Origin of the sequence: Methylobacillus gramineus (assembly GCF_020532675.1) — a bacterium.
GTDB classification, from domain to species: Bacteria; Pseudomonadota; Gammaproteobacteria; order Burkholderiales; family Methylophilaceae; genus Methylobacillus; species Methylobacillus gramineus.
This window is the reverse complement of the sequence record NZ_JAJAVE010000003.1, coordinates 634,386-805,615: the sequence shown is the minus strand read 5'-3', so window position 1 is coordinate 805,615 and position 171,230 is coordinate 634,386. Positions and strand designations below refer to the sequence as shown.

General features: G+C 51.5%; 164 protein-coding genes and 1 tRNA gene (1 of these 165 only partly in view). 76 read left to right on the top strand and 89 right to left on the bottom strand.

Annotated features, from left to right (window positions below):
* Positions 1-162: 162 nt before the first annotated feature.
* The 11 genes from LG201_RS14310 to LG201_RS14260 all read right to left on the bottom strand — a co-directional run bounded on the left by LG201_RS14310 (position 163) and on the right by LG201_RS14260 (position 10,498).
* Positions 163-239: transfer RNA gene (locus tag LG201_RS14310), tRNA-Met, on the bottom strand.
* A gap of 174 nt (positions 240-413) precedes the next feature.
* Positions 414-1,187 (bottom strand): 3-deoxy-manno-octulosonate cytidylyltransferase, encoded by a 774-nt coding sequence (gene kdsB / locus LG201_RS14305; RefSeq protein WP_226772878.1) that lies wholly within the window; start codon positions 1,185-1,187, stop codon positions 414-416.
* A 3-nt stretch (positions 1,188-1,190) separates the two neighbouring features.
* A complete protein-coding gene (locus LG201_RS14300; protein ID WP_226772877.1) occupies positions 1,191-1,370 on the bottom strand; it encodes a Trm112 family protein in 180 nt (59 codons plus the stop codon).
* 2 nt (positions 1,371-1,372) lie between these two features.
* Entirely contained in the window at positions 1,373-2,380 is a 1,008-nt protein-coding gene (gene lpxK, locus LG201_RS14295; RefSeq protein ID WP_226772876.1) for a tetraacyldisaccharide 4'-kinase, read from the bottom strand.
* Between the two features lie 3 nt (positions 2,381-2,383).
* On the bottom strand, positions 2,384-4,138 hold the full coding sequence (gene msbA, locus LG201_RS14290; RefSeq protein ID WP_226772875.1) for a lipid A export permease/ATP-binding protein MsbA: 1,755 nt from the start codon (positions 4,136-4,138) through the stop codon (positions 2,384-2,386).
* Positions 4,139-4,156: 18 nt separating this feature from the next.
* Positions 4,157-4,579 carry an ExbD/TolR family protein gene (locus tag LG201_RS14285; protein WP_226772874.1) on the bottom strand — a complete coding sequence of 141 codons (423 nt, stop codon included), beginning with the start codon at positions 4,577-4,579 and terminating at the stop codon, positions 4,157-4,159.
* Positions 4,576-5,190 carry a MotA/TolQ/ExbB proton channel family protein gene (locus tag LG201_RS14280; protein ID WP_226772873.1) on the bottom strand — a complete coding sequence of 205 codons (615 nt, stop codon included), beginning with the start codon at positions 5,188-5,190 and terminating at the stop codon, positions 4,576-4,578. The genes LG201_RS14285 and LG201_RS14280 overlap by 4 nt, the downstream gene beginning before the upstream one ends.
* Before the next feature lie 37 nt (positions 5,191-5,227).
* Entirely contained in the window at positions 5,228-7,654 is a 2,427-nt protein-coding gene (locus tag LG201_RS14275; RefSeq protein WP_319006060.1) for a DNA internalization-related competence protein ComEC/Rec2, read from the bottom strand.
* A gap of 8 nt (positions 7,655-7,662) precedes the next feature.
* Positions 7,663-8,340 carry a lipoprotein-releasing ABC transporter ATP-binding protein LolD gene (lolD, locus tag LG201_RS14270; RefSeq protein ID WP_226772872.1) on the bottom strand — a complete coding sequence of 226 codons (678 nt, stop codon included), beginning with the start codon at positions 8,338-8,340 and terminating at the stop codon, positions 7,663-7,665.
* Positions 8,333-9,598 (bottom strand): lipoprotein-releasing ABC transporter permease subunit, encoded by a 1,266-nt coding sequence (locus tag LG201_RS14265; RefSeq protein ID WP_226772871.1) that lies wholly within the window; start codon positions 9,596-9,598, stop codon positions 8,333-8,335. The genes lolD and LG201_RS14265 overlap by 8 nt, the downstream gene beginning before the upstream one ends.
* A gap of 120 nt (positions 9,599-9,718) precedes the next feature.
* The gene (locus LG201_RS14260; RefSeq protein WP_226772870.1) at positions 9,719-10,498 is read right to left on the bottom strand and encodes a PEP-CTERM sorting domain-containing protein; all 780 of its coding nucleotides are present in this window, start codon (positions 10,496-10,498) and stop codon (positions 9,719-9,721) included.
* Between the two features lie 408 nt (positions 10,499-10,906).
* On the opposite strand from LG201_RS14260, the gene LG201_RS14255 reads away from it, so the two are divergent.
* From LG201_RS14255 to LG201_RS14225, 7 genes are read left to right on the top strand one after another with little or no spacing between them, the layout of a single operon-like run.
* A complete protein-coding gene (locus LG201_RS14255; RefSeq protein WP_226772869.1) occupies positions 10,907-11,512 on the top strand; it encodes a riboflavin synthase in 606 nt (201 codons plus the stop codon).
* A gap of 37 nt (positions 11,513-11,549) precedes the next feature.
* Positions 11,550-12,635, top strand: a complete 1,086-nt coding sequence (gene ribBA, locus LG201_RS14250; RefSeq protein WP_226772868.1) for a bifunctional 3,4-dihydroxy-2-butanone-4-phosphate synthase/GTP cyclohydrolase II — start codon at positions 11,550-11,552, stop codon at positions 12,633-12,635.
* Between the two features lie 52 nt (positions 12,636-12,687).
* Entirely contained in the window at positions 12,688-13,260 is a 573-nt protein-coding gene (locus LG201_RS14245) for a YqgE/AlgH family protein (protein WP_226772867.1), read from the top strand.
* Positions 13,253-13,708 (top strand): Holliday junction resolvase RuvX, encoded by a 456-nt coding sequence (ruvX, locus tag LG201_RS14240; RefSeq protein ID WP_226772866.1) that lies wholly within the window; start codon positions 13,253-13,255, stop codon positions 13,706-13,708. The genes LG201_RS14245 and ruvX overlap by 8 nt, the downstream gene beginning before the upstream one ends.
* Complete coding sequence (gene pyrR, locus LG201_RS14235) at positions 13,705-14,238, top strand: bifunctional pyr operon transcriptional regulator/uracil phosphoribosyltransferase PyrR (RefSeq protein ID WP_226772865.1); 534 nt, start codon at positions 13,705-13,707, stop codon at positions 14,236-14,238. The genes ruvX and pyrR overlap by 4 nt, the downstream gene beginning before the upstream one ends.
* Positions 14,238-15,191: an aspartate carbamoyltransferase catalytic subunit gene (locus LG201_RS14230; protein WP_226772864.1), complete on the top strand. Its 954-nt coding sequence runs from the start codon at positions 14,238-14,240 to the stop codon at positions 15,189-15,191. The genes pyrR and LG201_RS14230 overlap by 1 nt, the downstream gene beginning before the upstream one ends.
* Entirely contained in the window at positions 15,188-16,462 is a 1,275-nt protein-coding gene (locus LG201_RS14225; RefSeq protein ID WP_226772863.1) for a dihydroorotase, read from the top strand. Before LG201_RS14230 ends, LG201_RS14225 begins: the two co-directional genes overlap by 4 nt.
* A 91-nt stretch (positions 16,463-16,553) precedes the next feature.
* On the opposite strand, the gene LG201_RS14220 is transcribed toward LG201_RS14225, so the two are convergent.
* The 3 genes from LG201_RS14220 to LG201_RS14210 all read right to left on the bottom strand — a co-directional run bounded on the left by LG201_RS14220 (position 16,554) and on the right by LG201_RS14210 (position 19,590).
* Positions 16,554-17,306 carry a TerC family protein gene (locus LG201_RS14220; RefSeq protein ID WP_226772862.1) on the bottom strand — a complete coding sequence of 251 codons (753 nt, stop codon included), beginning with the start codon at positions 17,304-17,306 and terminating at the stop codon, positions 16,554-16,556.
* 72 nt (positions 17,307-17,378) lie between these two features.
* Positions 17,379-18,515, bottom strand: coding sequence for a PilT/PilU family type 4a pilus ATPase (locus tag LG201_RS14215; RefSeq protein ID WP_226772861.1), 1,137 nt, complete (start codon positions 18,513-18,515; stop codon positions 17,379-17,381).
* Positions 18,516-18,546: 31 nt separating this feature from the next.
* Positions 18,547-19,590 carry a type IV pilus twitching motility protein PilT gene (locus LG201_RS14210; protein WP_226772860.1) on the bottom strand — a complete coding sequence of 348 codons (1,044 nt, stop codon included), beginning with the start codon at positions 19,588-19,590 and terminating at the stop codon, positions 18,547-18,549.
* A gap of 93 nt (positions 19,591-19,683) precedes the next feature.
* Here LG201_RS14210 and LG201_RS14205 point away from each other — a divergent pair, with 93 nt between their 5' ends.
* The 3 genes from LG201_RS14205 to LG201_RS14195 are packed head-to-tail and all read left to right on the top strand — an operon-like array spanning position 19,684 to position 21,815.
* Complete coding sequence (locus LG201_RS14205; protein ID WP_226772859.1) at positions 19,684-20,382, top strand: YggS family pyridoxal phosphate-dependent enzyme; 699 nt, start codon at positions 19,684-19,686, stop codon at positions 20,380-20,382.
* A 13-nt stretch (positions 20,383-20,395) separates the two neighbouring features.
* Positions 20,396-21,205: a pyrroline-5-carboxylate reductase gene (gene proC / locus LG201_RS14200; protein WP_226772858.1), complete on the top strand. Its 810-nt coding sequence runs from the start codon at positions 20,396-20,398 to the stop codon at positions 21,203-21,205.
* 34 nt (positions 21,206-21,239) lie between these two features.
* Positions 21,240-21,815: a YggT family protein gene (locus LG201_RS14195; protein WP_226772857.1), complete on the top strand. Its 576-nt coding sequence runs from the start codon at positions 21,240-21,242 to the stop codon at positions 21,813-21,815.
* A 76-nt stretch (positions 21,816-21,891) separates the two neighbouring features.
* Here the strand turns inward: LG201_RS14195 and rng are convergent, their stop codons facing one another.
* Positions 21,892-23,343 carry a ribonuclease G gene (rng, locus tag LG201_RS14190; protein ID WP_226772856.1) on the bottom strand — a complete coding sequence of 484 codons (1,452 nt, stop codon included), beginning with the start codon at positions 23,341-23,343 and terminating at the stop codon, positions 21,892-21,894.
* Positions 23,344-23,356: 13 nt separating this feature from the next.
* Complete coding sequence (locus LG201_RS14185; protein WP_226772855.1) at positions 23,357-23,947, bottom strand: Maf family protein; 591 nt, start codon at positions 23,945-23,947, stop codon at positions 23,357-23,359.
* A 159-nt stretch (positions 23,948-24,106) separates the two neighbouring features.
* Between LG201_RS14185 and LG201_RS14180 the strand changes: the two genes are divergently transcribed.
* From LG201_RS14180 to mnmA, 3 genes are all read left to right on the top strand, one after another.
* The gene (locus LG201_RS14180; protein WP_226772854.1) at positions 24,107-24,742 is read left to right on the top strand and encodes a YchE family NAAT transporter; all 636 of its coding nucleotides are present in this window, start codon (positions 24,107-24,109) and stop codon (positions 24,740-24,742) included.
* A 110-nt stretch (positions 24,743-24,852) separates the two neighbouring features.
* On the top strand, positions 24,853-25,296 hold the full coding sequence (locus tag LG201_RS14175; protein ID WP_226772853.1) for an NUDIX hydrolase: 444 nt from the start codon (positions 24,853-24,855) through the stop codon (positions 25,294-25,296).
* Between the two features lie 10 nt (positions 25,297-25,306).
* Complete coding sequence (gene mnmA, locus LG201_RS14170; RefSeq protein ID WP_226772852.1) at positions 25,307-26,389, top strand: tRNA 2-thiouridine(34) synthase MnmA; 1,083 nt, start codon at positions 25,307-25,309, stop codon at positions 26,387-26,389.
* A 113-nt stretch (positions 26,390-26,502) separates the two neighbouring features.
* Here mnmA and LG201_RS14165 read toward each other — a convergent pair whose 3' ends face one another.
* Positions 26,503-27,117, bottom strand: coding sequence for a glutathione S-transferase family protein (locus tag LG201_RS14165; protein WP_226772851.1), 615 nt, complete (start codon positions 27,115-27,117; stop codon positions 26,503-26,505).
* Between the two features lie 45 nt (positions 27,118-27,162).
* Here LG201_RS14165 and nadC point away from each other — a divergent pair, with 45 nt between their 5' ends.
* The 6 genes from nadC (at position 27,163) to asd (ending at position 34,240) form a co-directional block, all read left to right on the top strand.
* On the top strand, positions 27,163-28,029 hold the full coding sequence (gene nadC / locus LG201_RS14160) for a carboxylating nicotinate-nucleotide diphosphorylase (RefSeq protein ID WP_226772850.1): 867 nt from the start codon (positions 27,163-27,165) through the stop codon (positions 28,027-28,029).
* Positions 28,030-28,092: 63 nt separating this feature from the next.
* Positions 28,093-29,880, top strand: a complete 1,788-nt coding sequence (locus LG201_RS14155; RefSeq protein ID WP_226772849.1) for a GspE/PulE family protein — start codon at positions 28,093-28,095, stop codon at positions 29,878-29,880.
* A 127-nt stretch (positions 29,881-30,007) separates the two neighbouring features.
* Positions 30,008-31,714 carry an acetolactate synthase 3 catalytic subunit gene (locus LG201_RS14150; RefSeq protein WP_226772848.1) on the top strand — a complete coding sequence of 569 codons (1,707 nt, stop codon included), beginning with the start codon at positions 30,008-30,010 and terminating at the stop codon, positions 31,712-31,714.
* A gap of 11 nt (positions 31,715-31,725) precedes the next feature.
* Positions 31,726-32,217, top strand: a complete 492-nt coding sequence (gene ilvN / locus LG201_RS14145; protein WP_226772847.1) for an acetolactate synthase small subunit — start codon at positions 31,726-31,728, stop codon at positions 32,215-32,217.
* Between the two features lie 65 nt (positions 32,218-32,282).
* Positions 32,283-33,299, top strand: a complete 1,017-nt coding sequence (gene ilvC, locus LG201_RS14140) for a ketol-acid reductoisomerase (protein WP_226772846.1) — start codon at positions 32,283-32,285, stop codon at positions 33,297-33,299.
* A 98-nt stretch (positions 33,300-33,397) separates the two neighbouring features.
* Positions 33,398-34,240 (top strand): archaetidylserine decarboxylase, encoded by an 843-nt coding sequence (asd, locus tag LG201_RS14135; RefSeq protein WP_226772845.1) that lies wholly within the window; start codon positions 33,398-33,400, stop codon positions 34,238-34,240.
* A 62-nt stretch (positions 34,241-34,302) separates the two neighbouring features.
* On the opposite strand, the gene LG201_RS14130 is transcribed toward asd, so the two are convergent.
* Positions 34,303-34,833 carry an RNA pyrophosphohydrolase gene (locus LG201_RS14130; RefSeq protein WP_226772844.1) on the bottom strand — a complete coding sequence of 177 codons (531 nt, stop codon included), beginning with the start codon at positions 34,831-34,833 and terminating at the stop codon, positions 34,303-34,305.
* 206 nt (positions 34,834-35,039) lie between these two features.
* On the opposite strand from LG201_RS14130, the gene LG201_RS14125 reads away from it, so the two are divergent.
* The 3 genes from LG201_RS14125 (at position 35,040) to LG201_RS14115 (ending at position 37,211) form a co-directional block, all read left to right on the top strand.
* Positions 35,040-35,996 (top strand): YVTN family beta-propeller repeat protein, encoded by a 957-nt coding sequence (locus tag LG201_RS14125; RefSeq protein ID WP_226772843.1) that lies wholly within the window; start codon positions 35,040-35,042, stop codon positions 35,994-35,996.
* A 53-nt stretch (positions 35,997-36,049) separates the two neighbouring features.
* Positions 36,050-36,583: an SRPBCC family protein gene (locus LG201_RS14120; RefSeq protein WP_226772842.1), complete on the top strand. Its 534-nt coding sequence runs from the start codon at positions 36,050-36,052 to the stop codon at positions 36,581-36,583.
* A gap of 214 nt (positions 36,584-36,797) precedes the next feature.
* Entirely contained in the window at positions 36,798-37,211 is a 414-nt protein-coding gene (locus tag LG201_RS14115) for a pilin (protein WP_226772841.1), read from the top strand.
* Positions 37,212-37,312: 101 nt separating this feature from the next.
* Here LG201_RS14115 and LG201_RS14110 read toward each other — a convergent pair whose 3' ends face one another.
* Together LG201_RS14110 and LG201_RS14105 are read right to left on the bottom strand one after the other, a co-directional pair.
* Complete coding sequence (locus LG201_RS14110) at positions 37,313-38,383, bottom strand: cyclic nucleotide-binding domain-containing protein (RefSeq protein WP_226772840.1); 1,071 nt, start codon at positions 38,381-38,383, stop codon at positions 37,313-37,315.
* 28 nt (positions 38,384-38,411) lie between these two features.
* The gene (locus LG201_RS14105) at positions 38,412-39,176 is read right to left on the bottom strand and encodes an MBL fold metallo-hydrolase (protein ID WP_226772839.1); all 765 of its coding nucleotides are present in this window, start codon (positions 39,174-39,176) and stop codon (positions 38,412-38,414) included.
* 378 nt (positions 39,177-39,554) lie between these two features.
* Here LG201_RS14105 and LG201_RS14100 point away from each other — a divergent pair, with 378 nt between their 5' ends.
* The 5 genes from LG201_RS14100 to folE2 all read left to right on the top strand — a co-directional run bounded on the left by LG201_RS14100 (position 39,555) and on the right by folE2 (position 44,196).
* A complete protein-coding gene (locus LG201_RS14100) occupies positions 39,555-40,220 on the top strand; it encodes an alpha/beta hydrolase (protein ID WP_226772838.1) in 666 nt (221 codons plus the stop codon).
* A gap of 127 nt (positions 40,221-40,347) precedes the next feature.
* Complete coding sequence (locus LG201_RS14095) at positions 40,348-40,602, top strand: exodeoxyribonuclease VII small subunit (RefSeq protein WP_226772837.1); 255 nt, start codon at positions 40,348-40,350, stop codon at positions 40,600-40,602.
* Entirely contained in the window at positions 40,599-41,489 is an 891-nt protein-coding gene (locus tag LG201_RS14090; protein WP_226772836.1) for a polyprenyl synthetase family protein, read from the top strand. The genes LG201_RS14095 and LG201_RS14090 overlap by 4 nt, the downstream gene beginning before the upstream one ends.
* Positions 41,490-41,500: 11 nt before the next feature.
* A complete protein-coding gene (gene dxs / locus LG201_RS14085) occupies positions 41,501-43,345 on the top strand; it encodes a 1-deoxy-D-xylulose-5-phosphate synthase (RefSeq protein ID WP_226772835.1) in 1,845 nt (614 codons plus the stop codon).
* Positions 43,346-43,392: 47 nt separating this feature from the next.
* Complete coding sequence (gene folE2 / locus LG201_RS14080) at positions 43,393-44,196, top strand: GTP cyclohydrolase FolE2 (RefSeq protein ID WP_226772834.1); 804 nt, start codon at positions 43,393-43,395, stop codon at positions 44,194-44,196.
* Positions 44,197-44,296: 100 nt separating this feature from the next.
* Here folE2 and LG201_RS14075 read toward each other — a convergent pair whose 3' ends face one another.
* From LG201_RS14075 to LG201_RS14060, 4 genes are all read right to left on the bottom strand, one after another.
* A complete protein-coding gene (locus LG201_RS14075; RefSeq protein WP_226772833.1) occupies positions 44,297-44,947 on the bottom strand; it encodes a retropepsin-like aspartic protease family protein in 651 nt (216 codons plus the stop codon).
* 10 nt (positions 44,948-44,957) lie between these two features.
* Positions 44,958-46,100, bottom strand: a complete 1,143-nt coding sequence (locus LG201_RS14070; protein ID WP_226772832.1) for an MFS transporter — start codon at positions 46,098-46,100, stop codon at positions 44,958-44,960.
* 73 nt (positions 46,101-46,173) lie between these two features.
* On the bottom strand, positions 46,174-47,259 hold the full coding sequence (aroC, locus tag LG201_RS14065) for a chorismate synthase (protein ID WP_226772831.1): 1,086 nt from the start codon (positions 47,257-47,259) through the stop codon (positions 46,174-46,176).
* Between the two features lie 105 nt (positions 47,260-47,364).
* Positions 47,365-47,907, bottom strand: coding sequence for a pseudouridine synthase (locus tag LG201_RS14060; RefSeq protein ID WP_226772830.1), 543 nt, complete (start codon positions 47,905-47,907; stop codon positions 47,365-47,367).
* Between the two features lie 61 nt (positions 47,908-47,968).
* Between LG201_RS14060 and icd the strand changes: the two genes are divergently transcribed.
* Complete coding sequence (gene icd / locus LG201_RS14055) at positions 47,969-49,207, top strand: NADP-dependent isocitrate dehydrogenase (protein ID WP_226772829.1); 1,239 nt, start codon at positions 47,969-47,971, stop codon at positions 49,205-49,207.
* 92 nt (positions 49,208-49,299) lie between these two features.
* On the opposite strand, the gene LG201_RS14050 is transcribed toward icd, so the two are convergent.
* Entirely contained in the window at positions 49,300-49,503 is a 204-nt protein-coding gene (locus LG201_RS14050; protein WP_226772828.1) for a cold-shock protein, read from the bottom strand.
* Positions 49,504-49,818: 315 nt separating this feature from the next.
* Between LG201_RS14050 and pilB the strand changes: the two genes are divergently transcribed.
* Positions 49,819-51,540 (top strand): type IV-A pilus assembly ATPase PilB, encoded by a 1,722-nt coding sequence (gene pilB / locus LG201_RS14045; protein ID WP_226772827.1) that lies wholly within the window; start codon positions 49,819-49,821, stop codon positions 51,538-51,540.
* Positions 51,541-51,567: 27 nt separating this feature from the next.
* Positions 51,568-52,779, top strand: a complete 1,212-nt coding sequence (locus LG201_RS14040; RefSeq protein ID WP_226772826.1) for a type II secretion system F family protein — start codon at positions 51,568-51,570, stop codon at positions 52,777-52,779.
* 48 nt (positions 52,780-52,827) lie between these two features.
* On the opposite strand, the gene LG201_RS14035 is transcribed toward LG201_RS14040, so the two are convergent.
* From LG201_RS14035 to LG201_RS14010, 6 genes are read right to left on the bottom strand one after another with little or no spacing between them, the layout of a single operon-like run.
* A complete protein-coding gene (locus LG201_RS14035) occupies positions 52,828-53,553 on the bottom strand; it encodes a DsbC family protein (protein WP_226772825.1) in 726 nt (241 codons plus the stop codon).
* 25 nt (positions 53,554-53,578) lie between these two features.
* Complete coding sequence (locus LG201_RS14030; protein ID WP_226772824.1) at positions 53,579-54,751, bottom strand: FAD-dependent monooxygenase; 1,173 nt, start codon at positions 54,749-54,751, stop codon at positions 53,579-53,581.
* A 3-nt stretch (positions 54,752-54,754) separates the two neighbouring features.
* The gene (locus LG201_RS14025; RefSeq protein WP_226772823.1) at positions 54,755-55,933 is read right to left on the bottom strand and encodes an FAD-dependent oxidoreductase; all 1,179 of its coding nucleotides are present in this window, start codon (positions 55,931-55,933) and stop codon (positions 54,755-54,757) included.
* On the bottom strand, positions 55,930-57,246 hold the full coding sequence (gene pepP, locus LG201_RS14020; protein WP_226772822.1) for a Xaa-Pro aminopeptidase: 1,317 nt from the start codon (positions 57,244-57,246) through the stop codon (positions 55,930-55,932). The genes LG201_RS14025 and pepP overlap by 4 nt, the downstream gene beginning before the upstream one ends.
* Before the next feature lie 47 nt (positions 57,247-57,293).
* Positions 57,294-57,962: an N-acetylmuramate alpha-1-phosphate uridylyltransferase MurU gene (gene murU, locus LG201_RS14015; RefSeq protein WP_226772821.1), complete on the bottom strand. Its 669-nt coding sequence runs from the start codon at positions 57,960-57,962 to the stop codon at positions 57,294-57,296.
* A complete protein-coding gene (locus tag LG201_RS14010; protein WP_226772820.1) occupies positions 57,962-58,957 on the bottom strand; it encodes an aminoglycoside phosphotransferase family protein in 996 nt (331 codons plus the stop codon). The genes murU and LG201_RS14010 overlap by 1 nt, the downstream gene beginning before the upstream one ends.
* A 191-nt stretch (positions 58,958-59,148) precedes the next feature.
* Between LG201_RS14010 and LG201_RS14455 the strand changes: the two genes are divergently transcribed.
* Genes LG201_RS14455 through adk form a run of 5 tightly spaced genes read left to right on the top strand, consistent with a single transcriptional unit; the run spans position 59,149 to position 65,373 of the window.
* Positions 59,149-61,581 carry an LPS-assembly protein LptD gene (locus LG201_RS14455; RefSeq protein ID WP_226772819.1) on the top strand — a complete coding sequence of 811 codons (2,433 nt, stop codon included), beginning with the start codon at positions 59,149-59,151 and terminating at the stop codon, positions 61,579-61,581.
* Between the two features lie 7 nt (positions 61,582-61,588).
* Complete coding sequence (locus LG201_RS14000) at positions 61,589-62,908, top strand: peptidylprolyl isomerase (protein ID WP_226772818.1); 1,320 nt, start codon at positions 61,589-61,591, stop codon at positions 62,906-62,908.
* Positions 62,877-63,914 carry a 4-hydroxythreonine-4-phosphate dehydrogenase PdxA gene (pdxA, locus tag LG201_RS13995; protein WP_226772817.1) on the top strand — a complete coding sequence of 346 codons (1,038 nt, stop codon included), beginning with the start codon at positions 62,877-62,879 and terminating at the stop codon, positions 63,912-63,914. Before LG201_RS14000 ends, pdxA begins: the two co-directional genes overlap by 32 nt.
* Positions 63,911-64,678 (top strand): 16S rRNA (adenine(1518)-N(6)/adenine(1519)-N(6))-dimethyltransferase RsmA, encoded by a 768-nt coding sequence (gene rsmA / locus LG201_RS13990; protein ID WP_226772816.1) that lies wholly within the window; start codon positions 63,911-63,913, stop codon positions 64,676-64,678. Before pdxA ends, rsmA begins: the two co-directional genes overlap by 4 nt.
* Positions 64,679-64,719: 41 nt before the next feature.
* A complete protein-coding gene (adk, locus tag LG201_RS13985) occupies positions 64,720-65,373 on the top strand; it encodes an adenylate kinase (protein ID WP_226772815.1) in 654 nt (217 codons plus the stop codon).
* Between the two features lie 61 nt (positions 65,374-65,434).
* Here adk and LG201_RS14450 read toward each other — a convergent pair whose 3' ends face one another.
* From LG201_RS14450 to LG201_RS13965, 3 genes are all read right to left on the bottom strand, one after another.
* Complete coding sequence (locus LG201_RS14450; protein ID WP_319006059.1) at positions 65,435-67,153, bottom strand: methyl-accepting chemotaxis protein; 1,719 nt, start codon at positions 67,151-67,153, stop codon at positions 65,435-65,437.
* A gap of 440 nt (positions 67,154-67,593) precedes the next feature.
* A complete protein-coding gene (locus tag LG201_RS13970) occupies positions 67,594-69,327 on the bottom strand; it encodes a methyl-accepting chemotaxis protein (RefSeq protein WP_226772814.1) in 1,734 nt (577 codons plus the stop codon).
* Positions 69,328-69,368: 41 nt separating this feature from the next.
* Positions 69,369-69,833 carry a chemotaxis protein CheW gene (locus LG201_RS13965; RefSeq protein ID WP_226772813.1) on the bottom strand — a complete coding sequence of 155 codons (465 nt, stop codon included), beginning with the start codon at positions 69,831-69,833 and terminating at the stop codon, positions 69,369-69,371.
* 311 nt (positions 69,834-70,144) lie between these two features.
* On the opposite strand from LG201_RS13965, the gene leuS reads away from it, so the two are divergent.
* Genes leuS through nadD form a run of 5 tightly spaced genes read left to right on the top strand, consistent with a single transcriptional unit; the run spans position 70,145 to position 76,122 of the window.
* On the top strand, positions 70,145-72,598 hold the full coding sequence (gene leuS, locus LG201_RS13960) for a leucine--tRNA ligase (RefSeq protein ID WP_226772812.1): 2,454 nt from the start codon (positions 70,145-70,147) through the stop codon (positions 72,596-72,598).
* Positions 72,599-72,601: 3 nt separating this feature from the next.
* Positions 72,602-73,144, top strand: a complete 543-nt coding sequence (locus LG201_RS13955) for an LPS-assembly lipoprotein LptE (protein ID WP_226772811.1) — start codon at positions 72,602-72,604, stop codon at positions 73,142-73,144.
* Positions 73,141-74,154 carry a DNA polymerase III subunit delta gene (holA, locus tag LG201_RS13950; RefSeq protein ID WP_226772810.1) on the top strand — a complete coding sequence of 338 codons (1,014 nt, stop codon included), beginning with the start codon at positions 73,141-73,143 and terminating at the stop codon, positions 74,152-74,154. Before LG201_RS13955 ends, holA begins: the two co-directional genes overlap by 4 nt.
* Positions 74,155-74,163: 9 nt before the next feature.
* A complete protein-coding gene (locus tag LG201_RS13945; RefSeq protein WP_226772809.1) occupies positions 74,164-75,423 on the top strand; it encodes a glutamate-5-semialdehyde dehydrogenase in 1,260 nt (419 codons plus the stop codon).
* 24 nt (positions 75,424-75,447) lie between these two features.
* Complete coding sequence (nadD, locus tag LG201_RS13940) at positions 75,448-76,122, top strand: nicotinate-nucleotide adenylyltransferase (protein ID WP_226772808.1); 675 nt, start codon at positions 75,448-75,450, stop codon at positions 76,120-76,122.
* A gap of 122 nt (positions 76,123-76,244) precedes the next feature.
* Here nadD and bioD read toward each other — a convergent pair whose 3' ends face one another.
* From bioD to LG201_RS13910, 6 genes are read right to left on the bottom strand one after another with little or no spacing between them, the layout of a single operon-like run.
* Positions 76,245-76,916 carry a dethiobiotin synthase gene (gene bioD / locus LG201_RS13935; protein WP_226772807.1) on the bottom strand — a complete coding sequence of 224 codons (672 nt, stop codon included), beginning with the start codon at positions 76,914-76,916 and terminating at the stop codon, positions 76,245-76,247.
* Positions 76,913-77,791, bottom strand: coding sequence for a malonyl-ACP O-methyltransferase BioC (bioC, locus tag LG201_RS13930; protein WP_226772806.1), 879 nt, complete (start codon positions 77,789-77,791; stop codon positions 76,913-76,915). The genes bioD and bioC overlap by 4 nt, the downstream gene beginning before the upstream one ends.
* Positions 77,788-78,609, bottom strand: coding sequence for a pimeloyl-ACP methyl ester esterase BioH (gene bioH / locus LG201_RS13925; protein WP_226772805.1), 822 nt, complete (start codon positions 78,607-78,609; stop codon positions 77,788-77,790). Before bioH ends, bioC begins: the two co-directional genes overlap by 4 nt.
* A complete protein-coding gene (gene bioF / locus LG201_RS13920; protein ID WP_404809750.1) occupies positions 78,606-79,811 on the bottom strand; it encodes an 8-amino-7-oxononanoate synthase in 1,206 nt (401 codons plus the stop codon). The genes bioH and bioF overlap by 4 nt, the downstream gene beginning before the upstream one ends.
* Before the next feature lie 13 nt (positions 79,812-79,824).
* Positions 79,825-80,832: a biotin synthase BioB gene (gene bioB, locus LG201_RS13915; RefSeq protein WP_226772804.1), complete on the bottom strand. Its 1,008-nt coding sequence runs from the start codon at positions 80,830-80,832 to the stop codon at positions 79,825-79,827.
* A 13-nt stretch (positions 80,833-80,845) separates the two neighbouring features.
* Entirely contained in the window at positions 80,846-81,235 is a 390-nt protein-coding gene (locus LG201_RS13910) for a hypothetical protein (RefSeq protein WP_226772803.1), read from the bottom strand.
* A gap of 265 nt (positions 81,236-81,500) precedes the next feature.
* On the opposite strand from LG201_RS13910, the gene LG201_RS13905 reads away from it, so the two are divergent.
* From LG201_RS13905 to LG201_RS13895, 3 genes are all read left to right on the top strand, one after another.
* The gene (locus LG201_RS13905; RefSeq protein WP_226772802.1) at positions 81,501-81,716 is read left to right on the top strand and encodes a hypothetical protein; all 216 of its coding nucleotides are present in this window, start codon (positions 81,501-81,503) and stop codon (positions 81,714-81,716) included.
* A gap of 56 nt (positions 81,717-81,772) precedes the next feature.
* A complete protein-coding gene (locus LG201_RS13900) occupies positions 81,773-82,018 on the top strand; it encodes a hypothetical protein (RefSeq protein WP_226772801.1) in 246 nt (81 codons plus the stop codon).
* 170 nt (positions 82,019-82,188) lie between these two features.
* Positions 82,189-82,431: a hypothetical protein gene (locus LG201_RS13895; RefSeq protein WP_226772800.1), complete on the top strand. Its 243-nt coding sequence runs from the start codon at positions 82,189-82,191 to the stop codon at positions 82,429-82,431.
* Positions 82,432-82,572: 141 nt separating this feature from the next.
* Here the strand turns inward: LG201_RS13895 and LG201_RS13890 are convergent, their stop codons facing one another.
* The 3 genes from LG201_RS13890 to LG201_RS13880 are packed head-to-tail and all read right to left on the bottom strand — an operon-like array spanning position 82,573 to position 88,229.
* Complete coding sequence (locus tag LG201_RS13890; protein ID WP_226772799.1) at positions 82,573-83,955, bottom strand: efflux transporter outer membrane subunit; 1,383 nt, start codon at positions 83,953-83,955, stop codon at positions 82,573-82,575.
* Positions 83,952-87,068, bottom strand: a complete 3,117-nt coding sequence (locus LG201_RS13885; RefSeq protein ID WP_226772798.1) for a multidrug efflux RND transporter permease subunit — start codon at positions 87,066-87,068, stop codon at positions 83,952-83,954. The genes LG201_RS13890 and LG201_RS13885 overlap by 4 nt, the downstream gene beginning before the upstream one ends.
* 21 nt (positions 87,069-87,089) lie before the next feature.
* Complete coding sequence (locus LG201_RS13880) at positions 87,090-88,229, bottom strand: MexX/AxyX family multidrug efflux RND transporter periplasmic adaptor subunit (protein WP_226772797.1); 1,140 nt, start codon at positions 88,227-88,229, stop codon at positions 87,090-87,092.
* A gap of 152 nt (positions 88,230-88,381) precedes the next feature.
* Between LG201_RS13880 and LG201_RS13875 the strand changes: the two genes are divergently transcribed.
* Positions 88,382-88,996 (top strand): TetR/AcrR family transcriptional regulator, encoded by a 615-nt coding sequence (locus LG201_RS13875; protein ID WP_226772796.1) that lies wholly within the window; start codon positions 88,382-88,384, stop codon positions 88,994-88,996.
* Between the two features lie 96 nt (positions 88,997-89,092).
* Here LG201_RS13875 and LG201_RS13870 read toward each other — a convergent pair whose 3' ends face one another.
* A complete protein-coding gene (locus tag LG201_RS13870; RefSeq protein ID WP_226772795.1) occupies positions 89,093-89,704 on the bottom strand; it encodes a hypothetical protein in 612 nt (203 codons plus the stop codon).
* Between the two features lie 338 nt (positions 89,705-90,042).
* On the opposite strand from LG201_RS13870, the gene LG201_RS13865 reads away from it, so the two are divergent.
* Entirely contained in the window at positions 90,043-90,912 is an 870-nt protein-coding gene (locus LG201_RS13865; protein WP_226772794.1) for an SDR family oxidoreductase, read from the top strand.
* Positions 90,913-91,447: 535 nt separating this feature from the next.
* On the opposite strand, the gene LG201_RS13860 is transcribed toward LG201_RS13865, so the two are convergent.
* The gene (locus LG201_RS13860; protein WP_226772793.1) at positions 91,448-91,678 is read right to left on the bottom strand and encodes a hypothetical protein; all 231 of its coding nucleotides are present in this window, start codon (positions 91,676-91,678) and stop codon (positions 91,448-91,450) included.
* A gap of 490 nt (positions 91,679-92,168) precedes the next feature.
* On the opposite strand from LG201_RS13860, the gene LG201_RS13855 reads away from it, so the two are divergent.
* From LG201_RS13855 to trmL, 4 genes are all read left to right on the top strand, one after another.
* Positions 92,169-93,044 (top strand): LysR family transcriptional regulator, encoded by an 876-nt coding sequence (locus LG201_RS13855; protein ID WP_226772792.1) that lies wholly within the window; start codon positions 92,169-92,171, stop codon positions 93,042-93,044.
* A gap of 111 nt (positions 93,045-93,155) precedes the next feature.
* Positions 93,156-93,566 (top strand): hypothetical protein, encoded by a 411-nt coding sequence (locus LG201_RS13850; protein WP_226772791.1) that lies wholly within the window; start codon positions 93,156-93,158, stop codon positions 93,564-93,566.
* A gap of 116 nt (positions 93,567-93,682) precedes the next feature.
* Positions 93,683-94,372: a ComF family protein gene (locus LG201_RS13845; RefSeq protein ID WP_226772790.1), complete on the top strand. Its 690-nt coding sequence runs from the start codon at positions 93,683-93,685 to the stop codon at positions 94,370-94,372.
* A 3-nt stretch (positions 94,373-94,375) separates the two neighbouring features.
* On the top strand, positions 94,376-94,840 hold the full coding sequence (gene trmL / locus LG201_RS13840) for a tRNA (uridine(34)/cytosine(34)/5-carboxymethylaminomethyluridine(34)-2'-O)-methyltransferase TrmL (RefSeq protein WP_226772789.1): 465 nt from the start codon (positions 94,376-94,378) through the stop codon (positions 94,838-94,840).
* Positions 94,841-94,884: 44 nt separating this feature from the next.
* Here trmL and LG201_RS13835 read toward each other — a convergent pair whose 3' ends face one another.
* The 5 genes from LG201_RS13835 to LG201_RS13815 form a co-directional block, all read right to left on the bottom strand.
* On the bottom strand, positions 94,885-95,874 hold the full coding sequence (locus LG201_RS13835; RefSeq protein WP_226772788.1) for an NAD(P)H-dependent glycerol-3-phosphate dehydrogenase: 990 nt from the start codon (positions 95,872-95,874) through the stop codon (positions 94,885-94,887).
* Positions 95,875-95,898: 24 nt separating this feature from the next.
* On the bottom strand, positions 95,899-96,366 hold the full coding sequence (locus LG201_RS13830; RefSeq protein WP_226772787.1) for an SH3 domain-containing protein: 468 nt from the start codon (positions 96,364-96,366) through the stop codon (positions 95,899-95,901).
* The gene (secB, locus tag LG201_RS13825) at positions 96,347-96,823 is read right to left on the bottom strand and encodes a protein-export chaperone SecB (RefSeq protein WP_226772786.1); all 477 of its coding nucleotides are present in this window, start codon (positions 96,821-96,823) and stop codon (positions 96,347-96,349) included. The genes LG201_RS13830 and secB overlap by 20 nt, the downstream gene beginning before the upstream one ends.
* 133 nt (positions 96,824-96,956) lie before the next feature.
* Positions 96,957-97,214, bottom strand: a complete 258-nt coding sequence (grxC, locus tag LG201_RS13820) for a glutaredoxin 3 (RefSeq protein ID WP_226772785.1) — start codon at positions 97,212-97,214, stop codon at positions 96,957-96,959.
* Between the two features lie 2 nt (positions 97,215-97,216).
* On the bottom strand, positions 97,217-97,630 hold the full coding sequence (locus tag LG201_RS13815; RefSeq protein ID WP_226772784.1) for a rhodanese-like domain-containing protein: 414 nt from the start codon (positions 97,628-97,630) through the stop codon (positions 97,217-97,219).
* A 224-nt stretch (positions 97,631-97,854) separates the two neighbouring features.
* Between LG201_RS13815 and gpmI the strand changes: the two genes are divergently transcribed.
* A complete protein-coding gene (gpmI, locus tag LG201_RS13810; RefSeq protein WP_226772783.1) occupies positions 97,855-99,417 on the top strand; it encodes a 2,3-bisphosphoglycerate-independent phosphoglycerate mutase in 1,563 nt (520 codons plus the stop codon).
* Positions 99,417-100,724: a murein hydrolase activator EnvC family protein gene (locus LG201_RS13805; protein ID WP_226772782.1), complete on the top strand. Its 1,308-nt coding sequence runs from the start codon at positions 99,417-99,419 to the stop codon at positions 100,722-100,724. The genes gpmI and LG201_RS13805 overlap by 1 nt, the downstream gene beginning before the upstream one ends.
* A gap of 112 nt (positions 100,725-100,836) precedes the next feature.
* Here LG201_RS13805 and LG201_RS13800 read toward each other — a convergent pair whose 3' ends face one another.
* Entirely contained in the window at positions 100,837-102,996 is a 2,160-nt protein-coding gene (locus LG201_RS13800) for a TonB-dependent siderophore receptor (RefSeq protein ID WP_226772781.1), read from the bottom strand.
* A 135-nt stretch (positions 102,997-103,131) separates the two neighbouring features.
* Positions 103,132-103,551 carry a secondary thiamine-phosphate synthase enzyme YjbQ gene (locus tag LG201_RS13795; RefSeq protein ID WP_226772780.1) on the bottom strand — a complete coding sequence of 140 codons (420 nt, stop codon included), beginning with the start codon at positions 103,549-103,551 and terminating at the stop codon, positions 103,132-103,134.
* 128 nt (positions 103,552-103,679) lie between these two features.
* Here LG201_RS13795 and LG201_RS13790 point away from each other — a divergent pair, with 128 nt between their 5' ends.
* Complete coding sequence (locus LG201_RS13790) at positions 103,680-105,263, top strand: AI-2E family transporter (RefSeq protein ID WP_226772779.1); 1,584 nt, start codon at positions 103,680-103,682, stop codon at positions 105,261-105,263.
* A gap of 108 nt (positions 105,264-105,371) precedes the next feature.
* Here LG201_RS13790 and LG201_RS13785 read toward each other — a convergent pair whose 3' ends face one another.
* From LG201_RS13785 to LG201_RS13775, 3 genes are all read right to left on the bottom strand, one after another.
* Complete coding sequence (locus tag LG201_RS13785) at positions 105,372-105,866, bottom strand: hypothetical protein (protein WP_226772778.1); 495 nt, start codon at positions 105,864-105,866, stop codon at positions 105,372-105,374.
* A gap of 168 nt (positions 105,867-106,034) precedes the next feature.
* Positions 106,035-108,620 carry an ATP-dependent chaperone ClpB gene (gene clpB / locus LG201_RS13780; protein WP_226772777.1) on the bottom strand — a complete coding sequence of 862 codons (2,586 nt, stop codon included), beginning with the start codon at positions 108,618-108,620 and terminating at the stop codon, positions 106,035-106,037.
* A 132-nt stretch (positions 108,621-108,752) separates the two neighbouring features.
* Entirely contained in the window at positions 108,753-109,319 is a 567-nt protein-coding gene (locus LG201_RS13775) for a hypothetical protein (RefSeq protein WP_226772776.1), read from the bottom strand.
* Between the two features lie 64 nt (positions 109,320-109,383).
* Between LG201_RS13775 and LG201_RS13770 the strand changes: the two genes are divergently transcribed.
* From LG201_RS13770 to LG201_RS13760, 3 genes are all read left to right on the top strand, one after another.
* Positions 109,384-109,779 (top strand): DUF2946 domain-containing protein, encoded by a 396-nt coding sequence (locus tag LG201_RS13770; protein ID WP_226772775.1) that lies wholly within the window; start codon positions 109,384-109,386, stop codon positions 109,777-109,779.
* 88 nt (positions 109,780-109,867) lie between these two features.
* Positions 109,868-111,931 (top strand): TonB-dependent receptor, encoded by a 2,064-nt coding sequence (locus LG201_RS13765; RefSeq protein ID WP_226772774.1) that lies wholly within the window; start codon positions 109,868-109,870, stop codon positions 111,929-111,931.
* 19 nt (positions 111,932-111,950) lie between these two features.
* The gene (locus LG201_RS13760; protein ID WP_226772773.1) at positions 111,951-113,153 is read left to right on the top strand and encodes a PepSY-associated TM helix domain-containing protein; all 1,203 of its coding nucleotides are present in this window, start codon (positions 111,951-111,953) and stop codon (positions 113,151-113,153) included.
* Positions 113,154-113,296: 143 nt separating this feature from the next.
* Here LG201_RS13760 and LG201_RS13755 read toward each other — a convergent pair whose 3' ends face one another.
* Complete coding sequence (locus tag LG201_RS13755; RefSeq protein WP_226772902.1) at positions 113,297-113,554, bottom strand: c-type cytochrome; 258 nt, start codon at positions 113,552-113,554, stop codon at positions 113,297-113,299.
* A 213-nt stretch (positions 113,555-113,767) separates the two neighbouring features.
* Here LG201_RS13755 and LG201_RS13750 point away from each other — a divergent pair, with 213 nt between their 5' ends.
* From LG201_RS13750 to LG201_RS13715, 8 genes are all read left to right on the top strand, one after another.
* Positions 113,768-115,075 carry an ATP-binding protein gene (locus LG201_RS13750; RefSeq protein WP_226772772.1) on the top strand — a complete coding sequence of 436 codons (1,308 nt, stop codon included), beginning with the start codon at positions 113,768-113,770 and terminating at the stop codon, positions 115,073-115,075.
* Positions 115,072-115,626 (top strand): response regulator transcription factor, encoded by a 555-nt coding sequence (locus LG201_RS13745; protein ID WP_226772771.1) that lies wholly within the window; start codon positions 115,072-115,074, stop codon positions 115,624-115,626. Before LG201_RS13750 ends, LG201_RS13745 begins: the two co-directional genes overlap by 4 nt.
* Positions 115,627-115,931: 305 nt before the next feature.
* Positions 115,932-118,295 carry a phosphoenolpyruvate synthase gene (ppsA, locus tag LG201_RS13740; RefSeq protein WP_226772770.1) on the top strand — a complete coding sequence of 788 codons (2,364 nt, stop codon included), beginning with the start codon at positions 115,932-115,934 and terminating at the stop codon, positions 118,293-118,295.
* Between the two features lie 25 nt (positions 118,296-118,320).
* Entirely contained in the window at positions 118,321-119,133 is an 813-nt protein-coding gene (gene ppsR, locus LG201_RS13735; protein ID WP_226772769.1) for a posphoenolpyruvate synthetase regulatory kinase/phosphorylase PpsR, read from the top strand.
* Positions 119,134-119,375: 242 nt separating this feature from the next.
* Positions 119,376-120,848 (top strand): catalase, encoded by a 1,473-nt coding sequence (locus tag LG201_RS13730; protein ID WP_226772768.1) that lies wholly within the window; start codon positions 119,376-119,378, stop codon positions 120,846-120,848.
* Positions 120,849-121,007: 159 nt separating this feature from the next.
* Entirely contained in the window at positions 121,008-121,379 is a 372-nt protein-coding gene (locus LG201_RS13725; RefSeq protein ID WP_226772767.1) for a DoxX family protein, read from the top strand.
* 186 nt (positions 121,380-121,565) lie between these two features.
* On the top strand, positions 121,566-122,621 hold the full coding sequence (locus tag LG201_RS13720) for an NAD(P)-dependent alcohol dehydrogenase (RefSeq protein ID WP_226772766.1): 1,056 nt from the start codon (positions 121,566-121,568) through the stop codon (positions 122,619-122,621).
* A 143-nt stretch (positions 122,622-122,764) separates the two neighbouring features.
* Positions 122,765-123,700 carry a DUF808 domain-containing protein gene (locus LG201_RS13715; protein WP_226772765.1) on the top strand — a complete coding sequence of 312 codons (936 nt, stop codon included), beginning with the start codon at positions 122,765-122,767 and terminating at the stop codon, positions 123,698-123,700.
* A gap of 243 nt (positions 123,701-123,943) precedes the next feature.
* Here LG201_RS13715 and lspA read toward each other — a convergent pair whose 3' ends face one another.
* From lspA to murJ, 4 genes are read right to left on the bottom strand one after another with little or no spacing between them, the layout of a single operon-like run.
* Positions 123,944-124,399, bottom strand: a complete 456-nt coding sequence (gene lspA, locus LG201_RS13710) for a signal peptidase II (RefSeq protein WP_226772764.1) — start codon at positions 124,397-124,399, stop codon at positions 123,944-123,946.
* Positions 124,392-127,196 (bottom strand): isoleucine--tRNA ligase, encoded by a 2,805-nt coding sequence (gene ileS, locus LG201_RS13705; protein WP_226772763.1) that lies wholly within the window; start codon positions 127,194-127,196, stop codon positions 124,392-124,394. The genes lspA and ileS overlap by 8 nt, the downstream gene beginning before the upstream one ends.
* 21 nt (positions 127,197-127,217) lie before the next feature.
* Positions 127,218-128,147: a bifunctional riboflavin kinase/FAD synthetase gene (locus LG201_RS13700; protein WP_226772762.1), complete on the bottom strand. Its 930-nt coding sequence runs from the start codon at positions 128,145-128,147 to the stop codon at positions 127,218-127,220.
* A 9-nt stretch (positions 128,148-128,156) separates the two neighbouring features.
* Positions 128,157-129,698, bottom strand: coding sequence for a murein biosynthesis integral membrane protein MurJ (gene murJ, locus LG201_RS13695; protein ID WP_226772761.1), 1,542 nt, complete (start codon positions 129,696-129,698; stop codon positions 128,157-128,159).
* Between the two features lie 170 nt (positions 129,699-129,868).
* Between murJ and rpsT the strand changes: the two genes are divergently transcribed.
* Entirely contained in the window at positions 129,869-130,132 is a 264-nt protein-coding gene (gene rpsT / locus LG201_RS13690; RefSeq protein ID WP_226772760.1) for a 30S ribosomal protein S20, read from the top strand.
* Between the two features lie 181 nt (positions 130,133-130,313).
* Here rpsT and LG201_RS13685 read toward each other — a convergent pair whose 3' ends face one another.
* The 6 genes from LG201_RS13685 to rplU form a co-directional block, all read right to left on the bottom strand.
* Entirely contained in the window at positions 130,314-131,453 is a 1,140-nt protein-coding gene (locus LG201_RS13685; protein WP_226772759.1) for a 5-(carboxyamino)imidazole ribonucleotide synthase, read from the bottom strand.
* A 36-nt stretch (positions 131,454-131,489) separates the two neighbouring features.
* A complete protein-coding gene (gene purE / locus LG201_RS13680) occupies positions 131,490-131,984 on the bottom strand; it encodes a 5-(carboxyamino)imidazole ribonucleotide mutase (protein ID WP_226772758.1) in 495 nt (164 codons plus the stop codon).
* A 9-nt stretch (positions 131,985-131,993) separates the two neighbouring features.
* Positions 131,994-133,112, bottom strand: a complete 1,119-nt coding sequence (gene proB / locus LG201_RS13675; RefSeq protein WP_226772901.1) for a glutamate 5-kinase — start codon at positions 133,110-133,112, stop codon at positions 131,994-131,996.
* 24 nt (positions 133,113-133,136) lie between these two features.
* Complete coding sequence (gene cgtA, locus LG201_RS13670) at positions 133,137-134,177, bottom strand: Obg family GTPase CgtA (protein WP_226772757.1); 1,041 nt, start codon at positions 134,175-134,177, stop codon at positions 133,137-133,139.
* 110 nt (positions 134,178-134,287) lie between these two features.
* A complete protein-coding gene (gene rpmA, locus LG201_RS13665) occupies positions 134,288-134,545 on the bottom strand; it encodes a 50S ribosomal protein L27 (RefSeq protein ID WP_226772756.1) in 258 nt (85 codons plus the stop codon).
* A 12-nt stretch (positions 134,546-134,557) separates the two neighbouring features.
* Positions 134,558-134,872: a 50S ribosomal protein L21 gene (rplU, locus tag LG201_RS13660; protein ID WP_226772755.1), complete on the bottom strand. Its 315-nt coding sequence runs from the start codon at positions 134,870-134,872 to the stop codon at positions 134,558-134,560.
* A 231-nt stretch (positions 134,873-135,103) separates the two neighbouring features.
* Between rplU and LG201_RS13655 the strand changes: the two genes are divergently transcribed.
* Positions 135,104-136,033, top strand: a complete 930-nt coding sequence (locus LG201_RS13655; protein ID WP_226772754.1) for a polyprenyl synthetase family protein — start codon at positions 135,104-135,106, stop codon at positions 136,031-136,033.
* 61 nt (positions 136,034-136,094) lie between these two features.
* On the opposite strand, the gene LG201_RS13650 is transcribed toward LG201_RS13655, so the two are convergent.
* The 4 genes from LG201_RS13650 to LG201_RS13635 form a co-directional block, all read right to left on the bottom strand.
* Positions 136,095-137,870, bottom strand: a complete 1,776-nt coding sequence (locus LG201_RS13650; RefSeq protein ID WP_226772753.1) for a TolC family protein — start codon at positions 137,868-137,870, stop codon at positions 136,095-136,097.
* Positions 137,870-139,171, bottom strand: coding sequence for an HlyD family secretion protein (locus LG201_RS13645; protein WP_226772752.1), 1,302 nt, complete (start codon positions 139,169-139,171; stop codon positions 137,870-137,872). The genes LG201_RS13650 and LG201_RS13645 overlap by 1 nt, the downstream gene beginning before the upstream one ends.
* On the bottom strand, positions 139,161-140,813 hold the full coding sequence (locus LG201_RS13640; protein ID WP_226772751.1) for an ATP-binding cassette domain-containing protein: 1,653 nt from the start codon (positions 140,811-140,813) through the stop codon (positions 139,161-139,163). The genes LG201_RS13645 and LG201_RS13640 overlap by 11 nt, the downstream gene beginning before the upstream one ends.
* Before the next feature lie 114 nt (positions 140,814-140,927).
* Positions 140,928-141,248 carry a hypothetical protein gene (locus LG201_RS13635; protein ID WP_226772750.1) on the bottom strand — a complete coding sequence of 107 codons (321 nt, stop codon included), beginning with the start codon at positions 141,246-141,248 and terminating at the stop codon, positions 140,928-140,930.
* Between the two features lie 147 nt (positions 141,249-141,395).
* Between LG201_RS13635 and LG201_RS13630 the strand changes: the two genes are divergently transcribed.
* The 4 genes from LG201_RS13630 to LG201_RS13615 are packed head-to-tail and all read left to right on the top strand — an operon-like array spanning position 141,396 to position 143,882.
* Entirely contained in the window at positions 141,396-142,268 is an 873-nt protein-coding gene (locus tag LG201_RS13630; protein ID WP_226772749.1) for a prepilin peptidase, read from the top strand.
* Between the two features lies 1 nt (position 142,269).
* The gene (coaE, locus tag LG201_RS13625) at positions 142,270-142,878 is read left to right on the top strand and encodes a dephospho-CoA kinase (RefSeq protein WP_226772748.1); all 609 of its coding nucleotides are present in this window, start codon (positions 142,270-142,272) and stop codon (positions 142,876-142,878) included.
* 54 nt (positions 142,879-142,932) lie between these two features.
* Entirely contained in the window at positions 142,933-143,691 is a 759-nt protein-coding gene (zapD, locus tag LG201_RS13620; RefSeq protein ID WP_226772747.1) for a cell division protein ZapD, read from the top strand.
* Entirely contained in the window at positions 143,679-143,882 is a 204-nt protein-coding gene (locus tag LG201_RS13615) for a DNA gyrase inhibitor YacG (protein ID WP_404809746.1), read from the top strand. The genes zapD and LG201_RS13615 overlap by 13 nt, the downstream gene beginning before the upstream one ends.
* An 18-nt stretch (positions 143,883-143,900) precedes the next feature.
* On the opposite strand, the gene LG201_RS13610 is transcribed toward LG201_RS13615, so the two are convergent.
* The 7 genes from LG201_RS13610 to LG201_RS13580 form a co-directional block, all read right to left on the bottom strand.
* Entirely contained in the window at positions 143,901-144,320 is a 420-nt protein-coding gene (locus LG201_RS13610) for a hypothetical protein (RefSeq protein ID WP_226772746.1), read from the bottom strand.
* Positions 144,321-144,325: 5 nt separating this feature from the next.
* Entirely contained in the window at positions 144,326-145,261 is a 936-nt protein-coding gene (locus LG201_RS13605) for a Nudix family hydrolase (protein WP_226772745.1), read from the bottom strand.
* Entirely contained in the window at positions 145,258-146,133 is an 876-nt protein-coding gene (locus tag LG201_RS13600) for an ATP-binding protein (protein ID WP_226772744.1), read from the bottom strand. Before LG201_RS13600 ends, LG201_RS13605 begins: the two co-directional genes overlap by 4 nt.
* 25 nt (positions 146,134-146,158) lie before the next feature.
* Positions 146,159-147,388 (bottom strand): bifunctional glutamate N-acetyltransferase/amino-acid acetyltransferase ArgJ, encoded by a 1,230-nt coding sequence (gene argJ, locus LG201_RS13595; protein WP_226772743.1) that lies wholly within the window; start codon positions 147,386-147,388, stop codon positions 146,159-146,161.
* 226 nt (positions 147,389-147,614) lie between these two features.
* On the bottom strand, positions 147,615-147,791 hold the full coding sequence (locus LG201_RS13590) for a DUF1289 domain-containing protein (RefSeq protein ID WP_226772742.1): 177 nt from the start codon (positions 147,789-147,791) through the stop codon (positions 147,615-147,617).
* 12 nt (positions 147,792-147,803) lie between these two features.
* Positions 147,804-150,533 carry a preprotein translocase subunit SecA gene (secA, locus tag LG201_RS13585; protein ID WP_226772741.1) on the bottom strand — a complete coding sequence of 910 codons (2,730 nt, stop codon included), beginning with the start codon at positions 150,531-150,533 and terminating at the stop codon, positions 147,804-147,806.
* Between the two features lie 103 nt (positions 150,534-150,636).
* A complete protein-coding gene (locus LG201_RS13580) occupies positions 150,637-151,521 on the bottom strand; it encodes a M23 family metallopeptidase (RefSeq protein WP_226772740.1) in 885 nt (294 codons plus the stop codon).
* On the opposite strand from LG201_RS13580, the gene LG201_RS13575 reads away from it, so the two are divergent.
* From LG201_RS13575 to LG201_RS13560, 4 genes are read left to right on the top strand one after another with little or no spacing between them, the layout of a single operon-like run.
* Complete coding sequence (locus LG201_RS13575; RefSeq protein ID WP_226772739.1) at positions 151,511-151,963, top strand: DciA family protein; 453 nt, start codon at positions 151,511-151,513, stop codon at positions 151,961-151,963. The genes LG201_RS13580 and LG201_RS13575 overlap by 11 nt on opposite strands.
* A gap of 48 nt (positions 151,964-152,011) precedes the next feature.
* Positions 152,012-152,803, top strand: a complete 792-nt coding sequence (locus tag LG201_RS13570; RefSeq protein ID WP_226772738.1) for a sulfite exporter TauE/SafE family protein — start codon at positions 152,012-152,014, stop codon at positions 152,801-152,803.
* Positions 152,800-153,555, top strand: coding sequence for an ABC transporter ATP-binding protein (locus LG201_RS13565; RefSeq protein WP_226772737.1), 756 nt, complete (start codon positions 152,800-152,802; stop codon positions 153,553-153,555). The genes LG201_RS13570 and LG201_RS13565 overlap by 4 nt, the downstream gene beginning before the upstream one ends.
* The gene (locus tag LG201_RS13560; RefSeq protein ID WP_226772736.1) at positions 153,555-154,367 is read left to right on the top strand and encodes an ABC transporter permease; all 813 of its coding nucleotides are present in this window, start codon (positions 153,555-153,557) and stop codon (positions 154,365-154,367) included. Before LG201_RS13565 ends, LG201_RS13560 begins: the two co-directional genes overlap by 1 nt.
* Before the next feature lie 200 nt (positions 154,368-154,567).
* On the opposite strand, the gene ppa is transcribed toward LG201_RS13560, so the two are convergent.
* From ppa to LG201_RS13505, 11 genes are all read right to left on the bottom strand, one after another.
* Positions 154,568-155,095: an inorganic diphosphatase gene (ppa, locus tag LG201_RS13555; RefSeq protein WP_226772735.1), complete on the bottom strand. Its 528-nt coding sequence runs from the start codon at positions 155,093-155,095 to the stop codon at positions 154,568-154,570.
* Positions 155,096-155,202: 107 nt separating this feature from the next.
* A complete protein-coding gene (locus LG201_RS13550; protein ID WP_404809745.1) occupies positions 155,203-155,457 on the bottom strand; it encodes a YkvA family protein in 255 nt (84 codons plus the stop codon).
* Between the two features lie 44 nt (positions 155,458-155,501).
* Positions 155,502-156,398, bottom strand: a complete 897-nt coding sequence (locus LG201_RS13545; protein ID WP_226772734.1) for a phosphoribosylaminoimidazolesuccinocarboxamide synthase — start codon at positions 156,396-156,398, stop codon at positions 155,502-155,504.
* A 24-nt stretch (positions 156,399-156,422) separates the two neighbouring features.
* Entirely contained in the window at positions 156,423-156,842 is a 420-nt protein-coding gene (locus LG201_RS13540) for a phosphate-starvation-inducible protein PsiE (protein WP_226772733.1), read from the bottom strand.
* A 115-nt stretch (positions 156,843-156,957) separates the two neighbouring features.
* On the bottom strand, positions 156,958-158,007 hold the full coding sequence (gene fba, locus LG201_RS13535; RefSeq protein ID WP_226772732.1) for a class II fructose-bisphosphate aldolase: 1,050 nt from the start codon (positions 158,005-158,007) through the stop codon (positions 156,958-156,960).
* Between the two features lie 176 nt (positions 158,008-158,183).
* Complete coding sequence (gene pyk / locus LG201_RS13530; RefSeq protein ID WP_226772731.1) at positions 158,184-159,626, bottom strand: pyruvate kinase; 1,443 nt, start codon at positions 159,624-159,626, stop codon at positions 158,184-158,186.
* Between the two features lie 238 nt (positions 159,627-159,864).
* On the bottom strand, positions 159,865-160,593 hold the full coding sequence (locus LG201_RS13525; RefSeq protein WP_226772730.1) for a GIY-YIG nuclease family protein: 729 nt from the start codon (positions 160,591-160,593) through the stop codon (positions 159,865-159,867).
* Between the two features lie 753 nt (positions 160,594-161,346).
* A complete protein-coding gene (locus LG201_RS13520) occupies positions 161,347-162,528 on the bottom strand; it encodes a phosphoglycerate kinase (protein ID WP_226772729.1) in 1,182 nt (393 codons plus the stop codon).
* A gap of 12 nt (positions 162,529-162,540) precedes the next feature.
* Positions 162,541-163,542: a type I glyceraldehyde-3-phosphate dehydrogenase gene (gene gap, locus LG201_RS13515; RefSeq protein WP_226772728.1), complete on the bottom strand. Its 1,002-nt coding sequence runs from the start codon at positions 163,540-163,542 to the stop codon at positions 162,541-162,543.
* A gap of 84 nt (positions 163,543-163,626) precedes the next feature.
* On the bottom strand, positions 163,627-165,618 hold the full coding sequence (gene tkt / locus LG201_RS13510; RefSeq protein WP_226772727.1) for a transketolase: 1,992 nt from the start codon (positions 165,616-165,618) through the stop codon (positions 163,627-163,629).
* A gap of 220 nt (positions 165,619-165,838) precedes the next feature.
* Complete coding sequence (locus LG201_RS13505) at positions 165,839-166,405, bottom strand: thioredoxin family protein (protein ID WP_226772726.1); 567 nt, start codon at positions 166,403-166,405, stop codon at positions 165,839-165,841.
* 57 nt (positions 166,406-166,462) lie between these two features.
* Between LG201_RS13505 and LG201_RS13500 the strand changes: the two genes are divergently transcribed.
* The 3 genes from LG201_RS13500 to LG201_RS13490 all read left to right on the top strand — a co-directional run bounded on the left by LG201_RS13500 (position 166,463) and on the right by LG201_RS13490 (position 169,773).
* Positions 166,463-167,200: a 16S rRNA (uracil(1498)-N(3))-methyltransferase gene (locus tag LG201_RS13500; protein ID WP_226772725.1), complete on the top strand. Its 738-nt coding sequence runs from the start codon at positions 166,463-166,465 to the stop codon at positions 167,198-167,200.
* An 82-nt stretch (positions 167,201-167,282) separates the two neighbouring features.
* The gene (gene argA, locus LG201_RS13495; protein ID WP_226772724.1) at positions 167,283-168,848 is read left to right on the top strand and encodes an amino-acid N-acetyltransferase; all 1,566 of its coding nucleotides are present in this window, start codon (positions 167,283-167,285) and stop codon (positions 168,846-168,848) included.
* A gap of 169 nt (positions 168,849-169,017) precedes the next feature.
* The gene (locus tag LG201_RS13490; RefSeq protein WP_226772723.1) at positions 169,018-169,773 is read left to right on the top strand and encodes a PEP-CTERM sorting domain-containing protein; all 756 of its coding nucleotides are present in this window, start codon (positions 169,018-169,020) and stop codon (positions 169,771-169,773) included.
* A gap of 79 nt (positions 169,774-169,852) precedes the next feature.
* Here LG201_RS13490 and LG201_RS13485 read toward each other — a convergent pair whose 3' ends face one another.
* A protein-coding gene (locus tag LG201_RS13485; protein WP_226772722.1) for a formate--tetrahydrofolate ligase crosses the window boundary here: on the bottom strand, positions 169,853-171,230 show its 3' portion. The gene runs 296 nt beyond the window's last position; only the last 1,378 of its 1,674 coding nucleotides appear in the window; the start codon falls outside the window, past its right edge; it ends in the stop codon at positions 169,853-169,855.

Genomic DNA, 171,230 nt, shown 5'->3' with positions numbered 1-171,230 from the left:
GAGGGGCGCATTATACAGACCTTTTTAATTCGGTCAAGCTAGTTTCGAAATTAATTTACATCAACTTCTTCACCAACTTCGCTACCACCACCTCGTTCAGCGAGCCGCGCATTTTACAGATCAGAATATTTTCGTCAACCACATTCTGTAAAATATTTTCACTGGTTGCGGGGACAGGATTTGAACCTGTGACCTTCGGGTTATGAGCCCGACGAGCTGCCAGACTGCTCCACCCCGCGTCCGATTCGCCGCTTCGTTATTCACGTTGCGTCGAGAGGTGAAACTATAGCAAGCCTAGGGGTTTCATGTCAACGCATTTCTTATGATTCTTTAAGTCCACTGCGCTGCAGGAGCCGATTTTTCTGCAATTCTTCTTAGCAATCAAGACGTTTATGTCGTTTACTATTTTGACGTCAAAGTGATGGATGTTGGCTATTAATCAGTACAGAGCGCACATAAGCCAGGTCAGCTTCTGTATCTACACCTGCTGCAGGGGCTTTGCTAGTGACTTCCACACTGATTTTATAGCCATGCCACAAGACCCTGAGTTGTTCCAGTGACTCAAAATGCTCAATTGCAGAAGGCGACAGGGCAGCATAGGCTCGCAGAAAGTTAGCTCTATAAGCATAAATACCGATATGCCTATATATAGGCATATCGGTGGGTACATCCTGATTAGCCGCAAAAGCATCCCTAGGATAGGGAATAGGTGCGCGACTGAAATACAGTGCATGACCCTGATTATCAAGCACCACCTTCACAATATTGGGATTAAGGATGGATGGGGTATCGTGAATGCTGTGGCAGGCAGTCGACATGTGGGCTTGAGGATGGGCAGCCAGATTGTTTGCCACATCCTGGATCAATATCGGATCAATCAGCGGCTCATCCCCCTGAACATTCACCACAATCGCGTCATCTTGCCAATGCTGCAACTCTACAACTTCAGCAATCCGGTCTGTTCCTGACAGATGATCAGTGCGTGTCATCACTACATTGAATCCATAAGCAGTGACTGCCTCGGCAATACGCTCATGGTCAGTCGCTACCACCACCTCTTCTGCACCACTGACCAGCGCTTGCTCAGCCACCCGAACCACCATGGGCTTTCCCGCAATATCTAGCAAGGGCTTGCCGGGCAGACGACTACTCGCATACCTTGCCGGAATCACGACTTTAAATGACACGTCCTATACCTCTTCTTCTGCAGGCAGCTTACGTGCTTCATCTTCCAGCATCACTGGGATACCATCATTGATCTGATATGCCAGACGACAAGGTTTGCAGATAAGCTCTTGCTCAGCTTTCTTATAATGCAATGGTCCTTTGCATACAGGACAGACCAGTAGTTGCAGTAATTTTGTTTCCATATTCAATCTTTCTTAAGGTTGTAGCTGGCCAGCTTGCTACCTATTTTATCAGTCAGGGCATGATCAATCACTGCAGACACTGGCAGAAACCACCAGTTAGCCTGGGCAAACAACACACACTTCACCGCATCCTTTTCCGTCATGAGTATCACATCGTCTACTGCGAACTGTAAATCAGTCACGGTAAATTCATGGTGATCGGGAAAGCTGTGAGGCTCCACATGCAACCCCATCAGTGCGAGCTGGTTGAAAAAGCGCTGTGGATTACCGATACCTGCCACCGCATGTATGCGCTTACCAGCGAATGCATCTACAGATACTCGCTGCATTGGATCCTGCAGATTATGAAACGGGCCTGGGGCCATTTGCATCAGGTAAGCCCCAGCCGCAGGAGCTCCGCCATTGAAAACCACCGCATCCACCCTTGTAAGCCGTGCAGGGCTTTCACGCAATGGCCCGGCTGGCAAAAGCTGTGCATTACCGAACTCTCGCTCGCCATCCACAATGACAATTTCCACATCCCGCTGCAACGCATAATGCTGCAAACCATCATCACTGATAATCAAATTGCATAAGGGAAATTGTCTTAACAAATGCCGTGCTGTCCTGGCACGCTTTCTACCAACAAACACAGGCACTCCAGTGCGCTGGGCCAACAACGAAGGCTCATCCCCAACCACTTGCGGCAAGCTATTGTCATCAACACGTTGCGTATGGCTAGCACTACCGCCATAACCTCGACTGACGATACCGGGGCGCCAGCCCTGCTCTTGAAGTTGCTCGACCAGCCAGATCACGAAAGGAGTCTTGCCGGTACCCCCGACACTGATATTGCCCACCACGATCACAGGCACTGGTAACTTGTGAGATTTGAATACGCCCAAGCGATAAGCCTGGCGACGCAAAAGAGAAAGAAGTCCGAACAACCAGGAGAATGGTCGCAACACGATCTGCCACGGACCATTGTGGTACCACTGATCAACTAGCCATGTACTGAATGGCTGCTTCATTACTTAATGAAATTGCTTTTGATAAAGTTTGGCGTAGTGACCACCCAACGCAAGCAGCTCTTCATGACTACCGCCCTCAATGATTTCCCCCTGCTCCATGACCAAGATACGGTCAGCGTTTTCAATCGTCGATAAGCGATGAGCAATAACAATCGAGGTTCGGTTCTGCATCAACTCATCAAGTGCCGCCTGCACATGGCGCTCAGACTCTGTGTCCAGCGCAGAAGTCGCTTCATCCAAAAGCAAGATGGGGGCGTCTTTGAGAATGGCGCGGGCAATTGCTAGGCGCTGGCGTTGCCCACCTGACAAACGGACACCACGATCACCAATTTCACTTTGCAAGCCATCCGGCAATTGCTCGATAAATTCCCAGGCATGAGCTGCCTTGGCTGCGGCAATGACTTCAGCTTCAGTCGCATTGCGCAGCACACCATAAGCAATATTGTTGAATACGCTATCGTTGAACAGGATCACATCCTGGCTGACCAAGGCAAACTGCTGGCGCAAATTCTGCAGCGTCATGCTGCGCACATCCACACCATCCAGCATGACTGCCCCTTGCTGCACTTCATAAAAACGCGGCAGCAAGTTCACGAGCGTGGTTTTACCTCCACCGGAGCGTCCAACCAGGGCTATCTTTTCACCAGGCTTGACTGTAAAGTTAAGATTTTTCAATGCCGGACGCTTGGCATTGGCATATTGCAGGGTCACATTGCTGAACCCAATTTCGCCTTGAACGCGGGCAATTTGATTGGAGCCAGGATTATCTTCAGGAATACTGTCCATCAGATCAAATACACTGTGAGCCGCAGCCAGGCCAACCTGCAACTCTTCATTGAGACTGGTCAAGGTTTTCACGGGCCCGATCAACATCAATAATGCGCCGATAAAGGCCGCAAACTCACCCGCACTGAACTTGCCCACGGCATAGTAAACCACCAATGCCAGCGCCACCCCTGCCAGCAGTTCCACCACCATACTGTTAATACCAGACAGTCTGGCCAACCGGATCTGCATACGGCGATTCTGGCCTGCCACTTTGGCAAAACGCTGGTATTCATAATCGCTACCACCAAAAATCTTCACCATACGCTGACCAGACACGGCCTCTTCTATCACCTGTGTCATATCGCCCATACTCTGTTGCACCGCTTTACCAGAGAAACGCAACCTGGGGGTCATGCTTTTCAAGTACCACGCCATGACAGGCGCTACCACAGTAAAAATCAATGTGAGCTGCCAGTCCAGATAGAGCATATAGCCGATCATGCCAAAGATAGTCAGCGTATCCCGCACGGCGCTCATGGCCACCTTGGTAGAAGCACCCGCCATCTGCTCAGTATCATAGGTCAGCTTGGATGTAACGGCCCCAGCAGACGTCGCATCAAAGAAACTGACGGGCAAGCTCATTAATCTGGTGAAAGCATCCTGGCGCAGATTCTCGACCACCCGCCTGGCAACCCAACGCATGGCAAAGTTGGACACGAAGCCTGCAATTGCCCGAATCGCGAGCAAGCCGAACAACATGAAGGGAAGAATATGCAGCTTGCTGGAGTCCTGATTGACAAACCCCTCATCCGTCACCAATTTGATGGTGGCAAGAAAGCCAGTATTGGTGGCAGAGAATGTCACCAATGCAATGACACTGATCAGGAATACCCCCCAGTACCGGGCTGCATATTTCAGAAGGCGCAAATAAAGGACTTTGCCACTGGGCACAGAAGCCTGAGTTAGATTCTCAGGTGCGTCTTTGGACATTATTGATACTTTAAAAAATTAAGAGCCGGAGCGGACTTGGGTAGCAAAGGTAATCTGACTATATCCAGCCTGCCGTGACGCTTCCATCACATTGACCACTGCCTGATGCGTACTCTTGGCATCGGCGCTGATGACAATCGTAGGATCCTTGCCATCCCCTACCGCCTTGCGCAGGGCATCTGCTATGCCTTCGATGGAGCCATCGGATACATCTTTGTTATTGACCACGTAGCGGCCGCCCTCATCTACCCCCACATTAATAATCAGTGGTTTATCCTGAGGTGTATTGGCTTCAGCGGTTGGCAGGTTAATTTGCAGCTCGGTAACACGAGAAAATGTGGTGCTGACCACCAGGAAAATAATAATCACCAGTAATACATCAATCAGCGGCACGAGATTCATCTCGAGCTCTTCGTGCTTTCTGCCTCGTTGAAAATTCATTCCTTACGCTCACCTTGAATAATTTCAACCAACTTGATCGCTTCCTGCTCCATTTCAACAATGAAGCCATCAATCTTGCCGCGGAAATAACGATAGGAAATCATGGCAGGCACCGCCACCACAATCCCGCCTGCCGTGTTGTACAAGGCAACAGAAATACCGCGGGCAAATTGGGCAACATCATGACCAGTCGCAGTGAAAGCACCAAACAGCTCCACCATCCCGATCACCGTACCCAGCAAGCCGAGTAGCGGACTGACCGTCGCAATCGTGCCTAGCGTATTGAGGTATTTCTCCATCTTGTGCGCGACAGCACGACCAGACTCCTCAACAGCCTCCTTCAACACTTCTCGCGATGCGCCTAAATTATTCAAGGCGCTGGCGAATATTTCCCCAAGCAAGGAATGCTGTTCAAGCTTGGCCAAGGCGTCAGGAGTAATACCCGCGCGCCCTTGCCCCAGCCATCTTTGCACTTCAGGCAGCAAGGTCTTAGGTACGATATGATTTTCGCGTAACGCGATCAGCCGCTCAATGATAATGGCGACTGCAACGACTGATGCAAAAATCAGCGGCCAGATAGGCCATCCAGCCGCTTTAATAATCTCCCACACGAAGTGCCCCTAACATGTTCTATAAAGTGGCGTTACTTTATCGTGCGTTGCCAGTTTCAGCAAGGGAAGACGATGTAAAATCCACAGACTGATCGTGCCAGTAGCGTCGTGCCTGCTCTCGCCAACGCGTCATGACCACCCCGTGCCCCTGTTTGAAATCCATGATCACCGCCCCATCCCAATCTGAACGATAAGGTATTGCCCCTATCGATTCATAGCGTTCCACCACATCAGGGCGTGGATGTTTGAAGCGATTGCGATAACCCATGGAAAAAATGACAGCCCGTGGGCTTGTTGCCTTGATGAACCCAGCGGTAGATGAGGTTTTACTGCCGTGATGAGGTGCAACGACAATATCCGTCGCCAGCGCTTTGGGAGCGCTATCAAGCAATTCATTTTCGGCACTTCTCTCAATATCCCCAGGCAATAATACACTGCCGCCCTTACTCTGAATGCGTAATACGCAACTACGATTATTGGTCTTCAGTTGCGGCGGCAGCTTGCTGGCATCTGCTGGATACAATATGTCAAATCGTACCTCATCCCAATACCAGACCTGTCCGGCACGACAAGGTAGGCGATAGGACTTTTCCAGCTCAGGCTTATCTTCTGGCAAAGCATTTAACACCCAGCCCACTGGTACTTCTACCAGCACAGAGGCAAGACCTCCAGTATGATCAAGATCGTCATGGCTCAGCACCATGCCATGCAGCCTGCTGACCCCCTCCCCACGCAGGTAGGGCACAACAACCTGATTGCCGGCATCGCTGTCAGCCGAGTATCGGGGCCCTGTGTCATACAGCAGCGTATGTTTAGCCGTCTGCACCACCACTCCCAGCCCCTGCCCAACATCCAGCACCGTTACACGCATATCGCCCGCCACAGGACGTGCTGGCGCAATCATAAATAAGGGCAAGACTGCGACTACGCCAAGCCAGCGCAGAGGGAACCCTTTGGGTAACAAAAGCCACAACACGCCCAGGATGGATAACAGCAACGTCCAGAGAGGTGGTGAATATTGCTGCCAGACAGCCGCAGGCATCACGCTCAACAAATCCATGCCCTGCATGGCCAGCACCATGATCCAGTGCGCTAGAGATAAGGGCCAGTCCAGTGGCAACAGACTTCCAAGCAAGGTCAATGGCACAATCACCAGGCTTACAAGAGGAATCGCAAATGCATTGGCCACAGGAGAAATCATGGAGAATTGCTGGAACAGCATCAACAAAAGGGGCATCAACCCCAACGTCACAGCCCACTGCGTGACCACAGCATCGCGCAACCAATGTGGACGCTGTAAACGGCCACCCATCACGTATCCAATCAGCGCGACCGCCCCAAATGACAACCAGAAGCCCGCCGCCATGACTGCCCACGGGTCAAGAATTACGACCACCAGCAATGCCAGTATCAATACCCTAGCCAGCCCGACTTGCCGCCCTGACCACAAGGCCAGTGCAAACACCACCAGCATGTACAAGGTACGTTGAGTAGGCACTGAAAATCCGGCGATCAAGGAATAATCCAAGGCAATGACAGCGCCTGCAATCACCCCTGCTTTGCGCGCCGGCACATGCAATACGAGTTTAGGTACCCTGCGCCACAGCTGATACACCAGTGCATAGAACATACTGGCCAGCATCGTAATATGCAGGCCAGAGATGCTCACTAAATGCACAATCCCGGTACGACGAAACACCCGCCAGTCATCCTGGCTGATAGCGCCATCATCGCCAATCGCCAAGGCTTTCAGCACGCCAGCGTAACGCTGATCCTGCAACACATCATCCATGCGCTGGCGCACCTTCTCCCTTGCCGCCTCAATCCAATAAGCAGGTCTATGTACAAATGCACTCAATCTGGCAGGAGTCGGTACCTCGCGGATATACCCACTGGCGCGTATATTGTGCTCCAGCGCCCATCGCTCGAAATCATAACCATGCGGATTGGCAGTCCCATGTGGGCGCTTGAGCCTGACTGTCAGCTTCCAGCGCTCCCCGGCATGAAATCGTGATACTGCATGCTCCATTGCCGGAAGCCTGGACTGATGCGAGCGCAGACTGCCAACAAAACCACCCTGGTATTGCATCAAGGAAACTCTACTCGGCACCACACCATCGGCTGTTAGCACTTGCTCCACATCAAGATCAAACCGTTGACCACGCTCATGAATTTTCGGCATGGAGGCGACTACACCTATCAACTGGATATCTTGGCCCTCCCACTCATGCGGGAGCTGATCTGACAAGCGTACATTGGCGATCAAAGCAGCCCAGATAAAGCCGGCAAGCAATCCAAACAGAGCTAACGGCAATAAAGACAAACGGGAATAGCGGCGGAAACGCCAGAACAAGAATAAAAGGATCAGCAAACCCCATCCCAATTGCAGGGAGGGTAGTTGTTGCATCTGCTGCAATGCCCAGGCACCGGCAACAAAAGTCAGTGCAAAAACGGGCATCACCATCAGTGTAATCAGGCCGGACTTAACCTGCCGTCTTGCAATCGATATTGACGTTGCATGCGGGCAGCAAGCTCAAGATCATGAGTCACGACAACTAAACTAGTACCCTGGTCCCGATTTAATTCCAGCAAAAGATCAAATACACCTTGTGCGGTATGCCGGTCCAGATTGCCCGTAGGCTCATCCGCCATCACACACCGTGGATTAGTGACCAAGGCCCGTGCCACCGCAGCACGCTGGCGCTCTCCACCAGAAAGCTCGCCAGGCATATGCTCGAGGCGATGCCCCAAGCCCACACGGGTCAAGACACGCGCAGCCTCTTCCAGCGCCTGCTCTCGCGGCAAGCGCCGGATCATCAGTGGTAAGGCGACATTCTCCAGCGCGGTAAATTCTGGCAGCAAGTGATGAAACTGGTACACAAACCCCAAGGCATGATTCCGCAGCTCACCACGCCCCGCCTCACTCAGGGTAGCCAGCGGCTTGCCCATGACCGTCACATTACCTGCACTCGGTTCATCCAGCCCACCCAGCAGGTGCAACAAGGTACTTTTCCCTGATCCAGAAGTACCGACAATCGCCACCTGTTCACCAGCCCCAATCTCGAGGCTGATGCCATTCAGCACAGAAACATCCAGGCCTGCATAGGTTTTCTGTAAATCCACACACTGGATAATCGCGGCATTATTCATAGCGCAATGCCTCCGCAGGGTTGATTCTGGAAGCCCGCCAGCTGGGGTACAAGGTCGCAAGCAAGCTCAGGATAAAAGACATGACGGTAATCACCAATACATCGGCCCAGATCAATTTGGAAGGCAGGTCACTGATGTAATACACATCCTTCGCCAGGAATTGCACGCCGAAGAGACGCTCAATCAACGGCACAATGGTATCGATATTCAGCGCAATCAACACCCCGAAAAAGGCACCGACAATAGTGCCAACCACGCCAATCAAGGCACCTTGCACAATAAATATCTGCATGATGCTGCGAGGACTGGCGCCAAAAGTGCGCATAATCGCGATGTCCGCACGCTTATCCGTCACAGCCATCACCAGCGTGGAAACAATATTAAATGCTGCGACCGCCACAATCAGCGCGAGAATAATGAACATCACGCGCTTTTCCATCTGGATGGCGCGGAAAAAATTGGCATGTTGCTGGGTCCAGTCACTAATATAGTAGTTACCCTTACCCATCAGCCGCTCACCCAGCTGACGCGCCACCTGCGGCGCACTGAACAAATCATCCAGCTTGAGGCGAACGCCTGAAACACTGCTACCCATGCGATACAGCTTGGCTGCGTCATCCATGTGAATCAAGGCTAAGCCAGCATCGTACTCATACATCCCGATTTCAAATAAACCCACCACTTTGAATTGCTTGATGCGTGGCACAACGCCTGTCGGCGTAAATTGTCCTTGAGGCGCCATGAGCACCACTTTATCCCCCAGCACCACACCAAGTGACTGCGCCAACTCCGACCCAAGCACCACGCCAAACTCCCCTGGCCTGAGTGCATCGAGTTTGCCTGCACGCATATGGCTACCCAGCTCGGCAACCTTGTCCTCATCGCTGGGCAATACGCCGCGAATCAAGGCTCCCTGTACCGCCTGACCAAAGGAGAGCATGCCCTGAGCCATCACATAAGGAGCTGCAGCCTGCACATGTGGAGCGCCTTGTACATTACCAACCAGGCTTTGCCAGTCATCAAGCACATTATTAGGCCCTGTAATCTGTAAATGCGAAGCCACACCCAGAATGCGGTTGCGCAACTCATCCTGAAAACCATTCATCACCGACAATACGACAATCAATGCCGCAACACCCAGGCCTATGCCTATCATGCTGGTCAGGGAAATAAAGGAGATAAAGTGATTACGCCTTTTGGCCCGCGTATAACGCAAACCAATAAAAAGCTCGTACGGAAGTTGTCTGAAAAATGCCATGCCGCATTCTAGCGTGAAAGCCATGCAAGAACAGCATGTCTGATTGGATTTAGCGCGAGTGTAAATAAAAAAGCCCTTCCATCACTGGAAGGGCTTGGCTTTCAAACTTAACTTGAAAGATTAGAAGCGGATGGAGGTAGCACGGCGACGACGTGCAATGAATGCAATCACGCCCATGCCCAGCAACAGCATGCCATAAGTAGCTGGCTCAGGTACTGCAGCGATAGGAGTAAATACCACCAGATCCTGGGACTTGGAGTTCTTCAAGTATTGCAGACTGTAATCACCTGTCGCCGCAACACTGCTGTCATTGATACCAGCCAGCCAAGTTTTAGCCAGATCAATAGCTGCCAAAGACTCAGGATCATCTACTGTTGTAGACTTCCATGAACCAAAGATAGGGATCCATTTGTTAGGCACCCACTCTTTAGTAGTGTTGGTTGTATTATCAACCTCAAAGTTACCCTTATCGAGGCTAAGACCTTTCTTGGTTTCTGTCACGATTTCCCAGATAGCCACTTGGAAAGCAGCAGAGGAAATTGCATCATCAACAAATGAATAATATTTGTTAGCCAATGAAGTCAGGTTATTTGCCACAGTAGAAGAGAAAGTACCTTGAGTGTAAGAAAGCGACTTACCCCATGACAGGCCTTGAGAGATTTCTACACAGAATGCAGCAAATGCATCCCCGTTTGCCCATGTACCCTTATAGCCACCAGCCTCAACAGTAGCCCAGTTCTTGCCACCATTTGAACTGATCTTGACATCAACCACATCAGAATATTCAAAACCGGTGATCTTGGCCTTGATGCCAGCATCCTGATTCGCCAATACAGATTGGCTCATTACTGTCATGCCCAGCAGCATAGCACCGGCAATCGTCCCCTTGAAATTCATCATTGCAACTTCCTTTCTTGATTTAGTTTATATACTTCAGGTATGTTGAGAAATCGACATCACCGTTGAATACTTATCTACATTAACTGCTCATTTTCCCGAAAACACCTGGAAAACCGGGGATATCCCCTCATTCCTGACAACGGCAACCTCATAGTTGCAAATCCCGGGCCAGCATTTAAATCACTCAAAAAAATACCGCCCTAGCACACTGAGGCGAAGTATATGAGCACTTCTATTTTTTTCATTTAGTCCGTCTGCACTAATTAGTACCAATGGACTAATTAGTGCAGACGGACTAATCCAGCGGTTTTCAGCATCCAATTCAGGAGACATTTTCATCAAAACTTTCTTCAAGAAATATGCGTGGAAATACGCCTTAGCCAAGGGGACGTCTGCTAAAATAAGGGCATGTTTACAGGCATAGTTCAGGCTCAAGGCCAAATCAAAACCATCATCCAGCAGGGCGAAGACGCAAGACTCATCATTGCAACCGGCGACCTAGATATCAGTGATGTGCAAATAGGCGATAGCATTGCCGTCAATGGCGTTTGCCTGACAGCAATCAAATTAGGCAACGCAGAATTCGAAGCCGATGTCTCCAGGGAAACCCTGTCATGTACAGTGGGGCTGGATCAGCCTCGCAGCGTGAATCTGGAAAAAGCATTGCGCCTTTCCGATCGACTAGGCGGGCATCTGGTAAGTGGCCATGTCGATGGCGTAGGCCAGGTGATTCGCTTTGAACCGGTTGGCGAAAGCATGCTGCTGGTCATCCGTGCGCCCCATACCCTGTCTCGCTATATTGCCATCAAGGGCTCTGTCACCATTGATGGCGTTAGCCTCACGGTGAACGCAGTAGATAAAGACGATTTCAGCCTCAATCTGATCCCGCATACGGTCGAAATAACCACACTCAAAGGCTTGGGTGTTGGCAGTCGAGTCAACCTTGAGGTTGACCTGATTGCGCGCTATGTAGACCGCATGACCCAATGGAACACTGAGGGCGACAGCGCTTGAAGTTTCCCAAGATTTCCAAATAGCAAGAAAACCTACCATGATCAGCCCAACCGTAGAAATTATCGAGGAAATGCGCCAAGGGCGCATGGTGATCCTTGTTGACGAAGAAGACCGCGAAAATGAAGGCGATATTGTGCTGGCAGCACAATTCACCACCTCGGAACACATCAACTTCATGGCGAAATATGGTCGAGGATTGGTTTGCCTGACATTAACGGAAGACAGGTGCAGGCAACTGGATCTGCCCGCCATGGTGCAAAAGAACGGTAGCGGCATGGGCACCAACTTTACCGTATCGATTGAAGCAGCTACCGGGGTCACCACTGGCATTTCAGCCAGCGATCGTGCGCGCACCATACAGGCGGCAGTAGCGCCGAATGCCAAGCCTGAAGACATTGTCAGCCCCGGCCATATTTTCCCTGTGGCAGCCCAGAACGGTGGCGTGTTGGTACGTGCAGGCCATACAGAAGCGGGTTGCGACTTGGCCGCACTGGCAGGATTAACACCAGCATCCGTTATTTGTGAAATTCTCAAGGATGATGGCAACATGGCACGTCTGCCCGACTTGATTGAGTTTGCGCAGCAGCACCAGCTCAAAATCGGCACCATTGCCGACCTGATTCAGTATCGAAATGAAACAGAATGCCTGGTCAAGCGCGCAGCGGAGCGCGATGTCACCACACCATACGGCAATATGCGCCTGATTGCCTATGCCGACATGATTGCCAATCAAACCCACCTGGCATTGGTCAAGGGAGACATTCACGCAGATCAGGAAGTACTGGTCAGGGTGCATGAACCATTATCCGTGTTTGACCTGATTGATGAGAGCAGCCGCTCACACTCGTGGAATACCTTGCAGGCTATGAAGGAGATCCAGAAAGCAGAGGCTGGAGTCGTCGTATTGCTACACAACAGTGAGTCTGCAGCAGACTTGGTTGAGCGGATCAAGTTCGCTGACGAACCAGTGCGTATTCGCCAGGACTTGCGTAACTATGGCATTGGCTCGCAGATTCTGCTTGATCTTGGCGTCAAGAAAATGAAGTTGCTGGCAGCACCGCGCAAAATGCCAAGCATTGTCGGATTCGGGCTGGAAATTACAGGTTACGTTGACGCCTCATAAGCATACACAGCAGGCGCTGATACAACCGATATATCTATGAGATAATCTCCCTGTGGAAAACGTTAATCTCACTGGTCAGTTCCTGGTTGCAATGCCTGCGATGACAGACCCATACTTTACAAAATCCGTCACCTTCATCTGTGAACACAATGCAGATGGCGCCATGGGCATTGTCATCAACCGCCCCATTGATATGAAACTGGATGCCCTGTTCAAACAGGTGGATCTCCAGTTGAACGGCAATCCAATCGCTACCGAGCCAGTGTATTTTGGCGGCCCGGTGCAGATTGACCGTGGCTTTGTCCTGCACCAGCCAGAGGGAGACTGGAATTCCACCATCAGCATCAACGGTCACACCGCCCTCACTACCTCCAAAGACATACTGGAAGCGATCGCCAACGGCAATGGTCCAAGCAAAGTCCTGATTACCCTGGGCTATGCTGGATGGTCTGCAGGCCAACTGGAAGAGGAAATCGCACAAAATGTATGGCTCACCATAGAGGCTGACGTAGCTGCGCGTGATCACCTGATTTTTGACCTGCCACATACAGACAAAATACAAGGCGCCATGTCCTTACTCGGCCTGGACTTTGCCCGCTTTGCTGAGGAAGCTGGTCATGCCTGATACAGCGCCAACCTCCAGCGTAAGCCTGAAGGAAGGTTGTGCCTTAGGATTTGATTTCGGCGAGAAACGCATAGGCGTCGCGATTGGCGAACATATGCTAGGCATTGCCCGCCCCTTGCTCACTATAGAGGCGGAAGCCAATGACAGGCGCTTTGGCATGATTGCCAATCTTATTACTGAGTGGCAACCCGTCATCTTGATCGTGGGCCTGCCACTGCACCTCAATGGTGAGGAACATGCGCTTACTCTGCTCTGCCGTAAATTTTCCCGCCGCCTGGAAGGCAGGTTCAGCCTACCTGTGATCATGATAGACGAGCGCCTGAGCTCAGCAGAAGCGAGCCAGACCCTCAATGAAAGAGGCATATTCGGGCGCAAACAAAAACCAATGCTGGATCAAGTCGCCGCACAACATATCCTGCAATCCTATTTCGATGGACTCGCATCATGACCACCTTACTCAATCCGCAGCAGCTTCCTGACGCAGAATCCTTATTAAGCATTCTGGCAAATGAATTGATTACCTATCTAAAGCCCAATACAGCGATAGTGGGCATTCACAGCGGTGGTGCCTGGATTGCTGAGCAACTCACTCCCTTACTGCGTCAATCCAGCCCGGAACATGACCTCACGCTAGGCGTATTGGACAGTTCCTTTTACCGTGACGACTATAATCAACGCGGCTTGCACGCAGAAACCCGCCCCTCTCAGATCCCATTTGATGTAGAAGGCAAGCATATCCTCCTGATCGACGATGTGTTCTACACCGGCCGTACCATCAGGGCAGCCATGAATGAGCTATTTGATTACGGCAGACCTGCAAGTATCACCCTGGCAGTACTGGTCAACCGTGGTGGCCGTGAGCTGCCGATTTGCCCGCAGATTGCAGCGCTTGAGCTTGAAGTCCCCCAGCACCAGAAATTACAGTTATCCCGGGATGGCAACAACCGCCTCCACTTCACCTTGGAAGAAAATGCCTGATGTATAACCCCCAACTGACGAAAGACGGCAAACTCAAACATCTCCTAACCATAGAGGGATTGCCGCGCGCCATATTGAACCAGATACTGGATACCGCAGAGTCTTTTGTTGGTGTTGCGGAACGAGAGGTCAAAAAGGTACCTCTGCTGCGCGGCAAGACCGTCTGCAATATATTCTTCGAAAACAGCACCCGTACCCGCACAACCTTTGAAATAGCTGCAAAACGCCTGTCGGCGGACGTTATCAACCTGAATGTCAATACATCCTCGCAATCCAAGGGGGAAACCATACTGGATACGGTAGATAACCTCACCGCCATGCATGCCGACATGTTTGTGGTTCGTCATGCAGAGTCAGGTGCCGCGCACTTTATTGCAAAGCATGTCGCACCGCATATTCACGTCATCAATGCCGGTGATGGGCGTCATGCCCACCCGACGCAAGGATTGCTGGATGTATTCACCATCCGCCGCTACAAGCCAGAGATGCATAATCTGCGGGTTGCACTGGTCGGAGATGTATTGCACTCCCGTGTCGCCCGTTCAGAAATTCATGCACTGACCACGCTGGGCGTGCCCGAAGTGCGCGTGATTGCGCCCAAGACACTGTTACCACAGGATGTGGAAAAACTCGGGGTACAGGTCTATCACGATATGAATACAGGCCTGAAAGATGTCGATGTGATCATGATGCTAAGACTACAGAATGAACGCATGAGTGGTGCCTTGTTGCCCAGTGCGCAGGAATACTACAAATGTTACGGACTGACACCGGAAAAACTCGCCCTGGCCAAGCCAGACGCAATCGTGCTGCATCCAGGACCGATGAATCGCGGGGTAGAAATCGATTCAGCAGTGGCTGATGGCAAACAGTCCGTCATCCTGCCACAGGTCACTTACGGCATCGCGGTGCGTATGGCGGTCATGAGCATACTGGCAGGGAATTCCGAATGAAAATTCATATCAAGAATGGTCGACTGATAGACCCCAAACATCAGATAGACGCGAACCTGGACATTTTTATCGCTGCCGGCAAAGTTGCGTCGATTGGGCAAGCGCCAGCCAATTTTGTCGCCAACCAGGTCATCGATGCCACTGGCTTGATCGTATGCCCAGGTCTGGTCGATGTCTCTGCACGGTTGCGCGAACCTGGTAACGAATACAAGGCCACTCTGGAAAGTGAAATGCGCGCAGCAGTCGCGGGCGGCATTACAAGCCTCGCCTGCCCCCCAGATACTGATCCGGTGCTGGACGAACCAGGCCTGGTGGAAATGCTCAAGCACAGAGCCAAGCAACTGCACCTGAGCAATGTGTATCCACTTGGCGCGCTCACCCGCCAGTTGGCAGGCCAGCAACTGACCGAGATGAGTGAGCTCACAGAGGCTGGCTGCGTGGGCTTTGCCCAGGCAGACAAAGCCATTATCGATACCCAAGTGCTCTGGCGTGCCATGCAATATGCAGCCACCTTTGGCTTTACCGTGTGGCTGCGTCCGGAAGAACCATATTTGGCCAAAAATGGCATCGCCCACGATGGCGAAGTTTCTGCGCGCCTGGGACTTAAAGGTATTCCGGTGGCAGCGGAGACACTGGCTCTGGGCACCATGTTGCACATCGCCAGAGAAACAGGTGCCAAGTTGCACCTGTGTCGACTTTCAACGGCTGAGGGAGTCACCATGATTCGCGAAGCCAAGCAGCGTGGCCAGAATATCAGCGCTGATGTCAGCGCCAACCACCTGCATCTGACAGAACATGACATTGGATTTTTCGACTCCAACTGCCATCTGAAACCACCACTGCGTAGCCAGCGTGACCGCGACGCCCTCAGGCAAGGACTGGCTGACGGCACCATCGATACCGTGTGCTCGGACCATACCCCGGTCGATGATGATGCCAAGCTCATGCCTTTTGGCGAAACAGAACCTGGTGCCACTGGTCTCGAGCTTTTACTCTCATTAACCCTGAAATGGGCCTCTGAGCAGCATGTGCCATTAACCCAGGCATTAGCCCGTGTGACTCAGGCACCAGCCAGTATCCTGGGTGTCGATGCTGGTCACCTGGGCCTGGACGCCAGGGCTGATCTCTGTATTTTTGATCCTGAACACTACTGGAAGGTTGAACCCCAGGCATTATTCAGCCAAGGCAAAAACAGCCCATTTAATGGCCTGGAACTGGCAGGCAAGGTGCGCTACACCCTGGTCAATGGCCATATCGTCCACGAAGCTTGATTTCACAATCGCCCTGTCCTGACGGCAAATAATAAAAAAGCCTGTTCATTACACTGAACAGGCTTTTCTACATGGCGGCAGGTTTGTCGTGTTACTGGTCTACCGTCTTCTTGCGCAACTTGAGTGGATTTCTTGCTTTGGCACGCTTGCGCATATGGATATTGAGCATTTCCACCACTACGGAGAATGCCATGGCAAAGTAGATATAGCCCTTGGGCACATGCACGTCAAAGCCTTCTATCATCAGTGTCATACCGACGAGTATGAGGAAAGACAATGCAAGTATCTTGATCGTGGGATGCGCGTCGACAAACTCGCCTATGGACTTGGCTGCAAACAGCATGACGCCCACCGCCAGAATAATCGCAATCGCCATGATGGACACATGATCAGCCAACCCCACAGCTGTAATCACGGAATCCAGGGAGAACACGATATCCAGCACGGCAATCTGCACCAAGACCATGCCCATGCTGGTCACAGCGCCAGACTCCTCCTGCCCAGCCTCACCCTCCAGACTGTTATGAATCTCATGCGTGGCCTTGGCCAGCAAGAACAATCCACCGCCGATCAGTATCAGGTCGCGGCCTGATATTTCGACACCTCCCAGATCGAACCATGGCTGGGTCAGGCCCATTACCCAGGAGATGGAAAACAGCAAGGCCAGACGTGCAATCATGGCCAGGCTGAGGCCTAAACGTCTTGCAAGAGCCCGTTGCTTTTCTGGCAAGCGACCCACCAGGATGGAAATAAAAATGATGTTGTCTATCCCCAGCACAATTTCCAATGCGGTCAGTGTCGCCAGGGCAATCCAGGCTTCAGGGCTTGCAAACCATTCAAACATGTTCTTCTTTCAGTGAATTATCAGTATTAAACATCTGCCACTAGCATAGTGGGCAGTGCAAAAAGTAATTAATCAAACGATACCCAGATGATCCAGGCCGGCAGACAGATCTTTATCCTTGGCATTCTTGCCTTCCAGCTTGACGCGTAGGCGTAAGTCATTGACCGAGTCGGCATTGCGCAAGGCGTCTTCATAGGTAATCTTGTCAGCTTCGTGCAGATCAAATAGAGACTGGTCAAAAGTCTGCATACCCAGCTCACGTGACTTGGCGATAATTTCTTTTATTTCATGTACTTCCCCGCGGAAAATCAGATCGGAAATCAACGGTGAGTTGATCATGATTTCCATGGCAGCAACACGGCCCTTTTCCCCTTTTTTTCCAATCAGGCGCTGTGAAACAAAAGCTTGCACATTAAGGGACAAATCCATCAATAACTGATGTCTACGTTCCTCGGGGAAGAAGTTGATAATCCGGTCCAGGGCCTGGTTGGTACTATTGGCATGCAAAGTCGCCATGCACAAATGACCAGTCTCGGCAAAGGCAATCGCATAATCCATGGTTTCGCGGTCACGGATTTCACCGATCAGGATCACATCCGGTGCCTGGCGCAAGGTATTCTTGAGCGCCGTTTGCCAATTATCTGTATCCACGCCCACTTCACGCTGGGTGATGATGCAGTTTTTGTGCTCATGGACAAACTCTATGGGGTCTTCAATTGTGATGATGTGACCAAAACTATTTTCGTTGCGATACCCCACCATCGCCGCCAGCGATGTAGATTTACCGGAACCCGTCCCCCCGACAAAAATCACCAGCCCGCGCTTACTCTGCGCAATGTCTTTCAGGACTTCAGGCAGACCCAGATCCTCGAATCTGGGGATTTTGGTCGTGATAGTACGGAATACCAGCCCCGTGCTACCTCGCTGGATGAACGCATTGACCCGAAAGCGCGCCACACCCGACATGCCAATAGCAAAGTTACATTCATGGCTGGCATCAAACTCCGATGCCTGTTTGTCATTCATGATGGAGCGCGCGATTTCCCGTGCTTGCTGTGGTGTTAACGCCTGTGTAGTGACGGGTGTCATCTTGCCGTCGATTTTCATCGCAGGCGGGAAACCAGCAGTAATAAAAAGATCTGACGCTTTTTTGGTCAGCATCAATCTCAAAAGATCGAATACAAATTTTTCTGCCTGGCCCTGATCCATCCTAATTCCTTCTCAACCCCAACAATACAACTTAGCCGACAAAAGCATCTTTATTTGCAGCTTTGGCACGCGCTTCACCCAGCGAAATGACATTACGCCGCAGCAAATCCTGTAAATTCTGGTCCAAGGTCTGCATGCCGACATTTTGCCCGGTCTGGATAGCAGAATACATTTGAGCGATCTTATTTTCGCGGATCAGGTTACGAATCGCCGGGGTGCCTATCATGATCTCATGGGCTGCCACGCGCCCCTGCTCATCCTTGGTCTTGCACAAGGTTTGGGAAATCACAGCACGCAGGGACTCTGACAGCATGGAACGTACCATCTCTTTTTCCGCCGCCGGGAATACATCGACGATACGGTCTATGGTCTTGGCTGCTGAACTTGTATGTAACGTGCCAAACACCAGGTGACCAGTTTCTGCAGCACTCAGTGCCAGGCGTATGGTTTCCAGATCTCGCATTTCACCCACAAGGATCACGTCAGGATCTTCCCGCAAGGCTGAACGCAGCGCGTTGGAGAAAGACAGGGTATGCGGGCCCACTTCACGCTGGTTGATCAGGCACTTCTTGGAGCTATGTACAAACTCGATCGGGTCTTCTACTGTCAGGATATGGCCAAACTCGTTTTCATTGATGTAATCTACCATGGCAGCCAGCGTAGTCGACTTACCGGAGCCGGTCGGCCCGGTCACAAGCACAATGCCGCGCGGATTCTGCGCAATTTCCTTGAAAATGGGCGGACAGCCCAATTGTTCCATCGTAAGCACCTTGGACGGAATGGTACGGAATACAGCACCCGCCCCGCGGTTCTGGTTAAAGGCATTGACCCGGAAACGTGCCAAATTGGGAATTTCGAATGAGAAGTCACACTCCAGTGTCTCTTCATATACCTTGCGCTGACCATCATTCATGATGTCATACACCATGTCATGCACCTGGCTGTGATCCAACGCAGGCACATTGATTTTACGCACATCTCCATGCACCCGGATCAAGGGTGGCATACCCGCGGAAAGGTGTAAATCAGACGCTTTGTTTTTCACTGAAAACGCGAGTAAATCCGAAATATCCAAGAGTGGCTCCTGTTATAATTTTGCCGTAAACGCTGCGGGTTCAGTATTTCTTGCAACCATGCGATCGTTGCAATCATGGAAGATGAGCGGATTATGGACACAATTACCCAGCGCTGGCAAGCAATCAAAGCCAGCATACAAGCTGCGGCGCAGGATGCAGGGCGCAACCCGGAACAAGTCACCCTACTGGCGGTGAGCAAAGCCCATCCTGCATCGGCTATCCGGCAAGTATGGCATGCAGGGCAACATCAGTTTGGCGAGAACTACCTACAGGAAGCCCTAGCCAAACAACTGGAGCTGCAGGACTTGGCCATCGAATGGCACTTTATCGGCCCCCTGCAGAGCAATAAGACACAACAGATTGCCAATCACTTTTCCTGGGTACATGGGGTCGATCGCCTCAAAATTGCTGAGCGCCTCAATGCGGCCCGTAGCGATACCCTGCCCCCATTGCAGGTATGCATACAAGTCAACGTGAGCAAAGAAGACAGTAAGAGTGGAGTGAATGCAGAGGAGGCACTTAAACTGGCGACTTCTATCAATGGCATGCCAAAGCTACAGTTGCGCGGATTAATGGCAATACCCGCTCCCACGCCAGATCACGCAGAACAGCAGGCGCAGTTTCATCAAGTACGCTTGATATATGACCATCTTATCCAGCAGGGAATAGCACTGGATACTCTATCTATCGGCATGTCGGAAGATTTTCCCGCAGCTATCGCAGAGGGTGCGACAATAGTTAGAGTAGGTTCAGCTATTTTTGGGCCCCGTCATTCACACAACCCAGCATAACAGAGCAAGCAACATGAAAATCAGTTTTATCGGCGGTGGCAATATGGCCCGCGCCATTATCGGCGGCCTCAAGCAGAAAGGCTTCAACACAGCGGACATCAATGTCATCGAACTCGATGCAGAAAAACGCGCGCAGCTAGCACAGGAATTCCAGGTGCAGACATCAGAACACCTGCCTAGCGTCAGCCATTCTGATGTGATTATCCTGGCCGTCAAGCCACAGCAACTTCGTGATCTCTCTATTTTCCTTGCCAGCTTGCTCAAGCAACAGCTCATTATCTCGATTGCCGCTGGTATTGGCTGCCAGGCGCTTAGTCGCTGGCTAGGCGGCTACGATGCCATTGTGCGCGTCATGCCCAATACCCCTGCACAAATACAAGCCGGTATTTCCGGCATGTATGCAGCAGCCGGTGTAAGTATGGAACAACGCGAGCAAGCCAACCTGCTGCTTTCTGCCGCAGGCGCCACGCTTTGGGTGGATGAAGAAAGCAAGATCGACGCGGTAACGGCGATTTCGGGTAGTGGCCCCGCTTATGTGTTTTATTTTATTGAAGCCCTGGAACAGGCTGCCCTGGAATTAGGACTAACAGCGGAGCAAGCCAGGGCATTGAGCCTGCAAACATTTGCCGGTGCTAGCCAGCTGGCGGCCCAGAGCAATGCCACCCCCGCCACCTTGCGTGCTCAGGTCACCTCCAAGGGCGGTACGACAGAACAGGCATTGCGCAGCATGGAGAATGCTGGGGTCAAGCAAGCGATCATCAACGCCGCTCATGCAGCGGCAGCACGCGCCCGCGAACTGGGCGAACTCATAGGAAAGGATTAAGCCATGCACCAAGCACGCCATCAATGGAGACAGTATGATTGATAATGCCCTGCAATTTTTGCTCCACACCCTGCTTGGACTGTTCACTTTGGCGCTATTACTGCGCTTTTACCTGCAATTGACGCGGGCGCCTTTTCAGAACCCGGTATCCCAGGCAGTGGTGGCTGTCACCAACTTTGCGGTCAAACCTATCCGGCGTTTTGTACCCGGCATAGGAGGTGTAGACACATCGACTTTATTGCTCGCCTATATTGCCCAATTCCTGCTACAGCTGGGCTCACTCTGGATACGGGATTTCCCATTATTGGTGGCAGATAATACAATCTGGATTGCGTTACTTGGCCTAGCCTTGGTCGGACTGCTGAAGTTGAGCATTTACATTTTTCTTTATGCCGTGCTTTTGCAAGCGATCCTGAGCTGGATCAATCCTTACACGATTATCACACCTGTACTGGAAGCACTGACACGCCCATTACTCAAGCCATTGCGTAACCGCATTCCAACGGCAAGTGGTTTTGATCTCACACCTTTAGTGATATTTATCGTGGCGGAACTGCTATTGATCGTATTGATTACCCCCACCGAACAACAACTGCTGCGCCTGTTTTAAGCCAAGCCCGCCTGCCCACCAAATAAAAAGCCGACACTCAAGTCGGCTTTTTATTTCTAATCGCATTTCTCAATCACTACATCAGCACAATATCGTAAGTTTCCTGGGCATACTGGGTTTCCGCCTGCAGTGAGATAGGCTTACCAATAAAATCGGACAGATTGGCCAGGCTCTGTGATTCTTCATCCAGCAGCATCTCAATCACTTTGCTTGCTGCCAGAATGCGAAACTCGCGCGCTGTAAACTGCCTCGCGTTGCGCAGCAATTCGCGGAATATTTCATAACATATCGTCTGTGCCGTTCTGACTTCCCCGCGCCCCTTGCAGGAAGGGCAAGGCTCGCAAAGAATATGCGCCAGACTTTCGCGGGTACGCTTACGCGTCATTTCCACCAGCCCTAATGCAGAAAATCCATTCACACCGGTACGTGCCCGATCTTTCAATACTGCCTTCTTCAATTCCGCCAGCACCGCCGTGCGCTGCTCTTCTTCATCCATGTCGATGAAGTCTATGATGATGATGCCGCCCAGATTACGTACCCGAAGCTGGCGCGCTATGCATTGTGAGGCTTCAAGATTGGTTTTGAATATGGTATCCGACAGGCTGCGACCACTAACAAAACCACCGGTATTCACATCCACAGTAGTCAATGCTTCGGTCTGGTCAAAAATCAGGTAGCCACCGGACTTGAGCTCCACCTTGCGCGACATGGCCTTATTGATTTCATGCTCGACGTGATACATATCAAAGAGTGGGCGCTCGCCCTGATAGTGCTCCAGCCGCTTGACCGCACCTACCGCGTAGTGACCAGCAAAATCGAGGAGCTTCTGGTAGGTTTCACGCGAGTCCACCAGAATACGGTCCGTTTGATCATTGACGACATCGCGCAACACACGCATGGGCAGATCCAGATCCTGGAACACCAGCGACCGATCAGCAGCGCCATGGCTGGCCGCCTGGATATTACTCCATACTTTTTGCAGGTAATCGATGTCGGCAAGCAACTCTTCATCTGTTGCTGCTTCGGACATGGTACGTATGATATAGCCGCCTTTGCGATCTTCCGGCAACAAGCGGATCAAGCGCTCACGCAATAATTCGCGCTCTGCTTCATCCTCTATCCGCTGTGACACGCCTATATGTTGTTGCTGTGGAAGATAGACCAGGAAACGCCCGGCAATACTGATTTGCGTAGTCAGGCGTGCGCCCTTGGTTCCAATGGGCTCCTTGATGACCTGCACCATAAGCGGCTGGCCTTCGTGCAATACTTCCTGTATCGGCTTTTCTTTCTCTGGACTACAGCACTCCAAAATGTCCGCTACATGCAGGAATGCCGCCCGCTGCAAGCCTATTTCCACAAAGGCAGACTGCATGCCGGGCAAAACACGGCATACCTTGCCTCGGTAGATGTTACCCACCAAACCCAGGGAAGTCGCACGCTCTACATGCAGCTCCTGCAACACCCCCTGCTCTATGATGGCAACCCGTGTTTCCTGCGGTGTTACATTGATTAGAATTTCTTCGCTCATCTCACCATCAATACTATTTAATCCGCATGGCCGGTATGGCAATGCCGGCATTTCTCAGTAATGTCGCTGTCTCAAACAAGGGCAAACCCATGACACCTGAGTAGCTACCTTCGATTTTTTCGATCAGCGTACCCCCCAGACCTTGTATACCATAAGCACCCGCCTTGTCGCGCGGCTCACCTGTGGCAACATAGTCGGCAATCACACGCTCAGACAAGCTGGCCATCTGAACCCTGGTGGTTGAAAGCGCCAGCGCAAGCCCCAATGGCGACAACACGGCAATCGCTGTATACACCTCATGCCAGCGCCCAGACATAAGTGTCAGCATGGCACAGGCATCTTCGTCATGCTCGGGCTTACCCAAAATCCTGCCATCTACACACACCGTGGTATCTGCTGCCAAGACTGGCAAGTCAAGTTCCAGCAATGTTGATGCTCCCGCCGCAGCTTTCTCCGCAGCCAGGCGCTGGACATAGTCTGACGCTGCCTCATCATTATATACAGACTCGTCTATATCAGAGGGTAATATTCTGGCCTCTAGGCCGATCTGCAACAGCAGCTCCGCACGTCGTGGTGACCGGGAAGCAAGATAAATCTGGTTCATAGTAAACACCCTTCTATTAAGGCCTGCTATCCTACCAAGCCATCAGTCATCATATATGGTCAGGCGGAAACCCAGCCATTGAGATGATTGCCCTGATCCTGAGGGCGAGGATACTAACTGATTACATTGACTGACAACAAGCCGACAAAGGAGTGATCAATGGCAGAGTGGGCACTCATCTTCAAAACGGCAATCGCATTATTTGCCATCGTCAATCCTATTGGCGTCATCCCGATTTTCATCAGCGCTACCGACGGCTGGCCCGCCAAAGACAGGGCCCATACGGCCAATACGGTTGCCATCACCGTCTTTATCGTACTGACTGTGTCAGCCTTGCTGGGTGAGAGCATTCTGGAATTTTTCAGTATCAGCATTCCCTCCTTCCAGGTGGGTGGCGGCATCCTCGTCATGCTGATCGCCATCTCCATGATGCATGGCAAACAAAGCACCACGCGACAAACCCCAGAAGAAGCACAGGAAACGGCTGAACGTAATGTGATTGCGGTCGTGCCATTGAGCATTCCCCTGCTCGCCGGTCCAGGCGCTATCAGTAGCATGATTATCACCGCCCAGCAGAGCGGCAGCTTCTGGGGGCATATCTCGCTCGCACTTCCTATTGCGGTGGTCTGTTTGGCCATCTGGCTGGCGTTACGATTATCCATGCACATTGCACAGCGTTTGGGCACGATTGGCATCAACGTGGTGACGCGCCTGATGGGGCTGATTCTGGCGGCAATGGCGGTGGAGTTCATCGCGCATGGCATCAGTGGATTATTTCCATCGCTGGCTTCATGAGCAATCCCGCTGTAAAATTATGGGTTTAGACAGTCAACAAAAGCCTTGATCTGCATAATTTAGCGATAAAGATGCTGTTGGCAGCTTTCACACAATAAATACATACACCCATGATCTGGAAACCCAATACCACTGTTGCTGCTATCGTTGAACACAATGGCCTTTTCCTGCTGGTAGAGGAAGAGACTGCGGAAGGCATACGTCTTAACCAGCCCGCTGGCCATGTGGAAAAGGGGGAAAGCCTGCTGGAAGCCGTGGTGCGGGAAACCCGCGAAGAAAGCGCTTACCGCTTCACTCCACAGCATTTGCTCGGCATTTATCACTGGCGCCATCCACTCAAGGATATCACTTACCTGCGTTTTGCCTTTATTGGCAAGGTGGATGACCATCGTCCAACGCAAGCGCTTGATGATGGCATATTGCGCACGTTGTGGTTGAGTCCTGAGGAAATACGCGCCAGCCATGCACAACATCGAAGTCCGCAAGTGCTGACTTGCATAGAACATTATCTGGCGGGACAACATTTTCCGCTCAACGTGATTACACACCTATAGAACGCGCATCATGAAGAAAAAGGTTATCGTCGGCATGTCCGGCGGCGTCGACTCCTCAGTCACCGCATTATTGCTGAAAGAACAAGGCTATGACGTAGTCGGGCTCTTCATGAAAAACTGGGAAGATGACGACACTGATGAATACTGCCCTGCCAAGCAGGACCTGATTGATGCGGTTGCCGTAGCGGATAACCTGGGCATAGAGATAGAAGCCGTCAACTTCAGCAAGGAATATAAAGAGCGCGTCTTCGCCAACTTCCTGGAAGAATACAGCGCAGGCCGCACACCTAACCCCGACATCCTGTGCAACTCCGAGATCAAGTTCAAGGCTTTCCTCGACCATGCCATGGCGCTGGGGGGTGACCTGATGGCCACCGGTCATTACGCACAGGTACGCGAGCGCAATGGCCTGTATCAACTAATGAAGGCGGATGACGGCACCAAGGATCAAAGCTATTTCCTGCATCGCCTCAACCAGGCACAACTCTCAAAGACGCTTTTCCCGCTGGGTCACCTGCCCAAGCGCGAGGTACGTGAAATCGCCAGACGTGCCCGACTACCCACCAGCGAAAAAAAAGACTCCACCGGTATCTGCTTTATCGGCGAACGTCCGTTCCAGGAATTTTTAAGTCGCTACTTGCCTCGCACCCCCGGCGACATGGAAACCCCTGACGGCCAGGTAGTCGGTCAGCACAACGGTCTCATGTATTACACCATGGGTCAGCGCCAGGGCCTTGGCATAGGCGGCTCACGTGAAAGCAATGGCGAACCCTGGTTTGTGGCAGGCAAGGATATGCAACGCAATGTATTGATTGTGGTACAAGGACATGAACATCCCTTGCTGCTCAACGACGGCCTGATCGCCAGCAATCTGCACTGGATCGCCGGGGAAGAGCCGAGAACTCATTGGGTATATGCGGCCAAGACTCGATATCGCCAGCCTGATGCTCCATGTGAGATCGAGAGGCTGGAGGGCGACATTACGGAAATCCGCTTTGGTCATGCGCAATGGGCCATCACACCTGGGCAATCCGTAGTCGTCTACGAAAGCAATGTGTGTCTTGGTGGCGGTATTATTACATCGGCACTATAAGCTACACCTCAACAAGCCGCACCTCAACAACAAGCCGCACCTCAACGACAAGCTACACCTCAACGACAAGCTACACCGCAACTACCAAGCATAGCTGCCGCTGAGAGATGAGATTACTTGGCAAGCGGTGGGGCAGTATCCCTGAATGAAGCACGCTGCATGAGCGCGAGGTAATGGCGTCCCAGGTTGGGATAGGTCTTTTGCCAATCCAGATGCTGGTAGCGCAAATCCAGATAGCCCAGCACACAGCCCAAGGCAATATCGGCCAGACTGAAAGCATCATTCACACACCATTTATTCTTGCCCAGATCGTCATTCAGCACACGCAAACCACGCTCAACCTTGCCCAACTGCTTCGCAATAATGGCAGCATCCTGCATCCCCTCGGGCCGGCGTCCCTCCATCACCGCAGCGATTGCTGCATCGCACACCCCATCTGCCAGAGCCTCCCAACGCCTTACCCAGATTTTGACAGAGTGATCCTGCGGAATCAGGTGAGCCAGCGGTGTGCGGTTATCCAAGTATTCCGCAATCACGCGTGAATCATAAAGGCTATCGCCATCGGCCAGAATCAGTACCGGGATTTTCCCCAGTGGATTATGGTCATTCACCGGACAATCCGGATCTGCCAGTACCACAGGAACCATGGTGACATCAATGCGTTTTTCGCTGGCAACAATACGTACCTTGCGAGCATAAGGACTGGTATTGGAATAAAGAAGCTTCATGATGATCAGCGCAGAGATGGTAATGACTGCATTATAATGTAAATCATGGATCCAACATTCAGCAGCTCACAACTATCTCCGTCTCTGCAAACCTGTATTGAAACGGATATTGCACAAGCGATCAGCGAAGACATCGGTAGCGGCGACCTGACCGCGCAACTGGTCCCTGCAGGACAAGTAGCAGAGGCCACGATCATCAGCCGTGAACAGGCGATCATTTGCGGCACCCCCTGGGCCACTGCCTGCTTTCACCAGATATCCCGGGAGATTGTTCTGGATTGGCAGGTGGAAGAAGGAAGTTCGGTCAGTGCAGACCAGGTGATATGTAAAATGCACGGGCCCGCACGGGCACTCCTCACAGCTGAGCGCTGTGCGCTTAATTTCCTGCAGACCCTCTCCGCCACTGCCACTCTGACAAGACAATATGTGAATGCCATCACGGGCACCCAGACACGCATTCTGGACACACGTAAAACCCTGCCAGGATTGCGGCTGGCACAGAAATATGCAGTGAGGGTAGGCGGCGGACTGAATCAGCGCATCGGACTATATGACGGTATCCTGATCAAGGAAAACCACATTGCAGCGGCAGGCAGCATAGAAGCCGTGTTGCAAAATGCACGGGATATGCATGCCAATGTACCGATACAGATAGAAGTTGAAACCCTGGATCAATTACAAAGCGCTCTGGATGCCGGGGCAAGCCTGATACTGCTTGATAACTTCAGTACAGAACAGCTGTATGCCGCCGTTCTGCTCACACAGGGTCGAGCAGTGCTGGAAGCCTCTGGCGGGATAGGGCTTCACAACGTGCGCGAGATTGCGCTGACCGGGGTAGACCGCATCTCGATTGGCAGCCTGACCAAACATGTACAGGCGATTGATCTCTCTATGCGTTTCAAGGATTCCTGATGCGCTTCCCAAGATTAAAGGCAGGTCGACTTTTGGCTAAAGACTCTTTAGTATAAATCCACCATGAGCCAACAACCCGCCCCGATATTTCAACCGGCCCCAGGCCGCCTGTCACTGGGCGATGCTTTGCGCATGCTGGTCAATGATGGCCTGCTGCATAAGCTGCAAGCAGAGCAACTGTATAAAGACCGAAGGTTTGACAGCTCCAATCTGCATCCACTGATTGTCATCGGTGAGCAAAAGTGGAAAAACCTGACAACCCCTAACAAGTTGCTTTCCATTGAAGCGCTGACTGTCTGGCTGGCCAAGCGTGCGGAACTTGAGTATTACCACATCGATCCACTGAAGCTGGATTTTGGCTCCATCGCCCAGGTGATCTCCAAGGCTTACGCCGAACGGCTCAAGATCATGCCGATCAAGGTGAGTAACAACGAAGCCATCATTGCCACGGCCGAGCCATTTTTCACTGAGTGGATTCCTGATCTGGAGCGAATTTTAAGACTGAAAATTCGCCTGGTAGTGGCAAATCCACGCGAAATCAACCGTCATCTTCCCGAAGTCTATAACTTGGCCAACTCGATCAACCTGGCCAATACAGCCAAGGCTGGTCAGGTTATCGGTGTTCAGAACCTGGAGCAGTTGGTTGAGCTGGGCAAGAACAAAAATCTCGATGCGAATGAACAACATGTCGTCAATATCGTCGACTGGTTGTTCAAATACGCCTTTGAACAACGCGCCAGCGATATCCACCTGGAACCCAGGCGCACCATGGGCATATTGCGCTTCCGCATCGACGGCGTATTGCACCAGGTCTACCAATTACCGACCGCCATCATGAATGCCATTACCAGCCGGATCAAACTGCTGGGGCGTATGGACATGGTGGAAAAGCGCCGTCCGCAGGATGGCCGCATTAAGACCCTGACCGACGAAGGCGAGGAAATCGAGTTACGCCTTTCCACCATGCCGACTGCATTTGGTGAAAAACTGGTGATGCGTATCTTCACGCCGGAAATCCTGGTCAAGGATTTCATTGAACTGGGCTTTTCCAGCCATCAGGCGCAACAATGGAAAAAGTGGACGCAAACCCCCAATGGCATTGTACTGGTCACTGGCCCCACAGGCTCAGGCAAGACCACCACTTTGTATTCAACGCTCAAGCTTCTGGCCACGCCCGAAGTGAATGTCTGCACCATTGAAGACCCGATAGAAATGGTTGAACCTGCATTCAACCAGATGCAGGTGCAGCAGAATATAGGTTTGAGCTTTGCCGACGGCGTGCGCACCCTGTTACGGCAAGATCCTGACATTATCATGGTCGGCGAAATCCGCGACGTGGAAACCGCAGAAATGGCCATCCAGGCAGCGCTTACCGGTCACTTGGTACTCTCCACCCTGCACACCAATGATGCCCCCTCTGCCGTCACGCGGCTGCTGGATCTTGGCGTTGCACCCTACCTGATTCATTCCGCTGTCATTGGCATCATGGCGCAGCGCCTGGTGCGTACACTGTGCACACACTGCAAAACACCTTCCACCATCACCCAATCACGCTGGGATGAACTGATAGGCGCCTGGAAGCTACCTAAACCGAAACAAATTCATGTCGCCAATGGTTGCCTGGAATGCCGTATGACCGGATATCGTGGACGTAGTGGCATTTATGAAATGCTCTCGATAGACTCCACGCTGAAAAAACTGATTACGCATGATGCCGACCTCGTCAGCATCAAGGCTCTGGCTTACAAACAAGGCATGCAACCGCTCATGATCAATGGGGCGGAAAAAATAGCCGCGGGCATCACCACCATAGAAGAATTATTGAAGGTAGCACCGCCCCCCATGGATTAAATGCGGGGAAATCCTGCTTGAATATCACGGATTTACAGGCACTTCCCACTTAATCATCCTTGACCAAATCGGCGCAAACCGTTAGTGTTCTACGTTTCCCAAACTCTTGGCATAACAAGCAATATCTATGGAAATATCTGGCGCAGAAATCGTCATCCGTTGCCTGCATGAAGAAAACGTTAAATTCGTTTTTGGCTATCCAGGCGGTGCGGTGCTCAACATATACGACGCAATTTTTACTCAGGACAAGTTCAAGCACATCCTGGTTCGTCATGAGCAAGCAGCGGTTCATGCAGCTGATGCATACGCACGTGCCACTGGCGACGTCGGGGTCGCGCTCGTTACCTCGGGCCCTGGTGCCACCAATGCCATTACTGGCATTGCGACTGCGTATATGGACTCCATTCCACTGGTCGTGATCAGTGGCCAGGTGCCTACGCCAGCCATTGGCCTGGATGCCTTCCAGGAAGTTGACATGATCGGGATTACCCGTCCATGTGTAAAACATAACTTCCTGGTCAAGGATATCAAGGATATTGCTACCACCATGAAGAAGGCTTTCTTCATTGCCGCAACAGGCAGGCCTGGACCGGTAGTCGTGGATATCCCCAAGGACATTACGGCCCAGCTTGCAAATTTTGAATATCCAAAGTCAGTAGAGCTACGCTCATACACGCCTATCCTGAAAGGCCACTCCGGTCAGATCAAGAAGGCGATCAAGCTCATGCTGGATGCCAAGCGCCCGATGATTTATGCGGGTGGTGGCGTGGTACTGGGCGATGCCTCAGGGGAGTTGATCAAGATTGCACAAAGACTGGGCTTCCCGGTCACCAATACCCTGATGGGCCTGGGTGGTTATCCAGCCACGGACAAACAGTTTGTTGGCATGCTGGGGATGCACGGCACACTTGAAGCCAATATGGCCATGCAGGACTGTGATGTGCTGGTTGCCATTGGTGCACGCTTTGATGACCGCGTGATTGGCAATCCAGAACACTTCTTCAACAAAAACCGCACCATCATCCACATTGATGTAGACCCGTCTTCCATATCCAAACGGGTAAAGGTCGATGTGCCTATCGTCGGTCATGTACAGTCTGTACTCACCGAGATGAATGAGTTGCTGGATGCGGAAACACGCGCACCGGACGCAGTTGCACTCAAGGCCTGGTGGACACAGATCGAAGAATGGCGTGGCCGCAACTGTCTTTCCTACAATCGCAATAGCGAGATCATCAAGCCACAATACGTGATTGAAAAACTGTGGGAAGTCACCAAGGGTGATGCTTACGTCACTTCAGACGTCGGTCAGCACCAGATGTGGGCTGCGCAATACTACAAATTCGACAAGCCACGTCGCTGGATCAACTCCGGCGGCCTTGGCACCATGGGCGTGGGTCTGCCTTACGCCATGGGCGTACAGTTTGCTGATCCCACTGCGCAAGTTGCCTGTGTCACCGGCGAAGGCAGTATCCAGATGAATATTCAGGAGCTGTCGACCTGTAAGCAGTTCCATCTGCCCATCAAGGTCATCCTGCTCAACAATCGCTATTTGGGCATGGTACGGCAGTGGCAGCAGTTCTTTTACGAGAATCGCTACTCTGAATCCTATATGGACAGCCTACCTGACTTCGTCAAACTGGCGGAATCCTATGGCCATGTCGGCATGAATATCGAAAAACCGGGCGATGTTGAAGGTGCACTGACCGAGGCGTTCAACCTCAAGGACAGATTCGTATTCATGAACTTCCTCACCGACCAGAACGAAAACGTGTTCCCCATGGTGCCAAACGGCAAGGGCCTGTCTGAAATTATCCTGGCTGAAGAGCTGTAAGAAGATCAAGTATGAAACACATCATCTCCATATTGATGGAAAACGAAGCTGGTGCACTTTCTCGTGTAGCTGGCCTGTTTTCCGCACGTGCATACAATATTGAATCCCTGACTGTGGCACCCACCGAAGATGCCACACTGTCACGCATGACCATCGTCACCTCCGGATCGGATGAAGTGATTGAGCAAATCATCAAACAACTCAACAAGTTAATTGATGTGGTCAAGGTACTGGACCTCAACGACGGCCGCTTTATCGAGCGAGAACTGATGTTGGTCAAGGTGAAGGCCACTGGGCCGTTCCGCGATGAAATGAAACGTATGTGTGACATTTTTCGTGGGCGCATCATTGATGTTGCAGACGGCAGCTACACCATAGAGCTCACAGGCTCAGGCTCCAAACTGGATGCTTTCCTAGAGGCTCTGGACAACGCTGCCATTCTCGAGACCGTCCGTACCGGCGCATCCGGTATAGGCCGCGGCGACAGGATCCTCAAGCTTTAACATTGAATTTGTGGGCAGTGCACCAGCATTGCTTGCAGTAAACTATTTGTATTGAAAGGTAAAAAATGAAAGTCTATTACGACAAAGACGCAGATCTGTCCTTAATCAAGAAACTGAAAGTGACGATTGTTGGTTACGGTTCTCAAGGCCATGCGCATGCGCAAAACCTGAAGGACTCTGGTGCCACTGTCACTATCGGTGCTCGCAAGGATGGTAGCTCCTTTGCCAAGGCCGTAAACGCAGGTCACGATGTCAAGGAAATCAAGGATGCGGTGACTGGCGCCGATGTTGTGATGGTATTGTTGCCAGACGAAACCATGGCAGAAATCTACAAAGCCGACATTGAGCCTAACCTGAAAAAGGGTGCAGCACTGGCCTTTGCTCATGGCTTCAACATTCATTACAACCAGATTATTCCTAGCAAGGATCAAGACGTCATCATGATCGCGCCTAAAGGCCCTGGTCACACCGTACGTTCCGAATACCTCAAGGGTGGTGGCGTTCCTTCATTGATCGCTGTTTACCAGGATGCCTCTGGCAAGGCCAAGGACATCGCACTTTCTTACGCTGCGGCCAATGGCGGCACCAAGGGTGGCGTGATTGAAACCAACTTCCGCGAAGAAACAGAAACCGACCTGTTCGGTGAGCAAGCTGTACTCTGTGGTGGCGCAGTTGAACTGGTTAAGGCTGGTTTTGAAACTTTGGTTGATGCTGGCTATGCGCCAGAAATGGCTTACTTCGAGTGCCTGCACGAGTTGAAGCTGATTGTAGACCTCATGTACGAAGGCGGCATCGCCAACATGAACTACTCCATCTCCAACAATGCAGAGTACGGTGAATACGTTACTGGCCCTCGCGTGATTGCGGACCAGGCTCGTGCTGCCATGAAAGAATGCCTGACCAACATCCAGAACGGCGAATATGCCAAGCAATTCATCCTGGAGGGCCGCACCAACTACCCATCCATGACTGCACGTCGTCGCCTCAATGCTGCTCACCCAATCGAGCAGGTGGGTGGTCAGTTGCGCGCCATGATGCCTTGGATTTCCAAGAACAAACTGGTGGATCAGTCCAAGAACTAAGCTTGACCGTTAGCGGTTAAACTATGAAGAGGCCGGGCCATGCCCTGCCTCTTTTGCTTTTCTGCTCCCAGCCCTGCAATCACTCATACGAGGCCAAAGTGTCCAAACGTTTTTCTGTGTTAGTGCAATATATGGTGCCGAAACAGGCACTGACTGCCATTGCTGGCAAATTAGCGCATGCTCAGGCAGGTAAACTGACCACTGCAGTGATTCGCTGGTTTGTTAAACGCTATCAGGTCAACATGGCTGAAGCTGCCAATCCCGATATCAGCAGTTACACCAGCTTTAATGACTTCTTCACTCGTGCCTTACGTACAGGCGCTCGTCCACAGGCTATCGCCAAACTGACCTGCCCGGTGGATGGTGCCATCAGCCAGTTTGGCCCTATTGCAGTTGACCAGATCTTTCAGGCCAAAGGCCACAGCTACTCAACCACCGCCCTGGTGGGTGGCAACAAGGAAATCGCAGCCCAATATCAGAATGGTAGCTTTGCCACGATTTACCTCAGCCCACGCGACTACCACCGCATCCACATGCCATGTGATGGCAAACTATTGAGCATGACCTATGTGCCGGGCGACCTGTTCTCGGTCAATCCAGCAACAGCAGAAGATGTTCCAGGCCTGTTTGCACGTAATGAACGTGTGGTGTGCGAGTTCGCAGGCACGCAAGGCAATTTCATCCTGGTGTTGGTTGGCGCGACGATTGTCGGCAGCATGGCCACGGTCTGGCATGGCATTGTGAATCCACCCCGCCCTGGAAAGATCAAGTCCTGGGACTACAGCAGCCAGAATATTCAACTGAAACAGGGGGAAGAAATGGGACGCTTTTTGCTAGGCTCAACCGTGGTGCTAGTGTTCCCACAATCTGACGCCATCGTATTTAATTCGTCTTGGGTGTCCGCAGGTACTGTCAGGCTTGGTGAGGTAATGGCAAGCTGAATAAAAAAACCGCCCCGAGTGCACTGGGGCGGTTTTTAGATATAACCAAACAGAATAAACGATTAACGAATAATCGGCGTACCCACCTGCTCTAGCAGAGGATGGCGGGGTTGACGGCGACGTTCTCCAAGGTGAGGAGATAACTCCTTGAGTGCCAGGCGATATACATCCCGCTTGAACTCAATGACGCTATCCATCGCCACCCAGTAATCACTCCAGCGCCAGGCATCAAACTCTGGATGCTCAGTGGCACGCAATGACACATCATTATCACGTCCGACCAATCGTAGCAAAAACCATATTTGCTTTTGGCCCTTGTAACTTCCGCGCCATTCACGCTTGATCCAATTCGTAGGCACCTCATAACGCAACCAATCCCGCGTTCTTCCCAAAATCCTTACATGTTCAGGACGCAGGCCAACCTCTTCCATCAGCTCACGGTACATGGCTTGCTCCGGGCTTTCACCATGCTTGATCCCACCCTGTGGAAACTGCCAAGAGTGTTCGCGGATGCGCTTACCCCAAAACACCTGATTGCGGGCATTACATAAAATAATGCCTACATTCGGGCGATATCCATCGCGATCTATCATGACAACATACCTCTATAATTTGCCGTAATTCTTCCATATTTCGACCCAGATTGAAAGAATAACCGCCCGATTGCAACCGGCAATCCTGATAAAACAGACACTTGCTCTTGCCTTGACGCTATTTGCACCGCACCCGTATACTGCCAAGTCAACCAAGCGTAGCCCAGCTGCGTTTAAAGACCATTGACAGAAAACCCCGATTACCAGTGAAACAACTCATCATTTTCGTCATTAGCAGCATGTTTGCTTGCAGCCTGTCCGGCGCCATTGCCGATGAAGCATATATCACCAACCAGGGCGACAATACGGTTTCAGTCATTAACCTCGTCAATCATCAGGTGATCGCCACCATACCCGTCGGCAAATCCCCGGTAGGGGTCGCAACATCGGCAACACTCGGGAAAGTATTCATCAGCAATGTGGATAGTCACTCTGTCTCTGTCATTGATAGCAAAACCTATCAGGTGATTGATACCATCGATATCCCAGGCTCCCCTGTCGGCATTGCACTTTCTCCGGATAGCAACACGCTTTATGTGGCAGACTGGAATGACAACCGCATATTGGTGATCAATACTGCAGACACCCAGCAACGTCGTGAAGTCAGCATAGGCAAAGCCCCTGCCGGCATCACCATCAGCCATGATGGCAGCAAGCTTTACGTGGCGAACCGGGATAGCAATGATTTGGCAGTGATAGACACTGCCTCCCTCAAGATATTAAGCCGTATTGCCACTGGCGCGCACCCGTTTGGTGTCACCCTGGGGCCGGATGGCAAACATCTTTATGTGGTCAATGTGTATGAAAACAGCCTGTCCATTATTGACCCAGCTAGCGGCCAAAGCCGTGCCATCAAGGTAGGAGAGCATCCATATTGTGTGACTGTCAGCCCAGACAGCCAATATGCGTACGTTACCAATACACAGGCTGATACGGTTTCCGTGCTCAGCCTGACAGAAGACAAGGAAATCGCCAAGGTGCGTGTAGGCGGCTTCCCGGAGGGCATCAACTATGATGCTGCCACCAACAGAATTTATGTCGCCAACTGGTTCGACAACTCGGTTTCAGTGATAGACGCCAGCAGCAATAAGCGTATCGAAAACATCCCGACAGGCAAGCAAAGCCGGGCTTTCGGTCAGTTTATACTCAAGACGTCACATTGATCAGGATCTGCATAGCAGTTCCACTTTTTAGCTAAATACATGGAGAACTATAGATGAAGAAATTACTCGCCCTGCTGGCTATCGGCATGCTGCCGCTGACTGCTGCCGCTCACGGCCCATCCCCGCAAAAGGTTGAAAAAACTGTCATTATCGATGCCAGCCCTGATAAAGTCTGGGCCCTGGTGAAGGATTTCGGCAATTGGCAAAAATGGCATCCTGCCGTTGAAAGCACAAAACTGGAAACCAAGAAAAATGAGGCAGGCGAAGAAGAAACCCTGCGCCTCCTGACCCTCAAAGGCGGCGGCACCCTGCTGGAAAACCTGAAAAGCCTGGATGAAGACAGCAAACAACTAAAGTACGGTATTGTAGAAGGTGTACTGCCAGTCGCTGATTACTACTCCACCATCTCTGTCAAAGCCGTGGATGGCGGCAAAGCAGAAGTTAAATGGATGGGCCGCTTCTACCGTGTGTACAAGCTTAACCCACCTATCCCTCCAGGTCAGGATGACAAGTCCGCGCTGGATGCAGTGAATGGCGTTTATGACGCGGGCCTGGCCAACCTGAAGAAGGTTGCTGAAGCCAAATAAGCGACTTGCCTTGTCACAGACTGACAAATTTTGTCAGTCTTATGCAATAAAAAAGCGGTGCTTGAAGCACCGCTTTTTTTATCGCCCTCACAAAAACCTTTTAAATTCAATCAATAACAAAAACACATCTCAGTTGGCACACTCATTGCCATATGTTTAACATGCAGTACCCATTGATACTGCAACCACTGACACTTACTCCAAGGGGATTCAAATGAAGAAAGTACAACAAGGTTTTACATTAATCGAACTGATGATCGTCGTTGCGATTATTGGTATTTTGGCAGCAGTAGCAATTCCTTCTTATCAAAACTATACAAAAAAAGCCAGATTTAGCGAAGTTCTATCCCTTAGTGACACATTTAAGCAATCAGTATCCATATGTGCTACTGACAATCCTGCAAACCCAGGAACAGCTACTGGTTGTTCAAATGGTGCATTGGGTGTAGAGGCTGCTCCCGCAGCAACTGCTAATGTTGCATCTCTAACAACAACAGATGGCGTAATTACAGGCACAGGATCTACAGCAGCCGGCGGCTACACTTCTGTTCTTACCCCAACGATCAATGGTTCAAATATTACTTGGGCTCAAACTGGAACATGCCTTGCAGCAAGTTTTTGTAAGTAACTTCAAATAAAGCACTTTCAAGGCTTTACATAAAAAATATACTTCGAAAATTAACCCGCTTCGGCGGGTTTTATTTTAACCATATAAAATGTTCGAAAAGTTTAAGTGATGTGTACCGCACCCAAGCTCTTATTTAATATTCGGACATTAAATCCATACCCTAGCAAGATAATGGCCGCGGCTGAACTACGCCGACCTGTGTGGCAATACGCAATATAAGGAATGGCTTTATTTAATTTCCCCACCAAATTCCGCAACTCATGTAATGGTGCATTAATGGCTCCGGGTAAATGTTGGTAGTCATACTCAGTGGGCAATCTCACATCCAGCCATACAGCTCCATCTTTCACCATGTACTCTGCCTCGGGTACCGAAACCTTCGTCAGCAGGGGCTCCTGCAATAACTCTATGAAATCTTGCTTACTAAGTCGTAGTAACATGCCATCAGTTTTCATCGACACTGTCGCATTACGCCGGTTATTTGAAACCAGCGCCTCCTCACCAAAGGCAGAGCCTGCTTCCAATTGCGCAATCAGCATATCCGGTTGACTAGGCACTGGTCGCCTGCTGACCAAGGCCATACCATTTTCTATCAGGTAGTAATAATCGCCCTCTTCGCCCTGACGGATAATGACCTGCCCGGCCCTGACCGGCATGGGTTCCATGCGGCGAAACATTTCTTCAATATGGGCGGGCGGTAGACGGCTGAATAGACCGTTCTGCAACTTGCTGACACTGAACACCTCGGTGTCCTTCATCCATTTGCCACTGTCATGACTCACTGCCGCCAATGCAGGGGGTGCCGTATTCTCGTATCCGGCCAACTGGTCCCAGGTCATCATGATATCCAGCAGGTCGGTATCTATCCGTACTATCTGGATTTCAGTCAGGGCGATCGTGTCCTGCACAGGCAACGAACCAGAACCCACAGGGTATTTGGCCGCTTCGCTACCACCACGTAATATTTTCTTGCTACCGTCCACATAGCGCAAGCCGATATCACCCTTGAGTAAATACAGCACTTGTGCACTTTTCAAGACATTCATGCGTAAGGGATCAATATCCTGATTTACCCGTTCGATAAAGCACAGGCCCGCCAGCTCTTTCAAGCGTCTAGGGGAAAGGGCCAGTATCGGTTCAAGTTGCAGTAGGAATGATTCCAGGTTGTCCATTGGTGTGCCGAATGAATGATTGCGGGATTTAAAGAGTAATAATCTGCCCGTGCCACAATTGGCTCGGGTTCAAGGCGTGACGATAAGCGTTAATTTCCTGCATGATGCTTTCGCTCTCACCAGGTTTCAGATGGGTAATATGCACCTGCGGTTTGCTTTGCAGTTGATTCAGCCCTTCCAGCAATAAAGAAGGACATAAGTGTCTGGACACTTGCGCCAGCGCAATCTCTGCATTGCTGAAAGAGGTTTCTATCACTAGATGGGCAAGGTTTTTAACCTGATTCAGTTGCTGCCAGAATGCATCACAACTGGTAGTGTCGCCACTGAATGCCAGACTGCCTACTCCGCTATCCAGCAGATAACCCACAGCAGGCACGGAATGATGGGCTGGCAAGGCAGTGATCATGCGCTGATTCAATGTGAACGTTTGCCCCAGGGATAAAGGGCGATATTGAAGAAATGGCTGTTCCTGGTCTGGAATTTGGTTGAAATCTGGCCAGATTTTCCAATTGAAGATATGCGCTTTTAATACGTCTATCGTTTCAGGCAGAGCATATACCGTCACCGGGGCCGCACGCTTGCCCATAACGCTGTCCAGCAGAAAAGGCAGACAGGCAATATGATCCAGATGCGAATGGGTGAGGAACACGTGATCTATCGCCACCAACTGCGCCAGCGACAAATCGCCAACGCCCGTGCCCGCATCGATCAATATATCGTCATCCAGCAACAAGGCCGTTGTGCGTAAGCCCTGACCTATTCCACCGCTACAGCCGAGCACCGTGACGTTCATTCACCCTCCTTGCTTGCACTTCAAAATTGATCCGTCCCGTTGTTCTAAGTAACTGTTGCAATACGCAATCCGTTTCACATCATATCTGCTATGACAACTGATTCAAATACACCGCCATCAAGCAATTAAAAACAGGCACAACATTGCAATCCCGGATGAATTGTTTTGGAAAATCAGAGGCTATAGAAAACCTTAATTGTGCTAAGCACAAAAAAACAATACAACTTAAAAAATCAATCACCTAATTAAAAAAACCGCAGCAGATTTATCCAAAAATAACTTCATTCTGAACAAACCTTATGATTCAGGACAATATCATGCATGTCCCGCCAAGCACATCATGGCAAAATAGCAGACTCCCCATCACGATCCCGCATCATGCAATTACTAGATTTTATTGAGATTTCTCCAGAAGATCCTATCCAGCACAGTGTTATCTGGCTGCATGGCTTAGGTGCCGATGGTCAGGACTTTGTGCCGGTCGTGCACGAGCTTGCCTTGCCTAATACGCGCTTTATCCTGCCGCATGCACCAGTACGCCCAGTCACTGTCAACAACGGTTACGCAATGCCTGCCTGGTACGATATTTATGGTTTTGATGCCAGCTACCAGCAGGATGCAGAAGGGATTGCGGCCACACAGAAGCAGATTGAAGCGTTAATTGCCAATGAGGTGCAGCGAGGTATTCCTTGCCAGCACATCGTACTGGCGGGGTTTTCCCAGGGTGGCGCGATTGCTTTGCATACCGCCCTGCGATATCCAGAGCCGCTTGCCGCTGTACTGGCACTTTCCACGTATCTACCACTGAGCGAATTGCTGGGGACAGAACGCAGCCTCGCCAACCAGGCGCTGCCTATTTTCATGGCGCACGGCACGCTGGATAACGTCATTACCCTGGATAGATATCAAGCTTCAGCCGGGCTCCTGCAAGCGCAAGGCTATACGCTTGATTTGCATGAGTACCCAATGCCACACTCAGTCTGTATGGAAGAAATCAATGACATCCGCAATTTCCTGCAAGCAAAGCTATTACAGCAACCATGAACTTAATCATGGTCTCTCCGGGCTGTTAGGCGTAAAATGGTGGCAATTTTTCATCCATTACTGGACACCAGCATTTGACCAAACATCATGATTTTGCTACGGTTCCGCCCCTTCAGTGATTGGTTTCATGAGTAAAAAAGCAAAAACGGAACAACAAGCCAGCATGTTTGATACCTTGAGTTTTGAAGAAGCAATGGCTGAACTCGAGAGCATCGTTGGACAAATTGAGTCAGGCCAATTGCCACTTGAGCAATCGCTGACAGCCTATAAGCGTGGCTCGGAACTGCTGCAGCACTGCCAGAAATCACTGGCTGACGTTGAACAGCAAGTACGAATACTGAATGAATCCAACCAGCTACAACCCTATACCGATACTAAATGACTGATTTTCAAAGTTGGGCTCGCCATACGCAACAGCGCATGGAGCAAGTGCTGGATACCCTGTTACCCCCTGCCGACATTGCACCACAAAAACTGCATGAAGCCATGCGTTATGCAGTATTGGGTGGCGGCAAACGTGTGCGCGCCCTGCTTGCCCATGCGGCAGGTGAGCTGTGTGGTGCGCCCAAAGAAAAAGTGGATATCGCCGCCTCCGCTGTTGAGTTGATCCATGCCTATTCGCTGGTACACGATGACATGCCCTGCATGGATGACGATGATCTGCGACGCGGCAAACCTTCCTGTCACAAGCAATATGACGATGCCACCGCATTACTGGTGGGAGATGCCCTGCAAACGCTGGCCTTCCAGTCACTGGCAACACCACAGCTTTGCACACATGCAAATCGCCAGCTGGAAATGCTCAATTTGCTAGCAATTGCCAGCGGCTCACGCGGCATGGCTGGTGGTCAGGCGATAGACCTCGCCAGTGTAGGCAAGGAGCTGGATCAGTCAGAACTGGAATACATGCATATCCATAAAACCGGTGCTTTGATTCGTGCTGCTGCTTTGCTGGGTGCATACTGTGCTGATGATGTAGACGCGGAGCGCATCAATGCCATAGACCATTATGCGCAATCCATAGGCCTCGCGTTCCAGGTGGTAGATGATATCCTTGATGCAGAAGCAGATAGCGAAACCCTGGGCAAGACTGCAGGCAAAGATGCCGAAAGTAATAAGCCAACCTATGTCACGATTCTGGGCATAGACCGCGCCAAACAGCTGGCGCAGGAGCTGCTGGAAAATGCCCTGACGCCACTGGCAAGCTATGGTGAGGACGCTACACGCCTCCATCAATTGGCGCAATTCATTACCCAACGTAGCTTTTGAGCGGACCTGATATGTACGAACTGCTAGAAAGCATTAACTCACCAGAGCATCTACGTAAGCTTGATCGCAAACAGTTACCGGCATTGGCCCAGCAGCTACGTCAGTTTTTGATTAACAGTGTGGCCCAGACCGGCGGACACCTCTCCTCCAACCTGGGCGTGGTCGAACTCACCATCGCCCTGCATTATGTCTTTAACACCCCCGACGACCGGGTGGTATGGGATGTCGGGCACCAGACCTATCCGCACAAAATACTCACAGGACGTCGTGCTGCCATGGAAGGACTGCGAAAACCACAAGGCATCGCCGGCTTTCCACGACGCACTGAAAGTGAATACGATACCTTTGGTACCGGCCACTCGAGCACGTCTATCTCTGCGGCACTCGGCATGGCGGTGGCGGCCCAGAAAACTGGCTCAGATCGCCGCTCTATCGCGGTGATAGGCGATGGTGCCATGACAGCTGGCATGGCATTTGAAGCATTGAATAATGCAGGTGCCATGGATACCAACCTCCTGGTGATCCTCAATGACAATGACATGTCAATTTCACCCAATGTAGGCGCACTCACCAATTATTTCGCCAAACTGCTATCTGGCCGCCTTTACACCACGATGCGTCGCTCCGGTGAAAAAGTCCTGGGTGTAGTGCCTCCAATGCGGGAATTTGCCAAGCGTGCGGAAGAACATGTCAAAGGCATGATGACACCAGGCACTCTGTTTGAGGAGTTCGGGTTCAACTATATCGGCCCCATTGATGGACATGATATTGATGTGTTGATTACGACGCTGAAAAACATCCGGGAACTCAAGGGCCCGCAGTTCCTGCATATTGCCACTCAAAAAGGCCATGGCTACCAGCCTGCGGAAGACAATCCTGGCAAGTATCATGGGGTTGGAAAATTTGACCCCAGCAATGGTCGCTCTATCGCCAATAGCGGCAACAAAACCTACACCCAGGTATTTAGCGACTGGTTGGTGGACATGGCCGCTGAAGACCAGCGCCTGATTGGCATTACGCCAGCCATGTGCGATGGCTCCGGTCTCAATGCCTTTGCTGAACAGTTTCCTGAACGTTTCTATGATGTAGGTATTGCCGAGCAGCACGCACTCACATTTGCAGCTGGTATGGCCTGTGATGGGCTAAAACCCGTAGTCGCGATTTACTCGACGTTCTTGCAGCGTGCTTACGACCAGTTTATTCACGATATCGCCCTGCAAAATCTGCCGGTGATGTTTGCTATCGACCGCGCTGGTTTGGTTGGGGCAGATGGCCCCACGCATGCAGGCAGTTTTGACTTGAGTTATCTGCGTTGCATCCCCAATATCATTATCATGACGCCTAGCGACGAAAACGAATGCCGGCAAATGCTATATACGGCTTACCGTCATGATGGACCGTCTGCCGTGCGCTATCCACGCGGCAGCGGGCCTGGCGCAGTCATCTCCGAAACCATGCAGACTCTTGCAATCGGCAAGGGAGAAATCCGCAGGCAAGGTAGCAAAGTCGCTATCTTGGCTTTTGGTAGCATGTTGACTCCTGCGCTGCAGGCAGCAGAGCAACTGGATGCAACTGTCGCCAACATGCGATTTGTCAAACCTCTGGATAAAGCACTGGTGGCGCAATTGGCAAGCTCTCATGAGCTTATCGTCACCATTGAAGAAAATGCCATCATGGGTGGCGCAGGGGCAGCGATCATGGAAGCCTTACAGGAATTTGAGCTGAATACAGCCACCCTCTGCCTTGGTTTGCCCGATGAATTTATTGAGCATGGCGTGCATGAAACCATGCTGGCAGAATGCGGTCTTACCGCAGACGGCATTACCGCCGCAATTGAGAAAAGATTAACCAAGTAGTATACTCAACTATTACCGAATACAACTTATAGATTTCCAGGAACCACATGAACCAGCCCTCCATTCCGCCAATTGAAGATGTGCAGAACACCCCGGATACCCGGCAGCTTGCCATTGACAAGGTAGGGATCAAATCCATCCGTCACCCGGTGAAGGTGAAAGACAAGACCGGTGGCGTACAACATACTGTTGCCACATTCAACATGTATGTCTTCCTGCCTCATAACTTCAAGGGCACCCACATGTCACGCTTTGTTGAGATTCTCAACACGAACGAGCGTGAAATTTCTGTGGATTCGTTCGAAAGTATATTGCGTGCCATGGTCGAGCGCCTGGATGCAGACTCCGGCCATGTAGAAATGACGTTCCCCTACTTCGTCAACAAGGCTGCTCCTGTCTCTGGAGTGGAAAGCCTGTCGGACTACGAAGTCACATTCGTGGGTGAAATCAACAAGGGCAAGTACGATATCACTGTCAAAGTGGTAGTCCCTGTGACCAGCCTCTGCCCATGCTCGAAGAAAATCTCAGATTACGGTGCGCATAATCAACGCTCGCATGTCACAGTCACGGCCTTGATCAATGACTTCATCTGGGTGGAAGATATTATCCGCCTGGTGGAAGATCAGGCATCGTGTGAAGTGTATGGCCTGCTCAAACGCCCTGACGAGAAGTATGTAACCGAGCGTGCCTACGACAATCCTAAGTTTGTTGAAGATATCGTACGCGACGTAGCGGCACAGTTGAATGCACAAAAGAAGATTGTTGCGTACACAGTGGAATCAGAAAATTTTGAATCCATTCACAATCATTCTGCTTACGCACTGATCGAAAAAGACAAACGTAAAAACTAAACTCATATCATCTTCATGAGTCGCCAATAAAAAACGACCGCATTTATATGCGGTCGTTTTTTATTGGATGGTGCCAGGGCAGCGGGCGACTAACGACAGATCAATATTTCTTGGTCAACGTCAGTGCAATTCCATCCCGCTTCATATCCACCCGGTTCAATGCACTCATGCCCAGCAACACGACGGCGGGCGATCCGCCCTCCATCACAATGCCATCCACCTGATTCAGCACCAGACCATTCAACTTGACGCTATTGATCACAACTCGATAAGCCTCAGCCACGCCATTGGCAGTTTGCACGGAAACCGGTGACCCACGCTTGTAATCAATCTTGGCATAACGCGCATCACCACTGTTCATGACGATGGCAGAGGCACCGGTATCCACCAGGAACCTGAGAGCTGCGCCATTGATCTGGCCCTCGGCAAAATGATGACCAGTAGAATCGGCATACATGGTGATACTGCCATTCGCACTCAGCGCTCCAGAGGTAGAAGCAACAGAAACTGCCTGCCCCATCCCCAGTTCGCGGCGACGGCCCTCCACCTCAAGCACCGCCTTGTTACTATCTGCAGCGACCAACTTGACACCTTCAGGCGTTACATCATTCTCGGACCAGGTTTTTGGCTTGCCTCCATTGATCACCAGTATCGCCTTGCCATGAAACAGGCCGACCACATTGACCTGAGTCTCGGCCAGCGCGAGCTGTGGCAACAGACATGACAACAATCCTACCCATCCCCACCTCATCGCATCTCCCCTAATCTTCCTGCATCATGAACATGAAAAATATAAACCCGAGCATAGCGCAGACTGCTGATGCGGTAAATGTCCAGCTTGGGCCTATGCTTTCCCAGGCAAACCCACTCATCACCGCACCCAAGGTACCACCTACTCCATAGGAAATGCTGGTGTACAAGCCTTGCCCCTTGGACTGATGCTTGCCCTTGAAATAACGGTGGGTCAACGCCACCGCAGCAGCGTGATAAGAGCCAAATGTCGCAGCATGTAATATCTGTGCCAATACGATCAACCACCAGATATCCACCGCCCAGCCGATGACAAAGAATCGCACAAATGCGAGCAACAGACTGCCCAGCATGATACGGCGCAAGCCAAACATCGCAGTCAATCTGGGCATGTTCAGGAACACCAGAATTTCGCAAGCCACGCCCAACGCCCACAGGCAACCGACGACGCCTTTACTGTAGCCGTGATCAACCAGGTAAATAGAATAAAACGTATAGTAAACACCGTGTGCGGCAGACATGGTAAAACATGCCGCCATCAAGGCCATCACTTCCTTACGCCTGATGATGGCCCACAACGAGCCTTCCCCCTCCCGTTGCAACGTCACCAACGGGTCAGATAACTTCCAGGAAAGCACCCACACCGCGCTCAATAAAATAAAAATCACCCACAGTAGCGCTGCCATACCGACATATTGCACTGCATAGCCCAGGCCAACCACCGCCATCATAAAGCCGATAGACCCCCAGAGCCGGATATGGCCATAGCGATCAAGACGATCACCCAAGTGTCCCAGGGTCACTGCCTCAATCAGCGGCAATGAAGCGCTCCAGAAAAAACTCAGCGTCAGCATGACAGCAAACAACCAATAAAAACTCTCCCCAAAAAACACCCCAAAGTAAGCCACCACACTGCAACCTGCCAGCCACTGGATAATGGGAACACGATGTCCGCGGCGATCTGCTACCCACCCCCAAAGACTGGGAGAGAAACTCCGTGCCACCTGAAACAGCGACATAAGAATGGCAATCTGGAAAGCACTAAATGACAGAGACTTGAGATATAAAGTCCAGAAGGGAGTAAATGCGCCGACGAAACCGAAGTAAGCAAAATAGAAGCCGGATAAGCGCCAGTAAGGAAGAGGAGTTTGCACAAATTCTTTCAGCAAGAAAAAAGGAAGCGCATCAGGCTTCCTTCAATCTGGACACGCTAACACCGGTCAACATTTATATCTTGACGGTATCGACCACAACATCCGCATTCTGCGCGCGATGACGCAATGCATGATCAATCAACACCAATGCCAACATGGCTTCCACGATAGGGGTGGCCCGCACGCCCACACAGGGGTCATGTCGGCCGGTAGTCTGCATCTCAAGTGCCGCGCCTTGCTTGTCTATGGAATGGCGTAGCTGCGGAATACTGGAGGTCGGCTTGAAGGCAACATGCGCAACCAGCGACTGTCCACTCGAAATCCCGCCCAATACCCCTCCAGCATGATTGCTGGAAAAGCCATCCGGCGTCAGCTCGTCACTGTGCAATGAGCCGCGCTGGGCGACACTGGCAAAACCATCGCCAATTTCCACACCCTTGGCAGCATTGATGCTCATCATGGCATAAGCAATATCGGCATCCAGCCTGTCATACACAGGCTCCCCCCAACCAACCGGCACCCCTTCCGCGACCACGGTAATGCGGGCACCGACAGAATCACGCTCATTGCGGATTTTGTCGAGGTAAGCTTCCAACTCAGGCACGACAGTGTTATCAGCCGCAAAAAAAGCATTCTGGTTGACGGCATCCCATGAGCTGAATGGAATGGCAATCTCACCCAGCTGACTCATGTAAGCACGAATGTGCACGCCATAGCGCTGTTTGAGCCATTTTTTGGCAACAGCCCCTGCCGCCACCCGTACAGCGGTTTCACGCGCGCTGGAACGACCACCGCCACGATAATCGCGTATACCATATTTCTGCCAGTACGTGTAATCCGCATGCCCGGGACGGAAAGTCTCGGCAATCTTGCCATAATCCTGGCTGCGCTGATCCTGATTCCGGATCAGCAGGCCAATAGGTGTGCCCGTAGTCTTGCCCTCAAATACACCGGAGAGTATCTCCACGGTGTCTGGTTCCTTGCGCTGAGTCACGTGACGCGACGTACCTGGCTTGCGCCTGTCCAATTCCTGCTGGATATCCTCAACGGACAACTCCATGCCAGGTGGACATCCATCAATCACGCCGCCTATGGCCGGGCCGTGAGATTCGCCAAATGAAGTCAGGGTAAACAGAGTACCTATGGTATTGCCGGACATGGGCTGTCTCTTTAATCAAAATGATTCAAAATAAGCTGGGAGTTTAACATATTCAGCTTGCAAGTTTTTCCCACTGCTACCTTGCAAAGCAGCGACAGGCCTCTCTCACAGGGCGCTATCGAGTGTTTTCCAGGTGCCTGGTTCAATAGTATCTAGCGTATGCGGCCCCACTGCATAACGAATCAATCGTAAGGTAGGAAACCCTATCTTAGCCGTCATCCTGCGCACCTGACGGTTCTTGCCTTCACTAATTTGCACTTCAAGCCATGCGGTAGGAATCGCCTTGCGTTCACGAATCGGAGGATGACGCGGCCACAATCCGGCAGGCTCATCCATATGCCGCACTTTGGCAGGAAGCGTTACAAAATCGCCAAGATCCACTCCATGCCTCAATGGCTGCAGATCAGCCTCCAGCGGATTTCCCTCGACCTGCACCCAGTAGGTTTTGAACTCTTTGTGCCTAGGATGCGATATACGGTGTTGTAGCGCCCCATCATCGGTTAAAATGAGCAGACCTTCACTGTCAGTATCAAGCCGCCCAGCAGCATACACCCCCGGGACGGCAATATAATCCTTCAGCGTCTCGTGTTTTTCATGTGGGCTGAACTGGCAGATTACACCATAGGGTTTGTTGAATAAAATCAGCATCTTGATCTCTTGCAATAATTACGCCTGTTAACTCTATAGCGTTTGAATAGGATAGTTCTGAATGTCTACGAAAATTAATGTGCCAGCCAATGGCGAGAAAATTACGGTCAACGCCGACAACACACTGAATGTCCCCAATCAGCCGATTATCCCATTTATTGAGGGCGACGGCATCGGCGTGGATATTACCCCTCCAATGAAACACGTAGTGGATAGCGCTGTAGCCAAGGCGTATGGTGGTCAACGCACTATTGCATGGATGGAAGTATACGCAGGCGAAAAAGCGGTTAATATCTATGGAAACAACTCGTGGCTGCCAGATGAAACGCTCAAGGCAGTCAAGGAATATGTCATCTCAATCAAGGGTCCGCTAACCACTCCTGTCGGCGGAGGCATACGCTCACTGAACGTTACTTTGCGCCAGGATCTAGATCTCTACGTCTGTTTGCGTCCTATTCAGTATTTCCAGGGCGTACCCAGCCCAGTCAAGCATCCGGAAAAAACCGATATGGTCATCTTCCGTGAAAATACCGAGGATATCTACGCAGGAATCGAATGGGCTGCTGGCTCGGATGAAGTGAAGAAAGTCATCGACTTCCTCAGTGATATGGGCGTACGCAAGAAAATTCGCTTCCCCGAGACATCCTCCATCGGCATCAAGCCCGTGTCTGTTGATGGTAGCAAGCGTTTGGCACGCAAGGCAATCCAGTACGCCATAGACAACAACCGCCAATCTGTGACCATTGCTCACAAGGGCAATATCATGAAGTTCACCGAAGGTGGATTCAAGAATTGGGCATATGAAGTGGCCAAGGAAGAATTCGGCGCGCTAGAGATTGACGGTGGACCGTGGTGCCAGTTGCCTAACGGCCTCATCATCAAGGATTGTATTGCCGATGCATTCCTGCAGGAAATCCTGCTGCACCCGGCAGATTATGACGTGGTAGCGACACTTAACCTCAATGGTGATTACATCTCCGATGCATTGGCAGCCCAGGTAGGCGGAATCGGCATTGCACCTGGCGCCAATCTTTCAGATACCGTTGCCATGTTTGAAGCCACCCACGGCACGGCACCCAAGATTGCGGGTAAAGATATTGCCAACCCAAGCTCACTGATTCTTTCGGCTGAAATGATGTTACGCCATCTGGGATGGACTGAAGCTGCCGATCTGGTACTCAAGGGTGTCGCTAATGCGATCCAGGCAAAGCGTGTTACCCATGACTTTTCTTCGCAAATGGAAGGCGCCACGCAGGTTGGGAGCGCAGAATTTGGCGCAGAAATTGTCAACCACATGTGATGCTTAACCTAAACAGAAACTACTAATAAAAAAGGCCGGATTTCTCCGGCCTTTTTTATGTTGAAGACTATGTAGTCATCAGCGAGCCAAGCTTAGGCCTTCTGGATATTAGAAGCCTGCTTGCCCTTAGGGCCTTCGGTAACATCAAATGATACGCGTTGACCTTCCTTCAGACTCTTGTAGCCAGCTTCTACAATTGCGGAGAAGTGTGCGAACAAATCGTCGCCACCATCGTCCGGGGTAATGAAACCAAAACCTTTGGAGTCATTAAACCACTTTACGGTACCTATTGCCATTTCATACTTCCTTGCTTAAAACATTAAGGGGAGGCGACCCCAAAAGTTTGTACTCAAGAATTTAAGTCGGTAGTTGCCGGCTACAATGCACTCGAATTCCAAACGCCTGATCGAGTTTTTACGTGGGTTATTCGAATAAGTCAAGTGCTTTTACAGCCAAATTTGCATTTTTGCTGAATTTTCTGCAAAAAACATCTCCAATAATTCGTGAGTGCCGTAGATGGATGCTTTACAAAAAAAAGGCCAGCATGCATCATCAATGCCATCATTATGAATGGGCTTTACTGTGATCATGAAGGGGTCGGCTGAATACTGATGGTTGCTGTCACGTTACCAAGCAAGTTAGGCGGGCTGGCCCGCATGCTCATGCACCAGAAACTGTTGAGCGAGGATGAAGCGCTCGCCCTGCAGGCTGCCGCATCACAGCATCAAAGCTCCTTTATTGCACAACTCCTGCAAAGCAAACGGCTCTCACCGTTACAAATCGCCGAGGCGGCATCGCATGCTTTCGGCTTCCCGCTCTTTGATCTGAATGCATTAAGCCAGGACTACCTTCCAGCCAAAGGCATCAACGCGCAGTTGATGCGCAGCAGCAGAGCCATGGCATTACACAGCCGCGGCAAGAATATGTTTATTGCCCTGTCTGACCCAACCAATTTACATGCACTGGATGATGTGCAGTTCCAAACCGGGATGACCTTGGTGCCAGTGATTGTTGAAGATGACAAGCTAGGCAAGTGGATAGATAAACTAGTCGAAGCTAGCGATACCACCATGCAGTCGCTCGCTACCGATGAAGATTTCGGACTGGAGCTGGAGTCAGAAGAGAAAAGCAACGAACCAGACCCTGCGACCCTGGAGATTGACGATGCGCCCATCGTTAAATACATCCAGAAAATTCTGCTGGATGCCATCAATATGGGCGCTTCAGACATCCACTTTGAGCCTTATGAGAAGTTTTTCCGCATTCGTTATCGCGTAGATGGCATATTGCGCGAGATTGCCCAGCCTCCACTCGCCATCCGAGAAAAACTAGCCTCTCGCATCAAGGTCATTTCCAATCTGGATATTTCTGAGAAGCGGATACCCCAGGACGGGCGCATGAAACTCGTGCTGTCCAAAACGCGGACGATTGATTTCCGCGTGAGTACATTACCCATGCTGAATGGCGAAAAAATCGTCATGCGGATTCTGGACCCCAGTAGTGCCAAACTTGGTATTGACGCCCTCGGTTATGAACCTGAACAAAAAACAGCATTGCTGCATGCGGTCAGCCGTCCTTACGGCTTGGTACTTGTCACGGGGCCGACTGGCTCGGGTAAAACCGTATCCCTATATACATGCCTCAACATTCTGAACGACCCCGGCGTTAATATCTCCACCGCAGAAGACCCGGCAGAAATTCCACTTCCTGGCGTCAACCAGGTTAATGTCAACGACAAGCAAGGCCTGACATTTGCGGCAGCACTCAAGTCATTTCTACGTCAGGATCCAGACATCATCATGATAGGCGAAATTCGTGACCTGGAAACAGCTGATATGGCGATCAAGGCAGCCTCTACCGGCCATATGGTATTGTCCACACTGCACACGAATGACGCGCCATCTACACTGACACGCCTGATGAATATGGGGGTAGCTCCATTCAACATTGCATCGGCTGTGTCGCTGATTACCGCACAAAGACTGGCACGCAAGCTATGTCCACACTGTAAACAGCCCGCTGATATCCCGCAAGAAGCATTGCTGGCTCTGGGCTTTCAAGCAGCAGAACTGGATGGCAGCTGGCAGCCTTATGCGCCCAAGGAGGGTGGCTGTGAGTCATGCAATGGTGGCTATAAAGGCCGGGTAGGTATTTACCAGGTCATGCCGGTATCAGACGAAATGAGCCGTATCATCATGAAAAACGGGACATCTCATGACATTGCGGACCAGGCACAAAAAGAAGGGGTAAAAGATCTCAGGCAGTCTGGCTTACTCAAAGTCAAACAAGGGCTGACCTCGATAGCAGAAATCGAAGCGGTCACCAACGAATAATCAGAAAGCAATACGATAGGAAGCATCATGGCTGCCAAGGAAACCAAAGAAGTCACGTACTCGTGGGAAGGTACAGATAAAAAAGGCAAGCGCGTTAAAGGGGAGATCAAGGCATCAGGTGAGGCCTTTGTCAAAGCCACACTACGCCGCCAGGGTATTAACGTACTGAAGGTCAGCAAGCAGCGAGGCTTTAAAAGTGGCGGCAAAGTGAGCGACAAGGATGTCACCCTGTTTACCCGCCAGCTTGCCACCATGATGAAGGCCGGGGTGCCCTTACTGCAAGCCTTTGACATTGTAGGCAAGGGTCACAGCAATGCAGCAGTCAGCAAACTGCTGGGCGACATCAAGGCGGATGTGGAAACCGGTAGCAGCCTAAGTCAGGCATTCCGTAAATATCCGCTGTATTTCGACAACCTGTTCTGCAACCTGGTGGGGGCGGGAGAACAGGCAGGTATCCTGGACTCCTTGCTTGACCGCCTGGCTTCTTACAAGGAAAAAATTCTTGCCATCAAAAGCAAGATCAAATCGGCATTGTTCTACCCGGTTTCCATCATGGTCGTGGCCTTTGTCATTACCGCTGTGATCATGATTTTTGTGATCCCGGCATTCAAGGAGCTTTTCAGCAGCTTCGGTGCCGATTTGCCCGCGCCTACCCTGATCGTGATGGCTATCTCAGATTTCTTTGTTGAATATTGGTGGGCCATTTTCGGCTCGATCGGCGGCGGTCTGTGGTTCTTTTTCTACACATGGAAACGGTCTGAGCAAATGCAATCCACCATGGATAGGCTGCTCTTGAAAATACCAGTATTTGGTGAACTGATCCGCAAAGCCACCGTGGCCCGTTTTGCCCGTACGCTATCCACCATGTTTGCAGCCGGTGTACCCCTGGTTGAAGCACTGGATTCAGTCGCAGGTGCTTCCGGCAACCGCGTGTACTATGATGCCACCAAGAAAGTCCAGAGTGAAATCAGCACAGGTACCAGCCTGACAGTGGCAATGCAGAACACCGAGGTATTCCCGAACATGGTGTTACAGATGGTCGCCATCGGTGAGGAGTCCGGGGCACTGGACTCCATGCTATCCAAAGTGGCGGATTTCTATGAAGGTGAAGTAGATGATGCGGTGGAAGGTTTATCCAGCCTGATGGAACCCATCATTATGGTGGTACTGGGCGTCCTGATCGGAGGCCTGGTGATTGCCATGTATTTGCCAATATTCAAGATGGGACAAGTCGTTTAATGATAATGAGCTCCCATCAGGTGGGAGCTCACATTAATCACGTCTTGCTTACTTTTTGGCGCTTGCCGCACCCGCCATGGCTTTTTCGATATCCTTGGCCGGATATGCCCCCAACATACGTTTACCATCGGCAAATATTAAGGTTGGTGTACTGGTCACATTCATTTTCTTGCCAAGCTCGGCTACTTTCTCGATCGGCGTATCGCAGGTGCCCTGCGCCTTAGGAAGCTGACCATTCAATACCCAATCCTGCCAGGCCTTGGCACGGTCAGGCGCACACCAGATAGCCCTGGATTTATTGCCCGCATCAGGATGCAATTGCTCTAGCGGGAACAGGAAAGTATAGATCGTCACATCCGTAATCCCTGTCAGCTCCTTCTGCTCCAGCCGCTTGCAGTAAGGACAGTCGGGATCTGAAAACACCACCAGCTTTTTGCTGCCATTGCCCTTGACCACCTTGATCGCCTGATCCAGTGGTAACGCAGAGAAATCAACCCGCGTCAGTTCATCCAAGCGTTCACCAGTAATATCGCGTTTGGTTTTAGGCTCAACCAGCCGCCCTTCCGCAATCAGGAAACTGAATTTATCGTCGGTATAGACAATCTGCCCATCAAGAAAAACCTCATATAGCCCGGCATAAGGCGTTTTGACAATGCTTTCCACTTTCACCTTGGGATAAGTGGCCTCAATCGATTTCTTCAAGCTGGCTTCATCAGCACAGGCACTGCCTGCCAACAGGGTAGCCACCAACACAGCAATCCACTTCTTCGACATACTCGGCATAAATATCTTTCTCAATTCAAATAATAGCTTGTTGTATCAGGCGCTTTTTAAGGCCAGCATGCCCATTGACTTGCTGCATGCCCCAGCCTCTCAGTGTTTTAATCCATGGCTGCTCATGTGCAAATAGCCCATGCAGGCCGTGAGTTACCATACGCATCGCCATCATATCTGCTTTACGCGCGCGCTCATACCGACGCAAACCCGTGATATCGCCTGGCAGTCGTACCGGATTCGGCGTCCCTAATGCGCCAATCAACGCCACAACATCCCGAAAACCGAGGTTGACTCCCTGACCCGCCAGCGGATGTATCTGATGGGCAGCATCCCCCACCAAGGCCAAACCTGGCTTGATTAAAGTATCAGGAGTTTGCAACATCAGCGGGAAAGCAGCTGCAGGGGTTATGAGCCTAAGCCTGCCCAAACTATGCTGCCCCGCTGCAGAGACTTCTTTGACAAAATCCAGAGCATCCAATTGTAGCAACTGCTCAGCCTTGTCATTGGCCAGCGACCACACAATGGAAATGCGCTTGCCTGGAAGCGGCAACCAGGCCAGGACGCCATCATCAAAAAACCACTGACGTGCCCGGTGTTGATGGGGCCACTCACATTCAAAATTAGCCACGACCCCCTGCTGCGCATAATCATGCCGCTGGCTTGTTATATCTGCCTGCTGACGTAACCACGACCCTGCACCATCAGCGGCCACCAGCAAGTTGGCATGCCACTCATTACCAGCGGCATCCACCAGCTTTGTATGGTGGTGATGAAACTCGACGTTCTTGCATTCAACGCCAGAAAATCGCGTCACACCCAGTTCATCAAGCCGTTGGTACAAAGCCTGTTGTAATCGGCCACCTTCCACAATCACGCCAAGGCTCGCCAGATTGGATTCATACGCATCAAACGCCAGAGATGAATCTGCGTCCGCCCATATCTCCATACTACTGATAGCACAGCAGCGTTCTGCATCTAACTTGGGCCAAACACCCAGGCTTGCCAGCCATCTCACATTGCCGGGGCTGATCGCGTAAATACGGCTATCCCAATCTGCAGCCGGCTCGGATTCAGTGTGGTTACGATCAATGATCGCCACACGATAGCCTTGCAGCGCTAATGCGACAGCACCCGCGGCGCCGACCAACCCGCCGCCGACAACGATAATATCAAAATCCTGTTGATCACCAGCCATCCATCAACCTCTCGGCCCAAAGCTCATTTTGCCCACCAGGCGATTTTTGGCGATGGGTACGATATCCAGCAGACCCAGGCCCAAAGCACGGACACTGCGCAATCCAACCATATCGTTGGAAAAGACATTGACGAGAAAATCGGTAAACTTCAAGCCACTACGAGTATCCGCTTGCCGACTGGCTTGATAAGCGTTGAGCATGGCATCGCAACCCCACGCTAATGAATCAGTATCAGCCAGTATCTGCGCCAACTCCCAGGCGTCACGCATACCCACGTTAAACCCCTGACCGGCCACCGGGTGCATGGTCTGCGCGGCATTACCAATGATGGCAAGGTGCGGAGCAGTTACCGTCTTCAGATAAGATAAACGCAAAGGAAAACTCAAGCGCTTGCCTACCTTGAGAAACTGCCCCACTCGATCCCCAAAATGCTCATGCAAGGCATGCAAAAATACCTCATCTTCCAGCTCCAGCAGCTTGGCCACCTCGTCTGCTTTTCCGGTCCAGACCAGTGAAAAATCACGATCTCCATTCGGCAATAAAGCTACCGGCCCAGCAGCCGTAAAACGCTCATATGCAATATTATCGTGTGGCAACTCGCACTGTACCTTGGTTACCAGAGCATCATGCCCGTAATGCTTGGTTTCCCGTTGTAATCCTGGAATATCTCCCAAACTACGCCCGCCATCTGCGAGTACTGCTAATCCAGCCTGCTGCTCATACACCACGCCTTCATGCAGGTAGCTGACATTAGCAGCATCTGAAGCAGGATTGATAGCAGTCGCTTCGGCACCATACACCACTTTAATCTGAGGAAAACCTAACAAAGCCTTGTCCAGTGCAGCGCTCAAGGCACCATAAGACAACACGTAACCGAGGGCTGGCTGGTCATGTTCCTCGGCCTTGAGCACAGTGCGGCCAAAGCTGCCGCGCTGCGATACATGAATCGTGTTGATCGCGGTAGCCTCAGGTTCAAGCTCAGTCCATAGTCCCAGTCGCGCCAATATCAAGCGGCTACCATAGGACAAGGCCAGAGCACGTTGATCCAGATGTGAAGCACCTTGCTCCCTAGCCTCCAAGACAGTCACTGCCACTCCTTGATTCTGTAATGCCAAGGCCAGTGTAGAACCCACGGGACCTCCGCCTACAATCAGGATATCGGCATATTGTGTAGTGCTCATGACACGCCTGCTTCAGCCATCAGTTGCTCGATGTCATTAACCGTTTTCGGTGCCGCAGCGGTGATCACCTCAGCACCATGGGCCATGACGACAACGTTATCCTCAATCCGGATACCAATATTCCAGAAACACTCAGGCACATTATCTGCTGGTCGCACATAGCACCCGGGTTCGACCGTCAACACCATACCGGGCTGCAAGCTTCTCCAGTCACCACTGGCATCTTTGTACTCACCCGCATCATGCACATCCAAGCCCAGCCAGTGGCCTGTACGATGCATATAAAAACGCCGGTAATCGCCCGACTCAATCACCGCCTCTACGCTGCCCTGGCATAAACCAAGATCGATAAACCCGCGAACCAATACCTCAAGCGCGGCTTCATGCGGTGCATCCCAATGCTGGCTTGGCTTAACCTGCTCAATCGCAGCATACTGCGCCGCAAGTACCAGCTCGTAGAGATCCTTTTGTGCTGCGCTAAACTTGCCGCTCACCGGGAACGTCCGGGTAATATCTGCGGCGTAACCATCCAACTCGCATCCAGCATCAATCAACAATAACTCGCCATTATTCAGGCGCGCCGCATTGCTGACATAATGCAGCACACAGGCATTGGCGCCGCCTGCCACGATAGAGGTGTAAGCAGGCGCGCGACTGCCATGGCGATAAAATTCATGCAATACCTCGGCCTCGACTTCATATTCCATCATGCCTGGCTTGGTTGCCAACATGGCGCGCTTGTGGGCATTGGCGGTAATGGTTGCCGCTCGTTGCATGACATCAAGCTCGGCCGGCGACTTGATCAGTCGCATCTCATCGAGCAATTGCCTGACATCCACGATGGCAGCCGGTGCATTGATACCACTACGCCCCTGTGCCCTTAATTGCTGCAACCAGGTTGTGACGCGCTGATCCCACGCCGCATCCGCCCCCAGACTGAAATACAACTTGGGCTGATTACCCAGGAGCTTGGGAACCATTTCGTCAAGCTGGCTGATGGGATACGCTTCATCAAATCCAAACGTGGATTGCGCACCTTGCGGACCATGGCGGAAACCATCCCAGATCTCTCGCTCCATGTCCTTGTCACGACAGAACAAGATGCTTCTGGGGTGCTCGCCAGCGATCAGCAGTAACAAGGCCTCTGGCTCATCAAAGCCAGTCAGGTAATAAAAATAGCTGTCAAAACGATAAGGATAGTGACTATCCCGATTTCTGATGGCTTCTGGGGCTGTCGGAATCAAGGCGGCCCCCCTGCCCATTTGCCGGGCTAATTGCTGCCTGCGTAAGCGAAATTCTTCTATCTGACTCATGCTGTTAGGTGACTCATTCATTCACTAGATAATCAATATGATGTTGATCAAGCAAGTAATTGCCGATCCAACTCCTGCAACCTCTCTGGCGTGCCTATATCGTGCCAGATACCAGGGTGATATTCAGCGCCGGCCTGTTCGCGCATGATGGCTTCTTTAAGCAGGGGTGCCAGCTTGGCTACTTGGCCACGCATAATGCCGTTAAACAGCTGCGGTCTATATACCGCCACGCCTGAGAACGTCAGGCGATTGCTGCCTTCCAGCAAGAGCTTTCCCTGGTCAAAACTAAAATCGCCGTTGGCATGCTGTGGCGGATTATCCACCAATACCAGGTATGCCAGTTGCACCTCGGGCAAGACATTCACCAAATGGGCAAAGTCAATATCAGCAAACACATCACCGTTGATCACCAGGAAAGGCGCATCACCCAGCAGAGGCAAGGCATTGGCAATGCCTCCTGCCGTCTCCAGCGCCTCCTGCTCTGGCGAATAGCGGATGGACAGGCCCCAGCAGCTTCCGTTCCCCAGTGCAGCCTCAATCTGGCTGCCCAGATGAGCATGATTGATGACCACTTCCTTGAATCCTGCAGCCGCCAGGCGCTCCAGATGCCAGACAATCAGGGGCTTGCCACCCACTTCCAGTAAAGGCTTGGGGGTATGGTCAGTTAATGGACGCATGCGTTCACCCCGACCTGCAGCCAGTATCATGGCTTTCATCAGAAAGTGAACCCCGGTTGCGGGGGAACGCCATGTATTTCGTCAAGCAGTCGCACCAATGGCCGCAGTTCGATGTAACGCGCACAGGCGCGGCGCAGATAATCCATCACCAATGGCATATCCTTGAGATAAGCTTCTTTACCGTCCCGGTGATAAAGACGCGCAAATATCCCCAGCACCTTCAGATGACGTTGCACGCCCATCCACTCGAAATCACGGTAGAAATCCCCAATATCCTCTGGGACTGGCAGACCTGCCTGTTTTGCGCCTTGCCAGTAGCGAATCAGCCAGTCCAGCACCTTGTCCTCTTCCCACGAAATATAAGCATCCTTGAACAAGGACACCAGATCGTAGGTAATCGGGCCATAGACGGCATCCTGAAAATCCAGAATACCGGGGTTATCCTCACATACCATCAGGTTACGAGAGTGATAATCCCTATGCACATATACTTGCCCTTGCGCCAGGATATTACGGTTGAGCAAGGCAAATGCCTGCTGGATCACCGCCTGCTGCTTGTCCGTCAGGATCAACCCAAGATGCTTGCTGATGTACCAGTCGGGAAATAGCTGCATTTCCCGCGTAAGCAGGGCTTCATCGTAAGGTGGAAACTCCTGCGGCTTGCTTGCAGATTGCAACTGGATCAATGCCTGGCAGGCGCCACGGTACAAACCATCTGCAGTCTCATCATTCAGCGATTGCAGATAAGTAGTATCGCCAAGATCATCCAGCAACAGGAATCCTCGTTCCAGATCCATCGCCAGTACATTAGGCACATGCAACCCAGCGGCTGCAAACACGTCAGCCACATGGACAAAAGGCCGGCAATCCTCTTGCGGAGGGGGTGCATCCATGGCGATCAGTGTGACTCCATCAGCGAGCGAGACACGGAAATACCGTCTGAAACTGGCATCTGCAGAAGCTGGAGCAAGGGAGAAAGTCTTCCCCTCCAGCGTAGTTACCAACCACTCATTTAATTGTTCAAGGCGCGACACCAACAGTAAGAACCTTCTTTAATAATGATAAAACCCGGTAAAAATTCACCAGGGGAAATTTAAACTTCTTTTAAATTCAACAACAAAGCTACACTGCACTTTATTTATGGATTGCTTAAAGCAGGAATTTATGCGATTTTATCATCCATAAAAGAAACACGCGCCCACTCCTCCCTTTACAAACATACATTGTGAACATTCGTCCGATTACTTTCCTCGTTGCAATAGTTTGCTTAAGTTTCGGCTCAGCACATGCAGAAGAACCCGCTATCGCCAGCGTTCCGACAGACAGTACCACACCGGAAGCTGATGCAGAAAGCAACCCCGACAACATTGTGATTGAAGGGGACAAATTAGAGGTTTACCTGGACAGAAAACTCAAGTCGATTGGCAATGCCTCGCTGATGACGGGCCAGGAGAAGGTCTACGGTGACACCATAGAGTATGACGTACAGAACGAAGAGCTGCACGTTCTGGGCAATGTGCGCCTGGAAACCAAGGGCGGAAAAATGATGGGGCCAGAATTGCGTCTCAAACCCAGCGAGAGCGTGGGTGAGATGAAACAGCCTACTTTCGTGTTGGACACCCAGTTTGCCAATATGCCGCAATTTGGCATGGGTAAAAATGATAACAACCGCGATCAGGATAACGCCTTAACCTCATACAACACCGCCGGAACCAATCAATCTTTAACGCAACAGAATATTGAAGACAGTGGTTATGCCCCCGGGCTTAGCCGTAAACAGGGAGCCTCCCGCGGCGATGCCAAAGGTGTGGTATTTGAAGGTCCAGATCACAAGCGGCTCAAGAGTGCTCGTTACACTACCTGTGAAGTGGGCTCTGATGATTGGTACGTGAAAGCCAAAGAACTCCAGCTGGATGATTACACCAAGACCGGGACTGCCCGTAATGCCCGCGTTGAGTTCAAGGGTGTGCCCATTCTATATACGCCCTGGATAGACTTTTCCTTCCTTAACCAGAGAAAATCGGGCCTGCTTGCTCCTACTTGGGGCACCACCAGCCGCAGCGGTTTCGAGTTACTGACACCCTACTACATCAATATTGCGCCCGATATGGATGCCACTGTTGCTACCCGTTACTTGAGTAAACGTGGCCTGCAGTACCAAGGTGAGTTCCGTTACCTCAATGAAAACTATCGTGGTACTGCCAATTTAGAGTACCTGCCCAGCGATACCAGCAGCGGTGAAAACCGTTACTACGCCAAGTTTGCACATTTGCACGATTTCCATAATGGCTGGACCGCAGCCTACAACCTGGAAAAAGTGTCGGACGACAAATACTTTTCTGAAATGTCCACCCGCATTGTCACCACCAGCCGTGTGAACCTGCCACAACAGGCTTACGTCAATTACACGGATGACATCTGGAACTTCAATGCGTTGGTACAAAAATTCCAGACACTGGATGGCCTGAACTACCCATTGCAGCGCTTGCCGCAATTAACCCTGGCAGCCAATGATGACTGGGGTCCATTCACTGTCAACCTGCAGACCCAATGGGCCAATTTTGATCGTGATTCCAATGCCGTCAGTACACAAGCCACTCTCTCTGGCGGCACGCTGAATACACTGGTGACAGGCAAGCGTCTGGTGGCTTACCCAAGCATCAGCCTGCCGATGGCACGTCCTTATGGCTATATCACGCCCAAACTCGGCCTGCACCATACCAGTTACCAGGTGGATAACGGCGACTTTACGCTAACCGATCGGAATGGCATTGCCAGCTCAGGCTTCTACGAATCACAAAGTCGTAACCTGCCCATCTTCAGTGTAGATAGTGGCCTCTACTTTGACCGCGATGTACGCATCGTCAAGAATCGCTATACGCAAACGCTGGAACCGCGCTTGTACTATACCTACATTCCCTATCGCGACCAGTCATCGATTCCGGTGTATGACTCCAGCCTGGCTGACTTGAATATGGGCTCGCTATTTATCGAAAACCAGTTTACCGGTAATGACCGTATCAACAATGCCAACCAAGTAACCATGGCAGTCACCAGCAGACTTGTGAGCAAGAAAACCGGTGAACAGCGTATGGCCTTTACCCTAGGGCAACGTTATTACTTTGCCGATGAAAAAGTCTACCTGCCAGGCGCCACACCACGTTCCGGTGACACCTCGGACATCATCGGTGAAATCACTGCACGTCTGCTCAACAACTGGAACATCGACATCTTTGGCCAGTACAACACCGATCGCAATGTCTATGTGCGCAACAACATCAGTGCGCGCTATAACCCTGAACCGGGCAAAACGCTGAATATCGGCTACCGTTATACAGAAGACCGGCTGGAGCAAATCAACTTATCTGGGCAATGGCCTCTTGGCAAAGGCTGGTATGGTCTGGGGCGCTGGAACTACTCCCTGCGTGAAAACCAACCGATTGAAGGTATTGCCGGGCTGGAATACGACGCTGGGTGCTGGCAGGCCAGAACCGTGATGCAGCGGGTATCCACCGCGACGGCTGATGCCAACTATGCGCTTTATTTCCAACTTGAGCTGGGCGGCCTGGCCTCTATCGGGCAGAATCCGCTAAAACTTCTTAACCGAGCCATTCCCGGCTATACTAGCTCCAGCCTGATTCCGGACTCCTACCAGTAATTACCCTATGCGCAATCTCTCTATAACAGCACTGGCAAAGCTTTTCTTTGCCCTCATCACCCTATCCATTAGCAGCAGCCAGGCCATGGCGGCGGCAGAAGTCGCCAAGATAGACCGGATTGTGGCGATCGTTGACCAAGCCGTCATTACGGAAAAAGAACTGGCTGATCGCATTCAAACCGTGACTGCCCAGCTGGAAAAGCAAGGCACACAACTACCTCCGCGAGAAGTGCTGGAAAAGCAGATTCTGGAGCGATTGATTAACGACAGACTGCAGTTGCAATACGCCAGTCAAACTGGATTGCGTGTCGATGACGCACAACTGGATAAAACGATAGAACGTATCGCTGAGCAAAATAAACTCAGTGCTGGCGAGTTCAGGAAAGCACTGGAAACAGAAGGCATTCCGTATCGAAAATTCCGTGAAGACATTCGGAATGAAATCATTTTGGCCCGCCTGCGCGAGCGTGAAGTTGACAATCGCATGAATGTCACAGAGTCTGAAATTGATAATTACCTGACCACCCAGTCATCGCGCAATGATATTCAGGATGAATTCGAGATTTCACATATCCTGATACGTGCCCCGGAAGAAGGGAACCCGGAAGAGTTGCAGAAACTCAAGGCCAAGGCTGAAACCGCGTTGAAAGCGCTGCAGTCAGGGACTGATTTCGCCCAAGTGTCAGCTGCTTATTCTGATGCCCCCAATGCGCTGGAAGGCGGCAGTCTGGGCTGGAAAACCGCATCACAACTACCCTCTCTATTCGTAGATGCCCTGCAGCCCTTGCAGGCAGGCCAACTCACCGCAATTTTGCGCAGTCCCAATGGCTATCACATCCTTAAACTCTCGAACCGCCGTGGTGGCAGCTCACCTCTGGTAGTCGACCAGACGCACGTCAGGCACATCCTGATCAAATTGAGTGAGGTGGTGTCAGAGAAAGATGCTGAACACAAGATAGGCTCAATTAAGGAACGTCTGGATAACGGTACCGATTTTGCAGAACTGGCACGCCAGTTCTCTGAAGATGCGTCGGCCAATAACGGTGGTGATCTGGGCTGGACCAATCCAGGAGACACGGTTCCACAGTTTGAAAAAGTCATGGATGCACTGCAACCAAACGAAATCAGCCAGCCTGTGCGTACGCCTTTTGGCTGGCACATCATTCAGGTATTGGAGCGGCGTAAGCAGGACATGAGCAAGGAAGCCGCACGTCTCAAGGCACGCCAGGAAATACGCGCACGCAAGTCTGATGAGGGCTACCAGGACTGGGTGCGCGAACTGCGTGATCGCGCCTATGTTGAATACCGCCTGGAAGATAAATACTAGTCAAGCGGTGAGCACTCTGACGCATATTGCCCTCACTGCAGGGGAACCAGCAGGCATAGGCATTGATCTCTGTGTCATGCTGGCCAGTCTTCCGATAGCGGCCAGCATTGTCGTGATCGCCGACCAGCAGGTGCTGATTGAGCGCGCGCATCAACTTGGCCTGCCGCTGGCCGTCATACCTTATCAAAGCGGACATAACAGCATTCATCAAGGGAACAATACGCTGAACGTATTGCACATACCCGTTGCTGCCCCAGTGGTGGCAGGTCAACTGGATAGCCGCAATGGGCAATATGTATTGCATACGCTGGAGCGTGCCATAGACGGTTGCGTCAGCCATGAATTCGATGCCATGGTCACCGCACCGGTGCATAAAGGCATCATTAATGATGCTGGGATTGCCTTCACGGGCCATACAGAGTTCCTCGCAGAACGCACTGCCCGCGCCCAGGTTGTCATGATGCTGGTGGGCGGCAACCTCCGGGTCGCACTGGCAACCACGCATTTACCTTTGGCAGAGGTGAGCCAGGCGATTACGAAAGAAAGCCTGGCAACCACTATCCGTATTCTGCATCACGATCTGGTCACAAAATTTGGCATCAGCCATCCGCGTATCCTAGTCACTGGCCTCAACCCTCACGCGGGGGAAGGCGGGCATTTGGGCATGGAAGAGATTAATGTCATCACGCCCGTGCTGGAGGCATTACGGAGTGAAGGCATGCAACTCAAAGGCCCGCTGCCTGCCGATACTTTATTCACCCAGCACAATCTGCAACAAGGCGATTGCGTACTGGCGATGTATCACGACCAGGGCCTGCCAGTATTGAAACATGCCAGTTTTGGCGGCGGCATTAATGTCACGCTGGGCCTGCCCATTATCCGCACCTCGGTTGATCACGGTACAGCACTTGATCTTGCCGGACACGGCAACATCGAGATCGGCAGCCTGCTAGCTGCCATAGACCTTGCCATTACCCTTGCCCAACATGGCCGGAAACCCGCATGAAACATATCGCAAAAAAAAGGTTTGGCCAGAACTTCCTGACTGATCGCGCCATTATCAACAGCCTGATAGACGCCATTGCCCCCCAGTCCCAGGACATCATGATTGAAATTGGGCCTGGCCTGGGCGCCATGACACAACCACTATTGCAGCATCTTGATCACTTGCACGTGGTGGAAATAGACCGTGACATCATTAGCTGGATGCAAGGAGTCTATCCTGCAGGCAAAGTGACCATCCACAACAGCGATGCCTTGAAGTTTGACTTTACACAGGTGAGTGACCGCATCCGTGTCGTAGGCAACCTGCCATACAATATCTCCACGCCCATCCTGTTCCACTTGCTGGACAATGTATCGCATATTATCGACATGCATTTCATGCTGCAGAAGGAAGTGGTGGAACGCATGGTGGCAGCCCCGTCTACACCAAGCTATGGCCGCTTGTCTGTGATGCTGCAATATCGGCTGCACATGGAATACCTGATCACCGTACCACCAGAGGCATTTGAACCAGCGCCTAAAGTAGAATCTGCTTTTGTCAGGGCCATCCCGTTTGCCACCCTGCCTTATCCGGCAAAAGATGAGGCGTTATTAGCCAAGATAGTCACCAGCGCATTTGGCCAACGCCGGAAAACTTTACGCAATACACTGAAAGGCTTGCTGGACGATGCAGGCTTTAGCGCACTGGGACTGGATTCACAATTGCGCGCAGAAAACCTATCCATCGCAGAGTTCGTCAATATCGCCAATTACCTGGCCGCATAGATAGCTACTGATATAATTGCAGATTGAAAAGAGGAGACCACATGAGAGTCATACTATTAGGCGCACCGGGCGCAGGCAAAGGCACCCAGGCGACCTTCATCAAGGAACAGTTCAATATTCCGCAAATCTCCACTGGCGACATGTTGCGTGCTGCAGTAAATGCAGGCACCCAGCTTGGTCTGGAAGCCAAACGCTATATGGATTCTGGCGGCCTGGTACCAGATGAGGTCATCATTGGCCTAGTGAAAGAGCGCATCAAGGATGCCGACTGTCAGCAGGGTTTCCTATTTGACGGTTTTCCACGCACCATTCCGCAGGCTGAGGCCATGAAGGAAGCGGGCGTGAATATCGATTATGTAGTTGAAATCGATGTACCTGACGAAGAAATCATCAAACGCATGAGTGGCCGACGCTCACACCTGGCTTCTGGCCGAACTTATCACGTGGTATTCAACCCACCCAAAGTGGCAGGCAAGGATGACGTGACCGGTGAGGACCTGGTGCAACGTGAAGATGACAAGGAAGAAACCGTCGCCAAGCGCTTGGAGGTTTACCATAGCCAGACCAAGCCATTGGTGAACTATTACTCCAGCTGGGCCAACAATGGCGGCGAGCATGCCCCCAAATACGTAAGAATTTCCGGACTGGGTGAAGTCGGAAAAATTCGCGAAAGCATTCTGCAATCACTTGCCTAACATAAAAAAACACCAATAAAAAAGCCGGGCTTACCCCGGCTTTTTTATTGCATTGAAGAAGCTAAAACTCAGCCCAGTCATCTCCTGATATCGCCGCAGATGCCGGAGAAGCGCTAGTAGTCGAGGGCGTAACAGGCTTTGCACGACGGCTCACCACCGGCTTGCCTGCCTTCGCTTTTACGGTTACAGGCCTGGATTTCACGACCTCGGCCACTGCTGCCTTAGGTTGCCAGCCATTGATTTTAAATATACTGACAGCACTGGCAAGGCTGCTGGCCTGATCCTGCAAAGACTGTGATGCAGCGGCAGCTTCTTCCACCAACGCTGCATTCTGCTGCGTTACTTCGTCCATTTGCATAATGGCCTGGTTGACCTGTTCAATGCCGGTGCTTTGCTCTTCACTGGCCGCGCTGATTTCACTCACAATATCGGTGACGCGCTTCACGCTATTCACCACCTCACTCATGGTAGAACCAGCCTGCTCCACCAGCTTGCTTCCGGCACTGACGCTATCCACCGAATCGCCAATCAGGCTCTTGATTTCCTTGGCAGCATTGGCTGAGCGTTGTGCCAGACTGCGCACTTCTGTCGCCACCACAGCAAAACCACGCCCTTGCTCACCCGCACGTGCCGCTTCAACCGCGGCATTCAAGGCAAGGATATTGGTCTGGAACGCAATGCCATCAATCACTCCGATAATATCGGCAATGCGCTTGGATGACTCATTAATAGCCGCCATGGTCGAAATCACTTGATCCACCACCTCGCCACCCTGTACTGCCACCTGGGAAGCAGAAGCCGCAAGCTGGTTAGCCTGGCGGGCATTGTCAGCATTCTGCTTCACGGTAGAAGTCAGCTCCTCCATTGCGGAAGCCGTTTCCTCCAGAGAGCTTGCCTGTTCTTCAGTACGCGATGATAGATCCAGATTACCAGTGGCAATTTCACTGGACGCCGTGGCGATCGTATCGGTGCCACTTCGCACTTCCCCGACAATATTGGAGAGGTTGTCATTCATCAGCTTGAGCGCCTTCATGAGTTCCCCGGTTTCATCCTTCGATGTCACTTCAATTTGGGCAGTCAAGTCACCGCCAGCAACACGTTGGGCAATATTAACGGCGACCAGCAATGGTTCCGCGATCATCCTTGCTATCCATACCGCCGATACCAAGCCCAGCGTCACACAGCTGATGAGCAATACAATGATCCATATCCTGGCTGTGTCATAGGTGGACACCGCCATTTCGCTCGCATGTTGCGCGCCCAGGGTATTCAAATTGACTAACTCATCCACCTGATCATTAATGAGATTGACCATCTCAAATGACTTGCCTCTTAATAAAGTACGTGCCTCATCATTCTGGTTATTTCTGGATAGCGCCACAATCTTTCCGTGCTCGCTCATGTACAGCTCAAATTCACTCTTAATCTTGGGAAGAAGCTCTTTTTCCCTGGGCTCGCTCACCACACCGTCATAGCGTTTCATGCTGGTCTGGAACTCACTTAAAAACTTATCAAACTGCGCTTCATAGCGCGAATATTCATCCTCGCTGGATGACAGGATGTGTTGCAGTTCCTGAACACGCATTCGCCCCAACATGGCCTTCATTTCCAGCGTGAACTCGGCACTGGGTAACCAATTCTCGCTAATATCGGTAGATGCCTGATTCACCGTCCTTAATTGCATGATAGAAAACAGCCCTAAAATACTGGTTAAAGCCAGTACAAATACAAACCCCAGTATCAGCTTGTTGCTGACTTTTAAATCGTAAATCCATCTCATAGCAATCTTCCTTCAAAAGATGATGTGTAGCTGTACTGGAGATTTATCGGCTCTAGCATCGGATAAGCTGTGACCAGGATCAGCCCTCAATGACTATCATCAAGACATTCACCCTCATCACTCCGCAATACATATCTACAAACAGTAAAACCCCTTGTATCCCGGTGTATTTCCAGAGCACTTGATGCAAGCCATTTCGTGATTGATGTTTTAACTGCTGTACGAAAGAAATAAGCGCTTGCATGCATATCAACGACCTTCTCAGTCATAACTTGATAGACAGGAATGGGCACACAATCCGAATGGATGAGGCACTATTTGAAATGGGGCATGAAGGTTTGAGAAATACCACTATAAAACCAGGGCTTTATCTTAAAGACAGCCTACACTCCCAATAAAAAAGCCGGGGTTTAGCCCGGCTTTTTTATTGCATATACTGATTAAAACTCAGTCCAGTCGTCACCAGACCCCGCAAGAGCAGGTATTGAGACAGCAGCAGACCCACTACTCCCCGGGCTCACTGCAGCGGCTTTGGGACGAGCAGGCTCAACCTTTACAGACCTTGGCTTGCTGGGGCTCACAGGTTTGGCTCGCACCGTAGATTTAACAGTAGTCTTGGGCTGCCAGCCACTGATCTTGAACACACTGACCGCCTGTGCAAGATTGGCTGCCTGATCCTGCAAGGATTGAGAAGCGGCAGCTGCCTCTTCCACCAGGGCTGCATTCTGCTGGGTGACTTCATCCATTTGCATGATGGCCTGGTTGACCTGTTCAATCCCTGTACTTTGCTCCTGGCTAGCGGCACTGATCTCACTCACAATATCGGTGACACGCTTCACGCTGCTCACCACTTCACTCATGGTGGCTCCGGCCTGCTCCACCAACCGACTACCAGCATCTACGCTCGCCACAGAATCACCGATCAATGTCTTGATTTCCTTGGCAGCATTGGCAGAACGCTGGGCCAGGCTACGCACCTCTGTAGCGACCACAGCAAAGCCGCGGCCTTGCTCTCCGGCACGGGCAGCCTCAACTGCGGCATTGAGCGCAAGAATATTGGTCTGGAAGGCAATACCATCGATGACACTGATAATATCGGCGATACGCTTGGAGGATTCATTGATGGCACTCATGGTGCTAATCACTTGCTCCACCACTTCACCGCCCTGTACTGCCACACCTGAAGCAGATACAGCCAATTGATTGGCCTGGCGCGCATTGTCAGCATTTTGCTTAACCGTTGAGGTTAATTCTTCCATGGCAGAAGCGGTCTCTTCAAGGGAACTTGCCTGCTCTTCGGTCCGAGAAGACAAGTCCAGATTGCCAGTCGCAATCTCGCTGGATGCCGTGGCAATGGTGTCAGTGCCATTACGTACCTCACCAACAATATTCGCCAGGTTGTCATTCATAGCCTTGAGCGCTCCTTGCAGCTGACCTATCTCATCACGGGAGTCTATTGTCACTGTAGTAGTCAGATCGCCCGCTGCCACTGCTTCTGCAACATTTACTGCTTTTGATAGTGGGCGTGTGATCCCCAAGGAAAGGCGCCAAGCAAAGAAAGTACCAAGCACCAGGGACACAAGACCCAGCACCAGGAAAATGATGCTGCTGGAATTTTTGACGCGCTGAATTTCCTCACCAGCATCGTCAATCACTTCACGCTCAAACTGCGCCAAGGCATTCATGCTATCGAAATAGGCTTGGCGTGCAGGGATAAATTCAGACTCTACACGGCGATCTATCACTGCAGTATCTACACCAGAGCCTCGCATTGCTAACAACTCATCTCGCACCGCAGAGAAGCTCTTGGCTTTTTCTTCGGTATCAGCAAACTTAGCCTTACCCTCAGGGTTGTTCAGCATGACCTCAAGCTTTTTCATGAGATCCACATTCAGCGCCAGGGTTTCCTTAATTTGGTTTTGATACATTTCAAGCATTTTCTGGTCTGGAGTTTTTAACGCAGCCAGTGTCCTGATGCCATTCTGCTTTACATTGGATGTCCACTCCGCCGCAATTCTTTCCTTCACCAGCTCTTCTTGTGCCATTTTTCTTGCCGTGTTACCCACTACTGCAAGTTGGCTTAGTCCGGTCGCCACCATAATCGCCATTAATAACAAGACCGCAGCAAAACCTGCGCCCAGTCGAACTCCAATTTTTAGATTTGAAAACTTCATACTACTTACACCCCCAATAATGACATGATCTTTATTCTTAGTTAGGCAGCCGCTTTATCAACTACGCCCAAAGCAATCGTTGCCATGAGCCTCTCTATATTCAGCAGCATCAATGTCCGCTCATCCACACTGGCAATCCCTAGAAGGAAAGACACATCGAGCATCACCCCCATCTCAGGTGGTTGCTTGATCTGGCTGGCATCCAGTGCAATCACATCAGATACACTGTCCACCACCATGCCAATCACCCGGTCTTCAAGATTCAGTACTATCACAACGGTGGTCTGATCATACTCAGGATTCAACTGCCCAAACCGAATCCGCATATCCACAATCGGCACGATAATGCCACGCAGATTAACAATGCCCTTGATAAAGTCAGGCGTATTGGCAATTTGCGTGACATTGTCATATCCACGAATTTCCTGAACGCTGAGGATATTGATACCGTAATGTTCCTGCCCCAGCTTAAATGCGAGCACCTCTATTGATTGCTGACCCAGCATAAACTCCCCCTTGATTAATAAACACTCTGCTCATTGAATTCATCTAGCTGACCGGTAAGCTAGGTAAATTCAGCACCTCGCAAGATTCGCTAAAATTTTAGTTAGCTCCTTAACCAACGACGCTATCAAGGAAATCTTTAGTTTAATCACAGTGAAAATTTGTGACCAATTGTTACCAACTATAAACCTCGCCCCAAGATTCCATTCCCCCTACCTTGCTTATTCCCAGCGCTGAAATACTGGCACACACAGCAATTCACGCAGCTTCAGGTATAATTTTCTTTTTAAAATTAAAAGACGTCTGACCCACCATGCAGCAGCAGTATCCATTCCGCGACATCGAACAACAGGCTCAGCAATACTGGGAATCTAACCAAACGTTTGCTGCCACCGAGCAGTCCGATAAACCCAAATATTATTGCCTGTCCATGTTCCCTTACCCTTCAGGTCGGCTGCATATGGGGCACGTGCGCAACTACACCATTGGTGACGTGCTGAGCCGCTATCACCGCATGCGCGGTTTCAATGTCATGCAGCCCATGGGCTGGGACGCGTTTGGACTACCTGCGGAAAATGCTGCCATCCAGAACAATGTCGCGCCTGCCAGTTGGACCTATAGCAACATTGAATACATGAAGGGGCAGCTGAAGAGCCTGGGCCTGGCAGTAGACTGGAACCGTGAAATCGCCACCTGTAAACCAGACTACTATCGCTGGGAACAATGGTTGTTCACCGAGCTGTATAAAAAAGGCCTGATCTACAAGAAAACCGCCACCGTCAATTGGGACCCGGTGGACCAGACCGTGCTGGCCAATGAACAGGTAATTGATGGTCGTGGCTGGCGATCAGGCGCGCTGGTAGAAAAGCGTGACATTCCCCAGTACTTCATGAAGATCACCGCCTATGCCGATGAACTGCTGAATGACCTGGATCAGCTAGATGGCTGGCCAGAGCAGGTCAAGACCATGCAACGCAACTGGATAGGCAAGAGCTATGGCTGTGAGGTTGAGTTTCCCCTGGCTGAGGGTAATGGCACGCTCAAGGTCTACACTACCCGTCCAGATACACTGATGGGCGCCACTTATGTAGCCGTTGCAGCAGAGCATACATTGGCCAGTCAGGCGGCAAAAAACAACCCTGAGTTACAGGCATTCATTGATGAATGCAAACGTGGTAGCGTGGCTGAGGCTGACATCGCCACTGCAGAGAAGAAGGGCATGGCCACCGGTCTCTTTGTCCAGCATCCACTCACTGGTGAAAAACTGCCGGTATGGGTAGCCAATTATGTCTTGATCAGCTATGGCGAAGGCGCAGTGATGGCCGTTCCAGCACATGATGAGCGTGATTTTGAATTTGCCGGTAAATACAACTTAAGCATCAAAGCGGTCATCAAGCCTGCGCATGCAGAACTGGAGTTACCTTTATCCCAGGCTTATACCGAGCACGGCATCCTGTTCAACTCCGGTGAATTCAATGGACTGGATTTCAGCAAGGCCACCGATGCGATTGCCATGGCACTGAGCCGAAAGGACCTCGGACAAAAACGCACCCAATACCGCTTGCGTGACTGGGGCATCTCCCGTCAGCGCTACTGGGGTTGCCCGATTCCTATCGTGCATTGCCCCAGCTGCGGTGAAGTCACTGTGCCTGCCGATCAATTGCCCGTGGTATTGCCCGAAGACGTGGTCATGGATGGCGTAGGTTCGCCGATCAAGAAGGATCCCAACTTCTATGACACCACTTGCCCAAGTTGCGGCGAGAAAGCAACCCGTGAAACCGACACCATGGATACATTTGTCGAGTCTTCCTGGTATTTCGCCCGTTATGCCAGTTTTGACGCAGACAAAAGCATGGTCGACGAGCGTGCAAATTACTGGCTGCCAGTAGACCAGTATATTGGTGGTATTGAACATGCAATCCTGCACTTGCTTTACGCGCGCTTCTTTAACAAGCTGATGCGCGATGTCGGGCTGATCAAGCATGACGAACCATTCAGCAACCTATTAACCCAGGGCATGGTGCTCAAAGACGGCAGCAAAATGTCCAAGTCCAAGGGCAATACCGTAGACCCACAGCAACTCATCGACAGCTATGGAGCCGACACCGCCCGCCTGTTCATGATGTTTGCCGCTCCACCTGAGCAAAGCCTGGAATGGTCTGATGCTGGCGTGGAAGGTGCCCATCGCTTCCTGAAACGTGTATGGACCGCTGTCACCAACCATGTGGAATCCGGCATCGTCGCGGCCTTTGCCACAGGTGAACTGTCAGCTGAACTCAAGAATTTCCGTCGGCAGTTGCACCAGACTATTGAGAAGGTCAGCGATGACTATGGCCGTCGCCACTCTTTCAACACCGCCATCGCGGCGGTCATGGAGCTGATGAACGCCTATGCCAAGCTGGAAGGTAACGACGGCACTACACGCGCCATTCGCCAGGAAACCCTGGAAAATGTGGTCTTGCTACTATCGCCTATCGCACCGCACATTAGCCACACGCTCTGGACTGAGTTACGCCCTGGCAGTCACCTGCTGGACACACGCTGGCCAGTGGCCAACAAGGCCGCCATGGTGCAGGATGAAATTGAGCTGATGCTACAGGTCAATGGCAAATTGCGCGGCAGCATGACGGTGGCGCGTACCCTAGACAAAACCGCCATTGAAGCACTGGCAGTCCAGCAAGAAAGTCTGCAGAAATACCTGGCAGAAGGTAGCGTACGCAAGATTATTGTCGTGCCCAACAAACTCGTTAATATTGTTGTAGGATAAAACATGCATATGCGCGCCACCCGCTTGATATTGATCGCTTTATTGCTGGCATTGACCGCTTGCGGATTCAAGATGCGCGGCATCGCAGACCTCAAGTTCAACACGCTGTATATCCAGGGCCCAACGATCTCCATCTCCAAGCCATTCAAGCGCCAGGTGGCAGTCAACGGTGTCAAGATCGTCAGCTCTGCCGACCAGGCAGACTTGCTGCTGGAAATCATGAGTGAAGCCCAGGAACAGCGAATCCTGTCCTTGAGCGGACGCGGTCTGGTACGTGAATATGAACTGTTTTACACAGTCAACTTCCGCTTGCGCGACCCCTCCAGCGAAACCTGGGGTGATGTGCAAAGCATCAAGGGTAGACGTGAAATCACCTATGATGATTCACAACTGCTCGCCAAGCAGCTAGAGCAGGAGCGCTTGTACAACGACATGAAGGATGATGCCGTACGCGAGCTGCTGCGCCGCCTGGTGGTACAGCGTCCAGACAAGAGTAAACCACGTGCTGCTGATCTCAAGACGCTAGACGACGATACGGTGGAATGAGGTTACAGCCACAGCAACTTGCCCAGCATTTAAGCCAGGGCTTACGCCCACTCTACATATTGATGGGCGATGAGCCTCTGGCACAACGCGAATGCCTGGATGCAATACGCGCAGCAGCGCGCGCGGCAGGCCATGACGAACGTAGCAGTCTGGTAGTAGAGCGCAACTTCAACTGGCAGCAGATTGCCGCTTTTGGCCAGTCCATTTCCTTGTTTGCTAGCCGCCGTATCCTGGAAATCGCCATTCCATCCGGGAAGCCTGGCACAGATGGCAGCAAAGCCTTGCAGGCATTGGCTGAGCATCCCGCGGAGGACACCGTCACTATTGTGATTCTGCCCAAGCTGGATAAGGATGGTAAAAATAGCGCCTGGTATAGCGCGCTCGAAAATGCCGGCGTATCGCTGGCATTGCTGGAAGTGGATCCAGCCCAATTGCCGCAATGGATATCTGCAAGACTGGGATTGCAACAACAGCAGGCCGACCGGGAAACACTGGAGTTTCTCGCCCACCAGGTGGAAGGCAACCTGCTGGCAGCCCATCAGGAAATCCAGAAGCTGGCATTATTGTTCCCCGCAGGTGCATTGAATGGTGAAAGCGTACGCGAGGCCGTACTCAACGTATCGCGCTATGATGCATTCCAGCTTGGCGAAGCCGTACTGACAGGTGATAGCGAGCGTACAGTACGTATCCTGCATGGCCTGCGCGACGAAGGTGCCCAGCCAGTCGCTGTAATGAGCGCACTGGGATGGACTTTGCGTGGGCTGATCAAAGTCAAGTTTGCTGAATCGCAAGGCAGCAATGTCACCAGTGCCATGCAGCAAGCGCGAATTTATGGCGACAGGCAGAACCAGGTCAAGCGCGCGTTGTCTCGATTGAGTATGCGTCAGCTGGAGGCTGCTCTGCAGAAGCTGGCTGAAATCGACAAGGCCGCCAAAGGCCTGATGCATAATGATGCCTGGCTGGAGATTTCACGACTATGCTTCGGCCTCGCGCGTATCGGTAGAAAGTAAAGGCAGGAAATGGACGACATCAAACACTATATGCAGCAATTGGGCATTGAGGCCCGCGCCGCTTCACGCGCCATGGCCAAGGCCAGCACAGAAACCAAGAATCAGGCATTACGCGCGATTGCCGCCGCTATACGCCGCGAACATTCCACACTGCTTGCAGCCAACCATGCAGACCTTGAAGCCGCACGCCACAACGGCCTGGAACCTGCCATGCTGGATCGATTGATCCTGTCAGAAAAAGGCATACACACCATGGCTGAAGGCCTGGAGCAGATTGCAGCCCTGCCCGACCCTATTGGTGAAATGTCAGACTTCAAGTACAGGCCTTCCGGCATCCAGATCGGCAAGATGCGGGTACCGCTTGGTGTGATCGGCATTATTTATGAAGCCCGGCCTAACGTCACGGCAGATGCAGCAGGCCTTTGCATCAAGTCCGGCAATGCCGCCATCCTGCGCGGTGGCTCAGAGGCCATACAATGCAACCAGGTGCTGGCATCACTGGTGCATGAGGGCCTGGCAGCGGCTGGCTTGCCTGCGGCTGCCGTTCAGGTAGTCGCCACCACAGACCGTGCCGCCGTGGGCGAACTCATTACTATGAAAGACTATGTGGACGTGATTGTGCCACGTGGTGGCAAGGGCTTGATTGAGCGTATTTCCAGCGATGCCCGCATCCCTGTCATCAAGCATCTGGATGGCAATTGCCATGTGTATGTTGATGCAGGCGCAGACCTGGACAAAGCGATACGCATACTGGAAAACTCAAAGACGCAGCGCCTGGGCACCTGCAACACGGCAGAATCGCTACTGGTCGCCCGCAGTATTGCAGCTGAGGCATTGCCGCTGCTAGCTAACATGTTGCTGGAAAAAGGCGTGGAAATCCGTGGCTGTGCAGAAACACAGGCGCTGGTGCCAGCAGCCAGGCCAGCCACCGAGGAAGACTATTACACTGAATACCTGGCGGCCATTATCTCGGTCAAGGTGGTGGCGGATGTGGACGAAGCGATTGCCCATATCAACAAATATTCATCACAACATACGGAAGCCATCGTTACCGAGAATTACACACATGCGCGGCAGTTCCTGCGCGAAGTGGATTCCAGCAGCGTCATCGTCAATGCCTCCACGCGCTTTGCTGATGGCTTTGAATATGGCTTGGGGGCTGAAATCGGCATCTCCACTGACAAGCTGCATGCGCGCGGCCCCGTCGGTTTGGATGGCCTCACCAGCCTCAAGTATATTGTGCTTGGCGATGGCCAGGTCAGAGCCTGATGCATCCAATTCCATCTTGCAGGAATGACGCTTAAGGCAACAACATCTCCCAAACCAGTGCCACTCATTGGCGTGATGGGTGGCACCTTTGACCCCATCCATTTCGGCCATCTACGTATGGCACAAGAACTGGCGGATGCTTTAAAGCTGGCAGCAGTTCGCTTCATTCCCTCTGCCAACCCGCCGCATCGCGACCCACCCATGACCTCGGCATCCCAGCGTGCCGAAATGGTATCCCTTGCCATTGCCGATAACCCCCTGTTCAAGCTGGATACAAGGGAGCTGACACGAGAAGGTTACTCCTACACCATAGACACCCTGCAATCTCTGCACAAAGAATTGCAAGGCAGTGCCAGACTCTGTTTACTCATGGGACTGGATGCTTTTGCTGGCATCACGCGCTGGCATCGCTGGCAGGGGTTATTGCAGTTTGCGCATATCGTCGTTGCCACCCGCCCGGGTGCAACGCTCGCGATAGAAAACGCAAGCCTGCATGAGTTCCTACACTTGCATACCCTGACAAGTACCCAGCAACTACATGATCAAGCGCAAAGCGGTATCTGGATGCAGGAAATTACTGCCCTGGATATCTCCGCTACGGAAATTCGCACCCAGCTAACACACGGCAGAACACCACGTTATCTGTTGCCTGATGACGTGTTACACCATATCCAACAATCTCTTTTATACACAAAATAGACCACAGCGACACATCTAGCGGCTTACGGCTTACTCAAAAAAATTGCCATGTGAGTAATACATTCATGACATTTAGCGAGATGGTCCTGCTTCATCGCTTAATGTCCCGATAATTTGGATCGTCACACCAAAGTTCCAACGAGATCAATGTCAGCATCAATGCGAGCCTGTACCTGCCAAGGTACGACACCTAAGCAAGGTACAGGCATACGCTGGTGTAAGGTGTGCAGGTTTTCTTCCAGCATCGCCATTTCAGGATCCACCTGATTTGCCACCCAGCCTGCCAATGTCAGGCCGCGCCGTGTGATGGCTTCTGCAGTCAGCAAGGCATGGTTGATACACCCCAGCCGCAAACCCACGACCAAGATCACTGGCAAGCTTAAGTGCGCGGCCAAGTCAGCAATATCATATTGATCATCCAGTGGCACATAGAAACCACCAGCCCCTTCGACAATCACGACATCCGCATTAGCCTGCAGACGTTCGAAGGCAGCCTTGATATTGCTCAGATCTATCTGCACACCGGCCTGTTTGGCGGCAATATGCGGGGCAATCGCAGGCTCGAAAGCGTAGGGATTGATATCTGACACAGGCAAATCCACATTGCTTGCAGCCAGCAGTTGCGTGACATCTTCTGAGACCAGTTGCCCATTGTGCCATTCACAGCCAGAGGCCACTGGCTTCATGCCGGTGCTACGAAGACCTCGTTGGGCAAACTGGCGTACCAGCATACTGCTGATCATGGTCTTGCCTACGCCGGTATCGGTGCCGGTTACAAAAAAAGCACGCTTCATACACTACGCTTTTTGGGATGGAACTCTACGGTAGAAACGCCTGAGGTCTTGCTATGCGCTGGTTTCCAGGCATGTCCATACACCACTTCATAAGTGGCGGGCAACTTGCCCTCGCTGCGAAACTGCTCGTAAGCTGCTGTCAGCTTTTGCAAAAACCCTCGCCCCAGCAGGCCACGGGGTCTGCCTGCCGCGGCATTGTGGGCGCCAATGGCTTTCAGGTCTCGCATGACGGACATGACATCGTCATAGGTCAGCACAAAACGCTCCACATCCAGCACTGGTGCACTGAAACCGGCACGCACCAGCGCATCGCCGATATCATGCATATCAATAAAGCGGCTGACATGGACATGGGCAGGATCGGTGCTGGATGCAGCACGTAATTCCTTGAGGGTATCAGGCCCAAAGGTGCTGAACATCACCAGGCCCTCAGGGCGCAATACTCTATGCATTTCACCAAACGCCTGGTCCAGATCATTGCACCATTGAATCGCCACGTTGGACCATACCAGATCGACGCTGGCGTTAGCCAACGGTAATTGTTCAATATCGGCACAAATGGCTGCTGCGCGGTTGAGACCGAGAATGCGTTTGAATAAGGGCTGTTGGGCCAAGGTTTTCTGCAACATGCCCAGTGCGATATCCAGTGATAACACCTGGCTGCCACTAAAGCGCTTGCCGAGCGCCAGGCTGGCATGCCCAGTGCCACATCCAGCATCCAGAATGGTCGCGGGTTTGAGCTTGATCAGGTCAAGCCGCTCAAACATGCGGTCTCGAATTTCCTGCTGCAGGATGGCAGAAGCATCATAGCTATCTGCTGCACGATGGAAAGAAGCCCGCACCCGGGCTTTATCTATCTGATATTCATCCATCATGCTGTCAGCTCAGGTGTTGAAAAATGACGCGGCTGTTCAGCTTGCAGGAACTCAGTGAGGGACTCGACAAACTGTGCAGCATGAGAGAGAAATGGCGCATGGCCAGCCCCGGCAATGACGCGTAGCTGGGCAGCAGGTAAGTGCTGAGCCAGCCAATTAGCCGCTTGCACAGGAGCCAGCGTGTCTCTATCACCGTGGATGAGCAACGTTTCCTGCTGCAGGGATGCCACCTGCGCCCTGAGATCATTATCCAGCAAGACATTGAGCGCCTGTTGCAGAGCGCTGGCAGAAGGTACTGGGCGTTCAGCAAGCGCCAGACGTAATTGTTTGATTGTCGCACGGGCATCACAGGCGCCCATGCATTGCAAGGTGAGGAATTTCAGCAACGTCGTCTGGTAATCCTCTCCCACTTGCCGGGCAAACTTTTCAAACACGGCGGCAGCCATCCCATTTACCCAGGGATGCTGAGAATCAGCAGCAGTATTTATAAAACGAGGGGTGCTGCCCACCAGTACCAGGCGCCGGACTCGCTGAGGCTGTGTTAGTGCAAGGTTCATGCTGACCAGCCCGCCGAGTGACCAGCCACAGACATCCGCTTCTGCTGGCAATTGCGGCAACAATGCCTGAATGATGCCTGGCAAACTCTCAGCCGAAATATCCTGGCTGAACCCCATGCCGGGCAGATCGACAATATGCAGCTCAAAATGTTTAGCCAGCTTTTTGACAACAGGCTGCCACACACCACCATGCATGCCCCAGCCATGAATCAATACCAGCGGGCGCCCACTGCCGGTGATGTGCATATGCAGTTGGCTCATGCCGATTCCGCTTTCTGTAATACAGCAATTAAATGACGCACATCAGCCACTGTATGTGCGGCTGACAGTGAAATACGTAAACGCGCAGTGCCCTTGGGCACGGTTGGGGGGCGAATGGCAGGCACCAAAATCCCCGCTTCAAGTAAGCGCCCACTCGCTGCCAGAGCCTCTTCATTGCCGCCAACGATAATGGGCTGTATGGCCGTGTCAGAGGGCATCAACTGCCAGCGCTGCAATCTGCATTCATCGCGCAATAACTTGATCAATGCATGCAGATGTTGGCGACGCTGACTATCGGTTTCAATCAGCTTGATACCCGCCAGCGCGGCAGCAGCCACAGGGGCGGGACTCGCGGTGGTATAAATGTAGGGTCTGGATGTTTGCAGCAGATAATCCACCAACACCTGCTCGCCCGCCACAAAAGCACCAGCAGCACCAGCAGCTTTGCCCAGTGTTGCCATATAGATAACTCGCTCAGAACACAGATGAAAATGTTCCAGCACACCACGTCCATTTTCGCCCAACACCCCAAAGCCATGGGCATCGTCCAGCATCAGATAGGCATCATACTGTTCGCACAAAGCGAGCAATGCAGGCACAGGCGCAATATCGCCGTCCATACTGAATACAGAATCAGCGATAACGAGTTTTCGCTTGGCTGTGCTTTTCGCCAGCAGGCTTTCAAGCGCGGCCAGATCATTATGCGGATAGCGATGTAAATCCGCGCGGGATAAGACAGCGGCATCGTTTAACGAAGCATGATTGAGCTTGTCAGCAAATACAGCGTCGCCACGCCCAACCAGTGCAGTGATAATACCAAGATTGGCCATATAGCCAGTGGTGAACAACAATACCGCGGGCAACTTCATCAAGCTGGCAAGTTGCTGCTCCAGCCTGTCATGCATGAGCTGATGCCCGGTCACCAGATGTGAGGCGCCTGTACCCACACCTACCTGATCCGCTGCGGATTTCATGGCCGATACAAGATCAGGATGACTTGCCAGACCTAGGTAATCATTGCTGCAAAAGGAAATTAGGTGCTCACCATCAACCTTGACGCGAGCACCCTGTGCACTTTCCAGTACCCGTCTATGACGTAGTAACCCTTGTGCTGCTCGCTGGTTGAGCTCAGCCTGCAACTCATCCAGCATATTGGGCACATGGCTTGGCTCTGCCGGGGCTGGCTCAACAAAATGCGTCATTCTGAAAAAACAATCAGAGGGGATGTATGCCCAGCTTACCAAACAGCTGCTTGTCTGCCACCGCTTCCGGGTTACCCGTCGTCAGCAGTTTTTCACCGTAGAAAATCGAATTGGCACCCGCCAGGAAGCAGAGAGCCTGTATACCCTCATGCATGCTTTGACGACCCGCAGAAAGCCGGACAAAACTTTGCGGCATGGTGATGCGGGCTGCTGCAATCGTACGCACGAACTCAAATGGATCCAGTTCATCAATGCCGTACAGGGGAGTACCTTCCACTTGAGTCAACAGGTTGATTGGCACACTCTCCGGAGGACGTTCCATATTGGCCAGCTGAGCCAGCAAGCCAGCGCGCTGGTTGCGCGATTCACCCATGCCGATAATCCCGCCGCAGCAGACATTGATATCCTGCTCACGCACTCGCTCCAGCGTATCCAGCCGATCCTGATAGGTACGGGTAGTAATCACGTCACCGTAATATTCCGGTGCAGTATCCAGATTATGGTTGTAGTAATCCAGGCCTGCATCTTTCAACTGCTCGGCCTGCCCTTCCTTAAGCATGCCCAGCGTGGCACATGTTTCCAGCCCCATAGCTTTCACTTCCTGAATCATTTTCAGTACAGGTTCAAGATCTCGCTGCTTGGGGCTGCGCCAGGCGGCCCCCATACAGAAACGGCTGGCACCATTTTCCTTGGCGGCACGAGCGGCTTCCAGCACTTCTTCCAACTGCATCAAGTCCTGCTTTTCCACATCAGTGTGGTAACGCGCTGCCTGCGGACAATAACCGCAATCTTCAGAACAGCCACCTGTCTTGATAGACAGCAAGGTACTGACCTGCACCCCATTCGGGTCAAAATTCTCGCGATGTACTGTTTGCGCCCTGTGCATCAAATCGCTGAAAGGCAACTCGAACAAGCCCACAATGTCATCCACACTCCAGCGCTGGGGGGCTTCTTCACGTGCAGCTACTTTGGCGCGTTCGCTGCCGTCCAGGCCGCGAATATCAATCACTGATTCAAGCATAGGGTGTCTTCCTTTATTCCGTTGTTTCTATGGTAATTTCCTGCCATGGCTCTCTCTTGGCCCGCAGGATGTCACGTATGCCCAAAGGCACAATGACGAGAATGCTGATAATCCAGATAATGATCGCCAGATTCAGTCCACCGCCGACCCAACCTGCCATGTTAGAGCTGAAATTCAACACCACGACCCATGTGCCTAACAAGCCATAAAAGCGGTAGCCCGCAGGCACCAGATATTCACAGACTCGGGTACAGGGATGTTGCGCCATCGAGGCATAGGTAAATATCGAGGCTGCGATCCAGATGGGGATCAACACCGGCACCATCACCGCGATGCTGGAAAAGAAGGGAAAGCTTTGTGCCGCCCGCATCTGCTGCCTAGCTGAAATGATTTTGGTAGCCATTATTTGAAAGTGGGATCAAAAGCGGATTATATCCTGTCAACCAACAACACAACAATCATTGACAACAGATTAAAAATTAATCATCTCTTTATTGTGTGGCGCTCATGCATTCAGGATTTTCTAAAAATTTCAGTGATTGTCTATTTCCAGGCAACCACTTCCCATTAGAAATAAATTGAATAGATGTGATATCACATAGACACCCTGTTTTGGAGAGGATAAAAGGAAGTTAATAATTTTAATAAGACTCTCATCAGGACAGGAAATGGCAGCTTTCAATTATAAGTCTCACTATGTTCAAGTGCTTGCAACAATAGTGGAGGGGGGACATCAGTGGATCGTACTGATTAATGGGCATTCGCTTGGAACCCCTAGTGAAAGAGGGAATGTCTACCCCATCGCTCATCATGCGATGGATGCTGGGCTTGAGTTTGCAAAAGCGACCATTGAAGCAATATTGTCCCAGCCAGGTGTCAACTGAAGATTGGTGATGGCACAAATGCTGTGGATATCAGAAAATTTCTAATAGGATCAGGAATGTCGGTGTTTAATTATCAATCTCACCAGGTTCAAGTCCTTATCAGTAAAGGAGATGGTGGCTATAAATGGATCATCTTCATTAATGGGGAGGTCGTATTACCCTCTTATGAAGCAATCCATGTTTTCAGCACAACGCATGAGGCGATGGAGGCAGGTTTGGCATTTGCGAAAGCAGAAATTGATCAAGCCATGGGTGCATCCAATCAGGTCTTAGACCGCAATATCCAAAATCAAAACCCTTAATGCCTGCACTGCCTTACTCAGTCAATCGATATGAATATATCGATCCCGTTTAAGCAATGCTAGCTCGTCACTCATCCGGCAGAAAAAACTACCTCCATCATATCCAATGGAACCATGAGAACCTATTGAAGTCTTCCTATTAACACTTGAATACCTAAAAAGGATCCACCATGTCGGTCTTAGTTTTTTACAAGCATCATGAATTTCAGGTAGTGACCACCAAGGTGAATGGAGGTCATAAATGGCTTGCGCTTATCGAAGGTCATGAAATTGGCACGCCTCATGAGCGATTACATATTTACAAAACTGCTGACCAAGCATTGGATGCCGGCATCAAGTTTGCACAAGATGCGCTTGAAAAAGCATTGACCTATCTTGGTGTGAATCAAAAACCATCCCACAAAGAATTTTGATTTCTCTAATGCCTGACAAACACTTTTGTCAGGTTAATGCGTTACATCACATAGTGACTACTGCTTAATATTGATAGTGTATATAGTGTTTATCAAGTGGTAATACTTAGGACTACCCTTGATTAGGCTCTTCCGCGAATACTAAACCTTCCATTCCCCACCGAGCACCTTGAACAGGTTGATACTGTTGCTCAGTGATAACTGCTTGAGCTGTACCAACATTTGCTCAGAATCAAACAGGCTGCGCTGTGCATCCAACAACTCGAGATAACTGGATATTCCCATGTCATAGCGGCGTGTAGCTAGCCTCAGGCGTTCGCGTTCCCCGGCAGTCACTTTGCTCTGGGCCGCAATCTCCTCTTCAAGCTGGGTTCTGGCTAACAACACATCTGACACCTCACTAAAGGCGATCTGGATTGTTTTCTCATATTCGGCCACGCTGATGTTCTTGCGTACACTGACGAGATCAAGATTGGCCTGGTTGCGGCCATGGTTGAATATGGGCAGGGTCAGCTGAGGCGTGAATGCCCAGGCCCGGCTACTGCTACCACTGAACAATTTGGAGAAGTGCTCATTCACCAGGCCAATATTGGTGGTCAGCTGCACCCGTGGGAAAAACGCCGCACGAGCGGCACCTATATTGGCATTGGCGGCCAGCAGCTTGTGCTCTGCAGCGCGAATGTCTGGTCGGCGTTCAATCAACTCCGATGGCAGGCCTATCGGTAGTGCGGCAAAGTTGAGCGTATCCAGAGGTTCATCCGAAGCAATGTGAAGGTTTTGATCGCCCACCAGCAAGACTAGTGCATTCACTGCCTGCAATTGCTCTCGCCGTAATGCAGCCAGGCTGGCTCGCGTGGCTTCCTGCTGCACTTCAGCAGTTTTCAGATCAATCGCCGTATCAATGCCGGCATTGAAGCGGCGTTGAATACGTGCAAGACTGACCTCACGCGATGCCAGGGTATCCTGGGCAATAGCTTGCCGCTCTGTCAGTGTACGTACATTAAGGTAAGCGACCGCCACTTCCGCGATCAGGCTGGTCCTGGCGGTTTGCTTGGCCTCTTCGGTAGCAAAGTATTCTTCCAGTGCGGCCGTTGACAGGCTTTTGACACGACCAAAGAAATCCAGCTCAAAATCGCTGATCCCCAAGCCCACCCGATACATATCAGCTTCAAATGTCTGCCCTTGGGCAAAGATGGTTTTGCTTCGTTCATAGCTGAGCGTGCCATTCACCGCAGGCAAGCGATCAGCCCGCTGGATGCCATATTGCGCCCTGGCCTCTTCAATCCGCAAAGCTGTAATGCGTAAATCCCGGTTGTTTTCCAGCGCCACTGCTATCACCCGCTGCAGTTCTGGCTCAGTAAAGTATTGCTGCCAACTATTGGGGGCAGTCGCTGCCTCGGCTTCTGTCGTCACTGGATAACTGGCTGGGATAGGTGCATTCGGACGCGCATAATCCGGGTTCAAGGAGCATGCCGCCAGGGCCATCGACATGACCAATAGACTGGGCTTGAGTAAGTAACTCATTGAGATTCACCCCCCTGATGTTGTTGTGGTCGTTTAAGGTAATGACCAACCGTGGCAAAAAATAAAGGCACAAAGAACACGGCAAGCACGGTGGCCGTGATGATGCCGCCCAATACGCCAGTACCAATCGCGGTTTGCGCGCCAGATGCCGCCCCTGTTGCAATAGCCAGCGGCAGCACACCCACACCAAAAGCAAGCGAGGTCATGATAATCGGGCGCAAGCGCAAACGCGCGGCTTCCAGTGTGGCATCCAGAATACTCATGCCTTCCTCAAACTTATCCTTGGCAAACTCCACAATCAGGATGGCATTCTTGGCAGACAGTCCAATGGTGGCGATCAAGCCAACCTTGAAATAGATATCGTTAGGCATATCCCTGAAAGTGACGCCCAGCAAAGCTCCCAGCACCCCCAAAGGAACCACCAGGATGACGGAAAACGGGATCAGCCAGCTTTCATAGAGTGCTGCCAATGCAAGGAAAACCACAAGGATGGACAAACCAAACAATATCGGTGCTTGAGAGCCAGAAATACGCTCTTCATAAGACTGGCCAGACCAGTCAAACCCTACGCCGGTTTTCAGGCTGGAAGCAATCCTCTCAATTTCACTCATCGCTTCACCGCTGCTATATCCAGGGGCTGCATTGCCGTTGATGGTGAATGAAGGAAAGCCGTTATAGCGTGTCAACTGCGGTGGCCCCATGGTCCACTCCATGGTCACGAAGGATGCCAAAGGCACCAGGTTGCCATTGCTGCTTCTCACTCTCAGCTTTCTTACATCATCGAGCTCCAGACGATTTTTGCCATCAGCTTGCACAATCACGCGACGAATCTGCGTACCATGCATGAAGTCGCCGATATAGTCAGAACCAAACATGGTGGCCAAAGTAGCATTGATCTCATCCATGGACACGCCCAGCGTCATGGCTTTGCGCCTATCAATATCAAGACTGATAATCGGCGCATCACCCAGACCTGCAAACATGAGATTGGTCAGGACTGGACTCTTGCTCCCCTGCTCCAGCAGTTTTCCGCGCGCCTCAGACAAGGCCTGCAAACCCACGCTTGCCCTATCTTGCAGACGAAGATCAAACCCGTTGGAAGAACCCAATTCAGGCAATGGCGGTGTATTAATCGCAAACACTGTCAGATTATTTCTGCCATAAAAATGACCATTCAATCGATCTACAATCGCTTTCACATGCTGATCGGCGCTCTTGCGCTCACTCCAGTCATTCAGTGTGGCAAAGATCATCCCGCTACTGGATCCGCTGCCGTAAATACTGAAACCACCTACCTCGTATGAATATTTAACCGGCTCATTCTCGACTAAGTATTTGCTCACCTCACCCAATGCAGCCTGGGTCTCGGTCATGGTAGCGCCTTGAGGCAACATGACCATGACCATGAAATTCCCCTGGTCTTCGTCTGGCAGGAATGCCGTAGGCAATCGCACAAACATGAGAGCGACCACCGCGACAAGAGCGCCATACACTATCAGCCAGCGAATCGGGCGCTTCAGGATGTTCCCGACCCGAATTTGATACCGGTTACTAAGCGAGACAAACGTGCGGTTAAACCAGCCAAAAAACCCTGTCTTCTCGTGGTGATCCTTATCTGCAGGCTTGAGCAAAGTGGCACACAGGGCCGGTGTTAATGACAATGCCAGGAACGCGGAGAACGCAATTGAAACTGCCAGTGCCAGCGCAAATTGACGATAGATATTCCCCACAGCACCACTGAAAAATGCCATCGGCAGGAACACCGATGTCAACACCACGGTAATGCCGATAATGGCACCACTAATCTGCTTCATAGCCTTGATCGTGGCCTGATAAGGCGACAGGCCCTCTTCCACCATGAGGCGCTCAACATTCTCCACCACCACAATGGCATCATCCACGACGATACCAATCGCCAGCACCATACCAAACATGGTCAACACATTGATGGAGAACCCCAGCGCATACATCACGGCAAAGGTCCCGAGCAGGGCAATCGGCACCACAATCGTTGGGATCAGTGTCGCACGCACATTCTGCATGAAGAGGTACATCACCAGGAACACTAGCAGAATGGCCTCAAGCAGCGTGTGCACCACCTTTTCAATTGAGATGGAAACAAAAGCGGAGGTGTCGTAGGGAATTTGATACGTCACGCCAGCGGGAAAGTAGCGACTCAGTTCATCCATGGTGGCCGTGATCCGTTTAACCGTGGCCACGGCATTGGAACCAGGCGACATTTTCACCGCCAAACCAGCCGCATTCTTACCATTCACCCGAGAGGCCACACTGTAATCGCTACCGCCATATTCAACGCGCGCGACATCTTTAAGGATAATGGCCGAGCCATCGGCTTTTGTGCGGAGCGGGATATTCTCAAAATCCGCCGGTGTAGTAAGCGCAGCATCGGCCATGATATTGGCACTGATAGGCGCATGTTCCGGCACTCCCCGGTTACCAATTTCTCCCACTGTCACGCGCGCATTGTGGCTGCGGATGGCAGAGGCGATATCTGAAGTAGATAAGTTGAGTGATGTGAGCTTTGCTGGGTCTGGCCAGATACGCATGGCGTACTCAGGACTGAATGACTGGACTTTACCTACCCCCTCAACCCGCCGTAAGGCTTGCAGGATGTTCGCAGAGGCAATCTCTCCCAGTTCGATCTCGCTCAAACGATTGTTTTCAGAGGTAATGGAGACCACAAGCTGAATGGTATCTGCAGACTTTTCAATGGAGATACCGTTACGTCGCACCACTTCTGGCAATCGTGCTTCAACAGTTTTGAGGCGGTTTTGCACTTCAACCGCGGCCAAATCCGGATTGGTCCCCTGCTTGAAAGTCAGGCTTAAAGAGGCAGATCCGGGGCTGCTGCTGGCTGAGGTATACATCAATCGCGGTGCGCCATTCATTTCACGCTCTATCACAGCCGTCACGGTTTCTTCAACCACACGTGCTGAAGCACCCGGATATGACGCGCTGACATTCACAACGGGAGGCGCAATATCAGGATATTGCGCTACTGGCAGACCGCGAATGGCCAGCAAGCCTGCCATGATGATCAGTAGCGAAATCACCCAGGCAAAGACTGGGCGTTGAATGAAAAAACTGGCCATGAGGTTCTCAGTTCAAAAAATTTATGGGTGATTGGATGCGGCAGCTTTTTCAGCTGTAATTTTGACCTGAGTCCCTGGTGCCAGCATGCCAGGATTGGTAGTAATCACACGCTCGCCACCTGCCAACCCCTTGGTTACAATCCAGTCATTACCTTGCAGGCTATTGGCGGTGACTTCAACCGCCTCCACTTTACTTTCTGCATTGACAACCATCACACTGGCACCACCTGCGGTACGAATCAGCGTATCTCGAGGTACACGCACCGTGTGATTGTTCACTGCCTGCTCCAGGCGCACCTGCACATAAGCTCCCGGTAATAACTCGCGCTCAGGGTTGTCAAACAAAGCACGCATCGCCACTGTGTCGGTATTGGTATCTACAGCCAGATCAGAGAAAAATAATTTGCCGGGCTTGCTGTATTTGCTCCCATCGGGAAATACTAAATCCACTTTCACATTCTTGAGTGCCACCCCTTCAACCTTGCCCGACTTGATCGCACGTTGCATCGCCATCACCTCGGCCGCAGGCTGAGAAAAGTTGACGTAGATAGGATCAATCTGCTCCACCGTCGTCAGGGGTGTCGGCGCATCCTGCCCGACTAAAGCCCCTTCAGTCACCAATGCACGCCTGGCACGACCATCAATCGGTGAGGTCACTTTTGAATATCCCAGATCAAGCCGAGCTTTATCAAGCTGGGCCTTTGCCGTCAGCCATTCGGCCTTTGCCTGCATTTCCTCAGAAATGGCTGCCTGATAATCGCGATCACTAATAGAATGATCTGTCGCCAAGTCCTTGTATCGCCGTAGTTTATCCAACGCATTGGCATGACTGGCTTCTGCTTTTGCCAATGCACCTGCTGCCTGGTCTTTTGCGGCAGTGAGCAACTCAGGATTAATCAAGAAAAGCGGTGTCCCTTTTTTAACGTCCTGGCCCTCCGTGTATAGCCGTTCAGTCACTATCCCTGCCACCCGAGCGCGCACCTCAGCCTGCCGATACGCTTCCAGCCTTCCTGGCAACTCAACTGCCAGGACAGAGGGGGTAACAACTGTTTGGATTACAGACACTTCAGGCACTTCCTCTCCTGCTGCATTCGGCGCTGAGTTCTGGCTACAGCCTCCAAGAACAAGGCTGGCGATAATAAAAGAGGTGGCTCCAATCATGCGGCTGCAATAAGGCATTGAATTCTCGATCCAAAGGGTTGGCTGAACATACAGAACAGCATTCTGCCTGAAACAATAATTACAATCAATCATGAATGATTAAATAAATATTGGTACAATCCCTTTACTTTTTCATGGGATTGATCGCAATCGTGGCAAGAAAAACCAAAGAAGATTCACAGCTCACCAGAGAGGCGATTTTGGATGCAGCTGAATCAGTGATATTCAAAAAAGGCATGAGCTATACCACGATGGCAGATATCGCTGATGCAGCGAATGTCTCTAGAGGCGCTGTATACGGGCATTACAAAGGCAAGGTGGAAGTAGCTACTGCCATGGTGAGCCGTACCCTCGACACGATCCAGATTATTGAGAAACTGGAAGAGGAATCACACCTTCAATACTTATATCGACTGGGCCTGCAACATCTGCATTTATCAGTTGATCCAGGTGCAGTACAAAGAGTGTTGTTAATTTTGTACATCCGTAATGATGATACGCCAGAGCTAATTGAACAAAGGGTGGCGTGGGAACAGACACACTTTGGAAGAGTGAAACGCTGTATTAACCAGGCCATAGCGGCGAATGAGCTGGCAACAAATACCGACCCATATATGGCAGCCCTCTACTTCCAGACCTTGCTTGATGGCATTTTCTGCAGCTTATTCTGGAGCAATTATTGCTCGGATAATCAATGGGAAACGGCTGAGAAGCTTTACAAAATCGGCTTTGAAGCGCTTAAAACCTCCAGGCAATTTCTGCGCTGAGTCGGATGAGTCCTCATTGAGCTACTTGTTGACCACCACTACGAGTTTGATAAGCACAGATCACATTTGCTTGGTTTAGCGCCTTCCAAAGTTTGCTTATACGTCAGCGCGATCGGAAGAATCAGCACCTGCTCCCCGCATAAACATCTTGTTCACCATCTCCGACATACCCAGTGTCGCAATCTCACCTCGCTGAACCGACTCTATGGCGGCATACAACAGAAAGTCATAGGATTTGGCCAACCAGCGGGCGGGCATGTCTATCCTGAACACGCCTGCTTTCTGTCCTTGCAGGAAAAACGCCTCAAGAGTATTGCTGAAAAAAGATGGCACATACCCCTCAGGGGCTTCGTCCCTGACATCACTCAAGTTTACCCAGAGCGCGGCCGTCCAGAATAGATATAGCTCCCGCTCGGCGATTACGTTTTCCGCCAAACGGTGAAGAGCCACCTCAAAAGGAGGTTGCATCAGGCTGGCCTGATCAAGCGCTTGCTGCATGTGTCGCCTGGAGCGCTCCGTCAGCAGCTTAATTACACCCTCGCGGGTTGGGGAGATGCGGTAGAGCGTGGCCTTGCTCGTCCCTGCAGCGCGCGCGAGCTGCTGCAGATTTGCCCTGGGATGTTGGGAAACGGCTAATGCAAGCGCACGAGTGAGTTTTTCATCTAGCTCAATAGTCATGTCGTCATCGCGAGTTATAAAAAGACTCACATGAGAGTCCAGATGGGTTCGTTTAAGTCTATGAGTCTATCAGCTGGCGGGTAGTCCGCCCAAGACAAAGAACCTAAAAAAAATCAAATAAATCCATATTGATTCATTTAACCCCATATGACACCATAATATCCTTAATCGATTCTCGTGAAGCCACTTTCAATTTGTCAAAGTTGCTTCGTCACGGAGGACACCACTCATCCCTGCTTCACGCCACTAGGCACTGGGAGGCGAAACAGGCAAGTCCTGAAAGACGAACAAACTCTACACAATGCGGGCAAGAGCCACTAGCAACGGCCTCACCATTGACATAGCTATTTCTTAGATTGGAGATTTTCATGATTCTAGTAACTGGCGCAGCTGGGCAACTTGGTAGATTAGTCATTGGGCATCTGCTAAAAACAGTCCCAGCCCATCACATCGTGGCTGCTGTGCGACATCCAGAGAAAGTCAGAGACCTGCAACAGCAAGGCATCACAGTACGCCGGGCTGACTATAATCAGCCCGGGGATTGGCCAGCAGCATTGGCCGACATCGACAAAATATTGCTGATCTCAGGGCCTGAAGTGGGGATCAGGACTACGCATCACAAGACAGTGATTGATGCGGTAAAAAACAGCGCCACAGTCAAGCTTATCGCCTATACCAGCATGCTGAGAGCGGGTACCTCTGGCGTTCCCTATGCCAGCGAAGACCGCGAGACCGAAGCCATGATCAGGGCATCTGGCGTGCCACACGTTTTCATGCGACACGGCTGGTATACCGAGAACTACACCATGAATTCGGGCTATGCTCTGCAAGGCGGCGCACTCTATGGCTGTGCAAAGAACGGACGTATTTCGGGTGCCAGTCGCAACGATTATGCAGAAGCGGCGGCTACCGTACTCACTTCGACGGATGTAATCAAACCCATCTACGAACTGGCCGGCGACACCAGCTTCACCCTTGCAGAAGTCGCTGCAGAAATATCGAAACAGGCTGGCGTCCCCGTGACTTATCTCGACATGCCAGAAGCCGACTATCGGGCCCTTATGGTGACCTATGGGCTCTCCGAGAATCTTGCCAACACGCTGGCGCAGGCAGACACAGGCGCAGCCGGGGGTGATGTCTATAGCGAAAGCAAGGGCCTCAGCACACTGATTGGACGACCCACTACACCGCTCGCTGTCATTGTGCAGGAGGCATTGTCCAACCTGCAGCCCTATTAAAAACATTGATCGCCACCTGTTAGTACGGCAATGCCACAGCTTCAGATGGGATATTTGACCGCAGGGCCTTACTGCTAAAGATAGTCTCAGCCACTATCCCAAATATCGTCAAAGCCATCTTGCCTTGATTTAAACAGACTAGAAGCCTGAAAATAATGCTCCACGCATGGTCGCACACCAATTTTCACTACTGAAAAAATAGTATCGCTGTGGCAATCAAAAGCTAAGGTTATATTTTTTATATATCAAGACATTCCAATATTGCTGAAAATTATGGCCAAAATAGAATGCTTATCAGTTTCTACTTATTTTTAATCTGTAAACCTGATGAGTAAGGCAATCTGCAACCACTTCCCCCATTTTATTACGCTGAATTTCAACTCAGCTGCAGATAAAAAACAACGCGTAAAGCAATCTTGATGATTAGAAATTCCTACAGCTTGTTCCAACAAAAAATAAAGGGCTACATCTCTGTAGCCCTTTAAGTATCAAACTCAATCCGTGAATTAAATGTGATGATCCACGGTCATGATCATTAGGATTTTTTAACGAGTGTTAAGCCAGTTCTCTTGGCTTTCAATAACACTTCGATTACTTCGGGGGCAGCAACCTTATGCAACTTGATGACTTCATTCAATTTTTCAATCAGCTCAGGGATACCCTCACTTTTTGAATCCAAAGTAGCTGGAGCTTCTAAAGCTTCTAACTTAGATTGCAGATCTGCAATTTTTTGTTGAAGTTTTGCACGACGATCAGTTGTAGCCATTTAACCTCTCAATGATATATGGATTTATGAACCGGTATTATCTATCAAATCAAGGGATAATTACTAGCGCAATTATAGTTACTTCTAATTATTCAACTTGGATGGTGGTTGAGAACTAAAATCAGGTCACCATTCTTACCTGTTTAATGGCGCTATCTTTTCCATTTCTGTAGCCAACATCAGTCCCAATTTTTCACTTTCTCGCATACTGTTTGGCATGCCAATTCATATTTAGCTAGCGTTATATCACTTGCATTCAATTCACCAGATAGATGCCGAGAATAAAATTCTGGACACCGAATAGTCATATTTGAGGCATCTGATGATACAGATTTTTCAGTAATCAATTGATATCGTAATAGCGCAAAGCATCATGGATTAATAATATCTGCATCCAGCCATGGCTCTGATTGGCCCCATACAGAAGCTTGCCTTTGACCCAAGATATAATATTATCCAATCTTAAATCCAGTTAATATTATAAAAATATATGGATAGCAATCTTTTAATCACGTTTCTTGAAATCACCCGCACGGGCAGTTTTATTAATGCGGCAAAAAAACTGAACGTGACACAGACAGCGGTCACCATCCGCATCAAGAATCTAGAAGAATACCTGGGTTGCTCGTTATTTATCAGAAACCGTAGTGGTGCCAAACTCACCGATAACGGGGAAAAGTTTGTTTCATACGCCAGTCAGATTATCCAGACTTGGGAATCCGCGCGTCGCGATCTGCCTTTCCCTGAAGGAACCAATGGCATATTGACCATAGGCGGTGAAGTCAGCCTGTGGAACCCCTTGCTGCTTGCCTGGGTATCCAAGTTAAAAACCACTTATCCCCGATTGTTTATCAATACCATAGTAGCCGACCCCAAACACCTGCATAGCCAACTTGTTGCGGGTACCATGGATGCGGCATTGGTTCACCAACCAGATTACTGGCCAGGCATGCAGGTCACGGAAATCCTGGAAGAAAAGCTGATATGCATACGCTCAAAGAAAACCGCTGAACCTTACATCTTCATTGATTGGGGTGATGAATTCCGGGTGCAACACGACACAGCATTATCTGGGCAATTGAAATCCAGCATGTCGGTTAACCTCGGACCACTGGCCCTTTTCCATATTCTGGAGCACGGTGGCAGCGGATATTTCAGAACCAGGGTGGTTCAAAAATACCTGGATGAAGGTATCCTGGAGATCGTGCCACAGACCCCGGAATTCTCCCATCCAATTTACGTGGTATATCCACGCAACCTTCACAGTCAAGAGCTCGTCAGTTACCTGCAACTCCTGCAGCAAATTACAGAAGCTCCATCCAACTGGTCTCAGCATACCGAGTTTGTCTTGTCACCCACCACTTAATATAAGTTATACATAATTTAAATAGAATTATATTTCATTATTTTTAATCATCAATAACGCCCATACTATTTCTATCGGCATACGCCTTCTAGAAATCAAAGTGGGAACCACATGAGCTCCACCACCATTAGTGCAAAATCGCAAAAACGATGCGCACAGCTATTCAACATTGGCTCGGTCATCGCCATGACTTTGATGCCTATCTTTCCCGTGCTGTTTATCTGGATCGGCATTTCCATCTTTGTCTATTCAGCCAATATCCAGCATCCCAGTCCGCAGGTCAGGAAATACACGCAATACGCCGGGTATCGTTTTTACGGCATATCAGGGTGCCTGCTGGCATGCATGATCTTTGCCGGTGTATTGATTCCACTACTGGGCAACGCTTTGCATCTTGTCCTGCTACTCTGGCTGATCGGATTTGTCGTGGTAGTACCGGCAGGCATTTCTGCCCTCATCAAAGCCAGCAAAGCACCCTGGAAAGATTTCACCATTGATGACAAACAACAGGCGGAGAGTTAAGCAGCGATTCAAGCTTCACTAGCAGTTACAACACGCACAGCATCAGCCCCCTTAAGGCATTACTCTCGACAACACGTTACAATCCATCATCTGCTTTATGTTTGATGGGCACCCAGATGATGGCCGCCACTCTAAGGGAGTTATTTTTTCCACAACTCTGCCTGCTTTGCTCCAGCGGGCATGCTGGCGATGTCGCCATCTGCGATGACTGCCTGGGCGATATGCCATGGCACATTGAGAATACCTGCCCACAATGCGCATTGCCCAGTCTGAGCAATCAGCGATGTGGACAATGCATACAGGCACCGCCAGATTTTGATCTGACACTGAGCCTGTTCCAATATCAATATCCGGTCTCATCTATGTTGCAACAATACAAATATAGGCAGATGCTGACCCTGGCCCAAACCTGGGGAGCGCTTCTGGCATTGCGGCTTGGCACACAAGCACTGCCAGACTGCATCATCCCTATGCCCTTGCACAAACAACGTCTGCAAGAACGCGGATTCAATCAATCCATGGAAATCGCGAGGGTGATGAGCAAGCGACTCAACCTCCCGCTGGATATGAGCTCATGTACTCGTACCAAGCTAACACCACCACAAGCCAGCCTGCCCTATAAAGCACGGATCAAGAATATGCATGGCGCTTTCAGCTGTGAACCCACGCTGCAAGGAATGCGCATTGCCCTGCTTGATGATGTGATGACCACGGGTGCCAGCCTTAATGCACTGGCAAAAACAGTGAAGGCCGCAGGCGCGAGCCATGTAGAATGCTGGGTTATTGCCCGTACCTTCACACCCTGACTTATGTTCGATATCGTTTTATACCAGCCAGAAATACCCCCCAATACCGGTAATATCATCAGACTATGCGCTAACAGTGGCACAAGGCTGCACTTGGTCAAACCCCTGGGCTTCAGCCTGGAAGACAAACAGTTGAAGCGCGCTGGACTGGATTACCATGAATATGCCACGTTACAGATCCATGACGACTGGCCTGCCTGTAAGCAGGTGCTGGCTGGCAGGCGCATGTTTGCGATGACCACCAAGGGTAGCACCCGACATAGCGATATTCATTTTGAACCAGGGGATGTATTCGTATTTGGTCCGGAAACACGCGGCCTGCCGGAAGAGATCAGGGCAGAGTTCACCCCAGAACACCGTGTACGACTGCCCATGATGCCGGAAAGCCGCAGCCTCAACCTGTCAAACTCTGCTGCTATTCTGCTGTACGAAGCCTGGCGCCAGCATGATTTCAGTGGGGGATTATAGGCAGGGCAGATATTAAAAAAGCACCTGCTCGGTGCTTTTGGTTTTTATAGCAACTCGGACTTCTGTTCTCGACTCAGTAAGTTATCCACGGCCTGACGCGGTGAGCGCCCATGAGAAAGCACCTGGTCAACTTCACGGGTGATCGGCATTTCCACCCCAAGCTGAGTAGCGCGTTTGATCACCTCCCGCGCAGTATGTACACCTTCAGCCACATGGCCCAGGGTCTGGAGGATTTCCTGCAAGGTCTGTCCATTCGCAAGGCGTAAACCAACTTCACGATTCCGCGAGTACTGACCGGTACACGTCAGTATCAAATCACCCGCACCGGTGAGCCCCATAAAAGTTTCCTTGGCACCCCCCAATGCCACACCAAAGCGTGTCATTTCGGCCATACCGCGTGTAATCAGTGCCGCACGGGCATTATTGCCGCATTGCATGCCATCACTAATACCAGCCGCAATCGCCAGCACATTTTTAAGCGCACCGCCCACCGACACACCGGCAACATCGGTGCTGGTATAGACACGGAAATTACCTCCATGTAGCAAGGCTCCTGCATGCGTTGCAAACTCAGCATCATTGGCGGCCAGTGTTACGGCCGTGGGCAATCCACGCACCAGCTCTGCCGCAAAACTGGGGCCGGACAGCACCCCCCAATGGCGACTATCGCCGAGCTCATCCTGGGCAACCTCATGAGGTAACTTGGCAGTGGCAGCTTCCAGGCCTTTGGAGGCCCAGATTACGGGGGCATTGCTGCCTAGCTTTTTAATTTCCTTGAGCGTATTGCGGAAACCATTGGTTGGTACCACAGAAATAATCAGCTCGGCACCATCCAGTGCCTTGGCCAGATCGCCTTCCACCACAAGCTGGTCACCAAATGCAAAGTCGCCGAGATATTGAATATTGGCGCGTGTAATCTGCATATCCATGATATGCGCCTGATTACGCGTCCATAATGAAACCTGGTGCTGGCGGCTAATTTGCAGGGCTAATGCCGTGCCCCATGCGCCAGCGCCTAATACTGAAATTTTCATAGAAATACTACTTAAAAACCTGCATCAAAAGCCCCAAAGCGAGGATGAAAGCACATAGCCAGTCAGGCCATCACGATGCTTGACCTTGATCCACCCATTGGCAGGTGGTTCAAGCATATCCAGCACTACGTCTTTATCCAACCGTCCGAGCAACGCAGAGTTGGCATCGGCAGTTTGGCGCAAATCCGCCTGACCCCCTTTGACCAACACAGTACGCTTGGTGGCGAGTTGTTGCGATTCCACCCAGTTCAGGCTGCCCTGAGCATCCCGCACTTTTAGCCAGTCGCCCAAATTGACAATCACCTCAACCGGGTAACCCTGAGCCAGAATGAATGTTTTCTTGCCCTGTGCGGAAGGCGCATCATAAAGCACAGCCTTGGGCACGGCAATCGAGCGAAACTCCAATGCCGATGCCACATTGGGCAGCAACATTGGAATGCAGGCAAACGCCAGCCAGCTGGCGCGTTTCAACTTAGTGCGTAGTAGCGCCATTAGCCTTGGCCTGATCTTCTTTTTGTTGTGCATACAACGCTTCGAAGTTAACAGGGTTCAACAGCACTGGCGGGAAGCCTGCACGGGTCACGATGTCGGAAATGGTTTCGCGTGCATACGGGAAAATGATGTTCGGGCAAGTCACACCAAGAATAATCTCGATGTTTTCTTCCGGTACATTGCGAATCTGGAAAATACCCGCTTGCGCTACTTCTACCAGGAATACGGTTTTATCAGCCACCTTGGAAGTCACGGTTACGGTCACGACGACTTCGTAAATACCATCATCCAGCTTGGCGGTGGCATTACTCAGTTCAATGCCGACTTGTGGCGCTTCACGCTGAATAAAAATCTGCGGTGCATGAGGAATTTCGAGTGAGAGGTCTTTAACATAGACTTTCTCAATACCAAATGCCGGTTGCTGCTCTTGTGCTTGTGCTGCCTGTTCTTCTGCCATGTCTCTTCCCTAATCGAGTCAACGCTTGCGCGTATCCTCATTCATTAATGATTAAAAATAAAAACTACTATCAAAAAACCAGTGTTGCATTCTATCCGCTTACGCATGGCTTTTAAACCACAAAGCCATGAAACTATTTCGCTAGCAATCCATCCAGCTTGCCAGCCTGATCCAGTGCACGCAATTCATCAAAACCACCCACATGCAGGTCATCAATATAAATTTGCGGGACCGTGCGCCTACCGGTCTGTTCTATCATCTTGATGCGCAGCTCAGGCTCGAGGTCAACCCTGACCTTGTTAATGTCGTTGATGCCCTTGCTGTTGAGCAATCGCTCTGCATTCATGCAATATGGGCAAGTGCCTGTGGTATACATCAGAACATTCGCCATGATCAGCCTTTCACCACAGGTAACTTGGCATCCAGCCAGGCCTTGATGCCGCCTTGCAGCTGATGTACTTGCTTGAATTCATTCTTGACCAAGATATCGCTGGCCTTGGCCGCACGTTGACCCGACTGGCAATACACCAATACAGGCTTGTCCTTGAACTTGACAAGCTCCTTGAGCCGTTCTTGCAACTGCGCCACGGGAATATGCTTGGCATCGGTAATATGACCAGCGGCAAACTCTGCATCATCGCGCACGTCCAGCACCACCGCATGCGAACGATTGATCAACAACACCGCATCATGAGCACTGACACTGGCGGTACCACCAGCGCCACGCTTGATCAAAGGCAATAGCAGCATCAGGCCTGAGCCAACTGCCAGGCCAATCAGCAATGCATTTTTAGTCAAAAAATCCACAATACCCTTTCAGATGCTATTTAATCGCTATTGTAACCAATAACGTTCAGCAATATTCGTGACCACTCTGCGGAAGATGATGACAGGCTGACAGGAATTCAAGCCCCCAGATGGATAAAAACTCCGAGCAGGCTGCATTGCAGGTCAAATAGGCAAGATTTATTAGGCAAAATTCTCTAAAATATCAAGCAACCCCTTGAACCAACCTTGGAATTCAAACCGCAATGAACGTAACACCTGCCCTACTCGTAATCCTTGATGGTTTCGGCTATCGCGAAGATGCTCAAGACAATGCCATTGCACTGGCAAACACGCCCAATTGGGACAGATTGTGGCATGACTATCCACATACCCTGATTAATGCCTCGGAAACCTTTGTCGGCTTGCCTAACGGCCAGATGGGCAACTCTGAAGTCGGCCACCTGAACATTGGGGCAGGCAGGGTCGTATTCCAGGATTTTGAACGCATCAATCGCGCCATCAGCACAGGCGAATACTTCAACAACCCGGTCTTAGTGGAAGCTGTAAGCAAGGTCAAGGCCACTGGCAAGGCACTGCATATCCTCGGTTTGTTATCAGATGGCGGTGTACACAGCCATCAGGATCATATCCATGCCACGATTGAAATGGCAGTAAAATCCGGCGTGGAGAAAGTCTATGTACACGCATTCCTAGATGGTCGCGATACGCCACCGATCAGTGCCAAGCCTTATTTGCATCAACTTGAAGATGCCTGTGCACGGATTGGCGGCGGCAAGATTGCCTCTATCTGTGGCCGCTTTTATGCCATGGACCGTGACAAACGTTGGCCACGGGTGGAAGCAGCGTATCACCTGATTACCGATGGTGAGGGCGAGTTCACTGCAAGCAGTGCGATTGCCGGCCTGGAAGCCGCCTATGCGCGCGAAGAAAAAGATGAGTTCGTCAAGGCTACTGCCATCGTCGCGCCGGGAAGCGAGCCAGTAAAAATGGAAGATGGCGATGTGATTGTTTTCGTCAATTTCCGCTCAGATCGCGCGCGCCAACTGACTCACTCCTTGCTCGACCCTGACTTTGAAGGCTTCAATCGCCCCCGCCAACCGCAACTGGCCGGGTTTTATACCCTGACGCTCTACGACAAGGCCGAAACCCGTGCCAAGCCGATTTTTGCGCCGGTTGAAATCCAGAACACCTTTGGGGAATACGTGGCCAATCAGGGCCTGACCCAGCTGCGTATTGCTGAAACCGAGAAATACCCCCACGTGACATTCTTCTTCAATGGCGGTGAAGAGCAGGTATTTGCGGGCGAAGACCGCATTATGGTGCCATCTCCCAAGGTCGCCACTTACGACCTGCAACCTGAAATGAGCGCCTTTGAGCTGACAGATAAGCTGGAAGCCGCCATCCTCAGCAAAAAATATGATGCCATCATCTGCAACTATGCCAATTGTGACATGGTAGGCCACTCGGGTGACATCAATGCCTCCATCAAGGCGGTGGAAACCATTGATACCTGCATCAACCGTATCGTCCAGGCCATGGAAAGCATAGGCGGGCAGATGATCATTACTGCGGATCACGGCAACGTGGAAATGATGCGCGACTACGAGAATAACCAGCCGCATACCCAACACACCACCAATGTGGTGCCATTTGTGTTTGTCGGCAAACCCGCCACCCTGGCGGCACCGGCGACTGGCTCTCTATGTGATCTGGCACCTTCATTACTGGCCATGATGGGCTTGCCCCAGCCTAAGGAAATGACCGGAAAATCCTTGGTCAACTTCACGGAAACTCCTCAAGCATAATGCGCAATACATGGCGAAGCCTGTTGCTGGCTGCCAGCCTGGCTGCCCAGCAAGATGCCTGGGCAGCCAAAGCAGAAAAGCCTGTGGAAAAACCTAGGGAAGCACTGGATGAAATCCACCAGCGACTGGAATCCCTGAAGAAAGAGCTGGGCACTTCCACTGAAGCGCACGCTGAAGCCGCAGATGAACTGAAGAAAAGCGAAAAGGCGATCAGCGAAGCTAACCGCAAGCTACATGACCTTGATCAGCAGCAACGTGAAAGCAATGATGCACTGCAATCGTTGCAGCAGAAAAAATCTGCCCACGAAACTGAACTGGCTCAACAACAAACATTGTTGAACCAACAGCTGTATCAGCAATATCTACATGGCCAGCCCAGCCAGGTGCAGGTGTTCCTGCAACAGCAAGATCCCAACACCGCGGCGCGGCAGCTGCATTATTACCGCTACGTTTCACGCGCCCGCAGTGACCTCATTGCCTCGGTGCAAAGCAATATCTCCAAGGTAGACATGCTCAATGCCGAAACCAGCAAAACACTGGAGCGGCTTGACTCGCTTAAAGATCAGCAGGAAAAAGAACGGCAAGAACTACAGCGACAGAAAGGCGAACGCGACAAGCTCGTCAAGCAACTCTCCAGCAAAATCAGTGCGCAACGCAATGAAATAGACAAACTCAAACGTGATGAGCAGCGACTGACACAACTGATGGAGCGTCTGGCCAAAGCCGCCAGAGAACAGGCTGCCCGCGAAAAGGCCGCGCGTGAGAAAGCCGAGCGAGACGCAGCACGCCAGGCAGCCAAGGAACAGCAAGCGGATAAATCCACAGGGACCCCGCTCAAAATCACGCGCAAACCATCCACTTCAGTTGGGCGCAACGACACCCTACCCAGCAACGCATTTGACGGCACTAACTTTGCATCACTCAAAGGCAAGCTGAACTTGCCAGTGCGCGGTGAAATCACCAACCGCTTTGGCAGCAGCCGTGAAGATACCGGTATTTCCTGGAAAGGCTTGTTTATCAAGGCCAGCGAAGGCAGCGAGGTCAAGGCCGTGGCAAGTGGCCAGGTTGTATTTGCCGACTGGTTACGCGGCTTTGGCAACCTCATGATCATAGACCATGGCAACGGCTACATGAGCCTCTACGGCAACAACCATGCCTTGCTCAAACGCGCGGGCGAGAACGTCAAAGGTGGGGACACGGTAGCCGCCGTGGGCAACAGTGGCGGCAACGAACAGCACGGTGTCTATTTTGAATTGCGCTATCAGAGCAAGCCTTTCGACCCACTGAGCTGGAGCGTGATCAAATAGGCGCCTGGTGGCTTAGCCCAGAAATGACCTACCCAAGGAATATGGTGAAATCACTGCGCGCAATACACTGAAACAGGCTCGAGGCCAGAAAAGGACTCGAGCCTGTTTCCTGCTAGAACTGTAAATGCAGGCTCGCCAGTACACTGCGACCCAAGCCAGGCATTACATAGTTGTTCCAGGATGACGTGTAATACTCACGATCAAACAGATTGCTCACATCCAGAGAAAAACGCGCCTTGGGTGTTGCATCCCAGTAACTCAACAATTTAACTGTTGTGTAAGAAGGCAGATCGTAGGTATTGGTGGCATTGCCCGCACGATTGCCAACATACACAATCCCGGTTCCCACCCCATAACGACTACCATTCGGCAGAAAACCCTCGCGAATGGCCAGCAAACCAGCACTAGTCTTAGGCACATTGGCAAGACGCGCACCTACCAGGCTGACATTGCTATCCTTGCTGACTTCCGCATCGGTATAGGCAAAATTGGCCGTCAGGCGCCAATGTTCATTCAGCTTGCCAAATACGTCCGCTTCAAACCCACGACTCTCGGCCTCACCCGCAGCAATACTGCGGTTAGCATTAGCAGGATCCGTCACCAACACATTGCGCTTGGTGATATCAAAAATAGCAAAATTGGCGCCTAGCCGCTGGTCTACGGTCTGCAATTTGAGACCAAACTCCGTGGCCCTGGAGGATTGCGGGTCAAAAGCCTTGCCCGTAGCACTTCCTCCTGAGTTTGGCCGGAATCCCTCACTGAAAGAAATATATAAGGATGCCCAGTCGCTTGGCAGGTAAGTCAGACCAACTCTTGGCGAAGTGGCCGTCTGACGTTGCCTGCTGGTGTTAGCCTGCGCCAGGCTATCTTCATACTCCTGGTGATAATTATCCGCACGTACACCCACCAGCAGCTTCCATTGAGAGGAAAGCCCAATCTGATCCTGCAGATAAACTGCATTGTTCTTTTGGTGCTCATTCGTATCAAACCACCAATCCTGTGAAGCAGGCTTGGCCTGGCCATACACCGGGTTATAGATATCAAGTGCGTAAGGAGAAATTGAAGGATTAGAACGCGTAATTTCCTGGGCCATCCATAATCTGGATGCTTCAACACCCACCAATAGCGTATGGTCAATTGCCCCTGTCTTCAGTTTGCCTTCCAACTCTGCCTGGAAAGAAGTATCGCGCATCGGTAGCGAGCGCCACATCTGGCGACGATTCACTACTGAAGGGTTAAAGGTTGCCAGCTCCGTATTATCGCCCTCATAGCTTCCCTTCTTGAAGCTTAGGCCGGCACGTCCACGCCATGCATCAGAAAACTCATGCTCAAGGGTGAGCTGATGTGTCTGGCTGGTTAGCTCGACATTGCCGTCATTAGGCTCGCCCAACACCCGTGAACGCGACAATGCACCAGCGCGGCCATTGATCTGGATAAGACCACGATCAAGCGGCGTACTCACGCGCGCAAATTCCGCCTCGTAATTCAGCACGGTCTTGTCACTGAGAATCCAGGTCAGTGCTGGCGTGAACACTTGCCGGTCACCCTCAAGCAAGGAGCTGCGCATGGCGCTGTCTTCCGCCACTACATTGAGCCTATAGGCCAGATTGTCAGTAATCGGCCCGGTTGTATCCAGCGCGGCACGACGCAACCCATAGCTGCCGATATTCACATCAAGACTATTATGCTGGGTGAATTGCGGTTTTTTGGTGACCACATTGATAATGCCACCAGGCTCACTTGCACCATACACAGCGGCTGCAGGGCCTTTGAGAAACTCGAACCGCTCTACCGTAGCTGCATCCCGGGTAACGTTGTAACCGCGCGAACCACGGAAACCGTTGATGAGGATGCCCTGATCGGTATTGGAGAATCCACGGATAGCAAAATTGTCCCAGGTCGCACCAAAATCATTCAGCCGCGAAATACCGCTAACATAATCCACAGTATCCGCCAGTCGCAAGGCTCGGGTGTCATCCAGCCACTCGCGCGACACCACGCGCACCGATTGCGGCACCTCACGCAAAGGCGTATCAGTGCGAGTTGCGCCGCGGCTTTCAAGCGGGTTGTATCCCACCACCTTCGTTTTACTGGACGTAACTGCCAGCTCTGGCAATGAGGCTTGGTCATGCTTGTCCTGCTCTTTTACAGTGTTAGCATTTTTTACCTGGCTATCGGCATCGGCCGCATAAAGATAAGTCTGGGTGAATGCCAAACCTGAACTGAAAGCCAGGGTAATAGCGCTACGAATAAGAGGGGAAGTGAACGACACGGAATATCCTGAACGCCTGAGAAATAAGGCGTGGATAATAATAAGACGCATCATCAAAGTCAATCAATGATATATAAAAATATCCAATAATAACCTAGGGTTATTAAAAAATCCCCCTGGTTTCCGCTGCCCTGGCTATTCCCCCAGCAGATGCAATAGCACCTTGCGTGTATGCGCCATGCTGCGATGCTCATAGAGAAAAATACCCTGCCATGTGCCAAGGGCCACCTTGCCCTCAATGACCGGGATGGACAAACTGGTTTGCGTCAGCGCTGAACGTATATGGGCAGGCATGTCATCCGGCCCTTCAGCGGTATGAATGAACAAGGCATCACCATCAGGTACCAGTCTGGCAAAGAAGCTTTCCATATCCACCAGCACATCCGAGTCATAATTTTCATTGATCAGCAGGCTGGCCGAAGTGTGCTGTATATAAAGCGTCAGCACGCCGCTGTGAATACCCGCATCTGCAACCCAGCGTGTAATTGCCGGGGTGATGTCATATAGCCGACGCCCATGGGTTTTCTGGACAATCTGGTGATGTTGCTGCTGCATAATTGCTCCTGCTGGAATTGAAAGCTGTAGACCTTACTGTCCCGGCCAGTATACCGATTAAGGAAAAGCTTGCGATTGCCCGGACTACAGATAGAATTGATTGAAACAGCCACCCACAAGAACATATCATGCTTTTAAGCCGGTTCCGCCACCCGATTACACCGCAATACCTAGCCGTACTGCGCGAAGTTCCGTTGTTTTCAGGCCTCAACAGCCACGAGCTGGACACGCTCAATAATCTGCTGCACCAACGCACTTACGTTCGAGATGAGATCATTTTTGATCAGAATGAAGAGGGTCAGGCGATCTACTTCCTCCTCTCGGGCAAGGTACGGGTATCGCTGGAAGGTCAGACTCTATCGACATTAGAAACAGGCCAATTTTTTGGCGAACGTGCCCTGCTTGAAAACGTCCCCAGATCATCACAGGTCAGGGCATTGGAAAACTGCGTGATTGCAGTGCTGTTCCGGGAAGATTTTTTACACCTGCTGCACACCTACCCACAAATTGCCGCCACCATCACCCAGCACTGCAGCTTGCGCCGGACCCAGTTTCCCGAGGCTGAAGGCATGGTCATCACGCCGCCCCTGCTCACCAATGTCCATAATGGTCCAGGGCCATTAGCGTGGGCAGCCATCATTGCCTCCACATGCCTGCTATTGCTGATCTTCAAGAAAATACTGTGGCTAGTTGTACCTTTCCTGCTAGCCCTCATTCTTTATTACCTGCTGGCACCTCTGGAAAAGAAGTTGGTATTGGCTGGCACCAGTCGGCATGTGGCCGCGGTCATCCTGAGCGGGGCTTTCCTGGTGTTCACCATACTCGCGCTTTTGCTGGTATATCCGCTGGTGGTATCCAATGCTGCATCCTGGCAAGCAGGGTTTATCCATTACTCATCAGGCGGTGCGGCGCTGGCCGAACAAGTGTTAGGCAGCCTGCAAGAGCAGTTCAGCTTTTTGCAATCGGCCCATTTTGGCAGCAACATCTATCAACGTTTCACTGATTTCTCCGAGCATTTTTCTGATAAATATCTGGGGAAAATCCTGACCGGCCTGGCCACCTGGCTACCCTCGCTGCTGCTTACACCCATCATTACTTTCTTTATGCTGAAGGATGGCGCCCATCTGAGGAAAATGCTGGGGGCTGCCGTGCCTAACGCCTTCTTTGAAAAAACCCTGTATTTGATTCATGCGGTAGACCAAACCGCCCGGCTCTATTTTGTCGGCCTCATGAAAATGACCCTGATTGACACCATACTCACCACACTGGGCTTATTGGTGCTGGGCATTTCGTCTCCGCTCATCCTCGGCCTGGTTGTTGCAGTGCTATGCTGGATTCCCTATCTTGGGCCTTTACTCGGCTTTGCGATTGTAGCCCTGGTGGCATCCACCGACATGCCGGGTAATATCGGCGTCATCTATAGCCTGGCTGCCCTGTTCATGCTGATTCGTATGCTGGATGATTTTTTCTTCCTGCCTGCGATTGTCGGGCGCAGCCTGCGCATTCACCCGCTGCTCACCATCATGATGTTCCTGATTGGCGAGGCCATTGCGGGCGTGGCTGGACTGATGCTGGTCATCCCTATCCTCGGTGTCATCCGCATCCTTGGTGAAACCCTGGAAATCATCCTGAAAGACACGCGCCTGCAAGCACGCCACCGCTATTCGGAAAAACTGCGCTGGCGGGCGGCAACACGAGATCTGGAAAGGTAAAACGTAGCTTTCGTGTGCTGGATTTCTATCTATTGAGCAGTCATCAGCGCTCTACTAGATCCTGATAAGGAAAACAAAAAAGGGCTGGAAATCCAGCCCTTTTGATTGCTACCAGCCCCAACCCCGGCCGTAATACCCGCGGCCCCAATAAGGCCCGAATCCTGGCCCCCAGAACGGATCATAATTACGATAGCGCAATTGATAATCACGACGCAGTCTTTCCTGCTCTACCAACTTTTCCTTCTCCCGCTTATTCAGCTCCTCGGCAAATCCATCCCGCAAGGCCTGTTCCCGAGTAGTGTAGATATAATCCAGCACCTTGTTATTCACGCCCTGCTTGCTTAACTCCACTGCCTTGGACGGCGTCAAATCGTAGCGGGAATTGCTTTCCTTGATTTTGCCAATGATCTCATCCGGGCTGGTACCCGCCTTGGATAAACGCACCAGCTCATCATAAGTAATGTAGGGCGTAGGTTGCGGCATGAGCTTCTCAAGCTCGGCTGGCGAAATCCGCTGAATCTGTGGCTCCCGCTGCTGCTGTGTCGTGGCACACGCGGAGAGCAGCACCAGGCTGCCCAGAACTAATGCTGTAGTTGCTTTCATCTCATCCTCCTGGCCAGACGCCAGATTAAAACTGCAGCCATAAAACAGCTGGGGTATCGCTATGACCACATCCTCACGTGGCAAATTCCCTTTAGTGCTATGCAGAGCGAAAAATATTTAAATTTCATGCCGGATACAAGTTTGCACTTGTATCCGGACATCACCAACTCAAGCCTTGGAGAACACCATGCGGCTACCCTTGAAATCGACATGCACTGTATCCTTGGCAGCAAACGTACCATTAAGGATTTCCTTGGCTAAAGGATTTTCAATTTCCGACTGGATAGCACGCTTGAGTGGGCGTGCACCATACACCGGATCAAACCCGGCATTGGCAATTTCACCCAGGGCAGCATCGGAAACCTCAAGCTGCATATCCATGGCGGCCAAACGCTTGGCCAGGCTCTGCAATTGAATCCCGGCAATGGATTTTACATGAGACTCACCTAATGAGTGGAACACCACGACTTCGTCAATCCGGTTAACAAATTCCGGCCTGAAGTTGGCCTTCACTTCCCCCATTACCGCCAGCTTGACTACCTGGTAATCATCACCCGCCATACTTTGTATCATCTGAGAACCGAGATTGGAGGTCATGATAATCACCGTATTCTTGAAGTCCACGGTGCGGCCCTGACCATCGGTCAAGCGCCCATCATCCAGCACCTGCAACAAGACATTGAATACGTCAGGGTGCGCCTTTTCCACTTCATCCAGCAATATCACAGAATAGGGCTTGCGCCGCACCGCCTCAGTAAGATAGCCGCCCTCCTCATAACCCACATATCCCGGAGGAGCGCCAATCAGACGCGCAACCGAATGTTTCTCCATGAATTCGCTCATGTCTATGCGAATCAGGTGATCATCGGAGTCAAACAAAAATCCGGCCAATGCCTTGGTCAGCTCGGTCTTGCCTACCCCAGTTGGCCCTAAAAACAGGAATGAACCATAAGGGCGGTTAGGATCTGACAAGCCAGAACGGGAACGCCGTATCGCATCACTCACCAGACGTACCGCCTCATCCTGTCCCACCAGGCGTTCGTGCAACTTATCTTCCATATGCAGCAACTTATCGCGCTCACCTTGCAACATCTTGGAGACAGGAATCCCTGTTGCCCGAGAAACCACCTCGGCAATCTCTTCAGCACCCACCTGGGTACGCAGCAAACGATTCTGCTTCTGATCATGATGCGCCTCAGCGCTGGCTGCCTGCTTGATCTCGCTTTCAAGCGCGGGCAGTTTGCCGTATTGCAACTCCGATACCTTCTGCCACTCACCCTTGCGTGTGGCTTCCTCTATCTGCAGCTTGACCTTCTCCAGCTCTTCCTTCAGATGCTGGCTACCTTGCACCTGGGCCTTTTCCGCCTTCCAGATTTCCTCCAGGTCCGCGTACTCTTTCTCCAGGCGGCTGATTTCTTCTTCGATCAAGCTAAAGCGTTTCTGCGAGGCTTCGTCCCGTTCACGACGCACGGCTTCACGCTCAATCTTGAGTTGTATCAACCTGCGTTCCAGCTTGTCCAGCACTTCAGGCTTGGAATCTATTTCCATCTTGATGCGTGAGCCCGCCTCATCGATCAAGTCAATCGCTTTATCTGGCAAGAATCGGTCTGTAATATAGCGATGGCTCAGTTCGGCGGCCGCCACAATCGCAGGGTCAGTAATCTCCACACCGTGATGAAGCTCGTACTTCTCTTGCAAGCCGCGCAGAATGGCAATCGTCGCTTCCACGCTAGGTTCGTCCACCAGCACCTTCTGGAAACGGCGCTCCAGTGCGGCATCTTTTTCTATGTATTTGCGATACTCATCCAGGGTAGTCGCACCGACACAATGCAACTCGCCTCGTGCCAGGGCAGGCTTGAGCATATTGCCAGCGTCCATGGCACCTTCTGCCTTGCCAGCCCCCACCATGGTATGAATTTCATCAATAAAGACGATCGTCTGGCCTTCATCCTGCGCCAGTTCTTTCAATACGGACTGCAGGCGTTCCTCAAACTCACCACGATACTTGGCACCCGCCAGCAAGCCTGCCATATCCAGCACCAGCACCCGCTTGTTTTTCAGGCTCTCCGGCACTTCCCCATTGATAATGCGCTGGGCAAGGCCTTCCACAATCGCGGTTTTACCCACACCTGGCTCACCAATCAGCACCGGGTTGTTTTTTGTACGCCGCTGCAATACCTGGATAGTGCGACGGATTTCATCATCACGCCCAATCACCGGGTCCAGCTTGCCTGCACGGGCACGTTCCGTCAGGTCTACGGTAAACTTCTTCAATGCTTCGCGATTGCCTTCAGCCTCCTGGCTATTGACCGGGTCAGTACCCCTGACAGCATTCACTGCCTGCTCCAGTGCCTGCTTGGTCAGGCCATGCGTTTTGACCAAGCGTCCGGTTTCACCCTTGTCATCCGCCAGCGCCAGCAGAAACATCTCACTGGCAATATAAGCATCCCCTCGTTTTTGGGCATGCTTGTCCGTGACATTGAGCAAGTTGTTGAGATCACGTGAAATGGAAATTTCACCGCCGCTACTCTGTACCTTGGGCAAGTTATTAACCGTCAGCTGTAGTGCTGCCTTCAGTGGTACCAGGTTGACGCCTGCGCGAGAAAGCAGCGAAGCAGTACCACCATCATCCTGGTTTACCAGTGCCAGCAGCAGATGGGCTGGTTCTATACTGGGATTATCCTGTCCCACAGCAATACTTTGTGCATCAGCAATCGCTTGCTGGAATTTAGTGGTCAGTTTATCGAAACGCATGGGATTGCCTTCCTTGAAATTATTTAACTGACTATAAGATGCGGGCACAGTCGCTTAATTCAAGCGCATTCCGTGAAGGGGAACATAAGGGGGGTGATCTGCTACCAAACCGGAAACCCAATACTGATCGGGTTAACGTTTACTCCAGAAACGACCATCGTCATCCGACACCATTTGATAAGGCGTGGAAATATTATTGGCCAGCTCCAGCCAGCTCAATGAAACCCGGCTATCGTTGGTCAACAGTTCGACTTGTGTCACATCTGCCGTGGTCATGCGCTTGGGCGGCGATGATACCCAGGCTTCTCCATCCATGCGCGCATAAAATAAGCCTTTGCGCATCCGCATCCAGGCCAGGTGCCAGCCCCAGTTACCCCCACGTGCAATTGCCAGCAAAGGAAAATGACAACCGGCGGTCTGGCTACCGCCATAGGTCACACGACGGATGCCCTGTAGGCGCCCTTCCAGAGAAGTCGCCATCACCAGATCGCGTGTGCCGTCAGTAAATGTGTATTGCCAGAGGAATACTGGCTGCCCGTTGATATCGCGTGTGGCAGCTACCCGGCAATTGCTGGGAATGCGATCTGCCATCTGGCGCAACTTGATTTCGTCCTGACTATCGCTGACAGCCTCTGTCCCGGCATACGCCGTCGACAAGCCAATAAGGACCCCGATAATTCCAATAATCTGGTGTTTCATGTTTTCTCTGACTATTGAGAGCATGATGCGTGATTGAAATAATATTTATTGCTATTATCCGTGCATGATTCTTTTTAGGCAAAAGCGTCGACTGATCGCCCTGCTGTCATGCATCGCTGTTTTCTTCAGCGCATTGGCACCAGCGGTTTCACATGCGCTGGCAACCCATGGCGACCACCAGGTATGGATGGTGGTCTGCTCAGCTTCGGGCAGCAAGTATATGCCTTTGCCAATCGAAACGGCAGCACCCGCAAAGAAATCACCTGAAAAATCCCTGGATATGGTGCACTGTCTCTACTGCAGCATGCATTCCCACACACCAGCCTTCATTGTCGGCCATGCACCCAAACTGCTTTCCGGCCCTTTATCCTACGCACTGCCTGCACTGTACTATCACGCCCCGAAGCCACTGTTTGCCTGGGCATCAGCCAACCCTAGAGCTCCACCCAGCAACGCCTGATTTCATCTGAATGCAATCGCTGTCATCAAGCAGCCGCATCGCACGTATTGAAAGCCAGTCTTTCATCAAAAGAAACTCAGGAGTCTTCATGAAGTATCGCTACAAGCTATTAACGTTATGTGTCATGGCCGCAGTTAATGTCATGCCCTCACTTAACAACCCTGCCTATGCAGACCATGTCACCACCAAGGACACGGATGGCGATTCCACCGTGACTGTAGGCGGCATCGTCATCACTGGTAACCGCTCATCGGCATTGCCCGCTCGCAGTATCCTGTCCTCAGTGGATGTGATCGGCAAGGAGGCGATTGAACACCAGGCGGTACAAAACAGCTGGCAGCTACTCTCACGCGCACCAGGGGTAATGCTGACCGAGTACCGCATGGGCACCACGACTGGCAAGTTTTCCTTCCGTGGCTTCAATGGCGAAGGAGAAGTCAATGCCGTCAAGCTACTGATTGATGGCATCCCCAGCAACAGCAACGACGGCAACATGCCTTATCTCGACATGGTCATGCCGCTGGATATCGAGGCCATAGAAGTGGTGCGCGGCACCAATGACCCGCGTTATGGCCTGCACAACATCGCAGGCAATGCCAATGTTGTCACCAAGATAGGCGGTAATTACGCCACAGCACGTGCCAGTTACGGCAGTTTCAACACGCGTGAATTGCAGACCGCGCTAGGGATAGAAAAAGACGGATTCAGCCAGAACTACTTCGCTGCGGTGCAGGAATATCACGGTTATCGCGACCATTCGGACTCACGCAAAGCCTCAATCGCAGGCAAATGGTTTTATGATTCGGCAGATGGCCGTTTCCGCACAGGCTTGATCGCACGCCACTATGAACAGGATGCGCAGGAAGCCGGCTACCTGACTTACGCCCAGTCCCGAGCCCATCCAAGACAATCGATGCCACATAACAATACCGATGGCGGAGAGCGGGAACTGAATCAACTCAGCCTGCATTTTGACTGGAATGTCAACGATACATTGTTCTGGTCAAACAAGGCCTACCTCAACACCATGAATGACCAGCGCTGGGTCAGGTTTTCCATCCGCAGTCCCTCCCAGCAAGAACGTCTGGGGGAAGAGAACCACACCGGGGTGATTTCCAGTTTGACCTGGAGACCTGAGGTAGAAAATCTGGGATTACACAGCCTGGCTATTGAAACCGGCTTTAGCGCCGAATGGCAAAACAACAACCGTAGCCGTTACAACACAATAGCGCGACAGCGCCAGAGCACTTCATTCGACCAGCATTTTGAATTCGACATTTACGGCGGCTATATACAAGCTGTGATCCGCCCCACATCAACGCTCAAGATTGTGCCTGCTTACCGCATAGACCGCGTGTATGGAAACTTCAAAGATCTGACCAGCGCAACCCAGGCCGATATACAAGACTACGGCGTCATTCGCCAACCCAAAATTGGCGCCGTTTACACGCCATCCGAGCATTACAGCCTTTATGGCAACTGGGGCCGTAGTTTCCAGGTTGGTGTTGCTGCAGCCACATATAAAGTCAATCCGCTTCTGTCGAATCTCAAGCCTTCGATCAATGACGGCTGGGAAGTGGGTATCAAATTCCAGCCAACCAACTGGATGGATGGTCGTATCGCAGTATGGGAACAGGAGGCCAGCAATGAGGTACGCCGCATTCTCGGCAGCATCACCAACAATGACTCGGAGAATATTGGGAAAACCCTGCGCAGAGGCATAGATTTCCAGGCCAACTTGCGTCCCACGTCCAAGCTTGATCTTTGGGCCAACCTATCAATCCAACGCTCCGAAATCGTGAAACCCGGCAATACCGAACTCAGCAACAAGGACAACGAAATTGACCATGTACCACGACAGCTTTATGGCTTAGGGGCAGACTATCGCGTATTACCAACGCTCAAACTCTCTGCCTGGGCCAATGGACAGGGTAATTACTATCTTGAACGTGCCAATACACAAGGCAAATTTGGTGGCTACTTCCTGATGAATCTGGGAGCAGTGTGGCAAGCACAGAAAAATATCAGCCTGGAAGTACAGGTGCGCAATCTAACTGATCGTTATTATGAATATGTCTACTGGGATGCGCAGACCCTGCATTCACCCGGTGAAGGACGTGGGATTTATGGTTCAGTACGTGTCGATTTGTAACCTCAACAAGACTGCCTGAATGAAGCCCTCCCCAGCGACAGAGACAGAACCCAAGCGCAAGCACCGTCGCCTATGGCTGACGGTGCATCTCTACCTTGGCCTGTCGTTGGGACTGGTATTTGTGCTCATGGGGCTGACTGGCAGCTTTCTGGTGTTTTATACCAAGATCGACAACCTGCTCAACCCGCCCACTCAAGCCATACAGAGTACCAGTCCACCTTCGCCTCAAGCCATCATAGACAAACTCAAGGCCAGCTACCCAGATAGAGAGGCTGGATGGCGGATTGAGCTTCCCATGCATCCAGGTGATCCCGTCATGGCACGCTATTTGAAGCCTCGCGAAACGCAGGGGTCGGATTTTGCCCCGCTGGTAGTCATCCTGGACCCGGCCACACTGGATATCAGCTCAAGTCGGTTATGGGGTACATTCGCCAGCACCTGGATTTATGACCTGCATTACACCTTGCTGCTGGATACCTCCGGCAAGACCGTACTGGCCATCCTCAGCATTTTCATCCTGATTTCACTGCTATCCGGCATCTATCTATGGTGGCCACAGGCGGGCAACTTTCGCTCCGCACTCACTTATCGGCCCCATGCCCACATGCTCCGCCGCATATACGATTGGCACAAGCTGGCTGGCCTCTATGGACTGATAGTGCTGCTGATGCTGACAGTGACCGGCATCATGCTGGAACGCCCTGACTGGTTTGAAGGCATGCTGGGCACCAAGGTTGGCATGCAACACATGGGCAGTATGCCCGCGCCAGCAGCCGGATCCCATCCTGCACCCAAGGCCAGCGTCAGTCTGGACCAGATGGCGCAAACAGCGCTGCAGCAATTCCCTGGCAGTGAGCTACGCTGGATTTACACGCCGGACAGTGATCAAGGCCAATATCAATTCAGGCTCTATCAGCCAGGTGAACCTGGGCACCGCTTTCCCAAGACCATCGTCTGGATCAATCACAGCGGGCAGGTAGTGAATATTCGCGATTATTTTGCGGATAATCCCGGCGACAAGATCATGAACTGGCTGCACCCGCTCCACAATGGAGAGGCATTGGGCTTGACTGGGCGCTGGATTATAGTAATTAGTGGGTTGCTGCCTCTGGTATTGTTCACCACTGGCTTTTTACGCTGGCGTCACAAACAACAGGCAGCCAACGCCATCAAGGACAGAAAACACCGCAAAGAGAGGTATCAATCAAGAAAAAAGGGCTGAGTACCAGCAAGGTCTCAGCCCTAAGCAGTCCGTAAACAAGACTGTGATGAGGTATCCGTAAAACTTTAGGATGTGATCATCTTAATCAATTCATTTTGCCGCAGGAATGCGACACGTTGTCGCAGCCTGAAATAGATGAATCCCTACAGCGATAAGACCCAGTGCACCAATGTCTTGATGTCTTCATCCTTGACATGGGCATGGGGTGGCATAGGCATGGCACCCCAATTGCCACTGCCACCCGCTTTCACTTTCTCCACCAGCCTGGCCTCTGCACCCTTGTCACCTTTGTACTTGGCAGCTACCTCTTTATAAGACGGGCCTATCATTTTCTTTTCCACACTGTGACAAGCCAGGCAGCCGTTTTTTTGCGCCAGTGCTTCTGCCTGGCTTGCCGCCATGGACAATGGCGTGGATAGCAAATAGATAATGCCAGCACAGAATGCCTTTGTTAACGCATGCATACTTTCTCCTTTTAATGGTTTTTTATGTGCCTATTGACCTCAGGCCACCATGATTTTAGGGAGCGTCACACCATTTAAAAATGTGGCATTTTGTCGCCGTGACATTTTGTCGCATGCGACGTCAGCATGGGCTTGCGTTAAAATGCCCAGATGTCATCACTAGCATCTATCACCAATCTGCGACGCCTGCTCTGGCTGCGTGTGGTCATGATGCTTGCACTGGCACTTGCCAGCGTCATCGCCGTGCAAAGCTTTCACATCACGCTGCCAGTCGCGCAAATCAGCATCGCCATCAGCCTCATGTGTTGCATCAATCTGCTGAGCTGGCTGCGCCTGTGGCGCAAGGCACGCATTATGGAAGGTGAGCTGCTGGCACAGTTACTGCTCGATATTGCCCTCCTCACCTGGCTGTTTTACGTCACCGGCGGGTACAGCAACCCTTTCGTCTGGATGTACCTGCTACCACTGGCCGTGGCTGCCGTCGCATTGTCCTGGCAGCAGACTTGGCTGATTGCCGCGCTGGTCATCAGTTGCTACAGCCTGCTGATGTTCTGGTACCAGCCGCTCATCATTACTTCCACCAAACACCTGCACGCCCATGGTGCCAGCGCGGCCTTGCACCTGCAGGATGAAGGTTTCAATCTGCACCTGCTGGGCATGTGGAGTGGCTTTGTTGTCAGCGCCATGGTCATCGCTTTTTTTGTAGAGCGCATGGGCCGTAACCTGCGTGAATACGACAGGCTGCTGGCACAGTCGCGCGAGAAAGTGCTCGCGAGCGAACGCATGCTGTCCCTTGGAACGTTGGCCACCGGCGCCGCCCATGAACTGGGTACACCACTATCGACCATGGCCGTCATCACTCAGGACCTGGCCAAGGAATATAGCGACAACCCTGAACTGGCTGATTCACTGAGGATTTTGCGCAAGCAAGTGGATCAATGCAAACAGATACTCTCCTCCATCACCGCTTCTGCTGGCATGATGCGTTCAGAGTCCAACACCCGTATTGCACTGGATGAATTTATTCAGCAAATAGTCCAACGCTGGCGTGATATGCGGCCTGCCATCCCGATTACGCTGGAACTACGCCTTCCTGGCTCAATCCCTGCCATCGCAGGGGATCTCGCACTGAGCCAGGCGATTACCAACCTCATCAATAATGCCGCAGATGCATCCCCACAAGGCATTAAGCTGATTGCCAGTATTCAGCATGAATCATTACTGCTGGACATTCATGACCAGGGCCAATTTCCAGATGCGGCCACCTTTGCCAGCATGGGCCAACCCTTTATCAGCTCCAAGCAGGAAAGCGGTGGCCTGGGCCTGGGTGTTTTTCTCGCCAGGTCTGTTCTGGAAAAATTCGAAGGAGAGATACATTTCACGCCTCTGGAATCCCACGGCACCTTGACCAGCATCCATATCCCCCTCGCAAACCTTAGCCTCAAGGTTGACCAGTGAACACAACGCTACTGAAGGAAGACTATCCAGACCTGCTAATCGTGGACGACGATGAGCTGTTCACCCAGGTCTTGGCAAAAGCCATGCAGAAACGTGGCTTCAACGTCACCATCGCGCATAACGTCAGTGATGCCATTGCCATGACAACAGAAGACGCGCCTGAATATGCCGTTATAGACCTGAAAATGCCTGGAGACTCGGGCCTGACGCTGGTGAAGCACCTGAACCAGATTGATGGCCAGACCCGCATTGTCGTGCTGACGGGTTATGCCAGCATTGCTACAGCCGTGGAAGCGGTCAAACTTGGTGCCACGCATTATCTGGCCAAGCCTGCGGACGCCGACCAGATACTGGCAGCATTCGAACGCACCGAAGGCGACACCGATACCCCGGTTCCCAACACCGCGCTCTCCGTCAACCGGATGGAATGGGAACATATACAACGTCTATTGCAGGAAAACGAAGGCAACATTTCCGCCACCGCACGTAGTTTGAATATGCACCGCCGTACCCTGCAAAGAAAACTCAACAAATATCCGGCCAAAAAATAGCCTGAACATGCGCTGGCCCAGGCTAAGTCAATTAGCCCATTTGGACTAGGCCAAACCCCGCGACAGTCCAGATTGTGCTCTAATTAAGCCTGACGAGAATTGAGTCCCTAGTTTTTTTGTTGGGTAGATACAGTTGAACGTGACAGCAGAGGTCAGATTAAGGCAAAATATTGGCTTTCTTATCTGCATCCCCTTAAAATCTTTAGCCTTTTAGTATTAATCCCCCGATAGCACACGCTTTCTAGAGTTGGTACTGGAAAAAAACTTACGTGCGCCAAGCGCTATGTAATTGATGGAGAGTAAACATGTTGGATTACGTAATCGCCTTTGACAAACTGCGCATCACCGATGTGCCTGCAGTTGGCGGCAAGAACGCCTCGTTGGGCGAAATGATCAGCCAGCTAACCGCCAAGGGCGTACGAGTGCCTGGTGGCTTTGCGACCACTGCCGATGCCTATCGCCAGTTTCTGGCGAAAGATGGCCTGGACAAGCGCATCAATGCTGAACTAGACAGCCTCAATGTGGATGATGTGGATGCACTGGCGGTCACAGGCCAGAAAATCCGTCAATGGATTATCGACACGACCTTCCCGCAAGAACTGCAAGATGCCATTGCCGCCAATTACAAAACACTGACTGCTGAGGCTGGCGAGGACGTGACTTTTGCCGTGCGTTCATCAGCCACAGCAGAAGACTTGCCCGATGCGTCTTTTGCCGGTCAGCAAGAAAGCTTCCTGAACATTCGCGGCCTGGATAACATCCTGCACGCCATCAAGGAAGTATTTGCTTCTCTCTACAATGACCGCGCTATCTCCTACCGCGTACACAAAGGCTTTGTCCACGCAGACGTCGCGCTTTCCGCAGGTGTGCAGCGCATGGTGCGCAGCAACCTGGGCAGCTCGGGCGTGATGTTTACCATGGATACCGAATCCGGTTTCCGTGATGTAGTTTTCATCACATCCTCCTATGGCCTCGGTGAAACCGTGGTGCAGGGCGCCGTCAATCCCGATGAGTTCTACGTACACAAACCACTGCTGGCAAAAGGCTTCCCGGCCATTGTTCGCCGCAGCCTGGGCTCCAAGCTGATCAAGATGATTTTCAGTGACAGCAATGTCGCAGGCAAGAGCACGCATACGGTTGAAAACAGCAAGGAAGACAGTTCACGCTACTCTCTGGGTGACGAAGAGATTCTCGAGCTGGCCCGCTTTGCCGTGATCATTGAGCAACACTACCAGTGTCCAATGGACGTGGAATGGGGCAGAGACGGTGTGGATGGCAAGCTGTATATCCTGCAGGCCCGCCCTGAAACCGTTAAGTCACAGAGCGGTAACGTCATTGAAAAATTCCAGATCAAGACCGCAGGCAATACAGCGGTTGTCACTGGTCGTGCCGTAACGCAAAAAGTGGGCTCTGGCCCGGTGCGCGTGGTCAGGCATGCATCAGAAATGAACACGGTTCAGCCTGGCGACATACTGGTGGCCGACATGACAGACCCCAACTGGGAACCTGTGATGAAACGTGCTTCTGCGCTGGTAACCAACCGCGGTGGTCGTACCTGTCATGCAGCGATTATCGCGCGTGAACTTGGCATTCCCGCTATCGTGGGTAGCGTCAATGCGACCGACCTGCTGAAAGATGGTCAGGTAGTAACGGTCTCATGTGCAGAAGGCGAAACTGGCTATGTCTATGACGGCGCCATTCCTTTCACAGTCACCCAGGAAGAAGAAAAGAAGCTGCCACCTGCGCCCGTCAAGATCATGATGAACGTGGGTAACCCGGATATGGCGTTCAGCTTCTCGCAGATTCCTAACGAAGGGGTAGGCCTGGCTCGTCTGGAGTTTGTCATCAACAACATGATTGGCATTCACCCCAAGGCTATCCTGAACATCGACAAGGTACCTGCCGAGCTGCAAGAAGAAATCAAGCGCCGTGCCAAGGGTTACGAAAGTCCACGTCAGTTTTATATCGACAAGCTGGCGGAAGGTGTCGCCACAATCGGTTGTGCATTCTGGCCCAAGCCCGTCATTGCCCGTATGTCAGACTTCAAGTCAAATGAGTATCGCAAACTGATTGGCGGCGAGATCTACGAACCTGAAGAAGAAAACCCGATGCTGGGCTTCCGCGGAGCTGCACGTTATATCTCCAAGGACTTCCAGGATTGCTTCGAGCTTGAGTGCATTGCGATGCGCAAGGTACGTGAAGAGCTAGGCCTCACCAATATTGAGTTGATGATTCCTTTTGTCCGCACATTGAGTGAAGCCAAGCAAGTAGTGGAAATCCTCGCCAAGCATGGTCTCAAGCGCGGTGAACACGGCCTGCGCCTGATCATGATGTGTGAAATTCCATCCAATGCCCTGCTGGCTGAGCAGTTCCTTGAGTACTTTGACGGCTTCTCCATTGGCTCCAACGATCTGACCCAGCTTTCACTCGGGATGGACCGTGACTCTGGCCTGGTTGCTGAAGGATTTGACGAGCGTGATCCTGCGGTCAAGATATTGCTGGAAATGGCCATCAGCACAGCACTTCGCCTGAACAAGTATGTCGGCATCTGTGGCCAGGGCCCTTCTGACCATCCTGATTTTGCAGAGTGGCTGGTAGAAAAAGGCATCACCTCGGTATCGCTGAATCCGGATACCGTGATCAGCACCTGGCAACGTCTTAGCAAGTAAAGCACTTAAGCTGACTGGAAAGTAAATGCAGAAACGCAGTGTATTTTTTATCTCTGACGGCACAGGTATCACTGCCGAATCCGTTGGTCACTTGTTGGCGCATTTCACTACGGTCAGCTTTCATCATATCAGGCTACCCTTCACCGACTCGGAGCAGAAGGTGGAGGAAGCCCTGGTAAGGATCGCTGAAGCAGAACACAGTGATGGTGTACGCCCCATCATTGTGATGACGCTGGTCAATACCGACCTGCGTGACAAGCTGAAACAAAGCAATGCCTTACACCTGGACGTATTTGGATCCTTTGTTGATCCACTGGCAGAAGAGTTACAGGAACAACCATCCCGCACCTCTGGCATTGCACATAGCGTGCTGGGTAACAGTTATTACGAACGTATTGATGCCATCAACTTCACGCTCAATCATGACGATGGCATGACAGACTTTGGTTTAAGTGAAGCCCAGGTCATTCTGGTGGGCGTTTCACGTTGCGGTAAAACGCCAACCAGCCTGTATTTGGCCATGCAATTCGGCATCAAGGCCGCTAATTACCCACTGATCCCGGAAGACCTTGAGCGTGGCAGCCTGCCAGAAGCCCTGAAAAAGCATCCAGAGAAGCTCTATGGACTCAGCATCAATGCCGAACGCCTGCACAGCGTCCGTAGTGAGCGCCGTCCTGACAGCCAGTATGCTTCCTTGGATAACTGTCGTCATGAGATCCGTCTGGCTGAGGACTTGATGCAGCGGGAGAAAATCAACTGGATCGATTCCACCAGCCGCTCCATTGAAGAGCTTTCCACCATCATCCTGCAAAAAATACGCGTGAATTCCCACCACTAAGCGTGGACTCATCGTTTCATCCAACAGAAAGGGGCTTATGCCCCTTTCTGTTTTTCAGTGCCTGAACAATAAAACGATTAATTTTAATTATCATTAAAATAATAACAAACAATTTTTATTATTAACCCAAATTAATTATGATAGCTCCATAGCCTAATCAAGCGACCTTAACCTGCAACAAGCAGCAGTTGATTCATCATCATCACTATTATAAAAATCCATACATCATCAAGGAGAAGGTCATGAGCAAACCGATATTAACCACTTCTGCCGGCGCACCAGTCGCCGATGACAATAACAGTATCAGTGTAGGTGCGCGCGGTCCGCTCACCTTTGACAATCACTATTTATTTGAGAAGCTGGCACATTTCAACCGTGAACGTATCCCTGAGCGTGTCGTCCATGCGCGCGGCACCGGGACTTATGGCACATTTACCCTGAGCCGCAGCCTGAGCGAGTATAGCGTGGCCAGCTTCTTGCAAAACATTGGTGATCAGACCGAGGTATTTGTTCGTTTCTCAACTGTTGGTGGTGGCCAGGATTCCAGCGATTTTGCTCGTGATCCGCGTGGTTTTGCCGTCAAGTTCTATACCAAACAGGGTAATTTCGACTTGGTGGGCAATAACACCCCGGTATTTTTCCTCAATGACCCGATCAAATTCCCTGACTTTATCCACTCGCAAAAGAAAGACCCACGCACCAATTTACCCAACCCAGCCAACGCGTTTGAGTTCTGGGCAAACCACCCGCAGTCACTGCACCAGATGACCATATTGATGTCCGACCGTGGCATTCCAGCGTCTTACCGCCATATGCACGGCTTCAGTTCACACACGCTCAGTTTCTGGAATGAGCAAGGCAAGCGCGTCTGGGTCAAGTGGCATTTCAAGAGCAATCAGGGAATCAAGACGTTTACCGGGGATGAAGCCGCCTCCCTGCCAGCGCATGGCGCGCAACAGGACCTGGTGGCCGCGATCCAGCGTCGCGAGTTTCCTTCATGGAGCGTCAAGGTACAGATCATGACGGAAGAAGAAGCACGCCAATATCATATCAACCCGTTCGACCTGACCAAAGTATGGCCGCATAAAGACTACCCCTTGATAGAAATCGGCCAGCTGGAGTTAAACCGCAACGTAGACAACTATTTTGCTGAAACCGAGCAGTCAGCCTTTGCTCCCAGCAACCTGGTACCTGGCATAGGGGCCTCACCAGACAAGATGCTGCAAGCTCGCCTGTTGGCCTATCAGGATGCACACCGCTATCGTCTAGGCGTCAATGCCAATCAGTTGCCAGTGAATGCCTCACGCTGCCCGGTACATCATTATCAGCGGGATGGCGCGATGGCAACCGGCTGCCCGATTACCGGTCATGGTGCTGCCAGCGCAGATCTGACGAGTGTGCCTAACTTCTACCCGAATGACAGAGACACCACCCCCAGCCCAGCGCCACAATATGCATCACCGCCTATGCCGGTGCTGGAAAATGCCTGGATAGGCCACCATGACCAGTCCGATGAAGATTATTACAGCCAGCCTGGCGATCTGTTCCGCTTGATGAATGCTGACCAGCAACAACAGCTGTTCAACAATATTGCCAACGGGCTCTCACAAGCCAATACCTCGATCCAGGAACGCATGCTGGCTCAGTTGGCAAAAGCCGATCCTGCGTATGCAGAAGGTGTACGTCATGCCATCGCCAACATTGGTCATGCATAAGCTTTTTCACTGATCATTCAGATTCAGGGGCGCAAGCCCCTTTTTCATTTCCATCAACAACATAGCACTCCATACCAAATTGCTTTATGGTGGAGTCTGGGTATATAGGCCACTAGCTAGCCATGACCCAACCATACCAATATAAAAAAGGAGATGATAATGAATCAGTATGCACACCTCGTTGGTCGTATTCTCATTGCAGTAATCTTCGTATTTGCTGGCGCCGGAAAGATTGCTGACCCTGCTGGCACCATAGGCTATATGGAATCCGTCGGACTACCAGGTCTCCTGCTCTGGCCCACCATAGCACTTGAATTATTAGGCGGGATCGCCATTATCGTCGGCTTCCAGACTCGCTTGGTGGCATGGCTACTGGCTATTTTCTGTATTGTGGCAGCCGTCCTCTTCCATCGAGATTTCACCGATCCTATGCAGACTGTCCTGTTCCTCAAAGACATCGCTATCGCTGGCGGTTTCTTCATGCTCGCCAGCACCGGCGCGCTAGGATTGTCCGTAGACAGCAAGCGTTAACCTTTCCCCGGCCAGGCGGTGGCATCGCCTGGCACTCCCACCATCCTGCCTACCATCATGATGCAATCACATTTTATGGAATTCTGAAATTGATATATTTCCATTTATTGGATCAATTTCAACCTGCATAATGAGGGATATTCCCTGCATTCAGGGGCTAGTTTTCTTACATTAAGGAGTCCACCAATGACCAAAGCCATCAGCTATGCGGCTCATGACCCGAAATCTCCACTGTCGCCATTTGCTTTCGAACGCCGGGCAGTGGGTGAGAATGATGTCCAGATTGAGATCCTCTACTGTGGCGTCTGCCACTCCGATCTGCATCAAGCCAGAGATGAATGGGGAAATTCCACATTCCCCATGGTGCCAGGGCACGAGATTGTAGGACGCGTCACGCAAGTGGGTAGCGCTGTCACCAAGTTCAAAGCAGGCGATCTGGCTGGTGTTGGTTGCCTAGTAGACTCCTGCGGCACTTGTCCAGACTGCGCTGAAGGACTGGAGCAATATTGCAACAACTCAGTGTTTACCTATAACAGCCCAGACAAACACAATAATAAATCCACCTATGGCGGCTATTCCAACCTGATTGTGGTTGACCAGCACTTCACACTCAAAGTCTCGGAAAAGCTGGATCTGGCTGCTGTCGCCCCTTTGCTTTGCGCAGGCATCACTACCTACTCGCCACTGAAGCATTGGAAAGTGGGCAAAGGTCATAAGGTAGGCATCGTCGGCCTGGGTGGCCTGGGCCACATGGGTTTGAAGTTTGCTCATGCATTTGGTGCCTATACTGTGCTATTCACCACATCTCCCGGCAAAGCCGAAGATGCGAAACGGCTGGGCGCGGATGAAGTTGTCATCTCCAAGAACCCAGAAGAAATGCAGCAACACCTGCAGAGCTTTGATTTCATCCTCAATACGGTAGCGGCTCCCCATGACCTTGACCAGTTCATGAGCCTGTTGAAACGCGATGGATCCATGTGCCTGGTCGGTGTGCCAGATAGCCCGCATCCGTCTCCTAGCGTAGGCAATCTGATTTTCAAGCGCCGTACCCTTGCTGGCTCCTTGATTGGTGGCATTGAGGAAACCCAGGAAATGCTGGATTTCTGTGCCGAACACAACATTACTTCTGATATTGAGTTAATCCCTATCCAGCAAATCAATACGGCTTTTGAACGCATGCTCAAGAGCGATGTAAAGTACCGTTTTGTCATTGATATCGACAGCCTGAAACAAGCAGCCTGATACTCAACGTGCAATAAAAAAGCACACCTTGGCAGGTGTGCTTTTTTATCAAAAAATTTCTGATACTTGCAACAAATACAGGCCAGACAAGCACTCTCAACTTCATGCTATGCTGAACGCCTTTCTTCAATGAATTCCCTGCCATGGCCGCCAGTAACCTGCTCACCCTGATTGATGACATTGCCAGTCTGCTAGATGACGTTTCCGTCATGACCAAAATGGCCGCCAAGAAAACCGCAGGGGTACTCGGTGATGATCTGGCCCTTAATGCGCAGCAAGTCAGCGGCATCCGGGCTGATCGCGAACTGCCAGTGGTATGGGCAGTCGCCAAGGGATCATTACTCAACAAAGCCATCCTGGTGCCAACAGCATTGCTGATCAGCAGCTTGCTGCCATCCGCCATATTGCCCCTGCTTATGCTAGGCGGCGTTTTCCTCTGTTTTGAAGGTTTTGAAAAACTGGCTCACCGCTGGCTGCCTCATAGCGACAAACAGGCAGAAAACCAGTCGCTCAAGCAGGCATTGGAGGATCCCAGCATTGATATCGTCGCCTATGAAAAAGACAAGATCAAAGGCGCGATCCGTACCGACTTCATACTCTCTGCAGAAATCATTGTCATCACACTGGGTACCGTCACCGTCGCCACACTCACTGAGCAGGTCTTGGTGCTCTCCAGCATGGCACTGCTCATGACCGTAGGCGTGTATGGCCTGGTCGCTGGCATCGTCAAGCTAGATGATGCGGGCATTTACCTAAGCCAGAGAGCCAGCAGCATCGCACGCACGATGGGCCATGGCCTGCTCCAGACAGCACCGTTATTGATGAAGGGATTATCGATTGCCGGTACAGCCGCGATGTTTCTGGTCGGCGGCGGCATCCTCAGTCATGGCATTCCACCACTGCACCATGCAAACGAGGCCTTGACGCATGTGTTGGGTGCCACTGACACAAGCAGCAGCCTGTTGGTGTCTTTATTATTTGATGCCCTGATTGGGGTGGTGGCTGGCGGACTGGTGTTGCTGGCAGTGACCTTGGGCAAGAAACTTTTAACACTGTCACAATCGACAGGATCTCGCTAAAGCCACAGCTAATTAATTCCGAGCTACAGCATTGGCATGGTAACTGATTAGTTGATACCGCGACCAAGTGCCCGGTTGGCGCTGTCTATTCAGTTCCTGCTAATGTGGAAGCAATCAACATGGTCATTATTTCAGGATCAATGACCATCTGGCGTCAATCAACAACTATGTAGATTGCATCGTATCAGCCTATGTCAAGGATGAGCCCATGCGCATCACAAACTGCGACACAATGGGTAACGTTTATGTCTTTTTACGGAAACTATCCAGAATCAGCAGCGTCACGCCTACGCAAATCGCTGAATCCGCCACATTGAACGCGGGCCAGTAATATTCTTCATAGTAGAAGAACAGGAAATCCACCACATACCCCAAAGTGACACGATCATATAAATTTCCCAACGCACCACCCAGCACTAACGACAGGCCCAGGCAGAACCAGGTTTGTTTAGGATGCTTGCGTAGAAGATTGATGATGATGGCAGAAGCTATCAGGGCAATAGCACTGAAGAATATGCGTTGCCATCCCCCTGCCGCAGCCAGGAAGCTGAAGGCAGCGCCTTCATTATGGTAACGCACGAGATCAAAAAATGACGTCAAGTGCACATGGTCGCCATACGCCAAGGCATTCTGCACCAAATGTTTGCTATAAAGATCGAGCGCTACAACAACAGCGCTGAGCGCTAACCATTTACGCATAGTGCCTGGACTCGCCTTGACCAAACAGATTGCTGACGCAACGGCTGCAAATGGAAGGATGCGCCGCATCCACACCTACATCCGCGCGATAATGCCAGCAGCGCTCGCATTTTTGGTACTTGCTGGGGTTCACTACCACTTCCAGATCTCCTGCACGCTCATGCAGGGTGGCGCGTGAAGTCATGAGCACAAAGTGCAAGTCCTCGCCCAAGTGTTTGAGCGCACTATAGGTATCACCGCTCGCATAAATATCGAGCTCAGACTGCAGGGAAGCGCCCAGCTTGCTTTCTGCACGTAACGCTTCTATTGCCTTGTTAGCCACATTGCGTACTTCAATCACCCTCTGCCAGAATTTCAGGCGCTGCTCATCCAGGCCGTGAGCTGGCAACTTGTACCAGGTTTCCTCAAATACGGTAGCCTCTGGATTCAAGCCCAGGGTCTGCCATACCTCGTCTGCGGTGAAACTGAGGATAGGTGTCATCAGGCGCATTAAGGCATGCGTGATGTGGTAAAGCGCACTCTGCGCAGAACGGCGCGCGTGAGAATCAGAACCAGAGGTATAGAGTCTGTCCTTGAGAATATCCAGATAGAAGCCACCTAGCTCTTCCGAGCAGAATCCCACCAGCTTTTGCACTGCCAGATGCAATTCGTAGCGATCATAATCGGCAATGACCTGTTGCTGCCGTTGCGCGGTCAGCGCTACACCGAAACGATCAAGCTCCAGCCATTGTTCCACCGGCAGCAGATCCTTGGTCGCATCAAAGTCTGCCAGGTTAGCCAGCAGGAATCTCAAGGTGTTGCGGATGCGACGATAGCTATCGGTCACGCGCTTGAGGATTTCCTCAGACAGGGACATTTCACCGGAATAATCCGTGGAGGCAATCCACAGACGCAACATATCCGCCCCCAGACGGTTACAGATGTCCTGCGGTTCTATACCGTTGCCACGAGACTTGGACATCTTGTAGCCCTTTTCATCCACGGTAAATCCGTGCGTGAGCAAGGCATGGTAAGGTGCCCGACCATCAATTGCACAACCTGTCAGCAGTGAAGACTGGAACCAGCCACGATGCTGGTCCGAACCCTCCAGGTATAGGTCTGCCGGGCTCTGCAATTCGGCCCTGCGTTTCAGTACTGCCGCATGAGTCGCCCCGGAATCAAACCACACATCCAGCGTATCCGTGACCTTTGTGTATTGCTCGGCATTATCCGCGGCATGTTGTGCCAGGAAAGCGGCACCATCCAGTGAGAACCAGGCTTCTATGCCCTGCCTCTCCACTTCCAGCGCGACGATCTCCAGTAACCTCAATGTCTCAGGATGAGGCTCACCCGTTTCCTTGTGCACAAAGAACGGCATGGGTACACCCCAATTGCGCTGGCGTGACACACACCAGTCAGGGCGGTTCTTGACCATGGCTTCCAGGCGCGCCCGGCCCCATGCGGGGAAGAACTCGGTATCATCGACCGCCTGATTGGCCAGCTCACGCAAGGTCTTGCCGCCCTTGCCCTCCTGCTTCATACCAATAAACCACTGATGGGTGGCCAGCTGCATAAGCGGCGTCTTGTGCCGCCAGCAATGCGGAAAACTATGATTGAGGCGGGCGCTGGCAAACAATACGCCGCGCTCCTGCAACACAGCGAGAATGATCTTGTTCGCGTCCTGACGTGGCAGCCCGCGTATAGTGGCTAATTCAACCAGCTCACTGTTGAAGAATTTGCCATCTCCCCCGATCAGCACGCGTGGCTTTTCATCAGGATAGTTGGCCCGCATCACCAACCAGTCATCATTACCATGCGCAGCAGCAGTATGCACCAGGCCAGTACCTGCATCCGTCGTCACATGCTCGCCAGTAATCACAGGCACCTGGCGCTGATCAAATGGGTGCTGCAACAGCAATCCTTTGAGCGCATCGCCTTTGGTAGTTGCCAGGATATGGCTCTCCGTCTCGGCATACCGCGCCAGAGTAGCCTCAGCTAACTCATGTGCAAGCACCAGCAGACCTCGCGATGTCTGGATCAGGTCATAATCAAGCTCGGCGTTGACACTCACAGCCTGATTGGCTGGCAGTGTCCATGGCGTAGTAGTCCAGATGACGGCATAAACATCACCCGTCACCGACGTATTGAAAGCCTTGCTCAGTGCCGCATCGTCAGCAAACTTGAAACCGACATCGATGGCTGGGGAATTAACGTCCTCATACTCCACCTCAGCCTCAGCCAGGGCCGATCCACAATCCACGCACCAATGTACGGGCTTGGAGCCCTGATAAAGATATCCGTTTTGGTAAATATCACCTAAAGCCCGCATGATATCGGCCTCGGTGCGGAAATCCATGGTGAGGTAAGGATTATCCCAGTCACCCAGCACACCCAGGCGAATGAAGTCCTGCTTCTGCCGCTCTACCTGGGTTTGCGCATACTCGCGACATAGCTCACGAAAGCGGGCTGGAGGAATATCCTTGCCATGCTGTTTTTCCACCACCAGTTCAATTGGCAAGCCGTGGCAATCCCAACCAGGCACATACGGTGCATCAAACCCAGACAAGGTCTTGGATTTAACGATAATGTCCTTGAGTATTTTATTGACGGCATGCCCCAGATGAATCGCGCCGTTGGCATAGGGTGGGCCATCATGCAGGATGAACTTCTTGGCACCCTTGCGCGCGTTGCGGATACGCTGATATACCTGTTTCTCCTGCCAGGCCTTGAGCCAGCCTGGTTCACGCTTGGCAAGATCACCACGCATGGGAAAGGTGGTTTCCGGCAAGTTAAGCTTGTATTTGGTGTTTTCGCTCATTAGTCTATTTTCAAAAATACTTTAAAGAATACTGTGGGCCTTGAAATAATCACGTGCCTGGTCTGCATCCTGTGCTATCCAGTATTTCAGCGTTTCCAGACTGTCGAATTTCATTTCATCCCGAATCTTGTGCATGAACTTCACGCGCACATGCTGGCCATAGATATCGCCAGAGAAATCGAACAGATGCACTTCCAGCGTCGGCTTGCCGTTACTCTTGACGGTAGGCCTGACACCCAGGCTGGCAACACCGGGCAAGTCATTGCCATAGCCTGCCAAACCCTCTAATTTTACCGCATAGATGCCAAAAAGCGGTGGCCTGTCGTGCAACATATGGATATTTGCCGTCGGGTAACCAAGCTCGCGTGCCAGCTTGTCGCCATGGACCACTTTGCCACTGATGCTGTAAGGCCGTCCCAGCAGCTCTGCCGCAATATCAAGCTGTCCATTCGCCAAGGCCTCCCGAATCGCCGTGCTGGAAACCCGATTTCCATGCAGGTCTATCTGTGGCTGGCTTTGCAGGTTGAATCCACCGCGAACAAAATCTTCCATACCGCCCTTACGCCCTGCCCCAAAGCGGAAATCCTCTCCGACTAGAACAGCACGTGCATCCATGGCATTACGCAATATGTCCTGCATGAAGTCTTCTACACTGATCGCAGCAAACCTGCGATTGAAATGACAGACATAGACATACTCAACACCGGCTTCAGCAAACAACTCCAGCTTTTCACGTAATGACGTGAGGCGGGTGGGCGCGCGATCTGGAGTGAAAAATTCACGTGGGTGCGGCTCAAACGTCATGACGGCAGACTTGAGATGCTGCGTTTTTGCCACCTCAATCAGGCGTTTTAACAAGGCCTGATGCCCTAGGTGCAAGCCATCAAAATTCCCGATAGCCACGGCCAGGGGATGATTGGCTGCCTGATGAAAATGCCGGAATATTTGCATGTGTTAGCCTTAAGTTGCGCTACGCTTCATGAAATCACGCATACGAAGGCCCAGCAGCCACAAGCTGCCGAAATACACGACAGCCCCCAACACAACCAGTCCGGCCAAATGCGATAACTTGGCAAGCAAATGATAATGCATCCATAGACTGCTATCCCCCGCTGCCCACCATAACGCAATAGCCATCACCGCTACCGCAAACAACAAGCGTAATAAAAATAGACCCCAGCCTGTTTGAGGCTGATAAGTACCCGCCTTGCGCAAGTGATAATACAACAGGCTGGCATTAATACATGCTCCCAGGCCAATTGCCAATGCCAGCCCGGCATGCTTGAAAGGGCCAATAAAGACCAGATTCATCAATTGGGTGGCGACCAGGGTAAACATGGCAATCTTGACCGGCGTCTTGATGTTCTGCCGCGCATAAAAAGCAGGGGCCAGCACCTTTACCAGAATCAGCCCCAGCAAACCCAGGCTATAAGCCATAAGGGCTTGCCGCGTCATCCAGACATCATGTTCGGAGAACGCACCATAATGAAACAGTGCCGTCACCAAAGGGACTGACAACACAGCCAGCGCCACCGCTGCAGGCAATGCAAGAATCAGTGTCAGGCGCAGCCCCCAGTCCATCAGTGAGGAATATTCAGCCTCAGCCTTATCGGCAACACTCTTGGAAAGACTGGGCAGCAAGATAGTGCCCAGTGCCACCCCCAAGAGGCCGGTAGGAAACTCCATGAGTCTGTCTGCATAGTAAAGCCAGGAAACACTACCGCTTTCGAGAAATGAAGCAAAAATCGTGTTGATCAGCAGTGATAATTGCGCAATCGATACGCCAAACACCGCGGGGCCCATCAATCGCAAAATGCGCCAGACACCATCATCATTCAAGTTAAGCTTGAAGCGCGGCAACATGCCGATTTTGCGCAGAAATGGCAGTTGAAATGCGAGTTGCAACAGTCCGCCCGCAAACACAGCCCAAGCCAAAACCATGATTGGGGGATCAAAATACGGGGCAAAAAATAGCGCAGCGACAATAAAGGCAATATTGAGCCACACCGGGGTAAACGCAGGGACAGAAAACTTGCTATAGGTATTGAGCACCCCACCCGCCAATGACACCAGAGAAATGAGCAGGATATAAGGAAAAATAATACGCAGCATGTCTACCGTGAGGGTAAACGTTTCTGGCTCACTTTGTGCCCACCCGGGTGCACTGACATAAGCAATCCAGGGGGCGGCGATCATGCCCACAGCCGTCACGACCACCAGCACCAAACCCAGCACAGTGGCTACATTACTGATTAGGTTACGCGTGGCTTCATGCCCCTGGCGATTTTTATACTCGGCCAGCACAGGTACAAACGCCTGGGAAAATGCCCCCTCAGCAAACAAGCGACGTAATAAATTGGGAATCTTGAACGCAACAAAGAAGGCATCTGTATAGACACCTGCGCCAAATACGCGTGCAATCAGCGTATCCCTGACAAAACCCAGCACTCGGGAAATAAAGGTCATGCTCCCGACAGCAGCCAACGCTTTCAACAGATTCATTGCATACGCATCATGAGATAATGGGAATGAGCACAAGCCAATAAAAAAGAGGATTTTAGCATGCCTGAGCAATCATCTCATGCCTCAAATCAACAAGCTCCTTGCATTTGATTTTAAAATTAGTTACTATGCTTGGCTTCGTATTTTGTTAACTAATTTAGGGAATATCCATGGCTAATAGCGCACAAGCGAGAAAGCGTGCACGTCAGGCAGTCAAGCAACGCGCCCACAATGCAAGTTTGCGCTCGGCTTTGCGTACCGCGGTCAAAAAGATCATTAAAGCGGTTGAAGCCGGTGATAAGACTGCAGCGCAAAGTATATACAACGAGAACGTTAGCGTGATCGATCGTATTGCAGACAAGAAAATCATCCACAAGAACAAGGCAGCTCGCCATAAGAGCCGCCTGAGCGCTTCAATTAAGGCACTTGCTTAATCGATAGTCCTCTTGTGTAGACACAAAAAAGCCGGGCTTAATGTCCGGCTTTTTTGTTGGCTAAAATTGCTTACACCGAAAAATTGCTTACGCTCTGACAACACATGCAAGCCTAACCAACACGCGCAGGCAATTCCCACTCAGGTCACATACCAACACCCGAGCGGATAACGCCCTCTTTTTACTTACCCACACCCAAGGCATCACGGGCACGCATGGCGACATCCAGCACTGCATCCGCCGAGTCGCCAATCACAGTAAAGTGCCCCATCTTGCGACCAGCACGCGCCTCATGCTTGCCGTACAAGTGCATCTTGAGCTGTGGCTGGGAAAATGCTTCACTCCATGCCGGTTCACCATCCTGCCAGATATCACCCAGGATATTGACCATGACAGCCGGGCTATGCAGGCGAGCATCGCCTAGGGGCAGGCCAGCCAATACACGCACCTGTTGTTCAAACTGATTAGTGACACAAGCATCTATCGTGTAATGACCGGAATTATGAGGACGTGGTGCCATTTCATTGACCAGGAGCTTGCCTTCACTGACAAAGAACTCCACACCCAACACACCGACATAATCAAGTTTTGTCGCGATTTCAATCGCCAGTTGTTGAGCTTGCTGGCGGATAGCCTCATCGCCACGCGCTGGCACGATGCTGACATCCAGTATGCCATTAAGATGACTATTTTCCGCAACTGGAAAAGCCGCTACATGCCCATTGACATCACGCGCAAGTACCAGTGAAACCTCATAGTCCAGCTTGAGCATACGCTCCAGCACGCAGGTTTCACTGCGGAACTGCTCAAATGCGGCACGTGCTTCATCCTGGTTAGCCACTCGGGCCTGACCCTTGCCGTCATAACCAAAACGCGCCACTTTGAGAATCGCCGGGTACAAACCGCTATCCAAGGCAGGAATGTCCGCCGCCTGCTGAATCACAGCATAAGGCGCTACAGGCAACCCTGCATCCCGGAGGAAATGCTTTTCCGCCACGCGATTTTGCGCAATCGCCACGGCAGCAGCCGCAGGACGTACAGTACAATGCTGCGCAAGAAACTCCAGCGTACTGGCAGGCACATTCTCAAACTCTGTCGTAACAGCCACACAATGCTCAGCCATACGAGCCAATGCTGCCTCATCACCATACGCGGCACAGATATGCAGATCAGCAATCTTGCCAGCAGGACTATTCTTGTCCGGGTCAAGGACTGCGACCCGGTAGCCCATTTCATGAGCTGCCACTACAAAAAACCGGCCTAATTGTCCGCCGCCCAACATCCCCAGCATGGCTGGAGGCAGAATGGTGTTAGCACTCACAAAAAATTCCTCACACTAGATTTCAACACAATCAAATCAGGGCTGATCCGGCAATTCCATCACCAGCACGCGCGCAGTTTGCGCCTCACGGAACTCAACCAGCTTTTGCGCCAGCACCGCATCGGTCGTTGCCAGAATAGACGCCGCGAACAAGCCTGCATTGGCCGCTCCAGCCTCACCAATGGCAAAGGTTGCCACCGGGATGCCCTTGGGCATTTGCACAATAGACAGCAAGGAGTCCTGGCCCTGCAAATGCCTGGAAGGCACCGGCACACCCAATACAGGCAATATCGTCTTGGCTGCCACCATGCCAGGCAAGTGGGCAGCGCCTCCAGCACCAGCGATAATCGCACGAAAACCTCGCTGTGCGGCTTGCTCGGCAAATTCAAACATCAGGTCCGGCGTGCGATGTGCAGATACCACCCGCGCCTCATATGCAACTCCCAGATCAGACAGCATTTGTGCTGCTGCCCGCATCACAGGCCAATCACTATCCGACCCCATGATGATGGCTACCAACGCTTGAGACATTTTTTCCCCTTACACCAGAATCAGGTTATCGCGATGAATCAGCTCCAGCTCATCGACATAACCCAGTATGCGTTCAATTTCATTACTCGGCTTGCGCAGGATACGTGCTGTTTCCACCGCACTGTAATTGACCAAACCGCGTGCGATTTCATGCCCAGACGGATTGACACAGGCGACCACTTCGCCACGCTCAAAAGCCCCCTCGACCGCAGTCACACCAATAGGCAACAAGCTTTTACCACCTTGCTGCAATGCCTTGGCAGCGCCCTCATCCAGCACAACCTTACCAGCAAGGCGCAGATGATCCGCCAGCCATTGTTTGCGCGCCAACGTCTTGATCTGTCCAGCTTGCAAATGCGTCCCGACGACTTCACCCGAGGCCAGACGAACCAGCACATCCTGTTCGCGCCCTGAGGCAATAATCGTATGCGCACCACTGCGTGCGGCACGCTTGGCTGCCAATATCTTAGTCAGCATACCGCCACTGCCAATTAATGTACCCGCACCACCCGCCATTTGTTCCAGGGCAGGATTACCTGCTGTTTCATATTGAATAAATTTTGCATCTGCATGCTTGCGCGGATCGGCAGAATAAAGACCTGACTGGTCGGTCAATATCACCAGAGCATCAGCCTCAATCAGGTTGGCAACCAAGGATCCAAGCGTATCATTGTCACCAAACCGGATTTCATCTGTCACCACGGTATCATTTTCATTAATCACCGGGATCACGCCTAAGTCCAGCAAGCTACGTAGCGTCTTGCGCGCGTTGAGATATCGTTTACGGTCAGCAAGATCAGCATGGGTGAGCAATATCTGAGCCGTATGCAAACCATGCTTGCTGAAGCAGGTTTCATACATCTGCACCAGCCCCATTTGTCCAACAGCGGCAGCAGCCTGCAATTCATGAATCGCCACTGGCCGTTTTTTCCAGCCCAAGCGCTGCATGCCTTCGGCTACTGCTCCGCTGGACACCAGCACCACCTGCTTGCCATTCTTGACCAGTTGCGCAATCTGTTCGGCCCATGCAGCAATCGCCTGACGGTCCAAGCCCGCACCATTATTGGTTACCAGGCTGGAGCCGACTTTCACCACCAGGCATTTAGCGTTTAATAGCAAAGACGTCATGCTCACACTCGACTCATGTTTTGACTACACCACAGGAGTATCGGAAGCCGTATCATCTTGGCGATTGGTTTCTATATGCTCCATGATGGCATACGTCAATTCACGACAGCCTGTGCCAGTTAAGGCAGAAATGGCAAAACAGCGCCCCTCCCAACCCAGTTCCCGCACAAATTCAGCCACACGCTCCTGACTGTCCGGCAGCATGTCCACCTTATTCAGGACCAGCCAGCGCGGCTTGTTATACAGCTCTTCGTCATACTTATTCAGCTCTTCGACAATCGCACGTGCTTCACGCACAGGATCCACCGCCTCATCAAACGGTGCTAGATCCACCAAATGCAGCAATAAATGGGTACGTGCAAGATGGCGCAGGAACTGGTGTCCCAAGCCAGCGCCCTCAGCGGCACCTTCAATCAAGCCAGGTACGTCGGCAATGACAAAACTGCGATTGGTATCAACGCGCACCACACCGAGGTTAGGATGCAAGGTAGTAAATGGATAATCAGCGACTTTAGGCTTGGCGGCAGACACCGAACGGATAAATGTCGATTTACCAGCATTCGGCATACCGAGCAGACCGACATCAGCCAGCACTTTCAGCTCGAGGTAAAGCTCAAACTCCTCACCCTGTTCACCCTTGGTACATTGCCGTGGCGAACGATTGATACTGGACTTAAAGTGGATATTGCCCAGACCGCCATTACCACCCTTGGCGACCATCACACGCTGGTCATGCTGAGCCAGATCAACCAACACCTGTCCTGTTGCCTTATCACTGATGACAGTCCCTACAGGCACGCGCAACACCATATCATCACCGCCAGCGCCATACTGATCAGAACCACGCCCATTCCCGCCACGCTTGGCACGGAATAGGCGCGTATAGCGGTAATCAACCAAGGTGTTGATATTGCGATCAGCGATCATGAAGATAGAACCGCCCTTACCACCATCACCGCCATTCGGGCCGCCCATAGGCTCATACTTTTCACGACGGAATGTGGCCACGCCGTTTCCGCCATCGCCGGCATAGACCTTGATGGTTGCTTCGTCTATAAACTTCATGATGAACTGCCTAGATTAAGTATCGAAAGAATTTGCATCTTCAGCATAATACCGCCTGAAATAAAAAAGCCCTATCGGATCGATAGGGCTTTTCCTGAATCGCTTAAAACTTAAGCTGGAATAATGCTAACCAGCTTGCGACGCAGTGCACCTTTTATAGAAAAAGCCACTTTGCCGTCAACCTTGGCAAACAAGGTGTGATCCTTACCAATACCAACATTTTCGCCTGGGTGCATACGTGTACCACGCTGACGAACAATGATGCTACCAGCTGAAACTAACTGCTCACCGAAAGCCTTAACACCAAGTCGCTGAGCATGTGAGTCGCGACCGTTACGGGAACTACCGCCTGCTTTTTTATGTGCCATTTATATTACCCCTTACTTAGCAGCAATCTTTTCGATCTGGATTTCAGTAAAACTCTGGCGATGGCCTTGAGTCTTACGATAATGCTTACGACGGCGAAACTTGAAAATCATAACCTTATCGCCACGACCGTGTGAAACAACCTTGGCTTGCACGCTTGCGCCTTGCACCAAAGGAGCACCAACAGTGGTGTTCTCACCATCGGAAACCAACAATACCTTGTCGAGAGTGATTTCACTGCCGACGTCACCAACCAACTTCTCTACCTTAAGCTTATCACCAGCGGCTACGCGATATTGTTTGCCACCAGTTTTGATAACTGCATACATGGTTATGCCTCGTTTGCTACGCATTCAAATGAATCGGGCATTATACGGAAATTACTCAGGAAAGCAAATGCAATCTGCCACACCATGCCCAAATGATTCAAACACCAGGCAAACATACCAGCGATGCGGCTCAAAGCGCAGTTTCGCTGATGCCTATGTTAGAATCTGCTGACTTATTTTTGGCAGCCAGACGTGTCCTTAGCTTTTATTCAATCCTGTATCGCAGAAGACATGCAACAAGTCGACGCGGTCATCAGAAAATCATTGCACTCCGATGTAGTCCTGATCAACCAGGTAGCAGATTATATCGTCAATAGCGGCGGCAAAAGACTGCGACCCGCATTGGTCTTGCTTTCAGCCGGTACCTTTGGACATATCGAGCACCGCCACCATGAGCTGGCTGCGGTGATTGAACTCATCCACACCTCCACCCTGCTGCATGATGATGTAGTGGATGAATCTGCCCTGCGCCGAGGAAAAGCTACCGCCAACACACTGTTTGGCAATGCGGCCAGCGTATTGGTCGGCGATTTTGTCTATTCCCGGACTTTCCAGATGATGGTCGCAGTGCGGAACATGCGTGTCATGGAAGTGTTGTCAGAAGCCACCAATACCATTGCAGAAGGTGAAGTGCTGCAACTGTTGAATGTACACGATGCCGATATCACCGACGAGGCCTACCTCAAGGTGATTCATTATAAAACGGCCAAGCTATTTGAGGCCGCGACGCGCCTTGGTGCCATCATCTGCGAAGCCAGCAAAGAAGACGAAGCCGCCATGGCTGAGTATGGAATGCGCTTAGGCACCGCATTCCAGCTAATTGATGATGTACTCGATCTCAGCGGCGATAGCTCGGAAATAGGCAAGAATCTGGGAGATGATCTTGCTGAAGGCAAGCCGACATTGCCATTGCTGTATGCCATGCGCCATGGCACAGAGGCCCAGCGCAACATCATCCGCCACGCGATCGAGCAGGGTGGCCTGGATGAGTTACCCGCCGTGATTGATGCAGTCAAGGCAACTGGCGCATTGGAACACGTACGTGCAGTCGCCAAGGCTGAAGCCGCAACAGGCTGCGAAGCAATTGCCCACCTTCCAGCGTCCATGTACAAGCAAGCCTTGCTGCAGCTTGCCGAGTTTGCTGTTTCCAGAAGCTATTAATCTGCCCAGCCCCAGACCAACACTCCAGCCAGCCCAGTTAATTAAGTAAAACAGCCAAACCTTAAGAGCCAAACTCCACATGGCCATATCCCAGCAGGGTACCGGTGGCATAGGCAATATCAATCAGCGCAGCCTGATAATCCTCAATCGCCCGTATTTCCTTGATCTGCGATTCACCAAGCCGCCCCAGCATCTCTAGCACCTCGGTCATGTTACGCAAACCCTCGTTGAATTGCTTGAGCTCACCGTCGTAATTGACCCCGGCCAGCATCACCTGTTGGCGTGCCGCAAGAATACGTTGCCAGTGCTGCTCTGCCTGGTCCACCACATCATAAATTTCTCGCTTGACCGTTAAGACCTGCAACTCCTTGGTTGAAAGCCGTTGCATGCGCTGCTGCACCGCTTGCTGCAATTGATTGCGGCGCGCCTCATTCGTCATGGGGAGCTCGAAACGCACCCCTACCGACCATTCATTGAAACGATTATCAAACGGACTGTCATACGCTCGAGACAAGCTACTGGTGCCCGCCGACAAGGCACCATAGCTGTAATCCAGGGTAAACAGCGGCAAGGTCTGGTTTTGCAGGTATTCAATCTTGTTGATATCGGCTGCGAGCTTCACTTCCAGTTCCAACAGCTCCAGGCGGCCCTGCATGGCCGAGTCGACCAGCCTGTCCCTGTCAAACTCGTAATTCACCAGAATCGGCTCAGATTGCGGACGAATCAAGGTACTCCCGCCAATGGCATATTGCGGATCATTGAGCAGGAACTGCAATTGACGCTGGCTGAGTTGCAAGCGCGTCTTTGCCATGATCAATGCTTCCACTTTGTCCGAAACCCCAATTTCGGCCCGACTGCCCTCAATGCTCGCGACCAGCCCTTCTTCCACCTTGCGGCGTACCATGTCAAGATTGCGCGCAGCCAGCTCGTATTGCTGATGCCTGACATCCAGCTCAGCCCAGGCCGCATATACATCCCAATACGCCTTGTCTATCAGCGAAACCACGCGTATCGATTGCAAGCGCGTCTTGGCATCTATGGCCTGGCGATCCAGCTCGGCAATGCGGATGCTGGCTTCATTGACCTTGACGCCAGCATTGCGCAACAAAGGCTGGCTGATCGAAAAGCGTGTGGCTCGCCTGTACTCGTCAGTCCCCAGGCTACCTTCCGTCAGCTTGCGCTCGAACGGTGTACTCACTCTCACCATGCCGCCCGTGCGCAACGGAATGGCAATGCCAGCCTCCCCATCCAGATAATCAATCTGCTGTTCGGCCTTGTTCAACTTGACCAGTTGCCCGTCCAGCTGGGCATCCTCGGCCTTGAGCTGCACAATATCTCCGCTGGTCAGTGGCCGGTTCTCGCGGCTGCGGCGCAAGCTGGCATAAATAATATTGTCAAACTTGGCACGCTCGGCACCCAGTGCGCTTTCGGCCATTTGTGGGTCGAACTGCACCACCTTCAGTGAAAGATTGTTCTGTAAGGCCTTGGCACGGACATCCACAATGCTCAGGCCATGCTCAACCCCTCCGGGCAGCAAGTTCTGTGTTGTACGACCCTGGGCCAACACCTCATCAAGGTTGATCTTGAGCTTTTTCGGTGGCGATAATTTGTATTGCTGCTGCGCATCAGCGGCTCCTTCGTCCAGAGTCTGCGCAGGACGTCGGCTTATCGTGTTCAAGTCGAGGCTACCGGGCAGGCTGATATCCGGAGTACGCTCAGTCCCAGTGATGACCGACTCAGCCCAGGCAGGCAACCCAGCCCCGCCTGCCACCAAGCCGAGGCAAACCAATAGCTTGGAGCATGCAATGGAAAATCCTGGCTTTATGCGCTGCACCATCAACTCCGCTGCCCCGGAGTGGCAGGGGGTTGTGGCACGCGCGGCGGGAAACCGTTCAATATCCGCCAGATTTCATAGCCTATCGACACTTCTTCCAGCAATATCCAGCCACGTGCCGAGCCTCCCTGCCTGAGGAATCTTTCAGTAGGCCACTTTTGTACATCCTCATCCGGCACCACCATGACGCGGAACCGCCCGGTACCATCATCGCTAGCATCCACAAATGCCACCTTGCCGCCAAATGTCCCTATCGCCACATTTGGCCAGCCGGAAACCTGCAAGGCAGGCCAGCCATCAAACTCCAGCCTGACCCGCGTGCCTGGGAGAATCAAGGCAGCATTGAGGCCACTGACCATCAACTCCACAGCCTGCTGCCCTGCATCAGGAATGATCACCAACAGCGGCTGACCCTGACTGATCACCTGGGATTGCGAATTGACCGGCACCTGAAATACTGTGCCTGCACGAGGCGCCTTGACCAACTGGGATTCCTGGCGTGAAAGACTGATGTCCAGGGCGGTCAATTCATTTTGCGTGTCGGCCACCTCGGAGCCTATCTTGCTGATCAAGGCATGGCTTGCATCAATATCAGCCTGGGCTTCAGCCTTCACCTGCAACAAGTTGGCCTGCGCAGTTTTTTCTTCTGCACGTGCTGAATCGAGTGCTGCCTTGGCGCTATTGACACTGCGCAATGCCACAGCACGATCCCGCTCGGCCACTTCCACATCTCGCCTGGATACCAGCCCCTCGTCCACCAGACGTTTCATCCTGGTGACCTGAAAATCCGCAGCATCCAGCGTGGCCTGGGACGAGGCCACATTTTCTGTGGACGCCACCACTTTTTGCCTGGCAACATCAAGACCGTACTCTGCAGCATTTCCTCTAGCCTGGCGCACGGCAATCAGATTCTGCAATTGCACCTCATACGCACGGAGTTCATCTTGCTTGGCCTTGAGCTTGACGGCACTGGTTTGCTGCTGTGCCGCCAGCCTCTCCTTGAACCTGGGGTCGACATCACTGATTTCCAGCAATGGGTCACCTGCATTCACGCGTGTACCCTCACGCACAAACCACTGCTTGATGACTCCGCCTACCGGCGCATCCACGCTTTGCCGCCTTTCCAGCGGCGCAAATGCGGTGACTGCTCCCATGGCCTGTACATTCTGTTGCCAGGGCAAGAACAGCATCAGAGTCGGCACGATAAAGCACAACACCACAATGCCAAACAGGATGCGCTTGACCACTGTTGGCGTCGCTGTGTATTTCAGGAACTGCTGGTTATCGATACGGTTATGCAACATGATCAAGCAGTTCCAACGTCAATATATTCTCGAAGTGCTGAGCAATCGCGGCATGGCGCGTCATGATCACGACACTGCATGCAGGCAGATCCAGCAGCAAAGGCAGAGCACGTTGCAGATCTGCATCATCCAGGTAATCCAGCAAGCCATCCACGATCAGGAGGCCTGGTTGGCCAATGATGCCTCTGGCCAGCATCAGGAGATTGATCTGGGTGGTGGAAAACGGAGCACCATTGACGGAAAGCGGTGTATTCAAGCCCTGTGGAAGCCGGTTAATACTGGACATCAAGCCCATCTTAGCCAATAGCTGTGTCACCTGCCCCAGCGTAATGTCATCGCGCCCAATCAGCACATTGTCGATAATGTCACCTTCAATGACCTCCAGCTTGCCAACACATCCGATATGCTTGCGCAGTTGATTCAAGTTGAATTGATCAATGGCAATATCATTAAACTCGACATGCCCCTTCACTGGCTGCTTCAAACCCGTGAGCAATGAAGCCAGGGAGGACTTTCCACTACCAGCCACGCCGAGCACAGCAAGACTGCTGCCCGGCTGCAGGGTGAAGCTGATGCCCGACTGCGATGCTGTATGCCGCAGGTAATCATAACCAAGATTAACCGCACTCAATTTGATAGGCCTTTGCACCTCAATCTCGCGTGTCGGTATTTTCTCCTGTGGCAGATCCTGGATATAACCAATCTTGTCCAGGCTGGCGAGCAGGTCGTAATAGTATTCCAGCTGACCAATGAAGCGCAGAAATGAAGCCAGCACCGCAAAAATGATCAGCTCCGCTGCAACGAACTGCCCCAAATTGATCTGCCCCTGGATGACCAGGGTCCCACCCAGGGCCAGCATGGCGGTGCCACCCAGTGCATAGATCAGCACGCCGCCCAGGTATTGCTTGATCAGGATACGGAAATGCGCACTGCGCTTTTTCAGGTATTCAGCAGCCAGCTGGTCTGTGCGCTCTTGCGCAAGGCTGACTCCAGAAGAAAACTTAAAGGTATTAAGGTTGCGCGCAATCGTCTCGAGCCAGGCTGCCAGCTCAAACTTGGCATGGGACTCCGCGATTGCCGTCAGTGAGGCCTTGCGCCCAATGACATAGACAATCACCAGGATGATCAGCATGACCAGGGCTACCACCACCGCGAAATAGACGCTGTAGAAGACCAGGATGATGCTACCGACCACGCCTTGCAGGATGGTGGCCACCCCGATGGTCAACAATGTGGCCACCGACTTTTGTACTGAGGTCACCTCAAAAAAGCGGTTGACCAGCTCCTGCAGGTCATCGGCTACATCGTATCTTGCCCCCTGTGTCTTACTGGCTGCCTCGGTGGCAATCCGGCAAAAGATACGCCGCTGTATGAGTTCGACAATAAAAATTTCCAGCACATAAAACAGACCCGCAAGAAACAGGAAGATGAACAGCATGAAGGAGATGATGAGGAGTGGCTTCATCAAGCTGCCCATGGTGACCGTATTGATCAAAGCCTGGACGGAAATGGGGATAGCCAGGTTGATAAAACCAACCGCGCCCATCAAGAGAATAACCAGCAATATATCTTTGCGCTCCAGACTAAGGAGATTAATCAACCTTTGTCTTGGTGGCATTTTATGACCCGCGTTATTGTTCATTTTTACTCATTAATTAAGCCCAGAAAACCGACAGCAGCTCAACAAGTTTAGTTCCAGAAATAATGAACAATGCCAGCATGAAAAAGCCCTGCAAGCAGGGCTTTTTGCATACGCTTAATTCAGTGTTATAAGATCTCCGCTATCAGCCCGATAATAGCTTAAGTGAGCACAGAGACTGGTTGCCGGTGTCAAAGCTCCGTCAAATAAAGACTCACCGTCCACATCCACCATGGCATAACCATTATGATATAGCGTCACCTCCGCCTGCCGCAGACCATGCCTCATGGCAAAACTCATGTAAGTCTCATCCTCGGACTCATCATAAAGTTCCCAGTTTGAATTGCCTGTCAATTGTTCCAACCAACCCGACAAATCTACTTCTACACGGCAAACAACGGGAGCATCCCATGCTGCTTGAGTTCCAGTCTCTATCATTTGCGTTTCCTTTCAGGTTAGTGATCACTCAACGCTTAGTTGGCGGCGGTTTTCCTTATTTCAAGGATAGATGGCAAGTTTCATAGATGCGGTTGCCATACTGATATAACGGTGGGATGATGCGAAAAGTTTACTCATAACGACCCTATGCCCGATTTTATTTTTGAATTCCTTAATCTCCTGCGCGAAAATCCACCTTTCTTTATCGGCTTTTCCGTCTTGCTGGGATTACTTGTTGGCAGTTTTCTTAACGTCGTGATTCATAGACTGCCACGCATGATGGAAATGGAGTGGCATAGAAACTGCGCAGAATTACAGGGTATAAGTACAGAAAATTCGCCCGCCTACAATCTGGTCAAACCACGTTCAGCTTGTCCGCATTGCAAACATCCAATCACGGCCCTAGAGAACATACCCGTCATCAGCTATCTGTTTCTGGGTGGTAAATGCCGTGGATGCAAAACTCACATCAGCCTGCGTTATCCATTGGTAGAGGCTGCCACGGGCATTCTGACAGGCTTGGTGAGTTGGCATTTCGGCTACTCAGGCATGGCAGTAGCCGCCTGGATATTCATCTTCGCACTGATTGCACTCACCTTTATCGACCTGGATACACAATTACTTCCAGACGATATTACCTTGCCTTTACTGTGGCTGGGCTTGCTCTACAACCTCAATACCGGGTTTACCGACCTGGAATCTGCCGTAGTAGGTGCAGCAGCAGGCTATCTCACGCTCTGGTCAGTCTATTGGCTGTTCAAACTGGTCACGGGCAAGGAGGGCATGGGATATGGAGATTTCAAATTACTGGCAGCACTGGGCGCCTGGTTTGGCTGGCAGCTACTGCCTGCCGTCATTTTATTATCATCCCTCGCAGGCTCTATAATAGGCATAATCCTTATCGTGTCTGCCAGACAAGGCCGCGGCAAGCCTATGCCTTTTGGGCCTTATCTCGCACTGGGTGGAATCGCTGCCCTGTTTTTCGGCAATCAATTGTCGCAACTGTATTTAGGAACCTGATATGTATGTTGTTGGACTGACTGGCGGTATTGGCGCAGGCAAAAGTGAAGCTGCAAAAATGTTTGCCAACATTGGGGTACCCGTCGTGGATGTGGATGTCATTTCCCGCAACCTGACTTCTGCCGGCAAACCATTGGTGGCCAAGATAGCTGAAGCCTTTGGCCAGGAATATGTCACCGCTGATGGCGCCATGGACAGGGCAAAGATTCGTGATCGTATTTTCTCCAGCGATGCAGACCGCAGGCTGCTGGAATCCATACTCCATCCAGCGATTCACACAGAGGCTCTACGTGAACTGGATAGCTATAACAATGCGCCATACCAGATTCTGGCCATCCCCTTGTTTTTTGAGTCCAATCGTTATGAAGGCATCGTCAACCGTACCTTGCTGATCGATTGTACCGAAGACAAGCAAATCAGTCGGGTTGCTGATCGCAATGGGTTCTCGGAGAAAATGGTACGTTCGATTATTGCCACTCAGGCCTCCAGAAGCTTCCGGCGCGCCCTTGCCAATGACATTATTGACAACAATGGCACACTGGATGAATTGCAAGCCAATATTCTGCAAATACATGAAAAATTCATTCAGGCTTGCATAGTTAGCGAATAAATCTCATAATCCACCACAACTTCATTACCCTAGTTGCTCAGCCCCGAGAAGCCCGTGCCCAGCTACGATTACCCTTTCAACGAACGTATCCGTACCATGCTGCGCCTGGAAGACCTGTTTATCAAGGTCTTGCATAATATTGAAGGGGAACATGAGTTCAACCATCACTGTGCGCTACTCTCGATTTTCCAGATTCTGGACGTGATTGAACGCGCTGAGCTAAAGGTGGACCTGCTACAAGAGTTAGACCGACAGAAGATTGTCATGAACAACTTGCGCGGCAATCCTTCGATTGAAGAGCAAGTCCTCAATGACCTGGTCAACGATATCGAATCAGCCGCAAAACCATTACGCGGCACGCCTGGAAAACTGGGGCAAACGCTACGCGATAATGAATGGCTCATGAGCATCAAGCAGCGTTCAGCGATCCCTGGTGGCGTATGCGAATTTGACTTACCGTCATATCACTACTGGCTGGGCCTCAGCGAAACACGCAGACAGACAGACCTCAGCTTCTGGTTAAGCCCCCTCATGCCGCTATACGATGCCATACGCATCATCCTGCATATCCTGAGAGGCAGTGGAGCCACCACTTCATTAACAGCCATTCACGGCGCTTACCAGCAAATGCTGGGGGGTGCTAAGCCTGCCCAGATGCTGCGCGTGGAGATTCATGATGACCTGCCGTGCTTTCCTGAAGTCAGCGCCAACAAATATGCTATCAATATTCGATTCAACAGTCTGGACAACGCGCAAAGACCTCGTCCTTGCGACTCAGACATCAACTTCTCACTGACGCTGTGCAACCTGTAAACACTTCCGAAAAAAAACGCCTGGTTTCCTGTCCACAATGTGGCGAATTGTCCGAGTTCTCAAGCAGTAACGAGTATCGCCCATTCTGTTCCAAACGTTGCCGCTTGATAGACCTGGGACAATGGGCAAGCGAAAGCTATCGCATTCCAGATACAGCAAAACCAGGCACTTCACTGGATGATGAAGAGTAAGCTACGCCAAGCAGTGATTTAATCGCCAGCAGTAAACGGCAACTGATAACGACGTTTACCTGCACCAGTATCCATTTCAATATTCATCACCCAATCACTGCTCCCACTCACACATACTGGCAATGTGACCTTTGCCAGCCAATCACCATTCTGCTGGCGCAAGAATCTGTACTGGTTTAATCCCATCTGCATCTCGCGCATATCAAACCTGGCACGCACTGACTGAGCATCTTGAGCCTTGAGCCTTAGCTCAAATACCTGCATGACCTTAGGCATCTGGTCAGACTGAACCGAGACCTCAGCATTGCCACAGCCGTTTACAAGATCAGCACATGGCAACAGCTCTGGCAAAGCCTCCTGAGGCTGCTTAAACCACCACCAGGCAACAACGCCGGACACACCAAAAAGCAACAATAGGATGACCCAAAAACGTTGCACACGCATCACACTGACCACACCGCACGTTGCATAGCCAGGCCATGGGCACCGTGGCTCCATGCCTGCTCCAGGTCCGACAACTGCATGCCTCCCAGTGCGTATACAGGCAATGAATTACCGCTCACTTCGTGGGCAAAACCTTCCCAGCCTAGAATAGCGGCACCAGGATGACTCAAGGTGTTCTGTACTGGTGAAAGCACGGCAAAATCCAGTTCCAGCTGCCCAGCTTTTTCCAGGTCTTTCTGTTGATGGCATGAGGCAGCGCACAGCAAGCCTGCGGGCTTAGCTTCCAGTGCCCACAGGCGCTCTGATGCCAAGTGCACGCCATGCGTGCCCAATTGCTTGGCCATATCGACGCTGCCATTCAGCAATATACGCGCCTGATAAGATGCACACTTTTCCAGCACCTGACTGACAAATTGCTCCAGTGCACCCTGATCGAGGTGTTTTTCACGTACCTGGATCAAACCTAAGCCATTGTCTAAGGCATGTTGCAACCCAACGAAAAACCTGGCCTCCCCCAGCGCCTGCAAATTGGTGATCGCATAGACCGATGGTAGATTCAATGCTGCCAATATTGGCTCATTCGCAGGCAACATGGGCCCCACCGACAAGCCCGCAGGCGACTGCCAGCTGAGCGATTGCCCCTCACAACCCTGGGGTTCGTTGCGCCACTCACGCACCATGAAAAAATGTAGCCTGACATGGCGATCAGGGTATTCAAAACTACGGGTAAGCCAAGGATAGGCCTGCGTTACCTCTATCCCCAGCTCCTCCTGCAATTCGCGTTTCAAAGCATGTAACGGTGTTTCACCCACCTCTATCTTGCCACCAGGAAACTCCCACCAACCAGCCCACGGCTTGCCTGCAGGCCTTTCTGCCAACAACACCTGTCCATCATCACGCTGTAAAACAGCCACGGCTGCATCTACCACCTTCATGATGTTAATTTCCCGGCGAGGGCAGCACGTCCAATATAGTCGCGTGAAAACTGGTACGCGACCCGACCACTGCGTGCACCGCGGGTATGCGAGAACAACAGGGCAGCTGCGCGAATATCCTCATTCAGCTCGTTGACACCTGCATGTTGCAGCCATTGCTGCACCACTGCCAGGTATTCGTCCTGACTAAACGAGTAAAATGACAGCCATAGACCAAAACGCTCAGATAAAGACACTTTTTCTTCAGTCGTATCTCCTGGCCGGATCTCATCCCCATCGTGCTGCACTTGCAGGTTCTCAGACATAAACTCAGGCATCAGGTGACGACGATTCGACGTGGCATACACCACCACATTGTCTGAAGTCGTGGCAATCGAACCATCCAGCACTACTTTGAGGGCCTTGTATCCAGGCTCACTGGACTCAAACGAAAGATCATCACAAAACACAATAAAGCGTTCTTTACGATCCCGGAGCAAGCTCACGATCTCTGGCAAAGCGACCAAGTCCTGCTTGTCCACTTCCACCAGGCGTAAGCCTTGCGCTGCAAACCGGCTTAACACGGCTTTGACCAGCGAAGACTTCCCCGTGCCCCTGGCCCCGGTCAGCAAGACATTATTGGCGGGATATCCATGCACAAACTGTTCAGTATTGCGCACAATCTCAGCTTTTTGCTCATCCACGTTACGGATATCGTCCAGCTGGATATGATGTGGATGGGGCACCGCCTGCAGAAAACCACGACCATTCACATGTTGCCAGCGCCAGGCAATAGCCGACCAGTCAGGCTCGGTCACGGGAGGAGGTAAAAAACTTTCCAGCCTGGCCAGCACACGCTCGGCCCGCTCGATTAATTGCTCAAAGTCCGCCATCTGTTACTCAATATCCTGTGTGAGATTAGCTGCGATAATCTGCATTGATACGAACATAGTCATAGGAAAAATCACAGGTCCAGACTGTCGCACTTGCCTGGCCCCGATTCAGCACCACGCGCACAGTAATCTCGGATTCCTTCATCACAGCGGCACCTAACTCCTCGACATAGCTGACTGCCCGCCCGCCATGCTCAGCCACCAGTACATCTCCCAAATATAATTGCATGCTGTTGACATCAAGGTCATCCACGCCTGCGTAGCCAATGGCGGCAAGAATACGTCCCAGATTAGGATCAGAAGCAAAGAAGGCTGTCTTGATCAATGGTGAATGGGCAATGGCATAGGCCACCTGACGGCATTCATCCTCATCGCGACCAGCTTCCACTTGTATGGTCATGAACTTGGTGGCACCTTCACCATCTCGTACAATCGCTTGTGCCAGCTCTACTGCCACGTCAGTCATGGCATCGCGTAATGTCAGGTAATCAGCACTGGTAGTGTCCGTAATTTCGCTGTTACCTGCCTTGCCAGTCGCAACCAGGATCAGGGAATCATTGGTCGATGTATCGCCATCTACGGTAATACAGTTGAATGAGCGATTCACCGCATGATCAATCAATGCCTGCAATGCAGCCTGGCTGATGGCGGCATCGGTAGCAATATAGCCTAGCATGGTCGCCATATTGGGATGGATCATGCCCGAGCCCTTGGAAATACCAGTGATGGTGACCTGCTTGCCGTCCAGCGTGATTTGGCGCGAAGTGCCCTTGGAGACAATATCCGTTGTCATAATCGCTTCCGCCGCATCAAACCAGTGGCTCTCTTGCAAGTCAGCCACACATTGCGGCAAACCGGCAATCAAGCGATCGATCGGCAATTGCTCGAGAATGACACCTGTAGAGAAAGGCAGCACTTGCGCGGGCTTGATCTGCAACAAATCTGCCAAGGCGTCACAGGTAGCACGCGCATTCTGCATGCCCTGATCACCCGTACCTGCGTTGGCATTACCTGTATTGACCACCAATGCCCGTATGCCATCAGGCTGGGCCAGATGCTCCTTGCACAAGGTGACGGGAGCAGCACAGAAACGATTTTTTGTGAATACACCCGCCACACGACTACCCTCCGCCAGCAACATCACCAGCATGTCCTTGCGGTCAGGTTTACGGATACGGGCTTTGGCAATACCGAGCTTGAGACCTGGTACAGCTAGAAGAGATTGCGCTTCAGGCGCGACTAGATTGACTGGCATGATAGGCTTGAGAATGACAAAAGATTGATTCTACCGTATTCAGCAGGGGTTTGATGTCCGCCGAACAGTCTTTCCTTGGTCGAAATACGCCAACCAAAGCCTAAAATATCCATTCGATATCCTGGGGATGATCATATTTATCAGTAACACTGATCAATCCCACACGGCCTTGCCCAAATGCAAAAAAGCCGGGAATTCCCGGCTTTTTTATTCTGACTCCATGAATCTAGCTCAATAGGGCGGCTTCCCGCTCTGTGACTTTATCCAGCACTTGCTGGCGCTCACCATTCTCCATGGTGCGCCATGCTCGAATTTCATCAATGGTACGGAAACATCCCTCACAAAAGCCGTGCTCATCGCCAATCACACAAACACCGACGCAAGGAGAAGCCACCACAGTCATTGCCTGTTCCATTTAGCTGAGCTTGCCGTGGCACTGTTTATATTTCTTGCCAGAGCCACAAGGGCATGGATCGTTGCGGCCCACCTTGTTGCTGTCACGTTCGAACGGTCGGATTGCCAAATCATTATCTTCAGCACTATCCCCGGCCTCACTCTCTAAAGCCTCGCCATAGCTAGCATGCTGATATTGCACATTTTCGAGTTCAATCGGTTTTTCAACCGCCTCAACATCCGCCTCGCTCTGCACCTTGACCAGCATAGTCACCTGCGTCACTTCACGCTTGACGGTATCCAGCAAGTTGGAGAACAGAGTAAATGCTTCACGCTTATATTCCTGCTTGGGATTCTTCTGCGCATAAGAGCGCAGGTGTATGCCTTGACGCAAGTGATCCAGCGCCGCGAGATGTTCGCGCCAGTGATTATCCAGGCTTTGCAGCATCACAGCACGTTCGAACTGACGGATTACACTGGGTGAAGCCTGGTCTTCTTTGGCCTTGTAAGCGGCATCAGCGGCATCCTTAATATGCTCACGCACAGTTTCTTCATGCAGATTAGGATTATCTTCCAGCATTTTCTGCAACGGAATTTCCAGACCAAGCTCAGCCTGCAACGCCTTCTCAAGGCCAGAGACATCCCATTGCTCTTCCAGACTTTGCGGCGGGATATAGGTGGTCACGGTATCCTGGATCACATCGGCGCGCATCACGGCGATGGTTTCACCCACATCTGCCGCCTCAAGCAAATCATTACGCTGTTGATAGATCACCTTACGCTGGTCATTGGACACATCATCGTATTCCAGTAGTTGCTTGCGGATATCGAAGTTACGACCTTCCACCTTGCGCTGTGCATTCTCAATGGCACGCGTCACCCATGGGTGCTCAATCGCTTCACCTTCAGGCATTTTGAGACGTTCCATGATGGCAGATACACGGTCGGAGGCAAAAATACGCAGCAACTGATCTTCCAGCGACAAATAGAAACGACTGGAACCAGGATCACCCTGACGACCAGCACGCCCACGCAACTGGTTATCTACACGGCGAGATTCATGCCGCTCAGTACCAATGATATGCAAGCCTCCTGCCGCAAGCACAGCATCATGCTGCACTTGCCATTCAGATTTGATCGTGGCGATTTTTGCAGCCTTGTCAGCATCCGATAGCGCTTCATCCTGCTCAACCGCCGCAATCTCAGGTTCTGGATTGCCTCCGAGCACAATGTCTGTACCACGACCCGCCATATTGGTGGCAATGGTAATTACGCCCGGGCGACCCGCCTGCACAATGATATGCGCTTCACGTTCATGCTGCTTGGCGTTCAATACCTGATGCTGAAGGTTAGCCTGATCCAGCAAGGTGGAAATCAGCTCGGAGTTCTCAATGGAGGTGGTCCCCACCAACACTGGCTGACCACGCTTCTGGCATTCTTTGATGTCCTCAACCACCGCCGCATATTTTTCCTTGGCAGTCCGGTAGACCTTATCCATCTGGTCTTTACGTTGCAGACTGCGATGAGGAGGAATGACGACAGTTTCAAGATTGTAAATCTGGTTGAATTCATAGGCTTCAGTATCGGCAGTCCCGGTCATCCCAGACAGCTTGCCGTACATACGGAAGAAGTTCTGGAAAGTGATGGAAGCCAGCGTCTGGTTTTCCTTCTGGATCGTGACCCCTTCCTTGGCTTCAACTGCCTGATGCAAGCCATCAGACCAGCGACGACCTGCCATCATACGGCCAGTGAATTCATCCACAATGACGATTTCACCATCGCGCACGACATAGTGCTGGTCACGGTGATACAACGCCTGCGCACGCAGGGAAGCATACATATGATGCACCAGGCTGATGTTGGCTGCGTCATACAGGCTACCACCCTCTGGCAGCAGGCCAGCCTCTGCCAACAAAGCTTCAGCATGCTCATGGCCCTGCTCTGAAAGTAATACCTGGTGCGATTTCTCATCCACCCAGAAATCGCCTTCACCCTCCTCCTCGGTCTGGCGCACCAGGTTGGCTGCGATGCCATTCATCTGCAGATAGAGATCTACACTATCATCCGCCTGACCAGAGATAATCAATGGGGTACGGGCTTCATCAATCAGGATGGAGTCAACTTCATCCACCAGCGCATAATTAAGACTGCGTTGCACACGCTCCTCTGCGGTAAACACCATGTTGTCGCGCAGATAGTCAAAACCGAATTCGTTATTGGTGCCATAAGTGATATCAGCGGCATAGGCCTGCTGCTTTTCATCATGTGGCATCTGGGAAAGATTGATGCCTACTGTCAGGCCCAGGAAGTTATACAGACGGGACATCCATTCCGCATCGCGGCGCGCCAGGTAATCATTCACCGTCACCACATGCACGCCCTTGCCGCTGATCGCATTCAGATAAGCAGGCAGCGTCGCCACCAAGGTCTTGCCTTCACCGGTGCGCATTTCAGCAATCTTGCCCGCATGCAGCACCATGCCGCCAATCAGCTGCACATCAAAATGGCGCATATTCAATGCACGCCGTCCGCCTTCACGTACGACGGCAAAGGCTTCTGGCAACAGTTTCTCCAGAGTTTCACCCTGCTGGTAACGCTGCTTGAATTCTTCCGTCTTGCCACGCAACTGCTCATCCGTCAGTGCCTGCATGGTACTTTCAAGATCGTTGATGGCACGGACGTTCTGTGCATATTGTTTTACCAGCCGGTCATTACGGCTACCGAAGAATTTTTTGAACAACGCGGATAACATGAAGTGACACCAATTTTCCGCCTACGCGGAAACCTCTAGGTTAGCTTTGATAATGAAACATCTCAGGATAATTACAAAAACTCTTAATAATTCGTTTAAATACTTACTTCATACTCTGCAGATACTTTCGAGGATCAAGTGCAGCCCCGTTCAATCGCACTTCAAAATGCAGATGGGCGCCCGTAGAACGCCCCGTACTGCCAACCCGCGCAATCAACTGACCTCTTTCCACGCGATCTCCGGCTTTAACCAGCAACTCGGAAGCATGCGCATAGCGGGTTTCCAAGCCTGACCCATGGTCAATCTTGACGATTCTACCATAGTCAGATGTTTGCTCAGAAGCCGTTACAATTCCCCCGGCAGAAGCATACACAGGCGTGCCACTCTCCGCTACAAAATCCAAACCCTCATGAAATGCCATTTGCCCTGAAAATGGGTCTACCCGCCAGCCATAGCTGGATGAGTTGTAAGACACATTGGTTGGCATCGTGCTTGGCAAGGTATTGGCCTTGAGCCGTTGCTGCAGCATCAGCGCTTCCAGCATGCTCAACTTGTCACTACGCACATCAATATCCTGCACCAGCTCAGCCAGCTTTTCCTTGAGCTCCTGCTCCGACATGCCATAAGCATCAACTGCCGGACCGCCACGGCCAGGCGGCAGCACATCGGCCTCACTTTCCTTGACGCCTGCAAGCGTGGAGAGGCGGGCGCCCAGTGCATCCAGCCGCATTACCTTGGCCTGTATTTCACCCAGCTGCATGGCCAGGGCATCAATATGTTCCTGCTCGGTCGCCGACACAAATTTCAAGGTAGTTGGCAACAAGGTTTTTACGCCTTGTCCTTGGTGCTCTTGTACGCCATGTGGCACAATAAAAGCCCAGATCAGCGCTGCTGGCACCAGGCTCAAGAATGAAACTGCAAGCAGCAGCAGACTCAAGGACACCGTCTTTGGTCTTGCCATGCTGTTTGAAACAAAAATGATGTTCATTGCTTCCCCTTGGGAGATTGTCGGCATGCTCCGCATTAGCGCACTATTTACTGAAAATGCCGAACTGGCTGCCTTGTCGGAGCAGGCAGAAAAACTGACGCTATCGCAACAACAATGGAACGCTATCGTCCCCGCCCCGCTCAAGCCTTACACCCAGGCAGGTAGCGTCAGCCATAAGCGGTTGACGGTGTATGCCGACAACGGTGCCGTGGCTGCCAAAATCAAATTATTGCTACCCAGCCTGATGGTTGGGCTGCAAAAACAAGGGCTTGAAGTTACTTCAATTCGTGTGGAAGTGCAAGTCAAATCTTCCCCGGCGAAAGCCAGCAAAAAACTGCGCGTGATCAGTCCCGTAGCGGCTGCCAGCCTGGAAAAACTGGCAGGTGAGCTGAAAGGTTCTGCACTCGGCGATGCAATTGCCAGACTGTCACGGCGACGCTGATCCAGCCACCACATTCCTCTGTCATTATGGATTTTTTGTAGCTATCTCATGGAATTTCTACTCTACTTTATTGCAGGTGCCGGAGCTGGCATTCTTTCAGGATTACTAGGTGTAGGCGGCGGTACAGTCATCGTGCCGATACTGGTATTTATCTTCACTGCGCAACACGTCCCTGAACAGCATGTGATGCATATGGCATTGGGCACGTCTCTCGCCACCATCATTCTGACGTCAATCTCCTCAGCCCGCGCTCATCATAAAAAGCAGAATGTGCACTGGGGAGTAGTCAGGCAAATTGCCCCTGGTATTATCATCGGCACCCTCCTCGGCGCATTGCTTGCCGGGCAAATGAATACCACGCTGCTTAAAAGTATATTCGCCGTATTTGTCTTGCTGATCGCTACCCAGATGATCATTAACTTCACTCCGGCCGCCCACCGGCAATTGCCGGGCAAGGCAGGCATCTTGATGATGGGAAGCATGATCGGCGTGATTTCCAGTCTGGTCGGGATAGGCGGCGGCTCAGTGTCTGTACCTTACTTGATCTACTGCAATTTCAATGCCCGGTATGCCATAGGCACCTCTTCCGCGATTGGCATACCAATCGCGATTGCAGGAACTGCAGGGTTCATGCTGGCTGGATATGCAGGCTCTGCGCTTCCTGCTTATAGCATAGGTTATATCTATTTACCGGCATTCCTGGGCATTGCATTGACCAGCATGCTGACCGCCCCGATTGGCGCTTACCTTGCCCATCAACTACCTGTCGCTACCCTCAAGCGACTATTTGCCTTATTGCTTTACATCGTGGGATTGAAAATGCTCTGGAGCCTGTTATGACCACCCCCCTAGTCGCCGACGATCACGTGATTGAGGTGACTGGCCTGTACAAGTACTTTGACCAGGTATGCGCCGTTAACAATCTGAGTTTCAAGGCCAGACGTGGCACTACCACCGCACTGCTAGGCGGTAATGGTGCTGGAAAGACCACAACCATTGCCATGCTGCTGGGCCTGTTGTTACCCACTAGCGGACAGATCAGGATATTGGGTGAAAATATGCTGCAGCATCGTTACCGTCTGCTACATCGCATGAACTTCTCTTCCCCATATGTAGACCTGCCACAACGCCTCACCATCCGGCAAAACCTCACTGTTTATGGTCACCTTTATCGCCTGCCCAAACTCAAACAGCGCATTGAGGAGCTGGCAGAAGCATTGAATTTATCCAAGCTACTGGACAGGAAATACGGCCAACTGTCTGCAGGGCAAAAAACCCGGGTATCCCTGGCCAAAGCCTTATTGAACGAGCCAGAGCTTTTACTGATGGACGAGCCCACCGCATCCCTGGATCCGGATACCGCAGACTCCATCCGCACTTACCTGGAACAGTACCAGCAACGCACCGGCGCCAGCATCCTGCTTGCTTCACACAACATGGCAGAGGTTGAGCGCATGGCCGGCGAAGTAATCATGCTGCGTCAGGGACAAGTGGTGAATAGCGGCTCGCCACAGGACCTGATTGCAGAGTACGGCAGGAACAATCTGGAAGAGGTCTTTATCGACATCGCCCGGCACAAGGAGTCCAACTGATGGCCGTGCAGGACGTGCATTTTTCTGTGCGTCGCATCGGCGCTGTGGCCTTGCGCCATCTGTACCTCATGCAATCCTCATGGCCGCGGGTGGTGGAAATGGTCTACTGGCCCACAGTACAAATGATACTGTGGGGATTTATCACTTTGTTTTTGCAGAACAATAGCAGCTTCATCGCCCAGGCCAGTGGTGTCCTGCTCTCTGGCGTATTGCTTTGGGATGTGCTGTTCCGCGGTCAGCTGGGCATTGCCCTGGTATTCATGGAAGAAATGTGGTCACGTAATTTGGGGCATCTGTTTGTCAGCCCGCTACGCCCCTACGAAATGGTCGCCTCACTTCTGCTCATGAGCCTGATCCGTACACTGATAGGTATAGGTGGTGCCACCCTCATTGCCATTCCGCTGTTCCACTACAATATTTACGATATCGGGCTGCCCCTCATCGCCTTCTTCCTCAACCTCATCATCATGGGCTGGGCCATAGGTCTGATTGTCTCAGGCATTGTCCTGCGCTATGGCATGGGGGCAGAAAGTATTGCCTGGGTCAGCGTGTTTGCCATCCAGCCGCTGTGTGCCATTTACTATCCCGTGGCCATCCTGCCAAGCTGGCTACAACCCATCGCCTGGGCATTGCCAGCCAGCCATGTGTTTGAAGGCATGCGCGAACTACTCTTGCACCACACCCTCAATACTGCCCACATGCAATGGGCAGCCCTACTGAATGTCCTGTACCTTGGAATAGGCATCGCTATATTCCTGGGTTATTTTCATACCGCCAGGAAGAAGGGATTGCTACTGCAGGTAGGTGAGTAAAGTTTCTTCATCACCGTCCTGAATGCACTGTATTACCAGAAGAGGGGAGCGGAGCTTTCAGCGCGTCTTGTAGAACTTCGCTATCGCTCCAACATGATGTGGCATCGCTACGCTCGCACTCATTAGACATCATGCTCTAACAATCAAAACGGCGCTTGAAGCGCCGTTTTGATTGAATATCCTAATGTGTAAGTGTTGGCTTACTTGCCGTGACGCTCAACACCAGCGACGATTTCCGCCTTGGCTTCGTCAACACCTTTCCACTCACCAACCTTAACCCACTTACCCTTTTCCAGATCCTTGTAATGTTCAAAGAAGTGGGCAATAGGTGCCAGCTGAAATTCAGGGATATCCTGGTAGGTTTTAATGTCTTTGTATTGTGGGCAGATCTTGTCTACCGGCACTGCCAATACCTTGGCATCAATACCGCCATCATCTTCCATGGTCAATACGCCAATCGGGCGGCAACGGATCACCACACCTGGCTGCAATGGAATGGGGGTAATCACCAGCACATCCACCGGGTCTCCATCTTCAGACAGAGTTTGGGGAATGTAGCCATAGTTGCATGGATAATGCATGGAGGTGCCCATGAAACGATCCACGAATACCGCGCCAGAATCCTTGTCCACTTCAAACTTGATGGGCTCGCCACGCATGGAGATTTCGATGATGACGTTAAAGTCGTTAGGGATATCTTTGCCTGCCGGCACATTACAGAGGGACATCGGTCAATCCTTATTAAGTTCGTTGGTAGTATATTTATTGATCACGCGGGATTTTAGCGCAAATCCACGATAAAAATCATCATTGCAGCACATACCCCAGTCACGAGTCAGTCTTCAGATCGAGCTGGCGACACACTAGCAGCGGCCACCTGCTGTCTGCAATCATGAATCAGGTGTTCAGGAACGCATTTCAGCCCAAGATAAATCAGGCCGGGCACGATCACCAGATCATCAAGCTGCCCCAGCACAGGGATAAAATCTGGAATCAGGTCAAACGGCAGCAGGAGATAGCCAATTGCAAGGCCTAACAAAGCCTTTGCCAGCCATGGTGTTTGCGGATGGCCCAGCACCAGCCGATACACTGCCAGTTCGGTCTTGAGGCGCTGGGCTATCTGCTTGAGCTGCTTCAGGAGATCGCTTTCCCGGTTAACCGCTCAAAAGCTTCGCGGTATTTTTCGCCAGTTTTTGCCGCTATATCTGCTGGCAAATCTGGGCCAGGCGGCGTCTTGTCCCAGCCTGTGGATTCCAGCCAGTCACGCACATATTGCTTGTCAAAACTGGGAGGATTCTTGCCGACCTGATATTGATCTGCAGGCCAGAAGCGTGATGAATCAGGGGTCAGCACCTCATCAATGAGGTACAACTGGCCTTGATCGTCCAGGCCGAACTCGAACTTGGTATCTGCAATAATGATGCCTCGCGTCAAGGCATACTCTGCGGCTTCCTTGTATAGCTGTACGCTGATGCGGGCCACTTTATCCGCAAGTGCCTGCCCCAGAAGCTGGGCGCATTTTTCCAGCGTGATATTTTCATCATGATCGCCAACTTCCGCTTTGCTGGATGGCGTAAATAATGGCTCGGGCAACTTGGAGGCTTCTTGCAGATGCGCGGGTAGATTGATACCGCATACGGTCTGGCTTGCCTTGTACTCTTTCCAGCCTGAGCCGGCAAGGTAGCCACGCACAATCGCTTCTATGGGCAGTGGCTTGAGTTTTTTCACCACCAGGGCTCGACTACCCAATTGCGCTTTTTCCGCAGGATCAGTCACCACGCTGTCAGGATCAATGCCTGTCAGGTGGTTAGGCACCACATGCTGGAGCTTCTCAAACCAGAAATTGGCAATCTCTGTCAGCACAGCCCCTTTGCCTGCAATAGGAGTCGGCAGGATGACATCAAATGCTGACAGGCGATCACTCGCTACCAGCAGCATGGTGTTTTCATCAATATCGTAAATATCTCGCACCTTGCCCTGATTGATCAGCTTGAGGCTTTTGATGCTTGATTGCATAAGGGGTGTCGTCAAAACAATTACCTTTATCTCTAATGACTATCTTGAATGATGGTCTTGCTCAGGACCATCGGCATACGGAAATCTTACATGGCCATAACGCACGACCAGAATCGCGACGGCGATCAACAAAATGGAGACTGAAACAGCAAAGATGCGCCAGGCTTCCAGTTCCTTGATATCCAGCACCAGATAGCGCGCCAGCGCGATAATACCGATATACAGTGGATACCTGACCGGCAAGTTGCCTGAGCCCAGATAATGGTTGAGCATAGTGAGGATTTCCATGTAGAGGAACAGCAGCAATAAATCCGCCACTGTCACAGAACCTGCCACCCAGATATGCATGACGGCTTGACCCGTGGCAACGATAGTGGCGAATGTGATGAACACCAGCATCGCCTGCTCAACGAAACCGATACCGCGCTGACCTATCTTACTGAATTTATTGGGTTGCATACCAAGGCTTTGCAAGGCTCATAATGGGCACAATTATACCTGATGGCTGCAAGCGGCAGATGACTGGCAAAGCCTGCAAGCATATATTTTTGTGGGCAAATACAGAACTCGGCTGTCACTCTTGTTTGTATCTGAATGCCATCTCTGCAAGTGTGAGTGGCTTGATGCGGGAACCATGACCTGCAGAGCCAAATGCCTCGAACCGCAATTGGCACAGTGCCTGCATGGCACTGGTAGCATCCAGCAGGAACTTGCGTGGATCAAACTCACTACGATTTTTTTCCTGCCCTAGAAAACGACGTACCGCACCAGTAAACGCGATGCGTAAATCCGTATCGATATTGACCTTGCGCACCCCACTCTGGATCCCCTTCACAATTTCTTCCACCGGCACGCCATAGGTTTCAGGAATCTCACCGCCATACTGATTGATGATATGCAGCCACTCTTGCGGTACGGAAGATGAGCCATGCATCACCAAATGGGTATTGGGCAAACGCTGATGAATCTCCCGTATCCGGGCAATTGAGAGGGTTTCACCGGTTGGTGGGCGGGTAAACTTATAAGCCCCATGCGAGGTGCCAATAGCAATCGCCAAAGCATCTACACCTGTGCGAGCCACAAAGTCCACGGCCTCATCTGGGCTAGTTAGCAGTTGGGACATATCTAGCTGGCCTTGCGCACCCACGCCATCTTCATCTCCTGCCTGACCTGTTTCCAGGGATCCAAGCACGCCCAGCTCACCCTCCACCGACACCCCTGCTGCATGAGCAGCCTGCACCACAGTCTGAGTCACCATCACGTTGTACTCATAGCTGGCAGGCGTCTTGGCATCTGCTAGCAAAGAACCATCCATCATGACACTGGTAAACCCTGTTTCAATCGAGTGCAGACAGACGTCTGGCGAAGCACCATGATCCTGGTGCAAGACTACCGGGAGATGAGGATAACTTTGAATGGCAGCCTCAACTAGCTTGAGCAGAAAGGCTTCGCCTGCATATTGCCTGGCCCCGGCAGAGGCCTGCAGGATCACCGGGCTATCACAGGCATCTGCCGCCTGCATGATGGCCTGCACCTGTTCCAGGTTATTGATATTGAATGCGGGGACACCATACCCATGCTCAGCAGCATGATCCAGCAATTGACGTAAGCTGATTAGCGCCATGATGCACTCCTATCTTCCTGGATGAGAACCTGAGCTTGTTGCACTTGCCTCGCCTCCTGCAATCCAGCATTTAGCCAGCAATAGGTGCTGGACATATTAGAATGACTTCTGACCGAACACTATAAATTCCGCCAGTAGAATTACCGCCAACCCTACAGACCATTCACTCCCGGGCGCTAACGATGCTCCCGTCTATGTTCGCCCACCTTGACGATCTGCAAGGTATTGGTACCACCAGCCTTGCCTATGGGTTCGCCAAACGTCAGCATCATGAGGTCATCCCTTTGCACTGCGCCAAGCCTGAGTAGCGTTTCTTCCGCATCGTAGAGAATGTGACCCAGATCATCATTAGGTTGTTCTATGTGATAAGGATAAACCCCTCGATACAAGGTGAGCTTTCGCCTGGTATTGCGCTCTGTCGTAAGGGCATAAATAGGCACATTAGTATTTGAGCGTGACAGCCACGTGACGGAAGAACCCGACTTGGTCAGCGCAGCAATGGCCTTTACATTCAAATGCTCCGCCGCGTGGATGGCTGCCATGGCAATCGCTTCATCAATGAAGCCAAATTCGTCGTTAATCTGTTGCTGCAAATGCTGGCTGTCATATTCCTTTTCTGCCTCTATGCACACGCGGTGCATCGCCTGTATGGACTCCAGCGGATAATGCCCCGCTGCAGTTTCTGCCGACAGCATGACGGCATCGGTACCATCCAGCACCGCATTCGCCACATCGGACACCTCGGCACGAGTTGGAATCGGATTACTGATCATGGATTCCAGCATCTGCGTAGCCGTAATCACCAGCTTATTGCGCAAGCGTGCCATGCGTATCATGCGCTTTTGCAATCCAGGCACTGCTGCATCCCCCACTTCCACCCCCAGGTCACCACGCGCCACCATGATCACATCGGAAGCATCAATAATCTCTTCCAATGCATCAATTGCCTCTGCACGCTCTATCTTGGCGACGATGGCTGCATGCCCGCCGGCATCTACCACCAGCTGGCGCGCTATCTCGATATCAGCTCCACTGCGCGGGAAGGAGACCGCAATATAATCCGCCTCCAGCGCCACAGCGGTCCTGATGTCTTCTCTATCCTTGAGCGTCAGTGCGGTGGCTGAAAGCCCGCCTCCCTGGCGATTAATCCCCTTGTTGTTGGAGAGCATGCCCCCGGCAGTGACCGTACAAAAAATCTCTGCATTCTGCACATCGTCCACATGCATGACAATGCGCCCATCATCCAGCAGCAATACCGCACCTGGCACCACTTCCGAAGGCAGCGTCTTGTAATCCAGGCCTACCCGTTGCTGGTTGCCCAGCTTGCAAGCCGCATCCAGAATAAATGGATCTCCCACCTTGAGTAGGATGCGATCATTCTCAAACTTGCCTATACGAATCTTCGGGCCTTGCAAGTCACACAAAATGCCCACTGGCTTGCCACTGCGGCGACAAATATCCCGCACCAATTCAGCCCGCGCAATATGATCCGCCGCAGTCCCATGCGAGAAATTAAGCCGCACCACATCCACCCCAGCATCAATCATCCGCTCTAGGATGCCTTCCTCACTGGATGAAGGCCCCAATGTAGCTACTATCTTGGTTTTTCGTAATGCCATATGACTGCCTTTCCTTGCGATTTCTCAGGTATTCATCATAAGCCTGACAGCATTAAGGAGGAATCGTGCATATTTTGTGCCATGAATATGGCAGGGGTGGGTCAATGATCTGGAATGTCGAGGCCGCAGTGATGCCTATCAACCAATGTATTGGATAGTCAGGATACAGCGCAATGCCCGTTGGTTATTGCATCTATTGTAAGAAAAGTATTATCGATGGTGACTTTTCGAGTAGTTTTCAATTGTTCAAAGTTATTGTGATTTCACCTATATCCTCGTAGTCAAGATGGAACCATTCTCCGCGCTTTCTTTTATGGCTGTATGTTTGGTGAAGTGCCTTCTCAATATTTAAAGCAATTTTTCTATTTATGTATTTCTTTGCGGCCACAAGCTGGATTTTAGGCTGCTCACTTTGTAAAGTTTTTTCGCGAATACCAGGATTATTAGAAATTCCAATTTTGTATAAACCATTACGAATATCTTTCATTAGGTAGACAAAACACTCCTCATTAGCCAACTCTTTAATTTCTGTGTTATTAACCGAAGCGGGTATCGATAATAATACATCCCCCCATTCCGCCACATTTGAAAATTCAGAACAAAATAGCAATGGAATATCTGACCATTTAACTTTGTGGCTTTTCTCTATGCCACTTATAGATGGAGAAAGGTTATTGATTAACCAATCTGAAGCAATAGGAAGTTTGTTATATTCACTTAATGTTTTTCGAGCCAATCCTCCCCAATTAATAAGAATTTCTCGAAGATCAGACTTCTTAGAGGAGAATTTATTTGGAGAGTCTCCAGCTAAATTTTGAAGACGACTATAAGCATTACCTCCCTCAAAAGCTTTACAAAGCTCTCTCTTTGAGAAGACTTCATAAAACTCTCTCGAGGATGGAGGTTTCCCAAGTACATTCCGGAGATTTTTGTACGCCTCTAAGACCTTCTGGATTGGCTCGTTCATATATATTTTCTTAGAATTCAACAGTTAAAATAAAGTATGCCATATTAGCTTTTCTCTACGACATTCTCTATGGAAAGCAATTGCGGCTAGCATAGCGATGTGACGTCGCAGTGGCTGTTGCACTCCCATCTGACCACGCCGAGCAGCGGAGCTTTTAGCGGGAAAAGTCTTGCAGCATGTTTGAGCGATAGCGAGTTCTGCAAGGCCCGCTGAAAGCGAGCAGCATAGGGGATGTCGCGGGCAGTTGGGTCGCCTTTTCTTTGGTCCTGTTTCTTTTGGCGAGACAAAAGAAATGGACTCGCCCTGCGGGGCGAAACCCATCCTCTTGCCATAGAGGTATTGCATCAGAGTATTGAGTAACGCCAGATCACTTTTAAAGGCATTAAATGACATAACTCTTGAGAATAAGGTAATGAGAGCAACTGCGGGAGGACCTTTTTCGCTTGCCAGCGAGTATCTTTCTTTTGCTTCGCCAAAAGAAAGATACCAAAGAAAAGGCGGCCCGATTGTCTGCGTCCCGAAACTTCGTTCCGGGCAACCTGCGTTGCTCGCTTTTAATGGGGTCTTGCTGAACTCGCTATCGCTCAGACAAACGCAAGCCCTAATCCATAAAAAGCTGCGCTACTCGGCGCAGTCAGACGGGAGGATAGGCCAACTCGTGGCATTGCTACGCTCGCCCTAATGACTCATGGTCCAGCAAAATAGCAAAAATAAAGGAGCCCACAGGCTCCTTTATTGTCAGGTTGATTGCAATCAACCTTTAGCGCGTTGCTCCAGAATGTCCACCGCAGGCAATTTCTTGCCTTCAAGAAACTCCAGGAACGCCCCACCCGCTGTCGAGATATACGACACCTTGTCATAGATGTCATATTTCTGGATAGCGGCAATGGTGTCGCCGCCACCAGCCAAAGTGAAGGCTTTGGTTTTGGCAATAGCTTCGGCGATGGTCTTGGTGCCTTCACCGAATTGGTCAAACTCGAATACGCCAACCGGGCCATTCCAGACCACGGTGCCTGCATTCATGATGATGTCAGCCAATTGCTTGGCGGATTCAGGGCCAATGTCGAAGATCATGTCATCGGCTTGTACCTGGTCAGCCTTTTTCAAGACAGCAGGCTCATCAGGATCAAACTGCTTGCCGCAGACCACATCCACAGCAATCGGCACCGCAGCGCCACGATCGGCCATGGTTTTCATGAGAGCTTGTGCAGTGGGCACAAGATCATCCTCGCTCAATGAGCGGCCAATCGGCTTGCCAGCAGCCTTAAGGAAAGTGTTGGCAATGCCGCCGCCCACCACCATCTGATCCACTTTTCCTGCCAGGCTTTCCAGCACGGTCAGCTTGGTTGAAACCTTGGAGCCTCCGACAATCGCCACCATAGGACGGGCAGGTTCACACAAGGCCTTACCCAGCGCGTCCAGCTCACCCACCAACAAGCTGCCTGCAGCGGCCACTGGCGCATACTGGGCGATTCCATAGGTGGAAGCTTCCGCACGGTGCGCGGTACCAAAAGCATCCATGACAAATACATCGCACAAGGCGGCATATTTGCGTGCAGTTTCTTCCAGGTTTTTCTTCTCACCTTTGTTGAAACGGCAATTTTCCAGCAAGACAACCTCACCTTCTGCCACATCGAAACCACCATTCATCCAGTCCTTGATGAGGCGCACAGGCTTGCCCAGCTTTTCAGCCAGCACATCTGCGACAGGTTGCAATGAGTTCTCTGCAGAATAGACTCCCTCTTCCGGGCGCCCCAGGTGCGATGTCACCATCACGCGTGCACCCGCTTCCAGCGCCTGACGTATTGTGGGCAGTGAGGCGGTAATACGCGCATCAGAGGTAACTTTGCCGTCATTGACTGGCACGTTGAGATCAGCACGTATGAATACGCGCTTGCCCTTGAGGTCCAGATCGGTCATGTTGATTACGGTCATATACTCTCCAGCTCAGGATGCGATGTGCTTTACCAGGCGCATCATATTGCAGGTATAGCCGTACTCGTTATCGTACCAGGCCACGATTTTGACGAAGGTAGGATCCAGCTGGATACCGGCATCTGCATCAAAAATCGAAGGATAAGCGTTACCACGGAAGTCAGTGGATACGACCTTCTCATCGGTAAATCCAAGGACGCCCTTCAGTGGACCACTTTCTGATGCCGCTTTCATTGCTGCGACGATCTGCTCATAAGTGGCTTCCTTGTTCAGCTCCACAGTCAGATCTACTACCGATACGTCAGAAGTAGGGATGCGGAAGGCCATACCCGTGAGTTTTTTGTTCAGTTCAGGAATCACCTTGCCTACGGCTTTGGCGGCGCCTGTAGAAGAAGGAATAATGTTTTCCAGAATGCCACGACCACCGCGCCAGTCCTTATTGGAAGGACCATCCACCGTTTTTTGAGTCGCAGTCGCTGCATGCACGGTGGTCATCAAGCCACGCTTGATGCCAAAATTATCATTCAACACCTTGGCAACTGGTGCCAGGCCATTTGTGGTGCAAGAGGCAGCGGAGACAATCGCCTGGCCCTTGTAAGTGTCATGATTGACGCCGTAGACAAACATGGGCGTATCATCCTTGGAAGGTGCAGACTGCACCACCTTCTTGGCACCCGCATCAATGTGCTTCTGGCAGGTTTCTTCAGTCAGGAAGAAGCCTGTACATTCCACAACTACATCCACACCGACTTCATCCCATTTCAGGTTGGCAGGGTCGCGCTCTGCTGTCAGGCGTATGGTCTTGCCATTTACGATCAAATTGTTGCCACTGACCGCAATATCACCCTGAAACAGGCCATGCACAGAGTCATGCCTGAGCATATAGGCCAGATAATCTGGCTCCAGCAGGTCATTGATTGCAACTATTTCGATATCAGTAAAATCCTTGATCGCCGCACGGAATGCCATGCGACCGATACGGCCAAAGCCATTAATGCCAACCTTGATTGTCATGAGTTTTTCCCTGTCCTGATTGTGTCTTCAAAAACAAAAAGGGAGCCAGCATAACTGGCCCCCTTTTTTAGTTACTACCTGTCATTACAGCACGGACTTGACGGTCTTCACTACATTTTCAACAGTGAAACCGAAGTGCTTGAACAACACGCCGCCTGGAGCGGATTCGCCGAAAGTATCGATACCAACGACTGCACCTTCCAGACCAACATACTTGCGCCAGAAGTCGGTAACACCGGCTTCAACTGCTACACGCTTCACGCCTGGAGTCAGTACGCTGTCCTTGTATGCTTGATCTTGACGGTCAAATACGTTGGTAGATGGCATGGAAACCACACGCACCTTGGTACCAGCAGCATTCAGCTCAGCAGCAGCCTTGATCGCCAGATCCAGCTCGGAACCGTTACTGATGATGATCACGTCAGCCTTGCCTTCAACGTCGGAGAATACATAACCACCCTTGCGGATCAGGTCAAAGTGCTTCTCGTCGTGCTTGATGCCAGGTACGTTCTGACGGCTCAATACCAAGCTGGATGGGCCATCGTGACGCTCAATCGCAGCTACCCAGGAGATTGCTGTTTCAACGGAATCAGCAGGACGCCATACATCCATACGAGGAATGTAACGCAGGCCAGCAGTGTTCTCGATAGGCTGGTGAGTAGGACCATCTTCGCCCTGACCGATAGAATCGTGGGTCAGAACAGCAATAGTGCGCTGCTTCATCAGTGCTGCCATGCGCAGTGCGCTCTTGGCGTAATCAGAGAACATGTGGAAAGTACCACCAAATGGCAACAAACCACCGTGCAGTGCGATACCGTTCATGATCGCGAACATACCGAATTCACGTACACCGTAAGAGATGTAGTTACCTGGCTTCTTGCCATCAACATGCTTGAAACCGGAGTAGCTAGTCAGGTTGGAACCTGTCAGGTCAGCAGAACCGCCAAGGAATTCTGGCAGGATTGGTGCCAGGGCAGCAATCGCGTTTTGTGACGCCTTACGGGTTGCCACGGCCTCAGCTTTTTCGTTGGTTGCCTTGATGAAGGCATTGGTGAATTCCTTCCAGTTTGCTGGCAGGTCACCGGCAGTACGGCGCTTGAATTCAGCAGCTTCAGCTGGATAGATCTTGGCATAAGCGTCGAACTTGGCGTTCCATTCGCTTTCCAGCTCGGAACCCTTGGCTTTACCATTCCAACCGTCATAGACTTCTTGAGGAATCACAAATGGCTCGTGTGACCAACCGATAGCTTCACGCGTAGCAGCCACTTCTTCCAGACCCAGGGCAGAACCGTGGCAGTCATGTGAACCGGACTTGTTTGGTGAACCCTTACCGATGATAGTCTTGGCAGCGATGAAAGTTGGCTTGTCAGTTACCTTCTTGGCTTCTTGAATAGCCGCTTCAACCGCAGCAGCATCGTGACCGTCAACGTTAGGAATCACGTGCCAGCCGTATGCTTCAAAACGCTTGGCAGTATCATCTGTGTACCAGCCTTCAATATGACCATCAATAGAGATGCCATTGTCATCCCAAACGGCGATCAGCTTGCCCAGACCCCAAGTACCAGCCAGCGCAGCAGCTTCGTGGGAAACGCCTTCCATCAGGCAGCCATCACCCAGGAACACGTAAGTGTAGTGGTCAACGATTTCGTGGCCTGGCTTGTTGAACTGGTCAGCCAGCAACTTTTCAGCCATCGCAAAGCCGACGGCATTGGTGATGCCCTGGCCCAGAGGACCAGTGGTGGTTTCAATACCAGGAGCATAGCTATACTCAGGGTGACCAGCACACTTGGAATGCAGTTGGCGGAAAGTCTTGATTTCATCAATTGGCAGATCGTAGCCAGTCAGATGCAACAAGGAGTAGAGCAACATGGAGCCGTGACCATTAGACAGAATGAAACGGTCGCGGTCTGCCCAGTTCGGGTTGGTTGGGTTGTGACGCAGATGGTGGTTCCAGAGAACCTCTGCAATATCTGCCATACCCATCGGTGCGCCAGGGTGTCCAGAATTTGCCTTCTGAACTGCGTCCATGGATAGCGCACGGATGGCGTTTGCTAAGTCTTGACGAGTTGCTGCCATACATATCTCCCTACGGTTGAAGAGAAAAAGGCCTCACCAGCACGGCTGGACGAAGCCTCACCTCAAATTCTTTGAAAACCCCTTGAACTACAACAAGATGCTGAAACTGCCAAAAATCACAGTTTCGCAGAGGTATTTAGCCCGTAATTATTCCTTAGATAGAGCTTTTCAGCAATACCAGCATTAATATTAATGCCTTTATCTCAAAAATTTCATCTACTTATTTGTCGTCACTGAACCACTTGATCGAGCATCCGATTGAGGGCACTTGCTCAACCGGCCCATGACCAGTTTCCGCCACCAGTTTCATTGCATGGTAAAGATCGCGCGAGGATGTCTCCAGAGGTATCATATTGCGGCCCTGCTCATCAAAACGGCCACGATACTGCAGCTCAAGATGGGCATTGAAGCCAAAAAAGTCTGGTGTACACACCGCGCCATAGGCCTTGGCAACTTCCTGACTTTCATCCAATAAGTAAGGAAACGGAAACTTGAACTCCCTCGCTACTTCCTGCATTTTATCGAAACCATCATCAGGATACGTCACCGTATCATTTGATGAAATCGCTACGGTATTGACACCCATACTACGTAGCGCCTTGATATCCGCCACCAAGCGCTCGCGTATCGCCTGAACATAGGGGCAGTGGTTACAGATAAACATCACCAGCGTACCGTTGACACCTTTGATATCAGATAAAGCCCAATCCTTGCCATCAACGCCCGGCAACTTGAATTCCGGCGCTTGCCAGCCAAAATCACATACCGGCGGATTAAGACTTGCCATTTTTCAGCCTCCTTCAATTAAAATCCATATTCATATCAATAGTAACACCGCACACTCATGAGCACTCCACGCTTCTACTGCCCTGATTCGCTTTCTTCAGGAGCACACATCAACTTGCCTGAGAGCGCAGCTGCGCATGCAAGTCGCGCATTACGCATGCAAACAGGTGACATGGCCATTTTATTCAATGGGGATGGCCACAATTACACCTGTGAATTAACCGATGTCCGCAAATCCAGCGTCAGCGCGGTTGTTCGCTCGATTGCGCCAGCCGATACAGAATCCCCCTTACGTATCACACTGGCGCAAGCCATTTCATCTGGCGACCGCATGGATTTCACCATCCAAAAAACGGTTGAAATGGGCGTCAGCGCAATTCAACCGATTGCGAGCCGCCGCAGCGTGGTCAAACTCACCGGTGAGCGTGCAGAAAAACGGCGCGAGCACTGGCAGAATGTGGTCATTTCAGCTTGCGAACAATCTGGTCGAGCGACTGTGCCTCAAGTAGCCATGCCACTCTCCTTACCCGAATGGCTGGCGCAGAAACCTCAAGCCACCACCTTCATTACCTTAGCCCCGGGCGCTGAAAAAACACTGGCAGACTTAGCACCACCGACCGGCGACATTTGTTTTTTGATTGGTGCAGAAGGCGGCTTCACCACTGAGGAAATCTCGTTGGGTGCCACCCATGGATTTATCCCGGTGCGCATGGGCAAACGCATTCTCCGCACCGAAACGGCGGCACTTGCCGCGATTGCTGCCATGCAAATATTATGGGGCGACTTTACTGTTTAAGCAGAACAATTGCATTAAAAGTAATTTTGTATAAAAATATGCTTTAAACGCAGTTTCCCAACCACTTCTTTGGATGCCTGCCATGTCCCTAGGCAATGCCCTGCGCAAGCGCCGTAAAGCCCTCAATATGACCTTGCAAGAGTTGGCGCGCAAGGTGGACGCAAACAGCGGCAATCTCTCCCGTATAGAACGCGGCTCGCAAGGGGTGTCAGAAGCCATGCTGCACAAGCTATGCACTGCCCTGGACTGCACTGCTGCGTTTCTTTATGCCCAAAGCGAAAGAGAAACCGGCAAATCCACCTCCACGTCGCGACTCAACCTGCATCAACCTCAGGAATTTGTCCGCTGGTTTCGCTCGGCTGCTCCCTATATACATGCCTTTGGCGGACGAACCTTTGTGATCGCCTTTGGTGGGGAGGTCGTAGACGATGGACAGTTTGTGACGCTATCCCACGACCTCAATCTGCTTGCCAGCCTGGAAGTCAGGCTGGTATTGGTGCATGGCTCTCGCCCTCAAATTGAAACCCGGCTCAAACGCGCCAAGCTGAAGACCCGCCTGGTGAATGGTTTGCGCGTCACAGATGACGAAGCCATGGAAGCCGTCAAGGAAGCCAATGGCTCAGTGCGCGTCGAAATCGAGTCCCTTCTTTCCATGGGGCTCATCAATTCGCCGATGGCGGGCGCTGATATCCGGGTCGCAAGCGGGAATTTTGTCACGGCAAAACCACTGGGGGTGATAGAAGGTGTAGACCTGCAACATACCGGAGAGGTGCGCAAAGTCGATGCCATCGGCATCCAGAAGCGGCTGGACGATGGAGAACTGGTGCTCCTTTCACCACTGGGCTACTCGCCAACCGGCGAAGTATTCAACCTGACACTGGAAGATGTTGCCACCAGCGCCGCGATCGCGCTGGATGCCGACAAACTGATCTTCCTGATGGACTCTTCAGGTGTGCATAACATCCGTGGTGAATTGCTGCGGGAAATGACCGCGGATAAAGCCAAAAATCTTTTGCGCCATACAGAAGTAAACGGCGGCCAGAACATTACCGAAGATGAACTGTATTATTTGCCGGCCGCTGTCAGGGCATGCGATCAAGGGGTTGCCCGCACACACCTGATCAGCCGCCATACCGATGGTGCCATCCTGCAAGAACTCTTCACGCATGATGGTATAGGCACCATGGTCACCGAAGCCTCCCTGGAAGCCATGCGCAAGGCAGACATTGGCGATGTCGGTGGCATATTGCAGCTTATAGAACCACTGGAAAACGAAGGCATACTGGTAAGACGTGGGCGCGAACGCTTGGAAATGGAAATTGATCGATTCCACGTCATGGAACACGATGGCAAAATCATAGGCTGTGCAGCACTCTACCCATTCCCTGCCGAAAAAACCGCCGAGCTGGCCTGCATGGCGATTCATGCTTCATTCCGCCGTGGTGGACGTGGCGACCGCCTGCTCAGCTACTGCGAAGAACAGGCTAGCGAACTTGGCCTGCAATCGGTCTTTGTCCTGACTACCCGTACCGAACACTGGTTTCTTGAACGCGGCTTCACAGAAACTGATGTTGAAAAACTACCAGGCGAAAAACAGAAATTCTACAACCTGCAACGCCGCTCCAAGGTATTCAGCAAGCGCATCTAACATACCCGCAGATATCCACCCCTCAAAAATAATGTTGACCTTTTAAATGATAATTATTACTATCAATAGATGAATATAAATAATAATAGTTTTTATTCATTAAATTGCTTTGCCAATCACGCTCATAGTGTTAGGCATCCGACCATAATAGTTCTTGAAGGGGAAATAAATGAACATTGCATACTCCCAAAGCATTCTTGCTTTAACCATGCTGGTAGCCACATCACTCTCTCAAGCGGCAACTCCAACTAGCCAATACTTTTCTGATGTCACAGGCTCTCTGACGACTGATGGGTTCAATCAACTGACGGCCAGCCGCTTAGGTGCTGGCACAACCGGCATTGCAGCCATTGTGGATGGCATCAACAGCAATGTACCTGCTGGCGATGCTGAATTTAAGCGTACTTATGGCAATGCATATCCCGCTTCTCTCGGTTTATATCAATGGTCGGGTACACCCTACTCAACATTCAGCATTTCTGATGCTACGCTACTTCCAAACCTCGGTTCAATTGTGTTCCAGAGTGAAGTATTCCCTGGTGGCAATCAGTCGCTAGGTGGCCAGGGTGGCCTTGCTGCAGCGATTTCCGATGTATACCTGAGCTATAACGGCGGTACTCAACTTCTGGCAGCAAGCAGCTTCAGCCTGTCGGATGCACCGGTCAATGAAGACTCACCTTTTTACGACCCTGCAAACCCAGTTGCTGAAGGCGCTGTTGGTTACTTTACTTGGGATTTCAGTGGTATCAGTGACCCGATCACCTCTTACGAAATTTCCTTCCTGGTACACCTGCACAGCAGCGTTGTAGCATTCCAGGTTGACCAGATTGCAGCCGTACCAGAACCTTCTGAGTACGCATTATTGCTGGGTGGTCTGGCCCTAGTCGGATTTATGGCACGTCGCAAGAAAAATACACAAGCCTAATTGAAATAACAACGTTTTACCCCGGTGCGGCAATCTCCCCAGTATTAACGGGGAGATTGCCGCTTTTGCTTTTCATGCATTAATACAATCCCACTACCCGCCCATCATCGTCGATATCAATACGCATTGCACAAGGCTCTTTGGGCAATCCTGGCATTGTCATGATGTCATCACAAATCATCACCACAAACTCAGCCCCTGCACATAACCGCACCGCCCTCACCGTCACCACATGCTCATGCGGCAAACCGCGTTGTGCCGCATCTGTAGAGAATGAATACTGGGTTTTTGCAATGCAGATTGGATAATGACCATAGCCATCGGCCTGCAACTTATCGATGATGGAGCGGACACGACGCGGGGCATATACATCAGTGGCTCCATAGATATGGGTCGCTACTTTACGCAGTTTTTCCCAAAGATCATCCGCGTCCTCATATACATAACGCATCGTGATATTTTGCCCCGCTGCCAACCTCACCACCTCATTAGCAAGAGACACAGCCCCTTCGCCCCCGTTGGCCCAATGCTCCGCCAACACCACATTCACACCGAGTTTCTGCATATGGGATTGGACCAAGCCGATCTCGGCATCCGTATCGTGATCAAACCGATTAATGGCCACCACACAGGACAGGCCATAATGCCGGGTCACATTGTCCACATGCTTTTCCAGGTTGGCTAACCCAGCCTGCAGCGCTTGCAGGTTTTCCTGATCAAGTGCGGAAACATCCACCCCGCCGTGATACTTGAGTGCACGCATGGTCGCTACCACCACACAGACATCGGGTCTCAAGCCGGATTTTCTGCATTTGATATCAATAAATTTTTCTGCGCCCAGGTCAGCACCAAAACCAGCCTCAGTGACCACATAATCGGCCAACTTGAGTGCCGCGCTGGTGGCTATCACTGAGTTGCAGCCATGGGCAATATTGGCGAAAGGACCGCCATGGACAAATGCGGGAGTATGTTCCAGGGTTTGCACTAAATTAGGCTTGATGGCGTCTTTCAACAACACTGTCATGGCGCCATGTGCCTGCAAATCACGCGCGGTGATGGCAACACCATCTTGGCGATAGCCAATCACGATATTACCCAGTCTGGAGCGCAAATCCTTCAGCGAAGTGGCAAGACAGAATACCGCCATCACCTCGGAAGCAACCACGATATCAAACCCCTCTTCGCGCGGCTGGCCATTGACCTTGCCACCCAGGCCCACCACGACTTGGCGTAGTGCCCGGTCATTCATGTCTACAACGCGCTTCCAGCTAACCTGCCGCGGGTCTATGCCCAGGGCATTTCCATGATGAATATGATTGTCTATCATCGCGGCCAGCAAGTTATGGGCAAGCGCTATCGCAGCAAAATCACCGGTGAAATGTAGGTTGATATCTTCCATCGGTACCACTTGGGCATACCCCCCACCAGCGGCACCTCCCTTCATGCCAAACACAGGG

Excerpts from the sequence above, each read along its gene's own strand:
- LG201_RS14300 (WP_226772877.1), bottom strand. The coding sequence starts at position 1,370 with ATGGAAACAAAATTACTGCAACTACTGGTCTGTCCTGTATGCAAAGGA.
- lpxK (WP_226772876.1), bottom strand. The coding sequence starts at position 2,380 with ATGAAGCAGCCATTCAGTACATGGCTAGTTGATCAGTGGTACCACAAT.
- msbA (WP_226772875.1), bottom strand. The coding sequence starts at position 4,138 with ATGTCCAAAGACGCACCTGAGAATCTAACTCAGGCTTCTGTGCCCAGT.
- LG201_RS14285 (WP_226772874.1), bottom strand. The coding sequence starts at position 4,579 with ATGAATTTTCAACGAGGCAGAAAGCACGAAGAGCTCGAGATGAATCTC.
- LG201_RS14275 (WP_319006060.1), bottom strand. The coding sequence starts at position 7,654 with ATGGTGATGCCCGTTTTTGCACTGACTTTTGTTGCCGGTGCCTGGGCA.
- lolD (WP_226772872.1), bottom strand. The coding sequence starts at position 8,340 with ATGAATAATGCCGCGATTATCCAGTGTGTGGATTTACAGAAAACCTAT.
- LG201_RS14265 (WP_226772871.1), bottom strand. The coding sequence starts at position 9,598 with ATGGCATTTTTCAGACAACTTCCGTACGAGCTTTTTATTGGTTTGCGT.
- LG201_RS14260 (WP_226772870.1), bottom strand. The coding sequence starts at position 10,498 with ATGATGAATTTCAAGGGGACGATTGCCGGTGCTATGCTGCTGGGCATG.
- LG201_RS14255 (WP_226772869.1), top strand. The coding sequence starts at position 10,907 with ATGTTTACAGGCATAGTTCAGGCTCAAGGCCAAATCAAAACCATCATC.
- ribBA (WP_226772868.1), top strand. The coding sequence starts at position 11,550 with ATGATCAGCCCAACCGTAGAAATTATCGAGGAAATGCGCCAAGGGCGC.
- ruvX (WP_226772866.1), top strand. The coding sequence starts at position 13,253 with ATGCCTGATACAGCGCCAACCTCCAGCGTAAGCCTGAAGGAAGGTTGT.
- pyrR (WP_226772865.1), top strand. The coding sequence starts at position 13,705 with ATGACCACCTTACTCAATCCGCAGCAGCTTCCTGACGCAGAATCCTTA.
- LG201_RS14230 (WP_226772864.1), top strand. The coding sequence starts at position 14,238 with ATGTATAACCCCCAACTGACGAAAGACGGCAAACTCAAACATCTCCTA.
- LG201_RS14225 (WP_226772863.1), top strand. The coding sequence starts at position 15,188 with ATGAAAATTCATATCAAGAATGGTCGACTGATAGACCCCAAACATCAG.
- LG201_RS14220 (WP_226772862.1), bottom strand. The coding sequence starts at position 17,306 with ATGTTTGAATGGTTTGCAAGCCCTGAAGCCTGGATTGCCCTGGCGACA.
- LG201_RS14215 (WP_226772861.1), bottom strand. The coding sequence starts at position 18,515 with ATGGATCAGGGCCAGGCAGAAAAATTTGTATTCGATCTTTTGAGATTG.
- LG201_RS14205 (WP_226772859.1), top strand. The coding sequence starts at position 19,684 with ATGGACACAATTACCCAGCGCTGGCAAGCAATCAAAGCCAGCATACAA.
- proC (WP_226772858.1), top strand. The coding sequence starts at position 20,396 with ATGAAAATCAGTTTTATCGGCGGTGGCAATATGGCCCGCGCCATTATC.
- LG201_RS14195 (WP_226772857.1), top strand. The coding sequence starts at position 21,240 with ATGATTGATAATGCCCTGCAATTTTTGCTCCACACCCTGCTTGGACTG.
- rng (WP_226772856.1), bottom strand. The coding sequence starts at position 23,343 with ATGAGCGAAGAAATTCTAATCAATGTAACACCGCAGGAAACACGGGTT.
- LG201_RS14185 (WP_226772855.1), bottom strand. The coding sequence starts at position 23,947 with ATGAACCAGATTTATCTTGCTTCCCGGTCACCACGACGTGCGGAGCTG.
- LG201_RS14180 (WP_226772854.1), top strand. The coding sequence starts at position 24,107 with ATGGCAGAGTGGGCACTCATCTTCAAAACGGCAATCGCATTATTTGCC.
- LG201_RS14175 (WP_226772853.1), top strand. The coding sequence starts at position 24,853 with ATGATCTGGAAACCCAATACCACTGTTGCTGCTATCGTTGAACACAAT.
- mnmA (WP_226772852.1), top strand. The coding sequence starts at position 25,307 with ATGAAGAAAAAGGTTATCGTCGGCATGTCCGGCGGCGTCGACTCCTCA.
- LG201_RS14165 (WP_226772851.1), bottom strand. The coding sequence starts at position 27,117 with ATGAAGCTTCTTTATTCCAATACCAGTCCTTATGCTCGCAAGGTACGT.
- nadC (WP_226772850.1), top strand. The coding sequence starts at position 27,163 with ATGGATCCAACATTCAGCAGCTCACAACTATCTCCGTCTCTGCAAACC.
- LG201_RS14155 (WP_226772849.1), top strand. The coding sequence starts at position 28,093 with ATGAGCCAACAACCCGCCCCGATATTTCAACCGGCCCCAGGCCGCCTG.
- LG201_RS14150 (WP_226772848.1), top strand. The coding sequence starts at position 30,008 with ATGGAAATATCTGGCGCAGAAATCGTCATCCGTTGCCTGCATGAAGAA.
- ilvN (WP_226772847.1), top strand. The coding sequence starts at position 31,726 with ATGAAACACATCATCTCCATATTGATGGAAAACGAAGCTGGTGCACTT.
- ilvC (WP_226772846.1), top strand. The coding sequence starts at position 32,283 with ATGAAAGTCTATTACGACAAAGACGCAGATCTGTCCTTAATCAAGAAA.
- LG201_RS14130 (WP_226772844.1), bottom strand. The coding sequence starts at position 34,833 with ATGATAGATCGCGATGGATATCGCCCGAATGTAGGCATTATTTTATGT.
- LG201_RS14120 (WP_226772842.1), top strand. The coding sequence starts at position 36,050 with ATGAAGAAATTACTCGCCCTGCTGGCTATCGGCATGCTGCCGCTGACT.
- LG201_RS14115 (WP_226772841.1), top strand. The coding sequence starts at position 36,798 with ATGAAGAAAGTACAACAAGGTTTTACATTAATCGAACTGATGATCGTC.
- LG201_RS14110 (WP_226772840.1), bottom strand. The coding sequence starts at position 38,383 with ATGGACAACCTGGAATCATTCCTACTGCAACTTGAACCGATACTGGCC.
- LG201_RS14105 (WP_226772839.1), bottom strand. The coding sequence starts at position 39,176 with ATGAACGTCACGGTGCTCGGCTGTAGCGGTGGAATAGGTCAGGGCTTA.
- LG201_RS14100 (WP_226772838.1), top strand. The coding sequence starts at position 39,555 with ATGCAATTACTAGATTTTATTGAGATTTCTCCAGAAGATCCTATCCAG.
- LG201_RS14095 (WP_226772837.1), top strand. The coding sequence starts at position 40,348 with ATGAGTAAAAAAGCAAAAACGGAACAACAAGCCAGCATGTTTGATACC.
- LG201_RS14090 (WP_226772836.1), top strand. The coding sequence starts at position 40,599 with ATGACTGATTTTCAAAGTTGGGCTCGCCATACGCAACAGCGCATGGAG.
- dxs (WP_226772835.1), top strand. The coding sequence starts at position 41,501 with ATGTACGAACTGCTAGAAAGCATTAACTCACCAGAGCATCTACGTAAG.
- folE2 (WP_226772834.1), top strand. The coding sequence starts at position 43,393 with ATGAACCAGCCCTCCATTCCGCCAATTGAAGATGTGCAGAACACCCCG.
- LG201_RS14075 (WP_226772833.1), bottom strand. The coding sequence starts at position 44,947 with ATGAGGTGGGGATGGGTAGGATTGTTGTCATGTCTGTTGCCACAGCTC.
- aroC (WP_226772831.1), bottom strand. The coding sequence starts at position 47,259 with ATGTCCGGCAATACCATAGGTACTCTGTTTACCCTGACTTCATTTGGC.
- LG201_RS14060 (WP_226772830.1), bottom strand. The coding sequence starts at position 47,907 with ATGCTGATTTTATTCAACAAACCCTATGGTGTAATCTGCCAGTTCAGC.
- icd (WP_226772829.1), top strand. The coding sequence starts at position 47,969 with ATGTCTACGAAAATTAATGTGCCAGCCAATGGCGAGAAAATTACGGTC.
- LG201_RS14050 (WP_226772828.1), bottom strand. The coding sequence starts at position 49,503 with ATGGCAATAGGTACCGTAAAGTGGTTTAATGACTCCAAAGGTTTTGGT.
- pilB (WP_226772827.1), top strand. The coding sequence starts at position 49,819 with ATGGTTGCTGTCACGTTACCAAGCAAGTTAGGCGGGCTGGCCCGCATG.
- LG201_RS14040 (WP_226772826.1), top strand. The coding sequence starts at position 51,568 with ATGGCTGCCAAGGAAACCAAAGAAGTCACGTACTCGTGGGAAGGTACA.
- LG201_RS14035 (WP_226772825.1), bottom strand. The coding sequence starts at position 53,553 with ATGTCGAAGAAGTGGATTGCTGTGTTGGTGGCTACCCTGTTGGCAGGC.
- LG201_RS14030 (WP_226772824.1), bottom strand. The coding sequence starts at position 54,751 with ATGGCTGGTGATCAACAGGATTTTGATATTATCGTTGTCGGCGGCGGG.
- LG201_RS14025 (WP_226772823.1), bottom strand. The coding sequence starts at position 55,933 with ATGAGCACTACACAATATGCCGATATCCTGATTGTAGGCGGAGGTCCC.
- pepP (WP_226772822.1), bottom strand. The coding sequence starts at position 57,246 with ATGAGTCAGATAGAAGAATTTCGCTTACGCAGGCAGCAATTAGCCCGG.
- murU (WP_226772821.1), bottom strand. The coding sequence starts at position 57,962 with ATGAAAGCCATGATACTGGCTGCAGGTCGGGGTGAACGCATGCGTCCA.
- LG201_RS14000 (WP_226772818.1), top strand. The coding sequence starts at position 61,589 with ATGCGCAATCTCTCTATAACAGCACTGGCAAAGCTTTTCTTTGCCCTC.
- pdxA (WP_226772817.1), top strand. The coding sequence starts at position 62,877 with ATGTTGAATACCGCCTGGAAGATAAATACTAGTCAAGCGGTGAGCACT.
- rsmA (WP_226772816.1), top strand. The coding sequence starts at position 63,911 with ATGAAACATATCGCAAAAAAAAGGTTTGGCCAGAACTTCCTGACTGAT.
- adk (WP_226772815.1), top strand. The coding sequence starts at position 64,720 with ATGAGAGTCATACTATTAGGCGCACCGGGCGCAGGCAAAGGCACCCAG.
- LG201_RS14450 (WP_319006059.1), bottom strand. The coding sequence starts at position 67,153 with ATGAGATGGATTTACGATTTAAAAGTCAGCAACAAGCTGATACTGGGG.
- LG201_RS13970 (WP_226772814.1), bottom strand. The coding sequence starts at position 69,327 with ATGAAGTTTTCAAATCTAAAAATTGGAGTTCGACTGGGCGCAGGTTTT.
- LG201_RS13965 (WP_226772813.1), bottom strand. The coding sequence starts at position 69,833 with ATGCTGGGTCAGCAATCAATAGAGGTGCTCGCATTTAAGCTGGGGCAG.
- leuS (WP_226772812.1), top strand. The coding sequence starts at position 70,145 with ATGCAGCAGCAGTATCCATTCCGCGACATCGAACAACAGGCTCAGCAA.
- LG201_RS13955 (WP_226772811.1), top strand. The coding sequence starts at position 72,602 with ATGCATATGCGCGCCACCCGCTTGATATTGATCGCTTTATTGCTGGCA.
- holA (WP_226772810.1), top strand. The coding sequence starts at position 73,141 with ATGAGGTTACAGCCACAGCAACTTGCCCAGCATTTAAGCCAGGGCTTA.
- LG201_RS13945 (WP_226772809.1), top strand. The coding sequence starts at position 74,164 with ATGGACGACATCAAACACTATATGCAGCAATTGGGCATTGAGGCCCGC.
- nadD (WP_226772808.1), top strand. The coding sequence starts at position 75,448 with ATGACGCTTAAGGCAACAACATCTCCCAAACCAGTGCCACTCATTGGC.
- bioD (WP_226772807.1), bottom strand. The coding sequence starts at position 76,916 with ATGAAGCGTGCTTTTTTTGTAACCGGCACCGATACCGGCGTAGGCAAG.
- bioC (WP_226772806.1), bottom strand. The coding sequence starts at position 77,791 with ATGATGGATGAATATCAGATAGATAAAGCCCGGGTGCGGGCTTCTTTC.
- bioH (WP_226772805.1), bottom strand. The coding sequence starts at position 78,609 with ATGAGCCAACTGCATATGCACATCACCGGCAGTGGGCGCCCGCTGGTA.
- bioF (WP_404809750.1), bottom strand. The coding sequence starts at position 79,811 with ATGACGCATTTTGTTGAGCCAGCCCCGGCAGAGCCAAGCCATGTGCCC.
- bioB (WP_226772804.1), bottom strand. The coding sequence starts at position 80,832 with ATGCTTGAATCAGTGATTGATATTCGCGGCCTGGACGGCAGCGAACGC.
- LG201_RS13910 (WP_226772803.1), bottom strand. The coding sequence starts at position 81,235 with ATGGCTACCAAAATCATTTCAGCTAGGCAGCAGATGCGGGCGGCACAA.
- LG201_RS13905 (WP_226772802.1), top strand. The coding sequence starts at position 81,501 with ATGGCAGCTTTCAATTATAAGTCTCACTATGTTCAAGTGCTTGCAACA.
- LG201_RS13900 (WP_226772801.1), top strand. The coding sequence starts at position 81,773 with ATGTCGGTGTTTAATTATCAATCTCACCAGGTTCAAGTCCTTATCAGT.
- LG201_RS13895 (WP_226772800.1), top strand. The coding sequence starts at position 82,189 with ATGTCGGTCTTAGTTTTTTACAAGCATCATGAATTTCAGGTAGTGACC.
- LG201_RS13890 (WP_226772799.1), bottom strand. The coding sequence starts at position 83,955 with ATGAGTTACTTACTCAAGCCCAGTCTATTGGTCATGTCGATGGCCCTG.
- LG201_RS13885 (WP_226772798.1), bottom strand. The coding sequence starts at position 87,068 with ATGGCCAGTTTTTTCATTCAACGCCCAGTCTTTGCCTGGGTGATTTCG.
- LG201_RS13880 (WP_226772797.1), bottom strand. The coding sequence starts at position 88,229 with ATGATTGGAGCCACCTCTTTTATTATCGCCAGCCTTGTTCTTGGAGGC.
- LG201_RS13865 (WP_226772794.1), top strand. The coding sequence starts at position 90,043 with ATGATTCTAGTAACTGGCGCAGCTGGGCAACTTGGTAGATTAGTCATT.
- LG201_RS13860 (WP_226772793.1), bottom strand. The coding sequence starts at position 91,678 with ATGGCTACAACTGATCGTCGTGCAAAACTTCAACAAAAAATTGCAGAT.
- LG201_RS13855 (WP_226772792.1), top strand. The coding sequence starts at position 92,169 with ATGGATAGCAATCTTTTAATCACGTTTCTTGAAATCACCCGCACGGGC.
- LG201_RS13850 (WP_226772791.1), top strand. The coding sequence starts at position 93,156 with ATGAGCTCCACCACCATTAGTGCAAAATCGCAAAAACGATGCGCACAG.
- LG201_RS13845 (WP_226772790.1), top strand. The coding sequence starts at position 93,683 with ATGATGGCCGCCACTCTAAGGGAGTTATTTTTTCCACAACTCTGCCTG.
- trmL (WP_226772789.1), top strand. The coding sequence starts at position 94,376 with ATGTTCGATATCGTTTTATACCAGCCAGAAATACCCCCCAATACCGGT.
- LG201_RS13835 (WP_226772788.1), bottom strand. The coding sequence starts at position 95,874 with ATGAAAATTTCAGTATTAGGCGCTGGCGCATGGGGCACGGCATTAGCC.
- LG201_RS13830 (WP_226772787.1), bottom strand. The coding sequence starts at position 96,366 with ATGGCGCTACTACGCACTAAGTTGAAACGCGCCAGCTGGCTGGCGTTT.
- secB (WP_226772786.1), bottom strand. The coding sequence starts at position 96,823 with ATGGCAGAAGAACAGGCAGCACAAGCACAAGAGCAGCAACCGGCATTT.
- grxC (WP_226772785.1), bottom strand. The coding sequence starts at position 97,214 with ATGGCGAATGTTCTGATGTATACCACAGGCACTTGCCCATATTGCATG.
- gpmI (WP_226772783.1), top strand. The coding sequence starts at position 97,855 with ATGAACGTAACACCTGCCCTACTCGTAATCCTTGATGGTTTCGGCTAT.
- LG201_RS13805 (WP_226772782.1), top strand. The coding sequence starts at position 99,417 with ATGCGCAATACATGGCGAAGCCTGTTGCTGGCTGCCAGCCTGGCTGCC.
- LG201_RS13795 (WP_226772780.1), bottom strand. The coding sequence starts at position 103,551 with ATGCAGCAGCAACATCACCAGATTGTCCAGAAAACCCATGGGCGTCGG.
- LG201_RS13790 (WP_226772779.1), top strand. The coding sequence starts at position 103,680 with ATGCTTTTAAGCCGGTTCCGCCACCCGATTACACCGCAATACCTAGCC.
- LG201_RS13785 (WP_226772778.1), bottom strand. The coding sequence starts at position 105,866 with ATGAAAGCAACTACAGCATTAGTTCTGGGCAGCCTGGTGCTGCTCTCC.
- clpB (WP_226772777.1), bottom strand. The coding sequence starts at position 108,620 with ATGCGTTTCGATAAACTGACCACTAAATTCCAGCAAGCGATTGCTGAT.
- LG201_RS13775 (WP_226772776.1), bottom strand. The coding sequence starts at position 109,319 with ATGAAACACCAGATTATTGGAATTATCGGGGTCCTTATTGGCTTGTCG.
- LG201_RS13770 (WP_226772775.1), top strand. The coding sequence starts at position 109,384 with ATGATTCTTTTTAGGCAAAAGCGTCGACTGATCGCCCTGCTGTCATGC.
- LG201_RS13765 (WP_226772774.1), top strand. The coding sequence starts at position 109,868 with ATGAAGTATCGCTACAAGCTATTAACGTTATGTGTCATGGCCGCAGTT.
- LG201_RS13760 (WP_226772773.1), top strand. The coding sequence starts at position 111,951 with ATGAAGCCCTCCCCAGCGACAGAGACAGAACCCAAGCGCAAGCACCGT.
- LG201_RS13755 (WP_226772902.1), bottom strand. The coding sequence starts at position 113,554 with ATGGCGGCAAGCCAGGCAGAAGCACTGGCGCAAAAAAACGGCTGCCTG.
- LG201_RS13750 (WP_226772772.1), top strand. The coding sequence starts at position 113,768 with ATGTCATCACTAGCATCTATCACCAATCTGCGACGCCTGCTCTGGCTG.
- ppsA (WP_226772770.1), top strand. The coding sequence starts at position 115,932 with ATGTTGGATTACGTAATCGCCTTTGACAAACTGCGCATCACCGATGTG.
- ppsR (WP_226772769.1), top strand. The coding sequence starts at position 118,321 with ATGCAGAAACGCAGTGTATTTTTTATCTCTGACGGCACAGGTATCACT.
- LG201_RS13730 (WP_226772768.1), top strand. The coding sequence starts at position 119,376 with ATGAGCAAACCGATATTAACCACTTCTGCCGGCGCACCAGTCGCCGAT.
- LG201_RS13725 (WP_226772767.1), top strand. The coding sequence starts at position 121,008 with ATGAATCAGTATGCACACCTCGTTGGTCGTATTCTCATTGCAGTAATC.
- LG201_RS13720 (WP_226772766.1), top strand. The coding sequence starts at position 121,566 with ATGACCAAAGCCATCAGCTATGCGGCTCATGACCCGAAATCTCCACTG.
- LG201_RS13715 (WP_226772765.1), top strand. The coding sequence starts at position 122,765 with ATGGCCGCCAGTAACCTGCTCACCCTGATTGATGACATTGCCAGTCTG.
- lspA (WP_226772764.1), bottom strand. The coding sequence starts at position 124,399 with ATGCGTAAATGGTTAGCGCTCAGCGCTGTTGTTGTAGCGCTCGATCTT.
- ileS (WP_226772763.1), bottom strand. The coding sequence starts at position 127,196 with ATGAGCGAAAACACCAAATACAAGCTTAACTTGCCGGAAACCACCTTT.
- LG201_RS13700 (WP_226772762.1), bottom strand. The coding sequence starts at position 128,147 with ATGCAAATATTCCGGCATTTTCATCAGGCAGCCAATCATCCCCTGGCC.
- murJ (WP_226772761.1), bottom strand. The coding sequence starts at position 129,698 with ATGAATCTGTTGAAAGCGTTGGCTGCTGTCGGGAGCATGACCTTTATT.
- rpsT (WP_226772760.1), top strand. The coding sequence starts at position 129,869 with ATGGCTAATAGCGCACAAGCGAGAAAGCGTGCACGTCAGGCAGTCAAG.
- purE (WP_226772758.1), bottom strand. The coding sequence starts at position 131,984 with ATGTCTCAAGCGTTGGTAGCCATCATCATGGGGTCGGATAGTGATTGG.
- proB (WP_226772901.1), bottom strand. The coding sequence starts at position 133,112 with ATGACGTCTTTGCTATTAAACGCTAAATGCCTGGTGGTGAAAGTCGGC.
- cgtA (WP_226772757.1), bottom strand. The coding sequence starts at position 134,177 with ATGAAGTTTATAGACGAAGCAACCATCAAGGTCTATGCCGGCGATGGC.
- rpmA (WP_226772756.1), bottom strand. The coding sequence starts at position 134,545 with ATGGCACATAAAAAAGCAGGCGGTAGTTCCCGTAACGGTCGCGACTCA.
- rplU (WP_226772755.1), bottom strand. The coding sequence starts at position 134,872 with ATGTATGCAGTTATCAAAACTGGTGGCAAACAATATCGCGTAGCCGCT.
- LG201_RS13655 (WP_226772754.1), top strand. The coding sequence starts at position 135,104 with ATGCAACAAGTCGACGCGGTCATCAGAAAATCATTGCACTCCGATGTA.
- LG201_RS13650 (WP_226772753.1), bottom strand. The coding sequence starts at position 137,870 with ATGGTGCAGCGCATAAAGCCAGGATTTTCCATTGCATGCTCCAAGCTA.
- LG201_RS13645 (WP_226772752.1), bottom strand. The coding sequence starts at position 139,171 with ATGTTGCATAACCGTATCGATAACCAGCAGTTCCTGAAATACACAGCG.
- LG201_RS13640 (WP_226772751.1), bottom strand. The coding sequence starts at position 140,813 with ATGAACAATAACGCGGGTCATAAAATGCCACCAAGACAAAGGTTGATT.
- LG201_RS13635 (WP_226772750.1), bottom strand. The coding sequence starts at position 141,248 with ATGATAGAGACTGGAACTCAAGCAGCATGGGATGCTCCCGTTGTTTGC.
- LG201_RS13630 (WP_226772749.1), top strand. The coding sequence starts at position 141,396 with ATGCCCGATTTTATTTTTGAATTCCTTAATCTCCTGCGCGAAAATCCA.
- coaE (WP_226772748.1), top strand. The coding sequence starts at position 142,270 with ATGTATGTTGTTGGACTGACTGGCGGTATTGGCGCAGGCAAAAGTGAA.
- LG201_RS13605 (WP_226772745.1), bottom strand. The coding sequence starts at position 145,261 with ATGAAGGTGGTAGATGCAGCCGTGGCTGTTTTACAGCGTGATGATGGA.
- LG201_RS13600 (WP_226772744.1), bottom strand. The coding sequence starts at position 146,133 with ATGGCGGACTTTGAGCAATTAATCGAGCGGGCCGAGCGTGTGCTGGCC.
- argJ (WP_226772743.1), bottom strand. The coding sequence starts at position 147,388 with ATGCCAGTCAATCTAGTCGCGCCTGAAGCGCAATCTCTTCTAGCTGTA.
- LG201_RS13590 (WP_226772742.1), bottom strand. The coding sequence starts at position 147,791 with ATGACTGTGGTGGCTTCTCCTTGCGTCGGTGTTTGTGTGATTGGCGAT.
- secA (WP_226772741.1), bottom strand. The coding sequence starts at position 150,533 with ATGTTATCCGCGTTGTTCAAAAAATTCTTCGGTAGCCGTAATGACCGG.
- LG201_RS13575 (WP_226772739.1), top strand. The coding sequence starts at position 151,511 with ATGATGTTCATTGCTTCCCCTTGGGAGATTGTCGGCATGCTCCGCATT.
- LG201_RS13580 (WP_226772740.1), bottom strand. The coding sequence starts at position 151,521 with ATGAACATCATTTTTGTTTCAAACAGCATGGCAAGACCAAAGACGGTG.
- LG201_RS13570 (WP_226772738.1), top strand. The coding sequence starts at position 152,012 with ATGGAATTTCTACTCTACTTTATTGCAGGTGCCGGAGCTGGCATTCTT.
- LG201_RS13565 (WP_226772737.1), top strand. The coding sequence starts at position 152,800 with ATGACCACCCCCCTAGTCGCCGACGATCACGTGATTGAGGTGACTGGC.
- LG201_RS13560 (WP_226772736.1), top strand. The coding sequence starts at position 153,555 with ATGGCCGTGCAGGACGTGCATTTTTCTGTGCGTCGCATCGGCGCTGTG.
- ppa (WP_226772735.1), bottom strand. The coding sequence starts at position 155,095 with ATGTCCCTCTGTAATGTGCCGGCAGGCAAAGATATCCCTAACGACTTT.
- LG201_RS13540 (WP_226772733.1), bottom strand. The coding sequence starts at position 156,842 with ATGCAACCCAATAAATTCAGTAAGATAGGTCAGCGCGGTATCGGTTTC.
- fba (WP_226772732.1), bottom strand. The coding sequence starts at position 158,007 with ATGGCGCTAATCAGCTTACGTCAATTGCTGGATCATGCTGCTGAGCAT.
- pyk (WP_226772731.1), bottom strand. The coding sequence starts at position 159,626 with ATGGCATTACGAAAAACCAAGATAGTAGCTACATTGGGGCCTTCATCC.
- LG201_RS13525 (WP_226772730.1), bottom strand. The coding sequence starts at position 160,593 with ATGAACGAGCCAATCCAGAAGGTCTTAGAGGCGTACAAAAATCTCCGG.
- LG201_RS13520 (WP_226772729.1), bottom strand. The coding sequence starts at position 162,528 with ATGACCGTAATCAACATGACCGATCTGGACCTCAAGGGCAAGCGCGTA.
- gap (WP_226772728.1), bottom strand. The coding sequence starts at position 163,542 with ATGACAATCAAGGTTGGCATTAATGGCTTTGGCCGTATCGGTCGCATG.
- tkt (WP_226772727.1), bottom strand. The coding sequence starts at position 165,618 with ATGGCAGCAACTCGTCAAGACTTAGCAAACGCCATCCGTGCGCTATCC.
- LG201_RS13505 (WP_226772726.1), bottom strand. The coding sequence starts at position 166,405 with ATGGCAAGTCTTAATCCGCCGGTATGTGATTTTGGCTGGCAAGCGCCG.
- LG201_RS13500 (WP_226772725.1), top strand. The coding sequence starts at position 166,463 with ATGAGCACTCCACGCTTCTACTGCCCTGATTCGCTTTCTTCAGGAGCA.
- argA (WP_226772724.1), top strand. The coding sequence starts at position 167,283 with ATGTCCCTAGGCAATGCCCTGCGCAAGCGCCGTAAAGCCCTCAATATG.
- LG201_RS13490 (WP_226772723.1), top strand. The coding sequence starts at position 169,018 with ATGAACATTGCATACTCCCAAAGCATTCTTGCTTTAACCATGCTGGTA.